The following is a 224,124-nucleotide window of genomic DNA, read 5'->3' as shown; positions in this document are numbered from 1 at the left end:
GGACTGGCTCACCGAGGCCGAGGAGCTGTGGCGCGACGCGAAACCGGCCGGGCTGACCGCGCTGATCCCCGTCTGGCGCCGCCCGTGGGTCGTCGTCGGCAGGGACACGTTCGCCACGGACGTGTTGCGCCGCCTGGGGATCGAGAACGTCTACGCGGACCACGAGGAGCGCTACCCGCGCCCCACCCTCGCCGAGCTCAACGAGCGGCGTCCCGACCTGGTCGTGCTGCCCGACGAGCCGTACGAGTTCACCCACGACGACGGCCCGGAGAGCTTCCCGGGACTGCCGTACGTGCTCGTGAACGGCCGGCACCTCACCTGGTACGGGCCTTCGCTCGTGGAAGCAAAGCCTGCCCTGGAGAGAGCGCTCGACTACGGCCAGGGTTGACAACTCCGGGTGGATTCGCGAAACCCGGTGCGCTGCCAGGATCCTCGGCCATGGGGAAACTAGCCGCGATCATCGCGACAGCCGCCGCCACCGTCACGCTCACCGCCCTCCCGGCGAGCGCCGAACCCGTTGTCGTGTACCAGCTCGCCGGCAGCAACCGCTGCCTCGCGGACGCGAGCGGCAACGCCGTCCTGAAGCCCTGCGACGAGCTCGACGACCAGCAGCGCTGGATCGTCCCGATCAGCGGCGGCGTCGACTGGCCGCACAACATCGCGACCGACCGGTGCCTCGGCGCGACCGCCGCCGGTGACGTGCTGACGCAGGCGTGCACGACGAGCTCCAACCAGCGTTGGCGCCGCACGACGTCCGGAAGCTCCTTCCAGTTTCGCAACGTCGGCACGAACAAGTGCCTGACGGCGACCGTCACCGTCGCGACCTGCACCACCGCGAGCGCCAAGTGGAACGCTCTCCGCTAGTCCCGGAACCGGTCCGTCGCTTCCAGCAACGCCGCCAGGATGCCGGGCTCGTCGTAGGCGTGCCCGGCGTCCGGCACCAGCACCAGTTCCGACCCCGGCCACGCCTTGTGCAGGTCCCACGCCGACACGGCGGGCGTGGCGATGTCGTACCGCCCCTGCACGATCACGCCCGGAATGCCCTCCAGCCGCCCCGCGTCCCGGATCAGCTGCCCCTCCTCGAACCAGCCGCCGTGCACGAAGTAGTGGTTCTCGATCCGCGCGAACGCCAGCGCGTACTCCGGCACGGCGAACTCCGCCACGAGCTCCGGCCGGGGCAGCAACGTCACCGTCGCGCCCTCCCACGTGCTCCACGCGACGGCCGCCGGCCCGTGGACCGCGGGGTCGTCGGACGCGAGCAGCTTCGCGTACAGCTCGACGGGATCACCCGACAGCCCGGCCAACGGCGCCGTGAACCGCTCCCACAGGTCCGGGAAGAGCTGGGCCGCACCGCCGCGGTAGTACCAGTCCACTTCGGACGACCGCAGCGTGAAGATGCCGCGCAGCACCAGTTCCGACACGCGGTCCGGGTGCTTCTGCGCGTAGGCCAGCGCCAGGGTCGACCCCCACGAGCCGCCGAAGACCTGCCACCGCGAGATGCCCAGCGACTCCCGCAGCAGCTCCATGTCCGCCACGAGGTGCCAGGTCGTGTTCGTCGACAGGTCACCGGACGTGGAGGCGTGCGGCAGCGAACGCCCGCACCCGCGCTGGTCGAACAGGACGATCCGGTAGGCGGACGGGTCGAAGAGGCGGCGGTGCGACGGCGAGCAGCCGCCGCCGGGGCCGCCGTGCAGGAAGACGACGGGCTTGCCGTCCGGGTTGCCGCACTCCTCCCAGTACACCTGGTTGCCGTCTCCGGTCTCGAGGTGTCCTGACGCGTGGGGCTCGATCTCGGGGTACATGGGCCTATCGTCGGACACATGGCGCAGTTCACGAAGGAGACGTCCACCACCGGCGCGTTCGTCCGGCAGCCCAACCGCTTCACCGCGCGGCCGGAACCCGAACCGGGCCGCTACCGGCTCGTCGTCAGCCTCGCCTGCCCGTGGGCGCACCGCGCGGTCATCGTCCGCAAGCTCCTGGGCCTCGAGGACGCCATCTCCCTGGCCGTCGTCGACCCGATCCGCGACGAGAAGGGCTGGCGGTTCGCCGAGACCGACCCCGTGCTGGGCATCGACTACCTGAAAGAGGCCTACGACAACGCCGACGAGCACTACGAAGGCCGCGTGACCGTCCCCGCGCTGGTCGACACGACGACGAAGCAGGTCGTCACCAACGACTACCCGCAGATCACCCTGGACTTCAGCCTGAAGTGGCGCCCGGAGAGCACCCTCTACCCGGAGCACCTGCGCGAGGAGATCGACGCCTGGATCGAGCCGATCTTCCACAACGTCAACAACGGCGTCTACAAGGCCGGTTTCGCCACGTCACAGGAGGCCTACGAGGAGGCGTACACGAACCTGTTCGCCGAACTCGACCGCATCGAGGCCCACCTCGCCTCGGCCACCTACCTCGTGGGCGGGCAGCTCACCGAGGCGGACATCCGGCTCTGGACCACGCTGGTCCGGTTCGACGCCGTCTACCACGGCCACTTCAAGTGCAACCGCACCAAGCTCACCGAGATGCCGAACCTGTGGGCGTACGCGAAGCGCCTCTACGCCCAGTTCGGGGACACGGTGAACTGGGACCACATCAAGCGCCACTACTACGTGACGCACCACCAGATCAACCCGACCGGCATCGTGCCGGCGGGTCCAGACCCGGAGGTCTGGACCCGCTAGAGGCTCAGTGGAAGGTGTGCTCGGGGCCGGGGAACTGCTGCCCGCGCACCTCGTTGGCGAACTCGGTCGCCGCGCCGAGCATGATGTTGCCGATGTCCGCGTAGCGCTTCACGAACCGGGGCGCCTTGCCGCGGTTCAGGCCCATCATGTCCTGCCACACCAGCACCTGGGCGTCGGTGTCGGGACCGGCGCCGATGCCCACGGTCGGGATGACGAGGTCGTGCGTGATCTGCTTGGCGACCTCGGCGGTCACCATCTCCAGCACGACCGCGAACGCGCCCGCCTCCTGCACGGCCAGCGCGTCCTGCACCACGACGTCGTGGTTGTCGTGGCGGCCCTGCACGCGGTAGCCGCCGAGCGCGTGCTCGGACTGCGGGGTGAAGCCGATGTGCGCCATGACCGGGATGCCCGCGGCCGTGATCGCGCGGATGTGCGGCGCGAAGTAGGCGCCGCCCTCCAGCTTGACCGCGTGCGCCTGGCCTTCCTTCATGAACCGGACGGCCGTCGCGACGGCCTGCTCGACCGACACCTGGTAGGAGCCGAACGGCAGGTCGGCGACCACGAGAGAGCGCTTGACCGAGCGGGACACCGCGCGCACCAGCGGTACGAGCTCGTCGACCGTCACGGGCAGCGAGGTGTCGTTGCCGAAGACGGTGTTCGAGGCTGAGTCGCCGACGAGCAGCACGGGGATGCCGGCCTCGTCGAAGATCTGGGCGGTGAAGGTGTCGTACGAGGTGAGCATGGGCCACGCCTCGCCGCGTTCCTTCATCTCACGCAGGTGGTGGACGCGAACGCGCTTGGCGGGGGCCTTCTGGCCCGCTCCGGAGCCGTAGGGCGCGGAAACTTCGGCAGTGGTCATCGTCGACCGTTCCTTTCCTCGAGGCCCACGTCGGTGGGTCCCCGGGCGCTTGTGCACGGTTGCCGAACTCCAGAGTGGCACCGTTGACCGGAAACGGAACGGAGATGCGGCTACCGTCACACGGGTGGCAGCACGAATCACAGAACTGGTACTCGACTGCACCGATCCCGAACGCCTTGCCACCTTCTGGGGGGAGGTCCTGGGCTACGAGGTGCTCGACCGCGACGACGACTCGGTGGAGATCGGACCGCCGGACAAGCGCACGACCCTGCTGTTCCTGCGCAACCACGACCGCAAGCTGCAGAAGCTCCGGCTGCACATCGACGTGAAGGCCACCGACCGCTCGCAGGCCGAGGAGCTGGAGCGGCTCCTCGTGCTCGGCGCCACCCGCGTCGACATCGGCCAGGGCGAGGACGTGAGCTGGCACACCCTTGCCGACCCGGAGGGCAACGAGTTCTGCCTGCTCAGCGGTCGGGCAGACCCCTGAGCACCTCCCGGACGGCCATGACCACGGCGTCCGGCCGGTCCATCTGGATCATGTGACGGCTGCCGGGCACCGGCACGTTGCGTCCCCACGGCACGAGGGCGGCCAACGACCGGTGCTCCGGCCAGACCTTCCGTCCGGCCGTGAGCACGAGCCACGGCACGCGGGGCAACGGCCGACGTGTCCGCAGCCGTTCCAGGGTCGCCACCTGGCCGGGGTAGGACGCGAGCTCCCACAACACCGCCCGCCCGACACCGGGCCGCCGGTAGACCATCTCGACCAGGTCGGCCGGTGCGGGATCGGTGACGCCGAGCGTCGAGACCGCCGTCAGCAGGTTGCGGAACGAGTGCCCGTAGCGCCGCGTGATCCGGGCGCCGAGCCAGCGGCTGCCGAACGCCCGCACGCCCTGCGCGAGCACCGCCGACACGTCGAACGGGGCTCCCGCGCCCGGCGTCTCGGTGTCCGGGTCCAGCAGGACCACCCCGTCGACCCGGTGCGGCCGCAGCCGCGCGTAGGCCTCGACGTGCATCGACGCCATCGAATGTCCGATCAGGACCGCCCTCGGCACCCCGCGCAGCACGGCGTCGAGCACCGCCACCTCCCGCGCGAGCGACGGCCCGCGCCGGGCGGGACCGCTCAGTCCGAGACCGGGCCGGTCGAACACGATCACCCGCGCGAGTGGTGCGAGCAGCCGCACGGTCCGGTCCCAGTCGAACCACGCCCCGCCCAGGCCCGAGCTGAGCACCACGACGGGTCCGTCGACACGCCCGGACGCCGCGACGTGCACCCGCCCGGCGGAAGACGGGATCATGGCGGTCATCGGCTGACCTCGGGAGTGGTTGTGGCACCGGCGTGGAAGTGGAAGACCGCGGGGGCGATCGCGACGATCGTCCAGCTGGCCGGGGTGTTGTCGCTGCTCAGGGTGATCCTCCCCGAGGAGAGCTGGTTCACCGACGTCGCGGACGGCATCGGGTACTTCTTCGGTCTGCCGATCGACGGCAACCTGTTCATCGCCATGGTCTTCTTCGTCCTCGGCGCCGCCCTGCGCAGGCACAAGCGAGCGGCGCTGTGGACGCTGCTGCTGTTCCAGTTCCTGGGCCTGCTGCTGGTCGGGTTCATCATGGTCATCTTGGCCCTGGCGCCTGAAGAAATCCTGGATGAGGGCGAGAAGCCGCACTGGGTGTTCCTCGGTGTCGGCGTCGCGACCTCGCTGGTGCTGGTGACGCTGCTGTTCGTGGTGCGCGACGCGTTCCCCGCCCGGCTGGCCCGCGGCGCGTGGCTGCGGGCGCTCGTGTCGTTCGTGGTGGGCATGATCGCGCTGATCGGCGTCGGCTGGGCCCTCACCGAGGTGTTCCCCGGGAAGCTGGTCGCGCAGACCGACAAGCTCGCGTGGGCGGCGAACCAGGCCACGGGTGAGGTCGTGCGGCTCGGCCGGCTCGACATCCCCGAGGGCCCGCAGTGGCTGAGCGTGGTGCTGGGCCTCGGCGGCGCGCTCGTCGCGGTGCGTGCGATGTACCTGTTCTTCCGCGGTGTCCGCACCCAGAGCATGATCACCCCCGAGCAGGAGCTGGACGTGCGCCGGCTGCTCGCGGCCGACGGCGAGCCCGACTCGCTGGGCTACTTCGCGACCCGGCGCGACAAGAGCGTCGTGTTCGCCGCCTCCGGCCGGGCCGCCCTGACGTACCGGGTGATCGGCGGCGTGACGCTCGCGTCGGCCGACCCGATCGGCGACGAGGAGCACTGGCCCGAGGCCGTGCGCGCGTGGCTGGCCGAGGCGCGCACGTACGGCTGGATGCCCGGCGTGCTCGGCGCGTCCGAACGGGGTGCGCAGGTCTACTCCGACGCCGGGCTGAAGGCACTGGAGATCGGGGACGAGGCGATCCTCGACGTCCGCCGGTTCGTGCTCGCCGGTCCGGAGCGCAAGGGACTGCGCCAGGCGGTGTCGCGCGTGGAACGGGCCGGGTACACCACCCGTGTCCGCCGCCACAGCGAGATCGCGCCGGACGAGATGGCGTCCATCCTGGACCTGGCGGAGGCGTGGCGCGGTGCCGAGACCGAACGCGGGTTCTCGATGGCGTTGGGGCGCTTGGGAGATCCGAGCGACGGCCGGTGCGTGATGGTCGAGGCGTACGACGCCTCAGGTGCGTTGCGCGGCCTGTTGTCGTTCGTGCCGTGGGGCCGCCGCGGGGTCTCGCTGGACTTGATGCGGCGTGACCGTGCCGCGGAGAACGGCCTCAACGAGTACATGGTCGCCCAGCTCGCGGCCGCCGCCGGACACCTCGGCGTGCAACGGATCTCGCTCAACTTCGCGATGTTCCGCGCGGTGTTCGAGGAGGGCGAGAAGATCGGCGCCGGCCCGGTGCTGCGGGCGTGGCGGAGCGTGCTGTCGCTCGCGTCGCGGTTCTTCCAGCTGGAGTCGCTGTACCGGTCGAACGCCAAGTACCTGCCGGAGTGGGAGCCGCGTTTCCTGTGCTACCAGCGCTCGCGGTCGTTGCCGCGGGTCAGCATCGCCGCCGGTGTCGCCGAGGGGTTCGTGCCGTCGCTGCGGTCGTTGCGCAAGCGGGCGTTGCAGAAGACGGACGTCAGCGACGAGTTCGCGGCCCGCGTGGCCGAGATCGACGCGATCCGGGTCGAGCCGAAGTCCGTACGACGGCCCGAGCAGGTCCGGGTGCGGATCGCGAAGGTCGAACGGCTCCTGTCGCAGGGCGTCGACCCGTACCCGGTCGGGTTCGCGCGCACGGACCTCCTCGCGGGAGCACGGGAACGCTTCGGCGAGGAGGTGTCGGTCACCGGACGCGTGGTGGCGTTGCGGGAGATGGGCAGGCTCTGCTTCGCGCGGATCCGGGACTTCAGCGGCGAGATCCAGCTGATGCTGACCGCCGACTCGCTGGGCGACGCGCTGACGTCCTGGAAGTCGGACGTCGACCTCGGCGACCACGTCGGCGTGACCGGACGCGTGATCAAGTCCGACCACGGCGAGATCTCCGTGCTCGCGTCGTCGTGGACGATGACCGCGAAGTGCCTGCACCCGTTGCCGGACAAGCGGAAGGGCTTCACCGACCCGGAGGCCCGCGTCCGCCAGCGCTACCTCGACCTGGTGGTCAACTCCGACTCGGCGCACCTGCTGAAGCTGCGCAGCGACGTCATCCGCAGCGTGCGGGAGTTCCTGCACGCGCAGGAGTACCTCGAGGTCGAGACGCCGATGCTGCAGGCGGTGCACGGCGGCGCGAACGCACGCCCGTTCGTCACCCACATCAACGCCTACGACATGCGGATGTACCTGCGGATCGCGCCGGAGCTGTACCTGAAGCGGCTCTGCGTCGCGGGCGTGGACCGGGTGTTCGAGCTGAACCGCAACTTCCGCAACGAGGGCGCGGACGCGACCCACAACCCCGAGTTCACGATGCTGGAGGCCTACCAGTCCTATGCGGACTACCGGGTCATGCTCGACCTGGTCCGTTCGCTGATCCAGCACGCGGCGCGCGAGGCGTTCGGCGAGGAGGTCGCACACCGGCCCGAGGGCGTCTTCGACATCTCGGGGGAGTGGCCGGTGGTTCCGGTCTACGAGGCCGTGTCGTCGGCCTTGGGCACCTCGGTCACCCCGGACACGTCCGTCGCAGACCTGCGGTCGTTGCTGGGCGCGCGGGGCGTGGAGGTCAACGAGGACTGGGACCACGGCCAGCTCGTGCAGGAGGCGTACGACTCGTTCGTCGAGGCCACGACCGTCGGCCCGACCTTCTACATCGACTTCCCGACGTCGGTGTCGCCGCTGACCCGGCAGCACCGCGTCGACCCGCGCCTGGCCGAGCGGTGGGACCTGGTGGCGTTCGGCGCGGAGATCGGCACGGCCTACTCGGAGCTGACCGACCCGCTGGAGCAGCGGCGACGGTTGGAGGCGCAGTCGCTGAAGGCCGCGTCCGGTGACGTCGAGGCGATGGAGCTGGACGAGGACTTCCTGCGGGCGCTGGAGCACGGCATGCCACCGACCGGCGGGCTCGGCATGGGCGTCGACCGGTTGCTGATGATGCTGACCGGCACGTCGATCCGGCAGACCGTGCTGTTCCCGTTCGTCCGGCCCCAGTGATCGGGGCTCAGTGGTCCAGGTACGCCAGGACCGCTTGCACCCGGCGGTCGCCCGAGCCGTCCTCGCTGTTGAGGCCGAGCTTCAGGAACACGTTGCCGATGTGCTTGTGCACGGCTCCCGCGCTGAGGACGAGCTTCTCGCCGATGGCTGCGTTCGACAGCCCTTCCGCCATCAGTCCGAGGACCTCGCGTTCGCGCGGAGACAACACACTCAGCGCGTCGTCCGCCTTGCGCCGCACCAGGAGTTGTGACACGACCTCGGGGTCGAGCGCCGTGCCGCCGTTCGCGACGCGGTGCAGCGAGTCGAGGAAGTCCGCGACCTTGCCGACGCGTTCCTTCAAGAGATAGCCAACGCCGCCGTTGGTGCCGGCGAGCAGTTCGTGCGCGTAGCTCTGCTCGACCCACGCGGACAGGACCAGCACGGCCAGCTTCGGGTGCCGTCGCCGCGCTTCCACCGCGGCCCGCAGGCCCTCGTCGGTGAACGTCGGCGGCATCCGCACGTCGACGACGGCGATGTCGGGCTCGTGCTCGGCGACGGCCACCAGGAAGTCGTCCGGGTTGTCGGTCGCCGCCGCCACTTCGATGCCTTCGTTGCGCAGCAACAACGTCAGCCCTTCGCGGAGCAGGGCGTCGTCTTCGGCGATCACGATGCGCATGAGTTCACTTCCCCACAGGTAGCACGACGGTGAGAACGGTAGGGCCACCCTCGGGACTGCTCACTTCCGCGGTGCCGTCGAGCGCCGCGACCCTGCCGCGAATGCCGTCCAGCCCCGTCCCCTGCTTCTCGTCCGCGCCGCCCTTGCCGTCGTCGTGGACGACCACGGCGAGCCGGTCCCGGTCGAGGTTCAGGCTGACCCACGCGTGCCGGGCACCGCTGTGCTTGGCCACGTTCGTCAGCGCTTCGGCCACCGCGAAGTACGCCGCCGCCTCCACCGCCGCCGGCAGCCTGCCCAGGTGCTCGGCCGTGAGCACGCACGGCACCGGGCACCGCGCCGCGAGCGCCTGGATCGCGCCGTCGAGTCCCAGGTCCTCCAGCACCGGCGGGTGGATGCTGCGCACGACGTTGCGGAGCTCTTCGAGGGCGTCACCCGCCGCGTCCTGCGCCCGCAGCAACGCCTGCAACGCGTTGTCGGGGTTCTGCTTGAGCGTCCGCTCCGCGATGCCGAGCATCATGACGACGCCGACCAGCTTGTTCTGCGTGCCGTCGTGCAGGTTCCGCTCGATGCGCCGCAGCTCGGCCCCGTGCGCCTGCAACGCGGCGGCACGGGTGGCGACGACCTCGGCGAGCCGCTTCTCGAGCGACGCCTTGGGCGGCGACAGCATCTTGCCCGTCCACCGCGCGTCGAGGTTCGCGAGCTTCGGGAACTGCAGGACGACCAGCCAGAGCACGAGCGCGATGGGCACGCTCAGCAACGCCTTCGGCCAGGAGTCGACGTGGACGCCGAACGAGTTGTCGTTGCCGCCGGGGACCGTCCACCACGTCAGCAGCACGAACGGCTGCTGGATCAACGAGCCGGGGATCCCGATCGCGAGCGCCCCGAACACCGTCCCGAACAGGGCGTGCGTGACCAGCCACAACCCCTCGCGCCGGCTCTCCGGATCGGCCAGCACGCGCTGGGCCCGGTGCAGCCACGGCCCGTCGAGCGGAGGTGGCGGCGGGATCTCGACACCGGCGTACCGGGCGAGCCGCCGCCGGTCGAAGTCGACGATCCGGCGCAGGTAGGGCGCGGTGATCGGCAGCAACGGCAGCACGACCACCGACAGCAACAGGATGCCCAGCGCGAGCCACGAGGCGATGGCCGTCAACAGGCCGCTCGCCAGGTAGACGATCGCGGCCCAGATCCGTTTCATGCCGAGAAACCTAACGGTCCGACCTGGGGCGGCGCGGTACAGCAGGCTCCACTCTCGCCCCGGCAGCTAAGGCCACCGGCCCCCGGGGCCTCAGCCCTCGCGCCACCCGTTGGTGATCGGCAGCCGCCGGTCCCGCCCGAACGCCTTGTTCGAGATCTTCGTGCCCGGCGGGTACTGGCGCCGCTTGTACTCGGCCTTGTCGACCATCCGCAGCACCCGGTCGACCAGCTCCGGCGAGTGCCCGGCGGCCAGCAGGGCGTCGTACCCGCGGTCGCAGTGCACGTAGTCGTCGAGCAGGGCGTCGAGGACCTCGTAGTCCGGCAGCGAGTCGGTGTCGACCTGGCCGGGGCGCAGTTCGGCCGACGGCGGCTTGGAGATCGAGTTCTCCGGGATCGGCGGGGTCTCGCCGCGCTTCTCCGCCTCGGCGTTGCGCCAGCGGGCGAGGTCCCAGACCAGCGTCTTCAGCACGTCCTTGATCGGGGCGTAGCCGCCGACCGCGTCTCCGTAGATCGTCGAGTAGCCGACGGCCAGCTCGGACTTGTTGCCGGTCGCGAGCACCAGGTGGCCGTGCTGGTTCGACAGCGCCATCAGCAGCATGCCGCGGCACCGGGCCTGGATGTTCTCCTCGGCCAGGCCGGTCAGCTTGAGCTGCGAGACGTACACGTCGACCATCTCGCCGATCGGTTCGGTCGTGAAGTGCAGGCCGGTGCGCTCGGCCATGTCGGAGGCGTCCGACCGCGAGTGCTCGGACGAGTACGAGGACGGCATCGAGACGCCGTAGACCGCGTCGGCGCCGAGGGCGTCCACGGCCAGAGAGGCGACCACGGCCGAGTCGATGCCACCGGACAGACCGAGCACCACGGACCGGAAGCCGTTCTTGTGCACGTAGTCGCGCAGGCCGGTGACCAGGGCGTGCCACACCTCGGCCTCGTCGGACAGCGGCTCGAACACGCGAGGCGCGGGCAACGGCTCGTAGGCCGGCACGGCGTCCGAGACGAACACGCGGCGCACGTCGAAGTCGCCGATCTGACCGGTCTTGTAGGTACCGCCGCCGGGCAGGTCGAAGTCGACGAACATCAGGTGCTCGACGAACTGCGGCGCGCGCCCGACGAGCGCGCCCTCGGCCGACACGACGAGCGAGTCGCCGTCGAACACCAGCTCGTCCTGGCCGCCGACCAGGTTGCAGTAGGCCAGCGGCGCGCGGGCCTCGGCGGCGCGGCGGGCCACCAGCGGCAGGCGCAGGTCGTCCTTGTTGCGCTCGTACGGGGAGGCGTTGGGCGAGACCACGACGTCGACGCCCGCGTCACCGAGCGCGGTGATCGGGCCGCCGTCCTGCCACAGGTCCTCGCAGATCACCATGCCGACCTCGACGCCGTTGACCCGCACGACGTCGAGGGCCGAGCCGGACTTGAAGTAGCGGCGCTCGTCGAACACGCCGTAGTTCGGGAGGTGGTGCTTGAACTGCCGCGCGACGACCTGGCCGCCGTGCAGCACCGCCGCGGCGTTGCGCGGGCCGACGGAGTCGTGCTCCAGGTACCCCACGACGGCCGCGACGTCACCGAGCCCGGCCGTCTCCAGCGACCCGGCCAGCGCCTCCAGCGCCTCGGCGGACGCCCGTGCGAACGACGTGCGGATCGCCAGGTCCTCGACCGGGTAGCCGGTCAGCACCATCTCGGGGAACACGACGAGGTGCGCGCCGCCCTCACGGGCCTTGCGCGTCCAGTCCACGACCAGCGAAGCGTTGCCCCGAAGATCGCCAACAGTGGCGTTGACCTGGGCTAGCGCGATCCGAAGCTGCGGCATGCCCTCATCATCTCCCATACCATCGGGCTGTGGTCCGTCTCTTGAGCGTGTTGCTCGTCATTCCGCTGCTCGCGTCCTGCACGTCGGTCATCGAGGGGACGTCCAAGCCCGGCGTCTCCTTCGAGTCCTCAGGCCCCGCCGGCGTCGTTCCCGCTGGTCTGGAGGAGTTCTACGGCCAAAAACTCGGCTGGGAGAACTGCGCTCCTTATGCCACCACCGGGTCCAGCAGGGACGCCTACGGCACCAAGCGCGACGTCGAGTGCACTCGCTTGAGGGTTCCCCTCGACTACAGCAAACCAACCGGCGACACGATCACGATCGGCGTGCTCCGGTACAAGGCGACCGGGCAGAAGATCGGCTCGCTGCTGACCAACCCCGGCGGCCCCGGCGCGTCCGGCATGGCGTCGGCCGCCGGCATGGTCTCCGAGTACCGCAAGACCGACCTCGCGGAGAAGTTCGACCTCATCGGGTTCGACCCGAGGGGCATCGGCGCGAGCGAACCGGCGGTCACCTGCCTCACCGGACCGGAGCGCGACGCCGAGCGCCTGGACCTCGACACGGACACTTCTCCGGCCGGAATCGCCCAAACGGAGCAAGAGAACAGGACGTATGCCGAGAAGTGTGCCGCCGGGACAAAATTCGGGGCGGCAATGCTCGCCAATTTGGGCACGCGGGACGTAGTTAAGGACATGGATGTCCTCCGCTCTGCGCTCGGCGACGCGAAGCTGAGCTACGTCGGTTACTCGTACGGCACACGTATAGGCACCGAGTACGCCGAGACCTTCCCCCAGAACGTGCGCGCGCTCATCCTCGACGGTGCCGTCGACCCCACCCAGGACCAGCTCGCGTCGCTGGTCGCCCAGGCCGCGGGCTTCCAGAAGGCCTTCGACGAGTTCGTGAAGTGGTGCCGCGGGAAGAAGGACTGTCCCCTGGGCGCCGATGCCAACTCGAGCTTCCGGCAGCTCACGACGCCGTTGATCCAGAAGCCGGTCGACGTCGGTGACCGCAAGCTGTCCTACAACGACGCCATCACCGCCGCGATCCAGGCGATGTACTCGGAGCAGCTGTGGCCGATCCTGCTCAACGGCCTGCAGGAGCTCAAGGCCGGCAAGGGCACGACGCTGCTGCGCCTCGCGGACGCCTACTTCGACCGCGACGACCAGGGCCAGTACTCGACCATCACGGACGCGTTCAACGCCGTGCACTGCGTCGACGATCCACGGCTGACGGACAAGAACGCGCTGTTGGAGACGCAGAAGAAGTACAAGGAGGCGGCGCCGTTCCTCGACGACGGCAACCCGCCCGGCGCGGCACTCGACTCGTGCGCCTTCTGGCCCGCCCCCGTCACCGCCCGCACCGGCCCGCCCAAGGCCGACGGCATCCCGCCGCTGCTGGTCATCTCCACGACCGGTGACCCGGCGACGCCGTACGAGGCGGGCGTGAACCTGGCCAAAGCGCTCAACTCGCGCCTGCTCACGTTCGAGGGCGTGCAGCACACGGTCTTCCTGCAGGGCGACCGGTGCGTGGACGACGCGGGCGTGAAGTACCTGATCGACCAGACGTTGCCCGCCGACGGAACCCGGTGCGCCTAATGACGAAGAGGCGATCCCGAGTCACCGCGGCCTTGTTCGCCTTGATCGTTGTGCTCAGCACGTCCACCTCCTACGCGCGCATCGACGGCACGCCCGTCGCCGGCCGCAAGGGCATCGAGCGCTTCTACGCGCAGGTGTTGGCGTGGGGCGCGTGCCAGCCCTACGCGACCGATGCGAAGAGCAAGGGGCTGTACGAGCGCGAGGGCATCCAGTGCGCGCGATTAGCGGTCCCGCTCGACTACGAGAAGCCGGACGCCGGAACGATCACCGTCGGACTGCTGCGCAGGCCCGCCACCGAGAAGGACCGCAGGGTCGGCTCCCTCGTGGTGAACCCCGGCGGCCCGGGCGGGTCGGGCATGGCGCACGTCGCGAACATGCAGGCGGGCAACCCGGTCGGCAAGCGGTTCGACGTCGTCGGGTTCGACCCGCGCGGCGTCGGGGCGAGCCAGCCCCGCGTCCAGTGCCTGACCGACGCGGAACGCGACGCGCAGCGGTTGCGGCCCAAGGGCGAGAGCGCGAACCAGACCGAGCAGGAGAACAAGTACTTCGTCGACAAGTGCGCCGAACGCAGCGGCATCGACCTGCTGCGCAACGTCGGCACCCGTGACGTCGTGCGGGACGTCGACGTGCTGCGCGCCGCGCTGGGGGAGAAGAAGCTGAGCTACCTCGGCTACTCCTACGGCACGCGCATCGGCACGTTGTACGCCGAGATGTTCCCTCGCAACGTGCGCGCGATGGTGCTCGACGGCGCTGTGGAGACCAACGCCGACAAGGTGGCCGCGTCAGCGCGTCAGGCGCAGGGCTTCGAGGAGTCGTTCAACCGCTTCGCGGGCTGGTGCGCCCAGCGCGACTGTCCGATCGGGAGGGACACGGCCACGGCCGAGTCGAAGTTCCGCCAGATGATCGAGCCGCTCAAGAAGGCCCCGCTGCAGGTCGGCGACCGCAAGCTGTCCCACTCGGACGCGAACACCGCCATCATCCAGGCGATGTACACGGACCGGCTGTGGGAGACCGCCTACAAGGGACTGCAGGAGCTCAAGCAGAACAAGGGCACCACCCTGCTGCAGCTCGCCGACCAGTACCTCGGCCGCGCCCAGGACGGCACCTACAGCCGCATCCAGGACGCGTTCGTGGCCATCCGCTGCGTCGACGAGCCGCCGATCAAGGACCGCGCCACCCTGGAGTCCAACCGTCGGAGGCTGTTGGAACTGCTGGGCAACGACACCGTCCCCACCGACGAGACGGCGCTCGGCCCGTGCGCGTTCTGGCCGGCCCCGCACACGTCGGAACCGCACCCGCCGATCGTGAACGGGCTGCCGCAGGTGCTGGTGGTGTCGACGACCGGTGACCCGGCGACGCCCTACCAGTCCGGCGTCGACCTCGCGCAGGCCCTCGGCGCGCGCCTGCTGACGTACAACGGCAACCAGCACACGGCGTTCCTCGCGGGCATCGGCTGCGTGGACGGCGTGGGCACGAACTACCTGGTCGACCTGAGGCTGCCCGAGACGGATTCGACCTGCTGAGCCCTACCGGGGAGGAAGACCGATCCCAGCGCTCCGAACGCGCAGACCACCGCCGTGATCAGGAAGATCTCGTGGTACTCGGTGAGCAGCGCCTCGGTGAGCCCGCGCTGGTACTCGGCCATCTGCCGCTGGAACTCAGCGGGTTCGACGCCGAACGGCAGCGGCGTGTTCAAGCCTGCCGTGAGCTCGCGGAACCGGTGCAGTCCCCACGCGGACAACGCCGCCACTCCGACGAGCATGCCCGTCATGCGCGCGACGACGACGAACGCCGACGCCACGCCGTGACGCACTGACGGGACGACGCGCAGCACAGCACCGGACAACGGCGCGATGACCAGGCCCAGCCCGAAACCGGCGATGGCCAGGTCACGCGTGAGCACGAGCCCGCTGACGTCCGCGGGCCACTGCGCGATGAACACGTACGACACTGACGCGAGTGCAAGGCCGCCGAACGACACCCAGCGGTCGCCGATCCGCGACGCGAGGAACCCGCCCAGCACGGCACCGACCGGCAACGCGACCAGGAACCGCGTCAGCAGCGTGGCGGCGGCCGCGGAATCCCGCCGCAACACCGTCTGCGCGAACAACTCCACGTCGACCAGCGTCACCATCAACGCCGCCCCGGCGGCCAGTGACACCCCGAGCACGGCCCAGAACGGCCGCCACTGCACACCCTCGGGATCGAGGAGCCGCACGGCGCTACGGCGTTCCCACAAGAAGAAGGCACCCAGCACGACGAAGGCCGCCGCCAACGTCGGCCAGCCCCACGACGGCAGCACCGACTCGGCCGGAGTCGGGTTGTAGAGCGCCACGACCAGCAACGACAGCGCGGCGGCGAGCAGAACGCCGCCCACGACGTCGATGCGCACCTCACGCCGTGTGTTCGGCACGGTCCGTTGCACGATCACCATCGCGATGACCGCCAACGGGATGTTCACCCAGAAAATCCACCGCCAGCTCTGCGGCTCCCACGCCTCGAACAACGGCAGGGCGTTGAACAGCGACGCCACCGCGATGCCGTACAGCGTGCCGAGAACGGACCCCAGCTCCTGAGTGGCACCCACGGTCCCCAGAGCGGCCGACCGCCGGTGCTCCTCCCACAGGTCCGCGACCAGCGCCATCGTCACCGGCAGCAACGCGCCACCGGCCAGGCCCTGAACCACGCGCCCGAGGACGAGCAACGGCACGTCAGCGGCCAACGCCGTGATGACCGAGCCGACCAGGAACCCGAGCAGCGAGACCTGCAGCACGAACCGCCGCCCGAGCCGGTCCGACAGCTGCCCGAGCAGCGGCATGCCCGCCACGTACCCGAGCAGGTACCCGGTGACGATCGGCGTCGCCTGCTCCAGCTCGTTCACCGCGATGCCGAGATCACGCACCATGTCCGTGAGGACCCCGACGACGACGTACGCGTCGAGGGCCCCCAGCAGCACAGCCGCGCCGGACGCGGCGAGAGCGACTTTCCGCATTACGCGGGCGCTGTCACGGTGACGGGCTTGTCGAAGTCGGTCAGGCCGATGTCGACCTTCTGACCACCGGGGAGCTCGAACAGCGCGCTCTTGAGCTTGTTGTCGCTCCCGATCGAGAACGTCGACTTCACGTCCGCGGAGATGCCCGGCACCAGCCCGGCCGCCACGTCCTTCGGCACCGTCGCCTCGACCACCGACACGTCACCGGACGACTTGGTCTTCGCGTCCTTGGCGCTGCTCAGCACCTTGGCCACGCCCTTGTCCGGGTTCAGGATCGCGGACGGGTCGTACACCTGCCCCGCGAACGCCGCCGGCAGCTTCGTGAACCCGCCCGTCGGGCCCTTGAAGTGCAGGTTCCCGCCCGTCAGCACGTACTCGATCGACAGCAGCTGCCCGCCGAACGTGACCTTCGCGGTGCCCTTCGAGTCCCCGGCGGAGGTGAGGTCGCCGTCGGCGTCCTTCACCGGCACGTCCGGCAGCTCACCGTCGACCTTGATGGTGAAGTGCACCGTCTTGACCGACTTCATCGACTCGGCCGATTTCGAGAGCAAGGTCGCACCATCGGGGAGATCTCCCCCGGAGGTGCAGCTCGTGAGCAGGGCGAGTGCGCAAACCAACAACCAACGTGCCGACATGCGTTGATCGTAGAGACTCAGGAGCCCTTAAGCTGCGCACTATGGACCGCCAGCAGGAGTTCGTGCTCCGCACGCTAGAGGAACGCGACATCCGGTTCGTCCGGCTCTGGTTCACGGACGTCCTGGGCTTCTTGAAGTCCGTGGCGGTCGCACCGGCCGAGCTCGAGGGTGCCTTCAGCGAGGGCATCGGGTTCGACGGTTCCGCGATCGAGGGCTTCGCCCGCGTCTACGAGTCGGACATGGTCGCGAAGCCGGACCCCGGCACGTTCCAGGTGCTGCCGTGGCAGACGCCGGAGGGCACCAACTACTCCGCGCGCATGTTCTGCGACATCACCATGCCGGACGGCTCCCCGTCGTGGGCCGACCCGCGCCACGTGCTGCGCCGCACGCTGTCGAAGGCCAGCGAGGCCGGGTTCACCTGCTACGTCCACCCCGAGATCGAGTTCTTCCTGCTCAAGGGCCTGCCCGGCGACGGCAGCGAGCCCGAGCCCGCGGACAACGGCGGGTTCTTCGACCAGACCTCGCACGAGACGGCCACCCACTTCCGCCGCCACGCCATCGAGGCGCTGGAGGCCATGGGCATCTCCGTCGAGTTCAGCCACCACGAGGGAGCGCCCGGCCAGCAGGAGATCGACCTGCGCTACGCCGACGCGCTGACCATGGCGGACAACGTCATGACGTTCCGCTACCTGGTGAAGGAGGTCGCGATCACGCAGGGCGTGCGCGCCTCGTTCATGCCCAAGCCGTTCTCCGAGCAGCCGGGCTCGGGCATGCACACCCACTTCTCGCTGTTCGAGGGCGACCGCAACGCCTTCTACGACGAGGAGGACCCGTACCAGCTCTCCGACATCGGCAAGCAGTTCGTCGCGGGCATCCTCAAGCACGCGCGCGAGATCTCCGGCGTCACGAACCAGTGGGTCAACTCCTACAAGAGGCTGATCGTCGGCGGTGAGGCCCCCACGGCCGTGTGCTGGGGTCACGCGAACCGCTCCGCACTGGTCCGCGTGCCGATGTACTCGCCCGGCAAGTCGTCGTCGCGCCGCGTCGAGGTCCGCTCGCTCGACTCCGCGTGCAACCCGTACCTGGCGTACTCGGTCGTCCTGGCCGCCGGCCTGCGCGGCATCGAGAAGGGCTACGAGCTGCCGCCGCCCGCCGAGGACGACGTGTGGTCGCTGACCGACCGCGAACGCCGCGCCGCGGGCTACGCGAACCTGCCGCAGAACCTCGGTGAGGCGCTCACCGAGATGGAGAACTCCGAGCTGCTCCCCGAAGCGCTGGGCGAGCACGTCTACGACTTCTTCCTGCGCAACAAGCGTACGGAGTGGGACGCGTACCGTCGTAGCGTCACTCCGTACGAGCTGCGCACACTTCTTCCCATGCTGTGAGGCGTTCACGTGCTGTCCGTGACTGAGGTACCCGAGTTCCAGCCGACGATCTGCGCGTGCACGGTCGCCACGGCGGCCGAGCTGCCCGCGGTCAAGGTCCTGTCCAGCTCGTTCCTCGCGGAGCACCCCGAGGGCCGGTTCGTCGCACTGGTCGTCGACGCGCAGCCCGAGCACTCGGGACCGGGACTGATGACGCCGCTGGACATCGGTGTCGACGAGCACGACCTGCACGTGCTCGCGACCTCGCTCGACGCCTCCGAGCTCAAGGCCGCCATGGTGCCGAAGCTGCTGGAGGCGTTGCTGCCGCAGGGCATGCCCGTGCTGTACCTCGACCCGTGGGTGCAGGTGTTCGGGTCGCTGACGAAGCTCGTGCTGGAGGCGTTGCAGAACGCGCCGGTCGTGCTGCTGCCCCGCACGTTGCGGCCGCTGGCGGCGGACGGGCTGCAGCCGGGGCCGTCCGACCTGCACGACCAGGGCGCGTTCGACCCCGGGTTCATCGCCGTGGGCAAGGGCTCCGAGCCCTACCTGACCTCTCTGGACATGCCGGCGATCGTGCCGCACCACGTCGTGCGTGACGCACGGGTCGGATTGTCCGTGTGGAACGTCGCCGACCGGCCGTTGCACCGCACCGAGTCCGGCTCTCTCGCCGTGGTGGGTCAAGACCTGCTGACGGTGCACTTCCGCGGATTCGACCCACGTCGCCCGTGGCTGCTCTCCGCCGATTTCGCCGAACGTCCCCGTGTGCTGCTCTCGGAGCACACGGAGGTCGCCGAGCTCTGCCAGGCCTACCGCGCCGAACTGGTGCGTCACGGCTGGTCCGTCGCACCCGTGCCGTACCGGTTCGACGCGTTGATCGACGGGACGTCCATCCCGTCCGAGCTGCGCGCCGACTACCGCGCCTCCGTGCTCACGCCGCCGCCGGCGTTCGGCGAGGACGGTGGGGGCGGGTTCCTCATCTGGGCGTGCGAGCCGACCGAGCACGGTGGCACGCGGTGGGCCGACGCGGTGTGGCGCGCCGATCCTTCTCTGCAACAGCAGTTCCCGGCGCCTTTCGGTGCGGACGCTGACGCGTGGCGCGAGTGGTGCGCCGGGGTCGGCGTCGCCTCGGGACGGCTGCCCGCCCCCGCCGTGCCGCAGCCCCGGTCGGAAGGCCCGGCGCTGCTCGACCAGCTCGGCGTGTCCGTCGTGGGCTCGGGGCCGGTGGCGGAGCTGATGCTCGCCGCCGCCCGCGCGTCCGGACTGCCCGTGTCGACCGACGGCGGTTATCCCGTCGTGGTGCGCGCATCTTCCGACGAGGTGCCTCCGGGCCGTTTCGTCGTCGAGGTCGCGTTGGACGCCACCGCTGCGGACGACCGCACGGGCGTGAACGAACTTTGGCTTTCTTCGGACGTGTCGCGTGCCGCCGCCGAACGCATCGGCGGGCCCATCGTGCGTGTGGTCCCAGTACCCGTGCACGACACCGGTGCGCGTGAGCACGAGACCGGCGAAGTGGTGGTGTTCGCGGCGATAGCGGACCACGAGCTCGACAGGCCCGGCAACGTGCTGGGCGCGGTCTCGGCGTTCCTGACCGCGTTCCCCGACCGGACGGACGTGGAGCTGCGGATCGCCGTCTCGGGGGCGTTCGACCACCCGGAGGCGGCCGAGCGGCTGCGCCTCGCGACCGCGTCCGACCAGCGCATTTCGCTGATCGAGGACCTCGACGTGGCCGAGGTCGCCGATGCCGTGGTGTCGTTGCACCGCGGCGGGGCGGACGACCGGATCGCGTTGCGCCTGGCCGAACTGGCCGTGCGGGGCGTCCCCGTCGTCGCGTCGGACCACGGCGCCGTTGCCGAGCTGTTCGGCAAGACGGCGGTTCTCGTGCCGTGCCACCAGGGCGCCGAGCCGGACGTGCAGGCCGCCGCGAAGCTGCTGCGTTCGCTGGCCGACGACCTGCCCACGGCCGTGGCGCTCGGTGCTGCCGGACGAGAGCACGTCTTGTCCGTGCGCTCGGTTTCGCGCGTGGCCGAGGTCCTGCGCGAACGCGTCGAGCACGCGTACCGGGGATGGCGGGCCCGCCGGCCGAAGCCCAAGGCCGAGGTCGACCCGATGCTCGCCCTGCAGTCGGCCAAGCACGCTTTACTGAGGCAACCGACCGTCGACGGCCCGAGCCGCACGCCGATGGCACCCGCGCTGCGCAAGGTCGTGCTGCGCGCGCTGGACCACTACGACAACCACATGCGCCAGGTGCTGCACACCCTGATCGACGGGGTCGAGCGCACGGTGTCCGAGCTGGTGAACAGGCAGGACGCGCTCAAGGCCGGCGTCGGTGCCGGCGAGCTCGAACTGCTCCGCGCCGAGATCGAGCAGGTCGCGGCACGGCAGTCGCACTTCTCCGACCAGCTGGTCGGCGTGGACGACGGGGTCGTGCGCGTGCGCGCGGACATGGCCGGTCAGGGCCGCCGGCAGCGCGACGTCGAGGACGCGGTCGTCGCCGAGGCCGCCAAGCGCGCCAAGTCCGACGAGGTGCTCGCCGAGCGGATCGACAAGCTGACCGTGGCGCTCGACCGGACGCTGGACCGGATCGACGGCCTGGAGTCCAAGGTCGTCGAGGTCTTCCGCGAACGCGACTCGCGCCTGGACGTCGCGATCCGTGCGGCCAACCACGCTCAGCAGACCGCGGACGCGTTGCGTCGCGTGGTGGTCCGTCAGCACGAGGCCTCGGGCGACGCGCCTGAAGTGCGTTCGTCGCTGGTGTTGTGCGACGCGGGCATGATGCGGCTGCCCTCCGACGACGCGTTCATGCTCCCGCTGTTGTCGTCCAACGGCGTGTGGGAGCCCGACCTCGCCGAACTGCTCGACTCGGTGCTGGAACCGGACGGGATCTTCCTCGACGTCGGCGCGTACGTCGGCTACCACTCGATTCGCGTGTTGTCGCGCCTCGGGCTGATGGGCGCCGTTGTCGCCGTGGAGCCGGACGCGTCCGCGGCCGCACTGCTGCGGCACAACGTGTCGGCGAACCTCCCCGCCGCGGTCGCCTCCCGGCTGACCGTGGTCGAGGGTGCCGCGTGGGAGAGCGCGGGCGAGCTCGCCGCTTCGCCGACGTTGACCGGTGGTGTGTCGGTGTCGCCGCTGGCCGAGGACGCCGGCGAGGACGTGGCCCGCGTTCCGGCCGTGCGCCTGGACAAGGCGCTTGAGGACATCGCACTGGTGCAGGGCATGAAGCTTTCCGTCGTGCGCGTCGACACGCCTGGACGTGGGCATCGCGCTCTCGCGGGACTCGTCCGGTTGTTGCGCCGCGACAGGCCGCACGTGTTCCTCGAGTTCTCGGCGACCGCGACCACGGACTTCGGTGACGATCCGGTGACGGTGCTCAAGGAGTTCGGCGTCTGGGGCTACGACCTGGTGCCGGTGGCGACGCGTCAGCCCGCCGCGCCGGACCAGATCGTGCGGGCGATGGAGGGACTCCGTTCCATCACCCTGTGGCTGCGACCGCGTCCGGTCGGGGCCAAGCCGGCTGCTCCGGCGCCGTCCGTGCCGATCAAACAGCCCGCTGACCAGGCGATTTGACTTTGATCGTCCCCGTGAGTAACTTTCTCCAGGTCGCAAGCGAGACCCCCGGAACGAGCGGTTGACACCGCGAATCGGGCCGGGTAGAGTTTCACGGCGTCAAACCCCCAGAAGTAAATGAACGGCCTAACGTGCTGTCCGGGATCTGAAAATGACCCCGATTTGACACCGGGAAAGCCACTCAGATAACTTCTGAACCAAGCAAAAACTGAATGCGAAGCGAGTTTGCGCCGAGCTGAAGAAGCCGAAACGGCCGATTTGACAAAGCGAAAATGAACGAGCTAAGCTTTCAGCACAAGCCCCGAGAGAAAGCCTCCGGAAACGGAGATTGGATCCGGTGAGCGCGTGTTCTTTGAGAACTCAACAGCGTGCCGAAACACAGCCAGTAATATGAATACCCCTCGTCGGGGTATTCCTTTGAGATGCAAGACCAGATTGCCAGACATATTCCGTCTGGAGCGATCACAACGATCCTTATTGGAGAGTTTGATCCTGGCTCAGGACGAACGCTGGCGGCGTGCTTAACACATGCAAGTCGAGCGGTAAGGCCCTTCGGGGTACACGAGCGGCGAACGGGTGAGTAACACGTGGGTAACCTGCCCTGTACTCTGGGATAAGCCTTGGAAACGAGGTCTAATACCGGATACGACCACTGAATGCATGTTCGGTGGTGGAAAGTTCCGGCGGTATGGGATGGACCCGCGGCCTATCAGCTTGTTGGTGGGGTAATGGCCTACCAAGGCGACGACGGGTAGCCGGCCTGAGAGGGTGACCGGCCACACTGGGACTGAGACACGGCCCAGACTCCTACGGGAGGCAGCAGTGGGGAATATTGCACAATGGGCGAAAGCCTGATGCAGCGACGCCGCGTGAGGGATGACGGCCTTCGGGTTGTAAACCTCTTTCAGCAGGGACGAAGCGCAAGTGACGGTACCTGCAGAAGAAGCACCGGCTAACTACGTGCCAGCAGCCGCGGTAATACGTAGGGTGCGAGCGTTGTCCGGAATTATTGGGCGTAAAGAGCTCGTAGGCGGTTTGTCGCGTCGGCCGTGAAAACTTGGGGCTTAACTCCAAGCTTGCGGTCGATACGGGCAGACTTGAGTTCGGCAGGGAGACTGGAATTCCTGGTGTAGCGGTGAAATGCGCAGATATCAGGAGGAACACCGGTGGCGAAGGCGGGTCTCTGGGCCGATACTGACGCTGAGGAGCGAAAGCGTGGGGAGCGAACAGGATTAGATACCCTGGTAGTCCACGCCGTAAACGGTGGGTGCTAGGTGTGGGGGGCTTCCACGCCCTCTGTGCCGCAGCTAACGCATTAAGCACCCCGCCTGGGGAGTACGGCCGCAAGGCTAAAACTCAAAGGAATTGACGGGGGCCCGCACAAGCGGCGGAGCATGTGGATTAATTCGATGCAACGCGAAGAACCTTACCTGGGCTTGACATGCACTGGAAACCAGTAGAGATATTGGCCCCTTGTGGCCGGTGTACAGGTGGTGCATGGCTGTCGTCAGCTCGTGTCGTGAGATGTTGGGTTAAGTCCCGCAACGAGCGCAACCCTCGTTCCATGTTGCCAGCACGTAATGGTGGGGACTCATGGGAGACTGCCGGGGTCAACTCGGAGGAAGGTGGGGATGACGTCAAGTCATCATGCCCCTTATGTCCAGGGCTTCACACATGCTACAATGGCCGGTACAAAGGGCTGCTAAGCCGTGAGGTGGAGCGAATCCCATAAAGCCGGTCTCAGTTCGGATCGGGGTCTGCAACTCGACCCCGTGAAGTCGGAGTCGCTAGTAATCGCAGATCAGCAACGCTGCGGTGAATACGTTCCCGGGCCTTGTACACACCGCCCGTCACGTCACGAAAGTCGGTAACACCCGAAGCCCGTGGCTCAACCCGCAAGGGGGAGAGCGGTCGAAGGTGGGACTGGCGATTGGGACGAAGTCGTAACAAGGTAGCCGTACCGGAAGGTGCGGCTGGATCACCTCCTTTCTAAGGAGCATCTACTACCGATCTTGGGCAAATGTTCCGAGCGGTAGTCAGAACCACGCCGGCCTCGATGCCGGGTGGGCTCATTAGTGGATGCTGGCTGGCTAGACGTTCGGTTGTCACGACAGTGAGTACTGCTCTTCGGAGCGTGGAAAGGTGTCGCGAGGGCTGGATGAACAGATCGGTACGCTGTTGGGTCCTGAGAGAACACGCAAGTGTCTTTCAGCAGATCGGATCATCTCAGCGCTCGAACCACCGACCTCCGGGTCAGCAGGCGAGCTGCACAGAAGAGATGATGACCGTTCGTTCTTTGAGAACTGCACAGTGGATGCGAGCATCTTTGTAGCAAGTTAGTAAGGGCATACGGTGGATGTCTTGGCACCAGGAGCCGATGAAGGACGTAGGAGACTGCGAAAAGTCTAGGGGAGCTGTCAACCGAGCTGAGATCCTAGAATTTCCGAATGGGGAAACCCGGCCCCAGTCATGTGGGGTCACCCATACCTGAACACATAGGGTATGTGGAGGGAACGCGGGGAAGTGAAACATCTCAGTACCCGCAGGAAGAGAAAACAACCGTGATTCCGTGAGTAGTGGCGAGCGAAAGCGGATGAGGCTAAACCGCGTCTGTGTGATACCCGGCAGGGGTTGCATTCGCGGGGTCGTGGGACCTCTTGGCTAGTTCTGCCGAGCTAGCAAACAGTCAGAAAACGCGTGGTTAGAGGAACGTGTCTGGAAAGCACGGGCGTAGAGAGTGAAACCCTCGTACTCGAAAACCTAGCGTCTGTTTAGAGTGTTCCCAAGTAGCAGCGTACTCGTGAAATTCGCTGTGAATCTGGCGGGACCACCCGCTAAGCCTAAATACTCCCTGGTGACCGATAGCGGACTAGTACCGTGAGGGAAAGATGAAAAGTACCCCGGGAGGGGAGTGAAATAGTACCTGAAACCGTGTGCCTACAATCCGTCGGAGCCTTTAGGGGTGACGGCGTGCCTTTTGAAGAATGAGCCTGCGAGTTAGTGCTACGTGGCGAGGTTAACCCGTGTGGGGTAGCCGTAGCGAAAGCGAGTCTGAATAGGGCGCTTGAGTCGCGTGGTCTAGACCCGAAGCGGTGTGATCTAGCCATGGCCAGGGTGAAGCGCGGGTAAGACCGCGTGGAGGCCCGAACCCACCAGGGTTGAAAACCTGGGGGATGAGCTGTGGTTAGGGGTGAAAGGCCAATCAAACACCGTGATAGCTGGTTCTCCCCGAAATGCATTTAGGTGCAGCGTCGTGTGTTTCACCTCGGGGGTAGAGCACTGGATGGTCTAGGGGGCCCACAAGCTTACCGAAATCAACCAAACTCCGAATACCGAGGTGTGAGAGCGCGGCAGTGAGACTGCGGGGGATAAGCTTCGTAGTCGAGAGGGAAACAGCCCAGAACGCCAGCTAAGGTCCCTAAGTGTGTGCTAAGTGGGAAAGGATGTGGGGTCGCACAGACAGCCAGGAGGTTGGCTTAGAAGCAGCCACCCTTTAAAGAGTGCGTAATAGCTCACTGGTCAAGTGGTCCTGCGCCGACAATGTAGCGGGGCTTAAGCACACCACCGAAGCTGTGTCATTTCGAGCTTGACTCGGGATGGGTAGGGGAGCGTCGTGTAGCGGTTGAAGCGGCGGAGTAATCCAGCCGTGGACGCTATGCGAGTGAGAATGCAGGCATGAGTAGCGAAAGACGAGTGAGAAACTCGTCCGCCGGATGACCAAGGGTTCCTGGGCCAGGCTAATCCGCCCAGGGTAAGTCGGGACCTAAGGCGAGGCCGACAGGCGTAGTCGATGGACAACGGGTTGATATTCCCGTACCCGTGTGAACGCGCCCATGATGAACCTTGTGATACTAACCGCCCAAAGCACCTGCGACGATCCTTCGGGATCTAGCGGACTGTGGAGCGCGGGACCTGAACTTGTAGTAGTCAAGCGATGGGGTGACGCAGGAGGGTAGCTCCGCCAGTGAGTGGTAGTACTGGTGCAAGCGTGTAGGGAGTCTGGTAGGCAAATCCGCCAGGCATATATCCTGAGACGTGATGCGTAGCCGATTGAGGCGAAGTAGAGTGATCCCATGCTGCCGAGAAAAGCCTCTAGCGAGCTTTCACGCGGCCCGTACCCCAAACCGACACAGGTGGTCAGGTAGAGAATACCGAGGCGATCGGGCGAACTGTGGTTAAGGAACTCGGCAAAATGCCCCCGTAACTTCGGGAGAAGGGGGGCCGTAGCGCTTGAAGCCTCTTGCAGGCTAGGGCGAGACGGCCGCAGAGACCAGCGAGAAGCGACTGTTTACTAAAAACACAGGTCCATGCGAAGTCGCAAGACGATGTATATGGACTGACGCCTGCCCGGTGCTGGAACGTTAAGGGGACCGGTTAGTCACTTCGGTGGCGAAGCTGAGAACTTAAGCGCCAGTAAACGGCGGTGGTAACTATAACCATCCTAAGGTAGCGAAATTCCTTGTCGGGTAAGTTCCGACCTGCACGAATGGCGTAACGACTTCTCGACTGTCTCAACCGCAGGCCCGGCGAAATTGCATTACGAGTAAAGATGCTCGTTACGCGCGGCAGGACGGAAAGACCCCGGGACCTTTACTATAGCTTGGTATTGGTGTTCGATTCGGCTTGTGTAGGATAGGTGGGAGACTGTGAAGCGGCCACGCCAGTGGTTGTGGAGTCATCGTTGAAATACCACTCTGGTCGTATTGGATGTCTAACCTCGGTCCGTGATCCGGATCAGGGACAGTGCCTGGTGGGTAGTTTAACTGGGGCGGTTGCCTCCCAAAGAGTAACGGAGGCGCTCAAAGGTTCCCTCAGCCTGGTTGGCAATCAGGTGTTGAGTGCAAGTGCACAAGGGAGCTTGACTGTGAGACTGACGGGTCGAGCAGGGACGAAAGTCGGAACTAGTGATCCGGCCATGGCTTGTGGAAGCGTGGTCGCTCAACGGATAAAAGGTACCCCGGGGATAACAGGCTGATCTTCCCCAAGAGTCCATATCGACGGGATGGTTTGGCACCTCGATGTCGGCTCGTCGCATCCTGGGGCTGGAGTAGGTCCCAAGGGTTGGGCTGTTCGCCCATTAAAGCGGTACGCGAGCTGGGTTTAGAACGTCGTGAGACAGTTCGGTCCCTATCCGCCGCGCGCGTAGGATACTTGAGGAAGGCTGTCCCTAGTACGAGAGGACCGGGACGGACGGACCGCTGGTGTGCCAGTTGTTCTGCCAAGAGCATTGCTGGTTGGCTACGTTCGGAAGGGATAACCGCTGAAGGCATCTAAGCGGGAAGCTCGTTCCAAGATGAGGTATCCCACCCTTTGTGGGTTAAGGCCCCCAGCTAGACCACTGGGTTGATAGGCCAGAGGTGGAAGACCGGTAACGGTTGGAGCTGACTGGTACTAATAGGCCGAGGACTTGTTGCAAAGACGCTACGCATCCACTGTGCGGTTCTGGAAGAACCGAGCGGCATACCGATCGCCGCAGGTACAACTCCACAGAGTTTCGGTGATCATAGCGTTGGGGAAACACCCGGTCCCATTCCGAACCCGGTAGTTAAGCCCTTCTGCGCCGATGGTACTGCACTGGTTACGGTGTGGGAGAGTAGGTCGTCGCCGAACATTCTTTCCAGAAGACCCCTGAGGGTCGAGCACTCCGGTGCTCCCCTCAGGGGTCTTTTGCGTACCCGGATCTCGCTTGCGCGGCCTGATTCGATGGATCCCATGGACGCGGTCGTGCACGTCACACTCGAATCGTTCGACGCCGCCACCCACGAACGGCTGACAGCCGATCCGGTGCGGAACACGGTGGCCCTGACGTCCCTGGACCGGATCCGACGCTCGCCGGCCACCGAGGAAGCGCCGATCCTGATCACCTTCCACGACCGCGGCGAAGTCGTCGGCTCTCTCGTCCGCACCCCGCCCTGGCCCTTCCAGACAGCCGACCTCCCCCTCAACGCGGTCGATCTGGCGGTCTCCGTGGCCGGCAGGGTCGATCCGGACGCTCCCGGCGTGACCGGTCCGCGGGAGAGATCTGAGGCCTTCGCCACAGCGACCGGCAAGGACTACACGGAGTCCCTGGCCACCCGGCAGTACCGGCTGACGACCCTGACCCCACCGGCCGTGGAAGGCGCCAGCCGCATGGCGACGGAAGACGACGTGGAACTCCTCGCCGCCTGGCGCGAAGCGTTCGTCGCGGAGGCCGTGCCGGAGGCACCACCCGCCCCGGCCGCGGACGCGATGCGCACGTCGTTGCGACTGGGGCAGGGCCACGCGCTCTGGGTGATCGACGGCACACCGGTCGCCTGGGCGGCGGCCAGCCTCCCGCAGGCCGGCATGACGAGAGTCGGTCCGGTCTACACCCCGCCGGAGCACCGCCGCCGCGGCTACGGGGCCGCAGTCAGCGCGTCCGCCACGCAGTGGGCACTCGACCAGGGCGCCACGGACGTCCTGCTCTTCGCGGACCTGAGCAACCCGACCTCGAACTCGATCTACCGGCAGATCGGCTACGAACCACTCGACGACTGGGCGGAGTTCTGGTGGAAGCACTGAGCCACAACGACATCAGCGATTTCCTCGCCGCGGCGGGCGACTTCCTCGACGCGGACCCGGTGAACCACAGCGTGCACCTCACCGGCGTCGACGCGGTGCTGCGGGGACGCAGACCGGCGGTCACGCTGATCTCCCTGCACGACAACGGGAACGTCGTCGGCGCGGTGACCAGGATGGAGGGCCGCCCGTTGCACGTCGCCGCCATGCCGGTCACCGCGGCACCTCTCGTGGCCGAGGTCCTGAGAGATCAGGACATCAACGAGGTCACCGGCACACGGGACAGGGTCGAGGCGTTCCGCCGGCTCTGGCGGGACGGCGGCACGGAGACGTACGCCCTGCGCCTGTACCGGCTGGAGGAACTGGTCGTGCCGGACGTCCCGGGGGAGTCGAGGCTCACCACCCCGGCCGACGACGACCTGATCACCGAGTGGTGGATCCGGTTCGTGGAGGAGCTCGACGGCCTGCCGCGCGAAGAAGCCGAGAAGCGGGCGATGGACAGCCGCTGGATGGACGCGGGACACGTCCTGTGGCTCGTGTACGGCGTCCCGGTGTCCTGGGCGGGCAGCACCGCCCCGGTCGGCGGCGTCTCCAGGGTCGGTCCTGTCTACACCCCGCCCGAGCACCGCCGGCACGGCTACGCGGCCGCGGCCACCGCGGCGGTCAGCCAGTGGGCGTACGGCGAAGGCGTCGACCACGTCGTGCTGACCGCGGACCTGGCCGACCCCACGGCGAACTCGGTGTACCAGGGCATCGGGTTCCGCCCGGTCTCCGACTGGTCTGAGTACCGCTGGTTCTAGCGGAACAGCTCAGGTGACAGCGGGCGGTTGCGCACGTGCGACGAGAACACCAGCGACGTCGTCGTGTCGCCGTACCGCTGCATCACCTCGACGAGCTCCTCCAGTTCGACCATCGACCGGCAGACGACCCGCAGCAACCAGCAGTCGTCACCGGTCACGTGGTCGGCGTCGAGGACCTGAGGCAGCACCAGGACCTGCGTGCGGAACCGAGGTGTGTCGAGCGACCGCACCCGCACCCGCACGATCGACTCGATCGGCAGCCCCAGCCGCCCCGGCGACACCACGGCGGTGAAGCCCGTGATCACCCCGAGCGCCTCCAGTCGGCGGACCCGTTCGGTCACCGCCGGCGCGGACAGCGACACCTCGCGTCCCAGGGCGGTGAACGACATGCGCCCGTCCTCCTGCAACAGCGACAGGATCTTCCAGTCCACAGCGTCCAGTTCCACCTGGAAATCATAGGGAGAACCGCCCTGACGCCTGGACTTCCGCATGTCCTCAGAGGACCGGCGCCAGCAGGATCGAGGGCATGACGAACGCACTGCGCTTCCCCGCCGCCACCCCGGAGGCCGCCGCCGCCCACTTCGCCGCCGACCTCGCGTTCGAGGCCGACCCCGACGACGTGCACCGCGACCTCCAGAACGGCGGCACCACCGGCTACGTCCTGGTGGAGACGCGGGCACCGGAAGCGTTTGCGCAGGCGCGCATCCCCGGCGCGATCAACCTGCCCTACCGCGACCTGCCCGCCACCCTCGACCTCGACCCGAGCCTGGTCTACATCTGCTATTGCGAGAGCTTCCAGTGCAACGCGGCCACCAAGGGCGCCCTCGCGCTCGCCCAGCGGGGTTACCGGGTGAAGCGGCTGTCCGGCGGGATCACCGCCTGGCGGGAGGCGGGTTACCCGATCGAGTCGGACGGGCTCGTCACGGAGGGTGTATCGAAGGTCGCGTGTCATTGCTGACCAGAGCCCACCTAGGCTCGGGTGCGTGAACGCACCACGCCTGCTCGTTCTGCAGCCCTCGGAGTCGGACCCGCTGGCCAAGCTCGGCGACTGGCTCGAAGCCGAGGGCGTCGAGCTCGACCTCGTGCAGCTGAAGACCGAGCCCGCGCCGCAGAACCTCGACGGCTACCAGGGCGTCATCTGCCTCGGCGGCGAGATGGGGGCGCTCGACGACCTCGACCACCCGTGGCTCGCCGACGCTCGCCGGCTGTTGTCGAGCGCCGTGTCGAAGAAGCTGCCGACGCTCGCGATCTGCCTCGGCGCGCAGCTGCTCGCGGCCGCCACGGGCGGTCAGGTGCGCAAGGGTCCACAAGGGCCGGAGGTCGGCGTGCTTCTGGTCGCGAAGCGGGACGCGGCGGGCACCGACCCGTTGTTCGCCGACCTGCCGTTCACCCCGGACGTCCTGCAGTTCCACAACGACGAGGTGCACCTGCTGCCGCCCGGCGCCGAACAGCTCGCGGCGTCCCCGAAATATCCGAATCAGGCGTTCCGTGTCGGTGCGAGTGCTTACGGCCTGCAGTTCCACATCGAGACGACGCCGGAAATCGTCTTGAACTGGGCGGCCAAGGACCCTGATTCGGCGGCGTGCGCGCGGGCGCACCACTTCGACCAGGAGTTCCTCGAGCAGGCGCACCGCGACTTCGAGGAGGTGTGGCAGCCGTTCGTCGCCAGATTCGCGAAACTCGTTCGGGGAGAACTGTTGCCCGCAGGCGGTCTCGGCACACAACTTCCGTTGGTGTGACGTTACTTTCGTAGGTTTTAAGACGTCCTCCGTTGGCGGTACCGTAACCTCCTGGACAGCTTGTTCGATCCAGCCGGAGGATCAGTGTGGATCCCGCACTTGTAGTGATCATCGTTGTTGTCACTGCTCTCATCTTCGATTTCACCAACGGGTTCCACGACACGGCCAACGCCATGGCCACCTCCATCGCCACGGGCGCTCTGAAGCCCCGCACGGCGGTCGCGTTGTCGGCGGTTCTCAACCTCGTGGGGGCGTTCCTGTCCGTCGAGGTGGCCAAGACCATCTCCGGCGGCATCGTCGACGACGCCCAGATCACGCCCGCGATCATCTTCGGCGGGCTGGTCGGCGCGATCATGTGGAACCTCGTCACGTGGTACGTCGGCCTGCCCTCCAGCTCGTCGCACGCGCTGTTCGGCGGCCTGATCGGCGCCGCCTGGGTCGCGTCCGGTGTGGACGCCATCCACTTCGCCAAGGTCGTCGACAAGGTCCTGGTGCCCGCCATCGTGGCGCCGCTCGTCGCCGGCCTGGTCGCGGCCATCGCCACGATCGTCGTCTACCGCCTCAAGAAGGCCGCCGACCCGCGCGTCGCGCACACCGGCTTCAAGGTCGGCCAGGTCGCGTCCGCCTCGCTCGTCTCCCTCGCGCACGGCACGAACGACGCGCAGAAGACGATGGGCATCATCACGCTCGCGCTGATCACGTCCGGCTCCCTCGCCCCCGGCTCCGGCCCGCCCACCTGGGTGATCATCAGCGCCGGTCTCGCGATCGCGGCGGGCACGTACCTCGGCGGCTGGCGCATCACGCACACGCTGGGCCGAGGCCTGACGACCATCGAGCCCGCCCAGGGCTTCGCGGCGCAGACCTCGACCGCCACCGCGATCCTCGCGTCGTCGCACCTCGGCTTCGCCCTGTCGACCACGCACGTGGCGTCCGGCGGCATCATGGGCTCCGGCCTCGGCCGCGACCGCCGCGGCGTCAAGTGGGGCACCATGGGCAAGATGGCCGCGGGCTGGCTGCTCACCCTCCCCGCCGCCGGCATCGTCGGCGCGCTCGCGGGCAAATGGGCGTCCACCGGCACCGGCGGCATCATCGGAGTCGCCGCCATCGGCATCGTCGTGTCGCTCGTCATCTGGATCATGGCGCGGCGCGAGCCGGTCAAGCCCGAGCACATCGTCGACGAGGTCGCCGCCCAGGCCGAGCTGCACAAGGTGGCGGCATGAAGGTCGACTGGACGGCGCTGCTCCAGGTCTTCGGCGCCACGCTGCTGGTCACGGTTCTGGTCGTGACGTTGTTCGTCGTCGGCATCCGCGCACTGTCGGGTGACAAGAAGGTCCCCGCGTACGCGAGCTTCGCCGGGTGCGTGGCCGTGGTGCTCTACGGGCTCTCGCTGATCGTCTTCTAGAGGTGTGCGGGCATTAGGGTTGGCTCCACGATGAGCGAACCAGTCCGCCACGCGTCTCCCGCGAGATTCGGCCTCACCGAGCCGCGCAGCGAGGAAGTGCTGCGCGGTCTCGGCCTGTGGGCCGACCGCCGGCCCACCGAGGGTTCCGAGCCGGTGCTCTCCGCGCTGTCCCGCTGCCCCGATCCCGACCTCGCGCTGCGGGGCCTCGAACGCCTGCACGCCGTCGCCGACTGGGACGCCCTGTCGGCCGCGCTGCACGAGGACGTCGCCGTGCGCGGGCGGCTGCTCGCCGTGCTCGGCTCGTCCACCGCGCTGTCGGACTTCCTCGTCGTGAACCCCGAACGGTGGCGTTCCCTCACCGACGAGGTCGACGTGTCGCTCGAGCTGGGCGACGGCGACGTGCTGCGCACCGAGTACCGGGCGAAGTTGCTGCTCGTGGCCGCCAACGACCTGGCGCACGTCGTCGAGCCCGATCTGCCGTTCGTCCCGTACGACACGGTGGCCGCGCAGCTGTCCGATTTGGCCGTGTCCGCTCTTCGGGCTTCGTTGAAGCTCGCCGAGGCACGCGTGAACGGGGCCTCGGACCGGTGTCAGCTCGCGGTGATCGCCATGGGCAAGTGCGGCGCCAACGAGCTGAACTACGTGAGCGACGTCGACGTCGTGTTCGTCGCCGAGGGTGATCTGGGCGTGGCGACCCGGCTGGCCAGCACGATGATGCAGATCGCGGGCCAGTCGTGCTTCGAGGTCGACGCGGCGCTGCGGCCGGAGGGCAAGGCGGGCGCGCTGGTCAGGACGCTCGACGGGCACGCGTCGTACTACAAGAAGTGGGCGCGGACCTGGGAGTTCCAGGCGCTGCTCAAGGCACGGCCGGTCGCGGGGGACGCCGAGCTGGGGCAGGCGTACCTCGACGTCGTGCGGCCGTACGTGTGGACGGCGGCGGAACGCGAGAACTTCGTCGAGGACGTGCAGGCGATGCGGCGCCGGGTCGAGGACCACGTGCCGACCCCGCTCGCAGACCGCGAGCTGAAGCTCGGCCGCGGCGGTCTGCGTGACGTCGAGTTCGCGGTGCAGCTGCTGCAGCTCGTGCACGGGCGTTCCGACGAGAGCCTGCGCATCCAGGCGACGACGGCCGCGCTGGCCGCGCTGGGCCAGGGCGGGTACGTCGGGCGGGACGACGCCGCGGACTTCGGGCGTTCGTACCGGTTCCTGCGCACTCTGGAGCACCGGCTGCAGTTGCAGCGTCTGCTGCGCACGCACCTCTTCCCGGCCGACGACGACGTGACGGCGCTGCGGTGGCTCGCGCGGTCGGTGGGCCTGGCAGCGGACGGGCGCAGGTCCGAGGGGCAGGTGCTGCTCGCGGAGTTCCGCAGGCACGCCAACCAGGTCCGGCGGCTGCACGAGAAGCTCTTCTACCGGCCGCTGCTGCAGTCCGTGGCGGGCGTGCCGACCGAGGCGTTGCGGCTCACCACCAAGGAGGCCGTGGCCCGGCTGGCGGCCCTGGGCTACACCTCGCCGGACGGCGCGTTGCGGCACATCCAGGCGTTGACGCACGGGATGTCCCGTCGTGCCCGCATCCAGGGTGCGTTGCTGCCGGTGCTGCTCGACCTGTTCGCGGGCACGCCCGACGCGGACGGCGGGCTGCTCGCGTACCGGAAGGTGTCCGAGGCGCTCGCGGAAACCCCCTGGTACCTGAGGCTCCTGCGGGACGAGGGCGCGGTCGTCGAACGGCTCGCGGTGCTGCTGGGCACCTCGCGGCTCGTGCCAGACCTGCTCGTGCGCGCGCCGGAGGTGCTGCGGCTGCTGGCGGACACCGACGCGCTCGTCGGCGGTGACCCGCACGCGATCGGGAAACCCTTGCGCAGCGCCGTTTCCCGGTACGGCGACGCGGCGCGGGCCATCGCGGCCGCGCGGTCGTTGCGGCGCCACGAGATGCTGCGGATCGCCGCCGCGGACCTGCTGGGGTTCATGCCCCTGGAGACGGTGTGCGTCTCGCTGTCCGAGGTGTGGGGTTCGGTGCTGCAGAGCGCGTTGGACGCGGCCGTGCGCTCGTCCGGTGATCCCGTCGCCGCGCTGTCCGTGATCGGCATGGGACGGCTCGGCGGCCACGAGCTCGGCTACGGCTCCGACGCGGACGTGCTGTTCGTCTGCAAGCCGCTGGAGGGCGTGTCCGACGCCGACGCGGTGAAGTGGGCGAGCGGGGCCGTGGAGAAGATCCGGCGGCTGCTCGGCGCGCCGTCGCAGGACCCGCCCCTGCAGGTCGACGCGGACCTGCGGCCCGAGGGCAGGCAGGGACCGCTGGTCCGGACGCTCGACTCCTACCGCGCGTACTACCGGCAGTGGGCGGAGATCTGGGAGAAGCAGGCGTTGCTGCGCGCCCGGTTCCTCGCGGGTGACGTCGAACTGGGGACCGAGTTCGAGGCGTTGATCGCGCCGCTGCGGTACCCGGCCGACGGCCTCGACGCGGCGTCCGTGCGGGAGATCCGGCGGATCAAGGCGCGGGTCGACGCGGAACGGCTGCCGCGCGGCGCCGACCCGAGCACGCACACCAAGCTCGGCCGCGGCGGGCTCGCGGACGTCGAGTGGACCGTGCAGTTGTTGCAGCTGCAGCACTCCGGGGCCGTGCCGGGGCTGCGCACACCGTCCACAATGGCCGCGATGGAGGCCGCCGTCGACGCCGGTCTGCTCGCCGCCGGGGACGCCGCCGAACTGGCCGCCGCGTGGAACCTGGCGACGCAGGCCCGCAACGCCGTGACGCTGGTGCGGGGCAAGGCCTCCGACCAACTGCCGACGTCCGGGCGCGATCTCGTCGCGGTGGCGTCGGTGATGGGGTACCCACCCGGCGGCGATCCGGGGGAGTTCCTGGAGGAATACCGCAGAACCACCCGCCGTGCACGTGCGGTGGCGGAGCGTGTCTTCTACGGTGAGAAACCGTGAAAGCCATCGCGCTGACCGAGTTCGGCGACGCCGAGGTCATGTCGTTGCAGGAGCTGCCCGACCCGTTGCTCGGGCCCGACCAGGTCCTGGTGGAGGTGCGTGCCGCCGGGGTGAACCCGGTGGACTACAAGATCAGAGCCGGGTACCTGCAGGGGCTGATGCCGCACCACACGCCGTTGATCCCGGGCTGGGACGTGGCGGGCGTCGTGCGCGCCGTCGGCATCGGCGTGCAGGACTGGAAACCTGGCGACGAGGTGCTCGCATACGCGCGCAAGGACCACGTCCAGTTCGGCACCTACGCCGAGCTGGTCTCGCTGCCGGACCGGATGGTCGCGCGCAAACCGTCCACCGTGGACTTCGTGACCGCGGCCGCGCTGCCGCTGGCGGGGCTGACGGCACTGCAGTCGCTGAAGGCCGTCGGTGCCGGTTCCGGTGACGTCGTCCTCGTGCACGCGGCCGCCGGCGGTGTCGGGCACCTCCAGGTGCAGATCGCGCGGGAACTGGGCGCGTCGCGGGTGATCGGGACGGCGTCGCCGCGCAACCACGAGTTCGTGCGGTCGCTGGGCGCCGAACCGGTCTCCTACGGCGACGCGCTGGTGGACGCGGTCGCGGAGCTCGTCGGCGGCGACGGCCGGGTCGACGTGGTGGTCGACAACGCGGGAGGACTCGCGTTCGACCAGTCGTTGCAGCTGGTGCGCGACCGGGCGCGGATGACGTCCATTGTGGACGGCCCGAGGGCACTGGAGAACGGCGTGGTCAACACCTGGGCGCGGCCGAACGCCGAGCAGACGCAGTGGCTCGTGGACCTCGTCGCGGACGGCAGGCTGCGTGTCGAGGTGCAGCAGACCTTTCCCTTGGAGGAAGCCGTCAAGGCGCACAAGCTGCTCGAAGGTGGCCACGTGCGCGGAAAAGTCGTGCTGACCGTCTGAAATCTTCAGCTATTTCTTCAGGTTCGGGGGCGTTCCGCGCGGAACGCCCCCGAACCTGTCCTGCTCAGTCCTCGTCGGAATCGGGGTCCACCGCCGGAGCGCTGGTGTAGACCTCGACGACCCATTCCTCGACCAGCGACTCGGTGTCGTCGGTGTCCGGGACGAGCCTGTTGTAGACGCGGACACCGAGATCGAGCACGTCAGCGGCCTGAACCGCCTCGAGGGCCTCGGCCGCCGAGTCGACGACGTGGGTGGTGAGCAGCTGCGGAGCCGTGAATTCGGCGACATCTTGAGACACGCGCGGACACTAGCGCATTGACGTTTCACCCAATCGAGATGAGACTAGGGCGCGCTCAGCGGGGAGCTGTAGTCGTCTCGGGGGTCTAGCAGAGGAAGTCATGCAGCATCGCAGGGTCACGCGCCGAGGAAAGACCGTGATCGCCATCGCGGGCGTGGCTGCCGGAGTGCTCGCACTACTCGGTGTGATCGAGTATGCACTGAGTGGCAACAACTCCGCCGCTCAGCCCAACGCCACCGCCACGACGACCACGTCGAACGTCGTAGACACTCCTGACGCCGCACTGGAAACAACAGAGCCGTCCGCGGACGTGAAGGTCCAGACGGGCTCGTTCAAGCAACAGCGCGGCATGCTGACCATAGAGGTCAACCGAGTGGAAGCCGCGAACGGCCGCGTGAAGCTCTTCGTGACGGCCACCAACGCCTCCCAGGCCAGGATGACCCTCCCCGTCGTCGGAATCGCGGTCCTGGACGACTCGAACCGCACCTACGCGGCGTCGAGCAGCAAGTGGGACGGCCTCGTCACCCAGGGCACCACCACCTCGGGCACCGTCGTCCTCGACGAGAAGATCGCCAACGGTGTGAACTCGCTCACCCTGACGTTCTCGTCGATCTCCGGCCAGTTCGCGCCCACCGGCGCCGCCATCACGGTCACCGGAATCCCGCTCCCGAAGTGATTTCCCGGCCGTTCCGGGTACCTCCAGTTGCATGACGCAACGCGGAAGTGACACGCACGGCTTCATGAAGGACGACCACCTGAAGAAGGAGGTCGAGAACGAGCTCCGCGCCAACGGCCCGACACGCGCCGAGGCGTGGCGCGAACCGGAGATGCCGGAGCCGGACGAAAAGCCCGAGGAATCGCGCGAGTAGTTCGCTTAACCTGCCCGTGTGAAATACCTGTTCTTCTGGGGCCACCAGCCCGAACGAGACGGCAGCGTCGGCAAGGGCTGCCTGTCGCAGTGGTGGCCGTGCACGTTTGTCGTGGACGGCCAGGAGTTCGCCTCCGCCGAGCACTACATGATGTGGCGCAAGGCGTTGCTGTTCGACGACACCGCTGTGGCGGCGCGCGTGCTGACCGCCCGCACCCCGGCCGAGGCCAAGTCTCTCGGCCGCCAGGTGTCGGGTTTCGCCGGCGAGGTCTGGGACGCGCAGCGCCTGCAGATCGTGGTCGAGGGCAACCTGGCGAAGTTCGGCCAGGACCCGGCGCTGCGCTCGTACCTGCTGGGCACCGGATCCCGCGTCCTGGTCGAGGCGAGTCCGCAGGACCGCGTGTGGGGCATCGGGCTGGTGGCGTCCGATCCGCGCGCCTCGGACCCGTCGCAGTGGCTGGGGCTGAACCTGCTCGGCGAGGCCCTGATGGAGGCCAGGTCGCGCCTCGCCGCGTGAGTCCTCTGTGGATCATCGTGAACCCCGCGGCCGTCCCGCACGTGTGTCACTGCGTCAGGGACATCTCGCAGGGGAGAACTGATGTTCAGCTACTCGGGACCGGCCAGGCTCATCTACGCGGACGGCACCGCGTTCGCGATGGAGCGCGTCGACATGATCGAGACCGTGAACGACGGCGGTGAGTGGCAGCTCTCCGGGGCCGGCACCGCCGCCGAGGAGCTCACCGGCGGCGAGGCCCGGATCAAGCTGCCGACCGGCGGGGAGGCCGACGTCCTCGTCTCCAACGTCCGGGTCAGCGGATCGTCGTCGACCGTGACGCTGCTCGGGGTCTAGAACAGGCCGAGGGCCCGGCGGGAATCCCGCCGGGCCCTCAACGCACTGCTCAACCGATCACACGTCGTAGTAGAGCGCGAACTCGTAGGGGTTCGGGCGCAGACGCAGCGGGTCGATCTCCTGCTCGCGCTTGTACGAGATCCAGGTGTCGATGACGTCCGGCGTGAACACGCCGCCCTCGAGCAGGAACTCGTGGTCCGCCTCGAGGTTGTCGAGCACGGCGTCGAGGGTCGCGGGGACCTGCTTGACGTCGCGGGCCTCCTCGGGCGGCAGCTCGTAGAGGTCCTTGTCGATCGGGGCCGGCGGCTCGATCTTGTTCTTCACGCCGTCGAGGCCCGCCATGACCATCGCCGAGAAGGCGAGGTACGGGTTGCCCGAGGAGTCGGGGCAGCGGAACTCGATGCGCTTGGCCTTCGGGTTGTTGCCCGTGATCGGGATGCGGACGCACGCCGAGCGGTTGCGCTGGGAGTAGACCAGCGAGACCGGGGCCTCGTAGCCCGGGACCAGGCGGTGGTAGCTGTTCACCGTCGGGTTGGTGAAGGCCAGCAGCGACGGGGCGTGGTGCAGGATGCCGCCGATGTAGTGGCGGGCGGTGTCGGACAGGCCCGCGTAGCCGCTCTCGTCGTGGAACAGCGGCGCGCCGTCCTTCCACAGCGACTGGTGCGTGTGCATGCCCGAGCCGTTGTCGCCGAACAGCGGCTTCGGCATGAAGGTGACGGTCTTGCCGGCCTGCCACGCGGTGTTCTTGATGATGTACTTGAACAGCATCAGGTCGTCCGCGGCGTGCAGCAGCGTGTTGAACTTGTAGTTGATCTCGGCCTGGCCGCCGGTGCCGACCTCGTGGTGGGCGCGCTCGACGGTGAAGCCCTGGGCCTCCATGTTGAGGACCATCTGGTCGCGCAGGTCGGCGTAGTGGTCGTTCGGGGTGACGGGGAAGTAGCCGCCCTTGTACTTGACCTTGTAGCCGAGGTTGCCGCCCTCTTCCTCACGGCCGGTGTTCCACCAGCCGGAGACCGCGTCGACCTTGTGGAACGAGCCGTTCGCGGTGGTGTCGAACTGCACCGAGTCGAAGATGTAGAACTCGGCCTCGGCGCCGAAGTACGCGGTGTCGGCGATGCCCGAGTCGGTGATGTACTGCTCGGCCTTTCGCGCGATGTTGCGCGGGTCGCGGCTGTACGCCTCACGCGTGAACGGGTCGTGCACGAAGAAGTTGACGATCAGCGTCTTCTCGATCCGGAACGGGTCGAGGCGCGCGGTGTAGAGGTCGGGCAGCAGGAGCATGTCCGACTCGTGGATGGACTGGAAGCCGCGCACGGAGGAGCCGTCGAAGGCGAGACCCTCTTCGATGGCGTCGGCGTCGAACGCCTTCGCCGGCAGCGTGAAGTGCTGCATGACGCCGGGCAGGTCGCTGAACCGCACGTCGACGAACTTGACGCCCTCGTCGGTGATGAACTTCAGCACCTCGTCGGAATTCTTGAACACCCTCGTCGACTCCTTGACTATGGACAACGGCTTGTCATCAGGAGCGACCGTATGTCGGCGGTGTTGCCCGTCCGTCACTCCGATGTTTCGCCAGTGTTAACGGGGACGCTGAACAGGGCAAGGCGACCTGGCCGTGCTCACCCGTTGAGCACGGCCTTACTCTGGTGGGGTGAGCAGGTGGACCGGTACGTGGCTGTCTGGACCCAATTCGGTGCTGTCACCGGGTGACGACTCGAACGACGGCACGCAGCAGCGCTGGCGCGGCGAGCGCCACGGCTTCCCCGAGAAGGGGCCGGGCTCGATCGCCTCGATCGGGCGGCGCACGTTCGCGATCCTCGTCGACTTCCTCCTGGCGGCCGGCGTAGCGGGCCTCTTCACCATGCCCGACCTGCCGAAGAACTGGAGCCTGCTGGCCTGGTTCGCGATCACCACGGTCGCGGTCGCGTTCTTCGGGTTCACGCCTGGTCACGCGCTGTTCGGGCTGCGGGTGGCGCGGATCGACGGCAAGGCGTTCGTGCACCTGCCGCGCGCCCTGCTGCGGACCGTCCTCATCTTCCCGCTGATCCCGGCGCTGGTCTGGGACTCGGACGGGCGCTGCCTGCACGACAAGGCGGCCGGCACCGTCGTCATCAAGGTCCGGTAGCCGCGCGCCGGATCCTGCCGGCGTGGTCTTTCGCGTATCTACGAGGTCGTTCTCGGCATGGAAAAGACCGATGCGTGGTTCCTACGGTCGAACCCATGACCGCTTATGTAGTGATCGACTCCGACATCGCCGACGACGAGGGCTTCCAGCAGTACGTGGACCAGGTCTTCCCTCTCCTGGAGAAGGCGGGAGCCCGCAACGTCCTCGACGAGGCCACGCCGCTCGTGCTCGAGGGCGACTGGTCGTGGCGCAGGCTCGTGATCCACGAGTTCGAGAGCCGGCAGGCCGTGCAGGAGTTCTGGGACTCGCCCGCGTACCAGCCTCTCAAGGAGCTGCGGCGCCGGTATTCGACCGTGCGGGTCGTCGTCGGCGAGGCCTGACGACGCGAAACGGCGCCTGCCCCTCTGGTGGGGGACAGGCGCCGTTTCGTGAGAACTGCTGGTCAGCCCCGGCGGCGCATGGCGCGCTGGACGTTGCGCATCTTGGCGCCTGCCGGCATCGGGCCCTTGGGCAGCGCGGCGCCGCGGCTGGCCAGCGCGGCGAGGCGGGTCTCGAGAGTGTCGACCTGGGCGGCCGTGATGTTGCGCGGGAGCTTCATCAGCGTCGACTGCAGCTTCTTCAGCGGCACTTGGCCGTCGCCGGAGCCGATGATGAAGTCGTAGATCGGGGTCTCGCCGATGACGCGGGAGATGCGCTTCTTCTCCTGCGCGAGGAGCGGCTTGACGCGCTGCGGGGCGCCCTCGGCGACCAGGACGACGCCCGGACGGCCCAGCACGCGGTGCACGGCGTCGAGCTGGGTGGTGCCCGCGACGGCGGGCGTGACGCGCCAGCGGCCGCGCAGGTTCTCGAGCGCCCAGGCGCCCGCGCCGGGCTGGCCGTCCGCCTTGCGGAAGACGTTGCTCTGCACGCGGCGGCCGAAGATGATCACGGCCAGCAGCGCGCCGAGCGCGACGCCCAGCGGCACGAACATCCACACCGCGTCGAAGACGATGCCCAGGACCACGGCGATCGCGGTGACGCCCAGCAGGGCGCCCAGCATCATCGGAACGAGCGCCTTGTCCTCGCGGCGCTGCATCTTGAACGCCTCGAAGATCTGCTTGCGCCGTTCGCGCGATGCCGCGCGGCGAACCTTCGCCGCTTCCTTCGCCGCCGCTTTGTCCTGCTTGCCAGCCATGCCCTCAAGGATACGGCGCGCTGGTCTCGGTGTTGCATCGGCCGTCTGCGAGACTGCCTGGCTATGGACGCGTTGCTGGAGGGTCTCGATCCGGAACAGCGTGCAGCGGTCGAGGCTCCGCGTGGCCCCGTGTGCGTGCTCGCGGGCGCCGGAACCGGCAAAACGCGCACCATCACGCACCGCATCGCCTACCTGTGCCAACGCGGCCACGTCGCTCCGTCGCAGGTCCTCGCGGTCACGTTCACCAAACGCGCTGCTGGGGAGATGCGCACGCGTTTGCGCTCCCTGGACGTGCACGGCGCACAGGCCGTGACGTTCCACGCCGCCGCCTCACGCCAGCTGCGCTACTTCTGGCCGCGTGTCATCGGCGGGCCGCGCTGGGACCTCGTCGACCAGAAGATCCGCGTCGTCGCCCGCGCCGCGACCAGGCTGGGCATGCCGACCGAGCCCGACGCGCTGCGCGACCTGACCAGCGAGATCGAGTGGGCGAAGGCGTCGCTGCTGACTCCGGAGGACTACCCGGTCGCGGCCGCTCGCGCCGCGCGGGACATCCCGGCGCCCGCCGAGCAGATCATGAAGCTCTACACGACCTACGAGCAGCTCAAGAACGAGGCGCAGCTGCTCGACTTCGACGACCTGCTGCTCTACACGGCGGGCGCGCTGGAGGACAACGCGGAGGTCGCGCAGGAGTTCCGCGACCGCTACCGCTGCTTCGTCGTCGACGAGTACCAGGACGTGACGCCGCTGCAGCAGCGCGTGCTCGACTCGTGGCTCGGCAACCGCGACGACCTGACCGTGGTCGGCGACGCGAACCAGACCATCTACTCGTTCGCGGGCGCCTCGCCGCAGCCGCTGCTCAACTTCGGGCGCCGGTTCCCCGAAGCGGTCGTCGTGCGGCTGGAGCGCGACTACCGGTCGACGCCGCAGGTCGTGGAGCTGGCCAACGACGTGATCAAGTGGGCGCGTGGACGTCCCGCCGGGTCGCGGCTGCAGCTGATCGGGCAGCGCCAGGACGGCCCGAAGCCGCGGTTCCACGAGTTCGACGACGAGCCGGGCGAGGCCGATGCCGTCGCCAGTCGCGTGAAGGCGCTGCTGGACGAGGGCGTCGCGGCGTCGGAGATCGCGATCCTCTACCGCGTCAACGCGCAGTCGGAGGTGTACGAGCAGGCGCTCGCGTCGCTCGGCATCCCGTACCTGGTGCGCGGCGGTGAGCGCTTCTTCGAGCGCGCCGAGGTGCGCCAGGCGATGATCACGCTGCGGTCGGCGGGTTCCCCTGAAGGCAGCCTGCCGGAGGTCGTCCGGTCGGCGCTGGGCCGCGTCGGGCTCACCGACGAGCCGCCGACCGGTGGCAGCGCGCGGGAACGCTGGGAGTCTTTGCTCGCGCTGGTCGAACTCGCCGAGGAGTTCGCGGTGTCCTCTCCGGAGGCCGACCTGCCGCGGTTCTGCGTCGAGCTGGACCTGCGTGCGGAGGCGCAGCACCCGCCGACGGTCGAGGGCGTGACGCTGGCGTCGCTGCACGCGTCGAAGGGCCTCGAATGGGACGCCGTGTTCCTCGTCGGACTGGTCGAGGGCACGATGCCGATCCAGTACGCCGACGGCGACGACGCCAAGATCGAAGAAGAACGCCGCCTTCTGTACGTAGGTGTCACGCGCGCGCGTGAGCACATCTGGCTGTCGTGGGCGCTGGCGCGTGCCGCGGGCGGGCGCAAGTACCGCCGTCGTTCGCGGTTCCTCTACAGCCTCGTTCCCGAGAACCACCCGGCCGCCCGTGTATCCGCGGGCGCCGCCCGGCCTCCTCTCATGAAGAAGGAGAAGCCGACCTGCCGGGTGTGCGCGTCGACGTTGGTCGAGGCGCAGGCCGTCAAGCTGGGCCGGTGCCGCGGCTGTCCGTCCGATGTGGACGAGGAGCTGCTGGAGTCGTTGCGCCAGTGGCGTGCGGGACGGGCGCGGGAGCTGAAGGTGCCCGCGTACGTCGTCTTCACGGACGCCACGCTGATGGCGATCGCGGAGCAGCGACCCACGGATTCGGCCGGACTCGTGGCGATCTCGGGCATCGGCGCCTCGAAGCTCGACAAGTTCGGCGACGACGTGTTGGGCCTGGTCCGAGCCGGTGTCGGGTACCCCGCCACCTGATCGGGACAAGTTTCGTTAAATAGGTTGCGAGCCCCAGGTACGGGGTCATAACCTGCTCATGCCGGGTCCGGAGGACCCGTCTGGGGAAGAAGAACTACTACTACACGCTCTAGCTCTCTGCAGCAGAGCTCTCTATGGAGGAGGTGGCCGTTGTGAGGTTCGACTTGACTTCGCGCGCGCTCGGCCTCCCCGTGTCCGAGGGCTTCTGCGCGTCTGCCCGCGCCCAGGCCATGTGGCAGGAATCTGCCCTGAAGCCGGCCGCACCGCAGACCCGCGAGCGGGCCACCGGACTGCGCGGCACCGCCCTGCGCAGCGAGCAGCCGATCGTCGCGCTGCCGGTGATCGATGGCGTCCACAACTACACGAATGCGCTGTCCGCGCATCAAGTGAGAAGGCTCCTGCCGACCCCATAGAGGGGGTCGAAGGACCACCAGGCTCACGAAAGCCGCGGACTCGCACAGAGTCCGCGGCTTTCGTGTTTTTGCAGTACCCCACACAAGGAGAAAACCCTGATGTTGACCGCGACTGTCCCGCTCACGGGCGAGGCACTTCCGGACCTCGCGGAGGGGCTCGACATCCCCTGCCGCACCCACAACCCCGACCTCTGGTTCGCCGACGCTCCTGCCGACCTCGAGAAGGCGAAGTCCTTCTGCGGCACCTGCCCGGTGCTCGCGGAGTGCCTTGCCGGCGCGATCGCTCGTCACGAGCCGTGGGGCGTCTGGGGTGGAGAGATCTTCGAGCGCGGTGTCGTCATCGCGCGGAAGCGGCCGCGTGGCCGTCCGCGCAAGGACGCGGCAGTCGTTCCGGCCAGCAGGACGGAGTCGGCGGCGTGAACACCGTGCAGCTCAACCGCAGCGCAATGCCCGCCTACCTGAACGAGGGCCTGACTCCCATGTCTCTGAACGAAGAACTCGTGCGAATACGAATACAAGAAGCCCAGAGGTTCGCTGAAGAGCAACGCGTGGCGAACCGCCTCGCGTCAGCGCAACGTTGGCGCAGGTTGTCGCGATGGGCGGGACGCAGAGCGGCTCGCTTCGACCTCTGACAGTCTCGAGCTGAGGCCGTCATCCACGAGAAGGTGGATGGCGGCCTCGGCCGTTCCTCCGTACCGTCCCCTTTGTGCCGCACCACACACACGACGGAATCGACTGGTCCTCCCGCCTCCACGCGATGAGGCGCTACGGCTCGCTCCAGGCGGAGGCGCTGACCTCGGTCGCGCGCCGCCTCGTCCAACCACTGCCCGACTCACCGGTGGTGATGGACGTCGGCTGCGGCGCCGGCTCCATGAGCGTCCCCCTGGTCTCCGCGCTGCGCGACCACGGCGGCGGCGTGCTGGTCCTGGTCGACGCCACCCCCGAGTTGCTGGACGCGGCCTGCACCGCGGCACGTCTCGAATCGGACGGCGTCGTGCAGGTCAAACCGGTCCTCGCAGACCTGTCGTCCGAGGACCCGCTGTCGTTCGCGGGTCCGGTCGAGCTCATCTGGGGCTCCCGCGTGATCCACCACCTCCCCGATCAGTTGCGCGGCGTCAAGCGCCTGGTCTCGGCCCTCGCCCCCGGCGGCTGGCTGGCCCTCGCGGAAGGCGGCCTCGAAACCCGCTTCCTCCCGTGGGACCTCGGCGTCGGCGCACCGGGCCTCCAGGACCGCCTGGCCGCGGCCCGAGCCGACTGGTTCGTGTCGATGCGCGAGAACATGACGGGCGCCGTCCGCCTCCCCGTCGGCTGGAACGTGGCTCTGGCCGACGCGGGCCTCGGCGAGATCAGCGCCTTCAGCTTCGTCGTCGACCACCCGGCCCCGGCGAAGCAGCTGGTCCGGGACTGGGCAGCAGACCGCCTGACCTGGCTGGCCGAGGTCACGAGCCCTTCACTGCACCCGGCCGACCGCGAGGCGTTGCGCCGCCTGCTCAACCCCTCCGACTCGGAGTACGTCGGCGCCCGCGAGGACGTCTTCCTGCTGGAGACCGACACCGTGCACGTGGGACGGCGCCGGTGACGGCTGGTTCGGCGGCTTCGTCGGATCCTTCGGCCTCTTGCCACAGATGTGGGCGGCTGCGTTCCTCCGTTTCCGACCTCGAGTTGCTGGCCTGGTCTTCGGAGCGGGTGGGTGGGGGACTGCGGTGGTTGTGCGTGGGGTGTTCCAAGAGCCACGTGCGGGACATCGAGGGGAAGTTGCCGGACGAGTACTGGCGTTGAGCCACCCTGGGGCGCGGGCCCCGCGCTGGTGGGTGGGGTGTTGAGGGAAGCGCGAGTTCTGGGGTGGCTGGCGTGCGGGCGGGCTCATGGGTGTGAGCCGCCAGCCGCAGGGCGCCGCGTTGCCGTGGGTTGGGTGCGAGGCCCAGCGCGGATACCGGGTGGGCGTCCGCGAGCTGGTGCGGCAAGCCGGGACAGTCGCAGCGGAGGCCGTCCGCTGACTCGGGTCAAGGAGGCGCGCGTCGCACAACACGCGCCGCCGCCGTCAGGTCGGGTAGAGGTGGGCCAAGGCCTGCCTGACCAGCGCCGTTCCCCGTCGGCATCCCGCCTTCACCTCCTCCCGCAGGTCGGCGGGCGAGCACAACCGCGCCTCCACCACGGCGTCGAGGACGGCCACCACGGTGCGCGGGTTCAGCTCTCGCCGGGCCAGGTCCACCGCGGCCCGTGCGGCGGCGGCGAGCCGTAGGCCGTGGCGCTCCACCACGGCGGGTGGGCGGCTGGTGCGTTCCAACAGGATGCCTGGGTGGGCTCTTCGCGTGTTCGAGCCGGCGAGCACGTGGACGTGGCGGGGGAGGGGGACCGCTGCGCCTTGGCGGACCAGGGCGTCGGCTCCTGTGATGACCGACGTGGGGCCGGTGAAGGCGAGGACGGCGCGCAGCCTGTCCAGGCGGGTGGGCGGGGACGGGGAGGTCAGGACCACGCCGGGCAGCAGGCGCTGCCACGGCCCGAGTGGGGCGCAGTGGCGCACTGCCTGACGTGAGGAGTATCCGGATCGGCGCAGGTCGGCGGTGGTTGTGATGGGTGCCATGGGGTCATCGTGGCCCATGCGGACAGGGGGAGATCGGGGTCGACCGCAACCTGTGGACAACTCTGCCCGGGTTCACTCGGACGAGTTAGTCGTCGAATCCCGGCTGCCAGCGGGCGACGATCTCGCGGGCCGTCACGTGGGCGTCGAGCTGGCAGAGGATGCCCGTCGCGCCCAGCGTCACGCGGTGGATCAGCAGGTACTGCGGCGGCAGGTTCAGGGAGCGGCCCGTCTGCGAGTCCGGGCTGCGCAGGTCGCCCACGCGCTCCGCCTGCGACTGCAGCCACCGGCGGGTGAAGTGGAACGACTCGGTGCGCAGCGGCTCCACGAAGGGCGCCAGGTAGCCGAGGACGTCCTCGCCGTGCAGTTCCATGCCCTCGCGGATGAAGTTCTCGGTGCGCAGCAGTTCGACCAGGTCGGCGGAGCGGCCGTCCAGGGCCAGGCGGGTCATCAGGCCCAGGGTCTTCGGCAGGCCGTCGGGGAGGCGGGCCACGGCGCCGAAGTCGATCACGCGCAGGCGGCCGTCGTCGCCCAGCATGAAGTTGCCGGGGTGCGGGTCGGCGTGCAGCAGGCCCGAGCGGGACGGGGCCGAGAAGTGAAACTCGGCCAGCCGCTGCCCGGCCAGGTCGCGCTCCTCGACCGTGCCCTCGCGGATGATGTGCGACAGGCCGACGCCGGAGGTCCACTCGGTCACCATGACCTTGGGCGCCGAGGCGATCACGCGGGGGACCACCACGTGCGGGTCGTTCTCGAAGGCCTTCGCGAACGTGCGCTGGTTCGCGGCCTCGTCGCGGTAGTCGAGCTCCTCCAGGTACCGGTCGCGCAGCTCCTCGAGCAGCGGGCGCACCTCGGCGCCGGGCATGATCGCCTGCAGCAGCCTCGAGAAGCGCAGCAGCTGCTTCAGGTCGGCGCGCAGGGCCTCGTCCGCGCCGGGGTACTGGACCTTCACCGCCACGTCGCGGCCGTCGTGCCACACGGCGCGGTGCACCTGGCCGATGGACGCCGAGGCGGCGGGCGTGTCGTCGAACGACTGGAAGCGCTTCGCCCAGGACGCGCCGAGCTGCTCGGCGAGGACGCGGTGCGTGGTGCGGGCGGGCATCGGCGGGGCCGCGGTCTGCAGCTTCGTCAGGGCCTCGCGGTACGGCGCGGCGAGCTCGTCCGGGACCGCGGCCTCGAACACGCTCAGGGCCTGGCCGAACTTCATGGCGCCGCCCTTGAGCTGGCCCAGCACCGCGAAGACCTGTTCCGCCGTCTTGGCCGTCACCTCGGCGTTGACCTCGTCGGCCGCGCGTCCGGTGAGTCGCTTCCCCCAGCCGCCGACAACCCGGCCGGCCACCCCGATCGGGAGGCTCGCCAGCTTGGCGGTGCGCTGCACGGCCTTGCGCGGAATCTCGGTCACTCGGCCATGTTATGTGCGGAGCACTGACAGTCAGGGTGCGGATACCAGCTTCGCCTCTCAGCAACCCCGGTCGCGAGGTCCAGTTCGAGGGTGGCGTTCAGCACTGCCGGCGGGGCCTGCTCGTGCCCGTTGACGTAGACCAGCGACTCCAGGACCTGCGCCACGGCCAGCGCCGCCGTGCCCGACGCGAACAACACGTCGGTGGACGCGGGCCTGCCCACGAGCTGGGCCGCGATGACGGGCCAGGCCGGGTCCTGGTCGGCACGGTGCAGGTCCGCGCAGTTCAGGCATGACGAACGCCCTGGCAGCACCAACGGCCCGACGATGCCCACGCCCTCACGCACGCGCACGGCCAGATGAGGCGTTCGGAACGCCATCAGCGTGCTGACGAGGTTCGGATCGGGGACGAGAGTCGCCGCCAGCACCGTCAGATCCGCGTTGTGCGCGAGCTGGACGTTGGATTCGGCCAGGAGCGAAGTGATGGAAAGCGCGAGGTGCCCGGACCCGTGAACGGCGGCCGTCCCACCCCTCGCGGAGGACTCGCCGTCGAGCAGACCTGCTTCGTCGAGTGAAGCGAGAACTTCACCCAGCTGGGTGGGGTCCTCGCCGCGGGATTTCAGCTTTTCACCCAGTTCAGCGACCGTGTGCCGGCCGTCGAGGGTGACCAGCTCGTCGACCAGCGCCTCGGGCAGCGAGTCGATCACGACCGCGTGCTTCGGGTCGATGCCGACCTGGACGACGCCGGGGGATCTGCGCACCACGGCCAGTCCTGCACGCACGCGAGGTCTCATGTCCACGACGGCAAGACTGGCAGGGGGCGGCGCCCCCTGCCAGCGCGAACGTCAGACCTTGGCCTTGCCGAGGATCCGCGTCATCTTCGTGCCACAGACAGGGCAGGTGCCCTTCGCCATGCGCCGACCATTGGTCTCCTCGACGTTGCCGTCGAAGTCCCGCTTCTCGCGGCACTTGACGCAATAGCCGTTGTAGGACTCGGCCACAGCCCCTCCCTTGCAGTTGTGAGTGCGGACACACTCGGGGACCTTGGCGCGACGGTACCTCTGCGAGGGCGTGAAACCGCGCATGTCGTTCCCGCGCGTGTCCAGCCGCCGTTCGGTGGAACTTCACCCGCCGGGTGCGCGCCTGCCGCCGGTTGGGGGCCGAAAATTGTCGGTGACGCCGTTTACGGTGACTGCATGGCCGAACCGCGGGTGGAAGTGCGGCGGAGCCCCCGGCGCCGCCGCATGGTCAGCGCGTACCGGGAGGGTGACACCGTCGTCGTCCTCCTACCGGCACGGATGACCAAGGGGGAAGAGAAGCACTGGGTGGCGGAGATGTTGAGCCGCCTCCAGCGCAGCGAGACGCGCAGGAAGTCCCCTGCGCGGACATCGGACGAGGCGTTGATGGCGCGGTGCGCCGAGCTGTCGGCGCGCTACCTGGACTCGCTGGCTGATCCGGTGAGCGTGCGCTGGGTGCCGCCCATGCGCACGCGCTGGGCGTCGTGCACGCCGACGGAGGGCACGATCCGCGTGTCCGAACGGCTGCGCGACGTGCCGCCGTGGGTGCTCGACTACGTGCTGGTGCACGAGCTCGCGCACCTGCTGGTCCCAGGGCACGGCAAGGACTTCTGGGAGTGGGTCCACCGCTACCAGAAGACCGAGCGGGCCATGGGGTATCTGGAGGGCCTCTCGGCCGCCGCAGGCTGGGGGATCACCGAAGACTGATCGAATCGCCGCGAAGGGCCTGGCGGGGGTGTGCTCGCCGGGCCTCCTCGAACACGAGCGACGCGCCCGGTGAGGAGAACCTCGCCGGGCGCGTCGCACGTTCCGCAACCGCAGGTCAGCTCGCGTCGGGCTGGCCGTCCTCCGGCTTGTCGCCCTTGCCGCCGTCCTCGCGCATGGTGCGCTCCAGCTCGGCGATCGGGTCCTCGAGGGCGTTGCGCGTGTTGGTCAGGCGCTCGGCGAACTCCAGCGGGTCGTCCAGGTCCTCGGCCGTCGGGACGAGCTCGGCGTGCTCCCAGACGCCGTCGCGCACCTCGACGCCGTGCTGGTCGCCGATGAGCTTCCACAGCGCGGAGGCGGCGCGCAGCTTGCGCGGGCGCAGCTCCAGGCCGACGAGCGTCGCGAACGTCTGCTCGGCCGGGCCACCGGAGGCGCGGCGGCGGCGCAGCGTCTCGCGCAGCGCGGGGGCGCCGGGCAGGCGTTCGGAGACGGCGGCGTCGACCACGACGTCCACCCAGCCCTCGACCAGGGCGAGGAGCGTCTCCAGGCGGTTCAGCGCCGCCTTCTGCTCCGGGGTGGTCTGCGGTTCGAGCAGGCCCGAGCCCATGGCCTCCTCGATGGAGGCGGGGTTCGACGGGTCGATCTGGCCCGCGAGCTGCTCCAGCGCGGAGGTGTCGACCTTGATGCCCTTGGCGAACTCCTCGACGGTGTCGAGCAGGCGCTGCCGCAGCCACGGCACGTGCGTGAAGAGGCGCTGGTGCGCGGCCTCGCGGGCGGCGAGGAACACCATCACCTCGGACGCGGGACGCTCCAGGCCCTCGGTGAACTTCTCGATGTTCGCCGGCAGCAGCGCCGCGGTGCCCTCGGGCCCGAGCGGCAGTCCGACGTCGGTCGAGGTGAGGACCTCGGAGCCGAGCTGCGCGAGCGCGTTGCCCAGCTGCGAGCCGAACGCCATGCCGCCCATCTGCCCGAGCATGGACAGCAGCGGACCGGCCGCCTGCTTCGCCTCGGCGGGCATCGCCTCGACCCAGGCGCCGGACATGCGCTGCGCGACCGGGTCGCACAGCCGCTGCCACGTCGGGATGGTGCGCTCGATCCAGTCGCGCGCGGTCCACGCCTGCGTCGTGCGGGTGCCGGCGGGCAGCGAGGTGACCGGGTCGAGCCACATCTCCGCCAGGTGCACGGCGTCGGTGACCGCGCTCGACTGGTCGGACGCGAACCCGATTGTGGTCGTCGTCGAGGACAGCTGCTGGAACGCGATCTGCTTGGCGAGGTCGTAGTTGACCGGCCCGCTCGACGTCCCGGCGCTGCTCAGCATCGCGCCCAGCTGGCTCAGCATGTTGCCCAGCTGAGAGAAGTCGAACGGGTTGTCTCCCGGCTTCCCGCTCTTGTCGTCGGGGTCGTGCGGGCTGAACCCGAACGGCACGTCACTCATGCCTCTACCGTACGCGGATCGACATGGTCGTACGCTGTTCAGCCGTGAGTGAAACCGTCACGACCGCACCCCCACCCGCGCCCCCGCCGAGGGAACGCGGACTGACCCGCCGGACGTGGACGCTGATCGTCAGCTTCCTGGTGGTGGCGATACTCGGGACAGCGGGCGGCTTCGTCCAGGTCCCGTACGTCGCGCTGGGCCCCGGCCCGACCTACGACGTGCTCAGCAAGGTGAAGGACGCCGACGTGGTGTCGGTCGACGGCCAGGACACCTTCCCCACCGGGGGAACGCTGCGCATGACGACGGTCTCGCTCACCGACGACGTCTCGCTGTTCGGCGCGCTCGGCCTGTGGTTGTCCGGCCGGTACGCCCTGGCGCCGCGCGAGGAGTTCTTCAAGCCCGGCGAGTCCGAGGAACAGGTGCAGAAGAACAACGAGCTCGCGTTCAGCGAGTCGCAGACCTCCGCCGAGGTCGCCGCGCTGCACTACCTCAAGTATCCGGGCATGGTGATCGCGAACCAGGTCACCAAGGGCAGCCCCGCGGACAACGTCATCCCGCTCGGCGCCCGCATCATCTCGGTCAACGGCAAGCAGGTGCAGAGCGCCGCGGACGTCAGCGCCGCGCTCGAGAACACCAAGCCGGGCGACCGGATCGAGGTGGCGTTCGAGAAGGACGGCACCTCCCAGTCGACCCAGCTCACCCTCGGCACCCGCGACGACGGCCGCCCGGCGGGCTTCATCGGCATCTCGCCGGTCGACCGCGCGGACGTGCCGTTCAAGATCAAGATCAGCCTGTCGGACGTCGGCGGTCCCTCGGCGGGCCTGATCTTCGCGCTCGCGATCGTCGACAAGCTGACGCCGGGCGAGCTCAACGGCGGCAAGGCCATCGCGGGCACCGGCGAGATCACCGGCGACGGCACCGTGAAGCCCATCGGCGGCATCGCCTTCAAGATGGTCGCCGCGAAGGAGGCCGGCGCGGAGGCGTTCCTCGTGCCCTCGGCCAACTGCAACGACGCGAAGCAGCAGGCGCCGGAGGGGCTCAAGCTGATCAAGGTCGAGAACCTGTCGGACGCCGTGTCGTCGCTGGAGGCGCTCAACTCCGGCAAGGAGACGCCGAGCTGCTGACCTGTCCGCTCGCCGCGAACAGCGCACAACGACTTGACAACCCCGGCGGGATCACCCGCCGGGGTTGTGCCAGCCTGGGACTGTGACGACCAGTGCCGCTAGGGCCGCAGCGTGGCGAGCAGCGCGTCGGTGAGGTTGGGGGCCAGCTCGGGGTGCTCGACGAACTCCTCGGGCACCTCGACCGTGCCGCGCAGGCGCAGCACGCAGGAGACCGAGCCGTCGCGCAGCACGGCCGCGACCAGGCGGGCCTCGCGGCGTGACGGGTGCTCGGCGGCGAACCTGCGGGCCGCCTCGTCGTCCAGCTCGCCGTGGCTCAGTTCCGTCTCCGCCTCCGGCGGGAGGACGACGATCTCCTGGGCCAGTGCGCAGCCGGTGACGGTCTGCGGCCACTCGATGCCCGCGAGCGCGTCGCCCAGATCGCCTTCCAGGGCGTCCTGGGCGATCGGGGTCAGCGGGCTCGACTCCGGGTCGAGCTGGCTGCGCAGCTCCGGCTGCTGCTCGAGCAGGTCCGAGGTGGAGACGAGGGCGAAGAGCTGCGGGGGCTGGTCCCAGCCGCCCGCCGCTACGAACTCCTCGACCTCGCGGGCGACCGTCGGAAGGATGACCGCTGGCGTTTCACTCGCTGACACGCGTGTCATCGTAAGACGGCGGACTTCACGGGAACCCAGGGCGTCGTCCGTAGAGTTGGACTAAACGTACGTATCGATTTACCGCGATCCAGGAGCGTGCCTCGTGGCCACACGGCCTCCGGTCGGACTGCCGAAACTGTCCCGGCGCAGCCGAATACTGCTCATCGTGGGTGTAGTGCTCCTGTTCGGTCTCATCACGGGATCGCGGCTGCTCGACACCTACGTGAACTGGCTGTGGTTCGGCGAGGTGAAATTCCGCGACGTCTACAGCACAGTGCTGGTCACCCGCCTGGGGCTGTTCGTGGCCGTCGGCGCCGTGGTCGGCGGCATCGTCGCGCTCAACCTCTACCTCGCCTACCGGGCGCGGCCGGTGTTCGTGCCGGTGTCCGGGCCCGACGACCCGGTGGCGCGCTACCGGACCGTCGTGATGCGGCGGATGCGGTTGTTCGCGATCGGCATCCCCGTCTTCGTCGGGCTGATCGCGGGCGCGTCGGCGCAGGCGGACTGGCAGCAGATCCAGCTGTTCATGAACTCGCAGCCGTTCGGCGTGACCGACCCGCAGTTCGGGCACGACATCGGCTTCTACGCGTTCCAGCTGCCGTTCTACGAGTGGTTGCTGTCGTGGCTGTTCATCGCGACGGCGGTCTCGTTCATCGGCGCGGTGATCGCGCACTACCTGTTCGGCGGCATCCGGCTGGCCGGTCGGGGCGGTCAGCTCTCCGGCCCGGCCCGGCTGCACCTGGCGCTCGTCGCCGGCGCGTTCGTGCTGCTCAAGGCCGTGGCGTACTTCTTCGACCGGTACACGCTGCTGCTGCACGACACCGACAAGTTCGTCGGCGCGAGCTACACCGACCTCAACGCGGTGCTGCCCGCCAAGCTGATCCTGATGTGCATCGCGGTGTTCTGCGCCGTGGCGTTCTTCGCGGGCGCGTTCATGCGCAACGTGCAGCTGCCCGCCATCGCGACCGTCCTGCTGGTGCTGTCGAGCGTGCTCGTCGGCGCCGCGTGGCCCGCGGTGCTGGAGCAGTTCTCGGTCAAGCCGAACGCCATCCAGAAGGAGGCCGAGTCGATCACCCGCAACATCGCGGCGACGAGGCAGTCCTTCGGGTTGACGGAGGACAAGGTCGAGACGAAGCCCTACGAGGGCAAGCAGAACATCACGAACGACCAGATCAAGACCAACGACGCGGCCACGCTGAGCAACGTCCGCCTGCTCGACCCGGCCGTCCTGTCGCGGACGTTCACCCAGTTCCAGCAGCTGCGGCCGTTCTACGGGTTCCCGAACAAGCTCGACGTCGACCGGTACACAGTGGACGGCAAGCTGCGGGACTACATCGTGGCGGTGCGCGAGCTCAAGCTCGACAGCCTGCCGCAGGGCCAGCGGGACTGGATCAACCAGCACCTCGTCTACACGCACGGCAACGGCTTCGTCTACGCCGAGGCGAACAAGGTCAACGCGGTCGCCGACGAGACCAACGGCGGCTACCCGGACTTCAAGACCGGTGAGGTCAAGTCCAACGGCGAGGTCGGCAACGTGCAGAACGGCATCAAGGTCGAACAGCCGCGCACGTACTACGGCGAGCTGTTCGGCGTGAACGACTACTCGATCGTCGGGGGCCGGCCGGACGGCGCGGCCGCCGAGTACGACACGGACGCCAAGTCCTACACCTACACCGGCGCAGGTGGCGTCCCGATCGGCAGCCTGATCAACAAGCTCGCGTTCGCGGCCTACTACGGCGAGCGGAACATCCTCTTCAACCAGTCGATCGCGGACGAGTCGAAGATCCTGTTCAAGCGCACGCCGAGGGACCGCGTGCAGGCGGTGGCACCGTGGCTGACGGTCGACAGCGACCCGTACCCCGCCGTCATCAACGGCCGCATCACGTGGATCGTCGACGGCTACACGACGCTCGACAGCTACCCCTACGCGCAGCGCACGCAGCTCGGTGACGCGACCAACGACTCGCTCACCGCGGACGGCGTCGTCATCTCGCAGGTCAACAAGCCCGTCAACTACATCCGCAACTCGGTCAAGGCCACTGTGGACGCTTACGACGGCTCGGTGAACCTGTACCAGGTCGACGACAAGGACCCGGTCCTCAAGGCGTGGATGGGCGTCTTCCCGGGCACGGTGAAGCCGGGCAGCGAGGTCTCGACCGAGCTGCGCCAGCACTTCCGCTACCCCGAGGACCTGTTCAAGGTGCAGCGGCAGATGCTGTCGAAGTACCACGTCTCGTCGCCGTCCGACTTCTACTCCGGTGTCGGCTACTGGGAGCCGCCGCAGGACCCGACGATCGACAACGCCACGACGGCGGACGCCCAGCGCGACGCGGTGAGCAAGCGCCGGGACCGGCAGCCGCCGTTCTACGTGCTGGCGGGTGACCCGAACGACCCGAAGAAGGTCAGCTTCCAGCTGCAGAGTCCGCTGGTCCGCGAGAACCGCGAGTTCATGGCGGCCTACGTCTCGGTCGCGTCCGATCCGGACAACTACGGGAAGATCAGCGTCCTGCAGCTCAACCAGGACGCGAAGGGCCCGCAGCAGATCCAGACGCAGTTCCTCACGTCGGACAACGTCAGCCGTGAGCTCAACCTGCTGACCCAGCAGAAGACGACGGTCGTCTACGGCAACCTGCTGACCCTTCCGGTGGGCGGAGCGTTGCTCTACGTGGAGCCCGTGTACATCGAACGGGCGTCGAACAACACGTCGTACCCGCAGCTGTCCAAGGTGCTCGTCTGGTACGGCGACCGGGTCGGCTACGCGTCCACGCTGAACGAGGCGCTGGACCAGGTGCTCAGCGGCGCCGGCGCGGTCGTGCCGCCGCCTTCGGACGGCAACAACAACGGCAACGGCCAGACCTCCACGCCGCCGTCGTCCACGCCGCCTGCCAACGGGACGCTCAGCCCCGACCTGCAGAAGGCGGTCAACGACATCGACGCGGCGCTGGCCGACATCAAGCGGGCGCAGTCGAGCGGCAACTTCACCGAGCTCGGCCAGGCGTACGCGAAGCTGGACGACGCGACGAAGAGGTTCAAGCAGTACAACACCGGGGCGGCCGCGCCGCCGCCCACGGGCCAGTCGTCGGTTGTGCCGAGCCCCACACCGTCCGGCTGACCTGACGATTTGCTTTATCCGCTCCACCCCGCGTAAGGTTCTATTCATACCGACGCGGGGTGGAGCAGCTCGGTAGCTCGCTGGGCTCATAACCCAGAGGTCGCAGGTTCAAATCCTGTCCCCGCTACAAAGTGAGGAAGCCCTGTCTGCGGAGATCGCAGACAGGGCTTTTTCGCATTTCACATTGGGGGCGCAGCCTCCAAACCCCGCCCTGGAGGGCTTCGCCCCCAGACCCCCGTAGGTTTCCCGGTTCCTCTGCGCCGGGCGGTGCCGGTGAGGATGACCTGCGGTGATGCGGTTAGTGGGGGGTGGTGAAAAAGCGGTTTTCCGGGGGTGTAGAGTTCTACTTACAACAGCAAGACAGCAAGACAAGCTAGAAGCGGCGCGGGGTGGAGCAGCTCGGTAGCTCGCTGGGCTCATAACCCAGAGGTCGCAGGTTCAAATCCTGTCCCCGCTACTAGTCGGAAGGCCCGGTTCACGGACAACGTGAACCGGGCCTTCTGCTTTGTGCTGAGTGAGCATGGGGCCTTGCCCGAGGGCGAGGCCCGTGCCGGGGGCGAACCCCCGGACGCCGTGGCGGTCGTTCAGGTCATGTTCTCCGCCCAGTACTGGGCGCACAGCATGCTGGAGCAGATGCGGCCCTCCCCGTTGACGGTGCGGTGCTTGCGGATCTGCTTGCCGCACACCATGCACTCGTCCTTGCCCGCCTGCTCCGGGATGCCGCCCGTGACCCACGCCCTGGTGTGCGCCGCCACCTTCTTGTGGTCCAGCCACTTCAGGTTCAGGTTCTTCATGGTCTCCCCGACCTCCGTCGTCGTGCCGCCTGCCTGGCAGTGATCATTTTCCCGGAGTTGCGGGCGCTGGAAAGAGGTCCGCGCGGACATCACCAGGTCGTGCGACGCCTGGCCCCCGACCGTCCATTCGGGTGGCTCCGGCCGGTGAGACTCGTACCGCCGATCGAGTGAGAGCGGGGGAGTTTCGTTTCTGACAAAGGACTTTTCCATCCGGGATGGACACGGACGGTCAAGCGGCCAAACGCGTGAGCCTGTGAAACTGCCGCTTACTCAGCGAGACTTTTCGTTGCTCCGCATGGCCCATCAGACTAGCCCGGTGATCAGCCACTGTGGACAGAACGGCTGACCATTGTGGACAGCTTCCCCCAGACGTGGGAACGTTGTCGTTGTGTCAGACCTGAATGCGACCGCAGCCGCCCTGCTCGGGCTGCTGCACGACGGACCCAAGACCGGTGGCCAGTTGGTGGCGGAGGCAGGAGACCGCTTCGGCGCGTTCTTCAGCGTGACCCGCTCCCAGGTGTACCGCGAGCTGCCCGCGCTGGCTGACCAAGGCCTGCTTCGCCTCGGCAAGCAGGGACCGCGGTCGAGCCAGCAGTACGTGCTGACGGCCGCGGGCAAGAAGGCCTTCAAGAACTGGCTGCTGTCCGAGCCCGGCCCGGACCACCTGCGCAGTCCGCTCATCCTGCGCCTGGTGCACGCCGGCTCGTTGACCGCGAAGCAGCGCGAGTCCCTGATCACGACCGCACGCACCACCTACGGTCAGGAGCAGGAGAGCGCCAAGAGCGCGGCCAAGACGGCGGAGGACCCCTACGCCAAGGCGGTGGCCGAGTTCGGCCTCGCTCACGCGAAGGCGGTTCTCAAGCTCCTCGACGCGATCCCCACCGCTTAAGCACCACGGCGGTGGCGTCGTCCGGAAGGCGCCTGCGAGCACCGGTCGCGAACTGCGACCGGTGCTGGCGTAATCTTTTTGCGTGAACCCGGACGTCGAAGCAGACATCAAGGACCTCTCCGCGACGCTGTCGAGCATCGAGGCGGTGATGGACCTCGATGCGTTGCGCGCTGCTGTCGCGGACCTGGAGACGCAGGCCACCCGCCCTGACCTCTGGGACGACCAGGAGAAGGCGCAGAAGGTCACCAGCCAGCTGTCGCACAAGCAGGGCGAGCTCCGTCGGGTCACCGGCCTCCGCTCCCGCCTCGACGACCTGCCGCTGCTCTACGAACTCGCCGAAGAGGCCGAGGACGCGGAGGCGCAGGCCGACGCGGACAACGACAGGGCCAAGCTGCGCGAGGAGATCGCGAGCCTGGAAGTGCGCACGCTGCTGTCCGGCGAGTACGACGAGCGCAACGCGCTGGTCACCATCCGCGCCGAGGCCGGTGGCGTCGACGCCGCGGACTTCGCCGAGATGCTGCTGCGCATGTACTCGCGCTGGGCCGAGCGCCACCAGTACGGCGTCGAGGTCTTCGACACCTCCTACGCGGAAGAGGCCGGCATCAAGTCCGCCACGTTCCGCGTCACCGCCCCGTACGCCTACGGCACGCTGAGCGTCGAGCAGGGCACGCACCGCCTCGTGCGCATCTCGCCGTTCGACAACCAGGGCCGCCGCCAGACGTCGTTCGCCGGTGTCGAGGTCGTGCCCGTCGTCGAGCAGACCGACCACGTCGAGATCGACGAGAAGGACCTGCGCGTCGACGTCTACCGCTCGTCCGGCCCCGGCGGCCAGGGCGTCAACACCACGGACTCGGCGGTGCGCCTCACGCACATCCCGACCGGCATCGTGGTGTCCTGCCAGAACGAGCGCTCGCAGCTGCAGAACAAGGCCACGGCCATGAACGTCCTGCAGGCGAAGCTGCTCGAGCGCCGCCGGCAGGAGGAGCAGGCGAAGATGGACGCGCTGAAGGACTCCGGCTCCAGCTGGGGCAACCAGATGCGCTCCTACGTGCTGCACCCGTACCAGATGGTCAAGGACCTCCGCACCGAGCACGAGGTCGGCAACCCGTCCGCGGTGCTCGACGGCGAGATCGACGACTTCCTCGAGGCGGGCATCCGCTGGCGCAAGCAGTCCCAGCAGGCGTAGTCCCGGGCTGATCCGAGAGCCGAAGAGCACGTTCCGCCCCGAACGAGGGCAGGACGTGCTCTTTTCGTGGACGCGTAGTGCCTGGTCGGACACGCCGGGTCGAGATTCGGACCGCCCTTCCGGGGCAGGAAGTAACCGGAACGGGGGCTTTACCCCGGCCATGAGTAGACTCGCGCCTCGTGATTCGTCTCGAACACGTTTCCAAGGTCTACAAGACCTCCACGCGTCCCGCGCTCGACGACGTGTCCGTCGAGATGGAAAAGGGCGAGTTCGTCTTCCTGATCGGGCCCTCCGGGTCCGGCAAGTCGACGTTCCTGCGCCTGCTGCTGCGCGAAGAGGTGCCGACCAGGGGACGCGTCTACGTCTCCAACTTCGACGTCGCCAAGATGTCGCGGCGCAGGGTCCCTCGCCTGCGCCAGTCGATCGGCTGCGTGTTCCAGGACTTCCGCCTTCTGCCCACGAAGACGGTCGCCGAGAACGTGGCGTTCGCGCTCGAGGTCATCGGCAAGCCCCGCAACACCATCGTCAAGGTGGTGCCGGAGGTGCTGCAGCTGGTGGGCCTCGACGGCAAGGAGGACCGGTTCCCGACCGAGCTGTCCGGTGGTGAGCAGCAGCGCGTCGCGATCGCCCGTGCGTTCGTGAACCGCCCGCTGGTGCTGATCGCCGACGAGCCGACCGGAAACCTGGACCCCGACACGAGCCAGGACATCATGTTGCTGCTGGAGCGGATCAACCGCACCGGCACGACCGTCATCATGGCCACGCACGACCACGGCATCGTCGACTCGATGCGCCGCCGAGTGGTGGAGCTCTCGTACGGCAAGGTCGTCCGTGATGACGCGCGCGGCGTTTACGGCGTTGGCCGTTAAGCGTCCCTAAGCCCCCGAACCCCAAGGAACCCCGCCCCCGATGCGTACCAGCTTCGTGTTCAGCGAGGTCATCACCGGACTTCGCCGGAACGTCACGATGACGATCGCGATGATCCTCACGACCGCCATCTCGCTCGGGCTGCTCGGCGGTGGCCTGCTCGTCGTCCGCATGGTCGACAAGATGCAGGCCAACTACGCGGGCAAGCTCGAGGTCTCCGTGCTGCTGACCAACGACGTCAGCGCCAACGACAAGGACTGCACCCAGCAGCCGTGCGCGGGTCTGCGCTCGCAGCTGGAGCAGACGTCCGGTGTCGAGACAGTGGTGTTCCAGAACCGCGACGAGGGCTTCGAGCGCTTCAAGCGCATCTTCGAGGCCCAGCCGGAACTGCTCAAGCTCGCGCGTCCCGAGGCGATCCCCGCCACGTTCCGCGTGAAGCTCGAGGACCCGGAGCGCACCGACGTCATCAAGCAGGCCTTCGAGGGCAAGCCCGGTGTGAAGGGCGTCGACGACCAGGGCAAGTTCCTGGAGAGGTTCTTCGAGGGCCTCAACGGCCTTCGTGACGTCGCCCTGATCCTCGCGCTCATCCAGGCGTTCGCCGCGCTGCTGCTGATCTCGAACACCATCCAGGTGTCGGCGTTCACCCGCCGCGTCGAGGTCGGCATCATGCGACTGGTGGGCGCGACCCGGTGGTACACGCAGCTGCCGTTCCTCATCGAGGCGGTCGTCGCGGGCATCATCGGCTCGGTCACCGCGGTCGCCGGCCTGGTGCTGTTCAAGGCGTTCTTCCTCGACCGGATCACCAGGAACCTCACCGAGTCGGGGATCATCCCGCCGATCGGGTACCTGGACATCCTGATCGTGTCGCCGTGGCTGTTCCTCGTCGCCATCGTCATCTCGGCGACGACCGGCTACGTGACACTGCGTCTCTACGTGCGGCTTTAAGAGTTTTGCCGACCACTTAGACTGGTTGTCATGGTCAAGGAACGCGGGCAGAAGGTCATCGCGTCGAACCGCAAGGCTCGGCACGACTGGTCCATTCTGGACACCTACGAGGCGGGCATTCAGCTCGTCGGCACCGAGGTGAAGAGCCTGCGCATGGGCCGGGCGTCCCTCGTGGACGCCTTCGCCCAGGTCGACGACGGCGAGATCTGGCTGCACGCGCTGCACATCCCGGAGTACGTCGCGGGCACCTGGACGAACCACGAGGTCCGGCGCAAGCGCAAGCTGCTGCTGCACAAGAGCGAGATCGAACGGCTCATCGGCAAGACCAAGGAGTCGGGTCTGTCGCTCGTGCCGCTGCAGATGTACTTCAAGGACGGCTACGTCAAGGTCGAGATCGCCCTCGCGAAGGGCAAGAAGGCCTACGACAAGCGCCAGGACCTGGCGAAGCGCGACGCGAACCGCGAGATCGCGCGTGCGCACGGACGGGCGTTGAAGGGCCGTTACTGATGGCATTGGTGGACGTCCACGTCCACTTCATGCCGCAGAACGTCCTGGACAAGGTCTGGGCGTACTTCGACCGCGTGCGCGAAAGCGGTGTCGACTGGATCATCTGGTACCGAACTGACGAGAACGCCCGGCTCACCGCACTGCGGGAGCTGGGCGTCTCCGCGTTCGCGCCCCTGCTCTACCCGCACAGGCCCGGGATGGCGGAGTGGCTGAACGCGTGGGCGGCCGACTTCGCGGTCCGCGTGCCCGAGGCCGTTCCGACCGGCACGTTCTACGCCGAACCCGGTGCCGAGGCGTACGTGCGCAAGGCCCTGGAGGCCGGTGCGCGGTGCTTCAAGTCGCACGTCCAGGTCGGTGCCTACGACCCGCGTGACGCCCTGCTGGACGGTGTCTGGGGCCAGCTGGCGGAGGCCGGCGTGCCGGTGGTCGTGCACTGCGGCGACGGGCCGATGCCGGGTGAGTTCACCGGGCTGGACGTCTTCGAGGAGGTGCTCCGGCGGCATCCGCGGCTGACGGCGGTCCTCGCGCACGCGGGCATGCCGAACTACTCAGGCGCTTTGGACCTCGTGGAGCGCTATTCGAACGTGCACGTCGACACGACGATGGTGGGCGTTCCCTTCTCGGAGGCCATGGTGCCGTTGCCGGCCGACTGGCGTGCGCGCGTCGCGGGGCTTGCGGACCGTGTGGTGCTGGGGTCCGATTTTCCGAACATCCCGTACCCGTACGACGTGCAGATCGACGCCATCAGGTCGTGGGGTCTGGACGCCGCCGCCCTGCAGATGGTGCTGCACGACAACGGCGCCCGACTGCTTCAGCTGTCCAGGTAGGCGAGGACGGCGCGCACGCGGCGGTGCTCGGAGTTCGACGGCTCCAGGCCGAGCTTCGCGAAGATGTTGCCGACGTGCTTCTCGACGGCGCCGTCGGAGACGACGAGCGCGGCGGCGATGGCCGTGTTGGACAGGCCCTGCGCCATCAGCCCGAGCACCTCGCGTTCGCGCGGCGTCAGCTTGTCGACGGGGCTCTTCTTGCTGCGCACCATGAGCTGCGTGATCACCTCGTGGTCGATGCTCGTGCCGCCGTCGGCGACCCTCCGCACCGCGTCGACGAACTCCTTCACGTCCGCGACCCGTTCCTTGAGCAGGTACCCGACGCCGCTCGCGCCGCCCGCGAGGAGCTCCACGGCGTAGCGCTCCTCGACGTACTGCGAGAGCACCAGCACCGGCAGGCCGGGGTAGCGGCGGCGGCACTCGATGGCGGCCCGCAGGCCCTCGTCGGTGAACGTCGGCGGCATCCGCACGTCCACCACGCACAGGTCCGGCTTGTGCTCCGTCACGGCGTCCAGCAGGTCGTCGCCGTTCTCCACGGCCGCGACGGTCTCGATGCCCTCGTCGGCGAGCAGCCGCTGCACGCCCTCTCTCAGCAGGACCGAGTCCTCAGCGATCACCACGCGCACGGCAACTCCGCTCGAATGACGGTCGGCCCACCCACGGGGCTGACGACGACAACCACACCGTCGATCGTGGCAGCCCGGTCCGCGAGCCCGGCGAGACCGCCGCCCGGCTTCAGCTCGGCGCCGCCCTGACCGTTGTCGGTGACCTCCACCAGCACCCCCGTGTCCACCCTGTTGACCCGCACGGTCGCCCTGGTGCCGTTGGAGTGCTTGGTGATGTTCGTGAGCGCCTCGCCGACGGTGAAGTACGCGGCGCTTTCGACCGCCGTCGGCGGCCGCGGGTCGACGTTGACCTGCAGGTCGACCTCGATCGGCACGCGGGCGGCGAGTGCGGACAGCGCCGCGTCGAGCCCTCGGTCGCCCAGGACCGACGGGTAGATGCCCCGCGCCAGGTCCCGCAGCTCCTTGATGGCGAGCTTCGCGTCCGCGTGCGCCTCCGCGATGAGCTCGGCGGCACCCTGCGGATCGGTGTCCATCTTCGACTTCGCCCGGCCCAGCCCCATCGCCACGGCCACGAGCCGCTGCTGCGCGCCGTCGTGCAGGTCGCGTTCGATGCGCCGGCGCTCCGCCTCGGCCGCCTCCACACCCCGCGCCCGGCTCGACTGCAGCCGCTCCGCCTCGATCGCCAGCGCGTCGGCCCGCGTCGGCCCGAGCATCCCCCGAGCGAACCGCCCGTGCAGAGTCCCCAGCCACCGCGTGCCGAGCGCCGCGAACGGGATCAGCGCCAGCCCGATCAGCGTCACCGGCAGCGCCGACGCGAACGAGTCGATGGTCCAGAACTCGCCCACGACCACCGCGAACGGCGCGTCGCCGATCCAGAACGGCACGGCGATGAACGCCGCCGCGACCGACCACATGGCGACGACCGCGCCGAACTCGAGGATGCCGAGCGGCAGCAGCAGGAGGAGGTAACCGAAGTCGCGCCACGTCGCCGGGTCCGTGAACTGGGACTTCCAGCGCTGCCAGAGCGTGCCCTCCGGCCGGTCGCGGTACGGCGTGGGGATGTCCGTGCGCAACGCCGCCCTGACCCACGCCCGCTCGACCGTCGCGCCGCCCCGCACGACGTTCATCGCGAGCCACAGCAGCGGAAGACCCACCCAGAGGATCGCCGTCGCGAACCCGACCACGGTCAGCACGACCGTGAGGGTGAACCAGAAGATGCCGGTCACCAGGTTGGTCAGCAGGTAGAACCCGGCTGCGAGCGCGTTCGGTTTCCTCATGACGTCCATGCTGTCGTTCCCGCTGGTCAGAGACCATCTGGCCAGCCATCCGGTCGAAGGTGGGGACAGCCCTACCTGCCTCGGGAAGAACTCAGTGGCTGCAGTCGTTATGCTATGCGCACCACTACAAGGGGGTGAACGGTTTCGACTGTGGACGTTGATTCAGGGGAAGCGTGCCGGTGCAGGCGAGAGACCACCGCAAGCGTCATCGCAAACCAATAAGCGCCACGTCTAACGACAAGCGCACCGCTTACGCTCTCGCTGCCTGACAGCAGAGCTAGTGGTTGTCGACCTAGGAGTGCCTTCGGCCTAGTGCTCGGCATCAGCTAGAGGGCTTACCAGCAGTCCCGGTCGCGGGGGCTGTTCGGGAAACTCACAGCGACTGGGCCCGTCACACCAGCTCGTCCGCATGACTGGTGGGGTCAAGCAGAGACATAGCGGACTGCGCACGGAGAAGCCCTGATGAACCGCCACAGGACCCGGGTTCGATTCCCGGCACCTCCACTCCATGGGTGAGCGCTGTTCGCGGACAGCGCTCACCCTTTGTCGTTCCGGGTGTCTTCTGGGGGCCGAGCCCCCAGACCCCCAGCCGGCGGGCTCCGCCCCCGGACCCCCGGGCCGGCTCGTCGCTTCGCGACATCGCGGCCCATCGGGTGTGCGACATCGCGGCCCATCATGGGTTGCGGCGGCGCGCCGATTTTGTGGAGCTTGTCAAGAACTGCCGCTGACCTTGATGACGTCTGCCAGCGAGCTCAGGAAGTCGGGTGCGTCGAACATCTTGCCCGCGGAGGCCACGCCGGTCGTGGTGAAGCGGCCGGACAGGAGGCGTTCGGTGGCTTCTACGGCCAGAGGGGCGCTCACGGCGTAGATGTCCTTGCCCGTCGCGGTCAGGCGGCGTTCCTCGCCTGCCCGGTGGACTCGGACGTCCACCTCGAAGGTCTCGGGTTCCTGGCGCACTCCTGCGGCGGCCAGGCCGGTGGCGGCCGTGGTGGCCATGTGGTCGGTCACCGTGGCGATTTTCAGGTGGCTGGGGATCGTGACGACGTCGGCCATCGAGAACTCGGCGATCACCTCGCGGGGGCCGTCCGGGAAGTCCCAGTCGAGGGTGGTCGGGGTGTCGTCGTGGTAGGCCAGTTCGCCGTTGTGGAAGCGGACGCGGCGGCCGCCTCGGCGGTCTCGGGAGACCTCGCCCGCGGTGAGGGTGCCCGGGCTGGGTTGCCAGTCGCTCAGGCCGTAGGCGATGTGGGCCTCGTCGGCTGCGGGCCAGTCGGCCATCGCGGTGGTGGTCAGGAGGTCGGCGAGGCCGCCGAAGAACGCCATCGCCGGGACCACCGGGACGGAGGCGCCTCGGGCGAACGTCTCGGCGTTCGCCTCGATCTCGGCCGCCACGTCGACGTACGGGATGCCGGCTCGTTCTGCGGCGGCGATCAGCGGTAGGGCCGTCACGGCGAACGGGCCCGCGGTGTTGATCACCGCTGCGGCGCCGGAGAGGGCTCGGTCGAGGGCCTCCGGGTCGTCGGCCGTCGCCTGGGCCCGGCCGAACGGGAGTGGGGTGTGGCCGCGCTTCTCCAGTTCTGCCAGGACGAAGCGTCCCGTGAGGCCGGAGGCGCCGTAGACCGCGATGTGGTGTCCCATGTGGACCATCCAAGCCGCGGGCGCGGCCCCCGGCCAGTGTCTGGAACGACGAGATGCGTACAGTTTCGGACATGCTGGCGTTTGCCGTGACGGACGGGATGCTGCACTTCGAGCTGACCGCGACGTACGAGATCTTCACCGCCCCGCAGCTCGACTACGAGGTCCGGATCTGCGGTGACTCGCCGGTGCGGGTCGGGCGGTTCACGGTGGAGCCCGATCTGCCGCTGAACGGGCTCGCGCACGCGGACACGGTGGTCGTGCCAGCCATCGATGACGTCGACCGGCCGCTTGACCCGGATCTCGTAGAGGCCGTGAAGGCCGCCCACGGGCGAGGGGCGCGGATCATGTCGTTGTGCACGGGGGCGTTCGTGCTGGCCGAGGCCGGGCTGCTGGACGGGTTGCGGGCCACGACGCACTGGGGGCACACCGACGAGCTGGCCCGGCGGTATCCGCGGGTGGAGGTCGACCCCGACGTGCTCTACGTCGACAACGGGCAGGTGCTGACGAGTGCGGGCAAGGCGGCGGCGATCGACCTGAGCCTGCACGTGATCCGCGGCGATCACGGTGCCGCCACGGCGAACACGGCCGCGCGCCGGCTCGTCGTGCCGCCGCACCGGGACGGCGGGCAGGCGCAGTTCGTGCCGGCGCCGGTGCCGTCGGGGGAGGGGCACCCGCTCACCGAGTTGTTCGAGTGGGTGTCGGCGCGGTTCGACCAGATGATCAGCGTCGAGGACATGGCGCGGCAGGCCGGCATGAGCTCGCGGCACCTCACGCGGCTCTTCAAGGCCGTGACGGGCACCACTCCGCTGCAGTGGCTGCACACCCAGCGGATCCGGCGGGCGCAGGAACTGCTGGAGATGACGGACGACAGCGTGGACCAGATCGCGGAGGCGTCCGGGATGGGGACGGCCACGACGTTGCGCCGGCACTTCCACCGGACCGTCGGTGTGCCGCCGGACACGTACCGCCGCACGTTCCGCCCCACGGGTGGCAGATAGGTTCGGGCCCTGGCGTTAGGTTGTCCTGATGAGCAACGGACAGCGCATCGGGGCGCGGGTGTTGCGGCGCAAGCCGATCGACCAGCTGACTCATCCCGGCAGCGAACTCAAGCGCACCATGGGTGTCGGCCACCTCACGATGATCAGCATCGGTGCCACGCTCGGCACCGGCATCTTCGTCGTGCTGGGCGAGGCGGTGCCGCTCGCCGGACCTGCCATCGTGCTGTCGTTCGTGCTGGCGGGCATCACGGCGTTGTTCTCCGCGCTGTCGTACGCCGAGCTCGCGGGCCTGATCCCCGCGTCCGGGTCCTCGTACTCCTACACCTACGCGACCCTGGGCGAGCTCGTCGCGTGGGTCTGCGGCTGGTGCCTCGTGCTGGAGTACGGCGTCTCGGTCGCGGCGGTCGCGGTCGGGTGGGGGCAGTACGTCAACGAGCTGCTGCACCTCGTGACGGGGCTGCGGATCCCGGACGCGCTGAGCCAGGCGCCGGGGGCGGGCGGGATCGTCAACGTGCCCGCCGTGCTGGTCGTGGTCATCGCGATGCTGGTGCTGCTCGGCGGCGCCAAGGGCAGTGCGCGCACGAACACCGTCCTGGTGTGGGTGAAGGTCGGCGCGCTGCTGATGTTCTGCGCGGTCGCGTTCACGGCGTTCAGGGCGGGCAACTTCGCGCCGCTGTTCCCGTTGGGGCTGGCCGGGATGAGCGCCGGCGCGGCCACGTTGTTCTTCTCCTACATCGGGTTCGACGCCGCGTCGACCGCCGGTGAGGAGGCGAGGAACCCGCAGCGCGATCTCCCGCGCGCGATCATCATCTCGCTGGTCGTCGTCACCGCGCTGTACTGCGCCGTCGCGCTGGCCGCGGTCGGGGCGATGCCGTGGCAGACGTTCGAGGGCACGGAGGCGGCGCTGGCGCGGGTGCTGACGGACAACACCGGCAGCACGATCTGGCCGATCCTGCTGTCGATCGGCGCGGTCGTGGCGATCACGTCCGTGGTGCTGACCGTCCTCTACGGACAGACCCGCATCCTCTACTCCATGTCGCGCGACGGACTCGTGCCGTCGATCTTCTCGAAGCTCAGCCCGCGCACCGGTGTGCCGTTCGCGAACACCGTGATCGTCGGCCTGTTCATCGCCGTGCTGGCCGCGCTCGTGCCGCTCGGATCACTGGCCGACGCGACGAGCATCGGCACGCTGTTCGCGTTCGGGCTGGTCAACGTCGCGGTGATCATCCTGCGCCGCACCGAGCCGGACCGCGAGCGCAGCTTCCGGGTGCCGTTCTCGCCCGTGACGCCGTTGCTGGGCCTGGCCTTCTGCGTCTACATGATGTTCAGCCTCGGGCTGGACACCTGGATCGCGTTCCTCGCCTGGATGGTGCTGGGGTTCGCCATCTACTTCGGCTACAGCGTCCGGAAGGCGCGGCTCGAGGTTCAGGCCAGGGACTGAAGTTCCCTCGCCAGGTTGGCCCGCGCGGCGGCGTCCCACAGCTGCCGCGCGGGCTCGGTCACGAACAGCGCCTCGCGGTCGAGCAGGGTCTCGAGCACCTTCGACCGGCCCGCGCGCCACGACGCGTCGTCGTACCGCGAGTACTCCTGCCGCACGGCGAGGCTGTAGCGGTCGTAGTGCCCGGGCTCCGAGCCGAGGATGGCCAGGTCGGCGTCGAGCAGCACGTGCGCCAGCGGGTCGTCGGACGAGTGCGTGATCGTGGCCAGCACCAACGACTCCACGCGCGCGATGTGCGGTTCCTCCAGGCCTGCCAGGCGTTCGCGGGCCCACACCGCCGACGCGCGTTCGTCCTCGCCGGGCGCGCCCTCGTAGATCACGTCGTGCGCGCAGGCCGCGAGTGCGAGCACCGCGCGCTCCTCCACGGTGAACGCGAACGCGTCCGCCAGCGCCGACGAGTCGCGCACGACCGACACGACGTGGAACGTGTTGTGGTAAGTCCGGTGCGGTTCGGCGTAGCGCTCCATCAGATCGCCCGCGTCCGGTGCACCACCGAGCGTGCGGACCGCGTCGTCCCAGACCCGTCTCACCGCGCCAGCTCCTCCTCGACGACGTCCGCGGCGGCCGCGCTGCCGGCCGCCCGGTGCATCATGCGCCGCATGGCCCCCACCCGCGCGGGAATCGCGGAATCAGTGGCCGGTCGATCCATCAGCGGGCGGACGCCCTCCACGCTCACCTGCTCCTGTCCCACGGGCGCTCCGGCCAGTGGTGCTTGGGGTACCGGCCCTTGAGCTCGCTGCGGACGCGCGCGTAACCGTTGCGCCAGAACGTTCTGAGGTCGCTCGTCACCGCGGTCGGGCGACCGGCGGGGGACAGCAGGTGCACCACCACCGGCACTCCCGCGATCTGCGGGGTGTCGGCCCACTTCATCGCGTCCTGGATGCGGACGGACAGGACGGGCTGGTCCTGCGTGTAGTCGACCTTGCCCTGGCCGATGCGTTCCGGGGCGAGCTTGTCGAACTCCGCCGCCTCCGGCCACGGCAGCAGGCTCCGCAGCAGGGCCACCGTGTCGATCTTCGCCAGGTCGGAGCGCTTCTTCGCCTTGCCGAGGTCGATCGCGCGGACCAAAGCCTCGTCGTCGACGCTCGGCCAGTCGCGGGTCCGGTGCAGGAACGCCATCCGCTCGCGCAGGCGCAGCGCGGCGTCGGGCCACTTGAGCAGGCCCAGACCTTCGGTCTCCAGACCCAGGCGCAGTGCCTGCTGCGACTTGGCGAGGTCGTTCAGCGGGCGTTCGTCGAGGGTGATCGCGCCGAGCTTGCGGACCTCGTTCGCGATGACGTCGCCGCCCCACCGGATGTCGTCCTCGGTGTGCACCAAGGCCTTCGCGGCGGTGACGGCGAGCTCCTCGTCGGCCGGGGCGGCGAGGCGGACGCGACCGTGCTTGCTGCCCGGTTCGCGGTCGGCGATCGCGACCGCCAGCCACTTGTTGTGCGAGTCGGTGTGCTCGACGGCCGTGCCGTTGGCCATCAGGTAGACGTTGCTGTTCTTGGACCTGCGCTTCGCCAGCCGTTCCGGGTAGGCGAGGGCGACGACCAGCGCCGGGTCGCCGTTGCCCGCCGGGTTCGTGCCGAGCTTTTCCAGCTTCTTGGCTTCCTGGCGCCACTTGCCGGGGGACTTGAGCGCCGTCGCGAGGTCGCTGGTGGCGGGGTGCGCGCTGTCGTCGAGCAGCGCCACGACCTCGGCGGCGGTCCGGTTGCCCGCGAGCGCGCTGCCGTCGATGAGGGCGCGGCCGAGCCTCGGGTGCAGGCCGACGTTCGCGATGCGGTCGCGGCGGTCGGGGTCGAGCGCGCCGATGGCGTTCAACGTCTCCTGCGCCGCCTTGAGCGCACCCTCCGGCGGGGCGTCCCACCAGTTCAGGGCGCTGCCGTCCGGGGTGCCCCACACCGCGAGCTCGAGCGCGAGACGGGTGAGGTCGGCGGTCTTGATCTCCGGTTCGGGGTAGCGGGGGAGCGTCGAGTGCTCGTGCTCGGGCCAGCAGCGGTAGACGCGACCGGGCGCCTCACGTCCGGCCCGTCCGGCGCGTTGGTCGGCGACGGCCTGGGAGACGCGGATCGTGGCGAGGCCGGCGAGACCGCGGCGGTGGTCGACGCGCGGCACTCGGGCGAGGCCCGCGTCCACCACGGCGCGGACTCCGGGGACGGTGAGGCTCGACTCGGCGATGCTCGTGGCGAGCACGACCCGTTGGTGCGGGCCGGGTCGCAGCGCCTCGTCCTGGATCCGTGAGTTCAGCTGGCCGTGCAGGATCACGGTCTCCGCGTTGATCAGACCCCTGGTGCGGTTGATCTCCCGGACGCCGGGCAGGAACGCGAGCACGTCGCCATCCACTTCGGACAGTGCTTTGTTGATGGCCCGCGCGACCGTGTTCTCGAGGTGCTCGTTGCGCGTCGGCGGGACGTACGTGATCTCCGTCGGGAACATGCGCGACTCGGACTCCAGGACCGGGGCGTCGAGCAGGTCCGAGAGCCGCTGCGCGGCAACGGTCGCGCTCGTGGCGAGCAGCCTGAGGTCCGGGCGCAGGCCCGCCCTGGCGTCCAGCAGGAGCGCGAGGAGCAGGTCGGCGTCGAGGTGGCGTTCGTGGCACTCGTCCAGCAGGACCGTGCCCACGCCCTTGAGCTCCTGGTCGTGCTGGAGCCGGCGGACGAGAAGACCGCTGGTCACGACCTCGATGCGGGTGTGCCTGCTCGTCTTGCGGTCACCCCTGACCGAGTAGCCGACGGTGTGACCGACCGGTTCGCCCAGCAGGCTCGCCATCCGTGCCGCCGCGGCCCTGGCGGCGATCCTCCGCGGTTCGGCGACGACGACCCTGCCTTCGAGGGCCAGCGGGACCAGTGTCGTCTTGCCGGTGCCCGGCGGTGCCACGAGGACGGCTGCCCCGCGTTCCCGGAGCTGCTCCAGGAGTCGCGGGAGGACGGATTTCACCGGGAGGTCGGGCAGGTCCACGTCGTCCAGTGTGTCAGGGTTGCAGGAGCCCACTGGAAGGACTGCCGCGTTGGTTGACCCGTTGCGAGACCCGGACGACCCGGAGCTGCTCGACCCCTACCAGTCGCGGTCGCTCGCGATCCTGGTGGAAGGGGCGCGGCTCGCGTCCGGCGCCGTCCGGTACGGGAAGGTGGGCAAGGTCGGCAGCGCCGCGGTGGTGGTCAACCGCGAGAACCCGCTGCCGTCCGGCAACTTCGGCTGCGCCCTCGACGGGACGTCGGTCGAGGTCGCGTCGACCCTGCTGCAGCTGGAGCAGACGTTCGCGGACGTGGGGCGCGCGGAGGCCGTCGTGTACGCGTCGCCGACCACTGTGGACGAGATCGAGGGCATTGCGGACGACTCCGGCTGGTACGCGGTCGAGGAGTTGCTGACCGTCGTGCACCGCGGGGCTTCGTCGGCGTCCGCCGAGGTCAGGCGGGCCGTCGACGCGGACGTTCCGGGGATCGTGGAGCTGCTGTCCGACGAGCTGGTCGGGAACCGGGAGCGGTTGTCGCGGTGGCTCGGGCACCGGCTCGACGACCCGAGGTGCCTGGTGCTCGTGGTCGACGACGGTGACCGGATCGGCGGGTTCGCCTCGGGGTTCGCCGAACGCGGTGTGGGCCTCGTCGAGCAGTGCGTCGTGCGTCCGGCGCGGCGTCGGCGGGGTGTCGGGCGGTCGCTGGTCGTCTCCGCCGTGGCCGCGCTGCGGTCGGCGGGCGCGATGCTGGTCGCGTCGCAGGTCGACGAGGGTCCGGGCGAGCGCTTCGCCGAGGCCTGCGGGTTCGTCGCGGCGTATCCGGTGACGGCGTACGTACGCAGGGTTGATGAGCTACTCGACTGAGTTACTTAGTTGCCGCGTGACATATCCTTAGCAGGGCTAAGGGAGGCTTTGTGCGCGAGCGGTTGCCGGTCGAGGTGTGGGTTCTGGTCGCGGCGAGCTTCATCATCGCCGTGGGGTTCGGGATCGTGGCGCCCGTTTTGCCGGTGTACGCGGCCTCGTTCGGCGTCGGTCACACCGCCGTCGCGGCCCTGATCAGCGCTTTCGCGTTCGTCCGGCTGGCGTTCGCGCCGGTCAGCGGCAGGCTGGTCAACCGGTTCGGCGAGCCGCGTGTGTACATCGTCGGCATCCTCATCGTGGCCCTGGGCACGGCGATGTGCGGGTTCTCGACGAGCTACGCCGAGATGCTGTCGTGGCGCGCGGTGGCCGGCGTGGGGTCGACGATGTTCACCGTCGCCGCGCTCGGCCTGCTGATCCGGATCACCCCGGCGCCGATGCGCGGGCGGGCCTCCGGGATGTGGGCCGCGGGCTTCCTCATCGGCAACGTGGCGGGGCCGATCCTCGGCGCCGGGCTCGTGCCGTTCGGGCTCTGGGTGCCGTTCGTGTCGTACGGCCTGTTGCTGTGCCTCGCGGCGTTCGTGGTCTGGTTCTTCCTGCGGCGCTCGACGCTGGTGGAGATCGACAGGACCAACACCGAGACGCCCATGACCGTGCGCGAGGCCGTGCGGCACGGCGCCTACCGGGCCGCGCTGGCGTCCGGGTTCGCGAACGGCTGGGCGGTGTTCGGCGTCCGGATCTCGCTGGTGCCGGTGTTCGTCATCGAGGCCCTGAAGCACAGCCCGGCCGTGGCGGGCATCTCGATGTCCGTGTTCGCCGGCGGCAACGCGGCGATGCTGTTCCTGTCCGGCCGGCTCGCCGACACCCGCGGCCGCAAGCCCGTCGCCATCGCCGGCCTGCTCGTGAGCGGTGCCGCGACGGTCTGGATGGGCTTCACCGGAGACCTCTGGACGTTCATGGCCGCGTCCCTGGTCGCGGGCATGGGCGCCGGCCTGCTGAACCCGCCGCAGAACGCCGTCGTGGCCGACGTCATCGGCCCGCGCGGCAAGGGCGGCCCCGTCCTCGCGGGCTTCCAGATGGTGACGGACCTGGGCGCGATCATCGGCCCGCTGTGCGCGGGCGTGCTCGCCGACTCGTTCGGCTTCGAGGCGTCGTTCGCGATCACCGGCGCCGCACTGCTGCTCTCCGTGCTCTTCTGGTTCACCGCCCCCGAGACGCTGCCCACGCATGAAGAGGAGCACACGGCAGCCGCGGTCGCACCCGAATGCGGCTGCCTCGACGAAAGCGCCGAGATCCCGACCGGCGAACGCGTGGGCGGCAAGCCACGTCACCCGGAAGCGTGATTGCGCGCTCAGCTTTCTTTTAGTTTGTGTCGCTACCCTCGTCGCCGTGGGTGGAGCAGAGCGCAGTGCGCGGAAGAAGAAGCAGGCCGCGCGTGCGGTGGTCCAGGCCCGTTCGACGGGCGGTTCCGATCGCACGAAGGTGATCGCGGGCATCGCCGTCGTGGCGGTCCTGGCCGTGGCGGTCATCGGATACGTCGTCTACGAGCAGATGAAGCCGTCGACATCCGCCTCGGACGCCATCCCCCTGGCCCCCGCGGACCACACGATCTCGGCCCCCGCCGTCCGCGAGGGCAACACGGTGCTCGTCGGCAAGGACACGGCCACCGTCACGGTCGACGTGTACGAGGACTTCCTGTGCCCGATCTGCGGCACGTTCGAGAAGACCTACGGCACCGACATCAAGAAGGCCGTCGAGGACGGCAAGGTCAAGATCCGCTACAACATCCTGCCGATGCTCAACCGCCTCTCGAAGCCCGAGGGCTACTCGACCGAGTCGGCCAACGCTGCCCTGTGCGTGGCCGACGACGGCAAGTTCAACGCGTTCCACGCGGCGCTGTTCAACAGCCAGCCCGAGGAGGGCGACGCCGGCTACACCAAGGACCAGCTCATCAAGCTGGGCAAGGAGGTCGGCGTGACGTCGGCCGGCTTCGAGTCGTGCGTGCAGAACCAGACCTACAAGGCGCAGCTGGACGAGCTGATGTCCAAGACCAGCAACGACCCGGTCCTCCGCGACGCCGAGACGGGCCGGTTCCGCGGCACGCCGAGCGTCGCTGCCGGCGGCAAGCTCGTCGACCTGGACAACAAGAACTGGCTTTCCGACCTGGCCAAGTAAGGCCTTCCGCGCCGGTTGACGCCCGGCCCTGCTTCTCGCGGGGCCGGGCGTTCTGCGGTTGGGGCTCGTCTGTGCCGCGAATCACTTCCGGCTGTGGTGGGCGGAGGCCTGGAATTCTGGCTGCTCCGTGGGAGTGCTCTGGTTGTGGGCACCCGGTCCTACCAGGCTGAACGTGGTTCGGGGACCCCCGATTTTTATCTTGTGGCACGGGTGTTGTACGGTATTGCCACACGAGAACGACAGGGAAACCCGCCGGGAACGTGGACCTTCAAGGGGCTGTGGCGCAGCTGGTAGCGCATCACACTGGCAGTGTGAGGGTCAGGGGTTCGAGTCCCCTCAGCTCCACAATTTGATATAGCGTGCAAATCGCCTGCTGACCTGCGTAAACAGGTTCGGCGGGCGATTTTGTTTTTCCGTCTACTTTGGACAGTTACGCACCGGACTGGAGCAAAACTGGAGCAGGGGCCCGAGAACCCTGAAACAGGGTCACGGTTTTGCTCCAGGATCGGGATCCCGTCTGGGTGAATCTGATCGAGGACTTCTGCTGCGCCGCTGCGGTCATCGGGGCGACCTGCGCCAACGCTGTGCCGGCAGGGGCAGCTCAGGGCCCCTATCGCAGCGTCAGGCCGCTGGGCTGGCGCCCGGCTGGGGTGGCAGCGCACCGCCCGGTCGGAGCGATATTCGCTCGCAGTTCGCCATGGGCCTGGGATCCTTGGCTGGTGCGGTACCCGTCTTCAACCACACCGACTTGGTAGACGTCGCGAGGCGTCATGCCCCTGATGTCCTACTGCCTGTGCTCGCAGGGATCTCGGCTGCGCAGTTCCGCGGACAGGGACAGAGCGGTTGGCCGGGAGCCGTGGGACATCGCGGCGGTGGCTCGGGAGAACATCGCGTCCAGTAACGCGGACCGCGGTCGTGGGCCGGTGACGCACGCCGACCTCGTTCGGATCCGGAACGTCAGCCGAGAGCTCGCCGATCCGTACATCACTGAACGTCGCAACCTCGCCGAGCTCGACCCCTCCAAGCTCGACCGGGACCCCGCGCTCAACTCCATCGTCGTCCGACTCATGTTCCAGCAGGGGCCCTTTCAGCACGTCGATCCATTCGCGGAGATCGCACGCATCTTCGCGGTGCTCGGCCAGGACCTCACCGCGCTGAAGCTGGAGACGGTGGCGGCCGGCTGGAACCCCTTGGGTGGACTCACGCTCGAGAAGTTCGTCAAAGCGGCGTTCCTCGTCATGAGCCAGGCGCACATCTCGTCGGGGCGCTTTGACGTGGCGGTACTCGCTGATCCGGAACTAGAGGAGTACGGCGTCACGGCCGCCGAGGTCCTCCAGGTGTTCCATCACTACTTCGCTGCTGAACTCCTGCCGCTCCACGATCAGGCGAGGACCGGTCGGCACGACGACGACCGGCTGCGTCGGCTCGACTTCAATCCTCTCGCCGCCACGCCGTTCGTGGGACTCGGAGCGGGCGTGTATGTGGCTCCGAGCATGCACCTAGCGGCTCGGTGCATCAGCCTCACCGCAGGGGGAACCGCTTCCTCGAGGTTGGCCGCAACGTCGCACGCATCGCTGCGGACCTCGACAGCCAAGGCGAGTGACCTGCCCTCACCACGCATCGTGGTGGAGTAGTGCATGCCGGAGGTGTCCAGCGTCGGGCGCGGTCGATCGCGTCGCAAATCTTGGTCGGGAAGTTCGCCGCCCCGAAAGGTGGGTTTCGGCGGCTGATCGCGCGTGTGTGATCCATGCCTTCGTCAGCACATCAGGAGATCCCGCGGGAGAGTCGCCGGTCGTGGCTTTCGCGTTCGGCTCGTGCGGAGAAGGGTTGCTCGCGTACGCGCCGCGACACGATGAGGTTGTCGGTGACCGTGGCGGTCTCGCCGTTCGGTCCGGTCGCGACGCGTTCCCGCGCGGCGAGCAGCGACGGCTCCCAGTCGTCGCCGAGATCGAAGGTGGCATAGGTCTGCTCAGGCGTCGGATACCGCGTGTCGCGGTGCGCCCACGACCAAGGAGCGGTGGAGGCGTGGTCGACCACCACCAAGGTCCCGCCCACGCCCATGAGATCTGCCGCGCGGTGGAGGATGCCGCCGCGGCCGATGTTCACCGGGGTGTGGAGGTAGCAGGCGTACACCAGGTCGAACGTGCCCGACGGCTGGGTTCGGGAGAGGTCCAGCTGAATCGCGGTGAGGTTCTTCGCCAGCCCTTCCGCGTCGGCGAGCTTCTGGATGCGGTCGGCGGCGGTCAGGGAGATGTCGACGGCGGTGACTTGCCAGCCCAATGAGGCGAGCCAGAGCGCGTCACCTCCGGAGCCGGCTCCGAGGTCGAGAGCCCGTCCCGGCGCCAGGCCGGACGCGAGGATGAGATCCACCAGGGCGTCGTTCGGCCTCGGGGGTACCGCTGGTGCCTGCCTGCCGGCATGGAGCTCTTCCCAGAACTGCCCGTTCGTGACGTTCATGCTCAGCTCCTGTTCGCTGTGCGAGTGCCGGCGATGTCCGCGAGGACGAGGTCGTGGTTGATCGCGCCGCCTGCCATGGCGCCCGCCCCGATGGACATGGGCACGTTGGCAGCGGGGTTGACGACATTGCCCGCCGCCCAGACGCCGTCCACGCTCGTGCGTCCCGATCCGTCGACCGTGACGAACTCGCCCATCGGTCCGGGCGCGACGGTGGCGCCGAGTGAGCGCAGCAGACCATCGGCCGCGACGAGGGTGGGGATGGTGAAGATGGCGTCGAGCAGCACGTCGGTGCCGTCCTGGAGCCGGACTCCGCGCAGTCGGTCGCCGTTGTCGAGCACCCGCTCGACGAGTCCTTCGGCGATCTCGATGCCACGCGTGCGGAAGTCGGAGAGTTCGTCGCCCTGCGGTGGACCGACGGAGTCGGCCAGGTAGACGATCGAGTCGGACCACTGGCGCAGCAGTTGCGCCTGCCCAGGGCTGCCCGGGCCGGTGGCGAGCACACCTATGCGCCCGTCTCCGACTTCGTAGGCGTCGCAGTAAGGACAGGTCGCCACTCCGCGACCCCACCACTCGCGAAGTCCGGCGATGGCGGGCAAGTCATCGCGCACGCCGGTGGCGACGAGGAGCCGGCGGGCGAGCACTTCAAACCGGTTGCCGTCCAGATCGGTGATCTCGACGGCGAACACGCCCTCGGCGGTCCGCGCTGCGGTGGCGGCGCCGCGGTGAATGGTGCCACGGTACGACTCGACCTCTCGCCGGCCGTCCGCCAGCAGGTCGGCCGGCGAGGTGGAATCTCGTCCCAGAACACCGTGCATCCTGCTGGTGAACCGGTTCCGCGGCTCGCCCGAGTCGACCACTAGCACTCGCCGACGTGCGCGCCCCAGCATGAGCGCCCCGCTCAAGCCGGCGGCACCGCCACCGACCACCACGACGTCCCACATATCCGCGTTCATGTCGGCCAATGTGCCGCGCGGACTCGCCTTCTGCAAGCAGAGTTGCGGATACTGCAAACAGCCGCCGTGCTGTCAGGCGTCGCGGATGTGAAGCTGCTCTCCCTGCGGGCTGAACAGCGTGAGGATCTCCGACGCGCTCTCACCACTTCCGGTGATGCTGTGTGGCTGACGCGTGTCGAACTCGGCGGCGTCCCCCGCGACCAGCGTCGTGACTTCGGACCCGAGAGCCAGGTCGACCGAGCCGCTCAACACGTAGATCCACTCGTAGCCGCCGTGGACAGCCTGCTTCGCGGGTTTGCCGTCGCGACGGGGCGGCAGGACCACCTTGAACGCCTGCACCGGCGCGACCGGACCCGTCAGCGGCAGGTAGACCCGGCCGTGCTTGCGGATCGGCTTCGGGTGGATGCGCGGGTCCCCCGTGGGCGGCGCGCCGACGACGTCGTCGAGGGCGACCCGGTAGATCAGGGCGAGCGGGATCAGCAGGTCCAGCGTGGGCCGGCGGTTCCCGGACTCGAGCCGGGACAGCGTGCTGACCGAGAATCCGGTGGCGGTGGCGACGTCGGAGAGCTTCATCTGCCGTCGCTGCCGCAGCTCGCGCAACCGCGGCCCGACGCCTTCGAGCATGCTCTCGACGAGACCTTCCGGATGGCCGGTGCGATCTTCGCTTGTTTGCATGTTTCGCAACTCTACTTGCTGTCCGCCTCGAAGCGAACGCACTCTTGGCTTCCACACCGATTCGTCTGGAAAGGCTTTGGCTCATGAGTTCGCCAGCACGCGCCGACACCGCGTCCACCACCCGGTGGATCGCGCTCGGGGCCATCACCACGGCGGCGTTGATGGTGGTCCTCGACGCCTCGGTGATCAACATCGCCGTGCCCCGGATGCAGCAGGAACTAGGTCTCAGCGACGCCGCCCGCAGCTGGGCGATCACCGCCTACGCCGTCGCCTTCGGCGGCTTGCTGCTGCTGGGCGGCCGAATTGCGGACTACGCCGGCCGCAAACGAGTCCTGCTGATCTCGCTGACCGGGTTCGCCGTCGCGTCCCTGATCGGTGGCCTCGCCACGGGGCCCGGCACGTTGATCGCGGCGCGCGCGTTGCAGGGCGTGTTCGCCGCGGCGCTGGCACCAGCCGCGCTGTCCCTTGTGGCCGTGACGTTCACCGAGCCGCGCGAACGCGTCCGTGCCTTCGCGATCTTCGCCGCCACCCAGGGCAGCGGCGGAGCGATCGGCCTGCTGCTGGGCGGAGCGCTCACCGAAGCGTTCGGGTGGCGCTGGTCCCTGTTCATCAACATCCCGATCGCTCTGGTGGCGCTCGCCATCGGGCTGCCGAGCATCACCCGCTCCGACTCGCTGGTCGGCGGACGGCACGACGTCGCCGGTGCCGTGCTTGCCACCCTCGGGTCGGCGGCTCTGGTAGGGGCGTTCAGCGTGGCCTCGGAACCGGACGGCTGGACTTCTTCCACGCCGTACGCGCTCTTCCTGGCCGCCGCTGTCCTCATCGGAGCATTCGTGTGGCGACAGAGGCGTACCGCTGACCCACTGCTGCCGGGGCGTGTGGTCGCGGATCGCACGCGCGGCGGGGCATACCTGATGGCGGGCTTCCTGGCAGCCGGCATGTTCGGCATGTTCCTGCTGCTGCCGTACTACCTGCAGGAGGACCTCGCCTACACCCCGCTGGCCACCGGCGTCGTCATCGTGCCGTTCAGCGTCGCCCTCGTGGCGGCCTCCCTGGTCGTGCCCCGGCTCCTGCAGCGGTTCTCCTCCAGGACCGTGCTGATCGGTGGCATCGCTGTCGCGACCGTCGCGATGGCCGGACTCGCCGTGGTGATCACACTGCCTGACGCCCTGGTGGGGATTCTCGTCACCACCACCGTCATGGGCGCCGGGATCGGCTTCGTGTTCACCCCGCTCAACAGCAGCGTCGTCGCGGACGTGCCTTCGGACGACGTCGGCGTGGCGAGCGCCATGTTCAGCGTCACACAGCAGATCGGCGGCGCGGTCGGCGTCGCGTTGCTCAACGGCATCTACGTGGTCAGCGCCGGAGCCGGCGGCGACGTGTCGTCCGCGGCACTGCGGCTGACGTTCTCCGCCGCGACCGTCCTCTACGCCCTCGCGGCCGTCATCGCCATCACCGTCATTCCCGCACCACGAAAGGCAGTTCTGTGAACTCGCGCCCCGAAGCCGCCGTCACCACGACCACCCCGGTCCGGCTCGGCCAGATCACCCTCGCCAACCGGCTGGCGCTGGCGCCGATGACGCGCCGCCGGGCGGACACAGACGGACAGCCGACACCGCGGATGGCCGAGTACTACGCACAGCGAGGTTCCTTCGGACTGGTCATCGTGGAGGGGACCTACCCCAGCGTCGAAGGCCGGGCCTATCCCTTCCAGCCGGGGGTCCTCGATCACCACACCGCCGGCTGGGTACCCGTGACCGAAGCAGTTCACCGGCAGGGCGCGAAAATCGTCCTCCAGCTCATGCACGCCGGCCGGGTGACCCATCCCGACACCACGGGCGTGCCGACCGTCCTCGCTCCCTCAGCCGTAGACCCACAGGCAGGACACGCCCACAACGCGAAGCCCAACCGCCTACCGCAGGCGGCCACCACTGCCGACATCGACCAACTCATCGACGACCACGCCACCGCGGCGAAGCGCGCCATCGAAGCCGGCTTCGATGGCGTCGAACTCCACAGTGCCAACGGCTACCTGCTACAGCAGTTCCTCGCCCCCAACACCAACCAGCGCACCGACCGCTACGGCGGCAGCCCTGCCAACCGGGCTCGGTTCGTCATCGAGGTCGTCGAAGCCGTCTCCGCCGCCATCGGAGCGGACCGAGTGGGCATCCGGCTCTCACCAGGCGCGAACATCCAGGGCATCGAGGAGAACGACCCCGAAGACCTCCTCGCCACCTACACCGCACTCGCCCGTGCGGTCCAGCCGCTCGGACTGGCCTACGTCAGCGTCATCCACCCCGACATCTGCGGAGCACTCGTGCAGCGGCTGAGGCGCGCGTTCGGCGCTCCACTGGTCGCCAACACCGGTTTCGTAGCTGTCACGGACCACGAAGAAGCCCGGCACATCATCGAATCCGGTGCCGCTGACGTGGTCGCCGTCGGACGGGCCGCCATCGCGAATCCCGATCTGCCCGCCCGCTGGCAGACCGGCGCGGAGGAAGCCCTGCCCGACCAGGCGACGTTCTACAGCGGTGGCGACAGGGGGTACATCGACTATCCGCCGTTGAGCGGATCAGTCGTGCAGAGGTCTTGACTTCCAACAGAATGATCTTGGAAACGGTTGATCATTGGCGTGTTGACCTCGGTGTGAGGAGGATGAGCAGCTTCCGTGGATCGTGTCGGACGAGTTGTGGGCGCGGATCGAACCACTGCTGCCGGTGGTACCACGTCGTGCGAACCGTACGGGGCGCAAACGGCTGGATGACCGCAAGGTGTTGTGCGGCATCCTGTTCGTGCTCTACACCGGCATCCCGTGGGAGTTCCTGTCCCAGGAACCGAGGATTCGGTTCCGGCATGACCGCCTGGTGGCGGTTGCGGGACGGGCACCAGGCCGGGGTGTGGCAACGGCTGCACGAGAACCTGCTCGCCGAGCTCGACGCCGCAGGCGCCCTGGACTGGTCGCGGGCGGTGATCAACGGCTCGCACGTCCGCACCCTCAAAGGCGGCCCGAAACGGGTGCGAGCCCGGTCGACCGCGCCAGAACGGGCTCGAAGTACCACCTGATCACGGAAGGACACGGCGTCCCGTTGGCCGTGTTGCTCACCGGGCGGCAACCGCAACGACGTCACCCAGCTGATGCCGCTGATCGACCAGATCCCGCCCGTGCGCGGCAAACACGGCCGGCCGCAGTTCAGTCCTGACACGCGGAGTCTTGAGGTCCGGGCGTCCGATTCGACACCTGGTTGATCATGAACGAAGCCCTTGGTTGATCATTCCTTCTTGCGACAGAGGGAAGATCGCGACCAAGGGCTTCGATGATCAGTGCGCACCACGCCAGCGCGACTGATGCGCTGGGGTGCACGGGGTGAAGTCCCGGTTCCCCATTCCATCCAGAATGGCACAGGTGGAGGCAGCGCCTTCTTCTGCGGGACGGTGCCGTATGCCTCTCGTGCTGCCTGGTGCCCGTCTTCGGCGTGGTCGGTGCAACTGGCGCTCTGGCCGTGGTCAGCGTGCGTCACGTCCTGGTCGGTGTCGCTCGCCGCGGCGGTCAGGCTGGCCGCGGCGGGGGTGGCGCAGTTCGACCCGGCCGCGGCGGCACGGCTGGCGGCGGTGCTGGACAGGTCCGGTGGTGAGCGCGAACCGCTGACCGTGCGCGAGGTCGAGGTGCTGCGGCTGGTCGCGAGCGGGGCGACGAACAAGGAGATCGCCGAGCGGTTGTACCTGTCCGAGGGCACGGTGAAGAACCACATCTCGCGCATTCTGGGCAGGCTCGGACTGCGGGACAGGACACAAGCGGCGCTTTATGCCCAGTCGCGCGGACTTGTGTAACGAGGCGTCGCGATCGCCACGATGTGGCGGCCATGACCGTTTTCACGCAGCTGTCGAAGGCTGCCGCGATCGCGGCCGGCGCCCTGCTGGTGGTGTCCGCGTGCGGCACGCGGGAGCCCACCGAACTCGCGGCCGTCGCCTCCACCGCGAGGACCACGGCCACCACGGCCGTCACCACGACGACCACGACGACCACCCCTCCGCCGGTCACCGTGCAGTCCGTTGTGGACGGTCGGACGGTGGTGCTGTCCAGTGGGGTCAAGGTTCAGGTCTCGGGGCTCGCGGCGCCGGGTGAGTGCTGGGCGGCGTCGGCGACCGACTTCGCGACGAAGAGGCTGGTGGGCAAGGCCGTCCGGGTGGTGGCGTCGGGTCTGCCCGCCGATGCCGTGGTGTCGAGCCTGCGGCTGGTGGGTGGCGGGGACTACGCGATCCTCGCCGTGAGCGAGGGCGCCGCGCGTGCGGCGGCGGGGGCGGGAGCGGCGATCGAGGCCGCGGAGGCGGCGGCCAGGAAGGCCGCGCTGGGCTTCTGGGGACCGTCGTGCGGCGGCCTCGACGTGAAGCCCGCACCCCCTGCGCCCCAGCCCGTGGTCCCGCAGCCTCCGCCACCACCCCAGCCGGCACCGGCTCCCGCCTACTTCGCGAACTGCGCCGCGGCCAAGGCGGCCGGCGCGGCACCGCTGCACCGGGGATCACCCGGCTACCGCGCGGGGCTCGACCGGGACGGGGACGGCGTCGCCTGCGAGTGACCCGGCACCTCACCCGCTGACACTTCGGTGGCCCCCGGTGTCAGCGGAATGTCAGCGCCTCGCGGAATTCTTCGGCCGTAACGAAGATTCCCCTGCACAGGCCGGGGGACCTGTGAGCGAAAAGGGTCGATCGTGCTGAAGAAGTTCACCTTTGTGGCGTTGATGGGCGCGCTGGTCAGCGCGTCCTTCGGTGCCGGTGTCGCCAACGCGGCGACGGAGCGCAACGGTTCCTGCGAGTCGGGCGAGTTCTGCCTCTACTACAACAGCGACCAGGCCGGTTCGGTGTCCGACTTCGCGGGCTCGATCGCGGACTACGGCGACTCGCAGCCGAGCTGCTACGAGTTCAAGAGCGCGGGCAACGGCCAGGGCGTCTGCGTCAAGAACAACGCCGCGTCGGTCTGGAACAAGACCAGCAAGGCCGTCACGGTCTTCTACAACAGCAACTACGGTGGCGCGAAGCAGACGTTCGCGGCCGGCGCCAAGGGCAACCTGAAGGCCGAGCTCAAGAACGAGAACGCCTCGCACCGCATCGGTGACGCCGGGGGCGACCCGGATCCGGCTCCGGGCACCTACCCGGCGCCGGAGGCGAACCCGTACCCGGAGGCGACGGCGAAGGCGCCGAACGCGACCAAGCGGACGCAGTTCATCGACGACCAGATCGCCTCGAAGACCGGCGAGAAGCAGTGCTGGGTGGGCGACTACCGCAGCTACGAGTCGGCGACGAGCAACCACAACACGGGCAACGCGCTCGACTGCACCATCTCGAACGCGATCGGCACCTACCCGACCGAGTCGCAGAAGGCCCAGGGCTGGAAGCTGGCCTACTGGCTGCAGAAGTACGCGTCGAAGCTCGACGTCCGCTACGTGATCTGGCAGGGCAAGATCTGGAGCGTCGCCCGCGCGTCCGAGGGCTGGCGCACCTACACCGCCGGTAGCGGTGTCACCGGTGGTCACTACGACCACGTGCACGTCTCCGTGCAGAACCCGCACGGCGACTGATCCGATCCGGGCGACCCAGAAGGCGAGCGCACTCCGGTGCGCTCGCCTTCGGGGCGTTTCAGGTCCTCAGGTCGTGCACGATCAACGACGCCGAGAGCAGCCTGATGTCGGTGGGGTCGGCGGGGTTGTAGCCGGTGAGCTCGGCGACGCGGCGCAGGCGGTAGTTCAGCGTGTTGCGGTGCAGGTGCAGCTCGTCGGCCGTGCGGTGGCGGTTGTGGTCGCTGTTGATGAACGTCCGCAGCGTGTGCAGCAGGTCCGGGTGCTCGGACAGCCGGTCCATCACGCGTGCCAGGCGCTTGCGGCCGGGGCCGGGACGGCAGAGCTGGTACTCCAGCAGCACGTCGTCGAGAACGTACGCGCCGGGCTGCCGGCCGAGGCGCTGGGCGAGCTCCGCGATGTCGGCGGCCTGCCGGGCGGCGGCGGGGACGTCCTCCCTGCTCTCGGCGGCCGCGATCCCGCCGATCAGGCCGGTGCCGGCGGCGGTGTGCAGGGTGCGGACGAGCTCGGCCGCGCTCTCCAGCTCGTCGTCCACGCCGTCGGCGGTGGTCGGCAGGAGCACCGTGCCGCCGTCGTGGTCCAACGCCGAGAGGGCGTGCTTCGGGAGTTCGGCTCGTAGGCGGCGCACGAGGCCATGAGCGGCGAGCCGTGCGTCGGCGCCATCGGCCAACGGCGGCGCCTCGACGCGCACGGCGACCACGACGTGGTGGCCGGCCAGCTCCAGCCCGATCCGTTCGGCGAGCGGCTCGGCCTCCCTGCCGGTCAGCAGGGCCGCGACCAGCGCCCGGCCCGCCTCGCGGCGTTCGGCGTGCAGGGCCTGCTGCTCGGCGAGGTACGACCCGGCCACCGCGGGCACGGCGACGCTCAGGTACCGCAGCAGCGCGGGCACCGTCGCGAGCAGGTCCGGCACCTCCTCCGGTTCGGCGACGGCGGCCATCGCCTCCCAGCCGACGGTCGCGGCGACGTGATAGGTGCTGAGCACGATGTCGAGCGGAACGCCCTGCTGGGCGCGCCGCACGGCCGTGGCGATCTGCATGTCGAGCTCCTCGGCCGCCGGGGGCCGTTGCTCCCGCAGCGCGCGCAGGAAGACCTGCAGGTGGCGGGTCACCGCCTCGGTGATCTCGCGGTCGACCAGCTGGTGCGGCAGCTGCCGGTAGGTCGCGGATCTGGCGAAGAACGCCTCCAGCACCTTCTCCGCGATGCGGGGGATCTGGGTCGCGGCACGGTCGTAGAGCGGTGCGGCGGGGTCCGGGGCGGGGATGTCGACCACCGCCAGAGGCTTGCGCATCCGGCCGCTCGGGGCGATAGCCCGTTCCGGTCTGGTTGTGTGCACGAAAGAGGGAGCCCAGCGTTGTGCACGTGCCTCAAACGTTTGACCCTATCGAGTGACGGAAGTCGAGGACGGCTCGTGCACGCGGCCAGAATCGGACGTTGTGAGCAGCGTCGAGGAATGCATGAAGTTGTTGCTGCGCCGCGGGTTCAAGCGAAGTGTCGTGCACGATCGGTTCACCTGCACCAACGCCGTGATGTTCAGGAGGGTGTGGCGTGGCACCAACGAGACGGTGCTCGCGCTGTCGGAGACCGAGGCCCTGGCCTACCGCGTGCGGGAGGCCGACGCGGACCCCGCGGACCCGTTCGTCGTGGACCCGGACCTGACGCTGTGGCAGTGCGGCGGCGAGTTCCTGGACGTCGCGGCCCAGCTCCTGGAGTTACCGGCAGCGCCTGGTCACTCGGCGTTCGGGGGAAAGTAGTAATCTCGGCTGGTGGGTGAGACCGTCCGGATCGGAGTGTTCTACGACGGCACGTGGTTCGCCTACCTCAGCGATTTCTACGCCACCGCGCACCCCCGGGGCGCGCGCATCGCCCTCGACGGCCTGCACGACGCGGTGCGCTGGTACGTCCACACCGAGACGGGCCGTCCGCTCGACGAGTGCGTGGTCGCGGAGGCCCACTACGTGCGCGGCCGCATCGACACGCCCGCCGAGTCGTTCGACCGGGCCCTGGCCGCCGCCGGCATCACGCGCCACGACCTGCCGCTGCACAACGGCAAGGAGAAGGGCGTCGACGTCCAGCTCGCGCTGGAGGCGTGGGACAGGGCGATGACGGTGCCGCTGCAGTGGGTGGTGCTGCTGACCGGCGACTCGGACTTCGCGCCCCTGGCGTCCCGGCTGACGGCGCGGGGCGTGCACGTGATCGTGCCGGTGGTCGACATCAGGACAGTGCAGGCGCCTCCGGCGTGGACTCCGCGCACCGCCGCGCCGCTGCGGGCCGCCACGCCGTTCACGCCCGGCTTCGACGCGCTGTTCGCGCCCGGCGACCAGGCCGACTACCCGTTGCGGCGCGCGTTCGTGCGGTCGTCGCAGGCGGTGGCGTCGCCGGTGGGCGCGCCGCGCGGTCGTCGCAAGGGCACCGTGGCCAGCTGGAAGACCGGGCAGGCGCACGGGTTCATCACGGACACGCGCGGCGGGTCGTGGTTCGTCTCGCGCGACGAGCTGCCGTCGGGACTGACGTTGCTGCTCGCGGGCACACCCGTGTCGTTCACCGGGTCGCCCGCACCGATGCCCGGCCGCAAGTACCCGAGGGCGCAGGCCGTCCGGCCCGAATGACATTTGTCATCCGGACCTCGTGACTGGGCTTCACTACTGACGAGCGCTCGTTCCGGCCAGGCTTCCGGGCATGGAAACGGTGCTGGAGGTGCGAGGGGCACGGCACAACTACGGTGCCACGCAGGCGTTGGACGGCGTTGATCTCGACGTCGCCGCGGGGGAGTGCGTGGCGCTGCTCGGGCCGAACGGCGCGGGCAAGACGACGCTGGTGAACCAGGTGATCGGCCTGCTCCCGGCAGGAGAGGGCCAGGTGCGCGTGTGCGGCGGGGACCCGCGCGTCGCGGCGACCCGCCGGCGGCTCGGGGTGGTGCAGCAGGCGCTCGGCTTCCCGAACACGTTGAAGGTGTCCGAGCTGGTCACCGGGGCCGCGGTGCGCGCGAGCAAGCCCCGCGCGGCGGCCGGGCCGGTGATGGCGGAGCTCGACCTGACGGAGCTGGCGGGACGGCGCGCGTCGAAGCTCTCGGGTGGTCAGAAGCAACGGCTGCAGCTCGCGATGGCGCTGGTCGGCGACCCGCGGCTGCTGGTGCTGGACGAACCGACCGCGGGCCTGGACGTGCCGGCCCGCCGGCGGTTTTGGCAGATCCTCGCGGAGCGGCGCGAGCGCGGCACCGGCGTGCTGCTGACCACCCACATCATCGAGGAGTCGTCGGCCGTCGCCGATCGCGTCGTCGTGCTCGACCGCGGCCGCGTGCTCGCCGGGGGCACGCCGGACGAACTCGTGGCGCGGCTGCCCGACCGCACGGTGATCGCCCGGACGGGGTTGGGCTTGGAGCGCCTCCAAGCGCTGCCGGGCGTCGTGTCGCTGCGCACCGACGGGGAGCACGTCCGCCTGGGCACGCGCGCCCCGGAGGCGTTGCTGCGGGTGCTGCTCGCGGAGGACCCCGGCCTCACCGGCCTGCGGGTCGAGGGCGCCGGGCTGGAGGAAGCGGTGGCGGGTCTGATCGAGAGGGGTGCGGCATGAGTGCGAAGGTCTTCGGTGTCGAGGTCGCGGACGAGCTGAGGGGTATCGTCCGCGAACCGGCCGCGTTGTTCTTCTCGATCGTCATGCCGGTGGCGTTCTTCGCGCTCTTCGTGTCGCTGTTCGGGAAGTTCAGCGACGGCGGCCTGTCCGCGGGCACGACGATGATCGCCACGTTCGGCGCGTTCGGTGTCATCTCCGTCGTGCTGATGAACCCCGGCCTCGGGGTGGCGTCCGATCGCGAACGCGGGTGGCTGCGCTCCAAGCAGGTGTCCGCGGTGCCGATCGGCGTGACGCTGGCCGCGAAAGTGGTCGCGGCACTGCCTTACGCGGCCGGGGTGCTGATCGCGATGACGGTGACGGCGGCGCTGACCGGTGCGTTGAACGCGCCCCTGCCCGCGTTGCTGCGGGTGCTGGTCGTGCTGGTGGTGGGCGCGCTGCCGTTCGCGCTGCTGAGCCTCGCGGTCGGGTTCCAGGTCGGGGCGGGGGCGGGCGCGGCGCTGCTCAACGCGGTCCTCATCCCGACCTCCGTCGTGTCGGGACTGTGGATGCCGCTCGACATCATGCCCGCGTTCTTCCGCGACGTGGCGGTGTTCCTGCCCAACTACCACCTGTCCGAACTGGCCCGCGCGCAGCTCGCCGGTGGTCCGGTGCTCGTCCACGTGCTCGTGCTGCTGGGCTTCGCGATCGTGGCCGCGCTGCTCGCGGCCGTGTCGTATCGTCGTGCGCGGTCATGAAGAGAAATGTTGGAGTCTCCCGCTGGTTCCACCTGATCTATCTCGGGAACCTGTTGTGGGCGCCGGTGTTCGACCCGGCCGCCGACTGGGTGGACTGGGCGCTCGTCGCCGTCGTGGTGGTGGCCTTCGTCCCGATGTACGTGCTGTCGTGGCGCCGTCCTGAGCACGTCCGCCGCTGGAGCCTGGTGCCGACGGTCGTGCTCGGCGCGCTCGCGACCCCGTTCAACGCCGGCGCCGCCGTGCTCTTCGTCTACGCGGCGGTGTTCGCGGGCCTGTCGGAGTCGCGGCGGGTGGCGATGAGGTGGTTCGTCGGCCTGTCCGCGCTGATCTGCGTGTTCGGCGTGGTGTCGGTGGTCGAGATGCCGTACCGGGTGTGGGCGCTGCTGCCGTCGCTGGTCTTCCTGTGGGTGGTCGGCCTGGTGCAGGTCGAGTGGGCCGAGCGCGAACGCGAGGGTTCCGAGCTGCGCATCCGCACCGCGCGGGTCGAGCACCTCGCCACCCTCGCCGAACGGGAGCGCATCGCCCGCGACCTGCACGACCTGCTCGGCCACACGCTGACCGCGATCATCGTGCGCGCCCAGCTGGTCGCCGCGGATCCCGCACGGGCGCAGGCGGAGGCGGCGGAGATCGAACGCACGGCCCGTGCGGCGCTGGGGGAGATCCGCGACGCCGTCACCGGGTGGCGCACCGCGTCCCTCGAGACCGAGCTGGAGGCGGCACGCGGCGCGCTGGCGAGCCTGGGCGTGGAGGTGGTCGTGCGACGGGACCCGGACCTGGTGATCGTCGGCTCCACCGAGCACGAACTGGCGCTGGCGCTGCGGGAGGCCGTGACGAACGTGGCCCGGCACGCCCGCGCTCGCACCTGTCACATCGGCGTCGAGGCGCGTGACGGCGAACTGCGGCTGGTGATCGCCGACGACGGCGTCGGCGGGCACGCGCGGGAGGGCAACGGTCTGACGGGCATGCGGGAACGGATCGCCGCACTGGGCGGCGTGGTCGCGCGCACGGTCACCGCGGGCACCACCGTGACGATCGCCGTGCCGCTGGAGGTGGCGACGTGATCAGGGTCGTGCTGGCGGAGGACCAGGCGATGGTGCGCGGCGCGTTCGCCCAGCTGCTCGACCTGCAGCCGGACGTGACGGTGGTCGCGACCGCGGGTGACGGCGACGAAGCCCTTGCGGCCGTGGCGGAACACCGGCCGGACGTGCTGCTGACCGACATCGAGATGCCCGGCCGCACGGGGTTGGACGTGGCGCAGGAGCTGCGCGGGGAGCGGACCCGCGTCCTGATCATCACGACGTTCGCCCGCAGCGGGTACCTGCGGCGCGCGATGGACGCCGGCGTCGCGGGGTACGTGCTGAAGGACGCGCCGATCGCGGAGCTCGTGTCGGCACTGCGCCGCGTGCACGCCGGTGAGCGCGTGGTGGCGCCGGAGCTCGCGATGGCCGCTTGGGACAGCGCGGACCCGTTGACGCCGCGGGAACGCGAGCTGTTGCAGGAGGTCCTGACCGGGGCCAGCAACGCGGACATCGCCGTGCGGCTGAACCTGGCCGAGGGGACGGTGCGGAACTACCTGTCGACGGCGATGGCGAAGCTGGGGGCGCGCAACCGGTCGGAGGCGGCGAGGACCGCGAAGGAACGCGGCTGGCTCTAACCCTTGCGCCGCACCATCTCGTTGATCCAGATCGGTGCGAACGGCGAGGTGCAGTTCGGTGGCGTCGGGTAGTCCTTGAGGACCTCCAGGCGTTCGCCGATCTCCAGCGCACGGGCCCGCAGCGCCGGGTGCTCGATCCCGATCTGCGCCAGGCAGTGGTTCTGCGCCCACTGCAGGCGTGGCGGGGCGTCCTTCATGTCCTTCTCGATGACGTCGAGCAGGCCGTCGAGGTCGAGGCCCTCCGGCTTCTTCGCCACGCGGTCGACGGTGAGGGCCCAGCCGGCGCTCGCGACCACCGGGTCCGGGTCGTCGAACCACAGCACGCGCAGGGCCTCGGCGTGCGGGCTCTTCTTGACCACGTAGTTGACGAGCCAGTCGTGCACCTTGGGGCGCACGGCCTCGCGCAGCATGGCGTCCAGCTCGTTCTGGGAGAACGCCTTGGGGCGGCAGACCAGCAGCGCCAGCAGCCTGGCCGCGGTGTCGCCGGTCGCCCACAGTTCGAGCGCCAGGTCCTGCTGGGTCTTGAGGCGCTTCGCGATCGCGCGGAGCTTGCCGAGGTTCACGCCGTGGTCGTCGCCGTGCTTCTCGTTGACCGCACGTGCTTTCGGGTCCTCCAGGGCCGCCAGCTCGGCCATCAGGCCCGTCACCGTCTCCGCCACCGCTCGACCTCCCGTTCGCCACCGGTGCCCGACAGCCTACGAGCTCGGAACGCGGGTCGTGCCCCGAGACACGACCCGCGAGCAGAGGGGTGGTCAGCCGATGGTGAACTCCTGGGCGCGGTGGGTGATGCAGGTGTTCTGGTGCAGCTTCGACTTGTTGTCGAAGTTCCTGCCGTCGATCTCGAGGCAGAGGCCGCTGTGACGGGCCCGGAACTTCGTCGTGCCGGTCGCGGTCGTCTCGACGAGGAACTGCTGGTTCCACTTGGTGGCGCTGCAGGTGTACTGGATGGCGTCCGCGGTCGGGTCCTGGCTCGAGTCCCAGATGTCGACGCACTTGCCGCTGTGCGCGACCTTGAGCCGCACGGCGCCGCTGCCGTCGCCGACCTGCTCGAGCGTCCACTGCTGGTGCGACTTCGACGCGTCGCAGGTGTACTGGACGATCGCGGTCTTGTTGTCGCGGCTGCCGTCGGCGACGTCGAGGCACTTGGCGCTGTGGGAGTTGCGCAGCAGGTCGTAGGTGACGGCGGCGGACGAGGTCCCCGCGCCCGCGAGCGCCGTCGCGGCGGCGGCCAGCGCGATCGCTGCGCTGATGCGGCGAAGAGAAGTCATGGTGTCCTCCGAAGCTCTGATCGGGTCCCTGCGACCGATCTGTCGTGGCGGAGCTTTCCCACCCGGTGTTCGGCGGGGATTCGGTGATCGTGTGATCGGCAGGTCAGGGGCGGTGGAGTTCGGACTGCTCGGCGACGTCGAGGTCCGCGTGGACGGCCGGGTCGTGGACGTCGGTCACGCCCGGCAGCGGTGCGTGCTCGCGGTGCTGCTGGTGGAGGTGAACCGGCTGGTGCCGGTCGACGTGCTCGTCGACCGGGTGTGGGGCGAGCACGTGCCGCACCGGGCGCGCAACGCGGTCGCCGGGTACGTGTCGCGGCTGCGGCAGGTGCTGCCGGGGGTGCGGATCACCGGGCGGCAGGGCGGGTACGTGCTGACCGCCGACCCGATGTCCGTTGACCTGCACCGGTTCCACGCGTTGCTGGAACGGACGCCGGACGAGTCCGTGCTCGGCGAGGCGCTGCGGCTGTGGCGGGGCGAACCGTTCTCCACTGTGGACACACCGTGGTTCTCGGCGCTGCGGACGGCGTTGGAGGCGCGGCGGTTCGCGGCCGTGCTCGACCGCAACGACCTGCTGCTCGCGCGAGGACGGCACGCGGGGCTGCCGGCCGAGCTGGAGGCGATGGCGGACGCGTTCCCGCTGGACGAACGGCTGGCCGGGCAGCTGGTGCTGGCGCTGTACCGGTGCGGCCGGCAGGCCGACGCGCTGGTGCGCTACGACCAGGTCCGCGTGCGGCTGGCCGACGAGCTCGGCACCGATCCGGGGCCCGAGCTCCGCCTGCTGCACCAGAGGATCCTCACCGCGGACCTGGAACCACCCGGCCGGGTGGACACCCTGTGGAGCTCGGTCGAGCGCCTGCGCCGGGACCTCGACGACCTGACCCGGCGGCTCCACCGGCTGACCGGCTGACCTCAGTCGCTCAGCGCCGCGACCACCGGGCACTGCTCCCGCACGCCGTTCTCGGCGACGTCGAGCAACGCGAGGCGCACCCGCTCCAGGTCGCGCATCCGCTGTTCGATCTCGGCGACCTTGCCGGTGACGACGTCGCCCACGTCGGGCTTGGCGGACGCGCTGAGGAGCTGCTCGACCTCGGTCAGCGTGAAGCCGAGCCGGGCGGCGCGGCGGATGAACCTCAACCGCCGCAACGCCTCCTGGTCGTAGTGGCGGTAGCCGCCGTGGGTGCGGGCGGTGGGCACGACGAGGCCGCGGCGCTCGTAGAACCGCACGGTGCTGATGCCCACCCCGGCGGCGCGGGCCAGTTCGGATATGCGCACCACCGGAAACTACCTCCGCAGCAACGCGCGGAGCTGGGCCGCTCCCCAGAACAGCTCCAGCACGAGGAACCCGGCCAGCGCGGGCGTGTGGCCCTGCAGCAGCGCCCACGTGAACCAGACGCTGAACAGCGCGCGGCCGGCCGTGTCCGCGGCGATCAGCAACGGCTGGGGGCGCAGCCAGCGGACGATCGACCACATCACCACGACCGTGCCGAACAGCGTGGCGAACAACAGCGTCTCGGACGTGTGGGGTGTGCCGAGCAGGTCGAGTGCGAGTGCGGCGGTCCAGGGCGTGACGAACGAGATGCTCGCCACGAAGTCGTACAGGGCTCCGGCTCGGCCCCAGCGGGCCACGGGATCTTGCGTCATGCCGGTCACGATGCGCCCTGCACCGTGGTGCAGGGTCAAGCTACTTTGGCGGTGAGTTCGCTTATCCGGGGGAGACGAGTGACCGGTCAGATCGTCCGCCACGCCGCCCAGGTCGAAGCCGTGCGCGTCCGGTTCGCGGCCGTGCACGAGGCCAGCGCGGTCGTCGTGGGCGACGAGACCCTCTACGGGCGGCTGTGCCGGTGGATCATCGGCACCGTCCTGGAGAAGCACGCCCGGCAGGACGAGCTGGTCTCCTACGTCGAGGAGAACCTGCGGCTGATCGTCGCCGGCCTGCACGACCTCTACGGGGTGCGGCGGCCGCAACCGGATCCCGTGCGCGAGGCCGCCGTGCCGTCGCTGGTGGCACCGGTCGAGGACTCGGCGCGGGCGGCGATGGAGCGGATCGGGCCGTTGCGGGAGGTGCTGGACGACCTCACCGGGCTGCCCGACGTCATCGCCGCGCACGCCACGACCTGGTACAACATCGCGGCCGAGCAGCGGGCCATGGCGGAGGAGCTCGAGGCGTTCCTGGAGCACGACGTCCCTGCGTGGACCGGCGCCGAGGAGCACGTGCGGCTGATGGGCCACAACGTCGAGGCGATCCGGGGGCTCGCGTCGGTGTCGGCGGCGTTCGGGGAGATCACCGAGAGCGTCGGGGTGCTGGTCGCGCAGACCCGGCGGCTCGTGCGGGAGCTGGTGGTCGGCCTGGCCGTGGCGCCGTCGGAGGCGACGCTGTGGCGGCTGGCGTGCCGGATCGCGGTGTACGGGGTGGCCTTGGAGGCCACCCTCACGCACCTGGAGAACCGGCTCGACGGCTAGACGGCCCTGCGGGCCCGGCGGCGGGCGATCTGCGGCAGGAACCACATGTAGACGCCCGTTCCCATCAGGACGAACAGCGGCAGCAGCGGCACGTACGACACCCACACCGCCTCGGCGTTCACGGTGAGCGCGACCGCGGTGAACACCACGGTGGCCATGAAGACCATGCTCACGACGCGGTGGAACTGGCGGATTCCCTTGCTACCGGCCATTTCTCTGTCCTCCCTGGATGGTGGTGAGGACAACGGTAGGACCGGGTGCCCTGCACCGCTTCTCGATTCCTGATCGGCTGGTCCACGAGTACCCTCGGGCGCCATGCAGTCCCCGGTGCTGGTCGGTCGCGCGGAGGAGACCTCCGCACTGCGGGCGGCGGTCACGAGGGCCGAGCACGGTCGTGGCGGCGCGGTGTTCCTGGTGGGGGAACCCGGGATCGGCAAGTCGCGGCTGGCGTCCGAGGCCGCCGGGCACGCGTCGCACCGCGGGTTCCGGGTGCTCAAGGGGCGCGCTAGCCGCGCGGTGCCGCTCAGGGCGTTGTGCGAGGCGGTCCTGTCGGCGTTCCGCCGAGGCGGGGCACCGGGCGAGACGCAGCTCGGCGCGTACCTGCCCGTGCTGCTGCGGATGACGCCGGACGCGCCCGCGGGCGTGCCGGACCCGGCCGTCGTCAGGGCCGAGGCGGTGCTGCGGTTGCTCACGGCGGAGAAGACCGTTCTGCTGCTGGAGGATCTGCACGAGGCGGACGACGAGACGCTGGCCGTCGTCGACTACCTGCTCGACAACCTCGCGGACGCGCCGGTGCTGCTGCTCGCCACGACGCGGCCGCATCCCGAAGGCGCGCAACGACTCGCGGACGCGGCCACCGCGCGGCGCACCGCCACGACGCTGCGGCTCACCGGGCTGGGCGACGCCGAGGTCGCCGAGCTCGCCCGCCACTGCCGGGGCGAACCGGCGCCGGACGACGTGGTGCGGCAGCTGGTCGCGGTCTCCGACGGCGTGCCGTTCGTCGTGGAGGAGCTGCTCGACGGTGACCCGCTGGCCGTTCCCCCGACGGTCGCGGCGGCCACGCTCCAGCGGGTCGACGCGCTCGGGCCAGGGAGCAGGGCGGTGCTGGAGGCCGCCGCGCTCTTCGGCCGGACGTTCCCGCTCGACGTCGTCGCGGCCGTCGTGGAGAGCGCGGACGTGTCGGAGGCGGTGCTGGAGGCCGAACGCGCGCAGCTCCTGCACGGTCACCAGTTCCGGCACGCGCTGACCGCCGACGCGATCACGGGGCGGATGACGCCGACCGCGCGGGCGGCGCTCGCCCGCAGAGCCGCCGAGGCCGCGGAGGCGTTGCGGCCCGGCGAACCGGAGCTCGTCGCGGAGCTGTGGGAGGTGGGCGGTGAGACCGCGAAGGCCGTGCGGTGCCTGGTGCGGGCCGGACGGCACGCGGCGGCGCTCGGCCGGTTCGGCACCGCCGTCGAGCTGCTCGAACGCGGGCAGGCGCTGACGGAGGAACCGGACCTCACCGCGGACCTGCTCGACGCGCTCGCCGCCGTGCTGCCGCTGGCCGCGGTCGTGGTCCCCGCCGACAACGGGGCGAGGGCCTTCGCTCTCGGAGAACGGCTCCAGCAGGCCCTGACCGAGTCGCACGCCGAGCCGCGGCGACGCGGCGCCGTCCGGCTCGCGCAGGCCAGGGTCGCCGCCGTCGCCGGTCAGTGGGAACGAGGTCTCGACCTGCTGGAGAGCGCCAGGGAGACCTCGGCGGCCGTCGACGTCGTCAAGGCCGCGCTGCTGCTCGGCCTCAACCAGCTCGACCTGCTGCCCAAGGCCCGCGCCCTGGCCGAACGCGCCGCCGCCACGGGCACCCCGGAGATCGTCTGCGAAGCCCTCGAGGTGCTCACCCGGTGCACGCGGGGGCAGGACCTGGCCGAGGCGCGCCAGCACGTCCAGCGCTGGCTCCGGACGGCCGAACAGCACGGGCTCGCGGCGTGGCGGCTGCGGGCGTTGCTGGAGCTGGGCATCACCGACAAGTACCTGACGACCGGCGTCGGCACCCTGCTCGCCGCCCGGCAGGCCGCGCTCGACACCGGCGCGATCGTCATCCTGATCGCCGCCGACCTGCACCTGGGCGCCACCTACCTGGTCCGGGGTGAGTACGAGAAGTCCGCGTGGCACGGCGCGAGCGCGGGGGAGGCGGCCGGGAAGCTGGGGCTGCACGCCCTCGGGGGTCTCGCCGTCGCGATCGAGGCGGGCATCGCGGCCATGCACGGCGACAGGAGGGCGACCGACCGGGCGCTGGCACGGCTGCGCGACCACGGGGAGTCCGAGGAGATCTGGTCGTACAGCTCGGCGGTCTGCGCGCTGATGGAGGAGCGGTACGACCGGGCGCTGGCCGAGTTCGACGAGGTGGAGAAGGCCGTCACGGAACCGCGCATCCTCCGCGGCACCTTCTACCAGGGACCGCGGCTGCTGGTCCGGGTCGCGCTCGGCCTCGCCGGCAGGTCCGAGTTCGACCGGCTGGCCGAGTCGCACCTCTCGCAGGTCCAGCTGCACCGCACGTACTTCGCGTGGAGCCGCGCGATCCTGCTGGGCCGCGAGGGCCGCACGACCGAGGCGAACGCCGCCGCGGCCGAGGCCCTCGACCTGAGCAAGGGCCTCGGCCTGCCCCGGTACCTGGGCCTGCGGCTGGCCGGTCCGCGGGCGCTGGCGGACGGCTGGGGCGAGCCGCTGGAGTGGCTGCGCGAGGCCGAGGAGTACTTCCACCAGCTCGGCGTGCCCGCCGTCGCCGCCGCGTGCCGGGCGGTGCTGCGCGAGGCGGGCGCACCGAAGCAACGCCGCCGCCGCGACCACGAGACCGTGCCCGCCGCGCTGCGCAAAGCGGGCGTCACCGTCCGCGAGTACGAGGTGCTGTGCCTCGTCGTCGAACGGTTCGGCAACGCCGAGATCGCCGAGCGGCTCTTCCTGTCCCCGCGGACGGTCGAACGCCACGTCGCGAGCCTCAAAGCCCGCACCGGCCGCCGGACCCGCGCCGACCTGATCAGCCACGCCCGCCCGTTAATTGGGGGCTCCACCCCCATGTGAAGGTCCTGAGCAGCGGGAAGACTCCCCGATCAGCCGGCGGCGCCGAACTCGGAGGGGTGTTCGGCGCCGCCGAGACCCATGCTTGAAAATCTTCTGGCGCGAGATGTCGATTCCCGCCATCTCCCGTTCGACGCATTGATGACAGCAAGCGCGAACACCAAGGAGAACCAGATGCGCACCCTCATCGCCACCGCCTTCGTCTCCCTCGACGGCGTCGTCGAGGCACCCGGTGGCGAGCCCGGCCACCGCAGCTCCGGCTGGACCTTCAAGGACATCGAGTTCGACGAGGCCGCCTACGAGATCAAGGGCCGTGAGCAGGAGGAGGCCACGGCGATGATGATGGGCCGGGTCAGCTACGAGGCGTTCTCCCCGGTGTGGCCGACGCTCGACTACTTCCCGCAGTACAACGTGATGCCGAAGTTCGTCGTCTCCAGCACGCTCAAGGACGACCAGCTGGTCGACAACTGGGGCGACATCACGATCCTGCGGTCGCTCGACGACGTGGCCGCGCTGAAGGAGACCGAGGGCGGCCCGATCTCCATCCACGGCAGCGCGACGCTCAACCGCAACCTCTCGGACGCGGGTCTGATCGACCGCTACCACCTGCTGGTGTTCCCGGTGCTGCTCGGCGCGGGCAAGCGGCTGTTCAGCGAGACCGACAAGGACAAGCAGCTGCTGAAGGTCGTCGAGAGCGAGTCGTACTCGAACGGCATCCAGAAGCTGGTCTACGACGTCGTGCGCTGAACGGCGGCCACCGCCTCGCCGAACGAACCGGCGAGGCAGGTGGGTTCCGCGCTGAGCAGCTGGTCGACGCCGTGCACCCCGTAGGTGACAGCGACGGACGACATCCCGGCGCCGTGCGCCATGTCGATGTCGTACGTCGTGTCGCCGACCATCACGGCGTTGCGCGGCGCCACCCCGAGCCGGTCCAGCACGAGCAGACCGGCACCGGGGTCGGGCTTCGGGTGCGCGACCTCGTCCGCCCCGACGACGACGGAGAACTCGTCGCGCAGGCCGGCCGCCGTGAGCAGCTCCTCGGCGGGCGCGATGAACCTGTTCGTCGCCACGGCGAGCAGGAAGCCGTTGTCCCGCAACGACCTCAGCCCGTCGTACACACCGGGGAACACGAGCTGGGCCGCCACCGGCAGCACGATCTTGCGGAACGTCGGCCGGTAGAGGTCGACGCACCGGGACACCACCGGCTCGTCCTCGGGCACGCCGAGGACCTTCGCGAACGCGGCCGGCAGGCCGAGGCCGATCGTGCCGCGGATCGTCGGGGAGTCCGCGGTGGGCAGGTCGAGCTGGGCGAACACGGCGGCGAACGTCGTGACGATCCCGCGCGGGGTGTCGACGAGCGTGCCGTCGAGGTCGAAGATCGCGCACCGTCTCATCCGGAGAACTCCTTCGCGTGGGCGGCGGCCAGCTCTCCCGCGACCTCGGCGACGGTGACCAGCACCGCGGCGGCCTCCTTGGAGAACGTGGAGGTGTCCTCGGTGCCGTCGGCCGCGTCCGAGGCCTTGGTCGGGGTGGTGACGACGAACGAGCCGGGGTTGCCGAGGGCCCAGTGCGCCTCGATCGCCCTGACCAGCACCGGGAGGTCGTCGACGCGGTGCGGGCTGCGCAGTCCGCTGGAGACGCGGAGGTGGCCGGGGAAGTCGTCGGACCGGTAGGCCACGACCGGGACGCCGTGCGACTCCAGGAACTCCAGCGCGGCACGGGGATCGGTCTCCGCGCCCGCGCAGACCACCACGACCCCGGACCGCGTGAGGTGCACGAGGTCCGCGCCGATCGCGGCCGAGGACACGAACTTCAGCCCCGCGAGCGCGGCCACTACCACCGACGACGAGACGGTCGTCGCGGCCGGCGTCCCGTGGGCCAGCACGACCGGGAGGTCCCGGCCGTCGACGACCGGAACCGCTCGCGCGGAGGCGAACCTGTCGAGGTCGACGTCCGAGAGGCCGACGAGGATCCGTCCCTTGTCGACACCGATCGTGGCCGGCACCGACCCGCTCGCCCGGATCGCGTCCTCGGCCCGGCGCGCGGTCTCGGCACCGTCCGGGCCGCGGGTGATCACGCCCGACGGGAGCGCCACGACGGGCTGGCCCGCCGTGACCGCCTCGGCCACTTCCTCGCAGTACACCAGCGGAATGCGCATCGGCACCTCAGTAGGTCGGGGTCTTGCGCAGGAGTTCCTTGCGTTCCACGATCTCCGGCGCGTAGACCTGGTCCTGCCACGCCTGCGGGTCGACGGGTTCCAGCGCGATGGACACGACGCCCTCGTCACAGCCGAACGCGCGCGTCACCGCCCCGGTGATCGCCGCGACCAGCTCGGACGCCTGCTCTTCGTTGAGCGGGGCAGGGAAGTGCTTGATGTTCACGTGCGGCATGCCGGACTCCTCACGACTGGCCTCCCGTGATGGCGAGGGTGACGGCTTTGGTGACGGCCGCGATCAGTTCGGCCATCTGGTCGGCGGACAGCACCACCGGCACGCGGTCGACCTCCTGGCGCACCGCGGCACGGCGCCGCATCGACGTGAGCAGCTCGTCGACGTCGGGCTCGCGCAGCAGGCTGTAGTGGTCGGCCTCGAGCTCGACGACCACCGGGCCGTCGGCGGAGAAGCCCTCGCTGCCCTCGATGAACGAGTAGTCGTCGCCCCGCGCCTTGAAGATCGTGAGCGGCGCGGAGATCGTGCGCTCGGCCAGCTCGCTGAACGTGTACTTGAAGGAGAACGTCTCGGTGACGATCTTCGTGATGCGGCGGACCAGCTCGCGGTCGAGGTCGGGGAACTCGCTGCTGATGAAGCCGGAGAACGTGTACTCGTCCTTCGAGACCTCCAGGCAGCGGGCGAGTCGCGGGTCGGTGATGCTGCCCGCGAAGACCGAGAACAGGATCGTCACGAACGCCCTGTTGCCGAAGGACGCCTCGTCGCTGTCGCGCTCCGACCGGACCTCCGGTGATCCCGGCGCGATCAGGTGGAGGGTCGTGACCTCCTCGCCCGCCTGCTCCAGCTGGTAGGCCGTCTCGAACGCGACCCGCGCGCCGAAGGAGTAGCCCCACAGCGTGTACGGGCCCTCCGGCTGGACCTTCTTGATCGCCTCGATGTCGTTGGCGGCCATCTCGCGGATCGTGCCGTACGGCGTCTCGCCCTCGTTGATGCCGTGCGCCTGCACGCCGTAGAACGGGCGCTCCGAACGGCTTGCGAGCGTGCGCAGGTTCATCGGGTAACCGCCGAGACCGGGCCAGCAGAACACCGGCGGCCCGTCCCCGCCCGCCTGCAACGGGACGAGGCGGGAGACCGGACCCTCGTGCAGGCCGTCGACCCGGCGCGACAGCTGCTCGATCGTCGGCGACTCGAACACGACCTGCAGCGGCAGGCTGCTGCCGAACTCCTTGTTGATGCGGTTGACCAGGCCGACCGCGATCAGCGAGTTGCCGCCGGTCTCGAAGAAGTCGTCGTGCGTCGAGACGGTCTCGCGCTTCATCAGCTTCTTCCACATCTCGCTGATGCGGCGCTCGGTGATGGTGCGCGGCGCGACGAACGGCCGGTCCTGGTCGTCGGCGTCGGTCTTGTCCGACGCCTCCAGGGCCTTGACGTCGATCTTGCCGTTCGCGGTGACCGGCAGCGCGTCGAGGACCACGACCTTGTTCGGGATCATGTAGTCCGGCAGGAAGTTGACCAGGTCGTCGCGGATCAGCTCGGCCGGCCCCTTCATGTGGACCACGTCCTCCTTCATGCCGGGGCTGCGGCGCTGGGCGTAGGACACCTTGCCGCCCAGGAAGAAGTACGACGGTCCGGGTTCCTCACCGATGTCGGTCAGGATGCCGTTGATGCGCCGGGCCGAGGGCAGGTCGTTGTCCGACTTCGAGCTGTAGCCCGACGACATGAAGCCGAGGTCGACGTCGTTGGCGGACAACCGGTGCATGGTCCGGCCAAGGTCGACGTAGCGCCGCCAGTCCTCCGCGGACCTGCTGATCGCGGTGACGCCGAAGCTCGCCCGCTCGTAGACAGCCTGGTTGATGGCGATGACGTGCTTGCGCAGCACCAGTTCGTCGGACACGCGCTCGAACTCGCCGTCCGAGTACCGGTACTGGCCGCCGGGCAGGTTCGCGACGCGGCCGGGGTGCGTCTGGACGTAGAGGTCGACGTCGTCCTCGTGGACACCGGTGTACGCGCACAGTTCGAACGTGCCGAGGTAGTAGTCCTCGTCGGAGACCTCCAGCAGTTCCTTGGTCTCCGGCGTGTGCGCGGCGGCCCGGACGTCGAGTCCGTAGCCCGGCAGGACCTCCTCGAAGAGCCCGACCATGTGGCCGGTCTCGATCTCGAGCACCTCGCGAATGTTGTTGAGGTACACCGACTCGATGGCGGCCTTGCGTCCGATGAAGTGGAACTTCGCCTGTGTCCCAGCGCTTTCGACTACCGGCGCGATCAGCACGAGCTGGTGGCGCAGCGGGTGGTAGTAGTACAGCCCGGCCGGCAGGTTCGCGACGTGGTGCAGCTCCAGGTAGAGCTGGGTCGCGTAGAGCGAACCCGGTGAGGCGTACCCGTACTTCGGCAGCAGGCGCTGGTCGCTGAAGTGCGCACCGAAGTAGCGCAGGATCTCGCCCAGCTCCAGGACGTTCACCTTCTCCGGCGACTTCGAACCGGCGCCGGAGGGCTTGCGCTCCAGCAACCGCCGCAGGTCGTCGTCGGTGACCTGACCGCCCTCGTAGAAGCGGTAGGACTTGCGCGAGAAGACCACTTTCCGTTGCAGGCAGGACGCTTCCTCGCCGGGCAGGTCGACCGTGTGCCGCCCGCCGAGGTCGTCGCGCACGCCGGGGTTCGACAGCTGCGCGCGAACCTGCAGGCGGCTGGCCTTCGACTGGTGGTGCGAGCCGGCGTTGCCCTGGTCCATCAGGGCGGCTTCCTTGGGGTTCAGCTCGACGCACGCGATGAGGTTCTGGAACCCGGTGCGCTGGTCCTCCTTCACGATCACGGCGGCGTTGCGCACCCAGTCGTGCGTCTCGATCGCCAGCCGGATCTCGTCCAGCTCGACGCGGTAGCCGCGCAGCTTGACCTGGCTGTCGGCGCGCCCGGCGAACTGCACGGTGCCGTCGAGGTTCTGCGTCACCAGGTCGCCGGTGCGGAACATGCCGTCCACGAAGCGTTCCCGCGTCAGCTCCGGCTGGTGCAGGTACCCGCGGGCGACCTGGACACCGCCGATGTAGAGCTCCCCGATCTCGCCGGGCGTGACCACCTCCCGGTTCTCGTCGAGCACCAGGTAGGTGGTGCCCGCGACGGGAAGGCCGATGGAGATGGACTTCGGGGCCTCGGCGAGCTCGTCGGGATCGACCACGTGCGACGACGAGTTGATCGTCGTCTCCGTCGGCCCGTAGACGTTGATGAGCGCGACACCGGGCATCTCCGCGACGAACGCCTGTGCCAGCGTGCGCGACAACGCCTCGCCGCCGCTGAAGACCTGCTCCAGCGACGTGACCGTGCCGAACTCCTCGGTGTCGATCAACGCCTGGAGCAGCGTCGGCACGCACTGCAACGTCGTCACGCCGTGCTCGCGCATCGTCTCGATCAGCATCTCCGGGTCGCGGTAGATGCCGGGACGGCCCATCACCACCGTGCTGCCGACCGCGGGCGCGAGGATCTCCCACTGCGCAGCGTCGAAGCTCATCGGCGTCTTCTGGACCACGCGCTTGGTGTCGTCGATGGCGTGGAAGTCGTGCAGCCACTGCATCTGGTTGACGATGCTGCGGTGCTCGATCATCACGCCCTTGGGGCGCCCGGTGCTGCCCGACGTGTAGATGATGTACGCCAGGCTGTCGTGCGTGGGGGAGAAGCCGTCGTCGAACGCCTCGTCGCAGTCGGCGAGCGTGACGACCCGCGTCGTGGCGGGCGCGAGCTCCGTCAGGCGCTGCTTGAGCGCGGGCTGCGTCACGACGACCTTCGTGCGCGAGTCCTCGATCATGTACCGCAGGCGTTCCTCGGGATATTCCGGGCTCAGCGGCAGGTACGCGCCACCACCGCAGAGGATCCCCCACGCGCCGACGACGAGGTCGAGCGACGGTTCGACGAAGATGCCGACGCAGTCGTCCTCGCTGATCCCGAGCCGGCGGAGGTGTGTCGCCAGCGCGGAACTCTGTTCGAAGAGTTCGCCGTAGGTGATGCTTTCCTCGCCGAAGACGACGGCTGTGCGATCGGGGTGTTCCTCCACCTGCTTGCGCAACAGGTCGGGAAGGCAGCCGCCGTCCACTTCAGCTTCGTGCGACATCTCAGAAATCCCCCAAGGTAGCAAACGGCACCAGCGGGTACGTGAGCTGACTACCTCGAGAAATCTACGAACGCCGGCTCGAAACCGGCTGGAGCGCCTTGTCTTGCGGCCGGGACGAGACCGGAGGCCGGTCGTGCCGGAACCCGAACGCGAACCGGTCGCGGATCGCGCGGTTCGCTCGACGCATCGACGAGGAGCTCTCCGGTTCGTTCTGGTATTGCCGTGACCGTCCGCGGGGAGTCCCGGACGTTCGTCTCCCGGGTGAGTTGCGATTCGTGTACGGCTTCGACCACGAGCAGTGGCTGTCGTCGATGGACGGCAGGTGGCCCGTCCGGCTCGACGGACCCGAGCGCATCGACGTCGTGAGCTTCGGATCCGACGGCGGTGGAACGCAGTTCGCGCTCGGTCTGCCGGATGGCGCGCCCGTGTACGCGCTCCCACCGTTCCTCACCGGACTGCACGATCTGCTCTCGTCCGCAACTTCTGCGGAGTAATCCCTGGTAGCGCGGTCTTTTCCGCGGTCAGTCCACAGGCGAACGGTTGCCGGACCGTCCACAATGGTGTTGGGTTGACGCCAACTTCGGCGGGCGGGGCCACCAGGTGGATGTGTTCGAGTACGTGGCCGATCGGTGGGATCGGCTGTCCTTGCAAGCGTTCTTGCACGTCAGTGCCGTTGTGCAGTGCACGGTTCTGGCGGCGTTGCTGGGAGTGCTGATCGGCGTCGCCGTCTACCGCAGTCCGGCCGGATCCGCGCTGGCCACGGCGTTGGCGAGCACGATCCTCACCATTCCTTCGTTCGCCTTGCTGGCGTTGCTGATCCCGGTGTTCGGCCTCGGCGCGGACACCACGGTGGTCGCTCTGGTGCTGTACGCGCTGCTGCCGATCGTGCGGAACACGATCGTCGGGCTGGCCGGTGTGGACCCGGCGGTGAGCGATGCCGCCAGAGGGATCGGGATGAGCAGACTCGGGGTGCTCACACGCGTCGAGTTGCGGTTGGCGTGGCCCGCGATCCTCGCGGGAATGCGAGTGGCGACGCAGATGCTGATGGGGATCGCGGTCATCGCGGCCTATGCGAAAGGGCCGGGGCTGGGGTCCGAGGTGTTCTCCGGCCTCGCGAACGCGGGCAGCGCCAACGCGATGAACCAGGCCCTCACCGGCACGATCGGCGTGGTGGTCCTCGCCCTGCTGCTCGACGGCGTCTACGTGCTGATCAACCGTTTCACCGTGTCGAGGGGCGTTCGTGGCTGAAAAAGGCATTGAGATCGAGCTCGAGCACGTCACCAAGCGGTACCCGGGCCAGAAGGCCGCCGCCGTCGACGACTTCTCGATGGTCGTGCCCGCCGGGCAGATCGTGGTGTTCGTCGGGCCGTCCGGCTGCGGCAAGACCACGACCATGCGGATGATCAACCGGTTGATCGAACCGACCTCGGGCACGATCACGATCGGCGGCGAGGACGCGCTGAAGATCGACCCGGACGACCTGCGGCGGCGCGTCGGTTACGCGATCCAGCAGGCGGGGTTGTTCCCGCACTTCACGGTGGCGCAGAACATCGGTGTCGTGCCGGGACTGCTCGGCTGGGACAAGAAGAGGACCGCCGGCCGCGTCGAGGAGATGATGGACCTCGTCGGGCTCGACCCCGGCGAGTTCGCCGACCGCTTCCCCCGCCAGCTCTCCGGAGGTCAGCAGCAACGGGTCGGCGTCGCGCGCGCGTTGGCCGCCGACCCGCCGGTGCTGCTGATGGACGAGCCGTTCGGCGCGGTCGACCCGATCACGCGCGGGCACCTGCAGGACGAGTTGCTGAGGCTGCAGAACGAGCTCCACAAGACGATCGTGTTCGTCACCCACGACTTCGACGAGGCCGTGAAGCTCGGGGACAAGATCGCGGTGCTCGGCGACCGCTCCACGATCCTGCAGTACGACACCCCGGACGCGATCCTCGCCAACCCCGCGGACGACACGGTCGCCGGGTTCGTCGGCGCCGGGGCGTCACTGAAGGCGTTGACGCTCACCAGGGTGCGCGACGTCGAGCTGGGCCAGGCGGTGACGGCCCGCGCCGACGCCGACCCGTCCACTGTGGACCTCGGTGCCGAGAAGTGGTTGCTGGTGCTCGACCAGCGCAACAGGCCCGTGCGCTGGGTGACTCAGAACGAGCTGAGGAGGGCTTCCTCGCTCGCTTCGATCGGACGCCCGGTGCAGGACTCCGTGACGCTGCAGTCGACCCTGCGGGACGCGCTGGAGGCGATGGTCACCGAGGGCGGTCGCGCCGTCGTCACGGGCGGCCGCGGCGAGTACGTGGGCACCCTCGACCTCTCGACCGTGACCGACGTCGTGCAGCAGCTGCGGGCGAACTCGTGACGGCCGAGCGGATCCGGTTCTGGGCGCAGCCCGTCGCGGTGCTGCTGATCGTCGGCGGGGTGCTGGCGTGGGTGTTCGGCGGTGAGCTCTCGGCGACCGAGAAGAGCACGCTGAACGCGGCGTCGTTGCTCACGGCGTTGAAGGACCACCTGCTGATGACGGTCGTGGTGACCGCGATCGTCGTGGTGGTGGCGGTGCCCGCGGGCGTCGTCGCGACCAGGACGTGGGCGCGCTTCCTCGCGCCGGTGCTGCTGGCGGTCGCGAACGTTGGCCAGGCCGCGCCCGCACTCGGCGTGCTGGTGCTGTGGTTCCTCGTCACCGGTGCGTCCGGCGGACTGTGGGTCGCCGCGCTGCCGCTCGCGTTCTACTCGCTGCTCCCCGTGCTGCGCAACACGATCGTCGGCATCCAGCAGGTGGATCCGTCCCTTGTGGACGCCGGGCGCGGCATCGGCATGTCGGCGTCGAGCGTGCTGTGGCGCGTCGAGCTCCCCTTGGCCGTCCCGCTGATCCTCGCCGGCCTGCGCACGTCGCTGGTGCTCGCGGTGGGCACGGCGACGTTCGGCCTGTTCGTCAACGCCGGCGGGTTCGGACTGCTGATCGACACGGGCTACAAGCTCAACCTGATGAAGGTCCTGGTGACCGGTTCGGTGCTGGCGGCGGGGCTCGCGCTGCTCGTCGACTGGGCGGGCGCCGTGATGGAGCAGCGGTTCGGACCCAAGGGGGTCAGGTGAGGAAGCTCGCGCTCGTCCTCGTGCTGTGCCTGGCCGGTTGCGGCCTGGACGTCAACAGCGCGTTGCCGTACAAGGTCCTGCCGGGCTCGATCAAGCCGGACCCGTCGCTGCAGGGCGTCGAGATCACCGTGGGGTCCAAGGACTTCACCGAGAACATCCTGCTCGGCTACCTCGCCGAGATGGCGCTGTCCGCGGCCGGCGCGGACGTGATCGACCTGACGGACCTGAAGGGCTCGCAGACCGCGCGCCAGGCGTTGCTCAACGGCGAGATCGACGTCGTCTGGGAGTACACCGGCACCGGCTGGATCAACTACCAGGGCAACGAGCTGCCGGTCCCCGGCGGCGAACAGGCGCAGTACGACGCCACGAAGAAGGCCGACCTGGAGGAGTTCGGCGTCGAGTGGCTCGCCTACTCGCCCTTGAACGACCAGTACGCGTTCGCCGTCACGGAGGCCTACGGCGAGCAGCACGGGCTGCGCACGACCTCGGACCTGGCGGCGTTCCTGGCGCAGAACCCCGGCGAGGCGGTGTTCTGCCTGGAGACCGAGTTCACCAGCCGACAGGACGGTTTCCCGGCGGCGCAACGGACCTACGGCTTCCCGGCGACCGAGGTGAAGAACTTCGGCATCGGCACGATCTACTCGGCCGTGGCGAGCGGCACGTGCCCGATCGGCGAGGTCTTCACGACCGACGGCCGCATCGCCGCGCAGGAGCTCCGCGTGCTGGAGGACGACAAGAAGGCCTTCCCGCAGTACAACGTCGCTCCGACCGTCCGGGCGGAGTTCCTGGCCCGGTACCCGCAGATCCGCGGCCCGCTGGAGGAGGTCGGCGCCGCGCTGACCAACGAGCAGATGATCGAACTGTGCCGTCAGGTCGACGTGGAGGGCGAGGACGCGGGCGAGGTCGCGCGGGACTGGATGGTGTCGAAGGGGTTCATCACGACGGACTGAGGGCGGCGCTCACCGCATCGCCCGGCCGACCGGCGGCAGCACCGACACCATCGAGGCGGCCAGCCACAGCATCAGCGCGACGCCCGGCACGATGATCAGCGTGCCGGCGCCGTTGACCGTGAGCCGGACGACGGCGAACACGTAGTACGCGACCACGAGGAACCCGAGCCCGGCGAGCACCCAGCGGGCGAAGGCGAGACGCGCGAACACCAGTGCGGCGAGCAGCAGCACCACCCCGCCCGCGACGTAGGTGGCGACGATCGCCGGGTCACCGTTGGCGATGACACCGCGCCCGAAGGCGAGGCCCAGCAACGCGACTGCGGCCTCCGGGGTCTGCCGGACTCCCTTGCCGTCCGCCGAGTTCAGCCCGGCCAGCACGAAGCACAGCACGGCGACGGCGATCCACAGCCCGCCCGCGAGGTAGGCGGGCGCGGTGCTCGGCCGCAGCGGCTGGCCCCAGCCCGGCGCCGGACCGTACCCCGGCCCGTGTGCGCGCGGTTGTTGCACCTGCCAGCCCTGGTTCGGATGCACGGGCGTCACCCTACGAGCCCGCCAGTCCGTGCCGCAGCGAATTCGCCGGTCCCGGTGGGCGATCGGCCCGCGTCAGGAGTCGGCCGAGCCCTTGCGGTCGGTGTGGCCCAGCGAACGCTCCGGCGCCACCCGGTCGCGCACGAGCTGCTTGAGCACGGCGAGGTCCGGGAAGCCCTCCTGCTCCTTGCGCGACCAGAGGGTCTCGCCGTCGAGCCGCACGTCGAACACGCCACCGGTGCCGGGGATCAGCGCGACCTCGCCCAGCTCCGCGGTGAACGTGGTCAGCAGCTCCTGGGCCGTCCACCCGGCACGCAGCAGCCAGCGGCACTGGGTGCAGTACTCGATCTCCAGACGCGGTGTTCTCACGCCTTGGTAGTAACAGAGCGGGAGGCGTCGGTACCCCAGTTGGCCAGCAGCTGCAGGCCCTCGGCGGAAGGGGAGCCGGGCTCGGCGTGGTAGGTGTTGAGGAACATGCCGGGCTCGGCCGGCATCGCCAGCGCCTCGTAGGACAGCGTCAGCTCGCCCACGAGCGGGTGGCGCACCACCTTCGTGCCGAAGCTCTTGTCCTTGACCTCGTGCGCGGCCCAGAGCTGCCGGAACAGGTCGCTCTTCAGCGACAGCTCGCCGACCAGCGCGGCCATCTCGGGGTCGTCGATGCAGCAGGCGGCGTCGGAGCGCAGGAACGCGACGATGTCGGCGGCCTTGGCCTCCCAGTTGACGAAGAGCTCCTGGTAGCGGGGCCGCAGGAAGATCAGGCGCGCCCAGTTGCGGTCGCGCGGCTCGAGCTCGCCCCAGTCGCCGAACAACGCCTCGGCCATGGGGTTCCACGCGAGGATGTCCGTGCGCCGCCCGCTGATGTACGCGGGCACGCCGATGCTGTCGAGCAGGTGCCGCAACGCGGGTCGGATCATCGTGCGCGTGGCGGCCTTCTTCTTCGGGCGCTTGCTGCGGGTCAGGTTGCCCAGGTAGTCGCGCTCGGCGTCGGTGAGCCGCAACGCGCGGGCGATCGAGTCCAGGACCTCGGTCGAGACGTTGCGCCCGTTGCCCTGCTCCAGGCGCGTGTAGTAGGCGACGGAGACACCCGCGAGCTGCGCCAGTTCCTCCCGGCGCAGGCCCGGTACGCGGCGGGCCCGGCCGTACTGCGGCAGCCCGACGTCGTCCGGCGACAGCCGTGCGCGGCGGCTGCGCAGGAAGTCGCTCAGCTCGGTGCGCGGATCGACGGTCATGGGGCCGAGTATCCCCGCGTCCCAGGCGGCGTGCCTGATATTGCTGGTGGTAGGCACAGCGCGCATACGAAAACCAGGTGCCTGGGTAAGCCTCGCGAACGGGAGCAGTGTCGTCACCGACACGACGAAACGAGGAGAACAGCCTGATGAGCACCGTCGCTGCCTACGCCGCTGCCGCACCGAAGGCACCGCTGGAGCGCACCACCATCGAGCGTCGCGCGGTCGGCGCGCACGACGTCCTGATCGACATCAAGTTCGCCGGCATCTGCCACTCCGACATCCACCAGGTCAACGAGGGCTGGGGCGAGGCCATCTTCCCGATGGTGCCCGGCCACGAGATCGCGGGCGTGGTCGTCGAGGTCGGCTCCGAGGTCACCCGCCACGCCGTCGGCGACCACGTCGGCGTCGGCTGCATGGTCGACTCGTGCCGCGAGTGCGACTTCTGCCGGCGTGGGCTGGAGCAGTACTGCGCCAACGGCAACACCATGACCTACAACGGCGTCGACCGCCGCGGCGACGTCACGTACGGCGGCTACTCGCAGCAGATCGTCGTCGACGAGAACTACGTCGTGCGCATCCCGGACTCGCTCCCGCTGGACGTGGCCGCGCCGCTGCTGTGCGCCGGCATCACGCTGTACTCGCCGCTCAAGCACTGGGGCGTCGGACCGGGCAAGAAGGTCGCCATCGTGGGCCTGGGCGGCCTCGGCCACATGGGCGTGAAGATCGCCGCCGCGCTGGGCGCCGACGTGACCGTGCTGTCGCAGTCGCTGCGCAAGAAGGAGGACGGGCTCAAGCTCGGCGCCCAGGACTACCGCGCCACGAGCGACCCGGCCACGTTCACCGAGCTCGCCGGCAAGTTCGACGTGATCGTCTCCACGGTGTCCGCGCCGCTCGACTTCACCTCCTACGTCAGCCTCCTCAAGACCGACGGCGCCCTGGTGAACGTCGGCGCGCCAGAGGAGCCCGTCTCGGTCAACCTGTTCGCGCTGATCGGGGGCCGCAGGACGCTCGCGGGCTCGATGATCGGCGGGATCGCGGAGACCCAGGAGATGCTCGACTTCTGCGCCGAGCACGACCTGGGCGCGGAGATCGAGCTGATCAGCGCCGACCAGATCAACACCGCCTACGAGCGCGTGCAGTCGAGCGACGTGCGCTACCGGTTCGTGATCGACACCGCCACCATCTGAGGGGCGTGCCCGGTCAGGAGGGCGGGCACGGCCTTCCGGTCTCGTAGGCCGCCGTGGCGCTGACGATCACGTTGTCGAGCTGCAGGAGTGTCTCCTGCAGCTCCTCGATCTGCTTGACCACCGACGACCGGTGTCCCCGGAGCTTGTCGATGACGTGCGGCGCGCCCACGCCCGTAACCACGCACGGCAGCATCTCGAGGATCGACGCACTGGAGATCCCGGCCGCGTAGAGCTGCTGGATCAGCCGCACCCTGCCGATGGCGTGCTCCTCGTAGTGCCGCTGCCCGCTCTCGCTGCGTTGAGCTGCGAGAAGGCCCTGCTCCTCGTAGTAGCGCAACGCGCGCACGCTCACGCCTGTGCGTTCCGCGAGCTCACCGATGCGCATTGAGACCTCCGCCACAAAAGCTACCTCTGACGTTAGTGTCAGGTTTCTAGCCTAGCTCTCATGCTGCTCACGAGCTACCGACTCGGCAACCTGACCCTCCCGAACCGCGTCGTCATGGCGCCGATGACCCGCTCACGGGCCGTTGACGGCGTTCCGACCGCGGAGACGGCCACCTACTACGCCCAGCGCGCCACCGCCGGACTCATCGTCACCGAAGGCGTGCACCCGAGCGCGGTCGGCCAGGCCGGTCCGGCCATGCCCGGCCTGCACACCGACGAGCAGGTGACGGCGTGGCGCGTGGTCACCGACGCCGTGCACGCCAACGGCGGCCGCATCTTCGCCCAGCTCATGCACGGTGGGCGCATCGGGCACGTCGAGGTCGCGGGCCACCAGCCCGTCGGCCCGTCCGCGATCGCCGCCGACGCCCAGGTCTTCACGCCCACCGGGATGCGGCCGGCACCGGTGCCCCGCGCGCTGACGACGGCCGAGGTCGCCGACCAGGTCCAAGCGTTCGGCGACGCGGCACGACGGGCCGTCGACGCCGGGTTCGACGGGGTCGAGCTGCACGGCGCCAACGGGTACCTGATCCAGCAGTTCCTGTCCTCCAGCGCGAACGAGCGCACCGACGGCTACGGCGGCTCGACCGCCGGGCGCATCCGGTTCGCCGTCGAGGCGGTCGAGGCGGCGGTGGACGCCATCGGGGCGGACCGCGTCGGCATCCGGCTCTCGCCCGGCGGTCGGATCCAGGGCATCGTCGAGGACAACGTGCCGGTGCTCTACGGCGAGCTGCTGAAGGCGTTGCCGGACATCGCCTACATCCACGTCATGGCCACCGCGGACGACGAGGTGCTGATGGACCTGCGCAAGGCGTGGCCCACCGCGTTCCTGTTCAACCCCGGCGGCCAGATCGGCCCGGAGGAGGGCACCCTGGAGCAGGGGCGGCGCTGGCTCGCCAACGGCGCCGACCTGATCAGCTACGGCCGCGCCTACCTCGGCAACCCCGACCTCGTCGAACGGTTCCGGCTGGGCCTGCCGCTGCGCGTCACCGACCGCGAGACGTGGTTCGGAGCGCCCAACGGGTACGTCGACTACCCCAGCTATCAGCACTGAAGCGCGCGCACCAGGTGGTCGACGAGCCGTTCGAGGTAACCGGGTTCCACAGGGGCGCGCCGGACGGACAGCCGCCAGTAGACCGGTGCCGCGACCAGGTCCAGCGCGATCTCGACGTCGAGGTCGGGCGGCAGCTCACCGCGTGCCACCGCGCGCTGGAGGGTCACGGCACCGAGCGCGCGCCGGGGTTCGCCGATCGTCGCCGCGATCGCCTCGGACAACGCCGGGTTGCGGACGGCCTCGGCGGTGAGGTCGGGGAGGATCGTGGCGAACCGGGGATGCGTCAGCCAGTCGTGCACGGCCGTGACCGTGGCCAGCAGGTCGCCGCGCAGTGACCCGGTGTCCGGGACCTCGGCCAGCGGCACGGAGAACTCCGAGAGCGCCGCGACGACCATGTCCTGCTTCGACGGCCACCGCCGGTACAGCGCGCTCTTGCCGACCTCCGCGCGCTTGGCGACGGCCTCCATCGACAGCCGGCCGTAGCCGTTCAGGGCGAGCTCGTCGAACACGGCGTCGGTGATCGCCTGCGTCACCTGGGGCTGCAGCACGGCGGCGCCGGTCGGGGTGCGCTTGGTCATGGCACACATCATAGGACTGGACGAGACGGTCCCGTCCCGTTTAAGTTGGATGGGACGGGACCGTCTCGTCCATTTCTTTCGGAGGCTGTCGTGGACCTCATCCCGAGGGCGCTGCAACTGCTGCTGGACAAGGACATGCTCGGGTTCGCGGGCCTGTGGGCGCCCGACGGCGTGATGGAGTTCCCCTTCGCCCCACCCGGCTGGCCCGCCAGGCTGGAGGGCCGTGCCGCGATCGAGGACTACCTGCGCGACTACCCGAAGACGCTCGACATCCAGGGCTTTCCGAAGCAAGTCGTGCACGTGACGACCGATCCGGACGTCGTCGTCGCCGAGTTCGACGCGGAAGGAGTCGTGGTCGCGTCCGGCAAGCCGTACCGGGCGTCGTACATCGCCGTCGTCACGACCCGCGACGGCGAGATCGCGCACTACCGCGACTACTGGAACCCGTTGCTGGCACAGGAGCTCGCGTGACCACGTTGATCATCGGCGGTACCGGCACGACCGGCAGCCGGCTCGCGTCGCTGCTGCCCGGCGCCCGTGTCGCCACCCGGAAACCGGATCGCGCCGACCAGGTCCGCTTCGACTGGGACGCGCCCGGGACGTTTGACGGCGCCCTGGAAGGGATAGATCGTCTCTACCTGATCCCCCCGGTCGGTGTCGTCGATCCCGCGCCGGTGGTCGAGTCGCTGCTCGCGCGGGCGCGGCTCGTGCGGCGAGTGGTGTTGCTCAGCTCGTCCGCGGTGCCGGAGAGCGCCACGGGGATGGGCGCTCTCCCAGCACTCGTGCGCGCGATGCCGGAGTGGGCGGTGCTGCGGCCGTCGTGGTTCATGCAGAACTTCACCGGCGACCACCTCGTGGCGGCCGGGGTCCGCGCCGGCGAGGTCGTGACGGCCACCGGGGACGGCAGGGTCGGGTTCGTCGACGCCGCCGACATCGCCGCCGTGGCCGCCCGCGCGTTGACAGATCCGTTGCCGCACAACACCGAACACCTCATCACCGGCCCGGAGGCGCTCAGCTACGCGGACGCCGCCGCGATCATCACCGATGTCACCGGCAGGACCGTCCGGCACCGTTCGGTCGGCACCGCGGAGTTGGCGGAGCGCATCGCCGCCGTGCTGCCGCGCGAGTTCGCCGAGGTGCTGGCACGTCTGGACGAGGACATCCGCGGGGGAGCGGAGGACCGCGTCACCACGACCGTCCAGGACGTGACGGGCAGGCCGGCCCGGTCGTTCCGCGACTTCGTCAGCGCAACGCTGCGCACGGAACGATGAAGAACCAGTCCTGCGGCTCGTGCTCGAGCCGTGCGTTCTCCTTGCCTGCCGCGCACTCGGCACGGGCGTTGGCCACGCTCTCGTCCCACGGGACGCCGCCCAGCACCGTGCCGGGCTCGCGCAGGTGGGCGAAAACGCTGACGACCACGAGGATTCCGACGAGGTAGCGGCTCCCGGCGACCACCGCGCGCTCCCAGGTCCGCGCCGGCACCGCGTCGAGGCCGGCGAGGACCGCGGTGAACAGGAACAGGCACGGCGCGATGCTGTAGCGCTGCGCGGCCATCACGACGCCCGGCGCCTGCACCTGCAGGACCTGCGCCCAGTTCAGCACCAGGCACGCGACGACCAGGACCACGCTGAAGGCCGTCGCGACCAGCACCAGCGCCCGGCCGTGCCGATCGCCGAACCGCAGGCCCGCCGCGATCGGCACGGCGGCGACCAGCACCGCCGCGAGGATCACGAGGTTGCCGTTCGCCGGGTAGAACTCGCTGACCCGCTCGGAGCCGGTGAACGCGACCACGGGCACCCGCAGCAGGCTCGCGAGCAGCACCTGCACCGGGTCCACCTCGTCGTGGGAGTACGGCGTCCTGGACGTGAACGCCATCGTCAGGCCCTGCACGGCCAGCGCGGCGAGGAACGCGATCGGCACCTCCCGGCGCGGCTGGAGGAGCCGCACGAGCGCGATCGGTGCCAGCAGGAAGATCAGCGGGCTGGTCAGGGCGGAGAGGGCCACGAACACCGCGACCGGCACACGCGGGGCGTTGCGCCACAACAACGCCCAGAAGGTGCCGTAGAGCAGGAACCAGTGCAGGTTCGTCACGTTGCTCAACGTTTCGGAGTTGCCCGCGGGCAGCACGACGACGAGCGCGGCCAGCGCGAACCGCACGGGCGCCGACCGCAGGTACGCCTTCGAACCCGCGAACGTGATCAACGCGACGAGAGCGCGCAGCACCGCCGAGCAGACCGCGAACCCCGCCGCCGTCTGCTCGACCGGCAGCAGCGCGACGAGTTCGGCGACCAGGCGCGGCACTGCGTGCAGGTAGCCGCCGTACGGGTCGGCCAGGTTCGCCAGGGCGGGTGAGCTCAGGGCGTCGAGCAGGAACCGGGCGCCGTCCTCGGCCCACAGGTGGTCGAGCCTGGCCCAGCCGGCCGGGATCAGCAGCAGGAACGCCACGGAGGCCACGAACGCGGCACCGTGGCCGAGCCACGCCAGTTCGTGCCGCGGCTCGTCCGGCAGGGGCAGGACGCCGTCCGCCAGATCCGCGCGCCGCAATGTCGTTGATGTCATCTTTCGGTCCCCATGTCCGATTCGACGTGGGGGAGAACCTAGCCGGTCAGCGCCGGACGAGATCCGGCAGGCGTTCGTACTCCGCCCACTTCTCGGCGGACACCTGCGTGATCGTCGACGAGTTCAGCGTCGCGACCTCGGGGGAACCGACCACCCACAGCCTGCCGTCGAGCAGGAGCCCGACCTGGCCGTCCGGGCGGCTCACCGCGGGAGCGCCTGCCGGGACGGTGAACGCGAGCTCGAGGCCGTCGACGCCCTGCGGCCGTGAACCGAGCACACCGCGCGAGAACCTCTCGGCCACCGATCGGCGCTCGAAGCGCATCACGCTGCCGCCCACGACGACGTCGAGCGTGCGTTCCGGGGACGGCACCGCGAACCCGTTGAGCGCCTTCGCCTCACTCGTGGTGGCGCACCCCTTGAGACCGACCGCGTCGATGCCGAAGTGGGCGATGTTCGTCGGTCCCGCCGGACCCTCGACGGTGCCGCGCAGCACGTCGATCGCCACGCGCCCGCACGGGTCCCGGGGGTCGACCACCGCGTGCCCCTGCGGGGTGCGCAGCAGGCCGGGACCTTCCTTCCAGGGGCCGGGGATCACCACGGACTCGAACGGGTGGCGGGTGAAGTCCCTGTTCCAGAAGGTGATCGTGGTGCCGGCGTCGGTCTCGTGGGCGATGGCGAACGAGCCCGCCGCCTCGATCCACATCCAGTCCGCGCTGAACGCCTCGACGACCGACCGCGTGCGCGGGCTGTTGTTCGACGTCACCGGCTTGAAGCCCTGCGTGCCGAGCGCCTCGACGCCCTTGGTGAACGTCGGGTCCTGCGACCGCAGCACGTACTGGCCGGCGCCGTTCTGGTGCGAGGCGAGACCGGTGGTGTCGGTGAACATCAGGTACACCCAGCCGTCGAGGTAGACGGCCGACTGCTGGCCCGCGCCATAGGTGTTCTCGCGGATGTTGTCACCGGCGGGACCCAGCAGCGCCTGGCCGCCGTTCTCCCGCGTCCAGCTGACGCCGTCCTTGCTGGAGGCGACGCCGACCGAGCTGCCGTTCGCGTGGTTGTCCCGCGCCGCGCCCGTGTAATACATGAAGTACGTGTCGCCGATCTTGATCAGCGACGGGTCGCACGTGTGCATCGCGTCGAAGCTGCCGCCGCTGCCGGAGAACACCGGGACCGCCGTCGAGAACGGTCCGCCGACGGCAGGGCCCTCGCTGTAGAGGATGTCGTCGCCGCCGGGAGGGGCCGCGCTGAGCTGGCTGCACCACCACGCGCGCACGCGGTCGCCGTCGACCATCACGGCGGGCGCGTAGTTGTACGGCGCGTCACCGGCGCCGGCGATCACCGTTCCGCCGCTCTGCCTGCCGTTCTCCACGCCGAGGGTGATCTTGTTCCGGGGCGGTGCCGCCGGAGGCGCCTTCTTCGTCGACGTGGGCTTCTGCGACTCGACCGCCACACCGATCGGGTCGCCGACCGCCGCGTTGGTGCACGCCGTGACCGCACTGAGAAGCGTGAGCGCAGCGAGCAACGCGACAGGTGGGCGACTCAGGGGCACGCGCCCATCATAGAGATCAGGTCACCCGGACGGGTGAAGTCCGCCGTTATGGCCCCGTACGATCGCCGTGAGCAGGACGAACGTGCGCAACACGAAAGCACCCCAGGCCGGGGGACCGGCCTGGGGTGCCTGGAGAACGCGCTGAGGTCAGAGACCCGCGTGCACGTCGTACCGGTCCGCGTTCATCACCTTGTTCCACGCGGACACGAAGTCCGTGACGAACTTGGAGGAGGCGTCGTCACTCGCGTAGACCTCGGCGACGGCGCGCAGCTCGGAGTTCGAGCCGAACACCAGGTCGTTGCGGGTGGCGGTCCAGCGGACGGCACCGGTGGCGCGGTCGCGGCCCTCGAAGTTCTCCTGGTCCTCGGTGACCGACTTCCACTCCGTCTCCATGTCGAGGAGGTTGACGAAGAAGTCGTTGGTCAGCGTCTCCGGCTTGGCCGTGAGGACACCCGCCTGCGAACCGCCGTGGTTGGCGCCCAGCACGCGCAGGCCGCCGACGAGCACGGTCATCTCCGGGGCGGAGAGGCCGAGCAGGTTGGCCTTGTCGATCAGCAGGTACTCCGACGGCAGCGGGTTGGCCTTGCTGCCGAAGTTGCGGAAGCCGTCGACCTTGGGCTCCAGGACGGCGAACGACTCGGCGTCCGTCTGCTCCTGGGTCGCGTCGGTGCGGCCCGCGAGGAACGGCACCTCGACGTCGTGGCCCGCGGCCTTGGCGGCCTGCTCGATCGCCGCGGCGCCGCCGAGGACGATCACGTCGGCCAGCGAGACCTTCTTGCCGCCGGTCGCGGAGCTGTTGAACGCCTCCTGCACGCCTTCCAGGGTGCGCAGCACCTGGGCGAGCTGGTCGGGCTCGTTGACCTCCCAGCCGCGCTGCGGCTCGAGGCGGATGCGGGCACCGTTGGCGCCACCGCGCTTGTCGCTCTGGCGGAACGACGAGGCCGAGGCCCACGCGGTCTTCACGAGCTGCGAGATCGAGAGGCCGGACTCGAGGATCTTGGCCTTGAGCGACGCGACGTCGGCGTCGTCGATCAGCTCGAAGTCGCGCACCGGCAGGCGGTCCTGCCAGATGAGCTCCTCCTGCGGCACCTGCGGGCCGAGGTAGCGCTGGATCGGGCCCATGTCGCGGTGGGTCAGCTTGAACCACGCACGGGAGAAGGCCTCCGCGAACGCCTCGTGGTCCTCGGCGAACCTGCGCGAGATCGGCTCGTAGATCGGGTCGACGCGCAGCGCGAGGTCCGAGGTGAGCATCATCGGCTGGCGGTTGAGGGTGCCGTCCTCGGGGTCCGGGACGGTGTTGGCGCCCGCGTCGCCCTTCGGCTTCCACTGGTGCGCGCCCGCCGGGGACTTGGTGAGCTCCCACTCGAACTCGAACAGGTTCTTGAAGAACAGGTTCGTCCACTTGGTGGGCTGCTGCGTCCAGGTCACCTCCAGGCCGGAGGTGATGGCGTCGCGGCCCTTGCCGGTGCCGTGCGTGCTGACCCAGCCGAAGCCCTGCGCGTCCATCAGCGAGCCCTCGGGCTCGGAGCCCACGAGCGACGGGTCGCCGGCGCCGTGCGCCTTGCCGAAGGTGTGGCCACCGGCGATGAGGGCGACGGTCTCCTCGTCGTTCATGCCCATGCGGCCGAACGTCTCGCGGATGTCGCGGGCGGAGGCCAGCGGGTCCGGGTTGCTGTTCGGGCCCTCGGGGTTGACGTAGATCAGACCCATCTGGACGGCCGCGAGCGGCGTCTCGAGTTCGCGCTCACCGCTGTAGCGGGAGTCGCCACCGAGCCACTCGGTCTCCGGGCCCCAGTAGACGTCCTCGTCCGGCTCCCACACGTCCGCGCGGCCACCGGCGAAGCCGAAGGTCTTGAAGCCCATGGTCTCCAGCGCGCGGTTGCCCGTGAAGATCATGAGGTCGGCCCAGGAGACCTTGGCGCCCCACTTCTTCTTGACGGGCCACAGGAGGCGGCGGGCCTTGTCCAGGTTGCCGTTGTCCGGCCAGCTGTTGAGCGGCGCGAAGCGCTGCATGCCCGCGCCGGCGCCACCACGGCCGTCGTGGGTGCGGTAGGTGCCCGCGCTGTGCCACGCCATGCGGATCATGAACGGGCCGTAGTGCCCGAAGTCCGCGGGCCACCAGTCCTTCGACTCGGTGAGCACGGCGTCGACGTCGCGCGCCAGCTCGTCGAGGTCGACGGTCAGGAACTCCTTGCCGTAGTCGAAGTCACCGCCCATGGGGTTCGCCTGGACGGGGTGCTTGCGGAGGATCCGGAGGTTGAGCTGGTTCGGCCACCAGTCTCGGTTGCTGCCGCCCTCGCTGGGGTGGCTGCGCCGGCTGTGAGCCACCGGGCACTCACCCTTCGACTCGCTCACCTTGGCGTCAGTGCTGTCGGACACGGGAATCCTTCCGGGTGTTCAGGAACTTTTCGCGGCGGTCGTGCACTCGGGGCAGGAGCCCCAGTAGATGACCTCGGCCTCGTCGATGACGAACCCGTGGTCGTCGGATGCGTCCAGGCAGGGCGCGTGGCCGACCGCGCAGTCGACGTCGGCGATGGCACCGCAGGATCTGCACACGACGTGGTGGTGGTTGTCCCCGACGCGCGCCTCGTAGCGGGCGACCGAGCCCTGGGGCTCGATCTTGCGCAGCAGGCCGGCTCCGGTCAGTGCGCGGAGCACGTCGTACACGGCCTGGTGGGAGACCGCGCCGAGGTTCTGACGCACGACACCGATGATCGAGTCCGTGTCGGCGTGCGGGTGGGAGTGCACCGCGGACAGCACGGCCATCCGCGGAGCCGTCACCCGGAGCGACGCTCCACGCAACATGCGCTCGAAATCGGAAGTCGTGGGCACGGACGCCACCCTGCCGTCTTTTCTGGATTGAGTCAAGTTAACGAATGATGCAAGTCACCCGATCCGGTCACCGCCGCACGGCGGACACGGCCTCGGCCAGCCGCCGGACACCCTCGGCGAGCACGTGCTCGGGGGCACCGCCATAGGTCAAACGGAGAAAGCTGCCCGGTGGTTCAGCGGCGAACCACGGCCGCCCGGGGAACACCACGACGTCCCGCGCCGCGGCCGCCGTCGTCAGCTCCAGGTCGTCCACGCCCTCCGGCAACGCCGCCCACAGGTGCAGGCCGCCGGACGACCTGGCGATCTCGAACTCGGGCAGGTGCTCGCCGATCGCCCGCGCCAGCGCGTCGCGCCGGGACCGCAGCGCCTGCTGGAGCGTGCGGAGGTGCCGTCGCCAGGCCGGGGACGTCACGAAGTCGATCGCCGCGTCCTGCAACGGCCCCGCGACGTACAGGTCCTGCCGGGACCGCGTGTTCTTGAGTCGGGTGCCCGCCGGTCCGCGCGCCCCGATCGCGGCGACGCGCAGTCCGGGCGCGGCGACCTTGGTGAGCGAGCGGACGTGGACGACGTGTCCGTCGGTGTCCTGCGAGACCAGCGTCGGCGGCGCGGTGCCGTCGATGGTGAAGCCGCGCGCCCAGTCGTCCTCGACCAGGAACGCGCCCACGCGGCGGACGATCCGCATCACCTCGGCGCGGCGCTCGTCGGACAGCACGGCGCCGTGCGGGTTCGCGTGCAACGGCTGGCAGTAGAAGACCTTCGCGCCGGTCCGTTCGAACGCGGCCTGCAACAGGTCGGGCCGCACGCCGTCCTGGTCCGCGGGCACGGGCACGACCTTGAGTCCCGCGTCCCGTGCCGCGGCGATCGCGCCGAGGTAGGTGGGCGACTCGACGAGCACGGCGTCACCCCGGTCGCCGAGCCCGCGGAACACCGTCGCGAGCGCCTCCTGGGCGCCCGCGCACACCGTGATGTCCCCGGCCCTGAGCTCACCGCCGGCCTCCTTCGCGAACCACGCGCGCAACTCCTCCCTGCCCTCGACCGGCACGCGCCCCCAGCTCGCGGGCCGGCGCGCGGCACGGGCGAGCGCCGCGCCGAGCGCGTCGGTGGGTTGCAGCTCGGGGTCGAGGTAGCCGCTGGTCAGCGGGATGGCCTCGGGCTTCGGCACCGCGACGAGGTTCGCCACGAGGTCCTCACCCGGCCGGCCCTCGCCGAGCGCGACGGCCTGCCACGAGAGGTCGTGGCCCGGGGTGGACGTGCGCGGGGCGACGAAACTGCCCCGGCCGGGCCGCACCTCGACGAGTCCTTCGGCGGCCACCCGCTGGATGGCCTGCTGGACCGTCGCGGGCGAGGCCCGGTGCCGCGCCATCAGGTCGCGCACCGAGGGCATCCGCTCGCCGGCGCGACCGGCACGTGCCGCGGCTCTCAACTCCTCGATAACGCGAGTGGCTGCGTTATCCTCATTCATGAGAGCCAAGAGTAACGTTATCGTGCCAGCGGGGGTAACACTCGGCGCGCTCGGCGTCCTGGGTTTCAGCTTCTCCCTGCCCGCGACCCGGCTGGCGGTGGCAGGTCTGGACCCGTGGTTCGTCGCGTTCGGCCGCGCACTGGTGGCCGGCGTCCTGGCCATCGCCTATCTCGCGTTATCGCGCGCACCCCGCCCAACGGTGACACAGCTCCGCCGCCTGGTCGTCGTCGCGATCGGCATCGTGATCGGCTTCCCGCTCTTCACGTCCCTGGCTCTCACCACCCAGACCTCGGCCCACGGCGCCGTCGTGATCGCCGTCCTCCCCATGTCCACGGCGATCTGGGCGGTCCTGCGCGCCTCGGAACGCCCGCCCCTCGCGTTCTGGCTCTCGAGCGGCGCGGGCCTGCTCGCCGTCCTGGCGTTCGTGGCCACCGGCGGCGGCCTCTCCGGCTCGCTGAGCCTCGCCGACCTCTACCTGTTCGTCGCCGTTGTGCTGTGCGGCCTGGGATACGCCGAAGGAGGCGCGCTGTCCCGCGAACTGGGCGGTGCCAGGACCGTCTGCTGGGCCCTGGTCGTCTCCCTGCCCGTGACGATCCCGATCTCCTTGTGCACAGCGGACTTCTCCCGCGCCGACGGCGTCGTGTGGCTCAGTTTCGCCTACGTGGCCCTGATCTCGATGTTCCTGGGCTTCTTCGCCTGGTACGCGGGCCTGGCCGCGGGCGGTGTCGCCAAGATCGGTCAGATCCAGCTGGCGCAACCCGTCCTCACGCTGCTGTGGTCCGCGGTGGTGCTGGGGGAACCGGTCGGCTGGCCTGCCGTGGTCACCGCGGCGGTCGTGCTCGTCTGCGTGGTGCTGACCCAGCGCAGCCGCGTGCCGAGCGGCCCGGAATTGTCAGACCCCCCTGCCATGCTCGAACCATGTCCGTCGAAGTCGCGAGCAAGCGACGCAAGGTGAACCGCCCGGACGCCGTGGTCGTCGACGTGACCTCGCGCGGTCCTGAGCCGTGGGTGCGCTTCAGCCCGTTCTTCCCGCACGGCGGCATACCGGTGCCGTTGTCGCCGGGCGTGACGAGCGAGTCGGTCGAAGGTCTGTGGCAGGCGCTGAAGGTCTTCGAGGGTGAGGACGTCGACCCGGCGAAGCTCGCGGTCACGTCGATGAAGGGCCTCAAGCGCACGGTGCGTCGCCTCGGTCCGGTGCGCGGGCATCGGGCGGGCCTGGCGGGGGAGCGCCTGCTCGACTACCGGACGGCGCGGCAGGAGATCTACTTGCCGGCTTACCGGTGGGTGCTGGAGCACCGTCTCCACCACGAAGTGGCGCAGCTCCAGGAGTTGGCCGCGTCGGCCGATGTCGTGCTGCTCGACTACACGACGAACGGGGACGTCGAGGACCTCGGCACGCCGTTGTCGCACGCCGCGCTGATCGTTGATCATCTCGGGCGGCTCGCCGCGCACGCGTCCTGAAAGCCGGATTTATACTTTCCGCTCTTCGGCTTTGGGGGTCGGTTGTGGCGACGACGAACAAGCAGCTCTTCAGGATCGTGGACGGGCTCGCCGAGGCGACGCGCTCGTCGGGGCAGCAGTACGACACGTTCCGCGTGCGCGGCAAGGTGTTCGGGTACTACTGGCCCCGCACGCAGACGGTCGGGTTGAAGCAGACGCTGTCCGAGCAGCTGGCGCTGGTGGCGGAGCGGCCCGACGTGTTCGAGGTGCAGTTCACGGCGGGTGGGTTCGGCTGGGTCGTGGCGTACCTCGAGGGCGTCGAGGCGGACGAGATGAAGGAGCTGGTCTTCGAGGCGTGGCGGTTGTCGGCTCCGGAGGAGCTGATCGCCCAGGTGCCGGACCTCGCGCGATGACGAGGGTCAAGTTCGAGCTGCCCGCGGACGACCTGGCGCGGGCGACGGCGTTCTACCGCGACGTGTTCGGGTGGTCGGCGCAGCGGTTGCCGTTCGACTACGTGCTCGTCGACTCCGGTGGGAAGCCGGTCGACGTCGCGGACGCGGACGGTGGGATCTCGCCGCGCGGCGAGTTCGTGCAGGGGCCGGTGCTGATGATCGACGTGCCGAGCATCGACGAGGTGTCGCGGAAGGTCGAGGCGGCCGGTGGTGAGCTCCTCAACGCCAAGGAACGTGTCGGCGACTTCGGGTTCTCGCGGTACGTGAAGGACAGCGAGGGCAGTGTGCTCTGCCTGTGGGAGTCGCTTCGGGGCTGACACTCAGCGGAACAGGATGCGCGTGATCTCCGTGTCCGTCTCACGACCCTCGTCGTAGGCGCCCTCGCCCCGGAGGTCGTTCATGATCGCGAGCGTGTACCGCTCGTCCTTCCCGACGAACCCGACGGAGTTCATGACCCAGCCGCCGTCCTCCTCCGACCAGCCGTTCTTCGCGCCGGAGTCGGGGCCCCAGACACCCCACTGCTGCACCGGGCCGACGTCGCGCATCTGCCCGACGATGTAGTCGCGGTCGGCGGCGGGCACGGCGTCGAGGACGTGGTTCATCAGCCGGTCGAGGTCGTTCGCCGTGCACTTCTCGAAGCCCCAGTAGGGGAACGTGGACGAATACCCCTTTTGCGGCACCAGGTCGGTCATCCCGTACTTGGCGAACGCCGCGTTGAACGTCGTGCCGTTGTACTTCTTCCACAGCGAGTCCGCCGCGTCGTCGTCGGACGTGTGCAGCATCGCGCTCATCAGCGTGCGGTCGCCGGCGCTCAGCGTGATCTTGCCGGCGCGGTGGCGTTCGAGCAGGTTGACGACCATGGCGAGCTTGATCGTCGAGGCCGTCCAGGTCAGGTCGCCCGCGTGCTCGTTGCGCCAGACCACGCCGGTCTTGCGGTCGCGCAGCACGAAACCGACGGATCCGGGCCTGGTCTCGGCGTAGTCCTCGGCGGCTCTGATGCGCTTCTGGAAGTCGCACTCGAACCCGCTGTCGGGCAGCGGGCAGACCTCGGGCGTCGCGACGAGGGGCGCCGCCGCCGGCGTGTGCGCGGCGGCGGGTGGTTCCGCCGTCACTGCGTGACCGCAGGCCGTGAGGGCGAGCGCGCACGCGACGAGCATCGGACGGAGCATGCGCGGCACGCTAACGGGTCCGATCGGACGTAGTCGACCGCCATCCGGCCGCCGCGGCCGTGCGGGCGTCGAGTCAAAGATGTTTGACACGGTGTCTGGTTCGCTTTACCTTGGTGATGTCAGGTTTCTTTGACATCAGGAGCGGGACCATGGCGTTCGAAGAGAAGCGGGCGTGGGCGTTGGCGGTCATCTCCGTGGTCGGATATGCCTTGTACGTCGTGCTTGTGGTGAATGGCGCGGCGGGCAGACCGCTGGTGAATGCGCCGTACGTCACACCGATGCTGTGGACGATCGGGCTCGGCGTCGTCGCCGGCATCGTGTCGGGCATCTGGTTCGGCATCGCCGCGCGCAACGACGGCCTGCAGGCCGACGAGCGCGACCGCGAGATCGGCCGGATCGCCGACAACATCGGCCAGTCGTTCGTCGTCATCGGCGGCGTGTCCGCGATGGCGCTGGCGATGGCCGAGGCCCCGCACTTCTGGATCGCGAACGTGCTCTACCTGTGCTTCGTGCTGTCCGCGGTGCTCGGCTCGCTGGCGAAGATCGCGCTCTACCAGCGGGGAATGCTGTGAAACCGACGAAGGTCACGAACTCCATCCGTGCGCTGCGGTTCGCGCACGGCGAGATGAAGCAGGCCGACCTCGCCGCGGCCGTCGGCGTGACGCGGCAGACGTTGATCGCCATCGAACAGGGGAAGTACTCGCCCTCGCTGGAGGTCGCTTTCAAGATCGCGCGGGCGTTCGGGGTGTCGCTCGACGAGGTGTTCCAGTACCCGGAGGAGGACTGATGAAGGCTGTCGTGCAACGAAGATACGGATCGGCGGTGTTCGGTGAGCTCGCTGTGCCTGTGCCTCGGGAGGGCGAGGTTCTGCTGGAGGTGCGGGCGGCGGGCGTCGACATGGGCGTCTGGCACCTGCTCGAGGGCAAGCCGTACGTGGTGCGGATCCTCGGGTTCGGGTTCCGCGGACCGAAGTCGCCGGTGCCGGGACGGGACGTCTCCGGCGTCGTGAAGGAGGTCGGGCCGGGCGTCACCGCGTTCGCGGTGGGCGACGAGGTGTTCGGCACGTGCGAGGGGTCGTTCGCCGAGTACGCCGTCGCGCCGGTCTCGCGGCTGGCGCGCAAACCGGAGGGGATCTCGTTCACCGAGGCGGCCGCGGTGCCGATCTCGGGAGGAACCGCGCTGGAAGGACTGCGCGGAGTCCGGCCGGGACACCGGGTCCTGGTGCTCGGCGCGGGCGGCGGTGTCGGCTCGTACGGCGTCCAGATCGCGAAAGCCCTGGGCGCGCACGTGACCGGCGTGTGCAGCACGACCAAGGTCGAGCTGGTGCGGTCATTGGGCGCCGACGAGGTCTTCGACCACACGGTCGCGGACTTCACCGGCACGTACGACCTGATCCTGTCGTGCGGCGGGGCCAGGCCGTTGTCCAGGCTGCGCCGGGCGACGGTCGCGGGTGGCCGGATCGTCCTGGTCGGTTCCGAGGACGGGGGAGCGGTCACGGGCGGGTTCGAGAAGTCACTGGCCTCGGTCCTGCAGAACCCGTTCATCAAGCAGAGGTTCGTCCCGCTGGTGGCGCGCGAACGCGCCGAGATCTTCGACGAGCTGCGCGTGCTGGTCGAGGCCGGCCTCGTGAAACCCGCCGTGGGCAAGGTCTTCCCGCTGTCCGAGGCACTGGACGCGGTCGACCACGTCTACTCGCGACGGTCGGCCGGCAAGACGGTCGTCGCGATCTGACCACCGATCACCACGGTCGTCACGTGGTGCAACGCCGTGATGTCCCGCATGGGATCTCCTTGCACGGCGATCACATCCGCGTCCCATCCCGGCTTCAGCGCGCCCTTGGTGACCCCGCAGGCCCTGGCCGCCCCACTGGTGGCGCTCGCCAGCACCACCGAGTTCGGCATCCCGGCCTCGACCATGTCGCCGAGGGCGTGGGCGGTGATCCCGTGGGCCTTGCCCGCGCCGATCCCGCCGTCGGTGCCGGAGACAGCGCGCACGCCGTGGTCGTACATGCGGCCGACCGCGTTGATCTTGGCCGCCAGGCTCATCCCCATGCGCTCGAACGCCTCCCTGATGTGCGGGGGCGGCGTCTCCGTGGAGCCGAGCGTGTGGCAGACGGCGATGTCGGCCTCGGCGAGCGCGTCCATCAGGTCGACGGGGACCACCATGGCCCCGCCGGACAGGCACGTGCAGTGCTCGATGCCGTCGACGCCCGCGGCCACGGACCGCTGCACGGCCGCGAGGCTGTGGGCGTGGGCGGTCACCGGGAGGCCGAGCGAGTGGGCCTCCTCGACCACCACGCGCAGTTCGTGCTCGGTGAACTGGCAGTCGTCGGCGATCGTGCCGGGGGTCGCGAACCCGCCGCTGGCCATGACCTTGACGACGTCGACCCGCCGCTCGGCCCGTTCCCGCACGGCCGAGCGGAGCGCCTCGTCGCCGGACGCCTCACCGCCCATCGACCAGCAGTGACCGCGCGGGCTCGTGATGGGCGGGCCGGAGGCGAGGACGCGCTGCCGGTGCCGGTCGCGCTGGTCCACCACGGCCCACGCGCGGTCGCCCAGGTCGCGGACGGTCGTGACACCGGCCCTCAGGTGCCGGTCGAGACCGTCCGCGACCACCATGTCCAAGTGTTCGGAGGTGAACTCGGGCAGGCGGTCCAGCGCACCGTTCTCGCTGTCCGCGCACAGGTGCACGTGGGTGTCGATCAGTCCGGGCAGGACGGTCGCGGTGCCGAGGTCGACGACCTCGGCACCCGCCACGTCGGGGTGGCCGCGCTCGACGGCCCTGATCTTCCCGTCCTCGGTGACGACCGTGACGGGACCCGCGATCGACCGCTCACCGTCGAACGCGCGCGCAGCCCGCAGCGCCAGCATCGCCACATCGTGCGCCCCACCTGCTGGGAAAGCAACGGTCAGCGGGCGTGCGGCAGCGTCGTGAACCCCTCCACCTGGGGCAGGTCGTGCCCGAGCCGGTCGCGCTTCGCGGTCAGGTACGCGATGTTGTGCTGGTTGGGCTTCATCAGCGACGGCACCCGCGCGGTGACCGGGATCCCGTGGGACTCCAGCGCCGCGATCTTGTCCGGGTTGTTCGACATCAGCCGCACGGACTGCACGCGCAGGTGCTTGAGCACGCGCGCCGCCGGGGTGTAGTCGCGCACGTCGACGGGGAGCCCGAGCGACGTGGCGGAGTCCAACGTGTCCAGTCCCTCGTCCTGCAGCACGTGCGTGCGGATCTTGTCCACCAGCCCGATTCCGCGGCCCTCGTGGCCGCGCAGGTAGACGAGGATGCCGCTGCCCTCGCGCACGATCGTGTTCAGCGCGGCGTCGAGCTGTTCCCCGCACTCGCAGCGCATGGCCCCGAAGATGTCGCCGGTCATGCACTCGGAGTGGATGCGCACCAGCACGTTCTCGCGCAGCTTCGTCTTGCCGTGCACGAGAGCCATGTGTTCGTGGCCGTCCGCGCGGAACGCGACTGCGCGGAAGGTGCCACGCCGTGTCACCAGATCGGACTCCGCCACGTCTTCGTCGTTGAAGGCCTGCTCGAACATCTCCGGTCCCCTTGTCGCCAGGCGCCTTCCGAACGTGCAGCTACGCTCGGATGGAGGTCGCACCGTAACCCAACCGCACAGCGGAGGTCATCCTGTTCAGCATCACCGTCCGCGATCACGTGATGATCGCCCACAGTTTCCGCGGCGAGGTCTTCGGTCCAGCGCAACGTCTGCATGGAGCAACGTTCCTGGTGGACGCAACGTTCAAACGGGCTGAGCTCGATTCGGACAACATCGTCGTCGACATCGGACTCGCGACCCAGGAGCTGAACGGCGTCCTGGCGGAGTTCAACTACCGCAACCTGGACGAAGAACCGCAGTTCGCGGGCATCAACACGTCCACGGAGTGGCTCGCGAAGCACATCGCCGACCAGCTCGCGGACAAGATCTCCGCGGGTGCCCTGGGTGAGGGCGCTCACGGGATCGATGCGATCGCCGTCACACTCCACGAGTCGCATGTGGCGTGGGCGAGCTACGAACGTGCACTTCGTCCTTCCGGCTGACGTCGGGGACACCGGCAGTCCCAGCGGCGGCAACGTCTACGACCTGCGTGTGAGCGCGGGCCTCGACCGTGTGCTCGTCGCTGGTGACTGGCCGCGTCCGAGCGACCCCACCGCGTTGGAGCAAGCGCTTGCGGACATCCCGCGCGGAGACGTCGTGCTCCTCGACGGTCTCGTGAGCTGCGGGCTACCCGAAGTCGTCGTTCCCCACACGCGCAGGCTGGAGATCGTCGTGCTCGTCCACCTGCCGCTGGCGGACGAGACGGGCCTCGACCCGGCGACCGCCGCGTTCTTGAACGAGAAGGAAGGCCAGGTCCTGCGGGCCGCGAGCGCCGTCGTCGCGACCAGCCCGACGGCCGCGCGGGACATCAGGACGCGGCACGGGCTCGACCACGTCCACGTGGTCGTCCCGGGCACCGATCCGGCGCCGCTCGCGCACGGCACGGACGGCGTGCACCACCTGCTCTGCGTCGCGTCCATCACACCCCGCAAAGGCCACGACCTGCTGGTCAGGGCGTTGCGGAGGATCGACCGCGACTGGCGGCTGACGTGCGTGGGCCCGCACCGGCCGTTCCTGCGCGAACTGCCGCACGACGACCGCGTCAGCTTCCCAGGCCCCCTCGCCGGCGAGGCCCTGACCAGCGCGTATGCGGGTGCGGACCTCTTCGTCCTGGCCTCCCGCGCCGAGACCTACGGCATGGTCGTCACCGAGGCCCTCGCGCACGGTCTGCCGGTCATCGCGAGTGCCGTCCCGGACGCGCTCGGCGACGGCGGACTGCTCCTTCCCGCCGGGGACGAAAATGCATTGGAAGCTGCACTGACGCGCTGGTTCCAAGATCAAGATTTCCGGTCGGAGCTCCGCGCGAAAGCACTCGCGCGACGGGCCGTTCTGTCCACTTGGGACGAATCCACAGAGGACCTGCGGAGGGTGCTGGCTACGCTCCGGCCATGACCTTCTCCCCGGAATGGCTGGCACTGCGGGAAAACGCCGACGCACGGGCGCGCTCGACCGAGCTCGTGGACACCCTCCGCGAAACTCTGGTGAACCGAACCCCCCTGACCATCCGTGACCTCGGGTGTGGAACGGGATCGATGGGACGATGGCTCGCCGGCAGGCTCGGCGGCGTGCAGCACTGGGTGCTGCACGACCGCGACCCCCGGCTGCTCGGGCTGGCGGAGGCCGGCATGAGCGCCTTCGAGAACGTCACCGTCGAGACGCGTGAGGGCGACCTCACGTCCCTCGAAGCCGCCGACCTCGCGGGCGCCGACCTCGTCACGTGCTCCGCGTTGCTCGACCTGCTCACCGCCGAAGAGATGAACGAACTGGCCATGGCCTGCGTAGAAGCTCATGTGCCCGCACTGTTCACGCTCTCGGTGGCAGGCCGGATCGAACTGGATCCGGCCGAGCCGCTCGACGCCGCCTTCCAGGACGCGTTCAACGCCCACCAGCGTCGCGTCGTGGACGGGCGCCGTCTCCTCGGGCCGGACGCCCCCGCCGCCGCCGAAGAGGCGTTCGCGGCGGCCGGCGCCTCGGTTCGAACGGCTCAGAGCCCCTGGCGCATGAACGGCGACGCCCTGCAGCAGGAATGGCTGAAGGGCTGGGTCGAGGCAGCGGTGGAGCAGGAACCCGCACTCGCCGCCGAGGCACCCGAGTACCTGCGTCGCAGGTCAACGGCCTCCGCGGTGGTCCACCACGTCGACCTGCTGGCACTACCGGGAGCTGTGTGAGATGAAGAAGTTCTGGCCGTGGCTCCGACTGCTGCTGGCGGTGGGCATCCTGGTGGCCCTGGGCGTGCGCCTGGGCACCGGTGCCTTCCTCGACGGACTGCGCGCGATCGACGCGTTCTCCGTGGCCGCCGCGCTGGCGATCGGGCTCGTGACGACGGTGCTCAGCGCGGGGCGCTGGGTCCTCGTCGCGCGCCGCCTCGGCCTGCCGCTGACGTTGAAGACCGCCGTCAGCGACTACTACCGCGCCCAGCTCGTCAACGCCGTGCTGCCCGCCGGCGTGCTCGGTGACGTGCACCGCGCGGTCAACCACGGCCGGGAGTCGGGCGACGTCGGACGGGGCGTGCGCGCCGTGTTCTTCGAGCGCACCGCCGGCCAGGTCGTGCTCATCGGGATCGGGCTCGCGGTGCTGCTCACGCACCCCGCGCCCGGCCTCGACCTCGCACCCGACGGCACCACCGTCGCGCTCGTCCTCGCCGGTCTGGCCGCTCTGGTGGCCGTCGGCTGGCACATCCGGCCGGTGCGCAGGGCGCTGGTCGACACCCTCGCGGACGGCATCAGGCTGCTGTCTTTCAGGACCTGGCCCGCGGTCCTCGGGCTGTCGGCCGCCGCGGTCGCGGGCTACGTCGCGCTGTTCCTGGTGGCCGCCCGCGCCGCCGGGTCGGACGCCACGACCACCCAGCTCGCGCCGGTCGTCGTGCTGGCGCTGTTGATCATGGCGATCCCGGTCAACATCGGTGGGTTCGGCCCGCGCGAGGCGTTCCTCGCGGTGGCGTTCGGTGCCGCCGGTCTGGGCGCCGCGCAGGGCTTCACCACGGGCATCGTCTACGGCGTGCTGGCGCTCGTCGCCGCCCTGCCCGGCGCGGTCGTGCTGTTCCTGTCACGCCGTCCGAGGACCGAACAGGTCGAGGTAGTGGCGGAACGAGTCGGCCAGACCCGCGAGCAGGAGCTCGCCCTTGCGCGCTGACGCGAGGGACGGACGCCCGACGACACCGGACCCGGTGTACGGCGCCAGACCCAGGGTGAGCATGTGCCGCCGGTCCTCCGCCAGGTGGTCAGAGGTTTCGTAGCCGGGACGGATCAGATCGGGGTGCGCGTGCAGCAGGATCGAGGTCTCCAGCTCGCCGGCGTGCATGTCGCTGTAGGCCGAGGTCTCGATCCCCGCCTTCTCCCGCGCGAACGCCCAGTCGTCCCGTCCGGGGAACAGGGCCAGCCCTTCACCCTCCTGCACGACGTTCGACAGCACGTAGTTGCCGCCGTGGCCGTTGACCAGCACGACGTGCGTGACACCGTTGCGCCGCAAGGACTCCGCGATGTCCTCGACCACTGAGATCAACGTGCGCGCGGAGATGCTGACGGTCCCCGGCCAGTCGGCGTGCTCCTGCGAGCACGAGAACTGGATCGGCGGCAGCAGTCGCACCTCGGGGTACCTCGCGGCGATCTCCGACGCGATGGTCCACGCGATCACCGAGTCCGTGGCGAGCGGCAGGTGCGGGCCGTGCTGCTCGGTGCTGCCGACCGGGAGCACGGCCACGCCCTTACCCCGGACGTCGACCGTGGTGTCACTCGGGAACATGGGCCTGACCGTAGTCAATCCGGTGGCACAGCGCAGGAATCGTGCCGTCGGCCAGTCGCGGCATGACGTCCGGGAGCTCCTCGAACGCGCTGTGGCCCGTGATCAGCGCGTCGAACCTGGCGTCGGCCAGCAGGTCCAGCGCGACGGCCATGCGTTCGGCGTAGGTGCGGTCCGGGCGGCCGACAGCGCCGACCTGGCTGCTGCGGATCGTGAGCCGGCGCGAGTGGAAGAACTCGCCGAGCGGAACCGAGATCTTCCTGTCGCCGTACCAGCTCAGTTCGATCACCCGGCCTTCCGGCGCGAGCAGGTTCAGCGCGGTGGTGAGGCCGGGTTCGGTCGCACTCGCGTGGAACACCAGGTCGCAGCCGTCGAGGGCGTCGTCCGGCAGGGCGAACCCGACCCCGAGCCTGCGGGCGATCTCCTCCCGTGCCGGATCCGCGTCCACGAGCTCCACCCGAGCGCCGGGGAACGTCGCCAGCACCGCGGCGATGCTCGACCCGACCATGCCGCCGCCGACCACCGCGATCCGGTCGCCGACCAGCGGACGCGCGTCCCACACGGCGTTGACCGCGGTCTCCACGGTGCCCGCGAGCACGGCGCGAGCAGCCGGCACCGCCTCCGGCACGGGCGTGACCGAGCTTTCCGGCACCACGTAACGGGTCTGATGTGGATAGAGGCAGAACACCGCGCGCCCGCGCAGGTGTGCGGGCCCGTGTTCGACGACGCCCACGTTGAGGTACCCGTACTTGACCGGCCACGGGAAGTCGCCCTCCTGGAAGGGAGCCCTCATCACCGCGTACTGGTTCTCCGGGACACCGCCGCGGAAGACCAGGGTCTCCGTGCCCCGGCTCACGCCCGAGAACAGCGTGCGCACCTCGACCTCACCCGGACCGGGCTCGGCCAGTGCGACCTGCCGAACCTCTCCTTTTCCGGATTCATTGAGCCAAAAGGCACTCGCCGTACGTGTCACTCACAACACCTCCGCCGCACGAAGTTCGTTAGGGGCACCTGATGATCACACTTCAGCACACCAGGACCGCGCCCGTCCTGCGGGAGCCTGCCATCTGGGCCGGTTTCCAGGTCGTCGCGCTGGCCGTGGTCGGTGCCACCGCCGGGCTCGGTCCGCTGGGCTGGGCCGCCGGGCTGGCCTACGGCTTCGCCACGTGGGCGTTCCTCGGCTACGGCATGCAACGGCACCGCATCGCCGCGTTAGGCCCCGCTGACCGCGTCACGCTGGCCCGCGGCCTGATGGTCGGCGCGGTGACCGCGCTGGTGGCGGACCGCGCGGGTCAGGACGTCCCGGTCGCGCTGGTCGTGACGCTGGCGGCCGTCGCGTTGTCGCTCGACTGGGTGGACGGCCAGGTGGCGCGCCGCACCGGCACGTCGACCGAATTGGGCGCGCGGTTCGACATGGAGGTCGACGCGTTCCTGATCCTGGTGCTCAGCGCCTACGTGGCGGTGCACATGGGTCCGTGGGTGCTCGCGATCGGGCTCATGCGGTACGTGTTCGTCGCCGCCTCGTGGCGCCTGCGCTGGATGAACGCGCCGCTGCCTGCCAGCTACGCGCGCAAGGTCGTGGCCGCGGTGCAGGGGATCTTCCTCGTCGTGGCCGCGTCGGGCCTGCTGCCGTTCGCCGAGGTGCTCGTCGGTCTCGCGCTGGTGTCGCTGGTGTGGTCGTTCGGTCGCGATGTGCTCTGGCTGTGGAACAACAGCGCCGTCGCGGTGGGAGAATCCCGCCATGCCTGAGCAGACCTCCACCGCGGCGAAGGTCGGCAACGTCGTCGTCTGGATCCTGCAGATCGCGCTCGCCGTGCAGTTCTTCATGAACGGCTACGCGCTGTTCACCGACCAGTTCGTCGCGAAGTTCGACGACATCGGCTTCGGCCAGTGGTTCCGGTACTTCACCGGTGTGCTGGAGATCGCGACCGCGATCGGCCTGCTCATCCCGCGCATCTGCGGTCTCGCGGCCCTCGCGCTGGCGGGCATCATGGCCGGCGCCGCGCTGACCGAGCTGTTCCTCGTCACCAACGGCGGCTTCAAGGGCGCGTGGATGCCGTTGATGTTCGTGGTGTGGGCGCTGGTGATCGCGGTCTACCGCCGCGAGCAGATCTTCGGGGCGCTCAAGCTCGTTCGGAAGTGACTTTCGGGAAGTAGCGCAGCACCGCGACGTCCCCGACTTTCGTGACGTCCTCCAGGTGGAAACGGCGTGCCGGTCCACCGGGGAATTCCGCGGGATTCACGAAACGCGGGGCCGTCGCCTGTCCGATCAGCATAGGTGCCACCGCCACCCGGATCTCGTCGGCCAGTCCGGCTTCGAGGAACGCCGTGTGAATGCTCGTGCCGCCTTCGACCATGAGCTTTCTCACGCCCCGCGCGCCGAGGTCGTCGAGGATCTCCGCGAAATCGCTGAAGGTCTTCGTTTCGGCCAGGTGCTCGACGGTGGTCCCGGCGCTCCTCGTGTAGACCAGCCGCTCGCCGCCGCAGTGGAAGAACCGCAGGTCGGGGTCCAGTTCGCCGCTCCTGGTGACGGTGACGCGCAAGGGGAACTCCGGTTTTCCGTCAGCGATTCTCCGCGCGCGCCGCTCGTCGCTGTAGACGAGCAGTCGCGCGTTGTCGCGGCGCAACGTCTCGGCTCCGGCGAGAATCGCGTCGGACTCCGCGCGCATCCTGTCGACGTGGTCGAAGTCCTCGGCGTTGGAAAGCGGGAACCTCTCGGTGCCGCGGTCGTCGATGTGGCCGTCGAGGCTGACGGCGACGCTCAGCAGAACGTGCGGGCGGGTCACGAGGCCGATCGTAGAGGAGTTGAACCGGTGGCGTGCCGCGCCGCGTTTACCTCGTAGGGTTCGGGAAAGGGGTGCTCGGTGAAGACGTTGCTGCGGCGGACGATGACGGTCCTGGCGGGACTGTTCGTGTTGTTCGTGCTCATCGCACCGAGCGACCTCGAGAAGTTCACGTTCGAAGCGTTCCTGCGGGTGCCGCTCGAAGGCCTCATCGGCGTGATGGTGCTCGTGCTGCTGCCGGACCGGTTCCGCAGGCCCGCCGCGATCGCCGGCGGGATCGCGCTGGGCCTGTTCACGGTCGTGAAGATCATGGACATCGGCTTCGACATGGTGCTGTACCGGCCGTTCGACCTCGTGCTGGACTGGCCGTTGCTGGTGCCCGCCCTCGACTTCGTCGACGTGACCTTCGGCCGCTTCGCCTCGGTGCTGGCCGTCGGTCTGGCCGTGGCGCTGGTCGTCGGCATCGTGTGGGTCGCGGCTGTTTCCGTGCTGCGCCTGGGTTCCGTGGCCGCCGGCCGCCGTCCCGTGGCGATCCGCGCGGTGGCGGTGCTGGCCGTCGCGTGCGTTTCGCTTGCGGTGCCCGGCGTTCCGGTCTACTCCGACGCCGCCGCCACGTCGCTGGTCGACCACGCGCGGCGCGTGCAGGCGGGCCTGAACGACCGCGAGGTGTTCGCGGCGGAGGCCTCGGTCGACGCGTTCCGCGGCCGCTCGGACCTGCTGTCCTCGTTGCAGGGCAAGGACGTCGTGTTCACGTTCGTGGAGAGCTACGGCAAGTCGGCGCTCGACATGCCGGACGTGGCCGCGAAACTGGCGCAGGGCGACGATCGTCTGAAGGCGGCGGGGTACACGGCCCGTTCGGCCTACCTGACCTCGCCGACCGCGGGCGGTGGCAGCTGGATGGCGCAGGCGACGCTGCTGTCCGGGCTGTGGATCGACAACCAGCAGCGCTACCGCAACCTGGTGGCCTCCGACCGCCTGACGCTGCCGCGCGCGTTCCGCGAGTCGTCGTGGCGTTCGGTCGGCGTCGTCCCCGGCATCACGCAGGCGTGGCCGGAGGGCGACTTCTTCCACTACGACGAGATCTACGCCGCCCAGGACCTCGGGTACTCCGGCCCGCGCTTCGGCTACGCCACGACGCCGGACCAGTTCACCTTGGAGTCGTTCCAACGCAACGAACGCGCGAAGCAGCACGGCCCGGTGATGGCGGCGATTCCGATGGTGTCCTCGCACGCGCCGTGGTCACCGACGCCGGACTCCGTCGACTGGGAGAAGCTGGGCGACGGCTCCATCTACTCGACGATGCCCGCATCGAACGACCCGCCGGAGTCCATCTTCGGCCGCGACCCCGGTGCCGTGCGCGCCGACTACGCGCACTCGATCTCGTACTCGTTGGAGTCCGTCATCTCGTACCTGGAGCGCTACGGCGACGAGAACCTGGTGATGGTGTTCCTCGGCGACCACCAGCCGGCGCAGATGGTGACCGGCGAGGGGGCCTCCCGGGACGTGCCGATCACCATCGTCGCCAAGGACCCGGCCGTGGTGGCCGGGACCGACTCGTGGAAGTGGGACGACGGGATCAAGCCGGGAGGGTCGGCCCCGGTGTCGCGGATGAGCGACTTCCGGGACCAGTTCCTCTCGGCCTTCAGCCCGCCGAAGGTCTAACTGGGCGAACGAACGACCGCTCAGCCCATCGTCTTCTGGCCGTCGATCGTCTCGCGGATGATGTCCGCGTGGCCCGCGTGCTGCGAGGTCTCCGCGACGATGTGCGCGAACACGCGCCGCGCCGACCACGACTTGCCCTCGGGGAACCACGGCGCGGCCGGCAGCGGGTGCGACAGGTCCATGTCGACGGTCTTGATCAGCTCGTCGGTGTGGGCCGCGACCTCCTGGTAGCGCGCGAGCAGGCCCTCCAGCGTCTCGCCCGGCGCCATCTTGAAGTTCGCCTCGTGGCTGTCGTAGGCCTCGGAGCCGGGGTCGGCCTCCATGGCCGAGGTGCCCTCCTCGATGAACCTGATCCAGTTCGCCTCGACCGACGTCACGTGCTTGATCAGGCCGCCGACGCTCAGAGCACTGACCGTCGGCGTCGAGGCCGCCTGCTCGTCGCTCAGACCCTGCGCGGTGAACATCAGGAACCAGCGGTGCTGCTGCAGGGCCTCGAGGAGGTCCGCGCGGTCGCCGGTGAGGGTCTCGGTGGTGGTCATTGGTCCTGTCCTTCGCTCGTTTGTCCCGACACGAAGGACTGTATGACCACTTGCGGTCAGCTTGTGTCCTAGAGGAACGGCCGCTCCAGCGAAACTCCACCGACGTTCGAGCGATCGCGCGCTGACCTGGGGTCACTGTGCGTGAATCATCCTGAAGTGGTCCCCTTGAGCGCTGCTCAACTGTCGAGGTAGCCGTCGTCCGGGCGGTCGACGCGGCCGCCGCCCTCCTCCGTCTCCTCGATGTGCATCGCGGTCTCCTCAGGGGCGGTGACGTGCTCGCCCTCGACGTCCAGCGCGACCGCGTCCGGCTCCTGGTCGACGGGCTCGCCGCCGCCTTCGGGCGTCGTGAACTGGTGTTCGCTCATGCTTCGTGGTTGCCGCTGATCCGAACGCACAAACTTCACGACCGGGTGCTGCCAGACTCGTCGCATGCTGCGAGCCCTCGGCCTGGGAGCGACCTGGTCGACGGCCGGTCCGGCGCCGACAACCCCGAGGGCTACCACGACCTGGTCCTCCGGATGGCGAGCCAGTCGGTCACCGGGCCCGCCTGACCGGGACCCTGTCGAAAGTTAGGGGCAACCGGTTCCGATGGGCAGAGGCGCGCGCGAGAGGACCTTCGTAGTTTCGGCTGGGTGACTTGGCTGACTGTGGGCACCGACGCGGTGCTCGGTGTGTTCGCGTTGATGTTCTTGTTGTTGTGGTTGCAGTACAAGCTCCGCGCGTTCCTCGCGGGAGCCGGTGTCGTGGTGGCCTACGCGGTCAGCGAGGTCGTCAAGCTGGTCGTGCAGGAGGAACGGCCTTGCCGCACCGCGCCGTCGATCGCGGAGTGCCCTGCGCCCGGTGACTGGTCGTTCCCCAGCAACCACTCCACGATCGCGGGCGCCTCGGCGATGGCGATCTTCCTGCTGCACCGGACCTACGGCTGGATCGCCGTGGTGTGCGCGATCGCGGCGGCGGCCTCGCGTGTCGTCGTGGGTGTCCACTATGTACACGACGTCATGGCCGGGCTGGCGCTCGGAGCGTTGGTGTCGTGGGGGATCGCGTTGCTGCTGAAGAAGAAGATGCCGGTGAGGCGCGAGGAGGCGGACGCGCCGACCGTGGTGATGCAGCGGCTGCGATGATTGCCGCCGTGTGGGAGGTACTGCTCTACCTGGTCCTGTTCGCGGTGGCGTTCGCGTTCGTGCGCACCCGGCCCGCGGTCGCCCTGGGGACCGGGCTCGGGACGTGGATCGTCTGCTACCTCGTCACCGTCGAGTTCGACGTCCGGGTGGTGGCGCTCGCTCCCGCACTGGCACTGCTCAGCTTCCTCGCCGGACGGCACGCCGCCGACCCGAGGCCGACCGCGATCGCGCTGACCCTGGCCGAGTTCGCCGGTGTCGTCGTCGCCCTGACCGAGCGCGGTGGTTCCGACACCGCGCTCGCCGTCACCTCCGGCGTCGGCGTGCTCGGCGTGGTGCCGTGGGCGTTCGGCCGGTTCCGGCGCCGGTTCGCGGAACTGCGGGAGGTCGGCTGGGAGCACGCGGCCCTGCTGGAGCGCAGCGTCGACAACGCCCGCAACGCCGAACGCGCCCGGCTCGCCGGCGAGATGCACGACCTCGTCGGCCACGAACTCGCGCGGGCCGCACTCCTCGTCGGCGCCCTCGAACTGGAACCGACCCTCACCGCGCAGCAACGCGAGGCCGCCAAGACCGCCCGTGCCAGCGTCACGGCCGCCGCGGAACGGCTCGCCGACGTCATGCAGGTGCTGCGGGCCGACGAGGACGAGCCCGTCGCGACGATCGAGGAGGTCGTCGCGAGGAGCGGGCTCGACGTCGAGCTCGCGAACCACCGCAGGACCGCGATCGACGGGATCATCGCGCGGACCGTGCACAGGGTGACCGCCGAGGCGCTGACCAACGTGATCAAGCACGCGCCCGGCGCGAAGGTCACCGTCACCCTCACCGCGAACCTCGAACTGCGGATCACGAACGGCCCGGCGCCGCGGACCCAGGCGGTCGGCAGCGGCAAGGGCCTGGTGGGGCTCGCCGAACGCGTCGCGCTCGTCGGCGGCTGGTTCGAGGCGGCGCCGAGCGACGACGGCGGGTTCGAGGTCAGGGCGAAGCTGCCGGAACGCCCGCGCGCCCGGACGACCCCGACGCACGTGCGTCGCGAGCGCACGGAGGAGGAGATCCGCAAGAGCGCGCGCCGGACCGTGCTGATCACATCGGTCGTGTGCGCCGGAATCGCGATCGGCGTGCCGGGCTACATGGTGTTCGACGCGGTGACATCGGTGCTGACGCCGCAGCAGTTCGAACGGGCGGAAATCGGGCAAGACGAGGACGCCCTCGACTTGCCGTGGCGCACCCGCGTCGACAACCCGCTCGGCGTCACCGCGCCGCCCGGCACCGAGTGCCGCTACTACAGCACGCACCCCAACCCGTTCGACGGCGACCGCCACGACCTGCACCAGCTGTGCTTCCGGGATGATCGGCTCGTGTCCAAGCAGTGGCTCGCCAGGAGGAGCGGTTGATCAGGGTCGTGCTCGCGGACGACGAACCGGTGGTCAGGTTCGGCGTGAAGGCCGTCCTCGCGACCGCGGGGGACGTCGAGGTGGTCGCGGAGGCGGAGAACGGCAGCGCGGCGATCGACCTCGTCGCCCGGTACCGGCCCGACGTGGCCGTGCTCGACATCCGCATGCCCGTGTTCGACGGCCTGGACGCGGCCAAGGTGATCCGCGAGTGCCATTCGGGCACGAAGACGCTGGTGCTGACGACGTTCGCGGACGACTCGTACATCAGCCGCGCCCTGGGGGAGGGCGCGGCCGGGTTCGTGCTGAAGACCGGGGACCCGCAGGAGATCATCTCCGGCGTCCGCGCGGTCGCGGGCGGCGGCGCGTTCCTGTCCCCGCTGGTGGCCAAGCGGGTCGTCGACCAGCTCTCCCGCGCCCATCCACGACCGCTTGCGACGCAACGGATCGAGGTCCTGACCGCACGCGAACGCGAGGTCCTCGGCCTGGTCGGCGCCGGCCTGTCCAACGCCGAGATCGCGGCACGCCTCCACGTCGTCGAGGGCACCGTGAAGGTGTACGTGAGCACGATCTTCCGGCAGCTGGGCGTGAGGAACCGCGTGCAGGCCGCGATCATCGCCCACGAGTCGGGGATCATCCCGGACTGACCGAATTCTGCCGGTATGTGCTTGCCGTGCAAGCGAAAGCGGTCGCGCGTGGCCCGAATCTCCGTACACTTCGGACCTTCCTGGAACGGGCGATCGGAGGCCGCGGTGAGCGGTGTCAGGGTGTTGGTGGCAGGGGCGAGCATCGCGGGACCCGCGCTCGCGCACTGGTTGCACAGGCGGGGAGCCGAGGTGACCGTCGTGGAACGGGCGCCCGGCCTGCGTCCAGGAGGTCAGGCGGTGGACGCGCGCGGCGTGACCAAGGAGGTCATCGCGCGGATGGGCCTCGACGCGGAGGTGCGCGCGGCCTGCACCGACACCGCGGGCGCTCACAACGTGGACGCCGACGGGAACGTCGTGGAGACCTTCCGCGCCGAGGACGACGGCGGTGACGGCTACATCGCGGACATCGAGATCCTGCGCGGAGACCTGTCCCGGTTGCTGCACGACGACACCCGCGACGGCGTCGAGTACGTGTTCGCCGACCGGATCGCCGGGCTCGTCCAGGACGCGGACGGGGTCGACGTGACCTTCGCGAGCGGCGGCAGCAGGCGCTTCGACCTCGTCATCGGGGCTGACGGGCTGCACTCGTCGCTGCGCGCGATGGTCTTCGGGCCGCGCGAGCGGTACCTGCACCACCTCGGGCTCGTGCTGGCGTTCTTCACCGTGCCCAACGAGTTCGGGATCGACCGCTGGATGATCGACCACAAGGACGCCGCGACCGGCCGCTCCGCGGGCCTGCGGCCACTCCGGGACGCCACGCAGGCGATGGCGATGTTCTCGTTCCCCGCCACCGGCTTCGACATCGACCACCGCGACGTCGAGGCCCAGAAGTGCCTGCTCCGCGAGCACGCCGCGGGTCTCGGCTGGCTGGCCCCGCGGATCCTCGCCCACGCGGACGACGCCCCGGACTTCTACCTCGACCAGGTCGCCCAGGTCGTGATGGACCGCTGGTCGGACGGACGGGTGGCGCTGATCGGCGACGCCGCGTTCAGCCCGTCACCGATGTCGGGCCAGGGCACCGGCCTCGCCCTGGTGGGCGCCTACGTGCTGGCGGGGGAGCTCGCGGCCGCCGGGTGGGACCCGGAGAAGGGGTTCGCCGCCTACGAGGCGCGGATGCGCCCGATGGTCGAGGCGAGCCAGGAGGTCGGCCGGATGCACGTGGCGAGCCTCGCCGTGCCCGACCCGGACGCCGAGCCGGGTCCGGAGCCCGACATGGACGCGTTCATGGCGCTGGTCGACCGCGCGCTGAACGGTGTCGAGCTGCCGGACTACGCCGGGGTGCCGGACCGCAGGGCGTGAGCGTCAGGTCCGGGCACCGATCCCCGAGATCGCCCGGACCTCCATCTCCGCGGCCTTGCCGTCCATCTCCGGCTCGCGCTTCGAGAAGATCGTCGCCAGGAACCCGCAGAGGAACGAGAACGGGATCGACACCAGCCCGGGGTTGCCGAGCGGGAACCACGCGAAGTCGACGTCCGGGAAGATCGACGTCTTCGCGCCCGACATCACCGGCGAGAAGATGATCAGCACCAGGCACGAGCCGAGGCCGCCGTAGATGCTCCACAGCGTGCCGATGGTGTTGAAGCGCCGCCAGAAGATCGTGTAGAGGATCGTCGACAGGTTCGCCGAGGCGGCCAGCGCCAGCGCGAGCGACACGAGGAACGCGACGTTCTGCCCGTTCGCCGCGATGCCGCCGAGGATCGACAGGAAACCGACGACCACGGCGGTCAGCCGGGCGACGCGGATCTCCCTGCGCGGTTCCACGTTGCCGCGCTTGATCACGTTCGCGTAGACGTCGTGGGCGAACGAGGCGGAGGCCGCCAGGGTCAGGCCGGCGACGACGGCGAGGATCGTGGCGAACGCGACCGCGGACACGATGCCGAGCAGCACCGCGCCACCGATCTCGAACGCGAGCAGCGGCGCGGCCGAGTTCTCGCCACCGGGTGCGGCGGCGATCTTGTCCGTGCCCACCAGCGCCATCGCGCCGAAGCCGATCACCAGCGTGCACAGGTAGAAGATGACCATCGTCCACGTCGCCCACACGACCGAGCGGCGGGCCTCGGAGGCGTTCGGCACGGTGTAGAAGCGCATCAGCACGTGCGGCAGCGAGGCGATGCCCAGCACCAGCGAGAGCGCCAGCGAGACGAAGTCCAGTTTGGACGTCGAGCTGAACCCGTACTTGGCGCCGGGATCCAGCACGGCGTCGCCGAGCCGGTTGTTCTCGGTGGCCTGCTGCATGATCCCGGACAGGCTGAAGCCGAACTTGCCCAGCAGGAAGATGCTCATCATCGTCACGCAGAGCAGCAGCAGGACGGCCTTGATGATCTGCACCCAGGTCGTGCCCTTCATGCCGCCCAGCAGCACGTAGAGCACCATGACCATGCCGACCACCGCGATCAGGACCGCCTGGCCCCACTTCGAGGTCACGTTGAGCAGCAACGCGATCAGGCCGCCCGCGCCCGCCATCTGCGCGATCATGTAGAAGAACGAGATCACCAGCGTCGCGTTCGCCGCGGCCGCGCGGACCGGGCGCTGCCGCATCCGGAACGCCAGCACGTCGCCGACGGTGAAGCGGCCGGTGTTGCGCAGGCCCTCCGCGATCAGCAGCAGGCCGACGAGCCACGCGACGACCCAGCCGACCGAGTACAGGAAGCCGTCGTAGCCGTGCGCCGCGATGCCGCCGGAGATGCCGAGGAACGACGCGGCGGACAGGAAGTCGCCGGACAGCGCCACGCCGTTCTGCGCGCCGGTGAACGAGCTGCCCGCGGCGTAGTAGTCCGACGCCGTGACGTTGCGGCTGCTGAAGCGGTAGACGATGTACAGGGTGATCAGGACGAACACCGCGAAGACGCTGAGGTTCAGCACCGGGTTGCCGGTGGTGGGCATGCCTTACTCCTCGACGCCTGTCATCTCGGCGAGCAATTTCCGCTGCGGGTCCAGCCGTCGCTTTGCGTAACGGGCATAACCGAGCGTGATGATGATCGAAGTCACAAACTGTCCGAGGCCCAGCAGGATCCCGAGGTTGATCACGCCGATCACCTTGGTGCTGACGAAGTCTTTCGCGTACGCGGACAGCAGTACGAAGGTCAGGTAGGACGCCAGGAAAAGCGCGGTCATCGGGAAGATGAACGTCGTGAGTCGGCGACGCAACACGCGGAATTCGTCGGTCTGCTGAATCAGCGCGAAGTTCGGGCGTCCGTCGGAATCGACGTACGACAAAGCATCGGGGTCGTCGAACGACGCGAAACCCCGGATTTCCCGGTACTCGTGGTGCGCTTCGCCAGGCGACCTCATCGCCTTGGTCATGTGGCCCTGCCCCTCGGTGTGCGGCGCCTACTGTAGCGCCCTCACGTGTGCAGTCAATGTCGCGTGGTGCGCGGAATCGGGCCAAACCGGACCAACCGCGAACCCGAATCGGACCACAACCGGACAGGATCCCGGGCTTTTCATTCGTCTCAAATGGTTCGAACCGGGGGTTGTACCAAGCTGATCGCGGAAGTTGCGAGACGTGCAACACCTGAAGGCTTCCTCAAGACCGTTGTCGCACGTGTGCACCTGGCCTAGGATCCGGTCGGTCCACGTTATTGGTGACGGTTGGGGATAAAGTGGGGTTCTTAGCGCGCGAACGCCAAGTCGCGCCTCCCGGATGGAACCGCTGGCTCGTTCCGCCTGCGGCTCTGGCGATTCATCTCTCCATTGGTCAGGCGTACGCCTGGAGCGTCTTCAAGACGCCCCTGGAGAAATCGCTTGGCATCACGGGAACGCAGTCCGCACTCCCGTTCCAGCTCGGCATCGTGATGCTCGGGCTGTCCGCCGCCGTGCTGGGCACGACGGTGGAGCGCAGGGGCCCGCGCTGGGCCATGCTGATGTCCACGATCGCCTTCTGCTCCGGTCTGCTGATCTCGGCGCTCGGCGTCTGGGCCGGCCAGTACTGGGTCGTCGTGCTCGGCTACGGCCTGGTCGGCGGCATCGGCCTCGGCATCGGCTACATCTCGCCGGTCTCCACCCTGATCAAGTGGTTCCCCGACCGGCCGGGCATGGCCACCGGCATCGCGATCATGGGCTTCGGCGGCGGTGCGCTGATCGCGTCGCCGTGGTCGACCTCGATGCTGACGGCGTTCGGCTCCACGACGACGGGCATCGGCCAGGCCTTCCTCGTGCACGGCATCGCCTACGCGGTCTTCATGAGCCTCGGCGTCCTGCTGATCCGCCTGCCCTCCAAGGAGTTCACGGCGGAGAAGGAAGCGCTGCTCAAGGACAGGCCGAAGGCGACCGTCGCGTTCAACGTCTCCGCCAACAACGCGATCAAGACGCCGCAGTTCTGGCTGCTGTGGGTCGTGCTGTGCTTCAACGTCACCGCGGGCATCGGCATCCTGGAGAAGGCCGCCCCGATGCTGGTCGACTTCTTCAAGGAGTCCTCGACGCCGGTCGCCGCGACCGCCGCCACCGGTTTCGTCGCGCTGCTCTCCGCCGCGAACATGGCGGGCCGCTTCATCTGGTCGTCCACTTCGGACATCGTGGGCCGCAAGAACATCTACCGCCTCTACCTCGGCGTCGGCGCCCTGCTCTACCTGGTGCTGCTGACCGTCGGCTCGACCAGCACCCCGCTGTTCGTGATCGCGGCGATGGTGATCCTGTCGTTCTACGGCGCGGGCTTCGCGACCGTCCCGGCCTACCTGCGGGACCTGTTCGGCACCTACCAGGTCGGCGCGATCCACGGCCGCCTGCTCACGGCGTGGTCCGTGGCCGGCGTCCTCGGGCCGCTGATCGTCAACGCCATCGCGGACGCGGGCAAGAAGGCGGGACACACCGGTCCTGACTTGTACGCCACGTCGTTCTACATCATGATCTCGCTGCTGGTCGTCGGTTTCGTCGCGAACGAGTTGATCCGCCCGGTCAACCCGAAGTTCCACGAACCCGCGGCCGGGACCGCGCAGCCCTCGCCCGCGCAGGACGAGGACGCGGTCGCCAAGTGGAACGAAGCAGAAGCTGCGGACGCCGCCGAGTCGGCCGAGAAGCAGGACGCGGAAGGCGCGGTGAAGAAGTGAGCTCACCCCAGGAGAACCGATCGAGCACGTTGTTGCTGATCGGAGCGTGGCTGTGGGTGGGCCTGCCGCTCGCCTACGGCCTGTACCGGCTCTTCCTGAACGCGGCCAAGCTCTTCGTCTGATGTTCAACGCGCTCGTCAACTGGCGCAACTGGCGCCTGCCGGTGAAGCTCGCCGCGGTGTTGATCGTTCCGGTCATCATCGCGACGGGCGTCGGCGTTCTGCAGATCATGTCCTACATCGACCGGGCCGACTCCTACGCGGAGTTCCAGCGGCTGGTGAAGGTCCGCGCCTCCCTCGTCCCCGTGATCGAGGGGGTGCAGGGAGAGCGGCGGGCCATCGCCGAGGGATCGGGCGCCGAGTCGCTCACCGACCGGTCGCGCCGCACCGAACGAGCGCTGGAGGGACTGCGCGGCCAGATCGGCCAGACCGTGTTCAGCGACGTCATGTCGGCCAGGGTGGCCGACGTGACGGCGAAGATCGGCAGCCTGCCGCGGTTGCGCGAGCAGGCGGGCGACGTGCCGGCCGCGCTCGCGGGGTACACCGCCGTCACCGAGTCGATGCTCGCCGTGGACGAGGTCCTCGCCGGCGAGTTCAGCGACATCGCGCTCTCCCGCACGGCGATGGGCATGCACCACGCCCTGCACGTGCAGGAAGAGGTGATGAACCAGCAGTCGATCGTGCTGGCCGGGCTCGAACGCGGCCAGCTGACCAGCGCCGAGGTGCGCGCGCTGCTCGAGTCGAACGTCAAGCTCGGCTACATCGCCGACCAGTTCGCCGCTCTCGCGACGCCCGAGCAGATGACCACCTACTGGACGTCGAAGTTCAACGGGCCGGACATCGAGGCGCACCGCAAGATGCTCGCCGCCGCGATGCTGCACCCGACCTCCGACGGTCCGGGCGCCGGCACCAGGCCCACCCCGCTGCCGATCTCGGCGGCGGACTGGAGCGGTGCCTCCGGCGCGGTCGGCAAGTCGATGGACAGCGTCGTGCAGGGCATGCAGGACGACCTGCTCAGCACCGCGAACCGGCTGCGCGACGAGACCAGCGACCAGGCCGGCACGGCGTCCGTCATCCTGTTCGCCACCCTGATCCTCGCGGCCACCATCGGCTTCGGCGTGGGCCGCTACCTGCTGCGTTCGCTGAACACGCTGCGCAGGTCCGCTCTCGACGTGGCGTGGAACAAGCTCCCCGAGATGGTCGCCACCGGACGCGGCAACACGAAGATCGAGCCCGTGCCCGTGGACACGACCGAGGAACTCGGCGAGGTGGCGCGCGCGTTCGACGAGGTGCACAAGCAGGCCGTGAAGTCGGTGATCGAGCAGGCCGCGATGCGCGCGAACATGCGCAACATCTTCGTGAACCTCTCGCGCCGCAGCCAGAGCCTCGTCGAACGCCAGCTCAAGCTGATGGAGGAGCTGGAGAAGTACGAGGAGGACCCGGACCAGCTGGCGAACCTCTTCAAGCTCGACCACCTCGCCACCCGCATGCGCCGCAACAACGAGAACCTGATGGTGCTCTCCGGCGGCGACGTGGCCCGGCGGTTCCACAAGCCGATCCCGCTCACCGACGTGCTGCGCGCGGCGGCCGCGGAGATCGAGCAGTACCAGCGGGTCATGGTGCACACGGCACCCAACGCCGAGGTCGTCGGCTACGTGGCGAGCGACCTGGTCCGCCTGCTCGCCGAGCTCCTCGACAACGCGACGGCGTTCTCGCCGCCGCACACCCAGGTCTCGATCAGCGCGTCGATCGAGGCGGGCGGCATCGTCCAGATCGACGTCGTCGACAACGGCATCGGCATCGACCCCGAGGCGCTCGCCGCGGTGAACCAACGCCTCGAGGCCGCGGGCGAGGGCGTGGACGTGCAGGTCTTCCGGGAGATGGGTCTCTTCGTCGTCGGAAGGCTCGCCGCGAGCCACCAGATCGTGGTACGTCTGGACGCGAAACAAGGCAAGGGGACTCGCGCGATCGTGTTGGTTCCGGCCGAACTGGCACCACGGCGGGAAGAGTCCTGGGAGTCTTTCCGAGGGGAGGCGATCGAACGGCAGCAGACCTCGTGGTTCCAGCAGACGACGCCCGCCGCCGCACCGCCGCCTCCCCCCGCACCCGCACGCCAGACGCCAGAAGCCGCTCGAGGTTTCCTCAACGCCTTCCAGCGCGGTGTGCAGCGCGGCCTTCCCGAAAACCAGGAGAGTCGATGAGCACGCAGGTGGACCAGTTCGGCTGGCTGGTCACCAACTTCGCCGAACGCACGCCCGGTCTCGAGCACGCCGTGGTGATCTCCGCGGACGGCCTGGTGTTGATCTCGACGTCGAAGCTGCCGGCGCACGTCGCGCCGCAGTTCGCGGCGATCGTGGCCGGAGTGGTCTCGCTCGCCGAGTCGGCGTCGCAGTGCTTCGCCGGTGAGGCGGTCGTCCGCACGGTCGTGCAGATGGACAAGGGCGTCATGCTGCTGTCCTCGATCAGCGACGGCTCGGTCCTCGCGGTGCTGGCGTCCTCGACCGCCGACGTCGCGCAGGTCGCCTACGAGATGACGGTCGTCGTCCGCCAGGTGGGCCAGCTGCTCACTCCCGAGCTGAGGGCTGAGCTCCTGTGAGCGGGGAACCGGACGATCAGGTCAACTTCGGTGACCTGATGAGCGGGTTCAGCTTCGACAGCGAGCGGATCCGCAAGCGCGGCAAGAAGAAGGCCCAGCGCGCGCCGGAACCGCCGCCGGAGCCGGACCCGTACGCGACCCTCCCGTTCGACGAGATCCCGCCGCTGCCGTCGGTCGAGTCGGGCTACGACTCGTCGTCGATCGTGCGCGCCTACGCGTGGACCGGCGGCCGCACCACCTCCGACGTGCACCTGGAGATCGAGACCCTGGTCTCGGTCAACGAGTTCTCGGCCACGGCCGTGCGCCCGGAACACCAGGACGTGCTGGCGCTGTGCGCACAGCCCCGTTCGGTGGCGGAGATCGCCGCCCTGCGCGGGCTGCCGCTGGGCGTCACCAAGGTGCTGCTCGGCGACATGGCCGGGCACGGGCTGATCGACGTGCACCGCACGGCGTCGTCCTACGGCGGCGACCGGCCGGACGGGATGCTGCTCGAACGCGTGCTGGCGGGCCTGCGCCGGCTCTGACCCCTGCGCTACGGTCGAGTCGAGACGACTGGGGGTAGCCGTGGAGTTCCAGGACGTGGTCCGTCGCCGGCGGATGGTGCGCAAGTTCACCGACGAGCCGGTCAGCGACGAGAGCATCCAGCGGATCATGCGCAACGCCGTGCGCGGTCCGTCGGCGGGGTTCTCGCAGGGCCAGGGGTTCCTGGTGCTGCAGGGTGAGCAGCTGCAGCGGCTGCGCGAGATGTTCGAGTGGTGGGCCGGGGAGGACCCGAAGACGGCGCCCGTCGTCGTCATCCCGTTCTCGGCCAAGTCCGTCTACCTCGAGCGCTACTCCCAGGAGGACAAGGCCTGGACCTCGCTCGGCGACGAGGAGCGCTGGCCGGTGCCGTACTGGGACGTCGACACCGGCATGGCCGCGCTGCTGATCCTGCAGACGGCCGTCGACGAGGGTCTGGGTGCCGTCTTCTTCGGCACGGACAAGGAGACCTGGCCGGAGCTGCGTGCGGCCTTCGGCGTGCCGGACGCGTACGTGCCGATCGGCATGATCGCGATCGGGCACCCGGCGGAGGAGGGCATCTCCGAGGGCGCCTCGCCGCTGCGGCGCAAGCGCAAGGCGTTCGACGAGGTCGTGCACTGGGGTCAGTGGACGTGAGGTCGTTCGGCCTGCTCGGGCCGCTGGAGGTGGTGCTCGACGGGCGCCGGGTCCACGTCCCGCCGGGCAAGCGGCGCGTGGTGCTCGCCGCGTTGCTGCTGCGGCCGGGTCAGGTCGTTCCGGTCGACGAGCTGGTCGAACTGGCCGGTGGTTCGCGCAACGCGTTGCAGACCGCGGTCGGCCGCCTGCGCGAGGTGCTGCCCTCGCTGGTGCTCTCCAGGCCCGGCGGATACCTGCTGGACGTGCGGCCCGACGAGGTCGACGTCCACCGGTTCGACCACCTGGAACCCCGTGAGGCACTCGCGTTGTGGCGCGGGCGCCCGTTCGCCGACATCGGCAGCGACGCCCTGGAACGCGACCACGTGCCCGCGCTGACCGAGAAGTACCTGACGGCGCTGGAAGCCCGGATCGAGGCCGACCTCGCGCGCGGCGGCCACGAACAGCTGGTGCCCGAACTGCGGTCGCTCACCCGTCAGCACCCCGTCCGGGAACGGCTGTGGGCCCAGCTGGTCGTGGCGCTGCACCGCTGCGACCGGCAGACCGAGGCGTTGCAGGCGTACGACGACATCCGCGGCCGCCTCGCCGACGAACTCGGCCTGGACCCCGGCCGGGACCTGCAACGAGCCCACCAGCAGGTGCTCACGGCCGACAACAGACCGCGCGCCCGCAACGACCTCCCGGGCGACATCGCCGACTTCGCGGGCCGCACCGAGGACCTGGACGAGATCCTCGCCGCCGTGCCGTCCGGGTGCGTCGCGATCACCGCGATCGACGGCATGGCGGGCATCGGCAAGACGACCATCGCCGTCCGCGCCGCCCACCGCCTGGCAGGCCGTTTCCCCGACGCACAGCTCTTCGTGGACCTGCACTCGTACACGGCGGGCGTCGAGCCGCGCACCCCGTCGGACGCCCTGATGGCGTTGCTCACGGCCCTCGGCGTGCCCGCGCAGAGCATCCCGGACGGCCTGGACGCCCGCGCCGCCCGGTGGCGCGCGGAAATGGCGCACCGCAAGGCACTCGTGGTCCTCGACAACGCGGGCAGCGCCGCCCAGGTCCGCCCACTCCTGCCGGGCACCGGTCTCGTGCTCGTCACCAGCAGGCGCCGCCTGGTGGACCTGGACGCCGCCCACACCATCTCGCTGGACGTGCTGTCCGAAGAGGACTCGCTGAAGCTGCTGGCGAGCATCGCCCGCAGGACCGGCGAGGACTGCCGGGAGGTCGTGCGGCTCTGCGGCTACCTCCCGCTCGCCGTGCGGATCGTCGGCGCCCGCTGGCGCACCAGGCCGGCGTGGTCCGCGCAGGACCTGGTCCGCCGCCTGAGCGAGCAGCGCCTCGTCGAACTGACCGCGGGCGAACGCAGCGTCGCGGGCGCGTTCGCGTTGTCCTACCAGCAACTCACCGCCGAGCAGCAGCGGCTGTTCCGGTTGCTGGGACTGCACACGGGGGAGGACTGGGACGCCCACCTGGCGGCGGCGGTGATCGGCACGACCCGCGCCGAGGCCGAACGGCTGCTGGACGAGCTGCTCGACGCGCACCTGGTGCAGCAGAAGGAGAACGGGCGCTACCGGTTCCACGACCTGCTGGCGGACCAGGCGAAGGCGTGCGTCGAGCCGGAGGAGAGAGGCGAGACGATCACCCGGATCCTCGACTTCTACCTGCGCGGCGCGGAGGACTCCGCCCGCAAAATCGCCCCCGGCCGCCCGAAGTTCGCGTCCGCGATCACCCACGACCCCGTCGATCCACCGGTGTTCGCCACACCGGTGCAGGCGTTGGCGTGGCAGGAGGCGGAACGGCGCAACCTCAAGGTCGCCGTGTACCTGGCCGCGTACGAAGGGCATTACCAGCACGCCTGGCAGTTGCCGAGCAACTTCGCGCACTACCTGTGGTTGCACGGATCGGGCAGGGAACGAGTCGAGGTGCAGAGCGTCGCGCTCGCGGCCGCGCACGCGCTCGGTGACCTGAAGGCCCGCGCGGAAGCGTTGCGCGGCCTGGGGGCGGCGTACATGGACGACGGCAACCCGAAGGCCGAGGAACACCTGCGGGAAGCACTCGCCCTCATGCGGCAGATCGGTGATCTGCGAGGCGAGGCCTCCACGCTGGGTTTCCTCGGCATGATCGCGCGCGAACGGCGCGACTACGACACGTCGATGGAGCACTTCCAACGCGGTCTCGAGCTCATGCGCGAAGCCGGCGCGCCCAGCGGGATCGCCGTCGCGTTGCACAACATCGGCATCAACCACGCGGAGCTGGGGCAGAACGAGCAAGCCCTCGCGCACATGTGGGAAGCGGCCGCGCTGGTGCAGGCGCGCGGTGACGTCCGCGAGTTCGGGGTGACGCTGAACAACATCGCCCACGCGCACTTCGACGCCTACCAGGACGAGGAATGCCTCGACTGCATGGAACGGTCGCTCGCGTGCTACCGGGAGTGCGGTGACCGGCGGGGTGAAGCGCTCGCCCTGTCCGACTTCGCCCGATGGCGCTACGAAATGGGCCACCTCGCCGCCGCGGGCGCGATGGCGCGCGACGTCGCGAGGCTGTGCCGGGAGTACATGAACCTGCCCGACGACGAAGCCGTGCTGGCTGCGATGAAGGAGGTTCGCGACCACGTCGGGCAGATGACGCTGTTGATGTCGTTGTCGCTCGACGCCCTGACGGGTGGCCGTCCTGCCGAGTCGATCCGCTACCTGAGGCGGTTCCAGGAGCTCGAGAGGGTGCGCCGCTGGTGGAGCGATGAACGCGTGTTCCAGCAGTTCGCGGCTGCGCACCTGGAACTGGGTGAGCGGGAGGCGGCCGTCCGGTACGCGGAGCGGGCGGTGGAGGCCGCAGAGCGCGGCCACCAGCCCCGGATCCTCGCCGTCGCCAGGGACACGCTCGCTAAAGCGCAATCCCCAGCGCCACCACCGTGATCACGGCCGCCGCCACCAAGGCGAAGGCCACCCACTGACCGATCCTGTCCGACGTCCTGCGCATCCCCTGGCTCCCCTCGGTGGTGATGCCACCGAGGGTGTGCGAGCCCGTCCCCACGCCGTCCCCACCGCGATCACACGGATTCATCGGAATGCGTCGGGACGTGTTTTGATCACCGCAGTGTGAGGTACTCGTGAGGTATTGCTCCAACGGAGTGCTTGGCGCGCTCGTAAGATTCCGTTAGGGTCGCATTCGCGGACAATTGGCGGGGCGGGGTGCGTTACCGAAAATCGCCCGAAAATTGATCAAAAATTAGCCACTTGTTCGATTGAAACCATCTCGCTGCTCCGTCCGGGTGGTGCCGTCCACGGCAGGACCAGTCACCGCTCACCCTGCGGGACGGTGTTGACGGAGTGGTGTGCGTGCAGTGGTGTGGGGTCGGCCAAAAGGGGCTTGCGAGTCGTGCGAACCGGACCAGTCTTGTCTAATGGCATCGCCGGGATCCGTCCGGCGGACGGTGGCCTCGACCAGGGGGTGGAACGCACCATGGGTGGTGTCCCGACGTTTCCCCACGGCAGACCGCTGACGTGGGCGGACCTGGAGGCGATGCCTGATGACGGGCACCGTTTCGAACTCGTCGACGGGGTGCTGGTCATGAGCCCCTCACCCCGCCCCGTGCACCAGCGCGTGGTCGCCCGCCTGCTGGTGGCGCTGACCGCTGCCTGCCCACCGGAGCTCGAGGTCCTCCCGGCTCCGGTCGACGTCGTGCTCGCCGACGACACGGTGTTCATCCCCGACCTGGTCGTGGGGCGGCGGGAGCAGTTCTCGAAACAGGCGCTCATCGGACCGCCGGTGCTGGCGGTCGAGGTCCTTTCGCCGCGCACGCGGCACGTGGACCTCGAACTCAAGCGGGCGAAGTTCCAGGAAGTCGGTTGCGAGAACTACTGGATGATCGATTACGACGCCCCGTGGTTGCGGTGCCTGCACCTGGAAAACGGCGTCTACGTCGAACAGGCCCGTTCCGACGGCGAGGAGATCATCGAGCTGCAATTCCCGTTCCCGGTGAAGCTCAGCGCCCAGTCGCTGGTGCGCTGAGTATCGCCCTCCGCGACCTCGCTGGGCTGAACGGGCGACACCACGCCACGCTCGTGTGGATCACGGTGCCACCATCTGGCGTTCGCGCGTGCCGGGCTGGTTGCGTGCAGTGCGTCCAGCCCGACGCGCGGAGGTCCAACGCACATGCCGTTCCAGCTGCCGGAGTTCTACACGCCCCACCCGGCCCGGCTGAACCCGAACCTCGACCGCGCCCGCGTCCACAGCCGCGCCTGGGCGCACGAGATGGACATGATCGGCACCGGGGTCTGGACCGCCGAGGACCTGGAGTCGCACGACTACGGGTTGCTCTGCGCCTACACCCACCCCGACTGCGACGGTGAGGCGCTCGACCTCGTCACCGACTGGTACGTGTGGGTCTTCTACTTCGACGACCACTTCGTCGAGCTGTACAAGCGGAACCCGGACATCGAGGGCGCGCAGGCCCACCTCGGCCGCCTCCCGCTCTTCATGCCCCTCAACGGCGTCATCAGGGAAACCCCCGCCAACCCGGTCGAGAAAGGTCTCGCCGACCTCTGGCGCCGCACCGTCCCGGCGCATTCACGCGACTGGCGCGAACGGTTCGCCGCCAACACGAAGCACCTGCTGGACGAGTCGATGTGGGAGCTGCACAACATCAGCTCCAACAGGCTGTCCAACCCCATCGAGTACGTCGAGATGCGCCGCAAGGTCGGGGGCGCGCCGTGGAGCGCGAACCTCGTCGAGCACGCCGTCGGCCTGGAGATGCCGGCGGGCATCGCGTCCAGCAGGCCCGTCGGGGTGCTCAGGGACACCTTCAGCGACGCCGTGCACCTGCGCAACGACCTGTTCTCCTACGAACGCGAGGTGCTCGACGAGGGCGAGCTGTCCAACGGCGTGCTGGTGTTCGAGAAGTTCCTTGGCCTCCCGACCCAGCAGGCCGCCGAGGCCGTCAACGACCTGCTGACCTCGCGGCTGCACCAGTTCGAGCACACGGCGCTCACCGAGGTGCCGATCCTGCTGGACGAGCACGCGATCGACCCCATCGGGCGCGCGGCCGTCCTGGGCTACGTGAAGGGCCTGCAGGACTGGCAGGCGGGCGGGCACGAGTGGCACCTGCGGTCGTCGCGGTACAGCAAGCAGGCCCCGAAGCCGCGACCGGGGATCCTCGGCTCGTACGCCAAGACGATGCCGCAACGGATCCGGCAGTTCTCCAGCACGCCGAAGGTCGTCGAGCCGTACGTGCTGCCGGAGTTCACGACGCCGTTCGCGCTGACCCTGAGCCCGCACGTCGACCAGGCCAGGGACGAGTGCGTCGCGTGGGCCGTCGAGCACGGCATGACGAGCGAGGGCGTCTGGGACGCGGGGAAGGTGCGCGGGTTCGACTTCCCGCTGTGCTCGGCCGGCATCGACCCGGACGCGACGCCGGAAGAGCTGTTCCTGTCCGGCTGCTGGCTCACCTGGGGCACCTACGCCGACGACGTCTACCCGTTGTGGTTCGGCCAGACCCGCAACCTGCTCGGCCTGAAGACGCAGACGGCCCGGCTCAAGGCGTGCATGCCGCTCGACCTCGTGCAGACCCTGCTCCCCGCCAACGCCATGGAGCTCTCGCTGGCCGACCTGTGGGGGCGCACCGCGGCACCCATGACGCCCGCGTTCCGGGCGACGTTCCGGGACACGATCGACGCGATGCTCGACGCGTGGGTGTGGGAGGTGGTCAACATGCACCACAACCGCATCCCCGACCCGATCGACTACGTGGAGATGCGGCGCAGCACGTTCGGCTCCGAGCTGACGACGTCGCTCTCGCGCTTCTCGCACTCCGCCACCGTCCCGCCGGAGCTGTGGGAAACGCGGGTCTTGCAGACGATGGAGCGTTCGGCCATGGACTACTGCACGATGCTCAACGACGTCTTCTCGTACCGCAAGGAGATCCAGCACGAGGGCGAGGTGCACAACATGGTGCGCGTCGTCGAGAACTTCCTCGGCGTGCCCCAGAAACGCGCCTTCGAGATCACTTACGCGTTGATGGACGCCCGCCTCGGCCAGTTCGTCGAGTCGGTCGAGACCGATCTGCCGAAGCTCTTCGAGGACCTGGCACTCGATGCCGGGGCGCGCGCCGGCCTGACCCGGTACGCCGACGAGCTGAAGGACTGGATCGCCGGCATCGTGCACTGGCACGAGGAGACCAGCCGCTACACCGAAACCGCGGAGGTCCCCTCGTTCCAGCAGGGGCCCTCCGGCCTCGGCACCTCGGCGTACCGGATCGCTGTCCGGCGCTGACCGCGTCCGGTCAGCCGGTGGTCAGCGCCGGTCGGCACCTTGTGGGCACCACCGACCCACAGGGGGAACACCGTGAAGAACGTCCTGATCTCCGGCGCCAGCATCGGCGGCCCCGCCCTCGCGTACTGGCTGCGCCACCACGGCTTCCACGTCACGGTGGTCGAGCGCCACCGCGGTCTGCGACCCGGCGGCCAGGCCATCGACGTCCGCGGACCCGCGCTGGAGGTCGTCGAGCGAATGGGTCTCGGCGACCGGCTGCGGTCGTCCAGCACGAACATGCGCGGCATGAACGTGGTCGACGCCGACGGCACCGAACTCTTCCGCTCCACCACCCACACCGTGAGCGGCGGCGACCTGTCGAGCCCCGACGTCGAACTGCTGCGCGACGACCTCGCCCGCATGCTGTTCGACGCGGCCGAGGGCGTCGAGTACCTCTTCGACGACACCATCACCTCGATCGACGGCACCCGCGTCACGTTCGAGAAGGCGCCACCGCGCGACTTCGACGTGGTCGTCGGCGCGGACGGCCTGCACTCCCAGGTCCGCAGGCTCGTGTTCGGGCCCGAGTCGCGGTTCGTCTCGCACCTCGGCACGAACCTCGCCGTCTTCACCGCGCCGAACTTCCTCGGCCTCGACCACTGGCAGACGTTCCAGCAGGGCGACGTCATCGGCGGCGGGATCATGAGCGCCCGGTCGAACACGGAGTGCCGCGTCTACATGGGTTTCACGGGCGAGGTCGACTTCGACCACCGCGACGTGGACGCGCAGCGCCGGTTGATCGCCGAGAAGTTCGAGGGCGCCGGCTGGGTGTGGCCGACCGCCGTGAAGCACATGTGGGAGGCACCGGACTTCCACATGGACTCGATGAGCCAGATCCGGATGGACTCCTGGTCCCGCGGCACCGTCGTGCTGCTCGGCGACGCCGGCTACTGCGGCTCGCCGTTGTCCGGGCAGGGCACCAGCATGGCGCTGGTCGGCGCGTACGTGCTTGCCGGAGAGCTGGCGAAGGACCCCTCGACGGCTTTCCGGCGCTACGAGGAGATCCTGCGCCCTTACGTGCTCGCGAACCAGGACATGGCGCTGAAGAACCAGGCCAACGGGGGCGCGCCCACCGACGAGTTCGCCGAGGTCGTGAACAGCCTCAGCCTTCCCACCTACTGACCCTCTCGCGGATCACGGCGGTGAGGTCGTCCTGGGGGAGCACGACGCCGGTGAAGCGGGTCACCGCCGTGACACCCTTGGCCTCCTTGTGCCGCCACGCATCGAAGTCGAGTCCGGCGAGGGCGGCGACGACCTCCGGGTCGTCGCCGAAGTTCGTGTGCTCCCAGGGTTCCCGGGAGACGAGGACGCGACCGGCCCTCGCGAACGACAGGCACCTGTCGCCGTTGCCGTTCCAGAAGTGGCTGGCGGCCCTCCCGTTGCGGGACAGGCGTTCCAGCACCGCGCGTTCGGTACCGGCGAAGCCGTCGAGCTCCAGCACGACCACGCCGCCGTCGACCTCGGCGGTGATCGCGTCCGGCCCGAAGCCGTCGACGTCGGCCACACCGGTGACCACCGTGACGGTCGCCGCCGCACCGAGCAGGGCCGGCAGCCACCTCAGCGCGGCCTCCGGAGCTGCCGCGCGGGCGGGCTCCGGTTCCCCGCGCAGGCGGTGGCCGACCCGGTCGGTCTTCTTGTGCACCAGCGGTTCCGCGTGCGGCGCGGGCCAGATCAACAGGTGGTGGCTCTCGTCGTCGTCCCCGTCGCGGCCGTGCGCGTGAACACGGACGCGGAACTCGCCCGGCCAGGGCGGCATCCCGCCGTGCCCGAACCGAGCGTCGCCCCTGCGAGCGGCGAAGCTCGTCTCGGCCACCTCGTCCCAGTCGGCGAGGTCCGGCTCTCCCGGCTCGTCGAGCACCACCCGCACCGACACCGGAACGGTGCCCTCCGCGATCCCGGTGCGCACGGCGAACCCGGTGTCGATCGCGGCGACGAGCCCGGTCGCCGTGAAGTCCGTGCCGGGGAAGGCCGCCTCCTCCGCGAACACGAACTCGTGGTCGAACACCGGGACGGTCGTGCTCCAGGAGGAGCCCCTGTACTCGGCGCGCCGCTTCTCCAGCACCGCCTGCTCGTACGCGGCCGGCATCGGGACGTCCGGCAGGACCTCGGCGATCGCGCCGATCGCGATCCCGATGGCGGCGGCCGGATCCGCCGCGGTCGGCGTGCCCAGCGCGTTCAGCACGGCCCTCGACACGACCACCGCCACCGCGAGGTGCGCGGCGCCGCGTTTCGCGGCGATGGCCGCCTCGTCGCCCGTGACGTCGCCGAGGTCCGGGAGCAGTGCGCGCACCTGGTCGACGACGAGGTCTGCGGCGCCGGGGTGCACCGCGTTCACCATGCTCATCGGTGTCGTCATCGCGCTCTGCCCGTTCGCCGACAGCAACATGAAGCTGCTGCCGTCCGGCAGCGGCCGCAGGCGCGCGACGACGTGGGCGGGCGCGGTCAGGTCCAGCCGGGCGACACCCAGTTCCAGCGCGCCCAGCAGCCGTTCCGCGATCAGCCCGGGAAACAGGTGCAGCGCCTGCTGCGCGACCGATCCGCCGGAGAAGCGGTCCGGGCTCCTGCGCACGGTGTGCCGGCCCAGTTCGGCCGCCGGTTCAGCCGGGATCAGCGCCTCGACCGAGGGCGCGGCGGTGCGGACCAGCTCTTCGAAATCCCCCATGCCGCCGATTCTGCCGGTGGATGGCCCAGCTCACAGCCATTTGACTCGAATCGATCCCTCCCGCACGATCCTGGGTTGACAACAGCATCCGCACGCCGCGGGGGAAGCCGGTGCAACTCCGGCACTGACCCGCAACGGTGATAGTCCGATTGCCCGTGGCGCGCGGTAGCTCCATCGACCCGTCGAGGACAGCGGGGCAGGGAGGCGCAGTGATCAGGAGATCCGCGTTGGTCGCCGTGATGGCGACAGCGCTCGTGGTGACACCGCAGGCACAGGCGGCCGAACCGCCGTCGGCGGGGACGTGGCTCGCCGCCCAGTTCGCCGACGGGGACCACCTGCTGCAAGGTCCCGGCATCGTCGATCCCGGGCTGACCGCGGACGGCGTCTACGCGCTGGCGGCCGCGGGGGTCGGCAAGTCGACGGCGGTCAAGGCCGCTGCTTGGCTCGCCCAGCCGGACCAGCTGTCGTTCCTGATCGGGGACGGTGAGACCGAGTCGTACGTCGGTGGCCTGGTGAAGCTCGCGCTGGTCGCGCAGACGCTCGGCACCGACCCGCACGCGTTCGCCGGAGCCGACCTGCTGGAGCGGCTCGCGCCGTTGCAGGAGGAGTCGGGGCGGTTCCGCGACGGCACCGCCGATCCCGCCGCGGAGCAGACCAACGCGTTCACGCAGGCGCTGGCGATCATCGTGCTGAAGCGCGCCGGGCTGCCGACCGGGAAGGCGGTGGCGTACCAGGTGTCCACGCAGTGCCCGGACGGAGGCTTCCCGATCGCGTTCGGGCAGGCGACCTGTCAGTCCGATGTAGACGGAACGGCCATGGTGTTGCAGGCGTTGCTGACAGCGGGGGAGAAGACCGCTGCTCCCAAGGCCGTGCAGTGGCTCGCGGCGCAGCAGAAGGCGGACGGCGGGTTCCCGTCGGCGACGGCCGGGTCGAACTCGAACAGCACGGGTCTCGCGGTCGGCGCGCTCGTCGCGGGCGGTCGTGCCGCCGAGGCGGACAGGGCCGTCGCTTACCTGAAGTCGGTGCAGGTCGGGTGTTCCGGACCGGAAGCGCAGCGCGGGGCGGTCGCCTACGACGCCACGGGCTACCAGCAGTACCCGGCGATCCGCGCCACCACGCAGGCGATCCTGGGCTTGGCCCGCGTGAGCCTCGCCGACGTGTCCGCGGCGTCCGCCACGGCCGGTGTGCCCGCGATCGACTGCACCACCGCGCCTCCGACCTCGTCGTCGCCGTCTCCGTCGCCCGAACCGACGGTGCCCGCTCCGGCCGGCCCCGAGACCCCGGCCGACCCTCCGCTCGCCGCCACCGGACCGGAGCAGGCCGTGCCGCTGAGCCTGTTCGGTTCCTTCGCGGTGCTCGCCGGTGCCGCCCTCGTCCTCGTCTCCCGTCGCCGGAAGGGTGGTGCGTGATGCGCCGTCTGCTCGCTGTCCTCGCGCTGGTCGCGGGGTCGTTCGCCGCCACCTCACCGGCCTCCGCGGCCTCGTGCGCGGGTGTCGAGGTCGTCGTGGACTTCGGTTCGCTGGGCGGAGGCGTCCAGACCGGGTGCGCCGCCGGTGACCCCGCCACGGGCCTCACCGCTCTGACCGGCGCCGGCTTCACGTACTCGTTCGTGCCGCGCCAGCCCGGTTTCGTGTGCCGCATCAACGCGCTCCCGAACCCGTGCACCGTGCCCACGACCAGCGCGTACTGGTCGTACTGGCACGCGAGCCCCGGTGGCACCTGGTCCTACAGCACCTCGGGCGCGAGCGGTTACGACCCCGCTCCCGGCTCGGTCGAGGGCTGGGCGTTCGGCGCGGGCGTCGCCCCGGCGGCCACTCCGTGAGGAGGCTCTTCGTCGCGCTGGCACTGGTGGCCGCGTTCGTGCCGGTGCCGGCGTCGGCCGCGGGCTGTGACGGCGTCACCGTCGTCGTCGACTACCGCGGCCTGGGCGGAGGGGTCCAGCAGGGCTGCGCACCCGGCAGCCCGTCCTCCGGTGTCGCGGCCCTGACGGCGGCGGGTTTCGGCTACACCTACGCCTCGCGGCAGGCCGGTTTCGTCTGCCGCATCAACGGCAGGCCGGGCACCGACGCCGACAAGTGCGTCAGCGCCTCACCCGCCACCGCGTACTGGTCGTACTGGCACGCTCCGGCTGGCGGCGCGTGGACGTACAGCAACCAGGGCGCGGCGACTTACGTCCCGGCGCGCGGCACCGTGCAGGGGTGGTCGTTCGGCGCCGGCGAACAGCCCGGCATCGCACCACCGGCCGCGCCCGCGCCGCCGCAACCGCCGGTGCGGCAGCCTCCTGCCCCGCAGCCGCCCGCCCAGCAACCGCCTGCCCAGCAACCGCCCGCGCAGACGACCACGGCGCCTCCACCGTCGTCGTCCTCGGTCGCGGCGCCGTCGTCCGTTGTTCCGGCTTCGTCAGCGGAGGTGTCGTCGGTGGCGGCGGGGGAGACGTCGGCTCCGGCTGTCGCGGAGAAGTCGCGGCAGGTGGAGGAGAAGCCGGGCCTCGGGTGGGTGTGGACGCTGTTGGCAGTGCTGGTGATCGCGGCACTGGTGGTGGCGGGGTTGCTCGTGGCACGTCGGCGCCGTGCGGTGGAAGACGAGTGAAGCCCCGAGTCACGCGACCTCAGGTGACGCGGGCGTGAGGCTGCACTCCGGCGCGTGGTGGCTGTGGGCCCTCGGCCTCGCCACCGCCGCCAGCCGCACCACGAACCCGTTGCTGCTGGGCCTGGTCCTCGCCGTCGCGGGCGTGGTCGTCGTGACGTGCCGGGCCACCACACCGTGGGCCGGCACCTACGGCGTCTTCCTCAAGTTCGGCCTGCTGGTCATCGGTCTCCGGGTGCTCGTGCACGCGTTGCTCGGCGGCGTCACGGGCCCGACCGTGCTCTTCACCCTGCCGCAGGTCCCGCTCCCCGACTGGGCCCAGGGCATCCGCGTCGGCGGCCCGGTCACGGCCGAAGGCATGGTTTTCGCGCTGTACCAAGGTCTGTTGCTCGCGACGATCCTCAGTTGTGTCGGCGCCGCCAACGCCCTCGCGAACCCCAAGCGCCTTCTCCGGTCGCTCCCGGCCGCGCTGTACGAGGTGAGCGTGGCCGTCGTGGTCGCGCTGACCGTGGCGCCGCAGCTGGTCGCGTCCGCGCGGTCGGTGCGCAGGGCGAGGCAGTTGCGCGGCGACACGGCGAAGGGGCCGCGCGCGATCCGCACGATGCTGGTGCCGGTGCTGGAGGACGCGCTCGACCGGTCGCTGGTGCTGGCCGCCTCGATGGACTCGCGGGGGTACGGGCGCACGGCCGGGATCTCGCGCCGGGACCGGGCGTGGACCGGGGCGTTGGTGCTGGCCGGGTTGGCCGGGATCTGCATCGGCACCTACGGGTTGCTCGCCGGTGCGTACACCGGCTGGCCGTTGCTCGCGGTCGGAGGAGTGCTGGCGGTCGCGGGGCTCAAGGTCGGGGCGCGCCGGGTGCCGCGCACGCGGTACCGGCCGGACCGGTGGACGCCCACGGCGATCGCGGTGGCGGTGAGCGGGGTGGCCGGGGCGGTGGTGCTGGTGTTCTCGGCCGATCCGGCGTTGTCGCCGTCGACGGTGCCGTTGCAGGCGCCGGAACTGCCGCTGGTTCCGGCGATCGGGGTGCTGCTGGCCCTGGCACCGGTGGGACTCGTGAGGGAACGATGATCAGGTTCGAGGACGTCACCATCACCTACGCCGAGCGGCCCGTGCTCGCGCACCTCTCCCTGGAGATTCCCGAGGGCGAGCTCTGCCTGGTCGTCGGCCGCACCGGCTCCGGCAAGTCGACCTTCCTGCGCGCGATCAACGGCCTGGTCCCGCACTTCAGCGGCGGCACGCTCGCCGGGCGCGTGCTGGTCGACGGCCGCGACACCGCCACGCACCCGCCCCGCGAACTGGCCGACGTCGTCGGATTCGTCGGCCAGGACCCGCTGGCCGGCTTCGTCGCGGACAACGTCGAGGACGAGCTCGCCTACTCGATGGAGTCGCTCGGCCTGCCGAACGACGTCATGCGCAAGCGCGTCGAGGAGACCCTGGACCTGCTCGGCCTGGCCGCGCTCCGCGACCGTCCACTCGCGACACTCAGCGGCGGCCAGCAGCAACGGGTCGCGATCGGCGCCGCCCTCACCGCGCATCCGAGGGTCCTCGTCCTCGACGAACCCACCTCCGCCCTCGACCCCGGCGCCGCCGAGGACGTTCTCGCCGCCGTGCAACGGCTCGTGCACGACCTCGGCATGACCGTCGTGATCGCCGAGCACCGCCTCGAACGCGTGGCGCAGTACGCCGACCGCGCTCTCCTGTTGCCGCAGGGAGAACTCGGCGAGGTCGGCGAGGTCCTCACCAGGTCACCGGTCGCGCCACCGGTCGTCCGGCTCGCCCGGCTCGCGGGCTGGACCCCGGTGCCGGTCTCGGTCCGCGACGCCCGCCGCCAGGCCGCCTCCCTGCGCGCCCGCCTGCCCGAACCCGCGACCGAGCCCGTCCGGAAGGCGGAACCCGTCCTCGAAGCACGCGATGTCGTCGTCCGGTACGGAGAAGTCCAGGCCGTGCGCGGAGTCTCGCTCACCGCGGGCAAGGGCGAGCGGATCGCGCTCATGGGACGCAACGGTTCCGGCAAGTCGTCGCTGCTGTGGGCGGTGCAGGGCAGCGGCAAGCGCACGTCCGGCACCGTCGCGGTCGGCGGCACCGACCCGAAGGCGCTGAAGCCCGCCGAACGACGCCGAACCGTCGCGCTCGTGCCCCAGCAACCCTCCGACCTGCTCTACCTCGAAACGGTCGCGGAGGAGTGCGCCCAGGCCGACACCGAGACGGGCAGACCCGCCGGAACGTGCCGCGCACTCCTCGACGGCCTGGTCTCCCTGGAACCGCAGGCCCACCCGCGCGACCTGTCCGAAGGCCAGAAGCTCGCGCTGGTGCTCGCGGTGATGCTGACCGGCACACCCGACGTCCTGCTGCTCGACGAACCCACGCGCGGCCTCGACCACCCGGCCAAGGAGGCGCTGGCGAAGGTCCTCCACGACCTCCCCACCACGACGGTCCTGGCCACGCACGACGTCGAGTTCGTCGCCGAGTACGCCACCCGCGTCGTCGTGATGGCCGAGGGCGAGGTCGTCGCGGACGGTCCGGCGCGCGAGGTCGTCACGTCGTCGCCGATCTTCGCCCCGCAGGTCAGCAAGGTCCTCGGACCGTGGCTGACGGTCGCGGACGTCGAGGCGGCACTGTGATCGCGATCAGGAGGCGCTCGGCGGTCGCGCTGACGCTCTCCGGGGTGATCGGGCTGGCCGCGTTCACCTGGCCGCTGGTCATCGCACCGTCGAGTGACATCGCCCGGGGCGGCGACGCGCCCTGGACGTTCGCACTCCTCCTGCCACTGGTGCTCGCGGTCGTGCTCGCCGAGCTCAGCGACAAGGGCATGGACTCCAAGGCGATCGCGATGCTCGGCGTGCTGTCCGCGCTCGGCGCCGCGATCCGCCCGCTCGGTCCGGGCACCGCCGGCATCGAGACCGTCTTCTTCCTGATGGTGCTCGGCGGCCGCGTGTTCGGGCCGGGCTTCGGGTTCGTGCTGGGCAACACCACGTTGTTCGCCTCGGCCCTGCTGACCGGCGGGGTCGGGCCGTGGTTGCCGTTCCAGATGCTCGGCGCGGCCTGGGTCGCCCTGGGCGCCGGGCTGCTGCCGCAGTGGCGCGGCCGGGCCGAGATCGCGCTGCTCGCGAGCTACGGCGTCGTGAGCTCGCTCGTCTACGGGTTCCTGCTCAACCTGTCGTTCTGGCCGTTCGCGGTCGGCGAGGGCACGTCCGTCAGCTTCGACCCGAACTCCTCACCGGGCACGAACCTCGTGCGGCTGGCCGCGTTCACGCTGGCCACCTCGCTCGGCTGGGACCTGATGCGGGCCGTCACGACCGCCGTTCTCGTCGCGGTGACGGCGCCCGTGCTGCTCCGGACGCTGCGCCGGGCGGCCCGGAAGGCTGCTTTCGAGCCGGTCCCGAACAAAGAATTGGCCCAGACCATTGACGACAAAAGGGATGCTTGAGCACGCTGGAGGCAGGGTCGCCGCCCCCGACTCGTGAGGAGGAGTCGTGAGAACTCGCGTTCTGGCCGCGGTCGTCGCTGTCACCGCAGCGCTGTCCGTGAGCGCGCAGTCGCAAGCCGCGGAGCCACTGCAGAGCCTGGTGCCGGTCCCGGTGTCGGTGCAGGCCAAGAGCGGTGTCACGCACACGCTGACGGCCGCCACGAAGATCTACACCGCACCGGCCGCCCGTGACGTGGGCACCTTCCTGGCCGGCGTGCTGCGGCCCTCGACCGGCTACGCGTTCCCGGTCTCCGACACGTCCGGCACGCCGTCGGACGGCATCTCGCTGCTGCTCTCGGGCGCGCCGGCCGCGGTCGGTCAGCAGGGCTACCAGCTCGACGTCTCGACGGGCAGCGTCGTCCTGCGCGCCAACACCTCGGAAGGCCTGTTCGCGGGCGTGCAGACGCTGCGGCAGCTGCTGCCCACCAAGGTGGAGAGCACGACCGCGCAGGCCGGTCCGTGGACCGTGCCGGGCGCCCTGGTCGTCGACCACCCGCGCTTCTCCTATCGCGGCGCGATGCTCGACGTTGCCCGTCACTTCCACCCCGTGCAGACGGTCAAGCGCTACATCGACCAGCTGGCGCTCTACAAGATCAACTACTTCCACCTCCACCTGAGCGACGACCAGGGCTGGCGGATCGTCATCGACAGCTGGCCGCGCCTCGCGACGTACGGCGGCAGCACGCAGGTCGGCGGCGGCCCCGGCGGGTACTACACCAAGGCGCAGTACAGCGAGATCGTGCAGTACGCGGCCTCGCGCAAGATCACGGTGATCCCCGAGATCGACCTGCCCGGCCACACCAACGCCGCGCTGGCGTCGTACGCGGAGCTCAACTGCAACGGCCAGGCCCCGCCGCTGCGCACGGACATCGAGGTCGGCTACTCCTCGCTGTGCGTGAACAAGGAGATCACCTACCAGTTCGTGGACGACGTGATCCGCGAGATCGCCGCGCTCACGCCCGGCCCGTACTTCCACATCGGCGGCGACGAAGCGCACTCCACGCCCGACGCCGACTACCAGACGTTCATGGACCGGACGCTGCCGATCGTGAAGAAGTACGGCAAGACGGCGCTCGGCTGGCACGAGTTCGTGAAGACCACGACCGACACCGCCACCATCCCGCAGTACTGGGGCACCTCGACGTCCAACGCCGTGGTGCAGGCAGCGGCGGCGCGCGGCCACAAGGTCGTCATGTCGCCCGCGAACAAGGCGTACCTGGACATGAAGTACAACTCCAGCACGCCGCTCGGCCTGTCCTGGGCCGGGCTGATCGAGGTCCAGACCGCGTACGACTGGAACCCAGGCACGCACGTGAGCGGGGTGCCGGAGTCGGCGGTCCGCGGCGTCGAGGCTCCACTGTGGAGCGAGACGATCGTGACGGGGCAGGACATCGAGTTCATGGCGTTCCCGAGGCTGGCCGCGATCGCCGAACTGGGCTGGTCGCCGTGGTCGACGCACAACTGGGACCAGTTCAAGGTGCGGCTGGGCGCGCAGGGCCCGCGCTGGACCACGATGGGCATCAACTTCTACAGGTCCACGCAGGTCCCGTGGGACACCGGCGGCGGTCCGGGGCCCGGTCCCTGCACGCAGCCGGCGTGGGAGCGCGGCAAGGTCTACACCGGCGGCAACGTCGTGTCGCACAACGGCAGGAAGTGGACCGCGCAGTGGTGGACGCAGGGCGAGGAGCCCGGCACCACCGGTCAGTGGGGCGTCTGGCGTGACGGAGGCGTTTGCTGACTTCTTCGGGGCGTGATGTCTGATTCATCCGGTGCGGGCGAATAGTGTTCGCCCGCACCGGGTACCAGGCTGTCGTGGATGCCCGAGTTGCCGTATTTGCCCCGTCCCCTCAGCTGACCGTCACCGTCGAGGACCTCGACGGTGAGCCGGACGTGCACCTGCACGCCGGCGGCCAGGGTTTCTGGCAGTCCAGGATGATCGCCGCCCTGGGCGTCGAGGCCGTCGTCTGCGCGACGTTCGGCGGCGAGACAGGCCGTGTGCTGCACACGTTGTTAGAAGGCGAACACGTCGACCTGCGCTCACGGCAGGTCGCCGCGCGCAACGGCGCCTACGTGCACGACCGCCGCGACGGCAGCCGTTCCGAGATGGTCGAGATGCTCCCGGACGCGTTGTCCCGCCACGAGCTCGACGACGTCTACGAGTTGGCGCTGGTCGAAGGGATCCGCGCGGGCACCGCCGTGCTGAGCGGGCCGTCCGACGACCGCGTGCTGCCCCACGAGACGTACTACCGCCTCACTTCCGACCTGGCCGGCAACGGCTGCCGTGTGATCGTGGACCTGGCGGGAGACCGGCTCGCCGAGGCCGTACGCGGCGGTCCGCACGTCGTCAAGGTCTCGCACGAGGAACTGGGCGAGGAAGAACTTCCGAAGCTCATCGAGAAGGCCCGCGAGATCGCTTCTTCCTGCGTGCACGGCGTGGTCGTCTCCCGTGCCGACGAGCCCGCGCTGGCGTTGCTGGAGGACCAGCTGTACCTGGTGCGCATGCCCAAGCTGGAGCCCGTCGACACGCGCGGTGCCGGCGACTCGATGACCGCGGGGATTTCAGCGGGCCTGGCACTGGGTATGTCGTTGACGGACGCGGTGAAGCTCGGCGCGGCCGCCGGCGCGGTGAACGTGACGCGGCACGGCCTCGGCAGCGGTAGCGGGGAGGCCGTGCGCGAGCTGAGCAAACGCGTGGAACTGGAGCCGATCGAGGAATGAGCGGATGCGCGCGCTGATCACGAACGACGACGGAATCGACTCACCCGGCCTGTGGACCCTGGCGGCGGCCGCCGCGGACTCCGGCCTGGACGTGGTGGTGGCGGCACCGGTCACCCAGGCCAGCGGCACCAGTGCGTCGGTCGCGGCGATCGGCGACGACGGCCGCGTCGTCAGCGAACGCCGCTCACTGCCCGGCCTCGACGTGGAGGCCTACTCGGTCGCCGCGCACCCGGGACTGATCTCGCTGATCGCGTGCCGCGGCGGTTTCGGCGGCAAGCCCGACGTGGTGCTGTCCGGGATCAACCTCGGCGCGAACGTGGGCCGCGCGGTCCTGCACTCCGGCACGGTCGGCGCGGCGCTCACGGCGCACCTCAACGACGTGACGTCGATGGCGGTGTCGCTCGACGTGGGCCTGGAGGGACCCGAACCGTTGTGGGACAAGGCGGGCGAGGTCGTGCGCGTCGTGCTGCCGGTGCTGCTGGAGATGCCGGAGACCCCGGTGCTGTCGCTGAACGTGCCGAACGCCGACGTACGAGGACTCCGCTGGGCCGAGCTCGCCCGCTTCGGCACCGTGCAGAGCCGGGTGGACGACGTGGGCGACGGCGAGGTGGAACTCGTCCACGTCTACGCGGAGCAGTCCCTCGTGCCGGGCACGGACACCGCGTTGCTGGCAGAGGGTTTCGCGACCCTGACGGCACTGCGCTCCGTCGGCCGCGACGTCAGCCAGGAGCGCGCTTTGCCGGCCTGGCCAGCGTGATCACGAGTCCGACCAGTGCCGTTCGCACGCCGAGGAACCCCTCGGTCGTGATGTCGTCGAGGGAGAACGCCAGGATCCCGAACCCGAGCAGCAGGACGAGGCCGTACATCCGCGCGGTGTCGAGCCGCCACGCCATCACGATGCCCATGACCCCGACGCCGAGCTGGACGACGCGGTAGTTGGGGTTCAGGCCGAACAGGTCCAGCCATCCGAACGCGAGCTGCAACGCGCCCGCCGTGAGCGTGAGCGCCTGTGGCCTTGTGAACTCGAACTGCGCGGTCGACAAGGCCATGGGTCCCTACCCTTCGGATCGCCGCCAGACCGCGTCGTACTTGGCCTGCTTCTCGCGGTCCTGCACGGCGTTGCGGTCCCGGCGCCCCTGCGTCGCCGTTCCTCTCGGATACCCGTATTTCGTCAGCCTATGGTCCACACTTTCAGGTGCGTAGGACAGCGCGAAGTACAGCCCCACAACGAAACCGAGCGCACCGCACGCGATCGCGAGCGGCCACGGCGAACCGAGTCCGAACACGAGTGCGAGCGCGATGACCGTGGTGAGTGGCGTGACCTGCACGAGGCTGCGCACCGTGAAGCGCAGCAACCACTTCGGACCGGTCACGTCGTCGTAGACGAACTGCCGGTAGCGCTGCGGCAGCCTGCCGCCCGCGTAGTACCAGAGTTTCAGCGCCGGGTTCATCGGGTCGCCTTCGCGATCACCTTGTGCAGCACCTGGTTCAGCTGCGCGAGCTCTTCGAACGTCATGTCCAGCTGCTCCACGACCTTGAAGGGGATCTTGAGCGCCTCGTTGCGGAGTTCCTGCCCCGTCGCCGTCAGCGTGAGCGCGAGCGCGCGCTCGTCCGCCTTGTCCCGCTGCCGTTCGACGTAGCCGATCGCCTCCAGCCGCTTGAGCAGCGGGCTGAGGGTGCCGGGGTCGAGCTGAAGGGCGTTGCTCAGGTCCTTGACCGTGCGCGGCGACCGCTCCCAGAGCGCCAGCATCACCAGGTACTGGGGATGCGTGAGGTTCAGCGGCTCCAGGATCGGCCGGTAGACCGCGATCACCGTGCGGGATGCCACGGCGAGGGCGAAGCAAACCTGCCGCTCCAGCTCGAGCGGGTTCTCCGGAACGCTTGGTGTACTAATCATTGGTGTACACACTAACTGGAGGGCAGGCTCAGGTCCACGAGGTGTGGTGCACGAGACTCGGCTACTTCAAGGCCTCCGCGAGCACCTCCGCCGTGACGGCGGCGCCCTTCCGCGTCAGCACCGTGCCCCCGTGGTCGACCTCGGTGATCAGCACCGGCTCGCGCAGCACGGGCAGCGCCGTGCGGAACCCGGCAGCCTGTTCCGCGGTGTACGCGGGCGCGCTGTCCGCGCCGACGCTCCACTCGGCGTGCACGAACCACGTCGGCACGGTCAGCTCCTGCCAGCGCGACTCACCGAAGATGACGTCACGGGTGTCGGCGAGCAGCGTCTCCGCGGACAGCCGCAGGTGCCCGTCAGCGGTCAGGTCGTGCGCGTAGTACTCGCGGACCAGCGGGTCGGTCGTGTCGATGAGCGGGTCCACCATCGCCTGGACGGCCAGGTACTCGTCGACGGTCCACGTGCGCTCGCGGGCCGCCACTTGCGGCGCGAGAGCCGCTGTGAGGATCTCCTCGGTCATCTGCGCGTGCGCGGGCATGGGGAAGCCGCCGTCCACGAGCACGAGCGCGCGCACTCGGTCCGGATGGCGCACGGCGAGGTCCACGGCGACGTAGCCGCCCATCGACATGCCGGCCACCGTCGCCGTGGGGAGGTCCAGGGCGTCGAGCACGCGGACCATGTCGTCGGCGTGCTGCCGGATCGTGGCGCCGGGGACATCGGAGCTGTCACCCCGGCCGCGCAGGTCGGGGGTGATCAGTGAGAACCCGTGGGCGGCGACCCGGTTCCACAGCTTGCGGCTGCCGCTGACGCCGTGGATGGCCAGCACGGGCACGGTGTCGCCGTCGTGGGTCTCGACGGCGAGGTCGCCGCCCTCAACGGGAACGAGCATGCGAACTCCTTAGGCCTTGCCCGGGTTGAAGATGTTCAGCGGGTCGAGCGTGTTCTTGACGGCGCGGTGGACGGCGTGCGCGTCGGGGCCGAGTTCGCGGATCATGCCGTCGCGCTTGAGCAGGCCCACGCCGTGCTCGCCGGTGACGGTGCCGCCCAGCTCGAAGGCCCCGTCGATGATGTCCTCGAACGCCGCCTGGGCCGCGACGTGCGCGTTCTCGTCGCCGGGCGGCGTGATCAGCAACGGGTGCAGGTTGCCGTCGCCCGCATGCGCGATGGTGGCGATCTTGACGCCGTGGCGTGCGCCGATCTCCTCGATGCGTGCGAGCATCGCGGGCACCTGAGTGCGCGGCACGCACACGTCCTCGGTGAGCAGCGGACCGAGGCGTTCCAGCGCCGGGTAGGTGAGGCGGCGGGCGGCGAAGAGGGCTTCGGCCTCGGTCGAGTCCGTGGACCGTTCCGTCCAGGCAGCACCCGCGTCCGTGAAGGCCGCGACCAGGCCGTCGGCGTCCTCGGCCGTCTCGGCGCGGGCCAGCAGCATGGCCTCGGTGTCCGGCTCGATGCCGAGGTGCTTCCAGTCCTCGACGGCCTGCAGGCACGCGCGGTCGACCAGTTCCAGCGCGGCGGGCTGCAGGCCGCGGCCGGTCGCCAGCGCAACGGCCTGACCCGCGGCGACGAGGCTGTCGAACGCGCCGACGACGGTGTCCGCCGGGCGCGGGGCGGGACGCAGGCGGACGGTGATCTCGGTGACGACGCCGAGCGTGCCCTCCGAGCCGACGAGCAGGCTGGTCAGGTCGTACCCGGCGACGCCCTTGGTGGTGCGCCGGCCGAGCCGCACCGCCGTGCCGTACTCGACGGGCCCGCCCATCACGGCCTCCAGGCCGAGCACGTAGTCGCGCGTCACGCCGTACTTGAGGCAGCACAGGCCGCCCGCGTTCGTGGCGACGTTGCCGCCGATCGTCGACCACGGCGAGCTGGCCGGGTCCGGCGGGTACCAGAGGCCCTGCGCCGCAACGGCTTTCTTGAGGTCGTCGTTGACGACACCCGGTTGCACGACGGCGAGCAGGTTGTCCCTGTCGATCTCCACGACCTCGGTCATCCGGCTGAGGTCGAGCACCAGGCAGCCGTCGACGGCGTTGGCGCCACCGGACAGTCCCGTGCCCGCACCGCGCGGCACGATCGGGATGTGCTTCTCCGCGCAGAACCTGACGGCCTCCTGGACGTCCTTTGTGGACTGCGGACGGAACGCCGCGTACGGCGTGCCCACCGGTGCCCACTCGGCCTCGTCGTGGCTGAGTCCGGCCAGGGTGTTCGGGTCCGTGATGAGCTTCATGACCTCTCCAACGCGCCGTGCGCGGCCTTGTGCACCACGCGTTCCAGTTCCGCGCCCCACGCCGGCGGGGTGGTGTCCGCGTGGACGGGCACGACCCCCATGCCCGCCACCGCGAACCGCGCGAAGAGCAGCAGGTCGAAGGCCTGGGCGGGGGACGCGAGCGGCGGCGTCAGGATCGTCGCGATCTGCTGGGCGCCGGTGGTGAGCTCCTGCGTGCCGGTCGCGATCAGGTCGGGCTCGGAGATGATCACCGCGCGGCGGCCGAGTTCCAGCGCCCACTGCTCCGGGGTGATCGTGTCGATGGCCGTGCGCACGGCTTTCGCCAGTGCCGCAACGGGATCCGGATCCGGCGTGAGTGCGCGGACGACGCGGCTGAGGAACGCGTCGTACCAGAAGATCGCTGCCTTGGTGCCGAACGTGCGGAAGAGGGTGCGTTCCGACACGCCCGCGCGATCGGCGATGGCCTTGGTCGACGTGGCCGCGAAACCCCGGTCGAGGCACAGGGTGATGGCCGCCTCCTGGATCGCCAGGCGGGTGCGCAGCTCCTTCGCGGCGCGGGTGGTCAAGGTGTCCACGCCGTCACCGTAGCCGAGAAAGTCAGTAACTGCCATATTTAGTGGCAGTTGATGTCATGTGTAGGCGTCGGGCGTCGGGGTACTGGAGGACATGGCCCGGACCACGGTCGTCATCGCCACGCGAAACCGCGCGGACAGCCTGCTGCACACGCTCTCGCGGCTCAGCGAACTCGCCGTGCCGGTGATCGTGGTGGACAACGCCTCCACCGACGACACGGTCACGCGGGTGCGGAGGGACTTCCCGAAGGCCACCGTGTTCGAGGCGCCGGCGAACCAGGGCGCGGTCGCGCGCAACCACGGTGTGCTCGCCGCGCTCACACCGTTCGTGGCCTTCGCGGACGACGACTCGTGGTGGGCGCCCGACGCGTTCGAACGAGCCGAGCCGATCTTCGACGAGCACCCCGGCCTGGGGCTCATCGCGGCGCGCACGCTCGTCGGGCCGTCGGACAGGCCGGATCCGATCACGCCGCTGCTGCGCCACAGCCCGTTGGGCGACGGGGTGGCGGGACCGTCCGTGCTGGGGTTCCTCGCCTGCTCGGCCATCGTGCGGCGGCAGGCGTTCGTCGAGGCGGGCGGGTTCAGCCCGGTGTTGTTCTTCCGCGGCGAGGAGACGTTGCTGTCGTGGGACCTCGCGGCGGCGGGGTGGGCGCTCTGCTACGTCGAGGACGTGGTGGCGCACCACCACCCGGCCACCGGCCGGTCACCGGGCGGGGAGCTGGTCCAGCGGCGCAACGCCGTGCTGTCGGCGTGGATGCGCAGGCCGTTCGACCGGGCACTCGCGGCGTCGGTGAAGGACCCGCGTGCCTTCCGGGCGGCCTTGCCCCGGCTGCGCCAGGCGCTCCGGCAGCGCCGAGAGCTGCCGGAACACCTGGAAGCGCAGGTCAGAGCGATCGAACGGCCGCGGCGAGGCGCGTGATGCCCTCGTCGATCTGCTCCGGCGTGACGCCCGAGAACGCGAGGCGCAGCGCGTTGTCGCCGCCCTCCAGCAGGAAGTCGGAGCCCTTCACGAACTCGACGCCGTGCTCCTTCGCGACAGGCGCCAGCTTGTCGATCGACACACCCGGCAGCTCGACCCACATGAAGTAACCGCCCTGCGGCGCTGTGAAGACCGCCTCCGGCAGCTCGCGCTGCAGAGCCGCCACGAGAGCGTCCCTGCGCGCACGCAACGCCGTGCGGACGTTCACGACCGACTCCTCGAGACGGCCGGAACGGCAGTACGAGTTCACGATCGACTGCGCCACCATGTTCGGCGAGATGTACGTGGTGGTGGCGATGTCCTGGATGGCCTTGATGGTCGCCTTCGGGCCCACCAGGTAGCCACAGCGGATGCCGGGCGCCATGGTCTTCGAGAACGACGACGCGTAGACGACCTTGTCGTTCTCGTCCTGCGACAGCATCGTCGGCAGGGCCTCGCCCTCGAACCGCACCTTGACGTACGGGTCGTCCTCGAACAGCACGAAGTCGTACTGGGCCGCGAGGTCCAGCAGCCGCGCGCGCTTCGCCTCGGACAGCGTGTAGCCGGCCGGGTTCTGGAAGTTCGGGATGATGTGCGCGAGCTTCGGGCGCACCCCGCTCTCCAGCAGCTTCTCGAGCGCGTCGACGTTGATGCCGTCGGTCTCGAGCTCGATGGCGTGGACGTTCGCGCCGCGCTGGCGCAGGTTCAGCAGCGTGCGGTCGTAGGTCGGCGACTCGACCACCACGTCGTCGCCCTTGCCGACGAGCAGCTCGAACAGGAACGCGTCGGCCTGCATCGAGCCGTTGGTGACGAGCACCTGCTCCGGCTCCACGCCGTGCTGCTCCGCCAGCCAGGCGCGCAACGGCACGTAGCCCACGCTCGTGCCGTACGCGAAGGTGCCGCCGGGGTCGTCCGTGAAGGCTTTCTGCGCCGCTTCGCGCAGGCCTTCCTGGTCGATGATGTCGAGAGAGGGCGCTCCGCGCGTGAACAGGATCGAGGCCATGCGCGGAGCGTACAACTCCCAGCATTTGGGCTACGGCCCATATACGTATGAGTTCAGGCGGCCGACGGCCTGCGCCGCGCCGCCGAGGTCGTAGTGGTCGACGGCGAGGAAGTTGGGCTTCTTCCTGGCCGCGGGCTGGCAGAACTGCTGGGCCCGGTTCGCGAGCTTGCCGTTGTCGGTCGTGGCGGTGCTCGTGAACGGAACGTCCCGGAAGTGGTTCATGACGAACAACGGCCGGAAGCCGCCCGTCGCCGTGAGCGGTTTTTCATCCCATCGGGAGTAGCAGGACCAGTCGGAGCTGCCCAGCCCCGATCCCATCGACCAGTAGTTCTCGACCGTCCAGTCCTTCTGGTAGAGCACCCCCGAGTCCTCGCGCCCGTCCTTGCCGTGGTCGGTGAAGATCAGCAGCCGCTTGTCGCTGTTCTGCATCTGGCTGCGCGTGGGCCAGCCGTTCTGCTGCACGCCCTCGGCCCGGTACAGGACGTCGTTCAGCCCCTGCACCTTCCGCAGCTCGGCCCTGAGGGTGTTCGCGTCGACGTAGTCCTCCAGGAACACCGTGACGATCTCGCTGCGGTTGGCGCGCAGGAAGTCCACGATCCGCTGCACGTCCACGTTCAGCGCCACCGGCTTGCTCACGAGTGTGCAGCTGTTGTGGCACAGGATCGCGCCGTCGGGCGTCTGGTGGATGTCGAGCATGAAGCCCCGCACGCCGTCGTTCAGCTGCTGCACGATGCCGCGCGTCTGGTTCTTGGCGAGGTTGACGAACGGCGGCGCGAACCCGCCGTCCACCCCGTTCGCGTACGCGTTGTGCGACGTCAGGAACGTCATCTCGTCGAGCCGGGGATCCGCCGGCATCGGCGAGGTCTGAGCGGTGACCGGCGTCAGGTACCAGCGCGACTCACCGCTGAGGCTGAAGAACTCCCATTGATCACCGAACTGGACGGGCTGGTGAACCGCATCCCCCTGGGAACACGAACCCATGGTGAGCTGACGGGTGATGCACTGACCCGGCGAGTCGGTGTTCTCGAACCTCCCGTCGCTCAACCGCCACTGCTGGCGGTCCTCGTTGCCTTTGGGGCGGTGCAGTTCGACTCCAGCGCCGCTCTGGGCGACGTTGAGACCGGTCCGGACACTGGTGACGTAGAACGTGCCGGCCGGGGCCGCTTGCGCGGGGGCGGGCACCAGGGGCAGGAGCAGCAGGGCTGCGATGGCAGGGAGGTATCGCATGTGACCAGGGTCATCCATCCGGGTGAAACATGAAACCGCTTCAACCGTTTGGACGTTTAACACTGTGGGTATCCCACGCACCGTGAACCGCTCTTACCGAGCAGGGCACACCGCACGAAAAGAGCAGTACAACTCCACGGCAGCCGTCGCCCAGCCGAAGGGTTAGGGCCGGTACTCGGGCGCCGCCTTCACAAGCCGCGCAGGGTTCGACTCCCTCGGTTGCCACTCGCTCGCAGGACCTCCTGCCGAGCACTTCCTCGTCGACATCCCGCGGCGGGTAGGACAGGCGTCGTGGCCGACGGGCCGCGGCGCCTGTGTCGCATCCGGGGTGCCGTCTCAGCGCCCGTCCCGCCCGGACGGCCGGGCCGCACCCGGACCTCCCCACCGCCCCCGAGGAGCGCGCGACACCACGTCGGCCCGCTGGTCCCCGAGACCCGTCCCGAGCCTGCGGGCCGAGACCTGGGTGGGGAGCTCACCGCGGAACGAGGCGACGATGCGCACAGCGGGTACCGGCCTTTCGATCGTGGAGTGCTCCGGTCGAAGCACGTGATCACCATGGCAGGTAGGTCTGACAATTCCGGGAAACCGCAGTTCAGACACCAAAAAGGCCCGCCCGGCACGAATGCCGGACGGGCCCAGAAGAGCTCACATCAGATGACGCGGACGTCCTGCGCCTGCGGTCCCTTCTGACCCTGACCGATCTCGAACTCCACGCGCTGCTGCTCGTCGAGCGACTTGAAGCCCGAGCCGGAGATCTGCGAGTAGTGCACGAACACGTCCGGACCACCGCCGTCCTGCGCGATGAATCCGAAGCCCTTCTCGCCGTTGAACCACTTCACGGTGCCCTGCGCCATACCGATTGCTCCCTAGATGATGGACCCCCGCCAGAGCGAGGTTCGCGCGCAGTCTGCCAGGCACAGGTCTCTCTCACATCGTGGTTAGCCCAGTGGTGTGAAGAAGTAAGTTGGACCGGGTACCACCGAGAGGAGCAGGGATGACGAACTGGCTGGACGTCGCGCACGAGGTCGCGGCGACGCTCAGGTCCGACGCGGCCGACAGGGACCGGGCCAACCAGCCACCCGCCAAAGAGGTCGAACTGCTCCGGCAGAGCGGCCTCCTGAACGTCACCGACTGGACCGAGCAGCAGCGGATCGGCCGGGTCGTCGGCGCCGCCGACGCCAACGCCGGCCACCTCCTCGGGTACCACTACCTGCAGATCTGGCGCAGCGGCCTGTTCGACGCCCAGTTCACCGTCCACCCCGACCAGTTCTGGGCGGGCGTGAGCAACCCGCTCGACGCGGCTCTCGAACTCACCCCCCACGGCAGCGGCTACACGCTCAACGGCCGCAAGACCTTCGCCACCGGAGCCGCCGTCGCCGACCGCCTCGTGGTCAGCGCGACCCGCACCGACAACGGCGAGAAACTCACCTTCCTGCTCGACGGCAAGGCCGACGGAATCACCTATTTGGACGATTGGGACAACATCGGCCAGCGCCTCACCGCGTCCGGTGGCGTGAACTTCGAGAACGTCCAGGTGAGCGAGGTCCTCGGCGTCCAGCCGGCGAACGAGGACCCGCGCCTGAGCCTCGCCGCCCTCGGCTTCCAGCTCGTGCTCGCCCAGCTCTACGTGGCCATCGCGGAGGGCGCGCTCGCCGAGGCCGCCGACTACACCCGCACGAAGACCCGCCCGTGGTTCGTCAGCGGTGTCGAGGCGGCCACCGAGGACCCGTACATCGTCGTCGCGTACGGCGAGATGGTGTCGCAGACGAGGGCCGCCGGGCTGCTCGCCGACGAGGCCGCCCGCCGGCTCCACGAGGCGTCCGAACTCGGCCGCCACCTCACGCCCGCCAAGCGCGGCGAGGTCGCCGTCACGATCTCCGAGGCGAAGGTCGTCAGCACCAAGCTCGTCAACGAGGTCACTTCCCGCATCTTCGAGCAGGTCGGCGCACGCGGCACGGCCGCCAAGTACGGCGTGGACCGCTTCTGGCGCAACGCGCGCACGCTCACCTTGCACGACCCGGTCGTCTACAAGGCCCGCGAGGTCGGCGAGAACTTCCTGACCGGCGCGCGCCCCGCCCACACCGGGTACAGCTGATGCAGCCGGTGCTCGCCGACTCGGTGCGGCTCACCGGCGACGGCGTGCTGATCCTCGACCGCCGCCAGTTCCCGTTCGAACGCGACTGGGTGCTGTGCCGGACGGCCGAGGAGGTCGCCCGGGCCATCGAGGACATGGTCACCCAGTCCTCCGGCCCGTACTTCGCCGTCCTGTACGGCATGGTGCTCAAGGCGCGCACCCTCGAAGCCCTGCCGTTCGACCAGGCCCGCGCACAGCTGGGTGAAACCGCTCGGCTGCTGGAGAACACCAGGCGCACCAACAACGCCCTGCGCAAGGCGACCGAGGTCGTCCTGGAGGCGGTCGACACCGCCCAGGACGTCACGCACGCCCTGCTGGGCGCGGAAGAAGGCGACCGCCGGTACCGCGCCAAGAGCCAGGCGCTGGGGGAGCACACCGCGACCCTGTTGCCCGACAAGGCGACCGTCCTGACGCACTGCTGGGCCGACCTCTACCTGACGGAGACCGTCAGGGCGGCCCAGGCGCAGGGCAAGACGCTGCGGTTCTTCTGCACCGAGACCAGGCCGTACCTGCAGGGGGCCCGGCTCACCGCGGAGACGTTGATCGAGATGGGCGTCGACACCACGCTCATCACCGACGGCATGGGCGCCGCGGTCCTGCAGAGCGGCGAGGTCGACGCTTTGGTCACGGCGGCGGATCGCGTCACCATGGACGGGCACGTCGTCAACAAGGTCGGCACACTGGGACTGGCCGTGGCCGCGCACGCGTTCGGGGTGCCGTTCCACGCCCAGGTGCAGGCACCCGACCTGCTGGCGCCCACGACGGCCCAGGTGGAGATCGAGTACCGCGACGGCGCCGAGGTGTTGCAGGTCCTGGGCAGGCCGAGCGCCACGCCCAGGGTGAAAGGCCACTACCCGGCGTTCGACGTGACGCCGCCGCGCTTCGTCACCGACGTGGTGACGGACCGGGGCGTCTACCGCGCCGGCGAGCTCGACAAGTACTACGAGGGAGAACAGCGGTGAGCAAGTGGGTCGTGCTCGACATCGAGGGCACGCTGAGCGCGACGGACCAGGTGCTGGTCGTCCTGTACGACTACGCGCGTCCGCGCCTCGGGCCGTGGATCGAGCAGCACGGTGACGACCCGGTGGTCGCCGAAGCCGTGAAGCAGATCAAGGAGCTCAGCGGACACGACGACGTCGTCAGGGCGCTGCACGACTGGATGGACGCCGACCAGAAGGTCACGCCCCTCAAGACGTTGCAGGGCCTCATCTGGCAGCAGGGCTACGCGCAGGGCGACCTCGTCGCGGAGTTCTTCCCGGACGTCGTCCCCGCGATGCGCAAGTGGCACGACGACGGCATCAAGCTCGCGATCTTCTCGAGCGGCTCGGTCGCGGGCCAGATCGCGTTCTTCCAGCACACCACGGACGGCGACCTGACCCCGTTGCTGGAGCACCACTTCGACACGGTCAACGCCGGCCCGAAGCGCGAGGCCGCGTCGTACCACAAGATCGCCGAGACGCTGCGGTCCGACGACATCACGTTCTACAGCGACGTTCCCGCGGAGCTGCACGCCGCGCAGGAGGCGGGCTGGAAGACGGTCGGCGTCGCGCGCGCCGGTGAACCGTACGGCAACGCCGACTTCACGCCCCACCCGACGGTCTGGGAGCTCTCGTGACGGCGGAGCTCGCCCGCGAGTGCGTCCGCTACGCCCAGATGGGCTGGATGCGCGGCACCAGCGGCAACCTCTCCGTCGTCCTGCAACGTGATCCGCTCCGGCTCGCCGTCACCGTCAGCGGTGTCGACAAGGGTGAGATCACGGCCGAGGACAGCGTGGTGATCGACGTCGACGGCAACGCCGTGGACAGCGACAAGGTCCCGTCCGCCGAAGCCGGTCTGCACGCGCGGATCGCCCACGTGGCGGGAGCCGGCGCCGTGGTGCACGTCCACGCGCTGGCACCGGTCGTGGCGGCCGAGCACTGGCCGAACGGCGTGGTGCTCAAGGACCTCGAGATGCTCAAGGGGTTCGGCCGCTACGACCACGAGGAGGTCGTGATCCCGGTCGTCCGCAACTCCCAGGACATGCTCGAACTGGGCGACGCCTTCGAGAAGGGCTTCGACCCGGGGGTTCCCGCGCTGCTCGTCGCCCGGCACGGCGTGTACGTGTGGGGCGACGACCTGGTGCAGGCCCGGCACCGGTTGGAATGCCTGGAGTGGTTGCTGCGCTTCAAGGTGGAGACGCGAGACATCTTTACGGGGAGGAACGCATGACGCTGCTGACCGTGTGGCCGGAGACCGGCCCCGAGGAGACCGTGCTGCGCACCACCGACGCCGAGGAGATCGCCACCGCGCTCAAGGAGCACGGCGTGCGCTTCAGCCGGTGGTCCGTTGTGGACGGTGTCACCGCCGAGAACGCCCTGCAGGTCTTCGAAGCCGACATCTCCCGCGTCAGCGAGACGGAGGGCTACGGCTACGTCGACGCGATGGAGATGACCCCGGCCGACACGGACGAGTACCGCGCCAAGGCCGTCGAGTTCCGCAACAAGTTCCTCGCCGAGCACACGCACGACGACGACGAGGACCGCTACTTCGCCCGTGGCGCAGGCGTTTTCTACCTGCACATCGGTGACAAGGTGTACGCGGTGTACTGCACGGCGGGCGACCTGCTGAGCGTCCCGGCGAACACGACGCACTGGTTCGACATGGGCACCGAGCCCGACTACGTGTCGATCCGGTTCTTCCACGACGACGACGGCTGGATCGGCAACTTCACCGGCAGCGACATCGCCACGAGGTTCCCGACGTTCGACGAGCTGCGCGCCGGGCTGTGATCGAGTCCGGCACGCTTGAGGTCGGCGACGGCCACTCGCTGTACTGGGAGACGTCCGGAAACCCGGACGGCAAACCCGCTGTCGTGCTGCACGGCGGTCCGGGGTCGGGCAGTTCGCCGCGCACGCGGAACCTGTTCGACCCGGACCGCTACCGCGTGGTCCAGTTCGACCAGCGCAACGCGGGCCGCAGCACGCCTTCCGCCGCCGGCCCGGTCGTCGATCTCTCGGCGAACACCACCCAGCACCTGATTGCCGACATCGAGGCCATCCGCGTCCACCTCGGCATCGAGCGCTGGCTCGTCGAGGGCGGCTCGTGGGGCGTCACGCTCGGTCTGGCCTACGCCCAGGCGCATCCGGAACGGGTGACCGAACTGGTGCTCGCGGCCGTGACGGCGGGGGACCGCGCCGAGACCGACTGGATCACCCGCGACATGGGCCGCGTGTTCCCGCGCGAGTGGGAACGGTTCCGCGACGGCGTGCCTCCCGCCGAACGCGACGGCGACCTGGCGGCCGCGTACAGCCGCCTGCTGCACGACCCGGACGCCGAGGTACGCGCACGGGCAGCGCACGAGTGGTGTCTGTGGGAGGACACGCACATGTCGCTGGCCCCCGACGCCGAACCGTTCCTCTCGGTCGCCGACCCCGGCTTCCAGCTGGCGTTCGCCCGCCTGGTGACGCACTACTGGTCCCACGGCTGCTTCTTGGAGGAGAACCAACTCCTGCGGAACGTGGAGCGGCTCCACGGCATCCCCGGCGTGCTGATCCACGGTCGTTTCGACGTCAGCGGTCCGCTCGGCACGGCCTGGGCACTGCACCGCGCGTGGCCGGGCAGCGAGCTCGTGGTCCTGGACGACACCGGCCACGGCGGCGGCAGCATGTTCGACGCGATCCGCACAGCCACGGACCGTTTCTCGGTGAATTCATGAATGTGAAAAGTTCGCCCATCTGAACATTGTTCCGGAAATTGAACGAAGTATTGCTCCCTCCGCCTTCCATCTCCACAGTGGTACAGACCACTTATGGAAGGTCGGAGGGATTCACCGTGGAAACCCCTGCACTCCACACGCGACGCTCCGTGCTCGCCCTCGCGTTGACCGCACCCCTGCTCGTGGCCCCGGCCGGCGCAGCCCTCGCCCAGCCGGTCGCCCAGGACGTTTCAGCGCAGTGGGTGTCGGCGCCGTACACCTACACCGTCCAGAAGCCGTACAACCTCGCCACGAGCGCGCGCTACAAGTTCGAAGGCGGCGTCCACACGATGTGGGTGTACGACTACGACCAGCCGCACACCCAAGGCAGCCCAACGGATCCGCGCACCGAGATCCGCTTCAACCAGGAGTACTCGAGCGGCTCACGCGCCTGGGAGGGCGAGATCTACATCCCGTCCGGTGTCAGCGGCCCGACCGTCGTGCAGATCCTGCGCGGCAGCCGCCCCGACGGCACCCGCGCCACCGACGTGATGCTGAACGTCGCCAACATCAACGGCGGCACCCTCCGCAAGGACAGCAACCAGGTCATCGCCACCGGCATCTACAACAAATGGTTCAAGATCCGCGTCGAACACACCGCCGTGGCAGGCGGCCGCGGCACCGTGAAGACCTACTACAACGGCGCCCTGAAATTGACGCACCAGGACGAAGGCCCCGCCACCCGTTACTTCAAGAACGGCGTCTACCACCACGGCAGCGGCCGAGCGGAGGCCCGTTTCCGCAACATCACCTACTGGCGCCAGTGACACTGCTCGGCGCCATAAGCCTCGAAGTGCTCGCCTTCGGTGAAGCCCAGCTTCGCCAGGAGACGCATTGAGGCGACGTTGGCCGTTTGGGTGATGCTCGCGAGCGGCTCACCGGGGTGTGCGGCGGCGTACCAGTCGAGCGCCGCCACACACGCCTCATACGCGAAACCCTTGCCCCACGACGAAGGCAGGAACAGGTAGCCCAGCTCGCGGCCTTCGTCCACCACGTCGAACGAGATCATGCCGATCATCTCGCCGTCCAACTCGACGACGAACACCCCGTGACGCCGGCCCGGCACCTCCGGCGCCGTGCGGTCGACCTCGTCACGCGACTGGGAACCGCCGATGTAGGTGCCCACCTCCGGCGACGAGAACAGCTCGACGAACGCGTCCCGGTCGCGTGCCTCGGACGCGCGCAGCACGAGCCGTTCGGTCTTGATCGGGGCGGGCGGCCAGGCAGCAGGTCCGGTCATGACATTGACCCTAGAGTGGCTGGCATGAGCTCAAAGGTGGCGGTGGCATCGCTCGGCGGCACGATCACGATGACGGGCTCCGGTGCGGTGTCACCGACCCTGGGAGCCCAGGACCTCGTGCAGGGCCTGGAGGTCGGCGAGATCGCCACCCTGGCGACGATCCCCGGCGCCTCCCTCACCTCCACCACGTTGCTGGAGACCTTCGACTGGGCCCAGAAGCAGGTCTTCGACGGTGCCGCGGGCGTCGTCGTCATCCAGGGCACCGACACCCTCGAAGAGACCGCGTACTTCTTCGACTGCCTCTGGCCCCACGACGAACCGATCGTCGTCACCGGCGCGATGCGCCACCCCGGCCTCCCCGGAGCCGACGGCCCCGCCAACCTCGCCGCCGCCGTCGCCGTCGCGGCTGCCGCGAACTCCCGCGGCCGAGGCGCGCTGCTGGTGCTGAACGACGAGGTCCACGCCGCCCGCTGGGTCCGCAAGACCCACAGCAGCCTCATGAACGCCTTCACGTCGTACCCCGGCCCCCTCGGACTCGTCGTCGAGGGCGCACCGCAGTACTTCCACCCGGCCCACCGCCAGGCTGCGCTGCCGCGCCCCCTCGACGTGCCCGCGGTGCCGCTGCTGGAGGCCACTGTGGACGATGACGGCTCACTGCTCGACTGGCTCGACGTCAAGGGCGTGGTGGTCGCCGCCTCCGGCGTCGGGCACGTGTCCGGCGGCATGGCGGAGGCGATCTCGCGTGCCCGGTTCCCGGTGGTGGTGGCGTCGCGGACCGGGTCAGGGACGACGTTCCGCGACACCTACGGGTTCGTCGGGTCCGAGTCGGACCTGATCGGGCGCGGTGCGGTGATGGCCGGGTGGTTGTGTCCGCGCAAGGCACGCGTCCTCCTCAGGCTCGCTCTCGGTTCGGACAGCCACGTCGAAGACGTGTTCGGGGCCCGCGGCGCGATCTTCTGACCGCGCCGACCTCGGGGGTGGGGTCGGGTGGTGCGGTGGGGGTTCGGTGCGGCCAGGGTCGGGGGACGCGGCCGGGACCAGTGGGGCGGGGTTCGGGTGGTGGGCTGGGACCTGGAGCGATGGTGGTGGCGTGGGTGGCCCAGGTGCGGTGTCCGGGAGCGTGCAGTCCCTGGGCACCGCACCTAGGCGACGTGGATCGGGTTGGTTCTCGGTCTTCGGCGCGGGTCCACGAACGCGGGTGGGTGGAACACCGGCAGGCCGGCTGCCATCCGCACCTGCCAGTCCGAGTGGTGGACCAGGTCGTGGTGGCGGCGGCAGAGCAGGACCAGGTTGTCGATGGTGGTTGCGCCGCCGTCGGACCAGAACCTGATGTGGTGGGCCTGGCAGTGCTTCGGCGGACGGGTGCAGCCGGGGAAGGCGCAGCCCTTGTCGCGGGCCACCAGCACTCGACGGAGGCCTGCGTTGACGGCCCTGGTCCTGCGGCCAACGTCGTGGACCTGGGATCGGCTGCCGAGCAGGGTGGGGATGATGCCCGAGTCGCAGGCGATCTTGCGGACCTGGTTCATCGGGAGGTGCTCGCCGTTGTCGAGGAGCGCGGTGCCGAGGCCTGCTCGCAGCTTGTCGTAGTCGACGGTGACCGTCAGCTGGACGCGCTCGCCGCCGTGGATCCTGGTGCCGGCGCCGCGCAGGGCCAGGTCGACGATCTCGCACAGCGCGTCGCCGTCCCGTTCGGGGGCGAGCCTCGCGTCGTTCGGTTCCGGCTTGGCCAGCGGGTCGATCAGCGCGTCGAGCTTCGCGCCCGTCTCGGTGTCGAGGTCGGCGGACAGCAGGTACCGGCCGCCCCTCCATTGGCGCCGCAGGGAGTTCTTGGCCTGGGAGGGCTTCGGCTCCTTCGGCTCCGGACCGTCCTGGTCGAGCCGGTAGGCCAGCTCCTTGCAGAACGCCTTCGCCGACCGCGGTTCGTGCTCCAGCGCGTACCCGACGACGTGCTGCTCCGCCACGGCGGGAAGACCCGCCATCGCCTCGGCCAGCACCTCGACGTGGTCCTCGGACAGCTCGCCCTCGGCCATCGCGGCCGCGACAGCGGGCAGCGCCGGGCCGACCGGGGAACCGGTGGGCGTCACCGACGGGCACACCACCCGCGCCTGGGTGATCCGGCGGCGCGACGCCCTCGGATCCCAGCGCAACGTGTGCTTGAAGACCTCGACGAGATCCTTGTACCCCAAAGCCTCCGCCGCGCCCTGCTGGTCGAGCGCGCCGATGATCTCCAGCACCTGGAACTGCAGCCGTTGCAGCGCACGGACCTTCCGCTTGAGCTCGTCGAGGAGCTCAAGCGGGGAGGAGAGTGCGAGGGGCGGCATGCGTTGATCGTGGCATGAACAGGTGTTCGAATGCCATTCCTCGATGAGGTGAACGCGCAGGTCAGGGCCTATGGCGCCGTGCGCGCCACACGCGCTCATAGGCCGCTACGTTTTCACCCGAACGAGCCCGTGGCGTGGAGTGAATCCAATCCATACGGTCACTGAGCATGACCGCGACCATTTCCACCCCTTGCAGCCGAGAGCTCGGCGACGAGCTACGCCGAGTCCGGGAGTCGTCCACCCAGTTCCACGGCCGCGGAATGGCCATCCACCTGGGCTGGGATCCGAGCAAGGTGTCCGACATCGAACTGGGCAAGGTGCGGGCGAGCGACGTCGATGTCGTGCAGTACCTGGCGACGTGTGGCAAGGACATCGACTTCATCGATGCGTTCCGCCGTCGCTACTACAACGCGTTCGACCTGTACTTCGCCCAGGCGTCGGACAACGTGGGCACGCTCGCGCTGACAGAGGCGATGGCGACGAAGATCTTTTCCTACGACGTGCTGATCGTGCACGGTCTGATGCAGACGGAGGAGTACGCGCGACAGCTGTTCATCGACTCCCACATCGAAGCGCCCGAGGACATCGCGAGGCTCGTCCAGGCGCGCATGGATCGGCAGACGATCCTGAGGCGGCCGAACCGGCCCGAATGCGTGTTCTTCGTGCACGAGCTCGCCTTGCGGATGCAGTTGGGTGATGTGCGGATTCGCGAAGACCAGTACCTGCGTCTTCTCTTCAACACCCACATCCTCAGGGTCGTGCCTGCCGGCAACTGGGCTTTTCGCTCTGCGGTCACGCTCTACGAGTTCGGCAAGGCGGCGCCGGTCGCGTACACCGAGTCCGACACGGCGCAGGTGTGGTCACAGGACACGGTGGCCGTCGCTCAGGCCAGGAGGCTCTTTCAGCGGCTGGATGCCGTCGCGCTGGATGCGGAACAATCGAAGCGCAAGCTGGCGGAGTACGTCAGCGGTCTTCGAGAGGATCCTCATGTCGGCGGAACGGGCCTGGCGTAAGAGCAGCTACAGCAACGGTGGTACTGCGCAGAGCTGCGTGGAGGTCTCCCTCACCGAGGACGCGCTCGTGCGGGACACGAAGAACGCGAGCGGCGACGTTCTCGCGTTCTCCACCCCTGCCTGGCGCGCCCTCCTCAAATCGCTCTGACCACCGAGGTGTTCGCGGTCTCCACGGTCACCCGCACGGTCTGAGGCGCCAACGACTGCAGGTACTGCGCGTGGTCCGACCCGATCGTGTCGCTGAACGCGATGAACGCCAGCCGGGGCATCTCGAACGCCGTGGTGGCGCAGAAGTCCTCCAGCCGGTCGAACCCGCGCCGGATCCCGGTCGCGTCGAGCCCGAACACGGCGTGCGACGACAGCTTCGCCGCACCGATGTCCAGCAGGTGCAACGCGTGCATGGCGTGCGTGAAAGCCATGGCGCACACCTCGATGCGCGAGCACGATTCCAGCAGGGTGCGCACCATCGACGGGTGCAGCGACTTGCCGGACGTGCGCAGGACGACGTCGATGCCGGCCTCGCGGAAGAGTTCGACGATCTCGAACAGGCCGGGCACTCCGAGCGGTTCGCCGCCGCCCAGCGTGACGGTCTCCGGGCGCATCGAGATGAGCGCTTGGGCTACGTGCAACATGCGGTCGTGGCTGAGTCGCGCGTGAGCGACGTCCCAGGTGATGTCCATCGGGCCCCCTTCGGCGGATACGCCGATCCCATCGGGGGCCGTGTCCCGCTGTCAGGTGACCGGTGTCCCGACTCAGGTGGGACTTCCCAGTCCCGCCTCCCGCGCCCGCACGATCGCCTGCGCGCGGTCGGCCACCTGCAACTTGGTGAAGATCGCGGACACCCGGTTGCGCACGGTCTTGCCCGACAGGCTCAGCCGGTGCGCGATCGACGGGTTGTCGAGCCCGGACGCCATCAGCTCCAGCACGTCCCGCTCCCGGTCGGTGAGCTGCGGGAACAGCACCGCCTTGGACGACGAGATCGCGGTGAAGTAGCCCATCATCCGCTGCGCGATGGTCGCGCTGAAGATCGCCTCGCCGGCGCCGATGGCCTGCACGGCCCGCACGATCTCGTCGTCGTCGGTCGTCTTGACCAGGTAGCCGCGCGCGCCGGCCTTCATCGCCGCGAACACCAGTTCGTCGTCCTCGTGCATCGTCAGCACGAGGACACCGACGGACGGCAGCACGTCCAGGATCTGCTTCGCCGCCTCGACACCGCCGAGCACGGGCATGTGCAGGTCCATCACGACGACGTCCGGCTCCAGCTCCAGGACCACCCGGACGGCCTCCTGCCCGTCCGCGGCGTCGCCGACGACGTCGACACCGTCCTCGCCGTCCAGCAACGCCTTCAGGCCGCGCCGGAACACCGGGTGGTCGTCCGCGATCACAACGCGCGTCACTGGGCCTCCAACGGGATCCGTGCCACCACCTTGGTGCCGTGTGGTTCCGCGGGTCCCACTGTGCACGATCCACCCAGCTCGGCGCAGCGTTCTCGCATCGAATCCAGGCCCACACCCGGCTTGGAATCGGCCGCGACGCCGCGTCCGTCGTCCACGATCTCCACCACCAGGTCGCCGTCGGCGCGCACCGTGATCACGCACGACGAAGCGCCCGAGTGGCGGGCGGTGTTGGTCAGCGCCTCGGCCACGATCCGGTAGGCGGCGACCTCGACGGCCGCGGACAGGCCCTCGATCGGCTCGGCGTCGACCTCCACGCGCAGCTCGCCGTTGAACCGCGCGGCCTCGTCCCGCACGGCCAGCGCCAGTCCCTGGTCGAGGATCGGCGGCCGCAGCCCGTCCACCAGGCTGCGCACCTCCAGCGCGGTCGTGTCGACGTCGGCCAGCACCGGGTCGAGCACGTCACCGAGAGACCGCCGCAACGCCTTGAGCTGCAACCGAATGCCGACCAACGCCGGTCCGACGCCGTCGTGCAGGTCGCGCCGCAACCGCAGCCGTTCTTCTTCGCGCGCACGAACGAGCCGCTCCCGCGCGAGCTGCAGATCCGCGGTCAGCTTGATCGACTGGGCCGCGGGAGCGGTCGACCGCGCGAGCTCGACGAGCAGGCTCAGCTCGCGGTCGCTCAGCCGTTCGTCGGGAGCACGCGGCTCGACGACGAGGTCACCGACGGCAGATCCCCGGTACGTCATGGGAAAACGCAGCTGCGGCCACCCGCGACTCCGGCCGTGCTCGGCCAACACCGATCCACCGCGAATGGCCACGTACGGCAGTTTCAACGACTCCGCGACAGTGGCGGCCACGGTCGGGAGCACGTCCTGCGACCGTTCGAGCTTCTCGCTCAACGTCGACAGCGCGGCATAAGGATCCGAGCGCTGACCATAAAGCCACAGATCGAGCCTGCGCTGCACCCACGTTCGAAGAGGCGCGAACGCCAGCCCGGCGGCCACGACCCCGATGACCTCGGCGTCCCGGGCGAACAACTCGCCGGCCCCGACCATCACGCCGAGGTAGAGCAGCAGCAAGACCACGGTCAACGAGCCGTAGAGCAACGAACGGTGGATGAGCAGGCTGATGTCATAAAGGCCGTACCGCACGATGGCGATGACAGCGGCAGCCGGAAACGCGAGCACACCAACGACCCACGCGACGTGCCCGTCCGTCGTCTCCACGACGGTCGCCACGCCCGCCAGCGTCAGCAACGCGAACGCCCACACGAGCAACCGGCGTTCGTCCCCTTCAGCCCTCCGCCACCGCAGAGCCAAGGACACCACCGCCGCGATCACCGAGACCCCGGCCGCCAGCACGGCGACCAGCGTGATCGTCTTCGCGAGCCCGCCCCCACCCGACTGCCAGAACGAGGCGGGATCGCCCCACGAAGCCCAGGCGATCCCCACGGTGCCGACGACAGCGCTGAACAGCGACGCGCCGATGGCGATCCACCAGCGGCCGCTCAACGGCCTGCCGTTCGGGAACACCAGGGCCACCGCGGGCAGCAACGCGTACGTGGGCCACCAGACCCACGCCTCGACCCACCGGGCGGGGTGGTCGTCGGGCTGGCCCGCGACCGCGACGGCGACGCCGCCGAACAGGCCCATGGCGAGCAGCAGCCACCCGACGGCCGACCTGCGGACGTGGCCGATCACCCGCACCCCGAGCAGGGTGCAGGCGAACGCGACCAGCCAGTTCCGCGGATGCGAGACGGCGCCGGTGACCGCTGTGTGCACGACGGCGAAGAGCACACAGGCGGCCACCAACGCACCAATGACGCGAGCGAGGAGGACCTCGCGTCGCGTCAGTCGCTGAGCCAGTGCCACAGGTTGTGGAACGGAGAACCGGCGTCCAAGGTGCTCAGACCTCCCGGCCAGCCCTGGAACGTCATGATCCGGTGACGCAACTGCTCGACCGTCACCGGTTCGGCTGCCTTGTGGACGTGGTCGAAATCGACGTCCCCAGGCGGCGGGTTGACCGCGCGCGCCTGAAGCTCCGCGTACCAGGCGAGGAGCTCTTCGTCGGACATGTGCGAAAAGTACGGCGGTACCACTTTCTGCCCGGACTTCGACATGTCTGGAAGGAGTCGTGGGCACTCGTCTGGATACACGAGTGCCCACGAACTTCGAGAACTTTCTGAGAACGACCTACGGCAGGACCTGGATCTTGCGGCCCTTACCCGCCTTGAACTGGTCCAACGCCCCCGCGTAGTCGTCCAGCGGCACCCTGTCACTGATGAAGATCTCGGGGTCGAGTACTCCGGTCGCGAAGAGGTCCGCCGCCCGTTCGAACGAGTGCAGCACCGCCATCGAGCCGGTGATGGTGATCTCCTGGTTGTAGATCTTGTACGGCTCGATGGTGACGCGGGCGGAGTAGTCCGAGACGCCGAACTGGAGGAACGTGCCGCCCTTGGCGACCCGGTTCAGCCCGTCCTGGATGGCCTTCTCGTTGCCGGTGGCGTCGATGACGACGTCCCAGCCCTGCGGCCGGTCGAGCTCGTCCGGCGTCGCCGCCACGGCCGTGACGCCGAGCTGCTTCGCCGTCGCCAGCCGGTCCGGGTTGAGGTCCACGACCTCGATCGACGACGCGCCGGTCAGCTTGCCGAGCTGCAGCATCATCAGGCCCATCGTGCCCGAGCCGTAGATCAGCACCCGCGACGCCATCTGCGACCGCAGCACGTCGTAGCCGCGCACGGCGCACGACAGCGGCTCGATCAGGGCCGCGTCCTCCGTCCGGACGTGGTCCGGCAGCTTCACGCAGTTCGCCACCGGGGCCTTCGCGAACTCCGCCGCGCCACCGGACGTCGTGACGCCGATGGCCGCCCAGCGCTCGCACAGGTTGTTCTTGCCGGAACGGCACATGCGGCACTCGTAGCAGTAGAGCGACGGGTCGACGGCGACCCGGTCGCCCACAGCCACCTCGCCCACCTGCGAACCGATCTCGACGACCGTGCCGGCGAACTCGTGGCCCGGCACGACCGGCAGGGTGGGCGCGAACTCGCCCTGCAGGATGTGCAGGTCCGTGCCGCACAGGCCGCAGGCGGCGACCTGGACGACGACCTCGCGGGGACCGCACGTGGGATCGTCCACAGTGGTCACTTCGACGGACCCGACGCCGGTGATCACTGCTGCTTTCACTTGACCGCTCCCAACGAAAGGCCCTGGACGAGCTTGTCCTGGGCGGCGAACCCGGCGATGAGCACCGGCAGAGACACCACGACCGCGGCCGCGCACACCTTGGCCAGGAACAGGCCCTGGGAGGTGACGAACCCGGTGAGGTACACGGGGGCGGTGCCGGCGACGACACCGGTGAGCACCCGTGCGAAGAGCAGCTCGTTCCAGCTGAAGATGAAGCAGATCAGCGCCGTCGCCGCGATGCCGGGCATCGCGATGGGCGCGACCACCCTGCGCAGGATCGTGACCAGCCCGGCGCCGTCGATCGAGGCCGCCTCGAGGATCTCCTTGGGGACCTCGGACAGGAACGAGCGCATGAGCCACACCGCGATCGGCAGGTTCATCGAGCAGTACAGCAGCGTGAGGAACGAGATGTTGTCGAGCATCCCGGAGAACTGCGCGATCAGGTAGATCGGCAGCAGCGCCGCGACGACCGGCATCATCTTGGTGGAGAGGAAGAAGAACAGGACGTCCGTCCACTTCTCCACCGGCTTGATCGACAACGCGTACGCGGCCGGGATCGCCAGCAGCAGCACGATGATCGTCGACCCGATCGAGGCGCTGAACGAGTTGATCAGCGGCGGCCACGCGCCGGAGTCGAAGAACTCCGCGTAGCCGTCGAACGTCAGCGGCGCCAGCACCGACGGCGGGTTCGTGGCCGCGTCCGTCTCGCTGTGCAGCGAGGTCAGGAACATCCACGCCACCGGTGCGAAGAAGACGATGCCCGCGAACCAGGCGAGCACACCCCAAACGCGGCTCATCGCTTCTCCTCCTTGAACAGCGAGGAGACCGTGCGCAACGCGAAGGTCGCGATGATGATCGACCCCGCCACCACGATGACACCGGCCGCGGAGGCCTCGCCGTACTCGTGGGCCTGGTAGAAGGTCTGGTAGATCATGTACGGCAGGTTCGCCGTGCCCAGACCACCGGACGTGATCGTGAAGACCGCGTCGAAGTTCTGCACGATGTAGATCGACCCGAGCAGCCCGCCGAGCTCCAGGTACTGGCGCAGGTGCGGGAACGTCAGGTACCGGAAGATCTGGAACGACGACGCGCCGTCGATCGTCGCGGCCTCGACCGGTTCGATCGGCTTGGACTGCAGGCCCGCCAGCAGGATCAGCATCATGAACGGCGTCCACTGCCACACCAGCGACAGCACCACGGCGCTCATCGGCATGTTGGAGATCCAGTCCGGCTGGGCGTCGAAGCCCAGCCAGTTCAGGATGCCGTTGAACAGGCCGTACTCCGGGTTGTAGAGCACGTGCTTCCAGATCAGCGCCGCCGCCACCGGGACCACCAGGAACGGCGCGATGAGCATGGTCCGCACGAATCCGCGGCCCGCGAACTTCTTGTCCAGCAACAGCGCGAGGCCGAGGCCGAGCACCAGGCTGATCAGGACCACGGACGCCGTCAGCACGATCGTGTTGACGACGGAGGAGCGCAGGTCGGGGTCGGTGAAGACGTTGACGTAGTTGTCGAACCCGGCGAACCCGCGGTTGGTGGGGTCGAGGGAGTTCCACTTCATGAACGAGATGACGAGAGTCGCCACGAACGGCAGCTGCGTCACGATGATCAGGAAGATCAGGGCGGGCAGCAGCGGCGCCCGCCGCGCCCACTTCGAGTACCCCTTGCGGGGGACGGGAGGCGGCCGGTCGACGACCGACCGCTCCCGCGTCATGACAGCCATGTCACTGTCCCTTGTACTTCGCGGCGACCTTCTCGGCGAGACCCTGACCGTTGTTCAGCGCGTCGTCCACGGACGTCGCACCCGCGATCGCGGAGCTGATCTGCTGCGACACCTGGGTGCCGAGGTCGGTGAACTCGGGGATGCCGACGAACTGGATGCCGGGGGCCGGACGCTCCTGCACACCGGGGTTGAGCGGCTTCGCGCTCTTGATCGCGGCCTCGGCCATCGCGGAGAACGTGCCCGAAGACTGCTTGTACTCGGCGCGCTGGTAGGTCGACGAGCGCTTGCCGTCCGGGACCTTCGACCAGCCGAGCGTCTTGCCCGCGAGCTCCTCGTAGCCCTTGCCGGACGCCCACGAGATGAACTTCCAGGCGTTGTCCTGCTTCTTCGACGCCTTCTGGATGCCGAACGCCCAGGTGTAGAGCCAGCCGGAGCTGTCGGTCTTCACGACCGGTGCCTGGGTGAAGCCGAGCTTGCCCTTGACGGGGGAGTCGGCCGCTTCGAGCAGGCCCGCGGCGACCGTGGCGTCGTACCACATCGCGACCTTGCCCTGCGTCATGTTGTTGAGGCACTCGGCGAAGCCTGCCTGCGGGGCGCCGTTCTCACCGTGGGTGCGGACGAGGTCGACGTAGAACTTGGTGGCCTCCTTGAACTCCGGCGCGTTGACCTGCGCCTGCCAGTCCTTGGTGAACCACGTGCCGCCGAAGGTGTTCACGACCGTCGTCAGCGGCGCCATGACCTGGCCCCAGCCCGGCTGGCCGCGCAGGCAGATGCCGCGGACCTCGGGGGTGGAGACCTTCGCGGCGGCCTCGGCGACCTGCTGCCAGGTCGGCTTGTCGGGCAGTGTGACGCCCTTCTCGGCGAAGATGTCCTTGCGGTACATGAGGAACGACGACTCGCCGTAGAACGGCTGCGCGTAGACCTTGCCGTCGGCGGCGGTCAGCGACTGCTTGATCGGCTCGAGGATGTCGGCCTGGTCGAACCCGCTGTCCTTGGACACGAAGTCGTCCATCGGCGCGAGCCAGCCGTTCTTGGCGTACATCGGCGTCTCGTAGTTGGAGATCGTCGCGACGTCGTACTGCCCGGCCTGGCTGGAGAAGTCCTGGCTGATCTTGTCACGGACGTCGTTCTCGGGCAGCACGGTGAAGTTCACCTTGATGCCCGTCTCCTTGGTGAAGTTGTCCGCGGTGAGCTTCTGCAGGTCCTGCATCTGCGGGTTGTTCACCATCAGGACGTTCACCGAGTTCTCACCGCCGCCCCCACCACCGGCTCCCGAGCAGGCGGACGCGAGCAGCAACACCGCGGTGGCGGCTCCGAGTGTGCGAATCGACGACATCGTCGGTTCCTTTCAAGGGTTTTCGGGCGCGTCGAACACAAGGGGGGATGTACGCCCGAAGGGTGAGGGCAAGTCAGGCTCTGATGACCTTGGGGCCTAGCAACGTGTACCGGTGGGCCTCGTGCGCGCTGAGACCGCTGTCGGTGACGACCGCCTCCAGATCGGAGACCTCGGCGAACCGGTGGAAGCTGGAGACGCCGAACTTCGTGTGCGTCCCGACGAAGATCTTTCTGCGGGACGCGCCGAGCGCCTTGGCCTTCACCGCGCCGACCGCCGGGTCGGGCGTGGTCAGGCCGTGCTCGCGGGAGATGCCGTTGGCGCCGATGTAGGCGAGGTCGATGACCATCTCGCCGAGCATCCTGGTGGTCCAGTGGTCCACAGTGGCCAGTGTGTGGCCCCTGACGCGACCGCCCAGCAGCAGGACGGTGCACGACGGGTGCTCGGACATCGCCGCCGCAGTCGGCAGCGACGCGGTGATGATCGTGAGCGGGTTGGTGGTGGGCAACGCCTCCGCGACGAGTTGCGGCGTGTACCCCTCGTCGATGAAGACCGTCTCGGCGTCGTCGAGCCGTTCGGCGGCGGCCTTCGCGATCCGCCGCTTCTCCGGCACGTGGGACCCGGCGCGGAACCGGAGCCCCGTCTCGAAGCCGGCGCTCTCGACCGGGACGCCGCCGCCGTGCGTGCGGCGGACCAGGCCGTGCTCGTCGAGCACGCGCAGGTCGCGCCTGACCGTTTCGGGAGCGACGCGCAGTTCCTGCGCCATCTCCACCACGTCGACCCGGCCGTCGGCGCGGGCCCTGGCCAGGATGCGCCGTTTGCGTTCCTCGGCTCGCATGTCACCTGCCCACTCGGCTATCTGGTTGCCCGTTCGGGCCGTGCATAGATGAAACACCCTTGAAACATTGTGGTCGGCACCACAACTGGGTGACATCCTGCCCGATTTTCGCCCGGTTCGCCCTGCGTGACGCCTCGTTCACGCAGGTCGACCAGACTGGGCACGCCCGATTCGCCCTCCTCGTGTGCCCGGATGGCCTCCAGGCGACTGCTGAATTCGGTGGAACCGGGCGAGACGGCACGAAGTCCAACCGGGACCGACGAGGGGACGAGACGCATGAAGTGGGTCGCTGGGTTGTTCGCCCTGGTGATCTTGGGTGCCGGCGTCCTGCTGGGCCTGACGGGCTTCACGAGGTTCGATCCCACCGCGGGCACGAACAGCAGGCCCGTAACGGACCGGGGCGTCGCCCGTGTGACCGGTTGCACGTCGAGCGGACCGGTCAGCATTCGGGGCTTCGGCACCTGGTGGACCTGTCAGGCCGATGTGACCTGGGAGAGCGGGCGGCAGACACGGGTCACGGCCGAACCGGATCAGCTCACCCCGTCCGACCAGGGCACCGAGGTGCCGGTGGTGCAGCGGGGCTCGAGCAAGGTCCGCAACGGGCCCGGCAACGCGCCGGTCTACCGCGCGGACTTCGAGCCGAGCGTCCTCCTGGGCATCGGTTCGATGCTCGGGGGCCTCGCGGTCGGTGGGATCGGGGCGCTGGCCGTCATCGGCACGCTGGCGTCCCGTCGCAAGAAAGCACAGGAGAGGGACTACTAGATGAATCCGGCTGCAGCTGATCCCGACGCGATGATGCGCCAGTGGAACGAGCAGATCCAGGCGAAGCTCCGGCAAGCCGACGAGATGAAGCAGGTCGCGAACGCGGTCTCGGTGACCCAGCGCTCCTCTGACGGCTCGGTGTCTGTCACGGTCGACCAGAACGGCATCGTCTCGGCGCTGGACCTGACCGACGCGGCGCTGCGCAAGCAGCCCGCGCAGCTGTCGGCCGACATCCTGGGCGCGATGCGGACCGCCCAGGCGCAGATCGCCGCCAAGATGCACGAGGTCATGGCGCCGATCATCGGTGAGGACTCCGCGACCATGGACGCGCTGATGGGCGGCTACGAGGAACGCTTCCCGGAGCCTCCGCCCGTGAACCCGACGCCTCCGCGTCCCACCGGTCCCGTTGATGACGACGACTTCGGCGGGCACAACTTCGCCCGCGACGACAAGGGCTGGTGATCAGCATGACCTCTCCCGGGTTCAACGTCCACACGCAGGCGATGCGCGATCACGCCCGGCGGATCGACGGCATCGTCAGGCAGATCGAGACGGCGCAGCAGGCCATCGGGCAGGCGCAGATCAACGGCGCCAACGCGTACGGGATCCTCTGCAGTCCGTTGCTGGAGCCGCTCATGGGCACCATCGAGGCTGCTGGTACCGGCGCCGTGAACACCGCGCACGGCGTCGTCAACGCCACTGTGGACGGTGTCAACGGCATGGCCGACGTGTACGACAACGTCGACCAGGCGCTCGGCGGCAACTTCAAGAAGATCGTCGAGAAGCTCGGGGAGCTGACGTCATGACCGCACCGAACCCGTTGGTGGCCAACGCTCCTGGTCCCACTGCCTGGAGCGCAGGTCTCAACCTGGTCGAGCCGGCGGCGGACGCGGTCTCGGCGGTCCAGCGCGGTGACTGGGCGGAGGCGGGCATCAACATCCTCGGCGCGGGCGTCGACGCGCTGGGCTTCCTGACCGACCCGTTCGGCACGCTGCTGTCGTCGGCGTTCGCGTGGTTCATCGAGCACGTCGAGCCGTTGACGTCGATGCTCAACTCGCTCGCGGGCAACCCCGGTGTGATCAACCAGAACGCCGCGACCTGGGGCAACGTCGGTGATCACCTCAAGAGGGCCGGCGAGGACATGGCCCGCGTGGTCGACGCCGACACCAGCGCGTGGCAGGGCGCCGCGGTCTCGGCCTACGCCGCCGTGGCGAAGGCGGAGGCGACCGGGGTGAAGGCCGCGGGTCTCGCCGCCGAGGGCGTCGGTGCCGCGCTGACCGGTGCGGGCGTCGCCGTCGCGACCGTGCGGACGATCGTGCGAGACCTGATCTCGATGGCGATGAGCGAGCTGGTGCAGGCGCTGATCCGCTGGGCCGCGGCCGCGCTGATCACGGTCGGCCTCGCCACGCCGGGCATCGTCGCCGACGGCATCCGGCTGGTCATGAAGTGGGCCAAGAAGGTCTCGGACTGGCTCGAGAAGGTGATCACGACGATCAAGAACCTGTCGAAGGTCGTCAGCAAGATCTTCGAGGTCCTGGAGAAGTGCAAGACGGGCCTGGCGGCGATCATGCCGAAGGGTGCGGCGGACGCGATCGTGGACACCACCGCGATCGGCATCGCGAAGAACCTGCCCACCGAGGCCGCGAAGGTCGACGACTCGCCCTACGCGACCAGGTGAGAACGCGGGGGTGGCCCGTCCCGGCCACCCCTCGCCTTCCCCTACAGCCAGGCCGCCGCGTCCGCGGGCAGCTTGCCGTCCTCCAGCGGAACGCTTGACAACGTTGGCACGCCCGGCAGGGCGATCGGTGCGTCCGACAGGTTGACCACGCACGTGTGGTCGCCGCGCCGGAACGCCAGCACGTCGTCGCCGAGGTCGAGCCACTCCAGGTCGCCGTCGATGCCGCGGCGCTGTGCGAACACCTCGCGGTACAGGGCGAGCATCGAGCCGGGGTCGTCCTGCTGGGCCGCGACCGAGAAGTCCTGCCAGTTCTCCGGCTGCGGCAACCAGCTCGGTCCGTCCTCAGTGGACCAGGGCAGCGGCACGCGGCAGCCGTCGCGACCCCGGTCGGTGAAGCCGGAGCGGTGCCACACCGGGTCCTCGCGCAGTTCGTCCGGCAGGTCCTCGACCTCCCAGAGCCCCAGTTCCTCGCCCTGGTAGACGTACACGCCACCGGGCAGCGCGGCGGTGAGCATGATCGCCGCGCGGGCCCTGCGCGTGCCCAGTTCGAAGTCGGTCGGGGCGCCGTGCTGCCGGTCCGCGAAGGAGAAGCCGGTCTTCTCGCGGCCGTAGCGGGTCACGTGCCTCGTGACGTCGTGGTTGGAGAGCACCCAGGTCGGTGGCGCGCCAACGGGTTCGTGCGCGGCGAGCGTGCTGTCGACGACCTTGCGCAGCTCGTCGGCGTCCCACGGGCAGCACAGGAAGTCGAAGTTGAACGCGCTGTGCATCTCGTCCTGGCGCAGGTAGCGGGCGAACCGCACCGGGTCCGGCAGCCACATCTCGCCGACGAGGATGCGGTCGCCGTCGTACTCGTCGACGATCTGGCGCCAGCGGCGGTAGATGTCGTGCACGCCGTCCTGGTCGGAGTAGGGGAGATCGGCGTTGGGCCTGGAGAAGTCCTTGACCAGGCCGTCGGCCACGTCGATGCGGAAGCCGTCGACGCCGCGGTCGAGCCAGAACCGGAGGATGTCCTCGAACTCGTCGTGGACGACGGGGTTCTCCCAGTTGAAGTCCGGTTGCTCCGCGGCGTAGAGGTGCAGGTACCAGCGGCCGTCGTCGAGCCTGCTCCACGCGGGGCCGCCGAAGCGCGACTGCCAGTCGTTCGGCAGGTCCTCGGTGTCGCGGACGTGGAAGCGGTCCCACAGGCCGTCCTTGAACCACGGGTGCTGGTCGCTGCAGTGGTTCGGGACGAGGTCGATGATGATCCGGATGCCGAGGCCGTGCGCGTCCGCGATCAGCTTCTCGGCGTCGGCGAGCGATCCGAACACCGGCTCGATGTCGCGGTAGTCCGCCACGTCGTAGCCGCCGTCCGCGAGCGGGCTCGGGTACCAGGGGTTCAGCCAGATCGCGTCGAAACCGAGGCTCGCGATGTGCTGGAGCTTGGCGCGGAGGCCGGCGATGTCACCGATGCCGTCCCCGTTCCCGTCTGCGAAGCTGCGCAGGTAGACCTGGTAGATGGATGCGTTGCGCCACCAACTCATCTGGTGTCCTTTCAGCCTTTTACGCCGCCCGCGGTGAGCCCCGCGAGGATGTGCCGCTGGAACGCCAGGAACAGCGCCACCATCGGCAGGCTCGCCAGCACGAGGCCCGCGAGCAGGAGGTTGATCGGGGTGTCCGGCGCGAAGCGTTGAAGCGCAACGCTGAGCGTCTGCTTCGCCGGATCGGGGAACACGAGCAGCGGCCAGATGAAGTCCTTCCACGCCGCCACGACCGCGAAGATCGAGACGACGGCGAGGATGGGCCGCGAGATCGGCAGCACGATGCGCACGAGGGTGGTCCAGGTGCCCGCGCCGTCGATCCTGGCCGCTTCGAGGAGCTCTTCCGGGATCTGGTCGAAGAAGCGTTTGAGCAGGTAGACGTTCAGCGCGTTCGCCGCGGCCGGCAACCAGATGCCCGCCGGGTTGTTCAGCAGGTCGAGGTCGGTGAGCGTGAGGTAGACCGGCACGAGCACGGCCGTCGAGGGCAACATCAGCGTCGCCAGCATCAGGCCCATGATCGCGCCGCCGAAGATCGGGCGCAGCTTGCTCAGCGCGTAGGCCGCGGGGACGATCACGGCCATCTGCACCGCCCACGCGCCGAGCGCGACGACGAGCGTGTTGAGGAAGAACTTGCCGAGTTCCATGTAGTTCCAGGCCTCGACGTACGCGCCCGGTTCCCACGTCCGCGGCAGGATCGTCGGTGGTTGCTGGGCCAGTTCCGCCGGCGGCTTGAACGCGCCGAGCAGCACCCAGACGAGCGGGAGCAGGAACGCGGCGGTGAAGAGGACCAGTGTGATCGTGAGGACGATCCAGTACGTCTTGCCCGTTCCCCTGGTGAGCGTCCTCATGCGTCGGCCTTCTTCGTGATCTTGAGGTAGAGGAAGGAGAAGACGCCCAGCACCGCGAACAGGATCAGGCTCAGCGCGCTCGCGGTGCCGAAGTCGTTGTAGTAGAAGGCGTACCGGTACAGCAGGAGCAGCACGGTGACCGTGGACTCCTCCGGCCCGCCGCCGGTCATGATGAACGGCTCGGTGAAGATCTGCATGGTCGCGACGACCTGCAGGAGCAGCAGCATCAGGATCACGAACTTGGTCTGCGGGATCGTGATGTGCCAGACCTTCTTGACGATGCCCGCACCGTCCAGGTCCGCGGCCTCGTACAGCTCACCGGGGATGGTCTGCAGCGCCGCCAGGTAGATCAGCGTCGCCGAGCCCATGTTCGCCCAGGTGATCACCAGCACGAGGCTGATCATGCTGGTGTCCGCGGAGTCCAGCCACTGGAGCGCGGGCAGGCCCAGTCCTCTGAGGACGGAGTTGAACAGGCCGGGTCCCGGGTCGTAGAACCACTTCCACAGCAGGGCCGTGACGACCGGTGGCAACATCACCGGCAGGTAGACCAGCAGGCGGAAGTACCCCTTGGCGTGCCGCAGCTCGTTGAGCACGACGGCCGTCAGGAACGGGACGCCGAAGCCGAGGAGCAGTGCGAGAAGCGTGAAGTACAGCGTGTTGCGCCACGCCACCCCGAACAGCGGGTCCGCGAAGAGCCTCTCGAAGTTCTCCCAGCCCACCCAGTCGGGACTCGTGACGAAGTTGACCTGCTGGAAGCTCAGGACCACCCCGCGCACGATCGGGTACCAGGAGAACACCGCGAAGACGACCAGCGCGGCACTCAGGAAGCCGTACGCGGTGACGTGGCGCCGCACCTACTTCACCTGCGCCAGGACGGCGTTGACCTTGGTCTCGGCGTCGGCGAGCAACGCCGCGTGGTCCGCGCCGGAGTTGGTCAGCACGGCCTGCACCACGGAGTCGAGGATCGCGTAGACCTGCTGCGCCTGCGGCGGTTCGAGCGAGCCCTTGGTCTTCTCCGAACCGTCCACATAGGCCTGGAAGTTCTTCACCGGCATGGTGGCGTACTTGGCCTTGAGCTCTTCCTGCTTGCTGCGCGGCTCGCCGGTCCAGATGTCGGCGATCGGCGGGATCGGCAGACCCACGGGCTGACCGCGGTCCTTGTACTTCTGCAGGTTGGTCTCGAGGCGGTCCGGGTTCAGGTACTTCCACTGGACCCACTTGAGGCCGGCCTTGATCTTCTCGGGCGTGGCCTTCGGGTTGATCATGTAGCCCTCGCCGCCGAGCAGGGTGCCCTTCTGCTCCGGGATCGCGGCCAGGCCGTAGTCGTCGTACTTGCCCTTGAACTGGTTGACGATCGCGGCGACGTTGTCGGGCGCGGCCAGGTACATGCCGAGCTGCCCGGCGCCCATCATGTTCTGCACGTCGCCGATCTCCAGGAGCTGCTTCTCGCCCATGGAGTTGTCGTCCCAGCGCATCTCCTTGAGCCTGCGCAGGACTTCCTTGCCCTTGTCGTTGTTGAAGTCGGCGACGTACTTGTCACCGTTCTTCTTGGCGATGTCCCCACCGACGGACTTCATCCACGTGGTGAAGTGCCAGCCGCCCTGGTTGCTCTTGCTGTACTCGGCGAACCCGGTGACACCGGCGTCCTTGAGCTTCTTGGCCGCCGCGCGCACCTCGTCCCACGTCTTCGGAGGGGTGTCGGGATCGAGTCCCGCCTTGGTGAAGTTGGTGCGGCTGTAGAGCAGGCCCATCGTGTAGTTGGCCGTCGGCAGCCCGTAGACCTTGCCGTCGGCCGTGAAGACGTCCTTGAGCTCCTGCTTGATGTCGCCGTAGTGCGGCACGTCCTTCACGTAGTCCGTGAGGTCGGCGGCCTGCCTGCGGGCGATCAGCGCCGCGGGATCCGTGAAGTAGACGTAGAAGACGTCCTCCAGCTGCCCGCCGGCGAGCTTGGCGCTGAACGTCTTCGGGTCCATGAACCCCTCGTGCGGCACGAGGTCGATGTCCGGGTTCGCCGCCTCGAACTCCGCGACGTCCTCGTCGAACACCTTGCGGTCGAACGCCTGGGTCTGCGGCGGCTGGCCGTTGATGTTGACCTGGACCTTGCCGCCCGGCTCGGTCGTGGAACCGCTCCCACAGCCGACCGAGCTTAGGGCCAGGACACCGCCAATCAGCACGGCAGCGGACTTCTTCATGGTGGAGCCGCCCTTCTCGCGAGCGCGTCGATGTGACGGCGACCATAAGTCCCCGTTACATCTGAACGCAATATCCAGACGAAAACTCGCAAGAAGCTGACTGCGTTCGTTACCTCGCGGGCGCGCTGCTGGCCCTCACCACCAACTCGGGCTCGAACAGCAACTCGTCCGGCGCCACGGCGTTGCCGGAAATCTGGTTCGCCAGCAACTCCACCGCGGCCCGCCCCATCGCCTCGATCGGCTGCCGCACCGTCGTCAGCGGCGGATCGGTGCAGGTCATGAAGGCGGAATCGTCGTACCCGATGATCGACACGTCCTTGGGCACGTCCAGCCCGGCCCTCCTGACGGCCCTTATCGCGCCCAGCGCGAGGGGATCGCTGGCGCAGATGATGGCCGTGACCCCGCGCTGCACGAGCTTCGTGGCAGCGGCCTGCCCGCCTTCGAGGCTGAACATGGCGTGCTCGACATCGGCCCCGCCACACCGGTTGATGGCCTCGAGCTTCCGCAGGCTCGGCACGTGGTCGGTCGGCCCGAGCACAGCCCCGATCCGCTTGTGCCCGAGGGAAGTCAGGTGCCCGTACGCCTGCTCCACCGCCACCGCGTCGTCACACGACACCCGAGGGAACGCGAGGTCGTCTATCGCGGCGTTGACCAGCACCGCAGGCAACTTCCGGGACATCATCTGCTGGTAGTGCCCGTGACTGGCGTCCTTCTGCGCGTAGTGCCCGCCGGCGAACACGATCCCGCTGACGTGCTGCTCCAGCAGCAGCTCCAGGTACTCGGCCTCGGTGACCCCGCCGGCCGTCCTGGTGCAGAGGACAGGCGTGAAACCCCTTTGCGCCAGCGCGTTCCCGACCACGTCCGCGAAGGCGGGGAAGATGGGGTTCTGCAGCTCGGGCAGCACGAGGCCGACAAGCCTGGCGCGTTCACCCCTGAGTTGGGTCGGTCGCTCGTATCCGAGCACGTCAAGCGCCGTGAGCACGGCACTGCGCGTGGCGTCCGAGACGCCGGGCTTGCCGTTCAGCACCCGGCTGACAGTGGCCTCGCTGACCCCGACCTTGGCCGCGACCTCGGCCAGCCTCCGTTGCGTCATGGCGCAAGTGTACGCAATTTCTTGCGTCCGTTTGCAAACGAGCCTCACCCGCTCGGCAGGCGCTCGCCGACCGCGCCGCCGGTAGGCTTCTCCGCCATCCGCGAGGGGAGACCACGATGGCCACCGACCCGCTCAAGCCCGTACCGACCCCGGTCCCGAAGGACGACCCGTCCTCCTGCTGGCCGCTCAAGTCGCCGGCGAAGGACAAGCCGGTGCGAGGCGTGGACTGGTTCCTGCGCATGCCGAACGGTGGCGGCACGGTCTACCAGCGGCCCGCCGACTGACCTCATGCGGTCCCGCGCGCCGGTCTACTTCACAAGCCTGCTCGCGACGATCGCCCTGATCAACACGCCGGTTCCGCGGATCGTCGTGTCGGCGGTGCTCAACCCCGAGGCCGGTGACGCGGTCGCGCGCAGCCTCGGGTCGATCACCAAGGACCTCGTGCTGGTGCTGCTCGTCTCGATCTACTTCGAACGGGTGCGCACCAAGGAACAGGCCGAGCTGCTGCGCGGGATCGACCGCAAGCTGGACGCGACGGGCCTCGTGACGGCGCCTGCCGTCCGCAAGCTCGTGCTCGACACCACGCCGCCCGAAGAGCTGGTCAGGACCGCGCTGGACCGCCACATGCCGCGCATGGAGGACAAGTCCTCGTTGGTGTCGCTGGTTCTCTCGCCGAGGCCCGCTCACTACGACGTCTCGGTGACGGCGAGGGTGGAAGCCGTGGCCGGCAAGGACGTCGACCTCAGCATCAGGTACGAGCTGATCGCTCCGCGAGGACCGTTGCTGATCGCCGTGACCTCGTCGTCGACGCATTCGATCGCGCTGTGCGACGCCTGCCCCGAGCTGTTCAACGTCTCGACCCTGGACACGTCGACGGCGTTCGAGGAGGACGCGAAGCGGTTCGGGGACCAGATCGAGTGTTACGTGGAGCCGCACCGGGGCAAGACGAGGCGGGTCGACTTCCGCAGGGTGCCTGCCAACGCGGTTCGCCGGCACATCGTCCTGCCGGGTCGGGATCGCGGTGTCCGACATCGCTCTGTTCTCGGCCGACACGAGCAAGGAGGAAGAGGAGTTCGTGCGCGTCCGATGCCAGTTGCGCTGGTCCGGCGACGTCGACGAGCACTGCCTGTGGTGGTACGCCGACCGCCCCATGTTCGTCAGGACGCTCACCATGGACGTGAAGGAGATCGTCCGGGAGCAGCGCGGGAAGGCTTACGTCCAGGTGTTCCTCGGAAGCGTCGACTCGCTGGTGCTCGACGCCGAGGACGGCTACCTATCGCTGCGACTCGACCGCTGGGTCGTGCAGGGGCAGGGAGCGATCGCGATCTGGTGAGTCAGCGGCGCTGTTCCCGCCACAGCAGCGCGACCCCGTGCCCCGGCAGCATCCACGACCGCACGTCCAGGTCTCCGAGCTGGTCGGCTCGCAACCACTGCGCGGCCTCCGTCCCGGACCGGAACGTGAACGGCATGATCCGGAACTCGTGACCGGGGGAGTGGTCGACCGCGAGCTCGGTCGCGTCGAAACTGATCGTGTCCACATAGGACGGATAGGGCGACTGCCAGTACGCGAAGCCGTCGTTGGTGCGCTGCAGCGAACGTGACGACACGGTCAGGCTGAGGATCGCGCGCACCACGTGGTCGTCAGCGATTCCGCTCAGGTCGCATTCCAGGATGCGCAGGTCGCTCATGTGGTCGACGGGGCTGAGTTTCGGCAGCGGTGCCATGGCCTCGCGGAAGAACGTCAGGTAGTTCGACCACTGGTCGAAGCGGACCTCCACCGGCGGGATCTGGCTGGGCTCGGCCGAGCGGCTCTGGCCGTCGTGGTCGAGGTAGTCGATGGTGATCTTGGTCGACTCGCGGATGTCGTCGACCGAGTCGAGGAACAGCGAGGCGTCCGGCATGAAGTAGAGCTCGAAGAGGGGGAAGCGGCACGCGGCGCTGATCGTGTCGCGCAAAGTGGCGTTGCTGGTGGCGAAGATGACGAACCGGTCGACGGGCACGCTGTGCCGGAACTGGTGCCTCTGCGTCGTGGTCAGGTGGTAGGTCTTGGTGTCGACGCCCTGCAGCGTCAAACGGACCGTGGTGCGGGTGCTGATCGTCAGGTCGTCACCCTTGGGGCGCATGCCGCTGCCGCCCAGCACCCCGGACACCACGTCGTCGTTCTGCTGGCCGGTGCCGTAGATCCTCGACAGGAACGTCCTGAGCACCTCGCTCGGCAACAGGTGCTCGACGATGCCGGGACCGGAGATGCGGCCGATCTCGCTGACGAGGCGCTTGTGCAGAAAGAGTTCGTAGGAACCGAGCAGGAAACCCGCCAGCGCCGGCAACGGCCACAGCACCACCAGCACGTCGTGCAGCAGGCTTCGCGAGGTCGGTTGCCACAGCAGCACCGCGGTCAGGTCGGCGGCAGCCACGAGCACCAGGAGGAACGCGACGGCCAGCGCTCGTCTTTCCCTGCGCGCCGCCGTCACCTGGTCGCCGCCCCCTCACTCCACCCGGTTGTCCATACATGGTGGGAGTGGAGGGCGATCAGCGCCAGACCCTTTCGGCCCGTGCCGTATCAGCGACGCGTCAGCGCGAGGTGCCCCAGATGGGGTTGTCTGACACCCCTACATAGGTGCTGTGCGTGGCCTTCGGGGTCCCGTCTTCCTCGACGATGTCGTTGTAGAGACCGAGCAGGTGCCTCGTCATCGCGCTCTTCGCGCCGACTTCGTCGTGCCGGCGGAGGAACCAGACGACCTGCTCGTGCTCACCCGCAGAACGGCTGTGCACCTCGCGCGACGGGTGTGCGTGCCGCTTGCAGTCCTGCAGACCCGGCACTAGCGCCTGGTACATGTTCTCCAGCAGTTCGTTGTGGCTCGCGCGGATCAGCGCCGAGTGGAACTCCTCGTCCGACTCGATCACCTCCTGCACGTCGTCGACGGAAGCGCGCTGGTAGCGGAGGTTCAGCTTGGCGAGCTCGTCGAGCTCGCCGGCGTCCGCGCGCACAGCGGCGAGACTCACCGCCGTGGTCTCCAGTGCGATCCGCACTTCCAGGAGATCGGTGTGGGAGAACTGCTTCGCGGCGAGCCTGCCCTCGAGGTTCTGGTCGACGTCGGCGAGATCGGTGCGGCGGACGTACCAGCCCAGACCGCGGCGGACCTCGACGATGCCCTGCAGCTGCAGCCTCTGCAGGGCGGTGCGCAGGGAGGACCGCGCGACGTTCAGCTTGTCCGCCAGGACGGGCTCGGTGGGCAGGCGATCACCTGCCTTGAAGGTGCCGCCGATGATCAGCTCGCGGAGCTTGTGCTCGATGAGTTCCGGAAGAGGCCGTCGCGAATCGGGCGAGAGCGACCAGCTCTCGCCGAGATGGACGTCGTCGGCGGGCATTGGTCCAGCTTAGGCCTGTTGCCTCCTGGTTGCAACTTGTCTGGCAACCAGTCGACCGTTGACAGACAACCTACAACACGGGACCCTAAGACCATGGCGACACGCCCAGGACCGCCCACACCTGGGAGCACGTGCTCGCCTAGTCGGGAGGGGAACGAGATGTCCGCAGGGAGTGCACTCGGAATCGCAGGAGTCGTCGCCGTCGCCGTCACCGCGATCGGCTGGCGCACCGTGCTCACCATGATCGCCGTCTCGGTCATCGCGCTGGCTGTCGTCGGCTTCGTGAACGTCACCAGCATCATGTTCGGCTGATGAGCAGGCCAACCTGAAAAACGTGCCCCGGACGCGTCTCCCACAGGACGTGTCCGGGGCACCACTGTTAGTGGGGGACACCTATGGGTTGCGGATTTCGCTGTGTGCTCTACGCTGCGCGCCATCATGGCCGCACGGAGGTGCGGCCATGACTCGTTGGCGTCGGGGGACGTGAGTACGGGGTCGTTCGATGACGGGTTCGCCCACCACGAGCACGCATGCGCTGCATGCGGCGCTGGTTCCTGCGCCCGCTCTGGTGGACGAGAGACGCACGCTTTACCGCCTCGCGGCGGAGATGTTCGCGCCAGGAACCGAGTTGTCCGACAACCTCGCGGATCACCCGATCGTCCGATACGAGATCGGCAGGGCGCTCGCCGGTCACGGTGACCTCGACCCCGCGGTGCTGACCCGAGTCGCGTCGATGGGCGTGCGTGATGCCGGCGTGCCGGTCGTATCAGACCCGGCCGCAGCTGAGGTGATCGAGGCGCCGCTGCGCATCGTCGCTCCGTCCGGTGCGCGGCCGGAGCCGTTGACCGAAGCCGACGGCGAACGGTTCGAGAGTGCTCTGCACGTGGTGGAAGAAGGTGTCCGGCTGCTGTGGAAGTTCGCGCCGGACATGGCGGAGGACCTACTCGCCCACGTCTCGATGCTCGCGGTGTTGAAGCGCGAGACCTCTGGCGGGCTGGTGTCGGCGTCGTCGCGGTACGTGCCCGGCATCGTGCTGATCGACGAACCCGCGCTGCCGATGGAAGTCGCCGAAGCGCTGGTGCACGAAGGTGCGCACGAAAAGTTCTTCGACCTCGCCATCACAAGAGATTTTCTTGACTTGAACGCCGAGGCCGCGGATTATTTCGAGAATTCGTGGTCGCAGGCTCGATGGCCACTGGAACAGACGTTCGCGGCGTGGCACGCCTACAGCTGCCTTGCGCAGTTCAACGCGTCAATTGGACCCGAACGACTTGGTCCCGATTCATTGCTTTCGAAAGCAAAAGTGCGTGCCGACGAGATCGGTCGGTGGTTGCTCGCACATGAAATCGATTTGCGTTCAGATGCGCGCTGGCTCCTTCGCGCCCTCGCGAACGATGCGGTTGATCTCGAAGGCGGGGGCGGTGTGCGGTCCGAAGTGGACGATGTCACACTATCGTCTGAGATCTCAGAAAACGGCCACTTTCGCCTGCTCCCGGACGTCAGCTTCAAGCGCGCGGCCTCAGGGCGAGTAGTGGTGGGCAGGGCTGCACGACCCGTTCAGATCTTCTGGCTCGATCAAGACGCGAGTTGGGCTGTAGATCAGTGGCATAAGGATAGTGCGACGGAAATGTTCGGGCGGCTTCTCGCCCGGGCAGCCGAGGAATGGCAGGCTGACTTCGCAGTGGCAGCGAAGCGCCTGAGAGCCGCAATCGGCTCATTGCTGTCCTCATCGATCGCCGGGTCGCCCGAAGTACATTAACGCCTCCCGAGAAGGAACAATGACCTCCCCGAACCAGCTTCCACGCTTGCCGCAGTTCCCGCAGAACCCCGGCATGCCTGTTGCCCACCCGTCGCCCGTGATGGGTCCGGTGATCGGCCAGCCGGTCACCCCCGTTCAGTGGTTCAGGCGCATGCCGACCGGGGGAACGGTCTACGTGAAGCCCACCGAGGGCCAGCACAGCTGAGTTTCGTGCGTTGAAGGGGGCCGTTTTCACAGGCCCCCTTCGGCATTCGTGCGCCCGGATGCCTAGCTGTGCTCCATCAGCAGGCCCCAGAGGCCGCCGAACAGCACCCGCACCTCCAGCCAGAACTCCACGTCAGCCGGAGAAACGCCCCCGCCGTACACCTCCACGGCGCGGTGAGCAGCCTCAGACCCACGAGCACCCGCCAAGCAGGCCAGATCCCACGCGATCGGCCCGAGCCAGGTGTCCTCGAAGTCGTTCCAAACCGGCCCGCCGGATGTCATCAGCAGGTTCCCGTAGTGCGAGTCGCCGTGCAGCGGCTGGACGTCGTTGTAGTGCGCGTCCCACGAAGCCAGCAGCTCATCCCGCCGAGAACGGAACGCCTCCAGTTCAGGGACGCCCAAACCGTCCAAATAGGCCAGCGTGTGGTCGACGTCGTCCAAAGGCCCCCGCACGGGCAGAGCACCCTCGTACAACCGCAGTTCGGCATGCAGGCCCGGCAGTAGTTTGAGCACGTCAGGCCGTGAGAGCTCCACGTCGGCGAAGTGCGGCACATAGGTGCTGAACGACATCACGAAGCCGTCGTGCAGCTGAGGTCCGGCGGGCAGTTCCGCAGAAGGCGTCACGACCGGCACGCCGCGTGAGTCCAGGAACGCCGAAACAGACAGGTCACGGGCGAAGTGTCCAGCCACCAACGGCCGCACCAGGGCCGTGCGGGCGGCGATGCGCGCCACCACCGGGGCCGGGCGCAGGTGCACGATGACGTTGCTGCCGGTGGACAGCACGTCGGGATCGTCACACATCACGCCGTGCGACGCGGCCAACGAGACGGCAGCGCTTACAGCAGCAGAAGCACTCACACCATGAAGGCTGGCATCAGCCCTGGGGGAGGAGCGACTGCATTTCGGCGATCTCCTTCTCCTGGTGCGCGACGACGTCCTGCGCCAGCTTGCGGGTCTCGGGGTCGGTGCCGGCCGAGAGGTGCTTCTGCGCCATCTCCACGGCGCCGCGGTGGTGCTGGATCATCAGCGACAGCCACTGGCGGTCGAACTCGGCGTCGTCCAGGTCGGCGAGGTTGCCGAGGTCGACCATGCCGTGCGACTCGGTGTGGCCGTGCGAGGTGTGCGAGGACGCCTGGACCGGGGCGTTCCACGTGCGCAGCCAGCCGTTCATGCGGTCGATCTCGGGCTTCTGGGCGTCGGCGATGCGCTTGGCCAGGTCGATCACGCGCGGGTTCTCCGTGCGGGACGCGACCAGGCCGGACATCTCCAGCGCCTGCTCGTGGTGCGGCACCATCCCCTGGGCGAACGCGACGTCCGCGGAGTTGTGCGTGGCGGGGGTGCCACAGGCGGCCAGCAACAGGACAGAAGCGACAGCGAGCAATCGGAGCACGGCGGCAGGATACGTGTGACGTGCGCTACGCCGCTGGCCACCGGCCATGGGCCACCCGAACGGAGCTGATCGGCTCCGTCTAATATCCGGGGAGTTTCCCGAACTACTGGTCCCACCAAGGCCTGGAGGTACCGTGACGGCCGTAGCCCCGCAGCCGATCGCAACGCGTCCTTATCCGACGCGCACCGCGGTCAAGGGGTCCTTCCTGCTGCGGATGTTCCGCACCACGGACCACAAGCAAATCGGCATCATGTACCTGGTCACCTCGTTCGCCTTCTTCATGGTCGGCGGCGCGATGGCCATGCTGATGCGGACCGAGCTGGCTCGGCCCGGCATGCAGTTCCTCTCGCAGGAACAGTTCAACCAGCTCTTCACGATGCACGGCACCGTGATGCTGTTGCTGTACGCGACCCCGATCGTGTTCGGTTTCGCGAACTTCGTGCTCCCGCTCCAGATCGGCTCGCCCGACGTCGCGTTCCCGCGGCTGAACGCCTTCTCGTACTGGCTCTACCTCTTCGGTGGCCTGATCGTGATGGCGGGCTTCATCACCCCCGGTGGTGCGGCCGACTTCGGCTGGTTCGCGTACACGCCGCTGAGCAGCGCGATCCACTCGCCCGGCGCGGGTGCCGACCTGTGGATCTCCGGCCTGGTGGTCGGTGGTCTCGGCACCATCCTCGGCGCGGTCAACATGATCACCACCGTGGTCTGCCTGCGCGCGCCCGGCATGACGATGTTCCGGATGCCGATCTTCACCTGGAACATCCTGGTGACGTCCGTGCTGGTGCTGCTCGCGTTCCCGATCCTGACCGCGGCCCTGCTGGGCCTGCTGGCGGACCGGCACCTCGGCGCCCACGTGTTCGACCCCGCCAACGGCGGCGTGATCCTGTGGCAGCACCTCTTCTGGTTCTTCGGCCATCCGGAGGTCTACATCGTCGCCTTGCCGTTCTTCGGCATCGTGTCGGAGATCTTCCCGGTGTTCAGCCGCAAGCCGATCTTCGGTTACAACGGCCTCGTGTACGCGACGCTCGGCATCGCGGCCCTGTCCGTCGCCGTGTGGGCGCACCACATGTACGCGACCGGCGCCGTGCTGCTGCCGTTCTTCGCCTTCATGACGTTCCTCATCGCGGTCCCGACCGGTGTGAAGTTCTTCAACTGGATCGGCACGATGTGGAAGGGCCAGCTGACGTTCGAGACGCCCATGCTGTTCAGCATCGGCTTCATCGTCACGTTCCTCTTCGGTGGTCTGTCCGGCATCCTGCTGGCCGCCCCGGCGATCGACTTCCACGTGTCCGACACGTACTTCGTCGTGGCGCACTTCCACTACGTGCTGTACGGCACGATCGTGTTCGCGACCTTCGCGGGTATCTACTTCTGGTTCCCGAAGATCACCGGTCGCTTCATGGACGAGCCGCTCGGCAAGCTGCACTTCTGGACGACGTTCATCGGCTTCCACGCGACCTTCCTCGTCCAGCACTGGCTGGGCAACGAGGGCATGCCGCGCCGGTACGCCGACTACCTCGCGTCCGACGGCTTCACCACGCTCAACATGATCTCGACGATCGGCGCCTACATCCTGGGCGCGTCGACGCTGCCGTTCATCTGGAACGTCTTCCGGAGCTACCGCTTCGGTGAGGTCGTGACGGTGGACGACCCGTGGGGCTACGGCAACTCGCTCGAGTGGGCGACGTCGTCCCCGCCGCCGCGGCACAACTTCACCGAGCTGCCCCGGATCCGTTCGGAGCGCCCGGCGTTCGAGCTGCACTACCCGCACATGATCGAGCGGATCCGCAACGAGGGTCACGTGACCTTCACCGGCAAGACGATCCCGCACGAGAAGGCGGCTCCGGCCCTGTCGGAGATGGCTGCATCGGCGATCAAGTCGGGTACGGCGTCCGAGAAGGACGATTCCGAGCACGACAAGTAACCTGCGAGTAACAGGTTCAACGATGAGCCCCGGTCGCTTGTGCGAGCCGGGGCTCTTCGCGTCTGACGAGGAGACGACGACGTGAAAACGCCCGTGCTCATCACCGTGACCGGCCCCGACAAGCCCGGTGTCTCCTCCGTGCTCTTCGCGGTGCTGACCAGGCACGGCGTCGAGGTGCTGGACGTGGAGCAGGTCGTGATCCGGGGCCGGCTGGTGCTCGGCGCGCTGGTGTCGACCGAACACGACCCCGAGGGTCTGCAGGAAGCGGTCGAGCAGGCCATGGCCACCGTCTCCATGCAGGTGGAGATCGAGATCGGCGCCGACTCGAAGCGGACCGCCCGCCTGGAGTCGTCGCACGTGCTGATCGTGCTCGGCCGCCCGGTGACGGCCAAGGCGTTCACCGAGGTCGCGCGCCGGCTCGCGTCCCTGGGTGTGAACATCGACGCCATTCGCGGTGTCGCCGACTACCCCGTCACGGGCCTTGAGCTGCGCGTTTCGGTCGCGGACGACACGATGGAGAACGACGGCGCGCTGCGGTCCGCGCTCGCCGAGGTGTCGGTGCGGGTGGGGCTCGACATCGCCGTCGAACGTGCCGGACTGACTCGTCGCGCCAAGCGCCTGGTCGTGTTCGACGTCGACTCCACGCTGATCCAGGGCGAGGTGATCGAGATGCTCGCGGCGCACGTCGGGTGCGAGGAGCAGGTGCGCGAGATCACCGAGGCCGCTATGCGCGGGGAGCTCGACTTCGCCGAGTCGCTGCGGCGCCGGGTCGCGTTGCTGGAGGGCCTCGACGAGAAGGTGCTGGACGAGGTCGGGGCGTCGCTCGAGCTCACGCCCGGTGCGCGCACGACGATCCGCACGCTCAAGCGGCTCGGCTTCTTCTGCGGTGTGGTGTCCGGCGGGTTCACGAAGGTCATCACGGGCCTCGCCGACGAGCTCCACCTCGACTTCTGCGCCGCGAACACGCTGGAGGTCGTCGACGGCAAGCTGACCGGCAAGGTCGTCGGCGACATCGTCGACCGGCCCGGCAAGGCGGTGGCGCTGCGCCGGTTCGCCGACGAGGTCGGCGTCTCGCTGGCGCAGTGCGTGGCGGTCGGTGACGGTGCGAACGACATCGACATGCTCAACGCGGCGGGCCTCGGCATCGCGTTCAACGCCAAGCCCGCGCTGCGCGAGGTGGCCGACACGGCGCTGTCGCACCCGTTCCTCGACGCCGTGCTGTTCATCCTCGGCGTCACCCGCGCGGAGGTGGAGGCCGCCGACGCGGCCGACGGCCTGGAGCTGACCCGGCTGTGATGATCCTCGACCTGATCGCCTCCCGGAACTACGCCGAGGAGACCGAAGTCCGCGCGATGCCGATGGTGCTGCGCATCGAACGCGTCGACCCGCCGTCGCGGACGGCACTGCTGGAGGCCGCGGCCGCTTCGGCGGTCGCGGTGTGCCTCGACCCGCGTGCCGACGTCGGGGGCGAGTGGCACGAACCCGTGCGGGCGTGGGTGGCCGGGCGGATCCGCAAGGTGGCGCGACGGGCCCGCGGCGCGCAGTGGGAGGCCGTGCAGGCCCTGCCCGGCGTGACGATCACCGTGAACGGTGCGTCGGTCCGCTCGCTGCTGCCGGTGCTGGTGACCGAGACGCCGCGGGAGATCGCCAAGCTGCAGATCTCCGGCTCCGACCTGCCCGTCGACGAACCCGGCGAGGTGCCTGAGGGCGCACGGCTGCTGTACGTGAACCCGCGGGTGGAGATGTCGGCCGGCAAGCTCGCGGCTCAGGTGGGGCACGCGTCGATGCTGCTCGCGCCCAGGCTCTCCGAGACGGAGCTGAAGGCGTGGGCGGCGCTCGACTACCGCTGTGCCGTGCGGACCCCGTCCGCCGCCGAGTGGGACGCGCTCGTCCACAGCGCGGACGTCGTGGCGGTGCGGGACGCCGGTTTCACGGAGGTCGAGCCGGGCACGACCACGGTGCTCGCGGTTTAGAAGCGCGCTTATCGGGTAAATCCGCGTCTCGTGGGCTTACTCGACGTTCTCGACGCCCGGCTCGGCGACGGGCTGGAGAACATGCTGTGCTCCCATCACACGCGCAGGCTGCGCCGACTGGGGTGGGGCGACGTGCTCGAAGGCGACGGCGCGGGGTGGTTCACCCCGCGCCGGCCGGTGCAGCACGGCAACTCCATCGAGGTGCTGGTCGACGGCGCCAACGCGTTCCCCGTCATCGCCAAGGCGATCGAGGGCGCGCAGAAGTACGTGCACATCGCCAACTGGCACGCCTCGCCCGACTTCCGGCTGACCCGCGAACCGGGCGCGCCGCAGTTGCGCGAGCTGCTGTCGGCCGCGGCGGAACGGATCCCGGTGCGCGTGCTGCTGTGGGCCGGTCCGCCCGTGCCGTTCTTCGAACCGACGCGGAAGCGGGCCCTCGCCGCGCAGAAGGAGTTCCAGGAGAGCGGCGCGATCCGCTGCGAACTCGACGCGCGGGAACGGACCCTGCACTGCCACCACGAGAAGATCGTGATCGTCGACGACGTGGCGTTCGTCGGCGGGCTCGACATGACCGCGGTGGAGGGCGACCGGCACGACTCGCCGGAGCACCCGCCGCGCGACCTGGGGTGGCACGACCACATCGCCCGTCTCGGCGGGCCCGTCGTCGCGGAGGTGGCCGCGCACTTCGCGGCGCGCTGGCTCGAGATCGCGGGCGAGACCCTGCCCTCACCCGAGGTGCCGCCGGAGGCCGGTTCCTCGTCGGTGCAGCTGGTCCGCACGATCCCGGAGAAGACCTACGACTTCGCGCCGCACGGCGACTTCAGCCTGCTCGACTCGTACCTGCGGGCGCTGCGGGCGGCGGAGTCGTTCGTGTACGTGGAGAACCAGTTCCTGTGGTCGCCGGAGATCACCGAGGTGCTCCTCGAGAAGCTGCACAACCCGCCGTCGCCGGAGTTCCGGATGGTGCTGTTGTTGCCGCAGAAGCCCAGCAACGGCGCCGACACCACGCGCGGGCAGCTGGGCCGCCTGCTCGACGCCGACCCGGACAGGCGGGTCCTGGCCGCGACCCTGGTCTCGCACGGGGACGCACCGGTCTACATCCACGCCAAGTTGTCCATTGTGGACGACAAGTGGATGTCGGTCGGCTCGGCGAACCTGAACGAGCACTCGCTGTTCAACGACACCGAGGTCAACGTGGTCACCGACGACGCCTCGGTCGTGCGCGAGACGCGGCTGAAGCTCTGGGCCGAGCACCTGCAGGGGCTCGGTGGTGACGTCTCCGGGCCCGTGCACGAGGTCGTCGACACCCTGTGGCGCCCGGCCCTGGAACGCCCGGCCCGCGTGACGTCGCTGCCCGGTGTGTCCCGCCGTGCCGGAAGATTGCAAGGACCGTTACGCGGATTGCTGGTCGACGGCTGACCTGCGGCGCTAGCGTGGCCGGGTGGCCAACGAGGTGACGATCCCGCTGCTGCCGTGCGCCTCCATCGACGAGGTGGCCGAGTTCTACGTGATGCTCGGGTTCACGGTCACGTACCGGCAGTACCGGCCGAACGCGTACCTGTCGGTGCGGCGGGAGGAGATCAACCTCCACTTCTTCGGCATCCCCGGTTACCAGGCGGACCAGTCGTACAGCTCGTGCCTGATCCAGGTCGAGGACCCGCGTGAGCTGCACGAGGCGTTCGCCGCCGGCATGCGCGCCGTCTACGGGCAGGTGCTGCTCACGGGGATCCCGCGGATGACCAGGCCGCGCCGCGACGGGTTCCTGTTCGTCGACCCCGGCGGCAACTGGATCCGGGTGGTGCCGGCCGTGCGGGAGTCCGTGCGGACGAACGGGCTGTCCAGGGCGTTGACCAGCGCGGTGACTCTGGCAGGGTCGCACGGGGCCGAGCGGCAGGCGTTGAAGATCCTCGAAGGCGCGTTGGTGCGGGAGGTGCACGCCTCGGAGGAGGAGCGGGCGTCGGCGCTGGAGTTCCGCGAAGAGCTGCTTGAACGGCTTAATCTACATAGGTAGTCTTAGTGGCGTGGAGCCACTGCAACGCATCGGCAAGGCCACCGTCGACGTGCTCTCGGTCCTGCTCGGCGCGGACGAGCCGCGCTGGGGCCTGGAGATCATCAAGCTCACCGGCAGGCCGTCGGGCAGCGTCTACCCGTTGCTCGACCGGCTGGAACGGGCCGGGTGGGTGACGTCCGAGTGGGAGGACGACGCTCAGCGGCGCGGGCCGCGCCGGCGGATGTACCGGCTGACGGCCGAAGGGGCCGCGGAGGCGCGCAAGGTCGTGGCGCGGGCCGCTCCGGCGCCTCGGTTCGTTCCTCGGGCGGCGACGTGAGAGCGGCGTTGTTGTTGGTGCGGCTCATGGCGCCGGACGAGCGTTGGCGTGAGCAGTGGGAAGCGGATGTGGTCGGGGCGCGTGAGCTCGGCCTGTCGCCGTTGAGGGTGGCGTTCGGGGCTGTGCGTGCCGCTGTTGTCATGCCGTCGAGAGGAGCTGTCGTGGTCGGACCGTTGGGAATCGCGTTGAAGCACGCCGGGACGTCGCGCGGGCGGGTGGTGGCGATCGCCGTCGTGTCGGCGTTGATGCTGTTGGGCGGAGTCGTGCTGCTGTTCGCTTGAGCAAATAGCTCGGTGTCGTTTCGGCGGGACCGGGCTTAGCTTCGGCCGATGGCCAACGAACTGACTATCCCGCTTCTGCCGTGTGTCGACATCGATGAAATGGCGTCCTTCTACGAGATGCTCGGCTTCTCGGTCACCTACCGGCAGATGAAGCCGAACCCGTACGTCGCGTTGCGGCGTGAGGACCTGAACCTGCACTTCTACGGGATGGAAGGACACGTCCCGGAGCAGTCGCACAGCACGTGCGTCGTCATCGTCGAGGACACCGGGCCGTTGTTCGAGGCGTTCGCGGCGGGGATGCGCGCGGTGCACGGGAAGGTGCTGATCTCCGGCATCCCGCGGATGACCCGGCCGCGGGTGCGCAACGACCGGTACACCGGGTTCGCCGTCGTGGATCCGGCCGGCAACTGGATCCGGATCACCAAGGCGGCCCAGGAACCCGAAGCGCGCACTCCACTCTCCCGCGCGATGGAGAACGCGGCCCGGCAGGCCGACGCGCGCGGGGACGAGCGGCAGGCGTTGAAGATCCTCGAAGGCGCGCTGAAGAAGGCGTCCGGTGACGAGCCCGAACTGCCGGACGCCCAGGCCTACCGCGACGAACTGGTCGAGCGGATCACTTCGTCTGGGCCGCGTCCAGGCGCTTGAGGGCGGCGCGGACGACCTCGGGGTCGTAGGTCGTCCAGAACGGGGGCAGCGAGGCCCTGATGAAGCCGCCGTAGCGGGCCGTGGCGATGCGCGGGTCGAGGACGGCCACCACGCCCTTGTCCGACATCGACCGCAGCAGGCGGCCGGCACCCTGGGCCATCAGCAGGGCGGCGTGCGTGGCGGCGACGGTGAGGAAACCGTTGCCGCCACGGGAACTCACGGCCTTCTGCCGGGCCGACGCCAGCGGGTCGTCCGGGCGGGGGAACGGGATCCTGTCCATGATCACGAGCTGGAGGCTGGGGCCGGGCACGTCGACGCCCTGCCACAGCGACAGGGTGCCGAACAGGCACGAGCGCTCGTCCTCGGCGAACTTCTTGACCAGCAGGCCCGTCGCGTCGTCGCCCTGGCACAGGATCGGGTGGTCGAGCTTGTCCCGCAACGCTTCCGTGGCCTGCTTGGCGGCGCGCATGGAGGAGAACAGCCCGAGCGCGCGACCACCCGCCGCGTTCACCAGGCCCTCGATCTCGTCCAGGTACTCCTGGGGCAGGCCGTCACGCCCCGGCTGCGGCAGATGCCTTGCCACGTAGAGGATTCCGCTCGTGCCGTGCTGGAACGGCGAGCCGACGTCGAGACCCGTCCACTTCGGACCGTCGAGGTCCTTCTCGGTCGCCGCGCCCTCGATCTTGCGGACCTTCTCCGACGGCGGCAGGCCCCACTGGCGCGCCATCGCGTCGAAGGCGCCGCCGAGCGTGAGCGTCGCGGACGTGAGCACGGTGGTGCGCTTGGCGAACAGCCGCTCCCGGAGCAGCCCGCCCACCCCGAGCGGCGCGACCCGGATGGACGGGGCCTTCTGGTTGAAGTCGCCGGAGATCCACACGACGTCGTGTTCCTCGTCGAACGCCTCCAGCACCCGCACCGCGCAGTCGTGGACCTCTTCGAGCAGGGCGAGAGCGAGCTTGCGCGCCGTCGCCCCGTCCGGGTCCTCCTTGCGTTCGGGCCCCATCGCGGACACGCAGTTGTGCGCCGCGTCCCGGGTGGCGGCCAGCGCACCCGCGAGAGCGCGCGGCAGTGCGTCGAGGCGACCCGGCGGCATGTCCTCGAGGATCATCGCGAGCCCGTCGCTCGCCTCGGCCAGCCGGTCGGCGATGTCCTGGTCGATCAGCCTGCCGCACCGGCGCGCGGCCATGGAGACGCTCGCGCCGCTCAGCTCCTCCGTCGCCACCGACGTGACGCGGTCGACCAGGTCGTGCGCCTCGTCGATCACCACCACGTCGTGGTCGGGCAGGACCTGGTAGCCCTCCAGCGCGTCGATGGCGAGCATCGCGTGGTTCGTGACCACCACATCGGCCTTGCCGGCCTCGGCCCGAGCGCGTTCCGCGAAGCAGTCGGACCCGATCGGGCACTTGCTCACGCCGAGGCACTCGCGGGCCGTGACGCTGACCTGCCGCCACGCCTGCTCGCTCACACCGGGCACCAGCTCGTCGCGGTCACCGGTCTCGGTGTCGGACGACCACTCGTGCAGCCGCTTCACCTCGCGCCCGAGCTTGGACACGGCGAACGGGTCGAACAGCGCGTCGTCCTCGGGCTCGTCGGGCGCGCCGTTGTGCACGCGGTGCATGCACAGGTAGTTCCTGCGGCCCTTGAGGATCGCGAACGTGGGCTCCCGCCCCAGCTCCTTCTTCAGGGCCTTCGACAGCCGCGGCAGGTCCCGGTCGACCAGCTGCCGCTGCAACGCGATCGTGGCCGTGCTCACCACCACCGTCTCGTCCTCGGCCACCGCGTGCCGGATGGACGGCACCAGGTACGCCAGCGACTTGCCGGTACCGGTGCCCGCCTGCACCGCGAGGTGCTCGCCCGTGCGGATCGAGTGGTCGACGGCCTCGGCCATCTCCACCTGACCAGGGCGCTCCGCGCCGCCGACGGCGTGGACGGCGGTTTCGAGCAGGCTCAGGGTGGGGGGAACTTCAGGCACGGGACAGACCGTACCCGCCAGGTCCGACAGTCCCGTCAGACCCGCTGGGGTCGCGGTGGTGGGAGGAGGTGGGGTGCGGGGAGGCGGCGGGAGGAAGGCGGCGGAGGCGGGCTGGTGGGTGCGGCAGGTGGGCGGCGCGTGAGAGGCCCGCGAGGCCCGGGGCTGCGGGGTTTCGGGCCTCGGGCGGTGAGCACCGGACCGAGGCGGCGAGGCCGCCGCTCAGTCGCCGCCCCCACCGCAACCACCGCCGCACCCTCCTCCGCCGCATCCGCTGCCACCGCTGTCGCTCGACCCGCAGCCGCTGTCCGACGAGCACCCGCCTCCGCAACTGCTGCTGGACGTCGTCTCGCGCCCCGGCAGCATCCCGAGCGCGAGCGCGGACAACCCGAACATCCCCGCGATCGCGAGCCCGCTCGCCCGCCCGCGCAGTCCCCTTGCCGCGACGGCACCTACCGGGTCCTTCGAGGTCACCCTCCGCTGGGCCCGCTTGACCAGCAGGTACCCGGCACGGGTGCGCAGCCGGCCCGGGTCGCGGGAGCGCAGCACGGAGGCCCAGACGATCGCCACCACCGCGCCCGCGAAGAAGTACCAGAACGGGAACTCGGTGAAGGGTGGGCCGAAGTCGAGGAAGTCCACCAGGAGCTGTGGTGCCACAGCGCTCAGCACTCCGGCTACGAACAGCACCGGCGCCGCCAGGAACAGCCACGGGTACAGGCGCGGGCGCCACGAGCGGCGGCGGCGCAGCAGGCGGCGGTTCACCAGGTGGGTGCGCAGGCCTTCCGCTTCGGGTGAGCTGTACGCGCCGTAGACGACGTCGTTCAAAAGCCTTCCGTGGCGCACGGCCCGCAGGATCTGCGCCTCCAACGGGGTTGCGGGGCCCTGGCCGGGTACGTGGACGGCGCTCAGCACGCCCTCGCGCGAGACCCGGACCAGGCCTGCCTGGATCAGGCGGGCCAGGGCGACCTCCGCCGCGCGGGCCGGGCCACCCGCGAGGCAGCCCAGCTCTTCGTGGGTATGCGTCGTCACGCGGATTTCTCGGCCGCGGACCTCACGCCGTTACGTCGGCCATGATCCGGTCGAACAGCTCGAGCGAGGCCTGGGCGTGTGCGACGGTCAGCGGCACGTCCGCGCCCCTGCGGGAGGCGACCAGGTCCAGGACCGGCAGGTCGGGCCACCTCGCCGCCGCCAGTTCGCCGGCGCGGGACTTGCTGACGATCTCGCCCGTGCGGATCGTGTGCCACAGCCTCGCCGGGCCGAGGCCCACCCACAGCAGCGACTCGCGCGGGATCGGCGCCGCCAGATCGAGGGACGGGAGCACCTCGCGCAAGCGGTCGAAGTCCACCTTCCAGTAGCTGACGAGGTTCGTGCGGCAGTAGTCCTCGACGTCCGCGGCCGTTCCGGGGCATGTGGGCCGTGCGCCGCGCACGGTCTGGCCGACGGTCCGCAGCTGTTGCCACAGCACGGGGGTGATCTCCCCGGCCAGTGGCGTCACGTCGAAGACCGGCTTCTCCAGCGAGCCCGCCAGGACCACGGCGACGTCGGCGCCCTCGAACGCGGGCACCTCGGCCGCGGACGACAGCTCGATCACGATGTCCAGGTCCGAATCGGGCACCAGGTCGTCCAGAACTCGGGACCCATAAAGATGCGCGCCTGCCACGAGACCCGGCAGGCGCGCATCCAAGAAAGACAAGTACTCCCCAGGCGTGATCACCTGGTCCAAGCTACCGGCGGCGGACGAGCGCCCAGGCCCCCGGCAGCAGGCCCGCGGCCAGCGCGATCTTCAGCGCGTCCCCGATCAGGAACGGCAGCACGCCGACGGCCAGGGCCTTGCCGAACGACAGGCCCGCCGCGGTCATCAGCCACGGCACGCCGACCGAGTAGATGGCCAGGTTGCCCAGCGCCATCGTGCCGATCGTCCGCAACGGCGTGCGGTCGCCACCGCGTCCGGCCAGATAGCCGACCAGGGCGCCGGCGAACACGAAGCCCACGACGTAGCCGAGCGACACCGGGACGCCCGACGAACCGCCCTGGAACCACGGCACGCCCGCGACGCCCGCGATCAGGTACAGCAGCATCGAGGTCGCCCCGCGCTGCCAGCCCAGGGACGCGCCGACCAGCAGCGCGGCGAACGTCTGGCCGGTCAGCGGTACCGGGCTGCCGGGGATCGGCAGTGCCACCTGGGCGGCGAGACCGGTGAAGGCGGCACCGGCGACGACCAGGGTCAGGTCGCGGGCCAGTGCGCCCGGCACGAAGTCGGCGAGCACGGTGCGACGAGGCGCGAGTGCGAGAGTCACGTTCCCTCCCAGGCGGAATCGAGTGAACCGAGGTTAACCAGGGAGACTCGAGAACGTCTTTGTTCGATCTCTACAAAGTGACCGGTCACACACGCGCCCGTCACACGTCGAGAGCCACCTTGCCCGCCACTCGTTCCTCGTTGCGACGCGTCTTCGTCCAGCCGTTGTGCCCGCGCACCAAACGGATCAGCGCGCGCCACGACGTGATGTAGAAGGTGTAGATGTACAGCGCGTAGCCGAACCCGTACCCGATGGACTTCCAGAACCCGACGTCCACGCAACGCGCGCGGTACACCGGCCCCCACAGGACGAACGGCAACAGCCCGAACGCGCCGTACACGGTGAAGAGGATCCACGCGCCCTCGAAGAACCACGTGACGACTTCCGAAGGTGACACCACGAACCGATAGGCCATCATCGCCATCGGGATCGGGTAGATGAGCGTGCCGAGCAACTGCATCCACGGCTGGGCGAGGTAGTACATCATCTCGGCCGCACCGAGGGTGGTCAGGTGGTCGGAGTCCCAGATGCGCCGCAGATAACGCATGCACTGCATGGTTCCCTGCCCCCAACGGGTGCGTTGGGCGAGGAACCGGCGCAACGAGTACAGCGCCTCCTGGTTCACGTGCGTGTCCAACGAGAAACCCGTGTGCCAGCCCGCCGTCAGCAGGTGCACGCCGAGCTCGAAGTCCTCCAGCAACGAACCGCGCCAGGGTGATCCGGTCGGTCCCGCGATCGAGTCCAAAGCGGACAGACGCGTGAACTGACCGTTGCCGCCCATGGAGATCGTGCCCGTCGCACCGCGCGACATCTGGATCGCCGCGATGGCCGTGCGGAACTCCAGGTCCTGCATCCGCACGAGGCCGGCACCGAACGCGCGCCGCCACCGCGTCACGCCCGGCTGCCGCTCCCCGGCGTTGATCATCCGCACGTCGACCTGCACGGCGCCGATCCGCGGGTTGCCGAAGAGGTGTGTGGCCGCGCAGACCTCCAGGCAGTTCGCGGCGGGACGGCCGTCCGCGTCCACCACGACGACGATGGCGCGGTCGGCGTCCGCCCGGCGGCCCATCCACATCTTCAACGTGCGGTAGGCGTCGTTCAGCGCGTTGCCCTTGCCGGTGCGGGCATAGGGCCGTTGGCGCTGCACGAGGTGGATCTGCGGATCGCGGATGCCGCCGTTGCGCTTCAACGTGCGCACGACACCGGCGGTGCGGTCGTCCGAGTCGTCGTCGATGACCCACACGTGCGCGATGGGGAACGTCTCGCGCAGGTACCTGATCGTGCCGCCGATGACGGCCTCCTCGTCGCGGCACGGCACGAAGAAGTGCCACTCGAACGACGAGGGTTCCCCGACGGGCGCGGGCTTGCGCTTCAGGTAGGGGATCACGATCACGAACACGTACGTCACGAAGGCCACGCTCATCGTCAGGGCGAGCGCCTGCGTGAACCCGAGGACGAGGTCGAGGCTCACTTGCGCGTGGCCAGCCAGACGAACGCGACCAGCGCGGCCGCGCCACCGAACACGCTCACCATCGAGCCGAGCAGCGTGTGACCCCAGTAGTACCCGGTGTCGACGCCCAGCCAGTTCACCAGGCCCACCAGCGTCAGCACGCGGAACTGGTTGACGACCACGACGGCGAACCCGGCGACCGCCAGGGCGACCAGCACGCGGTTCTGGATGCGCGGGCGCAGCGCGATCATCACCGCGCCGACCACGATCAGCGGCAGCACCAGGAACGCCGAGGTGCACTCCGGCGTCATGCGCAGGCCCAGCGGGGTGTCCGAGCCGAGTCCGAAGTAGACGGTCTGGCGTTCGGCGACGACGTCGACGCCGTACGAGCTGAACACGGTCAGGACCGCGCCGGACAGGGAGATCTCGGCCGTGCGGTACAGGCGGTGTGCGAAGACGAGTCCCGCGGCGACGGCCAGCAGGACCACCACGGTCACCCGGCTCGGGAATGAGGTGCGGCGCAGGGCAAGCGACACCCGAAGATCCTTTCCACCGATGAGGGAGCGCCCAGACGGGCTACTTGACGTTCCATCGGTAGACGCAACGTCATCCCTCACCCCCGGATCGGGTGAGGCCGTAACCGGAAATTGATCAAAAAACCCACGATGAGTGGCGCCGATTGGTCGAGACGAGTGGTCGTGTCGCCCGATACGGGGAGTAACCCTCAGTTCCCTCGAAAGAAAGCCGATGCCGGTAATTGCCCCCGGAAAGCGTGAAACCAGAGTGGTATCGGCACGCCCTGGGGGCCGGAGGAATCAAGGGAAGGAGTTTCATGCGTGTCCGAATGACGGGACTGGCTGGAGTCGTCGCGATTGCCGCACTCCTGGTCGGTGCCGCCCCTGCTTCGGCCGCTCCGGGGGACGCCTCGGCCTACGGTGCGAAGCTCGACGTGACGCTGCTCGGCAGCCCCGCGGTCAGCGCGGCGCCTTTTGCCGCCGCCAACGCGAACGGCCCGACGCAGAACACGTTCGCAGGCGTCGACCTCACCGGGATTCTGAAGACCGGTGTCATCAACGCTTCCGCGTCGCGGGACGAGAACTCCGGCGGTGTGTACTCGCGGGCGAGCACCGCGGACGTCCGGCTCGACCTGCTCTCCAAGGTCACCGGGAAGATCTCCGCCGAGCTGGTGGAGGCGGAGTGCACCGCGACCCAGAAGGGTCTGGTGGGCAAGGCCAAGCTCGCGGGAGTGAACCTCGGCAAGCTCGGCGAGGTCAACGCCGATCCCGCTGCGAACACCAAGCTCGACGTGCAGCTCGCGGGGATCAAGATCGCCGAGGTGATCTTCAACGAGCAGGTCAAGAACAAGGACGGCAGCCTCACTGTGAACGCGATTCACATCAAGCTGCTGCAGGGCGTGCTCGGCTCGATCGGCACCGGCGACGTGATCATCTCGTCGGCCACGTGCGGTCCCGCCGGCCTGCCCATCCCGATGGCGTCGGGTGCCGGCCTGTGGATCGGCCTCGGCCTGCTCGGTGTCGTCGCCGCTCCGGTCGCCTTCGTGGCGCTGCGCCGCCGCGCGTCGCTCAACGCGGCCTGACCTAGGAGAGCGGCGGATGTACAAGGTCCCTGGTACCGGCGTGGGTGTCGGCACTGGAGTGGGTGCCCTCGCGGTCACCGGCGCGGACGTGACGTGGTGGATCGTCGCGGGAATCGTCCTGCTCGTCACGGGTGCGGTGGTCCTGCACCTGACGAGGCAGAAGCGCCGCGCGGCCGTCCCCGTCCAGACCAGACCGAATCGAGCCGGCTGAACCGGTCCGCCTGGGGTTGCCCCCGGCCCCAGGCGGACCTCCCGGTCTCCCCGAGAGAGGACAACGGTGAGCAAAGAGGTTTTGCTGGTCGCCGGTACGCGGCCAGAAGCACTGAAGATCGCCCCGGTCGCCATCGCACTGCGGGGGCACCCCGGCCTCCGCCCCACGATCGTCCACAGCGGACAGCACTCCGGCATGGTCGAGCAGGCGCTCGGCGCGTTCGACCTGGTGCCGGACGTGCGGCTGGACGTGCCCCGCAGCACCGGTACGCAGGCCGAACTGGTCTCCCGGCTGCTGCCCGAGTTCGACGCGGTGCTGCAGGAGCGCGACCCCGCGGTCACCCTCGTGCAGGGTGACACCACGACGACCCTGGCCGCGGCGCTCGCCTCCTACTGGCGCGGAATCCCCGTGGCGCACCTGGAAGCCGGTCTGCGCACCGGTGACCTGTACGGCCCGTTCCCCGAGGAGGGGAACCGGCAGATGATCTCCCGCATCACGTCGCTGCACCTCGCGCCGACCGACGACGCCGCGAACGCGCTCAACTCGGAATGCCTGCCGGACAGCCACATCGTCGTCACCGGCAACACCGTCGTGGACGCCGTGCAGCGCGTCGCCTCCGCCGGCCTGCCCGCGTCCAGCCCCGACCTCGTGGCCCTGGAACGCAGCCTGGACGCCACCGGCGGCCGGCTGATGCTCGTCACCGTGCACCGGCGCGAGTCGTGGGGCCGCCCGCTGATGCGCGTGCTCAACGCCGTGCGCGCCATCGCCGACCGCCACCCCGACCTGCACGTGCTGATCCCCGCGCACCCGAACCCCGGTGTGCGCGAACAGGTCGTGTCGCACCTCGGCGGCCACGAGCGCGTCGTCATCACCGACCCGCTCGACTACCCGGACCTCGTGCGCGTGCTCAAGCGCGCCGCCCTCGTGCTGACCGACTCCGGCGGAATCCAGGAGGAGGCGCCCTCGTTCGGCGTGCCGGTGCTGGTGCTGCGCGAGACGACCGAACGCATGCTCGCCGTCGACGCCGGGTGCGCCTGGCTCGTCGGCACCGACACCACCCGCATCCTCGCCGAGGCGGGCTGGGTGCTCGGCTCCCGGCTGCGGCTTCCCCTGGGGCGCAACCCGTTCGGCGACGGGCGTGCCGCCGTGAGGGTGTGCTCCGCCCTGGAGAGGCTCGCGGGTCTGCCCACGGCCCTGCCGCGCCGGGAGCCGTACGCCACGCTGGTCGGCGTGGGATCCCGCTGACCAAGAATCATCGTCACTCAACCAGGTAATTGCCTACACGAATGGGTGACATGAGGTCCTGGGTCGTTATCAGCGACTCGTGCCCCAACCATTATCGGGCGGTGGGAATCGAGGCAATGCGAAAAATGCGCAAGAGTGCGATCGCAGGCGCTGTGGTCGCGTTGACGTTCGCGACCGCGGGCCCCGCGCTCGCGGCCAACCCGCCCGGCACCGCGTCGGCGGGGTCCGCCGACTTCGCGAAGGCGGGGCAGGCGTACAAGGTCGAGCCGCTCGCGGTGTGCGACGTCAACCCGGACCAGGCGGGCACGGTCACCGGCTCCAGCCCGGCCGTGAGCAGGACCGGTCTCAAGATCGGCGAGACCGGCTCGACCTGCACGACCGAGGTGGTGAACCCGGCCGAGCTGCTGACGAGGACGAAGTCGGTGGCCACGGGCACGGCCTTCGAGCTGTCCGCGCTGGTCGCCGCGGGCGGGCCGCGCCTGAAGATCGGCAAGTGGACGGTCACCTGCGACGCCGACGACAAGAAGACGACCGCGGGCTGGTCGCTCGAGAAGATCTCGGGGTGGACCGGGCTGCCGCAGGACCTCACGCCCGGCTACGTGCACGACATCAAGTCGGGCAGCGGAACCGTGCTCGCCAGGGCCAAGTTCAACGACTCGGTGCTCCCGGTGCCGAACGACGGCAGCATCGCGCTGACGCTGTTGAAGATCACCTTCGAACCGTCGTCCGGCTACACCGGAAGCGTCACCGTCGGCACGGTGGCCTGTTCACCGACGCCTTAGTGCCACACTAGGACACGCGGACGCCCGCGGCGAGCAGTTCTTCGACTGCCGCGTCGCGGGTCGTCTGGGCGACGGCCGCCGTCAGGTCGACGAGCACCGTCGTGCGGAAGCCGTTGCGGTGCGCGTCGAGGGCGGTGGCGCGCACGCAGTGGTCGGTCGCGATGCCGACCACGTCGACCTCGGTGACGCCCTTGTCCGTCAGCCAGCCCGCGAGGTCGTTCTCCGCCTCGAAGCCCGAGTAGGCGGCGGCGAACCGGCCCTTCGAGAAGACCTGCTCGATGCCCGAGACGTCGAGCTCCGGGTGGAACGACGCCCCCGGCGAGCCCGCGACGCAGTGCACCGGCCACGAGTCGATGAAGTCCGGAGTCAGCGAGAAGTGCGGACCGGGGTCGACGTGGTAGTCCCGCGTCGCCACGACGTGGTCGTACGCCGAGGTCGCGATGTGCTGCGAGATGGCCGCCGCGACGGCCGCGCCGCCCGCCACCGCCAGTGAACCGCCTTCGCAGAAGTCGTTCTGCACGTCGACGACGATCAGTGCCTTCGTCATGTCAGCTCTCCAGGTAGATCGTCGGGATCG

Annotated in this window: 233 protein-coding genes, 3 tRNA genes, 3 rRNA genes, 1 other RNA gene, 2 pseudogenes and 1 riboswitch (2 of these 243 cut by a window edge); of the genes and pseudogenes, 143 read left to right on the top strand and 99 right to left on the bottom strand. The window is 69.3% G+C overall.

The features are described from left to right. Window positions 1-388 carry the 3' portion of a helical backbone metal receptor gene (locus tag ND450_RS26830; protein ID WP_253321376.1) on the top strand. 374 nt of this gene lie to the left of the window's left edge, so 388 of the gene's 762 nt are visible here — the last part of the coding sequence; its start codon lies off the left edge, out of view; the stop codon is at window positions 386-388. A gap of 50 nt (window positions 389-438) precedes the next feature. Further along, the gene (locus ND450_RS26825) at window positions 439-864 is read left to right on the top strand and encodes a ricin-type beta-trefoil lectin domain protein (RefSeq protein WP_253321375.1); all 426 of its coding nucleotides are present in this window, start codon (window positions 439-441) and stop codon (window positions 862-864) included. On the opposite strand, the gene pip (ND450_RS26820) is transcribed toward ND450_RS26825, so the two are convergent. Next, window positions 861-1,802 (bottom strand): prolyl aminopeptidase, encoded by a 942-nt coding sequence (pip, locus tag ND450_RS26820; RefSeq protein WP_253321374.1) that lies wholly within the window; start codon window positions 1,800-1,802, stop codon window positions 861-863. The two genes, ND450_RS26825 and pip (ND450_RS26820), sit on opposite strands and share 4 nt — an antisense overlap. A gap of 18 nt (window positions 1,803-1,820) precedes the next feature. Here pip (ND450_RS26820) and ND450_RS26815 point away from each other — a divergent pair, with 18 nt between their 5' ends. Next, the gene (locus tag ND450_RS26815; RefSeq protein ID WP_253321373.1) at window positions 1,821-2,678 is read left to right on the top strand and encodes a glutathione S-transferase family protein; all 858 of its coding nucleotides are present in this window, start codon (window positions 1,821-1,823) and stop codon (window positions 2,676-2,678) included. A gap of 4 nt (window positions 2,679-2,682) precedes the next feature. Here the strand turns inward: ND450_RS26815 and panB are convergent, their stop codons facing one another. Beyond that, entirely contained in the window at window positions 2,683-3,537 is an 855-nt protein-coding gene (gene panB, locus ND450_RS26810; protein WP_089910109.1) for a 3-methyl-2-oxobutanoate hydroxymethyltransferase, read from the bottom strand. A gap of 124 nt (window positions 3,538-3,661) precedes the next feature. Here panB and ND450_RS26805 point away from each other — a divergent pair, with 124 nt between their 5' ends. After that, window positions 3,662-4,024, top strand: coding sequence for a VOC family protein (locus ND450_RS26805; RefSeq protein ID WP_253321372.1), 363 nt, complete (start codon window positions 3,662-3,664; stop codon window positions 4,022-4,024). Here ND450_RS26805 and ND450_RS26800 read toward each other — a convergent pair. After that, the gene (locus ND450_RS26800; RefSeq protein WP_253321371.1) at window positions 4,002-4,841 is read right to left on the bottom strand and encodes an alpha/beta fold hydrolase; all 840 of its coding nucleotides are present in this window, start codon (window positions 4,839-4,841) and stop codon (window positions 4,002-4,004) included. The genes ND450_RS26805 and ND450_RS26800 overlap by 23 nt on opposite strands. Window positions 4,842-4,862: 21 nt before the next feature. Here ND450_RS26800 and lysX point away from each other — a divergent pair, with 21 nt between their 5' ends. Further along, window positions 4,863-8,105 (top strand): bifunctional lysylphosphatidylglycerol synthetase/lysine--tRNA ligase LysX, encoded by a 3,243-nt coding sequence (lysX, locus tag ND450_RS26795; RefSeq protein ID WP_253321370.1) that lies wholly within the window; start codon window positions 4,863-4,865, stop codon window positions 8,103-8,105. 7 nt (window positions 8,106-8,112) lie between these two features. Here lysX and ND450_RS26790 read toward each other — a convergent pair whose 3' ends face one another. The 3 genes from ND450_RS26790 to ND450_RS26780 form a co-directional block, all read right to left on the bottom strand. Then, the gene (locus tag ND450_RS26790; protein WP_089910121.1) at window positions 8,113-8,760 is read right to left on the bottom strand and encodes a response regulator transcription factor; all 648 of its coding nucleotides are present in this window, start codon (window positions 8,758-8,760) and stop codon (window positions 8,113-8,115) included. Window positions 8,761-8,764: 4 nt separating this feature from the next. Continuing rightward, window positions 8,765-9,955 carry a sensor domain-containing protein gene (locus ND450_RS26785; protein ID WP_253321369.1) on the bottom strand — a complete coding sequence of 397 codons (1,191 nt, stop codon included), beginning with the start codon at window positions 9,953-9,955 and terminating at the stop codon, window positions 8,765-8,767. 90 nt (window positions 9,956-10,045) lie between these two features. Next, a complete protein-coding gene (locus ND450_RS26780; protein WP_253321368.1) occupies window positions 10,046-11,758 on the bottom strand; it encodes an NAD+ synthase in 1,713 nt (570 codons plus the stop codon). Between the two features lie 29 nt (window positions 11,759-11,787). Here ND450_RS26780 and ND450_RS26775 point away from each other — a divergent pair, with 29 nt between their 5' ends. After that, window positions 11,788-13,350 (top strand): alpha/beta hydrolase, encoded by a 1,563-nt coding sequence (locus ND450_RS26775; protein ID WP_253321367.1) that lies wholly within the window; start codon window positions 11,788-11,790, stop codon window positions 13,348-13,350. Further along, complete coding sequence (locus tag ND450_RS26770) at window positions 13,350-14,873, top strand: alpha/beta hydrolase (protein ID WP_253321366.1); 1,524 nt, start codon at window positions 13,350-13,352, stop codon at window positions 14,871-14,873. Before ND450_RS26775 ends, ND450_RS26770 begins: the two co-directional genes overlap by 1 nt. Here the strand turns inward: ND450_RS26770 and ND450_RS26765 are convergent. Then, complete coding sequence (locus tag ND450_RS26765) at window positions 14,828-16,342, bottom strand: MFS transporter (protein WP_253321365.1); 1,515 nt, start codon at window positions 16,340-16,342, stop codon at window positions 14,828-14,830. The genes ND450_RS26770 and ND450_RS26765 overlap by 46 nt on opposite strands. Continuing rightward, a complete protein-coding gene (locus ND450_RS26760; protein ID WP_253321364.1) occupies window positions 16,342-16,893 on the bottom strand; it encodes an LppX_LprAFG lipoprotein in 552 nt (183 codons plus the stop codon). Before ND450_RS26760 ends, ND450_RS26765 begins: the two co-directional genes overlap by 1 nt. Window positions 16,894-17,018: 125 nt before the next feature. On the opposite strand from ND450_RS26760, the gene glnA (ND450_RS26755) reads away from it, so the two are divergent. From glnA (ND450_RS26755) to ND450_RS26725, 7 genes are all read left to right on the top strand, one after another. Next, window positions 17,019-18,362: a type I glutamate--ammonia ligase gene (glnA, locus tag ND450_RS26755; RefSeq protein WP_253321363.1), complete on the top strand. Its 1,344-nt coding sequence runs from the start codon at window positions 17,019-17,021 to the stop codon at window positions 18,360-18,362. Between the two features lie 18 nt (window positions 18,363-18,380). Next, a complete protein-coding gene (locus ND450_RS26750; RefSeq protein ID WP_253321362.1) occupies window positions 18,381-21,908 on the top strand; it encodes an FkbM family methyltransferase in 3,528 nt (1,175 codons plus the stop codon). A 474-nt stretch (window positions 21,909-22,382) separates the two neighbouring features. Continuing rightward, window positions 22,383-23,897, top strand: a 16S ribosomal RNA gene (locus tag ND450_RS26745). A 340-nt stretch (window positions 23,898-24,237) separates the two neighbouring features. Then, window positions 24,238-27,323, top strand: a 23S ribosomal RNA gene (locus ND450_RS26740). 78 nt (window positions 27,324-27,401) lie between these two features. Then, window positions 27,402-27,518, top strand: a 5S ribosomal RNA gene (rrf, locus tag ND450_RS26735). The 16S, 23S and 5S rRNA genes sit together here, the layout of an rRNA operon. A 102-nt stretch (window positions 27,519-27,620) precedes the next feature. After that, window positions 27,621-28,448, top strand: a complete 828-nt coding sequence (locus ND450_RS26730; protein ID WP_253321361.1) for a GNAT family N-acetyltransferase — start codon at window positions 27,621-27,623, stop codon at window positions 28,446-28,448. Further along, window positions 28,436-29,245 carry a GNAT family N-acetyltransferase gene (locus tag ND450_RS26725; RefSeq protein ID WP_253321360.1) on the top strand — a complete coding sequence of 270 codons (810 nt, stop codon included), beginning with the start codon at window positions 28,436-28,438 and terminating at the stop codon, window positions 29,243-29,245. Before ND450_RS26730 ends, ND450_RS26725 begins: the two co-directional genes overlap by 13 nt. On the opposite strand, the gene ND450_RS26720 is transcribed toward ND450_RS26725, so the two are convergent. Further along, entirely contained in the window at window positions 29,242-29,691 is a 450-nt protein-coding gene (locus ND450_RS26720) for an Lrp/AsnC family transcriptional regulator (protein ID WP_253321359.1), read from the bottom strand. The genes ND450_RS26725 and ND450_RS26720 overlap by 4 nt on opposite strands. A gap of 80 nt (window positions 29,692-29,771) precedes the next feature. Here ND450_RS26720 and ND450_RS26715 point away from each other — a divergent pair, with 80 nt between their 5' ends. The 6 genes from ND450_RS26715 to ND450_RS26690 all read left to right on the top strand — a co-directional run bounded on the left by ND450_RS26715 (window position 29,772) and on the right by ND450_RS26690 (window position 36,249). Then, window positions 29,772-30,203, top strand: coding sequence for a rhodanese-like domain-containing protein (locus ND450_RS26715; protein ID WP_253321358.1), 432 nt, complete (start codon window positions 29,772-29,774; stop codon window positions 30,201-30,203). A gap of 25 nt (window positions 30,204-30,228) precedes the next feature. After that, window positions 30,229-30,984 carry a type 1 glutamine amidotransferase gene (locus ND450_RS26710; protein ID WP_089921780.1) on the top strand — a complete coding sequence of 252 codons (756 nt, stop codon included), beginning with the start codon at window positions 30,229-30,231 and terminating at the stop codon, window positions 30,982-30,984. A gap of 86 nt (window positions 30,985-31,070) precedes the next feature. After that, entirely contained in the window at window positions 31,071-32,204 is a 1,134-nt protein-coding gene (locus tag ND450_RS26705; RefSeq protein WP_253321357.1) for an inorganic phosphate transporter, read from the top strand. Further along, window positions 32,201-32,386 carry a hypothetical protein gene (locus ND450_RS26700; RefSeq protein WP_089921782.1) on the top strand — a complete coding sequence of 62 codons (186 nt, stop codon included), beginning with the start codon at window positions 32,201-32,203 and terminating at the stop codon, window positions 32,384-32,386. The genes ND450_RS26705 and ND450_RS26700 overlap by 4 nt, the downstream gene beginning before the upstream one ends. Window positions 32,387-32,416: 30 nt before the next feature. Continuing rightward, a complete protein-coding gene (locus tag ND450_RS26695) occupies window positions 32,417-35,320 on the top strand; it encodes a bifunctional [glutamine synthetase] adenylyltransferase/[glutamine synthetase]-adenylyl-L-tyrosine phosphorylase (protein ID WP_253321356.1) in 2,904 nt (967 codons plus the stop codon). Continuing rightward, on the top strand, window positions 35,317-36,249 hold the full coding sequence (locus ND450_RS26690; protein ID WP_253321355.1) for an NADP-dependent oxidoreductase: 933 nt from the start codon (window positions 35,317-35,319) through the stop codon (window positions 36,247-36,249). Before ND450_RS26695 ends, ND450_RS26690 begins: the two co-directional genes overlap by 4 nt. Window positions 36,250-36,313: 64 nt before the next feature. Here ND450_RS26690 and ND450_RS26685 read toward each other — a convergent pair whose 3' ends face one another. Then, window positions 36,314-36,547 carry a hypothetical protein gene (locus ND450_RS26685; protein ID WP_089921785.1) on the bottom strand — a complete coding sequence of 78 codons (234 nt, stop codon included), beginning with the start codon at window positions 36,545-36,547 and terminating at the stop codon, window positions 36,314-36,316. Between the two features lie 136 nt (window positions 36,548-36,683). Between ND450_RS26685 and ND450_RS26680 the strand changes: the two genes are divergently transcribed. From ND450_RS26680 to ND450_RS26665, 4 genes are all read left to right on the top strand, one after another. Next, window positions 36,684-37,223, top strand: coding sequence for a hypothetical protein (locus tag ND450_RS26680; RefSeq protein ID WP_089921786.1), 540 nt, complete (start codon window positions 36,684-36,686; stop codon window positions 37,221-37,223). Window positions 37,224-37,254: 31 nt separating this feature from the next. Then, window positions 37,255-37,416: a hypothetical protein gene (locus ND450_RS26675; protein ID WP_253321354.1), complete on the top strand. Its 162-nt coding sequence runs from the start codon at window positions 37,255-37,257 to the stop codon at window positions 37,414-37,416. Window positions 37,417-37,434: 18 nt separating this feature from the next. After that, on the top strand, window positions 37,435-37,932 hold the full coding sequence (locus ND450_RS26670) for an NADAR family protein (protein ID WP_253321353.1): 498 nt from the start codon (window positions 37,435-37,437) through the stop codon (window positions 37,930-37,932). An 81-nt stretch (window positions 37,933-38,013) separates the two neighbouring features. After that, complete coding sequence (locus tag ND450_RS26665) at window positions 38,014-38,265, top strand: hypothetical protein (RefSeq protein ID WP_253321352.1); 252 nt, start codon at window positions 38,014-38,016, stop codon at window positions 38,263-38,265. Window positions 38,266-38,322: 57 nt separating this feature from the next. Here the strand turns inward: ND450_RS26665 and glnA (ND450_RS26660) are convergent, their stop codons facing one another. Further along, entirely contained in the window at window positions 38,323-39,747 is a 1,425-nt protein-coding gene (gene glnA, locus ND450_RS26660; protein WP_089921802.1) for a type I glutamate--ammonia ligase, read from the bottom strand. Between the two features lie 169 nt (window positions 39,748-39,916). Between glnA (ND450_RS26660) and ND450_RS26655 the strand changes: the two genes are divergently transcribed. Together ND450_RS26655 and ND450_RS26650 are read left to right on the top strand one after the other, a co-directional pair. Continuing rightward, window positions 39,917-40,390: an RDD family protein gene (locus ND450_RS26655; RefSeq protein ID WP_253321351.1), complete on the top strand. Its 474-nt coding sequence runs from the start codon at window positions 39,917-39,919 to the stop codon at window positions 40,388-40,390. A 95-nt stretch (window positions 40,391-40,485) separates the two neighbouring features. Further along, window positions 40,486-40,770 (top strand): DUF1330 domain-containing protein, encoded by a 285-nt coding sequence (locus ND450_RS26650; protein WP_089921805.1) that lies wholly within the window; start codon window positions 40,486-40,488, stop codon window positions 40,768-40,770. A 62-nt stretch (window positions 40,771-40,832) separates the two neighbouring features. On the opposite strand, the gene ND450_RS26645 is transcribed toward ND450_RS26650, so the two are convergent. Further along, a complete protein-coding gene (locus ND450_RS26645) occupies window positions 40,833-41,564 on the bottom strand; it encodes a DUF4191 domain-containing protein (RefSeq protein ID WP_253321350.1) in 732 nt (243 codons plus the stop codon). 63 nt (window positions 41,565-41,627) lie between these two features. Here ND450_RS26645 and ND450_RS26640 point away from each other — a divergent pair, with 63 nt between their 5' ends. The 4 genes from ND450_RS26640 to ND450_RS26625 all read left to right on the top strand — a co-directional run bounded on the left by ND450_RS26640 (window position 41,628) and on the right by ND450_RS26625 (window position 45,689). Then, window positions 41,628-43,697 (top strand): ATP-dependent DNA helicase UvrD2, encoded by a 2,070-nt coding sequence (locus ND450_RS26640; protein ID WP_253321349.1) that lies wholly within the window; start codon window positions 41,628-41,630, stop codon window positions 43,695-43,697. A 152-nt stretch (window positions 43,698-43,849) separates the two neighbouring features. Then, window positions 43,850-44,110, top strand: coding sequence for a hypothetical protein (locus tag ND450_RS26635; protein WP_253321348.1), 261 nt, complete (start codon window positions 43,850-43,852; stop codon window positions 44,108-44,110). A 99-nt stretch (window positions 44,111-44,209) separates the two neighbouring features. Further along, window positions 44,210-44,530: a WhiB family transcriptional regulator gene (locus ND450_RS26630; protein ID WP_089921809.1), complete on the top strand. Its 321-nt coding sequence runs from the start codon at window positions 44,210-44,212 to the stop codon at window positions 44,528-44,530. Window positions 44,531-44,816: 286 nt separating this feature from the next. After that, entirely contained in the window at window positions 44,817-45,689 is an 873-nt protein-coding gene (locus ND450_RS26625) for a trans-aconitate 2-methyltransferase (RefSeq protein ID WP_253321347.1), read from the top strand. A 462-nt stretch (window positions 45,690-46,151) separates the two neighbouring features. On the opposite strand, the gene ND450_RS26620 is transcribed toward ND450_RS26625, so the two are convergent. From ND450_RS26620 to ND450_RS26605, 4 genes are all read right to left on the bottom strand, one after another. Then, window positions 46,152-46,694 carry a hypothetical protein gene (locus ND450_RS26620; protein WP_253321346.1) on the bottom strand — a complete coding sequence of 181 codons (543 nt, stop codon included), beginning with the start codon at window positions 46,692-46,694 and terminating at the stop codon, window positions 46,152-46,154. Between the two features lie 85 nt (window positions 46,695-46,779). Then, window positions 46,780-48,090, bottom strand: coding sequence for an AarF/ABC1/UbiB kinase family protein (locus ND450_RS26615; RefSeq protein WP_253321345.1), 1,311 nt, complete (start codon window positions 48,088-48,090; stop codon window positions 46,780-46,782). After that, entirely contained in the window at window positions 48,087-48,881 is a 795-nt protein-coding gene (locus tag ND450_RS26610) for a TOMM precursor leader peptide-binding protein (RefSeq protein WP_253321344.1), read from the bottom strand. The genes ND450_RS26615 and ND450_RS26610 overlap by 4 nt, the downstream gene beginning before the upstream one ends. A gap of 51 nt (window positions 48,882-48,932) precedes the next feature. Then, a complete protein-coding gene (locus tag ND450_RS26605; protein ID WP_189160476.1) occupies window positions 48,933-49,088 on the bottom strand; it encodes a DUF5679 domain-containing protein in 156 nt (51 codons plus the stop codon). 195 nt (window positions 49,089-49,283) lie between these two features. Here ND450_RS26605 and ND450_RS26600 point away from each other — a divergent pair, with 195 nt between their 5' ends. After that, window positions 49,284-49,811, top strand: coding sequence for a M48 family metallopeptidase (locus tag ND450_RS26600; RefSeq protein ID WP_089921814.1), 528 nt, complete (start codon window positions 49,284-49,286; stop codon window positions 49,809-49,811). A gap of 115 nt (window positions 49,812-49,926) precedes the next feature. Here ND450_RS26600 and ND450_RS26595 read toward each other — a convergent pair whose 3' ends face one another. Beyond that, window positions 49,927-51,243, bottom strand: coding sequence for a zinc-dependent metalloprotease (locus ND450_RS26595; RefSeq protein ID WP_253321343.1), 1,317 nt, complete (start codon window positions 51,241-51,243; stop codon window positions 49,927-49,929). A 44-nt stretch (window positions 51,244-51,287) separates the two neighbouring features. Here ND450_RS26595 and ND450_RS26590 point away from each other — a divergent pair, with 44 nt between their 5' ends. Further along, window positions 51,288-52,367: a PDZ domain-containing protein gene (locus ND450_RS26590; protein ID WP_253321342.1), complete on the top strand. Its 1,080-nt coding sequence runs from the start codon at window positions 51,288-51,290 to the stop codon at window positions 52,365-52,367. 98 nt (window positions 52,368-52,465) lie between these two features. On the opposite strand, the gene ND450_RS26585 is transcribed toward ND450_RS26590, so the two are convergent. Then, window positions 52,466-53,005, bottom strand: coding sequence for a PPA1309 family protein (locus tag ND450_RS26585; protein WP_253321341.1), 540 nt, complete (start codon window positions 53,003-53,005; stop codon window positions 52,466-52,468). A 94-nt stretch (window positions 53,006-53,099) separates the two neighbouring features. Here ND450_RS26585 and ND450_RS26580 point away from each other — a divergent pair, with 94 nt between their 5' ends. The 3 genes from ND450_RS26580 to ND450_RS26570 all read left to right on the top strand — a co-directional run bounded on the left by ND450_RS26580 (window position 53,100) and on the right by ND450_RS26570 (window position 56,565). After that, window positions 53,100-56,108 carry a UPF0182 family protein gene (locus ND450_RS26580; RefSeq protein WP_256557313.1) on the top strand — a complete coding sequence of 1,003 codons (3,009 nt, stop codon included), beginning with the start codon at window positions 53,100-53,102 and terminating at the stop codon, window positions 56,106-56,108. 53 nt (window positions 56,109-56,161) lie between these two features. Next, a tRNA-Met gene (locus ND450_RS26575) sits at window positions 56,162-56,235 on the top strand. A 256-nt stretch (window positions 56,236-56,491) separates the two neighbouring features. After that, window positions 56,492-56,565, top strand: a tRNA-Met gene (locus ND450_RS26570). A 127-nt stretch (window positions 56,566-56,692) separates the two neighbouring features. Here the strand turns inward: ND450_RS26570 and ND450_RS26565 are convergent. Continuing rightward, on the bottom strand, window positions 56,693-56,902 hold the full coding sequence (locus ND450_RS26565; protein WP_089922009.1) for a hypothetical protein: 210 nt from the start codon (window positions 56,900-56,902) through the stop codon (window positions 56,693-56,695). A gap of 388 nt (window positions 56,903-57,290) precedes the next feature. Here ND450_RS26565 and ND450_RS26560 point away from each other — a divergent pair, with 388 nt between their 5' ends. The 6 genes from ND450_RS26560 to ND450_RS26535 all read left to right on the top strand — a co-directional run bounded on the left by ND450_RS26560 (window position 57,291) and on the right by ND450_RS26535 (window position 62,123). After that, entirely contained in the window at window positions 57,291-57,791 is a 501-nt protein-coding gene (locus ND450_RS26560; RefSeq protein WP_089921819.1) for a PadR family transcriptional regulator, read from the top strand. 82 nt (window positions 57,792-57,873) lie between these two features. Beyond that, on the top strand, window positions 57,874-58,977 hold the full coding sequence (prfB, locus tag ND450_RS26555) for a peptide chain release factor 2 (protein WP_089921820.1): 1,104 nt from the start codon (window positions 57,874-57,876) through the stop codon (window positions 58,975-58,977). A gap of 179 nt (window positions 58,978-59,156) precedes the next feature. After that, window positions 59,157-59,846, top strand: coding sequence for a cell division ATP-binding protein FtsE (gene ftsE, locus ND450_RS26550; RefSeq protein ID WP_030470385.1), 690 nt, complete (start codon window positions 59,157-59,159; stop codon window positions 59,844-59,846). A 40-nt stretch (window positions 59,847-59,886) separates the two neighbouring features. After that, window positions 59,887-60,789, top strand: coding sequence for a permease-like cell division protein FtsX (gene ftsX, locus ND450_RS26545; protein WP_089921821.1), 903 nt, complete (start codon window positions 59,887-59,889; stop codon window positions 60,787-60,789). Window positions 60,790-60,819: 30 nt separating this feature from the next. Further along, complete coding sequence (gene smpB / locus ND450_RS26540; protein WP_089921822.1) at window positions 60,820-61,296, top strand: SsrA-binding protein SmpB; 477 nt, start codon at window positions 60,820-60,822, stop codon at window positions 61,294-61,296. After that, entirely contained in the window at window positions 61,296-62,123 is an 828-nt protein-coding gene (locus tag ND450_RS26535; RefSeq protein WP_253321340.1) for an amidohydrolase family protein, read from the top strand. Before smpB ends, ND450_RS26535 begins: the two co-directional genes overlap by 1 nt. Here ND450_RS26535 and ND450_RS26530 read toward each other — a convergent pair. Together ND450_RS26530 and ND450_RS26525 are read right to left on the bottom strand one after the other, a co-directional pair. Beyond that, window positions 62,108-62,749 carry a response regulator transcription factor gene (locus ND450_RS26530; RefSeq protein ID WP_253321339.1) on the bottom strand — a complete coding sequence of 214 codons (642 nt, stop codon included), beginning with the start codon at window positions 62,747-62,749 and terminating at the stop codon, window positions 62,108-62,110. The two genes, ND450_RS26535 and ND450_RS26530, sit on opposite strands and share 16 nt — an antisense overlap. After that, a complete protein-coding gene (locus ND450_RS26525; protein WP_371927416.1) occupies window positions 62,737-63,975 on the bottom strand; it encodes a sensor histidine kinase in 1,239 nt (412 codons plus the stop codon). Before ND450_RS26525 ends, ND450_RS26530 begins: the two co-directional genes overlap by 13 nt. Before the next feature lie 121 nt (window positions 63,976-64,096). Between ND450_RS26525 and ssrA the strand changes: the two genes are divergently transcribed. After that, window positions 64,097-64,473: a transfer-messenger RNA gene (gene ssrA / locus ND450_RS26520) on the top strand. A gap of 204 nt (window positions 64,474-64,677) precedes the next feature. On the opposite strand, the gene ND450_RS26515 is transcribed toward ssrA, so the two are convergent. Further along, window positions 64,678-65,601 carry a saccharopine dehydrogenase NADP-binding domain-containing protein gene (locus ND450_RS26515; RefSeq protein WP_253321337.1) on the bottom strand — a complete coding sequence of 308 codons (924 nt, stop codon included), beginning with the start codon at window positions 65,599-65,601 and terminating at the stop codon, window positions 64,678-64,680. Window positions 65,602-65,672: 71 nt separating this feature from the next. On the opposite strand from ND450_RS26515, the gene ND450_RS26510 reads away from it, so the two are divergent. Then, window positions 65,673-66,599, top strand: coding sequence for a GlxA family transcriptional regulator (locus ND450_RS26510; protein WP_371927415.1), 927 nt, complete (start codon window positions 65,673-65,675; stop codon window positions 66,597-66,599). A 28-nt stretch (window positions 66,600-66,627) separates the two neighbouring features. Continuing rightward, the gene (locus tag ND450_RS26505; protein ID WP_253321335.1) at window positions 66,628-68,040 is read left to right on the top strand and encodes an amino acid permease; all 1,413 of its coding nucleotides are present in this window, start codon (window positions 66,628-66,630) and stop codon (window positions 68,038-68,040) included. Here ND450_RS26505 and ND450_RS26500 read toward each other — a convergent pair. From ND450_RS26500 to hrpB, 3 genes are read right to left on the bottom strand one after another with little or no spacing between them, the layout of a single operon-like run. Next, the gene (locus ND450_RS26500) at window positions 68,025-68,627 is read right to left on the bottom strand and encodes a hypothetical protein (protein ID WP_253321334.1); all 603 of its coding nucleotides are present in this window, start codon (window positions 68,625-68,627) and stop codon (window positions 68,025-68,027) included. The two genes, ND450_RS26505 and ND450_RS26500, sit on opposite strands and share 16 nt — an antisense overlap. Next, window positions 68,624-68,788, bottom strand: coding sequence for a hypothetical protein (locus ND450_RS26495; protein WP_253321333.1), 165 nt, complete (start codon window positions 68,786-68,788; stop codon window positions 68,624-68,626). Before ND450_RS26495 ends, ND450_RS26500 begins: the two co-directional genes overlap by 4 nt. Beyond that, a complete protein-coding gene (hrpB, locus tag ND450_RS26490; RefSeq protein WP_253321332.1) occupies window positions 68,770-71,037 on the bottom strand; it encodes an ATP-dependent helicase HrpB in 2,268 nt (755 codons plus the stop codon). Before hrpB ends, ND450_RS26495 begins: the two co-directional genes overlap by 19 nt. Before the next feature lie 49 nt (window positions 71,038-71,086). On the opposite strand from hrpB, the gene ND450_RS26485 reads away from it, so the two are divergent. From ND450_RS26485 to ND450_RS26465, 5 genes are all read left to right on the top strand, one after another. Then, window positions 71,087-71,896, top strand: coding sequence for a GNAT family N-acetyltransferase (locus ND450_RS26485; protein ID WP_089921827.1), 810 nt, complete (start codon window positions 71,087-71,089; stop codon window positions 71,894-71,896). 50 nt (window positions 71,897-71,946) lie between these two features. After that, window positions 71,947-73,233, top strand: a complete 1,287-nt coding sequence (locus ND450_RS26480) for an MFS transporter (RefSeq protein WP_253321331.1) — start codon at window positions 71,947-71,949, stop codon at window positions 73,231-73,233. 46 nt (window positions 73,234-73,279) lie between these two features. Continuing rightward, window positions 73,280-74,065 (top strand): thioredoxin domain-containing protein, encoded by a 786-nt coding sequence (locus ND450_RS26475; protein WP_089921829.1) that lies wholly within the window; start codon window positions 73,280-73,282, stop codon window positions 74,063-74,065. A 272-nt stretch (window positions 74,066-74,337) separates the two neighbouring features. Next, window positions 74,338-74,410: transfer RNA gene (locus tag ND450_RS26470), tRNA-Ala, on the top strand. Between the two features lie 578 nt (window positions 74,411-74,988). Further along, window positions 74,989-75,699, top strand: a complete 711-nt coding sequence (locus ND450_RS26465; RefSeq protein ID WP_253321330.1) for a hypothetical protein — start codon at window positions 74,989-74,991, stop codon at window positions 75,697-75,699. A 130-nt stretch (window positions 75,700-75,829) separates the two neighbouring features. Here the strand turns inward: ND450_RS26465 and ND450_RS26460 are convergent, their stop codons facing one another. The 3 genes from ND450_RS26460 to ND450_RS26450 form a co-directional block, all read right to left on the bottom strand. Then, window positions 75,830-76,522, bottom strand: a complete 693-nt coding sequence (locus ND450_RS26460; RefSeq protein ID WP_253321329.1) for a bifunctional 2-polyprenyl-6-hydroxyphenol methylase/3-demethylubiquinol 3-O-methyltransferase UbiG — start codon at window positions 76,520-76,522, stop codon at window positions 75,830-75,832. 2 nt (window positions 76,523-76,524) lie between these two features. Beyond that, window positions 76,525-77,475, bottom strand: coding sequence for an NAD(P)/FAD-dependent oxidoreductase (locus ND450_RS26455; RefSeq protein ID WP_253321328.1), 951 nt, complete (start codon window positions 77,473-77,475; stop codon window positions 76,525-76,527). A 72-nt stretch (window positions 77,476-77,547) separates the two neighbouring features. Beyond that, complete coding sequence (locus tag ND450_RS26450) at window positions 77,548-78,150, bottom strand: helix-turn-helix domain-containing protein (protein ID WP_253321327.1); 603 nt, start codon at window positions 78,148-78,150, stop codon at window positions 77,548-77,550. A gap of 83 nt (window positions 78,151-78,233) precedes the next feature. Here ND450_RS26450 and ND450_RS26445 point away from each other — a divergent pair, with 83 nt between their 5' ends. The 6 genes and pseudogenes from ND450_RS26445 (at window position 78,234) to ND450_RS26420 (ending at window position 83,723) form a co-directional block, all read left to right on the top strand. After that, window positions 78,234-79,640 carry an MFS transporter gene (locus tag ND450_RS26445; RefSeq protein WP_253321326.1) on the top strand — a complete coding sequence of 469 codons (1,407 nt, stop codon included), beginning with the start codon at window positions 78,234-78,236 and terminating at the stop codon, window positions 79,638-79,640. After that, window positions 79,637-80,743, top strand: coding sequence for an alkene reductase (locus ND450_RS26440; RefSeq protein WP_253321325.1), 1,107 nt, complete (start codon window positions 79,637-79,639; stop codon window positions 80,741-80,743). Before ND450_RS26445 ends, ND450_RS26440 begins: the two co-directional genes overlap by 4 nt. Window positions 80,744-80,822: 79 nt before the next feature. After that, window positions 80,823-81,348, top strand: a pseudogene (locus ND450_RS26435) (IS5 family transposase); the annotation flags it as partial. A gap of 282 nt (window positions 81,349-81,630) precedes the next feature. Then, entirely contained in the window at window positions 81,631-81,978 is a 348-nt protein-coding gene (locus tag ND450_RS45875; protein ID WP_305885178.1) for a response regulator transcription factor, read from the top strand. 32 nt (window positions 81,979-82,010) lie between these two features. Further along, window positions 82,011-82,724: an excalibur calcium-binding domain-containing protein gene (locus ND450_RS26425; protein ID WP_253321324.1), complete on the top strand. Its 714-nt coding sequence runs from the start codon at window positions 82,011-82,013 to the stop codon at window positions 82,722-82,724. A gap of 132 nt (window positions 82,725-82,856) precedes the next feature. Next, window positions 82,857-83,723 (top strand): peptidase inhibitor family I36 protein, encoded by an 867-nt coding sequence (locus tag ND450_RS26420; RefSeq protein ID WP_253321323.1) that lies wholly within the window; start codon window positions 82,857-82,859, stop codon window positions 83,721-83,723. Between the two features lie 58 nt (window positions 83,724-83,781). Here the strand turns inward: ND450_RS26420 and ND450_RS26415 are convergent, their stop codons facing one another. Then, window positions 83,782-85,008: a CdaR family transcriptional regulator gene (locus ND450_RS26415; protein WP_253321322.1), complete on the bottom strand. Its 1,227-nt coding sequence runs from the start codon at window positions 85,006-85,008 to the stop codon at window positions 83,782-83,784. Between the two features lie 166 nt (window positions 85,009-85,174). Here ND450_RS26415 and ND450_RS26410 point away from each other — a divergent pair, with 166 nt between their 5' ends. The 6 genes from ND450_RS26410 to ND450_RS26385 all read left to right on the top strand — a co-directional run bounded on the left by ND450_RS26410 (window position 85,175) and on the right by ND450_RS26385 (window position 89,675). Beyond that, window positions 85,175-85,471, top strand: a complete 297-nt coding sequence (locus ND450_RS26410; protein WP_253321321.1) for a hypothetical protein — start codon at window positions 85,175-85,177, stop codon at window positions 85,469-85,471. Window positions 85,472-85,483: 12 nt separating this feature from the next. Continuing rightward, a complete protein-coding gene (locus tag ND450_RS26405; RefSeq protein ID WP_253321320.1) occupies window positions 85,484-86,326 on the top strand; it encodes an NYN domain-containing protein in 843 nt (280 codons plus the stop codon). A gap of 70 nt (window positions 86,327-86,396) precedes the next feature. Continuing rightward, on the top strand, window positions 86,397-87,287 hold the full coding sequence (locus ND450_RS26400) for an ABC transporter ATP-binding protein (protein WP_253321319.1): 891 nt from the start codon (window positions 86,397-86,399) through the stop codon (window positions 87,285-87,287). Beyond that, complete coding sequence (locus tag ND450_RS26395) at window positions 87,284-88,021, top strand: ABC transporter permease (protein WP_253321318.1); 738 nt, start codon at window positions 87,284-87,286, stop codon at window positions 88,019-88,021. The genes ND450_RS26400 and ND450_RS26395 overlap by 4 nt, the downstream gene beginning before the upstream one ends. Then, the gene (locus ND450_RS26390) at window positions 88,018-89,082 is read left to right on the top strand and encodes a sensor histidine kinase (protein ID WP_253321317.1); all 1,065 of its coding nucleotides are present in this window, start codon (window positions 88,018-88,020) and stop codon (window positions 89,080-89,082) included. The genes ND450_RS26395 and ND450_RS26390 overlap by 4 nt, the downstream gene beginning before the upstream one ends. Beyond that, window positions 89,079-89,675: a response regulator transcription factor gene (locus tag ND450_RS26385; protein ID WP_253321316.1), complete on the top strand. Its 597-nt coding sequence runs from the start codon at window positions 89,079-89,081 to the stop codon at window positions 89,673-89,675. The genes ND450_RS26390 and ND450_RS26385 overlap by 4 nt, the downstream gene beginning before the upstream one ends. Here the strand turns inward: ND450_RS26385 and ND450_RS26380 are convergent. After that, a complete protein-coding gene (locus tag ND450_RS26380) occupies window positions 89,672-90,310 on the bottom strand; it encodes a DNA alkylation repair protein (RefSeq protein WP_253328001.1) in 639 nt (212 codons plus the stop codon). The two genes, ND450_RS26385 and ND450_RS26380, sit on opposite strands and share 4 nt — an antisense overlap. Before the next feature lie 117 nt (window positions 90,311-90,427). After that, window positions 90,428-90,943 carry an RICIN domain-containing protein gene (locus ND450_RS26375; RefSeq protein ID WP_253321315.1) on the bottom strand — a complete coding sequence of 172 codons (516 nt, stop codon included), beginning with the start codon at window positions 90,941-90,943 and terminating at the stop codon, window positions 90,428-90,430. A gap of 112 nt (window positions 90,944-91,055) precedes the next feature. Between ND450_RS26375 and ND450_RS26370 the strand changes: the two genes are divergently transcribed. After that, on the top strand, window positions 91,056-91,850 hold the full coding sequence (locus ND450_RS26370; RefSeq protein WP_253321314.1) for an AfsR/SARP family transcriptional regulator: 795 nt from the start codon (window positions 91,056-91,058) through the stop codon (window positions 91,848-91,850). A 2-nt stretch (window positions 91,851-91,852) separates the two neighbouring features. On the opposite strand, the gene ND450_RS26365 is transcribed toward ND450_RS26370, so the two are convergent. Both ND450_RS26365 and ND450_RS26360 read right to left on the bottom strand, forming a co-directional pair. Next, the gene (locus tag ND450_RS26365) at window positions 91,853-92,218 is read right to left on the bottom strand and encodes a MerR family transcriptional regulator (protein ID WP_253321313.1); all 366 of its coding nucleotides are present in this window, start codon (window positions 92,216-92,218) and stop codon (window positions 91,853-91,855) included. Between the two features lie 6 nt (window positions 92,219-92,224). Next, window positions 92,225-92,584 carry a hypothetical protein gene (locus tag ND450_RS26360; RefSeq protein ID WP_253321312.1) on the bottom strand — a complete coding sequence of 120 codons (360 nt, stop codon included), beginning with the start codon at window positions 92,582-92,584 and terminating at the stop codon, window positions 92,225-92,227. Between the two features lie 78 nt (window positions 92,585-92,662). Here ND450_RS26360 and ND450_RS26355 point away from each other — a divergent pair, with 78 nt between their 5' ends. Then, window positions 92,663-93,403: a hypothetical protein gene (locus ND450_RS26355; RefSeq protein ID WP_253321311.1), complete on the top strand. Its 741-nt coding sequence runs from the start codon at window positions 92,663-92,665 to the stop codon at window positions 93,401-93,403. Here ND450_RS26355 and ND450_RS26350 read toward each other — a convergent pair. Next, entirely contained in the window at window positions 93,400-93,615 is a 216-nt protein-coding gene (locus tag ND450_RS26350; RefSeq protein WP_253321310.1) for a hypothetical protein, read from the bottom strand. The genes ND450_RS26355 and ND450_RS26350 overlap by 4 nt on opposite strands. Window positions 93,616-93,718: 103 nt before the next feature. Here ND450_RS26350 and ND450_RS26345 point away from each other — a divergent pair, with 103 nt between their 5' ends. After that, window positions 93,719-96,460 carry an AAA family ATPase gene (locus ND450_RS26345; RefSeq protein ID WP_253321309.1) on the top strand — a complete coding sequence of 914 codons (2,742 nt, stop codon included), beginning with the start codon at window positions 93,719-93,721 and terminating at the stop codon, window positions 96,458-96,460. Window positions 96,461-96,631: 171 nt separating this feature from the next. Then, window positions 96,632-97,204, top strand: a complete 573-nt coding sequence (locus tag ND450_RS26340; RefSeq protein ID WP_253321308.1) for a dihydrofolate reductase family protein — start codon at window positions 96,632-96,634, stop codon at window positions 97,202-97,204. On the opposite strand, the gene ND450_RS26335 is transcribed toward ND450_RS26340, so the two are convergent. Genes ND450_RS26335 through ND450_RS26320 form a run of 4 tightly spaced genes read right to left on the bottom strand, consistent with a single transcriptional unit; the run spans window position 97,186 to window position 102,721 of the window. Beyond that, on the bottom strand, window positions 97,186-97,851 hold the full coding sequence (locus tag ND450_RS26335) for an HAD family hydrolase (protein WP_253321307.1): 666 nt from the start codon (window positions 97,849-97,851) through the stop codon (window positions 97,186-97,188). The two genes, ND450_RS26340 and ND450_RS26335, sit on opposite strands and share 19 nt — an antisense overlap. Beyond that, window positions 97,848-98,615 (bottom strand): pseudouridine-5'-phosphate glycosidase, encoded by a 768-nt coding sequence (locus tag ND450_RS26330; RefSeq protein WP_253321306.1) that lies wholly within the window; start codon window positions 98,613-98,615, stop codon window positions 97,848-97,850. Before ND450_RS26330 ends, ND450_RS26335 begins: the two co-directional genes overlap by 4 nt. A gap of 7 nt (window positions 98,616-98,622) precedes the next feature. Further along, complete coding sequence (locus ND450_RS26325) at window positions 98,623-98,847, bottom strand: tautomerase family protein (RefSeq protein WP_089921852.1); 225 nt, start codon at window positions 98,845-98,847, stop codon at window positions 98,623-98,625. A 10-nt stretch (window positions 98,848-98,857) separates the two neighbouring features. Then, complete coding sequence (locus tag ND450_RS26320) at window positions 98,858-102,721, bottom strand: amino acid adenylation domain-containing protein (protein WP_253321305.1); 3,864 nt, start codon at window positions 102,719-102,721, stop codon at window positions 98,858-98,860. A gap of 275 nt (window positions 102,722-102,996) precedes the next feature. Here ND450_RS26320 and ND450_RS26315 point away from each other — a divergent pair, with 275 nt between their 5' ends. The 5 genes from ND450_RS26315 to ND450_RS26295 all read left to right on the top strand — a co-directional run bounded on the left by ND450_RS26315 (window position 102,997) and on the right by ND450_RS26295 (window position 106,758). Further along, a complete protein-coding gene (locus tag ND450_RS26315) occupies window positions 102,997-103,215 on the top strand; it encodes a hypothetical protein (protein WP_253321304.1) in 219 nt (72 codons plus the stop codon). 106 nt (window positions 103,216-103,321) lie between these two features. Further along, a complete protein-coding gene (locus ND450_RS26310; RefSeq protein WP_253321303.1) occupies window positions 103,322-103,969 on the top strand; it encodes an ABC transporter permease in 648 nt (215 codons plus the stop codon). Beyond that, a complete protein-coding gene (locus ND450_RS26305; RefSeq protein ID WP_253321302.1) occupies window positions 103,962-105,077 on the top strand; it encodes an ABC transporter ATP-binding protein in 1,116 nt (371 codons plus the stop codon). Before ND450_RS26310 ends, ND450_RS26305 begins: the two co-directional genes overlap by 8 nt. Continuing rightward, window positions 105,074-105,808, top strand: a complete 735-nt coding sequence (locus ND450_RS26300) for an ABC transporter permease (RefSeq protein ID WP_253321301.1) — start codon at window positions 105,074-105,076, stop codon at window positions 105,806-105,808. The genes ND450_RS26305 and ND450_RS26300 overlap by 4 nt, the downstream gene beginning before the upstream one ends. Further along, entirely contained in the window at window positions 105,805-106,758 is a 954-nt protein-coding gene (locus tag ND450_RS26295; RefSeq protein ID WP_253321300.1) for a glycine betaine ABC transporter substrate-binding protein, read from the top strand. The genes ND450_RS26300 and ND450_RS26295 overlap by 4 nt, the downstream gene beginning before the upstream one ends. Window positions 106,759-106,767: 9 nt before the next feature. On the opposite strand, the gene ND450_RS26290 is transcribed toward ND450_RS26295, so the two are convergent. The 3 genes from ND450_RS26290 to ND450_RS26280 form a co-directional block, all read right to left on the bottom strand. Continuing rightward, window positions 106,768-107,289 (bottom strand): hypothetical protein, encoded by a 522-nt coding sequence (locus ND450_RS26290; protein WP_253321299.1) that lies wholly within the window; start codon window positions 107,287-107,289, stop codon window positions 106,768-106,770. A 72-nt stretch (window positions 107,290-107,361) separates the two neighbouring features. Beyond that, complete coding sequence (locus tag ND450_RS26285) at window positions 107,362-107,655, bottom strand: SelT/SelW/SelH family protein (RefSeq protein WP_089921857.1); 294 nt, start codon at window positions 107,653-107,655, stop codon at window positions 107,362-107,364. Then, window positions 107,652-108,515, bottom strand: a complete 864-nt coding sequence (locus ND450_RS26280; RefSeq protein ID WP_253321298.1) for a helix-turn-helix domain-containing protein — start codon at window positions 108,513-108,515, stop codon at window positions 107,652-107,654. Before ND450_RS26280 ends, ND450_RS26285 begins: the two co-directional genes overlap by 4 nt. Window positions 108,516-108,661: 146 nt before the next feature. Here ND450_RS26280 and ND450_RS26275 point away from each other — a divergent pair, with 146 nt between their 5' ends. After that, entirely contained in the window at window positions 108,662-109,702 is a 1,041-nt protein-coding gene (locus ND450_RS26275) for an NAD(P)-dependent alcohol dehydrogenase (RefSeq protein ID WP_253321297.1), read from the top strand. Between the two features lie 13 nt (window positions 109,703-109,715). Here ND450_RS26275 and ND450_RS26270 read toward each other — a convergent pair whose 3' ends face one another. Further along, the gene (locus ND450_RS26270; protein ID WP_253321296.1) at window positions 109,716-110,087 is read right to left on the bottom strand and encodes a MerR family transcriptional regulator; all 372 of its coding nucleotides are present in this window, start codon (window positions 110,085-110,087) and stop codon (window positions 109,716-109,718) included. Between the two features lie 60 nt (window positions 110,088-110,147). Between ND450_RS26270 and ND450_RS26265 the strand changes: the two genes are divergently transcribed. Further along, window positions 110,148-111,197, top strand: a complete 1,050-nt coding sequence (locus ND450_RS26265) for an alkene reductase (RefSeq protein ID WP_253321295.1) — start codon at window positions 110,148-110,150, stop codon at window positions 111,195-111,197. On the opposite strand, the gene ND450_RS26260 is transcribed toward ND450_RS26265, so the two are convergent. Beyond that, window positions 111,188-111,775: a TetR/AcrR family transcriptional regulator gene (locus ND450_RS26260; protein WP_253321294.1), complete on the bottom strand. Its 588-nt coding sequence runs from the start codon at window positions 111,773-111,775 to the stop codon at window positions 111,188-111,190. The two genes, ND450_RS26265 and ND450_RS26260, sit on opposite strands and share 10 nt — an antisense overlap. Before the next feature lie 90 nt (window positions 111,776-111,865). On the opposite strand from ND450_RS26260, the gene ND450_RS26255 reads away from it, so the two are divergent. Continuing rightward, window positions 111,866-112,246 carry a nuclear transport factor 2 family protein gene (locus ND450_RS26255; RefSeq protein ID WP_089921862.1) on the top strand — a complete coding sequence of 127 codons (381 nt, stop codon included), beginning with the start codon at window positions 111,866-111,868 and terminating at the stop codon, window positions 112,244-112,246. After that, window positions 112,243-113,046, top strand: coding sequence for an ergot alkaloid biosynthesis protein (locus ND450_RS26250; protein WP_253321293.1), 804 nt, complete (start codon window positions 112,243-112,245; stop codon window positions 113,044-113,046). The genes ND450_RS26255 and ND450_RS26250 overlap by 4 nt, the downstream gene beginning before the upstream one ends. Here the strand turns inward: ND450_RS26250 and ND450_RS26245 are convergent. From ND450_RS26245 to ND450_RS26225, 5 genes are all read right to left on the bottom strand, one after another. Then, entirely contained in the window at window positions 113,018-114,334 is a 1,317-nt protein-coding gene (locus ND450_RS26245) for a hypothetical protein (protein WP_253321292.1), read from the bottom strand. The genes ND450_RS26250 and ND450_RS26245 overlap by 29 nt on opposite strands. A 46-nt stretch (window positions 114,335-114,380) precedes the next feature. Next, complete coding sequence (locus ND450_RS26240; RefSeq protein ID WP_253321291.1) at window positions 114,381-115,883, bottom strand: beta-xylosidase; 1,503 nt, start codon at window positions 115,881-115,883, stop codon at window positions 114,381-114,383. 147 nt (window positions 115,884-116,030) lie between these two features. Then, window positions 116,031-118,262: a catalase/peroxidase HPI gene (gene katG / locus ND450_RS26235; protein WP_256557312.1), complete on the bottom strand. Its 2,232-nt coding sequence runs from the start codon at window positions 118,260-118,262 to the stop codon at window positions 116,031-116,033. Window positions 118,263-118,280: 18 nt separating this feature from the next. After that, window positions 118,281-118,715, bottom strand: coding sequence for a Fur family transcriptional regulator (locus ND450_RS26230; protein WP_089922019.1), 435 nt, complete (start codon window positions 118,713-118,715; stop codon window positions 118,281-118,283). Between the two features lie 67 nt (window positions 118,716-118,782). Beyond that, complete coding sequence (locus tag ND450_RS26225) at window positions 118,783-120,177, bottom strand: PLP-dependent aminotransferase family protein (RefSeq protein ID WP_256557311.1); 1,395 nt, start codon at window positions 120,175-120,177, stop codon at window positions 118,783-118,785. A 22-nt stretch (window positions 120,178-120,199) separates the two neighbouring features. On the opposite strand from ND450_RS26225, the gene ND450_RS26220 reads away from it, so the two are divergent. The 4 genes from ND450_RS26220 to ND450_RS26205 are packed head-to-tail and all read left to right on the top strand — an operon-like array spanning window position 120,200 to window position 122,386. Beyond that, on the top strand, window positions 120,200-121,132 hold the full coding sequence (locus ND450_RS26220; RefSeq protein WP_253321289.1) for a DMT family transporter: 933 nt from the start codon (window positions 120,200-120,202) through the stop codon (window positions 121,130-121,132). Then, entirely contained in the window at window positions 121,096-121,638 is a 543-nt protein-coding gene (locus ND450_RS26215) for a hypothetical protein (protein WP_253321288.1), read from the top strand. The genes ND450_RS26220 and ND450_RS26215 overlap by 37 nt, the downstream gene beginning before the upstream one ends. Window positions 121,639-121,682: 44 nt before the next feature. Next, a complete protein-coding gene (locus ND450_RS26210) occupies window positions 121,683-122,030 on the top strand; it encodes an MmcQ/YjbR family DNA-binding protein (protein ID WP_089921876.1) in 348 nt (115 codons plus the stop codon). Beyond that, complete coding sequence (locus ND450_RS26205) at window positions 122,027-122,386, top strand: VOC family protein (protein WP_253321287.1); 360 nt, start codon at window positions 122,027-122,029, stop codon at window positions 122,384-122,386. Before ND450_RS26210 ends, ND450_RS26205 begins: the two co-directional genes overlap by 4 nt. Window positions 122,387-122,389: 3 nt before the next feature. On the opposite strand, the gene ND450_RS26200 is transcribed toward ND450_RS26205, so the two are convergent. Next, window positions 122,390-123,238, bottom strand: coding sequence for a class A beta-lactamase-related serine hydrolase (locus ND450_RS26200; RefSeq protein WP_218159787.1), 849 nt, complete (start codon window positions 123,236-123,238; stop codon window positions 122,390-122,392). Window positions 123,239-123,387: 149 nt separating this feature from the next. Here ND450_RS26200 and ND450_RS26195 point away from each other — a divergent pair, with 149 nt between their 5' ends. From ND450_RS26195 to ND450_RS26185, 3 genes are read left to right on the top strand one after another with little or no spacing between them, the layout of a single operon-like run. Continuing rightward, a complete protein-coding gene (locus ND450_RS26195) occupies window positions 123,388-123,810 on the top strand; it encodes a hypothetical protein (protein ID WP_253321286.1) in 423 nt (140 codons plus the stop codon). 53 nt (window positions 123,811-123,863) lie between these two features. Continuing rightward, a complete protein-coding gene (locus ND450_RS26190; protein WP_089922021.1) occupies window positions 123,864-124,025 on the top strand; it encodes a helix-turn-helix transcriptional regulator in 162 nt (53 codons plus the stop codon). Next, window positions 124,025-124,969: an NAD(P)-dependent alcohol dehydrogenase gene (locus ND450_RS26185; RefSeq protein ID WP_253321285.1), complete on the top strand. Its 945-nt coding sequence runs from the start codon at window positions 124,025-124,027 to the stop codon at window positions 124,967-124,969. Before ND450_RS26190 ends, ND450_RS26185 begins: the two co-directional genes overlap by 1 nt. On the opposite strand, the gene ND450_RS26180 is transcribed toward ND450_RS26185, so the two are convergent. Beyond that, a complete protein-coding gene (locus ND450_RS26180; RefSeq protein WP_253321284.1) occupies window positions 124,927-126,108 on the bottom strand; it encodes an amidohydrolase family protein in 1,182 nt (393 codons plus the stop codon). The two genes, ND450_RS26185 and ND450_RS26180, sit on opposite strands and share 43 nt — an antisense overlap. 38 nt (window positions 126,109-126,146) lie before the next feature. Continuing rightward, window positions 126,147-126,782 carry a GTP cyclohydrolase II gene (gene ribA / locus ND450_RS26175; RefSeq protein ID WP_089921881.1) on the bottom strand — a complete coding sequence of 212 codons (636 nt, stop codon included), beginning with the start codon at window positions 126,780-126,782 and terminating at the stop codon, window positions 126,147-126,149. 92 nt (window positions 126,783-126,874) lie between these two features. Here ribA and ND450_RS26170 point away from each other — a divergent pair, with 92 nt between their 5' ends. From ND450_RS26170 to ND450_RS26155, 4 genes are read left to right on the top strand one after another with little or no spacing between them, the layout of a single operon-like run. Next, entirely contained in the window at window positions 126,875-127,285 is a 411-nt protein-coding gene (locus tag ND450_RS26170; protein ID WP_253327999.1) for a 6-carboxytetrahydropterin synthase, read from the top strand. After that, the gene (locus tag ND450_RS26165) at window positions 127,239-128,234 is read left to right on the top strand and encodes a glycosyltransferase family 4 protein (protein ID WP_371927414.1); all 996 of its coding nucleotides are present in this window, start codon (window positions 127,239-127,241) and stop codon (window positions 128,232-128,234) included. Before ND450_RS26170 ends, ND450_RS26165 begins: the two co-directional genes overlap by 47 nt. Beyond that, window positions 128,231-129,010 (top strand): class I SAM-dependent methyltransferase, encoded by a 780-nt coding sequence (locus tag ND450_RS26160; RefSeq protein WP_253321282.1) that lies wholly within the window; start codon window positions 128,231-128,233, stop codon window positions 129,008-129,010. The genes ND450_RS26165 and ND450_RS26160 overlap by 4 nt, the downstream gene beginning before the upstream one ends. Window position 129,011: 1 nt before the next feature. Next, entirely contained in the window at window positions 129,012-129,974 is a 963-nt protein-coding gene (locus ND450_RS26155) for a lysylphosphatidylglycerol synthase transmembrane domain-containing protein (RefSeq protein ID WP_253321281.1), read from the top strand. On the opposite strand, the gene ND450_RS26150 is transcribed toward ND450_RS26155, so the two are convergent. Continuing rightward, complete coding sequence (locus tag ND450_RS26150; RefSeq protein ID WP_253321280.1) at window positions 129,888-130,583, bottom strand: creatininase family protein; 696 nt, start codon at window positions 130,581-130,583, stop codon at window positions 129,888-129,890. The genes ND450_RS26155 and ND450_RS26150 overlap by 87 nt on opposite strands. Continuing rightward, entirely contained in the window at window positions 130,570-131,553 is a 984-nt protein-coding gene (locus ND450_RS26145; RefSeq protein ID WP_253321279.1) for a zinc-binding alcohol dehydrogenase, read from the bottom strand. The genes ND450_RS26150 and ND450_RS26145 overlap by 14 nt, the downstream gene beginning before the upstream one ends. Before the next feature lie 41 nt (window positions 131,554-131,594). Between ND450_RS26145 and ND450_RS26140 the strand changes: the two genes are divergently transcribed. Both ND450_RS26140 and ND450_RS26135 read left to right on the top strand, forming a co-directional pair. After that, window positions 131,595-132,329 (top strand): CDP-alcohol phosphatidyltransferase family protein, encoded by a 735-nt coding sequence (locus ND450_RS26140; RefSeq protein WP_253321278.1) that lies wholly within the window; start codon window positions 131,595-131,597, stop codon window positions 132,327-132,329. Then, entirely contained in the window at window positions 132,322-132,723 is a 402-nt protein-coding gene (locus ND450_RS26135; protein ID WP_253321277.1) for a DoxX family protein, read from the top strand. Before ND450_RS26140 ends, ND450_RS26135 begins: the two co-directional genes overlap by 8 nt. On the opposite strand, the gene ND450_RS26130 is transcribed toward ND450_RS26135, so the two are convergent. Continuing rightward, window positions 132,704-133,366, bottom strand: coding sequence for a dihydrofolate reductase family protein (locus tag ND450_RS26130; protein ID WP_253321276.1), 663 nt, complete (start codon window positions 133,364-133,366; stop codon window positions 132,704-132,706). The genes ND450_RS26135 and ND450_RS26130 overlap by 20 nt on opposite strands. A gap of 78 nt (window positions 133,367-133,444) precedes the next feature. On the opposite strand from ND450_RS26130, the gene ND450_RS26125 reads away from it, so the two are divergent. Continuing rightward, window positions 133,445-135,025, top strand: a complete 1,581-nt coding sequence (locus tag ND450_RS26125) for a sulfatase (protein ID WP_253321275.1) — start codon at window positions 133,445-133,447, stop codon at window positions 135,023-135,025. Window positions 135,026-135,045: 20 nt separating this feature from the next. On the opposite strand, the gene ND450_RS26120 is transcribed toward ND450_RS26125, so the two are convergent. Continuing rightward, window positions 135,046-135,564, bottom strand: a complete 519-nt coding sequence (locus ND450_RS26120; RefSeq protein WP_253321274.1) for a DinB family protein — start codon at window positions 135,562-135,564, stop codon at window positions 135,046-135,048. 176 nt (window positions 135,565-135,740) lie between these two features. Then, on the bottom strand, window positions 135,741-135,929 hold the full coding sequence (locus ND450_RS26115) for a hypothetical protein (protein ID WP_253321273.1): 189 nt from the start codon (window positions 135,927-135,929) through the stop codon (window positions 135,741-135,743). Between the two features lie 267 nt (window positions 135,930-136,196). On the opposite strand from ND450_RS26115, the gene ND450_RS26110 reads away from it, so the two are divergent. The 4 genes from ND450_RS26110 (at window position 136,197) to ND450_RS26095 (ending at window position 140,016) form a co-directional block, all read left to right on the top strand. Then, entirely contained in the window at window positions 136,197-136,685 is a 489-nt protein-coding gene (locus ND450_RS26110) for a phosphatase PAP2 family protein (protein ID WP_253321272.1), read from the top strand. Between the two features lie 8 nt (window positions 136,686-136,693). Next, entirely contained in the window at window positions 136,694-138,073 is a 1,380-nt protein-coding gene (locus tag ND450_RS26105; protein ID WP_253321271.1) for a sensor histidine kinase, read from the top strand. Continuing rightward, entirely contained in the window at window positions 138,070-138,717 is a 648-nt protein-coding gene (locus ND450_RS26100; protein ID WP_253321270.1) for a response regulator transcription factor, read from the top strand. The genes ND450_RS26105 and ND450_RS26100 overlap by 4 nt, the downstream gene beginning before the upstream one ends. 105 nt (window positions 138,718-138,822) lie before the next feature. Then, complete coding sequence (locus ND450_RS26095; protein WP_253321269.1) at window positions 138,823-140,016, top strand: FAD-dependent monooxygenase; 1,194 nt, start codon at window positions 138,823-138,825, stop codon at window positions 140,014-140,016. A 3-nt stretch (window positions 140,017-140,019) separates the two neighbouring features. On the opposite strand, the gene ND450_RS26090 is transcribed toward ND450_RS26095, so the two are convergent. Together ND450_RS26090 and ND450_RS26085 are read right to left on the bottom strand one after the other, a co-directional pair. Beyond that, on the bottom strand, window positions 140,020-141,600 hold the full coding sequence (locus ND450_RS26090) for a cation acetate symporter (RefSeq protein ID WP_253321268.1): 1,581 nt from the start codon (window positions 141,598-141,600) through the stop codon (window positions 140,020-140,022). A gap of 3 nt (window positions 141,601-141,603) precedes the next feature. Then, window positions 141,604-142,020, bottom strand: coding sequence for a DUF485 domain-containing protein (locus ND450_RS26085; RefSeq protein WP_089921899.1), 417 nt, complete (start codon window positions 142,018-142,020; stop codon window positions 141,604-141,606). Between the two features lie 299 nt (window positions 142,021-142,319). On the opposite strand from ND450_RS26085, the pseudogene ND450_RS26080 reads away from it, so the two are divergent. From ND450_RS26080 to ND450_RS26040, 10 genes and pseudogenes are all read left to right on the top strand, one after another. Beyond that, window positions 142,320-143,636: pseudogene (locus ND450_RS26080) on the top strand (OFA family MFS transporter); the annotation flags it as partial. 122 nt (window positions 143,637-143,758) lie between these two features. After that, window positions 143,759-143,884, top strand: a complete 126-nt coding sequence (locus tag ND450_RS45755; RefSeq protein ID WP_256557306.1) for a hypothetical protein — start codon at window positions 143,759-143,761, stop codon at window positions 143,882-143,884. After that, complete coding sequence (locus ND450_RS26075) at window positions 143,884-145,962, top strand: nitrate- and nitrite sensing domain-containing protein (protein WP_253321266.1); 2,079 nt, start codon at window positions 143,884-143,886, stop codon at window positions 145,960-145,962. Before ND450_RS45755 ends, ND450_RS26075 begins: the two co-directional genes overlap by 1 nt. Continuing rightward, entirely contained in the window at window positions 145,959-146,357 is a 399-nt protein-coding gene (locus ND450_RS26070) for a roadblock/LC7 domain-containing protein (protein WP_253321265.1), read from the top strand. The genes ND450_RS26075 and ND450_RS26070 overlap by 4 nt, the downstream gene beginning before the upstream one ends. After that, window positions 146,354-146,881: a DUF742 domain-containing protein gene (locus ND450_RS26065; protein WP_245786438.1), complete on the top strand. Its 528-nt coding sequence runs from the start codon at window positions 146,354-146,356 to the stop codon at window positions 146,879-146,881. The genes ND450_RS26070 and ND450_RS26065 overlap by 4 nt, the downstream gene beginning before the upstream one ends. A gap of 40 nt (window positions 146,882-146,921) precedes the next feature. Further along, window positions 146,922-147,512, top strand: coding sequence for a nitroreductase family protein (locus ND450_RS26060; RefSeq protein WP_253321264.1), 591 nt, complete (start codon window positions 146,922-146,924; stop codon window positions 147,510-147,512). Beyond that, entirely contained in the window at window positions 147,503-150,418 is a 2,916-nt protein-coding gene (locus ND450_RS26055) for a BTAD domain-containing putative transcriptional regulator (RefSeq protein ID WP_253321263.1), read from the top strand. Before ND450_RS26060 ends, ND450_RS26055 begins: the two co-directional genes overlap by 10 nt. A 481-nt stretch (window positions 150,419-150,899) precedes the next feature. Beyond that, window positions 150,900-151,514, top strand: a complete 615-nt coding sequence (locus ND450_RS26050; RefSeq protein WP_371927413.1) for a Uma2 family endonuclease — start codon at window positions 150,900-150,902, stop codon at window positions 151,512-151,514. Window positions 151,515-151,658: 144 nt separating this feature from the next. Then, a complete protein-coding gene (locus ND450_RS26045) occupies window positions 151,659-153,773 on the top strand; it encodes a germacradienol/geosmin synthase (RefSeq protein WP_253321262.1) in 2,115 nt (704 codons plus the stop codon). 72 nt (window positions 153,774-153,845) lie between these two features. Continuing rightward, window positions 153,846-154,934 carry an FAD-dependent monooxygenase gene (locus ND450_RS26040; protein WP_253321261.1) on the top strand — a complete coding sequence of 363 codons (1,089 nt, stop codon included), beginning with the start codon at window positions 153,846-153,848 and terminating at the stop codon, window positions 154,932-154,934. Here the strand turns inward: ND450_RS26040 and ND450_RS26035 are convergent. Continuing rightward, on the bottom strand, window positions 154,915-156,474 hold the full coding sequence (locus ND450_RS26035; protein WP_253321260.1) for a DUF6461 domain-containing protein: 1,560 nt from the start codon (window positions 156,472-156,474) through the stop codon (window positions 154,915-154,917). The genes ND450_RS26040 and ND450_RS26035 overlap by 20 nt on opposite strands. A 67-nt stretch (window positions 156,475-156,541) precedes the next feature. Beyond that, window positions 156,542-156,650: riboswitch (cobalamin riboswitch) on the top strand. 33 nt (window positions 156,651-156,683) lie between these two features. Here ND450_RS26035 and ND450_RS26030 point away from each other — a divergent pair. The 9 genes from ND450_RS26030 to surE all read left to right on the top strand — a co-directional run bounded on the left by ND450_RS26030 (window position 156,684) and on the right by surE (window position 166,002). Further along, window positions 156,684-157,883: a prenyltransferase/squalene oxidase repeat-containing protein gene (locus ND450_RS26030; RefSeq protein ID WP_253321259.1), complete on the top strand. Its 1,200-nt coding sequence runs from the start codon at window positions 156,684-156,686 to the stop codon at window positions 157,881-157,883. Next, window positions 157,883-158,296 (top strand): hypothetical protein, encoded by a 414-nt coding sequence (locus ND450_RS26025; RefSeq protein WP_253321258.1) that lies wholly within the window; start codon window positions 157,883-157,885, stop codon window positions 158,294-158,296. The genes ND450_RS26030 and ND450_RS26025 overlap by 1 nt, the downstream gene beginning before the upstream one ends. Beyond that, window positions 158,293-159,063 carry a hypothetical protein gene (locus tag ND450_RS26020; RefSeq protein ID WP_253321257.1) on the top strand — a complete coding sequence of 257 codons (771 nt, stop codon included), beginning with the start codon at window positions 158,293-158,295 and terminating at the stop codon, window positions 159,061-159,063. The genes ND450_RS26025 and ND450_RS26020 overlap by 4 nt, the downstream gene beginning before the upstream one ends. Window positions 159,064-159,097: 34 nt before the next feature. Continuing rightward, window positions 159,098-160,129, top strand: coding sequence for an energy-coupling factor transporter transmembrane protein EcfT (locus tag ND450_RS26015; protein WP_253321256.1), 1,032 nt, complete (start codon window positions 159,098-159,100; stop codon window positions 160,127-160,129). Then, window positions 160,126-161,682, top strand: coding sequence for an ABC transporter ATP-binding protein (locus tag ND450_RS26010; protein ID WP_253321255.1), 1,557 nt, complete (start codon window positions 160,126-160,128; stop codon window positions 161,680-161,682). The genes ND450_RS26015 and ND450_RS26010 overlap by 4 nt, the downstream gene beginning before the upstream one ends. Beyond that, entirely contained in the window at window positions 161,646-162,488 is an 843-nt protein-coding gene (locus ND450_RS26005) for an ECF transporter S component (protein WP_253321254.1), read from the top strand. Before ND450_RS26010 ends, ND450_RS26005 begins: the two co-directional genes overlap by 37 nt. A 61-nt stretch (window positions 162,489-162,549) precedes the next feature. Beyond that, a complete protein-coding gene (locus tag ND450_RS26000) occupies window positions 162,550-164,265 on the top strand; it encodes a family 20 glycosylhydrolase (protein ID WP_371927788.1) in 1,716 nt (571 codons plus the stop codon). Window positions 164,266-164,339: 74 nt separating this feature from the next. Continuing rightward, on the top strand, window positions 164,340-165,245 hold the full coding sequence (locus ND450_RS25995; protein ID WP_253321252.1) for a 1-phosphofructokinase family hexose kinase: 906 nt from the start codon (window positions 164,340-164,342) through the stop codon (window positions 165,243-165,245). A gap of 4 nt (window positions 165,246-165,249) precedes the next feature. Continuing rightward, window positions 165,250-166,002: a 5'/3'-nucleotidase SurE gene (surE, locus tag ND450_RS25990; protein WP_253321251.1), complete on the top strand. Its 753-nt coding sequence runs from the start codon at window positions 165,250-165,252 to the stop codon at window positions 166,000-166,002. Here the strand turns inward: surE and ND450_RS25985 are convergent. The 6 genes from ND450_RS25985 to ND450_RS25960 all read right to left on the bottom strand — a co-directional run bounded on the left by ND450_RS25985 (window position 165,965) and on the right by ND450_RS25960 (window position 169,935). Next, window positions 165,965-166,294 (bottom strand): hypothetical protein, encoded by a 330-nt coding sequence (locus tag ND450_RS25985; RefSeq protein WP_253321250.1) that lies wholly within the window; start codon window positions 166,292-166,294, stop codon window positions 165,965-165,967. The two genes, surE and ND450_RS25985, sit on opposite strands and share 38 nt — an antisense overlap. A 6-nt stretch (window positions 166,295-166,300) precedes the next feature. After that, entirely contained in the window at window positions 166,301-166,696 is a 396-nt protein-coding gene (locus ND450_RS25980; RefSeq protein ID WP_253321249.1) for a DUF5313 family protein, read from the bottom strand. Beyond that, entirely contained in the window at window positions 166,693-167,142 is a 450-nt protein-coding gene (locus ND450_RS25975) for a MarR family winged helix-turn-helix transcriptional regulator (protein ID WP_253321248.1), read from the bottom strand. Before ND450_RS25975 ends, ND450_RS25980 begins: the two co-directional genes overlap by 4 nt. 61 nt (window positions 167,143-167,203) lie before the next feature. After that, the gene (locus ND450_RS25970) at window positions 167,204-168,028 is read right to left on the bottom strand and encodes an alpha/beta fold hydrolase (protein ID WP_253321247.1); all 825 of its coding nucleotides are present in this window, start codon (window positions 168,026-168,028) and stop codon (window positions 167,204-167,206) included. A 9-nt stretch (window positions 168,029-168,037) separates the two neighbouring features. Further along, window positions 168,038-169,360: an FAD-binding oxidoreductase gene (locus ND450_RS25965; protein WP_253321246.1), complete on the bottom strand. Its 1,323-nt coding sequence runs from the start codon at window positions 169,358-169,360 to the stop codon at window positions 168,038-168,040. Beyond that, window positions 169,357-169,935, bottom strand: coding sequence for a TetR/AcrR family transcriptional regulator (locus ND450_RS25960; RefSeq protein WP_253321245.1), 579 nt, complete (start codon window positions 169,933-169,935; stop codon window positions 169,357-169,359). The genes ND450_RS25965 and ND450_RS25960 overlap by 4 nt, the downstream gene beginning before the upstream one ends. 91 nt (window positions 169,936-170,026) lie before the next feature. Here ND450_RS25960 and ND450_RS25955 point away from each other — a divergent pair, with 91 nt between their 5' ends. Next, window positions 170,027-170,851: a glycosyltransferase family 2 protein gene (locus ND450_RS25955; RefSeq protein WP_253321244.1), complete on the top strand. Its 825-nt coding sequence runs from the start codon at window positions 170,027-170,029 to the stop codon at window positions 170,849-170,851. Here the strand turns inward: ND450_RS25955 and ND450_RS25950 are convergent. The 4 genes from ND450_RS25950 to ND450_RS25935 all read right to left on the bottom strand — a co-directional run bounded on the left by ND450_RS25950 (window position 170,817) and on the right by ND450_RS25935 (window position 173,974). Then, on the bottom strand, window positions 170,817-171,893 hold the full coding sequence (locus ND450_RS25950) for a PLP-dependent aminotransferase family protein (RefSeq protein WP_218159789.1): 1,077 nt from the start codon (window positions 171,891-171,893) through the stop codon (window positions 170,817-170,819). The two genes, ND450_RS25955 and ND450_RS25950, sit on opposite strands and share 35 nt — an antisense overlap. A gap of 30 nt (window positions 171,894-171,923) precedes the next feature. Continuing rightward, window positions 171,924-173,120, bottom strand: a complete 1,197-nt coding sequence (locus ND450_RS25945; protein WP_253321243.1) for a PI-PLC domain-containing protein — start codon at window positions 173,118-173,120, stop codon at window positions 171,924-171,926. A gap of 336 nt (window positions 173,121-173,456) precedes the next feature. Continuing rightward, the gene (locus ND450_RS25940; protein ID WP_253321242.1) at window positions 173,457-173,666 is read right to left on the bottom strand and encodes a hypothetical protein; all 210 of its coding nucleotides are present in this window, start codon (window positions 173,664-173,666) and stop codon (window positions 173,457-173,459) included. 104 nt (window positions 173,667-173,770) lie between these two features. After that, entirely contained in the window at window positions 173,771-173,974 is a 204-nt protein-coding gene (locus ND450_RS25935; protein WP_089921919.1) for a cold-shock protein, read from the bottom strand. 140 nt (window positions 173,975-174,114) lie between these two features. Between ND450_RS25935 and ND450_RS25930 the strand changes: the two genes are divergently transcribed. The 7 genes from ND450_RS25930 to ND450_RS25900 all read left to right on the top strand — a co-directional run bounded on the left by ND450_RS25930 (window position 174,115) and on the right by ND450_RS25900 (window position 179,754). Continuing rightward, entirely contained in the window at window positions 174,115-175,215 is a 1,101-nt protein-coding gene (locus ND450_RS25930; RefSeq protein WP_253321241.1) for an acyl-CoA dehydrogenase family protein, read from the top strand. Beyond that, the gene (locus ND450_RS25925) at window positions 175,215-176,216 is read left to right on the top strand and encodes a s-methyl-5-thioribose-1-phosphate isomerase (RefSeq protein ID WP_253321240.1); all 1,002 of its coding nucleotides are present in this window, start codon (window positions 175,215-175,217) and stop codon (window positions 176,214-176,216) included. The genes ND450_RS25930 and ND450_RS25925 overlap by 1 nt, the downstream gene beginning before the upstream one ends. Beyond that, entirely contained in the window at window positions 176,213-176,869 is a 657-nt protein-coding gene (mtnC, locus tag ND450_RS25920; RefSeq protein WP_253321239.1) for an acireductone synthase, read from the top strand. Before ND450_RS25925 ends, mtnC begins: the two co-directional genes overlap by 4 nt. Further along, window positions 176,866-177,462, top strand: coding sequence for a methylthioribulose 1-phosphate dehydratase (gene mtnB, locus ND450_RS25915; protein WP_256557291.1), 597 nt, complete (start codon window positions 176,866-176,868; stop codon window positions 177,460-177,462). The genes mtnC and mtnB overlap by 4 nt, the downstream gene beginning before the upstream one ends. Beyond that, a complete protein-coding gene (locus tag ND450_RS25910; protein ID WP_253321238.1) occupies window positions 177,459-178,022 on the top strand; it encodes an acireductone dioxygenase in 564 nt (187 codons plus the stop codon). The genes mtnB and ND450_RS25910 overlap by 4 nt, the downstream gene beginning before the upstream one ends. Next, entirely contained in the window at window positions 178,019-178,948 is a 930-nt protein-coding gene (pip, locus tag ND450_RS25905; protein ID WP_253321237.1) for a prolyl aminopeptidase, read from the top strand. The genes ND450_RS25910 and pip (ND450_RS25905) overlap by 4 nt, the downstream gene beginning before the upstream one ends. 116 nt (window positions 178,949-179,064) lie before the next feature. Then, a complete protein-coding gene (locus ND450_RS25900; protein ID WP_253321236.1) occupies window positions 179,065-179,754 on the top strand; it encodes a polysaccharide lyase family 7 protein in 690 nt (229 codons plus the stop codon). Here the strand turns inward: ND450_RS25900 and ND450_RS25895 are convergent. Further along, a complete protein-coding gene (locus tag ND450_RS25895; RefSeq protein ID WP_253321235.1) occupies window positions 179,739-180,227 on the bottom strand; it encodes a GNAT family N-acetyltransferase in 489 nt (162 codons plus the stop codon). The genes ND450_RS25900 and ND450_RS25895 overlap by 16 nt on opposite strands. Window positions 180,228-180,251: 24 nt before the next feature. Here ND450_RS25895 and ND450_RS25890 point away from each other — a divergent pair, with 24 nt between their 5' ends. Then, entirely contained in the window at window positions 180,252-181,187 is a 936-nt protein-coding gene (locus tag ND450_RS25890) for an asparaginase (RefSeq protein WP_253321234.1), read from the top strand. Between the two features lie 182 nt (window positions 181,188-181,369). Here the strand turns inward: ND450_RS25890 and ND450_RS25885 are convergent, their stop codons facing one another. After that, a complete protein-coding gene (locus ND450_RS25885) occupies window positions 181,370-182,548 on the bottom strand; it encodes an HNH endonuclease signature motif containing protein (protein ID WP_253321233.1) in 1,179 nt (392 codons plus the stop codon). Window positions 182,549-182,715: 167 nt separating this feature from the next. Between ND450_RS25885 and ND450_RS25880 the strand changes: the two genes are divergently transcribed. Further along, complete coding sequence (locus ND450_RS25880; protein WP_253321232.1) at window positions 182,716-183,561, top strand: helix-turn-helix transcriptional regulator; 846 nt, start codon at window positions 182,716-182,718, stop codon at window positions 183,559-183,561. Then, window positions 183,536-183,709 carry a DUF397 domain-containing protein gene (locus ND450_RS25875; protein ID WP_253321231.1) on the top strand — a complete coding sequence of 58 codons (174 nt, stop codon included), beginning with the start codon at window positions 183,536-183,538 and terminating at the stop codon, window positions 183,707-183,709. Before ND450_RS25880 ends, ND450_RS25875 begins: the two co-directional genes overlap by 26 nt. On the opposite strand, the gene ND450_RS25870 is transcribed toward ND450_RS25875, so the two are convergent. The 9 genes from ND450_RS25870 to ND450_RS25830 form a co-directional block, all read right to left on the bottom strand. Continuing rightward, on the bottom strand, window positions 183,696-184,241 hold the full coding sequence (locus tag ND450_RS25870) for a radical SAM protein (protein ID WP_089921931.1): 546 nt from the start codon (window positions 184,239-184,241) through the stop codon (window positions 183,696-183,698). The two genes, ND450_RS25875 and ND450_RS25870, sit on opposite strands and share 14 nt — an antisense overlap. A gap of 72 nt (window positions 184,242-184,313) precedes the next feature. Beyond that, window positions 184,314-184,958, bottom strand: coding sequence for a response regulator transcription factor (locus ND450_RS25865; protein WP_253321230.1), 645 nt, complete (start codon window positions 184,956-184,958; stop codon window positions 184,314-184,316). Further along, complete coding sequence (locus tag ND450_RS25860) at window positions 184,955-186,766, bottom strand: sensor histidine kinase (protein ID WP_253321229.1); 1,812 nt, start codon at window positions 186,764-186,766, stop codon at window positions 184,955-184,957. The genes ND450_RS25865 and ND450_RS25860 overlap by 4 nt, the downstream gene beginning before the upstream one ends. A gap of 41 nt (window positions 186,767-186,807) precedes the next feature. After that, window positions 186,808-187,032, bottom strand: a complete 225-nt coding sequence (locus ND450_RS25855; RefSeq protein WP_089921934.1) for a hypothetical protein — start codon at window positions 187,030-187,032, stop codon at window positions 186,808-186,810. 118 nt (window positions 187,033-187,150) lie between these two features. After that, window positions 187,151-188,140: a zinc-dependent alcohol dehydrogenase family protein gene (locus ND450_RS25850; protein ID WP_253321228.1), complete on the bottom strand. Its 990-nt coding sequence runs from the start codon at window positions 188,138-188,140 to the stop codon at window positions 187,151-187,153. Continuing rightward, window positions 188,137-188,937 carry a carbohydrate ABC transporter permease gene (locus ND450_RS25845; RefSeq protein ID WP_089921936.1) on the bottom strand — a complete coding sequence of 267 codons (801 nt, stop codon included), beginning with the start codon at window positions 188,935-188,937 and terminating at the stop codon, window positions 188,137-188,139. Before ND450_RS25845 ends, ND450_RS25850 begins: the two co-directional genes overlap by 4 nt. Next, window positions 188,934-189,863 (bottom strand): carbohydrate ABC transporter permease, encoded by a 930-nt coding sequence (locus ND450_RS25840; RefSeq protein ID WP_089921937.1) that lies wholly within the window; start codon window positions 189,861-189,863, stop codon window positions 188,934-188,936. The genes ND450_RS25845 and ND450_RS25840 overlap by 4 nt, the downstream gene beginning before the upstream one ends. 1 nt (window position 189,864) lies before the next feature. After that, entirely contained in the window at window positions 189,865-191,199 is a 1,335-nt protein-coding gene (locus tag ND450_RS25835) for a sugar ABC transporter substrate-binding protein (protein ID WP_089921938.1), read from the bottom strand. Window positions 191,200-191,272: 73 nt separating this feature from the next. Next, window positions 191,273-192,034, bottom strand: coding sequence for a DeoR/GlpR family DNA-binding transcription regulator (locus ND450_RS25830; RefSeq protein WP_191301908.1), 762 nt, complete (start codon window positions 192,032-192,034; stop codon window positions 191,273-191,275). 276 nt (window positions 192,035-192,310) lie between these two features. Between ND450_RS25830 and ND450_RS25825 the strand changes: the two genes are divergently transcribed. Genes ND450_RS25825 through ND450_RS25810 form a run of 4 tightly spaced genes read left to right on the top strand, consistent with a single transcriptional unit; the run spans window position 192,311 to window position 194,474 of the window. Then, window positions 192,311-192,796 (top strand): DUF6346 domain-containing protein, encoded by a 486-nt coding sequence (locus ND450_RS25825; protein ID WP_253321227.1) that lies wholly within the window; start codon window positions 192,311-192,313, stop codon window positions 192,794-192,796. Continuing rightward, complete coding sequence (locus ND450_RS25820; protein WP_253321226.1) at window positions 192,797-193,258, top strand: YbaB/EbfC family nucleoid-associated protein; 462 nt, start codon at window positions 192,797-192,799, stop codon at window positions 193,256-193,258. A gap of 5 nt (window positions 193,259-193,263) precedes the next feature. Beyond that, window positions 193,264-193,602 carry a type VII secretion target gene (locus tag ND450_RS25815; protein ID WP_253321225.1) on the top strand — a complete coding sequence of 113 codons (339 nt, stop codon included), beginning with the start codon at window positions 193,264-193,266 and terminating at the stop codon, window positions 193,600-193,602. Then, window positions 193,599-194,474, top strand: a complete 876-nt coding sequence (locus ND450_RS25810) for a hypothetical protein (protein WP_253321224.1) — start codon at window positions 193,599-193,601, stop codon at window positions 194,472-194,474. The genes ND450_RS25815 and ND450_RS25810 overlap by 4 nt, the downstream gene beginning before the upstream one ends. 41 nt (window positions 194,475-194,515) lie before the next feature. On the opposite strand, the gene ND450_RS25805 is transcribed toward ND450_RS25810, so the two are convergent. The 5 genes from ND450_RS25805 to ND450_RS25785 all read right to left on the bottom strand — a co-directional run bounded on the left by ND450_RS25805 (window position 194,516) and on the right by ND450_RS25785 (window position 200,124). Next, entirely contained in the window at window positions 194,516-195,994 is a 1,479-nt protein-coding gene (locus ND450_RS25805; protein WP_253321223.1) for a glycoside hydrolase family 13 protein, read from the bottom strand. 11 nt (window positions 195,995-196,005) lie between these two features. Then, the gene (locus tag ND450_RS25800) at window positions 196,006-196,839 is read right to left on the bottom strand and encodes a carbohydrate ABC transporter permease (protein WP_253321222.1); all 834 of its coding nucleotides are present in this window, start codon (window positions 196,837-196,839) and stop codon (window positions 196,006-196,008) included. Next, the gene (locus ND450_RS25795; RefSeq protein WP_177229991.1) at window positions 196,836-197,693 is read right to left on the bottom strand and encodes a carbohydrate ABC transporter permease; all 858 of its coding nucleotides are present in this window, start codon (window positions 197,691-197,693) and stop codon (window positions 196,836-196,838) included. Before ND450_RS25795 ends, ND450_RS25800 begins: the two co-directional genes overlap by 4 nt. Continuing rightward, window positions 197,694-199,031, bottom strand: coding sequence for an ABC transporter substrate-binding protein (locus ND450_RS25790; RefSeq protein ID WP_253321221.1), 1,338 nt, complete (start codon window positions 199,029-199,031; stop codon window positions 197,694-197,696). A 109-nt stretch (window positions 199,032-199,140) separates the two neighbouring features. Next, window positions 199,141-200,124, bottom strand: coding sequence for a LacI family DNA-binding transcriptional regulator (locus ND450_RS25785; RefSeq protein WP_089921945.1), 984 nt, complete (start codon window positions 200,122-200,124; stop codon window positions 199,141-199,143). Window positions 200,125-200,240: 116 nt separating this feature from the next. Here ND450_RS25785 and ND450_RS25780 point away from each other — a divergent pair, with 116 nt between their 5' ends. Continuing rightward, window positions 200,241-200,408 carry a hypothetical protein gene (locus tag ND450_RS25780; protein WP_253321220.1) on the top strand — a complete coding sequence of 56 codons (168 nt, stop codon included), beginning with the start codon at window positions 200,241-200,243 and terminating at the stop codon, window positions 200,406-200,408. A gap of 24 nt (window positions 200,409-200,432) precedes the next feature. Here ND450_RS25780 and ND450_RS45750 read toward each other — a convergent pair whose 3' ends face one another. Further along, on the bottom strand, window positions 200,433-200,555 hold the full coding sequence (locus ND450_RS45750) for a hypothetical protein (protein ID WP_256557281.1): 123 nt from the start codon (window positions 200,553-200,555) through the stop codon (window positions 200,433-200,435). Window positions 200,556-200,810: 255 nt separating this feature from the next. Further along, window positions 200,811-200,993, bottom strand: a complete 183-nt coding sequence (locus ND450_RS25775) for a hypothetical protein (RefSeq protein WP_253321219.1) — start codon at window positions 200,991-200,993, stop codon at window positions 200,811-200,813. A 152-nt stretch (window positions 200,994-201,145) separates the two neighbouring features. On the opposite strand from ND450_RS25775, the gene ND450_RS25770 reads away from it, so the two are divergent. Beyond that, window positions 201,146-201,457 (top strand): hypothetical protein, encoded by a 312-nt coding sequence (locus ND450_RS25770; protein ID WP_253321218.1) that lies wholly within the window; start codon window positions 201,146-201,148, stop codon window positions 201,455-201,457. Between the two features lies 1 nt (window position 201,458). Here the strand turns inward: ND450_RS25770 and ND450_RS25765 are convergent, their stop codons facing one another. Together ND450_RS25765 and ND450_RS25760 are read right to left on the bottom strand one after the other, a co-directional pair. Then, a complete protein-coding gene (locus ND450_RS25765) occupies window positions 201,459-202,595 on the bottom strand; it encodes a hypothetical protein (protein WP_253321217.1) in 1,137 nt (378 codons plus the stop codon). 100 nt (window positions 202,596-202,695) lie between these two features. Next, the gene (locus ND450_RS25760) at window positions 202,696-203,493 is read right to left on the bottom strand and encodes a FadR/GntR family transcriptional regulator (RefSeq protein ID WP_253321216.1); all 798 of its coding nucleotides are present in this window, start codon (window positions 203,491-203,493) and stop codon (window positions 202,696-202,698) included. A gap of 159 nt (window positions 203,494-203,652) precedes the next feature. Here ND450_RS25760 and ND450_RS25755 point away from each other — a divergent pair, with 159 nt between their 5' ends. The 3 genes from ND450_RS25755 to ND450_RS25745 all read left to right on the top strand — a co-directional run bounded on the left by ND450_RS25755 (window position 203,653) and on the right by ND450_RS25745 (window position 205,457). Next, window positions 203,653-203,805 carry a hypothetical protein gene (locus tag ND450_RS25755; RefSeq protein ID WP_177229995.1) on the top strand — a complete coding sequence of 51 codons (153 nt, stop codon included), beginning with the start codon at window positions 203,653-203,655 and terminating at the stop codon, window positions 203,803-203,805. A 190-nt stretch (window positions 203,806-203,995) separates the two neighbouring features. Beyond that, on the top strand, window positions 203,996-205,252 hold the full coding sequence (locus ND450_RS25750) for an HEXXH motif-containing putative peptide modification protein (RefSeq protein ID WP_253321215.1): 1,257 nt from the start codon (window positions 203,996-203,998) through the stop codon (window positions 205,250-205,252). A gap of 46 nt (window positions 205,253-205,298) precedes the next feature. After that, window positions 205,299-205,457, top strand: coding sequence for a hypothetical protein (locus ND450_RS25745; protein ID WP_253321214.1), 159 nt, complete (start codon window positions 205,299-205,301; stop codon window positions 205,455-205,457). A 62-nt stretch (window positions 205,458-205,519) separates the two neighbouring features. Here ND450_RS25745 and ND450_RS25740 read toward each other — a convergent pair whose 3' ends face one another. Both ND450_RS25740 and ND450_RS25735 read right to left on the bottom strand, forming a co-directional pair. Continuing rightward, window positions 205,520-206,314, bottom strand: a complete 795-nt coding sequence (locus tag ND450_RS25740) for a phosphotransferase family protein (protein ID WP_253321213.1) — start codon at window positions 206,312-206,314, stop codon at window positions 205,520-205,522. A gap of 16 nt (window positions 206,315-206,330) precedes the next feature. Beyond that, window positions 206,331-206,846, bottom strand: coding sequence for a DUF305 domain-containing protein (locus ND450_RS25735; RefSeq protein WP_253321212.1), 516 nt, complete (start codon window positions 206,844-206,846; stop codon window positions 206,331-206,333). 133 nt (window positions 206,847-206,979) lie between these two features. Here ND450_RS25735 and ctaD point away from each other — a divergent pair, with 133 nt between their 5' ends. The 8 genes from ctaD (at window position 206,980) to ND450_RS25695 (ending at window position 213,996) form a co-directional block, all read left to right on the top strand. Next, window positions 206,980-208,770, top strand: coding sequence for a cytochrome c oxidase subunit I (ctaD, locus tag ND450_RS25730; protein WP_253321211.1), 1,791 nt, complete (start codon window positions 206,980-206,982; stop codon window positions 208,768-208,770). Window positions 208,771-208,851: 81 nt separating this feature from the next. Next, complete coding sequence (serB, locus tag ND450_RS25725) at window positions 208,852-210,066, top strand: phosphoserine phosphatase SerB (RefSeq protein ID WP_089921955.1); 1,215 nt, start codon at window positions 208,852-208,854, stop codon at window positions 210,064-210,066. Then, window positions 210,066-210,743, top strand: a complete 678-nt coding sequence (locus ND450_RS25720) for a peptidyl-tRNA hydrolase (protein WP_253321210.1) — start codon at window positions 210,066-210,068, stop codon at window positions 210,741-210,743. The genes serB and ND450_RS25720 overlap by 1 nt, the downstream gene beginning before the upstream one ends. A 30-nt stretch (window positions 210,744-210,773) precedes the next feature. After that, on the top strand, window positions 210,774-212,162 hold the full coding sequence (locus ND450_RS25715) for a phosphatidylserine/phosphatidylglycerophosphate/cardiolipin synthase family protein (RefSeq protein WP_253321209.1): 1,389 nt from the start codon (window positions 210,774-210,776) through the stop codon (window positions 212,160-212,162). 22 nt (window positions 212,163-212,184) lie between these two features. Continuing rightward, a complete protein-coding gene (locus ND450_RS25710; protein ID WP_253321208.1) occupies window positions 212,185-212,754 on the top strand; it encodes a hypothetical protein in 570 nt (189 codons plus the stop codon). A 10-nt stretch (window positions 212,755-212,764) separates the two neighbouring features. Continuing rightward, the gene (locus ND450_RS25705; RefSeq protein ID WP_253321207.1) at window positions 212,765-213,070 is read left to right on the top strand and encodes a helix-turn-helix transcriptional regulator; all 306 of its coding nucleotides are present in this window, start codon (window positions 212,765-212,767) and stop codon (window positions 213,068-213,070) included. Then, window positions 213,067-213,351, top strand: coding sequence for a hypothetical protein (locus tag ND450_RS25700; protein ID WP_089921958.1), 285 nt, complete (start codon window positions 213,067-213,069; stop codon window positions 213,349-213,351). Before ND450_RS25705 ends, ND450_RS25700 begins: the two co-directional genes overlap by 4 nt. A 48-nt stretch (window positions 213,352-213,399) precedes the next feature. After that, window positions 213,400-213,996 (top strand): hypothetical protein, encoded by a 597-nt coding sequence (locus ND450_RS25695; protein ID WP_253321206.1) that lies wholly within the window; start codon window positions 213,400-213,402, stop codon window positions 213,994-213,996. On the opposite strand, the gene ND450_RS25690 is transcribed toward ND450_RS25695, so the two are convergent. The 6 genes from ND450_RS25690 to xrtP all read right to left on the bottom strand — a co-directional run bounded on the left by ND450_RS25690 (window position 213,965) and on the right by xrtP (window position 220,248). Then, window positions 213,965-215,884 (bottom strand): ATP-dependent DNA helicase, encoded by a 1,920-nt coding sequence (locus tag ND450_RS25690; RefSeq protein ID WP_089922033.1) that lies wholly within the window; start codon window positions 215,882-215,884, stop codon window positions 213,965-213,967. The two genes, ND450_RS25695 and ND450_RS25690, sit on opposite strands and share 32 nt — an antisense overlap. A 303-nt stretch (window positions 215,885-216,187) precedes the next feature. Further along, window positions 216,188-216,994, bottom strand: a complete 807-nt coding sequence (locus ND450_RS25685; protein ID WP_253321205.1) for a TIGR04222 domain-containing membrane protein — start codon at window positions 216,992-216,994, stop codon at window positions 216,188-216,190. A gap of 22 nt (window positions 216,995-217,016) precedes the next feature. Then, window positions 217,017-217,679 (bottom strand): nucleotidyltransferase domain-containing protein, encoded by a 663-nt coding sequence (locus ND450_RS25680; protein WP_305885177.1) that lies wholly within the window; start codon window positions 217,677-217,679, stop codon window positions 217,017-217,019. A gap of 10 nt (window positions 217,680-217,689) precedes the next feature. Continuing rightward, window positions 217,690-218,262 (bottom strand): biotin transporter BioY, encoded by a 573-nt coding sequence (locus tag ND450_RS25675; RefSeq protein ID WP_253321203.1) that lies wholly within the window; start codon window positions 218,260-218,262, stop codon window positions 217,690-217,692. A 100-nt stretch (window positions 218,263-218,362) separates the two neighbouring features. Next, window positions 218,363-219,685 carry a glycosyltransferase gene (locus ND450_RS25670; protein ID WP_253327997.1) on the bottom strand — a complete coding sequence of 441 codons (1,323 nt, stop codon included), beginning with the start codon at window positions 219,683-219,685 and terminating at the stop codon, window positions 218,363-218,365. 44 nt (window positions 219,686-219,729) lie between these two features. Next, window positions 219,730-220,248, bottom strand: coding sequence for an exosortase P (xrtP, locus tag ND450_RS25665; RefSeq protein WP_253321202.1), 519 nt, complete (start codon window positions 220,246-220,248; stop codon window positions 219,730-219,732). 296 nt (window positions 220,249-220,544) lie between these two features. On the opposite strand from xrtP, the gene ND450_RS25660 reads away from it, so the two are divergent. From ND450_RS25660 to ND450_RS25645, 4 genes are all read left to right on the top strand, one after another. Continuing rightward, window positions 220,545-221,309 carry a choice-of-anchor P family protein gene (locus ND450_RS25660; RefSeq protein ID WP_253321201.1) on the top strand — a complete coding sequence of 255 codons (765 nt, stop codon included), beginning with the start codon at window positions 220,545-220,547 and terminating at the stop codon, window positions 221,307-221,309. Window positions 221,310-221,325: 16 nt separating this feature from the next. After that, complete coding sequence (locus ND450_RS25655) at window positions 221,326-221,520, top strand: LPXTG cell wall anchor domain-containing protein (protein ID WP_253321200.1); 195 nt, start codon at window positions 221,326-221,328, stop codon at window positions 221,518-221,520. Window positions 221,521-221,586: 66 nt separating this feature from the next. Next, window positions 221,587-222,765 (top strand): non-hydrolyzing UDP-N-acetylglucosamine 2-epimerase, encoded by a 1,179-nt coding sequence (gene wecB, locus ND450_RS25650; protein WP_253321199.1) that lies wholly within the window; start codon window positions 221,587-221,589, stop codon window positions 222,763-222,765. Between the two features lie 125 nt (window positions 222,766-222,890). Beyond that, window positions 222,891-223,547: a hypothetical protein gene (locus ND450_RS25645; RefSeq protein WP_253321198.1), complete on the top strand. Its 657-nt coding sequence runs from the start codon at window positions 222,891-222,893 to the stop codon at window positions 223,545-223,547. 7 nt (window positions 223,548-223,554) lie between these two features. Here the strand turns inward: ND450_RS25645 and ND450_RS25640 are convergent, their stop codons facing one another. Continuing rightward, window positions 223,555-224,094 carry an isochorismatase family protein gene (locus ND450_RS25640; protein WP_253321197.1) on the bottom strand — a complete coding sequence of 180 codons (540 nt, stop codon included), beginning with the start codon at window positions 224,092-224,094 and terminating at the stop codon, window positions 223,555-223,557. Between the two features lies 1 nt (window position 224,095). Further along, on the bottom strand, window positions 224,096-224,124 hold the end of the coding sequence (locus ND450_RS25635; RefSeq protein ID WP_253321196.1) for a nicotinate phosphoribosyltransferase. Its footprint extends 1,255 nt past the window's final position; 29 of the gene's 1,284 nt are visible here — the last part of the coding sequence; its start codon lies beyond the right edge, outside the window — the gene reads right to left on this strand; the stop codon is at window positions 224,096-224,098.

It is taken from the genome of Lentzea sp. HUAS12, from assembly GCF_024125735.1.
Taxonomy (GTDB): domain Bacteria; phylum Actinomycetota; class Actinomycetes; order Mycobacteriales; family Pseudonocardiaceae; genus Lentzea; species Lentzea albida.
Note: the sequence above shows the minus strand (reverse complement) of the source record. Positions and strands in the feature narration are given on the sequence as shown.

What these genes read in the sequence shown, in the direction of transcription:
- ND450_RS26825 (WP_253321375.1), top strand. Translation starts at nt 439, where the DNA reads ATGGGGAAACTAGCCGCGATCATCGCGACAGCCGCCGCCACCGTCACG.
- pip (WP_253321374.1), bottom strand. Translation starts at nt 1,802, where the DNA reads ATGTACCCCGAGATCGAGCCCCACGCGTCAGGACACCTCGAGACCGGA.
- ND450_RS26815 (WP_253321373.1), top strand. Translation starts at nt 1,821, where the DNA reads ATGGCGCAGTTCACGAAGGAGACGTCCACCACCGGCGCGTTCGTCCGG.
- panB (WP_089910109.1), bottom strand. Translation starts at nt 3,537, where the DNA reads ATGACCACTGCCGAAGTTTCCGCGCCCTACGGCTCCGGAGCGGGCCAG.
- ND450_RS26800 (WP_253321371.1), bottom strand. Translation starts at nt 4,841, where the DNA reads ATGACCGCCATGATCCCGTCTTCCGCCGGGCGGGTGCACGTCGCGGCG.
- ND450_RS26790 (WP_089910121.1), bottom strand. Translation starts at nt 8,760, where the DNA reads ATGCGCATCGTGATCGCCGAAGACGACGCCCTGCTCCGCGAAGGGCTG.
- ND450_RS26785 (WP_253321369.1), bottom strand. Translation starts at nt 9,955, where the DNA reads ATGAAACGGATCTGGGCCGCGATCGTCTACCTGGCGAGCGGCCTGTTG.
- ND450_RS26780 (WP_253321368.1), bottom strand. Translation starts at nt 11,758, where the DNA reads ATGCCGCAGCTTCGGATCGCGCTAGCCCAGGTCAACGCCACTGTTGGC.
- ND450_RS26770 (WP_253321366.1), top strand. Translation starts at nt 13,350, where the DNA reads ATGACGAAGAGGCGATCCCGAGTCACCGCGGCCTTGTTCGCCTTGATC.
- ND450_RS26765 (WP_253321365.1), bottom strand. Translation starts at nt 16,342, where the DNA reads ATGCGGAAAGTCGCTCTCGCCGCGTCCGGCGCGGCTGTGCTGCTGGGG.
- glnA (WP_253321363.1), top strand. Translation starts at nt 17,019, where the DNA reads ATGGACCGCCAGCAGGAGTTCGTGCTCCGCACGCTAGAGGAACGCGAC.
- ND450_RS26730 (WP_253321361.1), top strand. Translation starts at nt 27,621, where the DNA reads ATGGACGCGGTCGTGCACGTCACACTCGAATCGTTCGACGCCGCCACC.
- ND450_RS26715 (WP_253321358.1), top strand. Translation starts at nt 29,772, where the DNA reads ATGACGAACGCACTGCGCTTCCCCGCCGCCACCCCGGAGGCCGCCGCC.
- ND450_RS26700 (WP_089921782.1), top strand. Translation starts at nt 32,201, where the DNA reads ATGAAGGTCGACTGGACGGCGCTGCTCCAGGTCTTCGGCGCCACGCTG.
- ND450_RS26695 (WP_253321356.1), top strand. Translation starts at nt 32,417, where the DNA reads ATGAGCGAACCAGTCCGCCACGCGTCTCCCGCGAGATTCGGCCTCACC.
- ND450_RS26675 (WP_253321354.1), top strand. Translation starts at nt 37,255, where the DNA reads ATGACGCAACGCGGAAGTGACACGCACGGCTTCATGAAGGACGACCAC.
- ND450_RS26665 (WP_253321352.1), top strand. Translation starts at nt 38,014, where the DNA reads ATGTTCAGCTACTCGGGACCGGCCAGGCTCATCTACGCGGACGGCACC.
- ND450_RS26650 (WP_089921805.1), top strand. Translation starts at nt 40,486, where the DNA reads ATGACCGCTTATGTAGTGATCGACTCCGACATCGCCGACGACGAGGGC.
- ND450_RS26645 (WP_253321350.1), bottom strand. Translation starts at nt 41,564, where the DNA reads ATGGCTGGCAAGCAGGACAAAGCGGCGGCGAAGGAAGCGGCGAAGGTT.
- ND450_RS26640 (WP_253321349.1), top strand. Translation starts at nt 41,628, where the DNA reads ATGGACGCGTTGCTGGAGGGTCTCGATCCGGAACAGCGTGCAGCGGTC.
- ND450_RS26630 (WP_089921809.1), top strand. Translation starts at nt 44,210, where the DNA reads ATGTTGACCGCGACTGTCCCGCTCACGGGCGAGGCACTTCCGGACCTC.
- ND450_RS26620 (WP_253321346.1), bottom strand. Translation starts at nt 46,694, where the DNA reads ATGGCACCCATCACAACCACCGCCGACCTGCGCCGATCCGGATACTCC.
- ND450_RS26610 (WP_253321344.1), bottom strand. Translation starts at nt 48,881, where the DNA reads ATGAGACCTCGCGTGCGTGCAGGACTGGCCGTGGTGCGCAGATCCCCC.
- ND450_RS26600 (WP_089921814.1), top strand. Translation starts at nt 49,284, where the DNA reads ATGGCCGAACCGCGGGTGGAAGTGCGGCGGAGCCCCCGGCGCCGCCGC.
- ND450_RS26595 (WP_253321343.1), bottom strand. Translation starts at nt 51,243, where the DNA reads ATGAGTGACGTGCCGTTCGGGTTCAGCCCGCACGACCCCGACGACAAG.
- ND450_RS26585 (WP_253321341.1), bottom strand. Translation starts at nt 53,005, where the DNA reads ATGACACGCGTGTCAGCGAGTGAAACGCCAGCGGTCATCCTTCCGACG.
- ND450_RS26565 (WP_089922009.1), bottom strand. Translation starts at nt 56,902, where the DNA reads ATGAAGAACCTGAACCTGAAGTGGCTGGACCACAAGAAGGTGGCGGCG.
- ftsX (WP_089921821.1), top strand. Translation starts at nt 59,887, where the DNA reads ATGCGTACCAGCTTCGTGTTCAGCGAGGTCATCACCGGACTTCGCCGG.
- smpB (WP_089921822.1), top strand. Translation starts at nt 60,820, where the DNA reads ATGGTCAAGGAACGCGGGCAGAAGGTCATCGCGTCGAACCGCAAGGCT.
- ND450_RS26535 (WP_253321340.1), top strand. Translation starts at nt 61,296, where the DNA reads ATGGCATTGGTGGACGTCCACGTCCACTTCATGCCGCAGAACGTCCTG.
- ND450_RS26525 (WP_371927416.1), bottom strand. Translation starts at nt 63,975, where the DNA reads ATGGACGTCATGAGGAAACCGAACGCGCTCGCAGCCGGGTTCTACCTG.
- ND450_RS26515 (WP_253321337.1), bottom strand. Translation starts at nt 65,601, where the DNA reads ATGGGACACCACATCGCGGTCTACGGCGCCTCCGGCCTCACGGGACGC.
- ND450_RS26510 (WP_371927415.1), top strand. Translation starts at nt 65,673, where the DNA reads ATGCTGGCGTTTGCCGTGACGGACGGGATGCTGCACTTCGAGCTGACC.
- ND450_RS26505 (WP_253321335.1), top strand. Translation starts at nt 66,628, where the DNA reads ATGAGCAACGGACAGCGCATCGGGGCGCGGGTGTTGCGGCGCAAGCCG.
- ND450_RS26460 (WP_253321329.1), bottom strand. Translation starts at nt 76,522, where the DNA reads ATGAACGTCACGAACGGGCAGTTCTGGGAAGAGCTCCATGCCGGCAGG.
- ND450_RS26455 (WP_253321328.1), bottom strand. Translation starts at nt 77,475, where the DNA reads ATGAACGCGGATATGTGGGACGTCGTGGTGGTCGGTGGCGGTGCCGCC.
- ND450_RS26450 (WP_253321327.1), bottom strand. Translation starts at nt 78,150, where the DNA reads ATGCAAACAAGCGAAGATCGCACCGGCCATCCGGAAGGTCTCGTCGAG.
- ND450_RS26445 (WP_253321326.1), top strand. Translation starts at nt 78,234, where the DNA reads ATGAGTTCGCCAGCACGCGCCGACACCGCGTCCACCACCCGGTGGATC.
- ND450_RS26425 (WP_253321324.1), top strand. Translation starts at nt 82,011, where the DNA reads ATGACCGTTTTCACGCAGCTGTCGAAGGCTGCCGCGATCGCGGCCGGC.
- ND450_RS26415 (WP_253321322.1), bottom strand. Translation starts at nt 85,008, where the DNA reads ATGCGCAAGCCTCTGGCGGTGGTCGACATCCCCGCCCCGGACCCCGCC.
- ND450_RS26410 (WP_253321321.1), top strand. Translation starts at nt 85,175, where the DNA reads ATGAAGTTGTTGCTGCGCCGCGGGTTCAAGCGAAGTGTCGTGCACGAT.
- ND450_RS26400 (WP_253321319.1), top strand. Translation starts at nt 86,397, where the DNA reads ATGGAAACGGTGCTGGAGGTGCGAGGGGCACGGCACAACTACGGTGCC.
- ND450_RS26395 (WP_253321318.1), top strand. Translation starts at nt 87,284, where the DNA reads ATGAGTGCGAAGGTCTTCGGTGTCGAGGTCGCGGACGAGCTGAGGGGT.
- ND450_RS26390 (WP_253321317.1), top strand. Translation starts at nt 88,018, where the DNA reads ATGAAGAGAAATGTTGGAGTCTCCCGCTGGTTCCACCTGATCTATCTC.
- ND450_RS26380 (WP_253328001.1), bottom strand. Translation starts at nt 90,310, where the DNA reads ATGGCCGAGCTGGCGGCCCTGGAGGACCCGAAAGCACGTGCGGTCAAC.
- ND450_RS26375 (WP_253321315.1), bottom strand. Translation starts at nt 90,943, where the DNA reads ATGACTTCTCTTCGCCGCATCAGCGCAGCGATCGCGCTGGCCGCCGCC.
- ND450_RS26360 (WP_253321312.1), bottom strand. Translation starts at nt 92,584, where the DNA reads ATGACGCAAGATCCCGTGGCCCGCTGGGGCCGAGCCGGAGCCCTGTAC.
- ND450_RS26350 (WP_253321310.1), bottom strand. Translation starts at nt 93,615, where the DNA reads ATGGCCGGTAGCAAGGGAATCCGCCAGTTCCACCGCGTCGTGAGCATG.
- ND450_RS26345 (WP_253321309.1), top strand. Translation starts at nt 93,719, where the DNA reads ATGCAGTCCCCGGTGCTGGTCGGTCGCGCGGAGGAGACCTCCGCACTG.
- ND450_RS26340 (WP_253321308.1), top strand. Translation starts at nt 96,632, where the DNA reads ATGCGCACCCTCATCGCCACCGCCTTCGTCTCCCTCGACGGCGTCGTC.
- ND450_RS26335 (WP_253321307.1), bottom strand. Translation starts at nt 97,851, where the DNA reads ATGAGACGGTGCGCGATCTTCGACCTCGACGGCACGCTCGTCGACACC.
- ND450_RS26330 (WP_253321306.1), bottom strand. Translation starts at nt 98,615, where the DNA reads ATGCGCATTCCGCTGGTGTACTGCGAGGAAGTGGCCGAGGCGGTCACG.
- ND450_RS26325 (WP_089921852.1), bottom strand. Translation starts at nt 98,847, where the DNA reads ATGCCGCACGTGAACATCAAGCACTTCCCTGCCCCGCTCAACGAAGAG.
- ND450_RS26320 (WP_253321305.1), bottom strand. Translation starts at nt 102,721, where the DNA reads ATGTCGCACGAAGCTGAAGTGGACGGCGGCTGCCTTCCCGACCTGTTG.
- ND450_RS26280 (WP_253321298.1), bottom strand. Translation starts at nt 108,515, where the DNA reads ATGACCGTCGATCCGCGCACCGAGCTGAGCGACTTCCTGCGCAGCCGC.
- ND450_RS26275 (WP_253321297.1), top strand. Translation starts at nt 108,662, where the DNA reads ATGAGCACCGTCGCTGCCTACGCCGCTGCCGCACCGAAGGCACCGCTG.
- ND450_RS26270 (WP_253321296.1), bottom strand. Translation starts at nt 110,087, where the DNA reads ATGCGCATCGGTGAGCTCGCGGAACGCACAGGCGTGAGCGTGCGCGCG.
- ND450_RS26265 (WP_253321295.1), top strand. Translation starts at nt 110,148, where the DNA reads ATGCTGCTCACGAGCTACCGACTCGGCAACCTGACCCTCCCGAACCGC.
- ND450_RS26260 (WP_253321294.1), bottom strand. Translation starts at nt 111,775, where the DNA reads ATGACCAAGCGCACCCCGACCGGCGCCGCCGTGCTGCAGCCCCAGGTG.
- ND450_RS26245 (WP_253321292.1), bottom strand. Translation starts at nt 114,334, where the DNA reads ATGACATCAACGACATTGCGGCGCGCGGATCTGGCGGACGGCGTCCTG.
- ND450_RS26225 (WP_256557311.1), bottom strand. Translation starts at nt 120,177, where the DNA reads ATGAATGAGGATAACGCAGCCACTCGCGTTATCGAGGAGTTGAGAGCC.
- ND450_RS26215 (WP_253321288.1), top strand. Translation starts at nt 121,096, where the DNA reads ATGTCCGTCGAAGTCGCGAGCAAGCGACGCAAGGTGAACCGCCCGGAC.
- ND450_RS26205 (WP_253321287.1), top strand. Translation starts at nt 122,027, where the DNA reads ATGACGAGGGTCAAGTTCGAGCTGCCCGCGGACGACCTGGCGCGGGCG.
- ND450_RS26200 (WP_218159787.1), bottom strand. Translation starts at nt 123,238, where the DNA reads ATGCTCCGTCCGATGCTCGTCGCGTGCGCGCTCGCCCTCACGGCCTGC.
- ND450_RS26195 (WP_253321286.1), top strand. Translation starts at nt 123,388, where the DNA reads ATGGCGTTCGAAGAGAAGCGGGCGTGGGCGTTGGCGGTCATCTCCGTG.
- ND450_RS26190 (WP_089922021.1), top strand. Translation starts at nt 123,864, where the DNA reads ATGAAGCAGGCCGACCTCGCCGCGGCCGTCGGCGTGACGCGGCAGACG.
- ND450_RS26185 (WP_253321285.1), top strand. Translation starts at nt 124,025, where the DNA reads ATGAAGGCTGTCGTGCAACGAAGATACGGATCGGCGGTGTTCGGTGAG.
- ND450_RS26180 (WP_253321284.1), bottom strand. Translation starts at nt 126,108, where the DNA reads ATGCTGGCGCTGCGGGCTGCGCGCGCGTTCGACGGTGAGCGGTCGATC.
- ribA (WP_089921881.1), bottom strand. Translation starts at nt 126,782, where the DNA reads ATGTTCGAGCAGGCCTTCAACGACGAAGACGTGGCGGAGTCCGATCTG.
- ND450_RS26165 (WP_371927414.1), top strand. Translation starts at nt 127,239, where the DNA reads ATGTGGCGTGGGCGAGCTACGAACGTGCACTTCGTCCTTCCGGCTGAC.
- ND450_RS26160 (WP_253321282.1), top strand. Translation starts at nt 128,231, where the DNA reads ATGACCTTCTCCCCGGAATGGCTGGCACTGCGGGAAAACGCCGACGCA.
- ND450_RS26155 (WP_253321281.1), top strand. Translation starts at nt 129,012, where the DNA reads ATGAAGAAGTTCTGGCCGTGGCTCCGACTGCTGCTGGCGGTGGGCATC.
- ND450_RS26150 (WP_253321280.1), bottom strand. Translation starts at nt 130,583, where the DNA reads ATGTTCCCGAGTGACACCACGGTCGACGTCCGGGGTAAGGGCGTGGCC.
- ND450_RS26140 (WP_253321278.1), top strand. Translation starts at nt 131,595, where the DNA reads ATGATCACACTTCAGCACACCAGGACCGCGCCCGTCCTGCGGGAGCCT.
- ND450_RS26135 (WP_253321277.1), top strand. Translation starts at nt 132,322, where the DNA reads ATGCCTGAGCAGACCTCCACCGCGGCGAAGGTCGGCAACGTCGTCGTC.
- ND450_RS26120 (WP_253321274.1), bottom strand. Translation starts at nt 135,564, where the DNA reads ATGACCACCACCGAGACCCTCACCGGCGACCGCGCGGACCTCCTCGAG.
- ND450_RS26115 (WP_253321273.1), bottom strand. Translation starts at nt 135,929, where the DNA reads ATGAGCGAACACCAGTTCACGACGCCCGAAGGCGGCGGCGAGCCCGTC.
- ND450_RS26090 (WP_253321268.1), bottom strand. Translation starts at nt 141,600, where the DNA reads ATGCCCACCACCGGCAACCCGGTGCTGAACCTCAGCGTCTTCGCGGTG.
- ND450_RS26085 (WP_089921899.1), bottom strand. Translation starts at nt 142,020, where the DNA reads ATGACCAAGGCGATGAGGTCGCCTGGCGAAGCGCACCACGAGTACCGG.
- ND450_RS26075 (WP_253321266.1), top strand. Translation starts at nt 143,884, where the DNA reads ATGTTCAACGCGCTCGTCAACTGGCGCAACTGGCGCCTGCCGGTGAAG.
- ND450_RS26070 (WP_253321265.1), top strand. Translation starts at nt 145,959, where the DNA reads ATGAGCACGCAGGTGGACCAGTTCGGCTGGCTGGTCACCAACTTCGCC.
- ND450_RS26045 (WP_253321262.1), top strand. Translation starts at nt 151,659, where the DNA reads ATGCCGTTCCAGCTGCCGGAGTTCTACACGCCCCACCCGGCCCGGCTG.
- ND450_RS26035 (WP_253321260.1), bottom strand. Translation starts at nt 156,474, where the DNA reads ATGGGGGATTTCGAAGAGCTGGTCCGCACCGCCGCGCCCTCGGTCGAG.
- ND450_RS26025 (WP_253321258.1), top strand. Translation starts at nt 157,883, where the DNA reads ATGCGCCGTCTGCTCGCTGTCCTCGCGCTGGTCGCGGGGTCGTTCGCC.
- ND450_RS26010 (WP_253321255.1), top strand. Translation starts at nt 160,126, where the DNA reads ATGATCAGGTTCGAGGACGTCACCATCACCTACGCCGAGCGGCCCGTG.
- surE (WP_253321251.1), top strand. Translation starts at nt 165,250, where the DNA reads ATGCGCGCGCTGATCACGAACGACGACGGAATCGACTCACCCGGCCTG.
- ND450_RS25985 (WP_253321250.1), bottom strand. Translation starts at nt 166,294, where the DNA reads ATGGCCTTGTCGACCGCGCAGTTCGAGTTCACAAGGCCACAGGCGCTC.
- ND450_RS25980 (WP_253321249.1), bottom strand. Translation starts at nt 166,696, where the DNA reads ATGAACCCGGCGCTGAAACTCTGGTACTACGCGGGCGGCAGGCTGCCG.
- ND450_RS25975 (WP_253321248.1), bottom strand. Translation starts at nt 167,142, where the DNA reads ATGATTAGTACACCAAGCGTTCCGGAGAACCCGCTCGAGCTGGAGCGG.
- ND450_RS25970 (WP_253321247.1), bottom strand. Translation starts at nt 168,028, where the DNA reads ATGCTCGTTCCCGTTGAGGGCGGCGACCTCGCCGTCGAGACCCACGAC.
- ND450_RS25965 (WP_253321246.1), bottom strand. Translation starts at nt 169,360, where the DNA reads ATGAAGCTCATCACGGACCCGAACACCCTGGCCGGACTCAGCCACGAC.
- ND450_RS25955 (WP_253321244.1), top strand. Translation starts at nt 170,027, where the DNA reads ATGGCCCGGACCACGGTCGTCATCGCCACGCGAAACCGCGCGGACAGC.
- ND450_RS25950 (WP_218159789.1), bottom strand. Translation starts at nt 171,893, where the DNA reads ATGGCCTCGATCCTGTTCACGCGCGGAGCGCCCTCTCTCGACATCATC.
- ND450_RS25945 (WP_253321243.1), bottom strand. Translation starts at nt 173,120, where the DNA reads ATGCGATACCTCCCTGCCATCGCAGCCCTGCTGCTCCTGCCCCTGGTG.
- ND450_RS25935 (WP_089921919.1), bottom strand. Translation starts at nt 173,974, where the DNA reads ATGGCGCAGGGCACCGTGAAGTGGTTCAACGGCGAGAAGGGCTTCGGA.
- ND450_RS25930 (WP_253321241.1), top strand. Translation starts at nt 174,115, where the DNA reads ATGACGAACTGGCTGGACGTCGCGCACGAGGTCGCGGCGACGCTCAGG.
- ND450_RS25925 (WP_253321240.1), top strand. Translation starts at nt 175,215, where the DNA reads ATGCAGCCGGTGCTCGCCGACTCGGTGCGGCTCACCGGCGACGGCGTG.
- ND450_RS25910 (WP_253321238.1), top strand. Translation starts at nt 177,459, where the DNA reads ATGACGCTGCTGACCGTGTGGCCGGAGACCGGCCCCGAGGAGACCGTG.
- ND450_RS25895 (WP_253321235.1), bottom strand. Translation starts at nt 180,227, where the DNA reads ATGACCGGACCTGCTGCCTGGCCGCCCGCCCCGATCAAGACCGAACGG.
- ND450_RS25890 (WP_253321234.1), top strand. Translation starts at nt 180,252, where the DNA reads ATGAGCTCAAAGGTGGCGGTGGCATCGCTCGGCGGCACGATCACGATG.
- ND450_RS25885 (WP_253321233.1), bottom strand. Translation starts at nt 182,548, where the DNA reads ATGCCGCCCCTCGCACTCTCCTCCCCGCTTGAGCTCCTCGACGAGCTC.
- ND450_RS25880 (WP_253321232.1), top strand. Translation starts at nt 182,716, where the DNA reads ATGACCGCGACCATTTCCACCCCTTGCAGCCGAGAGCTCGGCGACGAG.
- ND450_RS25875 (WP_253321231.1), top strand. Translation starts at nt 183,536, where the DNA reads ATGTCGGCGGAACGGGCCTGGCGTAAGAGCAGCTACAGCAACGGTGGT.
- ND450_RS25870 (WP_089921931.1), bottom strand. Translation starts at nt 184,241, where the DNA reads ATGGACATCACCTGGGACGTCGCTCACGCGCGACTCAGCCACGACCGC.
- ND450_RS25855 (WP_089921934.1), bottom strand. Translation starts at nt 187,032, where the DNA reads ATGTCCGACGAAGAGCTCCTCGCCTGGTACGCGGAGCTTCAGGCGCGC.
- ND450_RS25845 (WP_089921936.1), bottom strand. Translation starts at nt 188,937, where the DNA reads ATGAGCCGCGTTTGGGGTGTGCTCGCCTGGTTCGCGGGCATCGTCTTC.
- ND450_RS25840 (WP_089921937.1), bottom strand. Translation starts at nt 189,863, where the DNA reads ATGGCTGTCATGACGCGGGAGCGGTCGGTCGTCGACCGGCCGCCTCCC.
- ND450_RS25835 (WP_089921938.1), bottom strand. Translation starts at nt 191,199, where the DNA reads ATGTCGTCGATTCGCACACTCGGAGCCGCCACCGCGGTGTTGCTGCTC.
- ND450_RS25830 (WP_191301908.1), bottom strand. Translation starts at nt 192,034, where the DNA reads ATGCGAGCCGAGGAACGCAAACGGCGCATCCTGGCCAGGGCCCGCGCC.
- ND450_RS25825 (WP_253321227.1), top strand. Translation starts at nt 192,311, where the DNA reads ATGAAGTGGGTCGCTGGGTTGTTCGCCCTGGTGATCTTGGGTGCCGGC.
- ND450_RS25820 (WP_253321226.1), top strand. Translation starts at nt 192,797, where the DNA reads ATGAATCCGGCTGCAGCTGATCCCGACGCGATGATGCGCCAGTGGAAC.
- ND450_RS25815 (WP_253321225.1), top strand. Translation starts at nt 193,264, where the DNA reads ATGACCTCTCCCGGGTTCAACGTCCACACGCAGGCGATGCGCGATCAC.
- ND450_RS25810 (WP_253321224.1), top strand. Translation starts at nt 193,599, where the DNA reads ATGACCGCACCGAACCCGTTGGTGGCCAACGCTCCTGGTCCCACTGCC.
- ND450_RS25805 (WP_253321223.1), bottom strand. Translation starts at nt 195,994, where the DNA reads ATGAGTTGGTGGCGCAACGCATCCATCTACCAGGTCTACCTGCGCAGC.
- ND450_RS25800 (WP_253321222.1), bottom strand. Translation starts at nt 196,839, where the DNA reads ATGAGGACGCTCACCAGGGGAACGGGCAAGACGTACTGGATCGTCCTC.
- ND450_RS25790 (WP_253321221.1), bottom strand. Translation starts at nt 199,031, where the DNA reads ATGAAGAAGTCCGCTGCCGTGCTGATTGGCGGTGTCCTGGCCCTAAGC.
- ND450_RS25785 (WP_089921945.1), bottom strand. Translation starts at nt 200,124, where the DNA reads ATGACGCAACGGAGGCTGGCCGAGGTCGCGGCCAAGGTCGGGGTCAGC.
- ND450_RS25780 (WP_253321220.1), top strand. Translation starts at nt 200,241, where the DNA reads ATGGCCACCGACCCGCTCAAGCCCGTACCGACCCCGGTCCCGAAGGAC.
- ND450_RS25760 (WP_253321216.1), bottom strand. Translation starts at nt 203,493, where the DNA reads ATGCCCGCCGACGACGTCCATCTCGGCGAGAGCTGGTCGCTCTCGCCC.
- ND450_RS25755 (WP_177229995.1), top strand. Translation starts at nt 203,653, where the DNA reads ATGTCCGCAGGGAGTGCACTCGGAATCGCAGGAGTCGTCGCCGTCGCC.
- ND450_RS25750 (WP_253321215.1), top strand. Translation starts at nt 203,996, where the DNA reads ATGACGGGTTCGCCCACCACGAGCACGCATGCGCTGCATGCGGCGCTG.
- ND450_RS25720 (WP_253321210.1), top strand. Translation starts at nt 210,066, where the DNA reads ATGATCCTCGACCTGATCGCCTCCCGGAACTACGCCGAGGAGACCGAA.
- ND450_RS25695 (WP_253321206.1), top strand. Translation starts at nt 213,400, where the DNA reads ATGGCCAACGAACTGACTATCCCGCTTCTGCCGTGTGTCGACATCGAT.
- ND450_RS25690 (WP_089922033.1), bottom strand. Translation starts at nt 215,884, where the DNA reads ATGGCCGAGGCCGTCGACCACTCGATCCGCACGGGCGAGCACCTCGCG.
- ND450_RS25670 (WP_253327997.1), bottom strand. Translation starts at nt 219,685, where the DNA reads ATGAGCGTGGCCTTCGTGACGTACGTGTTCGTGATCGTGATCCCCTAC.
- ND450_RS25660 (WP_253321201.1), top strand. Translation starts at nt 220,545, where the DNA reads ATGCGTGTCCGAATGACGGGACTGGCTGGAGTCGTCGCGATTGCCGCA.
- ND450_RS25655 (WP_253321200.1), top strand. Translation starts at nt 221,326, where the DNA reads ATGTACAAGGTCCCTGGTACCGGCGTGGGTGTCGGCACTGGAGTGGGT.
- ND450_RS25645 (WP_253321198.1), top strand. Translation starts at nt 222,891, where the DNA reads ATGCGCAAGAGTGCGATCGCAGGCGCTGTGGTCGCGTTGACGTTCGCG.
- ND450_RS25640 (WP_253321197.1), bottom strand. Translation starts at nt 224,094, where the DNA reads ATGACGAAGGCACTGATCGTCGTCGACGTGCAGAACGACTTCTGCGAA.